Genomic DNA, 229,352 nt, shown 5'->3' with positions numbered 1-229,352 from the left:
ACCGATGTCATGCCCCGGCCCCGCGTTTTATCCGATAGTGCGCAGCTCGCTCCATCCGCTTGCCCGGGCTCTTCTAGACTCAAGGGGTGGTCGCATTCGGAACCGGACACGTCGCTTTCGTGCGGTTCAATCAGAGGCAGCGTGTCAAGCTGCCCTTTATGCCCTGAACAGGTGCGGCAACGACCGCACCGGGTCCAACAAGATGCCCATTCAGGGTGCATGGCCAACGGCCTGAAACGCCGCGCTACCGTGACGTGGCAAGCAGTGCCGCAGCCGACACTTTCGGACAGCCGACAACCATCAGGTGTGTCCGTGACCGTGAGGAATTGCTGTATGCCTGATGAAACGCTGCATCTGCCGTTGATCCACACCCTGCTGGAGCGCCACAAAGGCGTCCCGGGTGCGCTGTTGCCCCTTCTCCACCAGATCCAGGAAGAGCTCGGCTACATCCCCGATCTGGCCATCACCGAGATCGCCCACGCGCTCAATCAGAGCCAGGCGGAAGTGCGCGGGGTGATCAGCTTCTACCATGATTTTCGTACCGCGCCGCCGGCGCGGCACATCCTGCGCCTGTGCCGCGCCGAGTCCTGCCAGAGCCGTGGCTCCGAGCAGCTGGCGGCGCAATTGCGCGAGCGTCTGCACCTGGATGACCACGGCAGCAGCGCCGACGGTTCCATCAGCCTGCGACCGGTGTATTGCCTGGGGGCCTGCGCCTGTTCGCCGGCCCTGGAGCTGGACGGGCAACTGCACGCCCGGGTCAGCGCCGAACGCCTGGACGCGCTGCTGGACAGCTGCCGGGAGGACGCGTGATGCCGAGCCTCTATCTGCCCTGTGATTCCCTGGCCCGGGCCGTGGGCGCCGATGCGGTGGCCGAGGCCATCGCCGCCCAGGCCGAGCAGCGCCACCTGCCGTTGCAACTGCAACGCACCAGCTCCCGTGGCCTGTACTGGCTGGAGCCGCTTTTGGAAGTCGACACCCCGGACGGACGCCTGGGCTTTGGTCCGCTGAGCGTCGCCGACGTGCCTTCGTTGCTCGATGCCCTGCAAGGCGATCCCGCCAGCCATCCCCTGGCCCTGGGCCGGGTGGAAGACCTGCCCTATCTGAAAAGTCAGCAACGCCTGCTGTTCGCCCGCGCCGGCATAACCCGGCCGCTGTCCCTGGCGGACTATCGGGCCCATGGCGGCTTCGAGGGCCTGGGCCGCGCCATCGCCCTGGGCGGTGAGCAGACCGTGGCCGCGGTGCTCGATTCCGGCCTGCGTGGCCGTGGCGGCGCGGCGTTCCCCGCCGGGATCAAATGGCGCACCGTGCGCGACACGCCGCAGCAGCAGAAGTACGTGGTGTGCAACGCCGACGAAGGCGACTCCGGCACCTTCGCCGACCGCATGCTGATGGAAGGCGACCCCTTCCTGCTGATCGAAGGTATGGCCATTGCCGGCCTCGCGGTCGGCGCCAGCTACGGCTACATCTACGTGCGCTCGGAATACCCCCAGGCGGTGGCGACCCTGCGCGAGGCCCTGGACATCGCCCGGGACGCCGGTTACCTCGGGGCCAATCTCGGTGGCAGCGGCCAGGCCTTCGACCTGGAGGTACGGGTCGGCGCCGGGGCCTATATCTGCGGCGAGGAAACCGCCCTGCTGGACTCCCTGGAAGGCAAGCGCGGCATCGTCCGCGCCAAGCCGCCGATCCCGGCGCTGCAAGGCCTGTTCGGCCAGCCGACCCTGGTGCACAACGTGCTGACCCTGGCCTCGGTGCCGCTGATCCTGGAAAAGGGCGCAGCCTTCTATCGCGACTACGGCATGGGCCGCTCCCTGGGCACCATGCCCTTCCAGCTGGCGGGCAACGTGCGTCACGGCGGCCTGGTGGAACGGGCCTTCGGCCTGACCCTGCGCGAGCTGGTGGAAGGCTACGGCGGCGGCACCGCCAGCGGCCGGCCGCTGAAGGCCGCGCAAGTGGGCGGCCCGCTGGGCGCCTGGGTACCGCCGGCGCAGTTCGATACACCGCTGGATTACGAAGCCTTCGCCGCCATGGGCGCGATGCTCGGCCACGGTGGCGTGGTGGTGGCCGATGACAGCCTGGACATGGCCCACATGGCGCGCTTCGCCCTGCAATTCTGCGCCGAGGAATCCTGCGGCAAATGCACCCCGTGCCGCATCGGTTCGACCCGCGGCGTGGAGGTCATCGACCGTCTGCTGGCGGCCCCCGATCAAGGCCGCCGCGACGAGCAGGCGCTGATCCTCAAAGACCTGTGCGACACCCTGCAATACGGCTCGCTGTGCGCCCTGGGCGGGATGACGTCCTACCCGGTGGCCAGCGCCCTGAAGCACTTCCCCGCCGACTTCGGTCTGGCGCCCTCGGAGGCCGAGCAATGATCAGTATTTTCGACCCAGCCACAGACATCGACCTCAATGCCGTGGACTTCGGCACCCCGGCCCGCGACAGCCAGGTGCAGGTCAGCCTGAACATCGACGGGCGCAGCATCAGCGTGCCCCAGGGCACTTCGGTGATGCGCGCCGCGGCCCTGCTGGGCACCACCATCCCCAAGCTCTGCGCCACCGACAGCCTGGAAGCCTTCGGCTCGTGCCGCATGTGCCTGGTGGAGATCGACGGCATGCGCGGCTACCCGGCCTCCTGCACCACCCCGGTCAGCGAAGGCATGGTGGTGCATACGCAAACGCCGAAGCTGGCGACCCTGCGGCGCAACGTGATGGAGCTGTACATCTCCGACCACCCGCTGGACTGCCTGACCTGCTCGGCCAACGGCAACTGCGAACTGCAGACCGTGGCCGGCCAGGTGGGCCTGCGGGAAGTGCGCTACGGCTATGACGGCGCCAACCACCTGGACGATCAGAAAGACACCTCCAACCCCTACTTCGACTACGACCCGAGCAAGTGCATCGTCTGCAACCGCTGCGTGCGCGCCTGCGAGGAAACCCAGGGCACCTTCGCCCTGACCATCAGCGGCCGCGGCTTCGAATCCCGGGTCGCGGCGGCCGGTGGCGACAACTTCCTGAACTCCGAATGCGTGTCCTGCGGTGCCTGCGTGCAGGCCTGCCCCACCGCGACCCTGATGGAAAAAAGCGTGGTGGAAATGGGCCAGCCGGAACGGGCGGTGATCACCACCTGCGCCTACTGCGGGGTCGGCTGCTCGTTCCGCGCCGAGATGAAGGGCGACCAGCTGGTGCGCATGGTTCCGGACAAGAACGGCCAGGCCAACCACGGCCATTCCTGCGTCAAGGGCCGCTTCGCCTGGGGCTACGCCACCCACCCGGACCGCATCACCAAGCCGATGATCCGCAAGCACATCAGCGATCCGTGGCAGGAAGTCAGCTGGGACGAGGCGGTGACCTACGCCGCCAGCGAGCTGCGGCGCATCCAGCTCAAGTACGGCCGCGACTCTATCGGCGGCATCACCTCCAGCCGCTGCACCAACGAAGAAACCTACCTGGTGCAGAAACTGGTGCGGGCGGCCTTCGGCAACAACAACGTCGACACCTGCGCCCGGGTCTGCCACTCGCCCACCGGCTACGGCCTCAAGCAGACCCTGGGGGAATCCGCTGGCACCCAGAGCTTCGACTCGGTGATGCAGGCCGACGTAATCCTGGTGATGGGCGCCAACCCCAGCGACGCGCACCCGGTGTTCGGTTCCCAGCTCAAGCGGCGCCTGCGTGAAGGGGCCAAGCTGATCGTCATCGACCCACGGCGCATCGATCTGGTGGACTCGGTGCACGCCCGCGCCGAACTGCACCTGGCCCTGCGCCCGGGCACCAACGTGGCCATGCTCAATGCCCTGGCCCATGTGATCGTTACCGAGGGCCTGGTCAACCAGGCATTCGTCGAGGCCCGGTGCGAGCCGCAAGCCTTCGCCCAGTGGAGCGCCTTCGTCAGCCGCGCCGACAACTCGCCGGAAGTGCTCGGCGCCATCTGCGGCGTGCCCGCTGCCGACATCCGCGCCGCCGCGCGCCTGTACGCCACCGGCGGCAACGCGGCGATCTACTACGGCCTGGGCGTCACCGAACACAGCCAGGGCAGCACCTCGGTGATGGGCATCGCCAACCTGGCCATGGCCACCGGCAACATCGGTCGCGAAGGGGTGGGGGTGAACCCGCTGCGGGGGCAGAACAACGTCCAGGGTTCCTGCGACATGGGCTCCTTCCCCCACGAGCTGCCGGGCTACCGGCACATCTCCAACCAGGCGGTGCGCCAGGAGTTCGAGCAGGCCTGGAATGTCACCTTGCAAGCCGACCCCGGCCTGCGCATTCCCAACATGTTCGAAGCGGCCCTGGGCGGCAGCTTCAAGGGCCTGTACTGCCAGGGCGAAGACATCGCCCAGAGCGACCCCAACACCCAGCACGTGACCGCGGCCCTGTCGGCCATGGAGTGCGTGGTGGTGCAGGACATCTTCCTCAACGAAACCGCCAAGTTCGCCCACGTGTTCCTGCCGGGCAGCTCGTTCCTGGAAAAGGACGGCACCTTCACCAACGCCGAACGGCGCATCTCGCGGGTGCGCAAGGTCATGGAGCCCCTGGGCGGCAAGGCCGACTGGGAAGGCACCCTGGCCCTGGCGGCGGCCCTGGGCTACCCGATGCACTACAACCATCCTTCGGAAATCATGGATGAAATCGCCCGCCTGACCCCGACCTTCACCGGCGTCAGCTACGCCAGCCTGGATCGCCACGGCAGCCTGCAATGGCCGTGCAACGACGCCGCGCCGGACGGCACGCCGACCATGCACATCGACGAGTTCGTGCGCGGCAAGGGGCGCTTCATGCTCACCGGCTACGTGCCCACCGACGAGAAGGTCAACGGCCGCTACCCGCTGCTGCTGACCACCGGCCGGATCCTCAGCCAGTACAACGTCGGCGCCCAGACCCGACGCACCGACAACGTTGCCTGGCACGCCGAGGACCGCCTGGAAATCCACCCCACCGACGCCGAGAGCCGGGGCATCAACGAAGGCGACTGGGTGGGCATCGGCAGCCGCGCCGGGCAGACCGTGCTGCGCGCCCGGGTTACCGAGCGGGTGGCGCCGGGCGTGGTCTACACCACCTTCCACTTCCCCGAATCGGGGGCCAACGTGATCACCACCGACAACTCCGACTGGGCCACCAACTGTCCGGAGTACAAGGTCACGGCGGTGGAAGTCAGCCGCGTCTACCACCCTTCCGAATGGCAGAAGCGCTACCAGGCATTCAGCGACGAACAGCATCGCCTGCTGGATGAACGCCGGCGCTCCCGGGGCGGCAAGGCGGAGGTGCGCCGATGAGCACCGCCAACCTGATCAAGATGGCCAACCAGATCGCCGCGTACTTTGCCAACGAGCCGGATCAGGCACAGGCGGTGCTGAGCGTGCGCAACCACATGCAGATGTTCTGGACCCCGGCCATGCGCAAGGACCTGCTGGCCTGGCAGACCGAGCAGCAAGGTGCCGAACTGCACCCACTGGTGCAGCAAGCGCTGCGCGACACCGGCTGGGAGGCCTGACCCCGTACGCCCCGGCCTGTAGCAGCAGGCCGGGGAACCCTGCAGCGACTCAGTTACCCGGGCACCGTCTGTCCACCGGCGGCTTGGTCTGGAGCGCCAGCGGCATCACCGCCCCCGGCTTGCCCAGAGGCAACAGCTGGTACACCGCAAAGACACACATCGCAGCAGTTTCGCCACTGGCCTGGGGGATGTAGTTCAGGCCGACGTAGGCTTCGTAACTCTTGCCCGGCTCGAACATCACCACCTTCTTCACCTCGGGACAGGTGCGATAGCTGCTGCCGGATCCAGCGGCCGACACCCCGCCCCCTTCCAGCAGGAAAGGCCGACCCGCCGGCACCCGATACTCGGTGACAATCTCGTGGTACGCGCCCTCGCCCATGCGGATCGAGCCGACGTAGGCCGGCAGCTTCGGCGCGAAGCGCGGCAGCATGTCGATCTGCCGCGGCTGCAACGGAAACTGCGGGTAATTGATATTGGCTTGCTGATTGCTGCCAAAACGCCCGGCCTTGGCCAGGCGCTTGCTGTCCCCCAGGCAACCGGCATAAGCCTCCCCACGCACTTCACCGTTGGTGATCACCCGCAACTGCGCGGTCGGCACGCTCAGGGGCGGTTCCGAATAGGGCAACACCGGTTTGACACTGCACGCGCCGAGCAACGACAGCAGCGCCAGCAAGGTGATGTTTCTGGGTTTCATGACTGATCTTTCCTTTGTTTGCAGCGGCATGAGCGGCTGAGCAGGCTATCGGCCGCGTGCCGGCAGTCTGCACTGGACCTTCCGCGGCCCGCCACTGGCTCACCGCCTCATCGCGCCTGAGCCCCGAGTGCCGGGAAGCCCTACGACAGAGCTGGCGCAGGCCCACGCAAAAATAGTCAGATTTCAGGGGTTTACAGAACCCCGCCAATCGCTATAATCGTCGCCCTAACACGCCGGTATAGCTCAGTTGGTAGAGCAACTGACTTGTAATCAGTAGGTCCCGGGTTCGACTCCTGGTGCCGGCACCATACAAAAGGAAGCCCCTGCAGAAATGCAGGGGCTTTGTTGTTTCTGGCTCAGTGATTTCCGTCCTCAGACGTGTTCACGCTCCTCCAACCAAGGGAGCAGCAATCACTAGCTGCCTGGGACGTCCGGTTAGTACAGCCAACTCAGGATCAGAATCGCCAAAAACTGACGGGAGGCATGCCATTCCACACCGTTATGCGTTACGCCCATCTTACCAATGGTTGCGAAAACATCGCCGTGGAGCCCTACATGATCTGACGGCGCTAACCTAGCACAGGATAGAGCACAAGATAGGACCGGTTAGCCATCGCGTATATGCAGGCTTTTTGATTCACCCCATGGCTAGACACCTACGCTGGCGAATATCACATCGCAGATTTCGTCAATCGCATTTGTCTTTCAAACACGTTACTTCCAGTTTTTGAGGGCTTTTCCTACACCTCAACCGCCAGATCGATCTGCACAATCAGCAACCGCTCGCGCCCGGTGAATTCAAGAAAACACTCCATCACCAGTTAGTTCGCATTTCGACTGTTCATCTTGATCAGACTAGCGAGTGAGCACAAAAGCTCTTTTGGTAAGCTCCGTGATACCTGTGTCACGGCGCCCTCAATGAGGCTACATTAGGGACCAACTGAAGAGTGCAAATACTCAATTAAATTAGTAGCTCGTCGTGAAATGCTACACGATATTTTTTTGCTTTCAGATTGATCTGCTTCGCAACCAGCTTGCTTCGCTCCCTGCGATTCTGGAGAATCCCGCTGCTTCAAGCCGCTGGGTAATAGCAATGCGAGCCTACAAGGCGGCAATGGATAACTCGACTATCAGAGGAAGACGTGCGTGAAAAAACTATTCAAGTGGGTTGGAATCATCATCGGTGTTCTGTTCGTTATTGGATTCATCAGCAACGCAATGAAATCTCCAGAGCAAAAGAAAGCCGAAGCAGTTGCACTTGCTGATGCGAATAAAGCTCGTGCACAAGCAGAACTGGAAAAATCAAAGCAGGAACTGGCTGCAATGCCGACTGTAACGGCTGGTGATATTGCTGTCGCGTACAACGAAAATACAGTCGCTGCCGATCAGAAATTCAAGGGTAAGAAATTCAAGGTGTCGGGAACTGTGGCAGACATCAATACCGACTTCATGGGGAATCCGTATCTCACGTTGCGCGGCGGAGTAAATCAGTTCATGGAACCGCAATTTTCATTTGAAAAAAGTGATGCTGCCTCCCTCGCTTCACTGAAAAAAGGGGCAAAGGTAACATTGCTCTGTGTAGGCAAGGGGGACGTAGCGAAGATCCCAATGTCAGGATCTTGCGCTCTGCTTTGAGCTTCGACACATAAAAAAGGGACTCTTCCAAATGAGTCCTTTTTTATTTCTGAAAAAACACTCCTCCCCCTGGTCAAGCGCACACCACTAAAGCGGTTTTACTGCTAGCGAATTCACCGTGATGAGTTCCTCGTAATGCGAGTTCAATCTGTGCGGTTAGCCTGATCTACCGCGGAAGAACGTCCATTGCCAAGTAGCTGAGGCTTCGAACCTCCATCTCCACCAGATCGACAAGTGCGCCGGTAAGTCTTCCGGCATGCTCAGGGAAATCCTCAGCGTAGAAACATCGGGAGGTGAACAACTTTGAGCATCTTACTTCGCCAGCTCTTGGCGATATTTTGCGTGTTCCGGCTGCTTGCATTGCAACGCGTACTTGAGATTTTCGGCATGAATCAGCGAACAAATGACCGTAGCTCCCACAGCAATTACGCTTCATGCTCCAATACCCGCCGTCTCCCGCAGCACACAGGCATTCCATGAAGCGCACGGCCCTCTCGCTCCTGACCTTACTGGTCAGTTCAACACTGTTCAGCACTCCGACCCTGGCCGGCGATGCCGAAGCCGGCGGCAAGCTGTTCAAGCGCCTGTGCAGCGGCTGCCACAATATCGGTCCTTCGGTGCGCAGTTCGTTCGGGCCGCAGCTCAACGGCATCATCGATCGCCCGGCCGGCAGTGCCGCGGACTATCAATATTCAACCGCCATGAAGTCGTCGGGCATTGTCTGGACCCGGGACAAGCTCATCCAGTACCTGGAAGATCCAAAAGCCGTGGTGCCTGGCACCCGGATGATTTTCTGGGGGCTGAGCGATGAGGAAAAAATCGATAATCTGCTGGCCTATCTGCAGACCTTCCCTACCCCCTGATCTGCGCTCGCTTGCCTACAAGGATGTTTTGATGAAATTTGCTCTGCCGTCGCTCGTCGTCACGGGCCTGGCCCTGGCTGCGTGCATGTCCCAGGTGCAGGCCGCCGGTTTCGACTGCGCCAAGGCCTCGACCCTGGTGGAAAAAACCGTCTGCGCCACGCCGACCCTGTCCGCCAAGGACGATGAGTTGAACCGCCGCTACCAGGCCCTCAAGCACCTGCAGGTGTTTCGCCTGTTGCAAACCCAGTGGCTGCGGGAAGTGCGCGACACCTGCATCGACAGCGACTGCCTGGAGTCCGCCTACCGGGCCCAGGTGAAGATGCTCGGACTGTTGCCGATCCCTCCGGCGCCCGGCAAGGACGAGCTGCTGCCCATGGATCCCACCCGTCAGTACCGCCTGCAGGACCCTGATGACTGGCAGCGCTTCACCCTGGCCAGGTTCACCGCCGCCCCGCCCCAGGGCGATCAGCAGATCGTCGACGCCCAGGTGCTGGAGGGCGTGCTGCATGTGGTGCTGTTCGTCGGTCAGTACCAGAGAGGGCGGGAAGGCTATGTCGGCACCCTCTACGAATACGCCGACGACCAGCCCGGCCTGCACCCCATCGCTCGGGATATCGGTTTTGTCGGCTGGGCCCTGCCGGGGGGCAACGATCAGGGCCAGCGCTTCGCCGGCATCGTTGACGGGGTGTTTTACTACCGCCAGCGCAGCGGCGGCGAGCTGCAGCAGGGCATGCGCTATCGCCTGGGCTCACGCAGTGCTCCCGAGGCCAGCCAGCAGGTGTTCCAGTCGCTCTCCAACACCCTGCACCATGCCCGAGCGCGGGTCGGCCAGGATCTGAATCAGGAGAACTACAGCCTGTCCCTGGACTACGACCGGCAGAGCAACAACACCTACTCCGAGAACGTCACCGAGCACAACGAGGTCGAGTCCGGCTGGAGCATCGTCAATCCCACCTGGAGCGAAACCCGCCCGGTGATGTACTTCGATAACGAAGGGCCGCGGGCCTGTATCTGGCGGGTCGACGTGCAGCACAAGGTGCTGTCCAAGATCGTCCCGGAGCATGAAGCGATCTCCGCCCGCCCTGTGGATATCCATGGCCGTGAGGCGGTGGTGTACCTGGAAGGCGATCATCTGAAGTTCGCGATCAATCCGGATGACTGAAAGGCACGTCCGCGCAAGGAACCGGGTCAGCCATGGCCCGGCGGCGGGCCGTAACAGATCGATATCGAGCCACCGCTTGCGCACCGCTCCCCACTAGGCACAAAAAAACCCCGAACCAGTCGGGGTTTTTCCATTGCGCCACCTGCAATCAGGTGCTGATCAGGCGTGCATCAGAACACGTTGATCGGGTAGTCGACGAACACCCGCAGTTCGTTGCCGCTGTCGTTGTACTCGCTGGATTTCTGCGATACGCGCAGGATCGAGCTACGTACCTTGACGCTCAGGTCCTTGGCCGGGCCGCTCTGCACCACGTACTTGAGCTGGTTGAAGATTTCCCGCTCGGTGCCGCCGGTGGAGGTCGAGGTGGTGATGTTGTCGCCACGTACGTAGGCCACGTTGTAGGTCAGGCCCGGTACGCCGAAGGCGCCGAAGTCCAGACCGTAGCCCAGCTGCCAGCTGCGCTCGTCTTCAGCGTTGAAGTCGGACCAGTAGGAGTTAGCCAGGTAGATGGTGTTGCCACCGTCACCCACGCGGTTCTGACCACGCTGGTAGCCGCCGTAGGCATAGCCCAGGTGGCTGTCGCCGGTGCTGCGCTGGTGCGCCAGGGTGAACGAGTGCGGACCCATGGCGTAGGTGGCCGCCAGGCTCCAGATCTTGTTGTCCTGGCCACCGGCGCCGGCGTCTTTGGCGTAGGCCTTGTCCAGCTTGGTCTGGTAACCGTTGAAGTCCAGGGTCAGGGACCGGTCGGTGGCCAGCGGGAACACGTAGTTCAGGTTGACGTATTGCTTCTTCAGCACGTCTTCGACGTCGGAAGCGTACAGCGCGCCCTTGAACTGCTCGGTGAACTGGTAGCTACCGCCCAATACGTTGATCGACTTCAGGCCACCGCTGTCACGACCTTCGGCGCTCTTGCGCGATTCGGCAGTGAAACGACCGGCGTTCAGCTCCAGGCCCTTGATCTCCTTGGAAGTGATCAAGGTACCGGTGTAGCTTTCCGGCAGCAGGCGCGAGTTGTCATAGTTCAGTACCGGCAGCGCCGGCATCTGGTCACCGTAGGTCAGCACGGTGTTGGACACGCGGAATTTGACCGCGGCGCCGGCCTTGGCCAGGTCGCCCGCTGGGGTCTGGTTGCCGTGTTCGCTGCGCTTGAAGAAGTCGATACCCTGGCCGCCGCTGTGGCTGCCTTTGTCCAGGCGCAATGCATACAGACCGAAGGCGTCCACGCCCACGCCCACGGTGCCTTGGGTGAAGCCCGAGGAGAACGTGCCGATGGCCGCTTGGCCCCACTCGCGCTGGTCGTCGTTACCGTCTTTCTTGTCACGGTTGATGTAGGCGTTGCGCAGCAGCACTTTCAGGCTGCTGTCTTCAACAAAACCCTTGGCATCGGCCTGGCCGTCGGCCATGGCTTGTGTAGCGCTCAAAATCCCCAGTGCAATCAAGCAGATCCGCTGTTTCAACATTTTATTTTCCTTATTACGGTTAGAGACGCGCTGTGAGCACTCACGGCTATGGCGTTTAAACGCTCTTCTACCGACGAAACAAAAAGACCCGCCCGCGAAGGATCGCGGCGGGCCTTTTATTATTCTTAAATATGGCTCTTGGCCACAGGCGTTGGGGGCGAATCCTATCTGCGCCCTGAACAACGTGTCAATTTCGTGAATCGTCTTTGAATAGCTGAAAATATTCTAAGAACTGCGGGCTAGAGCATTGCCAGCTGCACGCTATGGCTGTCGACGAATTGTTCGAAGTGGGTGACTTTGCCGTTTTTGAGGGTCCACAAATGGGCCACTCGCACATCAATCGGCTTGCCCGAGGCCTTGTAGATGCCTTGGTAGTTGCCATAGGCGAACACCTTGTCGCCCTGGGCCACGTAGTTTTCCACCTTGAAGGTGAAGTCATGCCATTCCGAGCCCAGGCGCTTGAAGACATGCTCCAGCACCGCCTCGAAACCGACGTAGGTGCCGGCATAGGGAAAGCCCGCCGCTTCGGTCCAACGTGCGTCGGGGGCCAGGGCCGCGGCGGTGTTGCGCGCATTTTCCTGGGAGTTGGCACCTTCGTAGGTGCTCTTGATCAACGCGAGGTTATCCATGGGTGACTCCATGCAGGTCAGGTGGGATCAGAGCGCACAACCGTCCAGGCCACAGGCCTGGAACGCGCCGTCTTGCGGGCCGGAACCGGCGCCCAGTGAGGTTTTCAGCCAGTGGGCGAAAGCCTCGGGTTTGCCCAGCCAGGGGCTGATATCGAGCAACTGATAGCGGCCATCCCGCTCCAGCACCAGGGTCGGGAAACCCTGACCGCCGACTTTGGCCAGCAGCGCGCGGCTGGTCTTTATGTGTTCATCCAGCTCAGTGGCGGTAACCCGATCCAGCGCCGCGGCGAATGCCTCGACAGCCAAGCCCAGGTCCTGCGCCAGTTCCAGCAGGACTTCGCGATCGGCAATCCGCCGGCCTTCCAGGTAATGGGCGGTCTGCAGGCGTCCCAGCAATTGCAGTCCGCGTCCATCCAGGGCCTCGGCCGCCAGTACCGCGGCAATCGGCGGCGCCGAATCGAACACCGCCGAATGGTCGCGCAGCAAGCCTTCGAAATAGGCCTGGCCGAAAGGCTGCCCGGTGTACTCGGCGATACGCCGGTCATGGGGCATGACGTAATCGCGCAGCTGTGGCGACACCGGCTGGCGGTTGCGGCCGGTCATCATGCCGCCCCCATGGGCCTGCACCGGCAACACGGCCAGGGCCGCCTGCACCAGCGGCTTGGCGCCGTAGCACCAGCCGCACAACGGGTCATAGATGTAGTGAAGGGTGGCCGAGGACATGGGGGGACTCCAACAGGGTCTTGAGTATTCGATGGCACGCAGACTATGCCCCGGGCGCCAGGGGAAAAACCTCGAAATGGTTTTTAGTCTGTTGCGCGAACCGGACGAATCCCTCTGTTTGGTCCGTGTATGTGGGCAGATACGGCAGCGACACAATTAGAAACAATAGAGCCGGGGAACTACTAGATAATAATTAACGTTAGCAAATAGCACGCATTACCATTTGCATCCTTCGACTCACCTTGCTTTCGGATGCGCTCCAGATGCCTGCCCATTTCCGCCTTACGCCCCTGTCCCTGGGACTCTGCACCCTGCTGACCGCCGGTTTTGCCTGCGCCGCCAGCACCGCCCTGCCAACCACCTCCATCAGCGCCGAAGCCGAGGCCGATCCCGACGATCCCCGAGTCAAGGAAGTCAGTACCGCCACCCGCACCGCCACCGCTGCGCGCTATGTGCCCCAGGCCATCGACACGATCAAGACCGCCAACGTCCTGGACTACGGCGTCAATGACCTGGGCCGCGCCCTGAGCGGCATACCCAACGTCAGCAGCGGCTCGGACACGCGCTTCGACAGCCTGCGGATCCGCGGCTTCGACGCCAGCAACGACTTCTATCTGGATGGCATCCGCGACGACAGCCAGTACGTGCGCGACCTGCACAACATCGAGCGCATCGAAGTGCTCAAGGGCCCGGCGGCGGTGCTCTATGGCCGTGGCAGCCAGGGCGGTATCGTCAATCGGGTGAGTAAGCTGCCGGAGTTCGGCCGCCGTTCCAGCGTCGAAGTCCAGGGCGGTAGCCAGGACCTGCGCAGCCTGTACGCCGACCTCAGTGCCGATCCGACAGAGAACCTCAGCCTGCGCCTGAACCTGGGCAACCAGGACCAGAACAGTTTCCGCGACGGCGTCAGTGGCAATCGCCAGCTGTTCGCACCGTCCATGAGCTGGCAACTCACCCCGGAGCTGAACTGGCTGGTGCAATACGAGTACAGCCGCTACAACCGCACCCCGGACCGCGGCATCACCAGCCTCAACGGGCGCCCGGCGGACGTCGGCCGCGACACCACCTACGGCGACCACCGCGACTACATCGATGACAAGTCCCAGTCCCTGCGCTCCAAACTGAGCTACGAACTGAGCGACAGCTGGCAGCTGCGCCACACCTTGGGGGTGTTCAAGCTCGACAGCGATTTCGACAACACCTACCAGACCGGCTACAACGCCAGCACCGGCAAGGTGCAGCGCCAACGCTGGCAGCAAGACCTGAAGACCCGCAACATCTACAACAACAGCGAGCTGGAAGGTCGTTTCGACACCTTTGGCCTGGAACACCGCCTGCTCACTGGCCTGGAATTCGGCAGCCAGCGCCGCGACCCGATCCTCTACAACGCCGCCACCTCGGGGCCCGGCAGCCAGGCAGTGCCCGCCGTGGACCTGTACAACCCCAATCCGTACCAGAGCCATACCGGGCGCATGCAGGTTTCCAGCAACAACCACACCGAAGTGGAAAGCCGGGCGCTCTACGTGCAGGACCAACTGCGCCTCAACGAGCAATGGCAACTGCTGGCCGGCCTGCGCTACGACAACTTCGATGTCGAGACCACCAACCGCCGCACCGGGGTTTCCGATAGCCGCAACAGTCACAGCGTCAGCCCGCGCCTGGGGGTGGTCTGGACGCCGCTGGAGCACCACTCGTTCTATGCCTCGTGGAGCAAGTCGTTCGCGCCGGTGGGTGGCGGCCTGATCGGCATCACCCCGAACGCCGCCGGCAACGGCAACGACCTGAGCCCGGAACTGACCCGGCAGAAGGAAGTCGGGGTCAAGAGCGACTGGCTGGGCGAACGCCTGAGCACCACCCTGGCGGTGTATGAGCTGGAACTCTACAACCGTCGTACCACCGACCCGCTGGACCGCAACATCATCCTCATGACCGGCCTGCAACGCTCCCGGGGTGTCGAGCTGACCGCCAGCGGCAAGCTCGTCGGCAACTGGTACCTGCGTGGCGGCATCGGCCTGCAGGACGCGGTAGTGGTCAAGGACAACAACGGCTTCGAAGACAAGCGGGTGAACAACGTGGCCAAGCGCAATGGCAGCCTGTTCATCACCTGGAAACCGGAACTGGGCTGGTACGCCGAAACCGGCCTGACCCTGGTGGGCGACCGTTACGCCGACAGCAGCAACACCGTGGTGCTGCCGGGCTACGGCCGCTGGGACGCCCTGGCCGGCTACCGGCACAAGGACTGGGACGTGCGCGCGGCGCTGAACAACATCGCCGACCGCGAGTACTACAGCTCGGCCACCAGCGCCTATCAGATCCAGCCGGGAGATCCGCGCAGCTTGGTGGTCACTGGCAACTACCGCTTCTAAAACGCCCAGCCAAAAAAAAGCGCTGCCATCCCGGCAGCGCTTTTTACAATCCGTCGTTTTCTATCCTTTGACCACATCCCACAGTGCCTGCAGTTCCGCCTCGCTGAGCAATCCAGCGGGGTAACGCTCAACGATGATCCGGCGCGGATCAGGTTCCCTGATCTGACGCGTTCCATTGGACTTCAACCATTGCGCCAGAGCCTGCAGCGACTCGTTACTCATTGCCAAGGGATGGGACGTCCGCTCGCTGACCATGTTCATTCCAGCGCTCTCTCCTGGTATCTGAGCGGCCTAACTTATCCAAGGTTTATGACAGAACAACAAATGTTCCACATGTCTCAGAATCACCACAAAGCAGATACAAGAGCTATGCCAATGTGTCGGATGGGCCGATATACGGCCATGAAAAAGCCCGCAACCCATCTGGGCTGCGGGCTCGCTGAAATGCCTCAGGAGCGATGCAACGAACGGCCTTGCACAGTCACTGTTACAACGGCACTCAAATTCGCTGTGGCGCAGGCTGTTGTTGGGTAAGGCAATGGATATTGCCGCCCCCCAGTAACAGTTCGCGCCCCGGCACCATCACCACTTCATGCTCGGGGAACAGCGCCTGGAGGATGGACTTGGCCTGAGCATCCATCGGGTCGTCAAAACTCGGCGCAATGATCCCGCCATTGACGATCAGGAAGTTCACATAGGAACCGGCCAGGCGCACGGAGGGATTGCGCTCCTGACTGCCCTGCACCGCATCGACACCGGCGCATTCCTCTTCGGTGGCATACAAGGGGCCGGGAATCGGCATCTTGTGCACCTTGAAGGTGCGGCCCTTGGCGTCGAGGGTGTTTTCCAGCACCTGCATGGCTGCCCGGCAACGTGGATAGTTGGGGTCCTGGGGGTCGTCGGTCCAGGCCAGCAACACTTCACCCGGACGCACGTAGCAGCAGAAGTTATCCACATGACCGTCGGTTTCGTCGTTGTACAGGCCGTCCGGCAGCCAGACGATGCGCTCCACTGACAGATGCTCGCGCAGCACCGCCTCGATCTGCTCGCGGGACAGGTGCGGGTTGCGGTTGTGGTTGAGCAGGCATTCCTCGGTGGTGATCAGCGTGCCTTCGCCGTCGACGTGAATCGAGCCGCCCTCAAGCACGAAGCCCTCGGTGCGGTACTCCTGGCAACGCTCGATTTCCAGCACCTTGCTGGCCACCTGTTCGTCACGGTTCCAAGGCGAATACAAGCCGCCCTCGAAACCGCCCCAGGCATTGAAGCCCCAGTGCACACCGCGCACTTCGCCGCTGTGGTTGATGACGAAAGTCGGACCGGTGTCGCGGACCCAGGCATCGTCACTGGACATTTCCACGACGCGGATATTGGGCACGTCCAGGCGCGCCCGGGCGTTTTCATACTGGGCCGCGGACACCGCCACGGTCACCGGTTCAAAGCGCGCGATGGCCTTGGCCACCGCGGCGTGGGCGGCCTGGGCCGGCTTGCCGCCCAGGCGCCAGTTGTCCGGGCGCTCGGGCCAGATCATCCAGGTCTGGGTCTGGGTCGCCCATTCGGCCGGCATGTAGAAACCGTCGGCGCGCGGCGTGCTGTGCAAAGTGCTCATAGTGTTCAGGACTCCAGGGAACCGTCGAGGGTTTTCAGCGCGCCATAGAGGTTCGGACGACGGTCACGGAAACTGCCCCAGGCGCTGCGGATGTGTTCGAGCTCGTCGAGGTCGAAGCGGTGCACAAGGATACCTTCTTCAGTTTGGTTGAGCTCCTGAACCTTCTCGCCGAACTGATTGGCGATGAAGGACGAACCGTAGAAGGTGATGTCGTAGCCGTCCTGCTCTTCGTTGCCGATGCGGTTGCTGGCAATCAGCGGCATCAGGTTGGCCCCGGCATGGCCCTGCTGCACACGCTGCCAGTGATCGCGGGAGGAAATGCTGCTGTCGTGGGGCTCGCTGCCGATGGCGGTGGGATAGAACAGCAGCTCCGCGCCTTGCAGGGCCATGCTGCGGGCGCACTCGGGGAACCACTGGTCCCAGCAGATGCCCACGCCGATTTTCGCGTAGCGGGTGTTCCACACCTTGAAGCCGGTATCGCCCGGGTTGAAGTAGTACTTCTCGTGGTAGCCGGGGCCGTCCGGGATATGGCTTTTCCGATAAATCCCCAGGTTGCTGCCGTCGGCATCGATGATCGCGATGCTGTTGAAGCGCGCCCGCCCGGCCAGCTCGTAGAAGCTGATGGGCAGCACCACTTGCAGCTCCCGGGCGACCTTCTGGAAGTGCGCGATGGCGACGTTGCTGTCCACCGTGGTGGCCAGTTGCAGATAGTCCGGGTTGGGCTTCTGGCAGAAGTACGGGGCCTCGAACAGCTCCTGGATGAGGATGATCTGCGCGCCCTTGGCGGCGGCTTCGCGGACCAGTTTTTCGGCGGTTTCGAGGTTGGCCTCAAGGTCCCAGGAACAGGCCATCTGGGTAGCGGCGACGGTAACGATACGGCTCATGGAACAACTCCAGGGCAATGGACGCGGTCGATGACAACGGATAGGAAAAGGACGGGGCACGACAAGGTCGCGCCTGACGACGGTCACTTTATATCCGATAAATATCGACTTAAAAAGCCATATAAATCTTGAACGTGAAAAATATCCGACAAAACACAGATAATAATCGAGTAATAATAAACACATTCGCCGGCAAGCCGGCTCCTACTGAGGCGTGTAGGAGCCGGCTTGCCGGCGAATGGAGCTGAACGCAAGCGAACGACGAGCCCCTACAGATCCTCGCCCAGCACCTTGTCCAGCATGTCGACGAAGAAATCCACGCTCTGGCGCGTGGTGACCATCGGCGGCTTGATCTTGAGGATGTTCAAGTGATCGCCGGTGGGTTGCATGAAGATCCCCAGTTCCCGCAGGCGATCGCACAGCAGGGTGGTTTCCTCGGTGGCCGGCTCCAGGGTCTGGTGATTGCGGATCAGCTCCAGCCCCAGGTAGAAACCGGAACCGTGCACCGCCCCCACCAGCGGATGCCGCTCCTTGAGCGCTTCCAGGCGTTGCTTGAAGTGTTCACCCACCACCCGGGCGTTCTCCCAGAGCCCCTCCTCCTGCATCACATCCAGCACCGCGAGGCCGATGCGGCAACTGACCGGGCTGCCGCCGGATGAGGAAAAGAAATAGCCTTCGGCCTCCAGCGCCTCGGCGATCTCGCGCCGGGTGATCACTGCGCCCAGAGGCTGGCCGTTGCCCATGCCCTTGGCCATGGTGATGATGTCCGGCACCACGCCCTGCTCTTCAAAGCCCCAGAAGAACTGGCCCATGCGCCCGTAACCCACCTGGACCTCATCGGCGATGCACACCCCGCCCCGGGCCCGGACCCGTTCGTAGACGGCCTGCAGATAGCCCGGCGGCAGGGAGATGCCCCCCGCGTTGCCATACACCGGTTCGCAGATGAAGCCAGCCAACTGACGGTTCTGCTGCTCCAGCTTGTGCAACTGCTGGTCGACGCTGCGCAGGTACTGCGGTGTGCTGTCCGCGCCGCGGAACTCGCCGCGATAGGTATTAGGCGCCGTCACCGGGTGCACCCAGTCCGGGCGACTGGTGAGGGCCTGGGGGTTGTCGGCGATGGAGGTGGACACCGCATCGGCCGCCACCGACCAGCCGTGATAGGCCTCCAGCACGCTGAGCATGTCGCGCCCGCCGCTGTAGGCCCAGGCCAGGCGGATCGCCAGGTCATTGGCCTCGGTGCCGCTGTTGACCAGGAACACCCGGTCCATGGAGTCCGGCGCCAGGGCCAGCAGGCGCTCGGAGAATTCGGCGATCGCCGCATAGTGAAAACGCGAGTTGGTATTGAGCAGCGACCATTGACGCGCCGCCACGGCCGCCATGCGTGGGTGGCCATGGCCGAGCACCGCGACGTTGTTGAGCATGTCCAGGTAGGAACGCCCCTGCATGTCGATCAGGTGATTGCGCCAGCCGCGCTCGATCCGCGGCGGGTCGACGTAGTAGTGCTTCTGCGAGCGCGCAAAGCTGGCATCGCGGCGTTCCAGCAGGGTCTGTGGATCCAGCTCCGGTTCGGCATCGCAGGCCAGCCCCAGCAGCGCCGCCGGCGAGGGGCACAGGGCTTGCCAGGCCGGGGCCCGGGACGGACTGCAAAACAGTGGCGGGTCCAGTTCGGCCCCCCGGCACAGCTGGACCCTGAGCCGACCATCGGCCGCCACTGCGCCCAGCACCTGGCCCTTGACCAGGGCCGCGCCCGGGTGCAGGGAGGGCTCGACACCCCACAGATGCACGCTCAGGGTCGGGCCATCGAGGCGCAACAGGCCCTGCTCGCCACGGTGCAGGACCCCGGCGAACGGCGCTTCCACCGCGGTGCCCGCCGGTACTTGCAGTTGCACGTGCAGGGCGCAGGTGGAGGGCTCCTCGGCACTGTCGGGACGGGTTTGCGACAGGCGGTACTGGCCATAACGGCTGGCGGCCAGGCCATGGGCGGCGCCGGCTTCGGCCAGCAGCCGATCATCGATCCCCGGTTGCTCCCAGTTGCCCGCTTCGAAGTGCGGACTGAGCACGCCCAGGTCGATCAGGGCAAACTCGCGGCCCACCAGGCTCGGCAACAACGGGGCGAAACCCTCGCTACCGATGGCTGGCAGCGACTGGCCGACGGCGCTGAGGATGGCCGCTTCCATGAACTCGAAAGACACGGAACTGGCCACCCGGAAAATTTCCCACTCATGGGCCAGGTTCGCGCGGGAATAGTCGTTGCCCGGATCGATGCTGACCTGCTGCTCGCCACTGAGCACCAGCACGGCGGCACGCGCCACGATCAAAGGCCAGAGCGCCAGCAGCTCCGCCCGTTGCAAGGGATTGACCTGGTGATAGGCCTGGATCGCCGCAAGGATGCGCAGCGGATCGCCCTCGGCGTGATGCAGCAGTGCCGCGCAGGTCACCGACAGATCGGTGATGCGCCAGGTGCGGATCAGGTCGCCAAAATCGATCACCCCCTGCAACTGCCAGTGACGCAGGGCATCGCGCTGCCAGACCACGTTGTCATCGGTGATATCCATATGGATCGCCTGCACCGGCAACTGCGCCAGCAAAGGTTGCAGCCGTCGCTCGGCTCGCTGTGCGCTGTCGGCAATCAAGGCCCGTTGCTGCGGGTCGCGGATCACCGGCAACAGATGCCCGATCAGCGCCTGGGCATGCCGCGCATCCCACTGCAGGGTGCGCTCCAGGCCCGGGTGCTGGAAGTCCGCCAGGGCCAGGTCCATCTGCCCGCAGAGCCGACCCAGGCCCGCCACCAGCTCCACGCTCAGGTGCGGCAGGTGGGTCAGGGAGCGCCCTTCTATATAGTCCAGCAGACGGACGTGCAGCGCTTGCCCGGCTATCTCCAGGGACAGCAGGTCCGCACCGTTCTTCGCCGGAATCACCCTCGGCACTCGCAGCTCGGGATGTTGCTGCAGATGCTTGAGAGCCGCGTGCTGCGCCTGCAACTCCAGGACCGAATAGTCGCCGCGACAGATCTTCAGGACAAAGCGCCCCTGGGGACAGTCGAGGTGATAGTTGAGGTCCTGCTGGCTGCCCAGGGACTGCAGAGTCCCCTGCAGGCCGTAATGGGTTTCCAGCAGGTCCAGCGCTTGCTGCGCGCTAACCTGGGGACTGGGCAGACTGGCACGGTGGATCAAGGTGGCGAGCAACATACAACGACCCCTGGAATTGTTATCGGCCGCTTATATCGCCATTGCGCAAGGCGTTGTGCAAGCCAAAAAACGGGGAAACAGACAGTAACCGTCCCAGCCCCAAATCTTCACTTTGCGAAATTTCCGACCGCTTGCGGTGAAATCGGCTGATGGTGCCTATTGCACCTCAGACGCCATGTCGACAAGCTATGCTGCTTTTTTGCAGCAAATGACCGTTTTCAAGGACACAGGCCCTCCAACATGCGCATTCTCGTCACCGGCGGAGCCGGATTTATCGGTTCGGCACTGGTCCGCCATCTGATCCAGCACACGGAACACGAAGTGCTGAACCTGGACAAGCTGACCTACGCAGGCAACCTGGAATCGCTGCAGAGCATCGCCAGCAACAGCCGCTATGAGTTCGTCAAGGCAGACATCGTCGACCAGGCTACCGTCAGCGCCGTGCTTGCACGTTTCCAGCCCCAGGCGATCATGCACCTGGCAGCGGAGTCCCATGTCGACCGCTCCATCGACGGGCCATCGGACTTCATCCAGACCAATATCGTCGGCACCTACAGCCTGCTGGAAGCGACCCGCGCCTACTGGCAAGGCCTGCCCGAAGCGCAAAGGCAGGCCTTCCGCTTCCACCATATTTCCACCGACGAGGTCTACGGCGACCTGCATGGCGTCGATGACCTGTTCAGCGAAACCACGCCCTACGCCCCCAGCTCGCCCTACTCCGCCAGCAAGGCCGCGTCCGACCATCTGGTCCGCGCCTGGCAGCGCACCTACGGGCTGCCGGTGCTGATCACCAACTGCTCCAACAACTACGGCCCGTTCCACTTCCCCGAGAAGCTGATCCCGCTGGTGATCCTCAACGCCCTGGCCGGCAAGCCCCTGCCGGTGTATGGCAACGGCCTGCAGGTTCGCGACTGGCTGTACGTCGAGGATCACGCCCGGGCCCTGTTCAAGGTGGTGACCGAGGGTGTGGTCGGCGAGACCTACAACATCGGCGGCCATAACGAGCAGAAGAATATCGACGTGGTGCGCGGCATCTGCAGCCTGCTGGAAGAGCTGGCCCCGCAAAAACCCCAGGGCGTCGCGCACTACGCCGACCTGATCACCTTCGTCCAGGATCGTCCTGGCCACGACCTGCGTTACGCCATTGATGCCGGCAAGATCGAGCGGGACCTGGGCTGGGTACCGGAAGAAACCTTCACCAGCGGCCTGCGCAAGACCGTGCAGTGGTACCTGGACAACCTCGAGTGGTGCCGCCGGGTACAGGACGGCAGCTACCAGGGCGAACGCCTGGGTTCCACCGACATCAAGGATCTGATTGCATGATCAAAGGCATTGTTCTGGCGGGCGGCTCCGGCACCCGTCTGCACCCCATCACCCTCGGCGTTTCCAAGCAGCTGCTGCCGATCTACGACAAGCCGATGATCTACTACCCGATCTCGGTGCTGATGCTGGCCGGCATCCGGGACATCCTGATCATCTCCACCCCCCAGGACCTGCCGCAGTATCGCAATCTGCTGGGCGATGGCAGCCAGTTCGGGGTGCGCTTCAGCTACGCCGAGCAGCCTTCGCCGGATGGCCTGGCCCAGGCGTTCCTGATCGGCGAGGCGTTCATCGGCAATGACCCGGTGTGCCTGATCCTCGGTGACAACATTTTTCACGGCCAGTACTTCGGCGAACAACTGCGCGATGCCGCCAAGCGCAGCTCAGGGGCCACGGTGTTCGGCTACTGGGTCAAGGACCCGGAACGTTTCGGCGTCATCGATTTCGACAGCGAAGGCCACGCCCTGTCCATCGAGGAGAAACCCAAGAAGCCAAAATCCAGCTACGCCGTCACCGGCCTGTATTTCTACGACAACGACGTGGTGCAGATCGCCAAGGCGGTCAAGCCTTCGCCCCGTGGCGAACTGGAGATCACCGACGTCAACAACGCCTACCTCAAACGTGGCGACCTGCATGTGGAGCGCTTCGGCCGGGGCTTCGCCTGGCTCGACACCGGCACCCACGACAGCTTGCTGGAAGCCTCGCAGTACGTGCAGACCATCGAGCACCGCCAGGGCCTGAAAGTCGCCTGCCTGGAAGAAATCGCCTACGAGAACCACTGGATCAGCCGCGAGCACCTGCTGGAGCGCGCCGCCTATTTCGGCAAGACCGGCTATGGCCAGTACCTGTTCACTCTGGCAGGGGAGTCGCAATGAAGGTAATCCCCACCGACCTGCCCGGCGTGCTGATCATCGAGCCCAAGGTCTTTGGCGACGAGCGCGGCTTTTTCTACGAGAGCTTCAATGCCAGAGCCTTTGAAGAGGCCACTGGGGTTCGCGTGCAATTCGTCCAGGACAATCACTCCCGCTCGCAAAAAGGCGTGCTGCGCGGCCTGCACTATCAGTTGCAGAACACCCAGGGAAAACTGGTGCGCGTGACCCAGGGCGAAGTGCTCGACGTCGCGGTCGACATCCGTCGCAGTTCCCCCCACTTCGGCCAATGGGTCGCGGTGCGGCTGTCGGCACAGAACCATCGCCAGCTCTGGGTGCCGGAAGGCTTTGCCCATGGTTTCGTGGTGCTCAGCGACTTCGCCGAGTTCCTCTACAAGACCACTGATTACTACACCCCGTCCGCCGAGCGCAGCATCCGCTGGGACGACCCGACGCTCGCCATCGACTGGCAGCTCACCGAGCCGCCGCAACTGTCCGCCAAGGATCAGGCAGGTACCTTGCTGGCAGAGGCTGAAGTCTTCCCATGACCACCCCCTTGAAAATCCTCATCAGCGGCCGGCACGGCCAGGTCTCCCGGGAGCTGCAGCAGCGACTCGGCGACCTGGGCGAGCTGGTGGTACTGGGCCGCGAGCAGCTGGACCTGAGCCACCCGGAACAGATCCGCCAGCAAGTCCGAGCCGTGCGGCCGGACCTGATCATCAACGCGGCCGCCCACACCGCTGTCGATCAGGCCGAAAGCGAGCCGGAGCTGGCCTTTGCAATCAACGCCAGGGCCCCCGGGATCTTCGCCGAGGAGGCCAAGGCTCTGGGCGTGCCGCTGATCCACTATTCCACCGACTACGTGTTCGACGGGCGCAAGGACACGCCCTATGTGGAGGACGACGAGCCCAATCCACTGGGGGTCTACGGCCAGAGCAAACTGGCCGGCGAGCGGGCGATTCTTCAGGTTCAGGGGCAGCACCTGATCCTGCGCACCAGCTGGGTCTATGCCAGCCATGGCAAGAACTTCCTGCTGACCATGCAGCGCCTGTTGCAGGAGCGCCCCGAGCTGCGGGTGGTGGCCGACCAGATCGGCGCGCCGACCTGGGCCGGGAGCATCGCCAACAGCACTCGGGCCCTGATCGAACGCTGGCTGGCCGGCAGGCCGGGCGCCTGGGGCACCTACCATCTGACTGCCCAGGGCGAGACTTCCTGGTTCGGTTTCGCCCAGGCCATCGGCGAGCAATTGCTGGCCAACGGCAAGCCCTGCGCCGTGCTGCAAGCCATCCCCGCCAGCGCCTACCCGACGCCGGCCCCGCGGCCGTCGAATTCGCGCCTGGACTGCAGCCGCCTGGCGCGGGAATGGGGCGTGACCCAGCCTGACTGGCACAGCGCACTGCGCGAGTGTCTTGCCGAGCAGGGCTAGGCATAATGCGCCTGTATCCACAGGCGCCATTTCCATGACCGCACCCCTTCCCCGTCGTCCCCGCTGGCGCAGCCTGGCCTTGCTGGCCCTGTGCCTGGCGCCGTTGCTGTGGCCGCTGGAGCACTTGGCCGAACGCTACTACCGCAACGAGCTGACCAGTCAGAATCGCCAGACCCTCGATCTGTACGTGGCCAACCTGCTGGGCACCCTGCACCGCTACGAAGTGCTGCCGCAGATTCTCGGCGACCTGCCGGCCCTGCGTGCCGTGCTGGGCGCGCCCGACGACGGCGTGACCCAGGGCAACGCCAACCGCCTGCTGAAAAACATCAGCGCCCAGACCGGGGCCGAAGTCATGTACCTGATGGACGCCAGCGGCAAGACCCTGGCGGCCTCCAACTGGGACAAGCGCGACAGCTTCGTCGGCCGCAATTTCGCCTTCCGCCCGTATTTCAGCGAAGCCATGGCCGGTCGCCTCGGACGCTTCTTCGGCCTGGGCACCACCTCAGCCAAACGCGGCTACTTTTTCGCCGCCGCGGTGCGCGATGGCGAGCGGATTCTCGGCGTGCTGGTGGTCAAGGTCGACCTGGACCACACCGAAAGCCTCTGGGGACGGACCCCGGAACAATTGCTGCTGACCGACCACAATGGCGTGGTGATCATCACTTCGCGCCCCGAATGGCGCTTTCGCGCGACCCGCCCTTTGAGCGACGAAGAACGCCAGGCGATCGTCGCCATCCAGCCCTACCCGACCCAGGATCCGCGCCCGCTGAACCTCAATCCCGATGCCTGGCTGACCCAGACCCAGCCGATCGAGGAAACCCATTGGAGTGTCAGCATCCTCGCTCCGCGTACCCTGATCGATCGCCCGGTGCGCACCGTGGTGGCGGTCGGCGCCGCGGCGCTGCTGGCGCTGATGCTGCTGCTGGGGCTGATGATGCAGCGCCGCCGCCATTATCTGGAACGGATCGCCTTCGAAGCCAAGGCCCGGCGTGAACTGGAAATGCGCGTGGCCGAACGTACCAGCGACCTGGAAAGCCTCAACCGGCGCCTGAAACAGGAAGTGCTGGAGCGTGAAACCGCCCAGCAGGAACTGGTGCGCGCCCAGGACGATCTGGTCCAGGCCGGCAAGCTCTCGGCCCTGGGCACCATGTCGGCGAGCATCAGCCACGAACTCAACCAACCCCTGGCGGCGATCCGCAGCTACGCGGAAAACGCCGAGGTGCTGCTGGACCATCAGCGCACCGACGATGCCCGGGGCAATCTCAAGCTGATCAGCGAACTGACCGGGCGCATGGCCTCGATCATCGCCCACCTGCGGGCCTTCGCCCGACGCGATCATCACGCCCCGGAGAGCGTGGCCCTGCAGCCGGCGCTGGATGACGCCCTGGCCCTGCTGGCCAAGCGTCGCCGGGCCATGGAAGTGGAACTGATCCGCGACCTGCCGGCCGCCACCCTGTGGGTCGAGGCCGGGGAAACCCGCTTGCGCCAGGTGCTGGGCAACCTGCTGGCCAACGCCCTGGACGCCCTGACCGAAAAAGGCCCGCCACGTAAACTCTGGCTGAGTGCCGAATCCACCGCCACGGGCGTCAACCTGTACATCCGCGACAACGGTCCCGGTTTCTGCATGGAAGCCCTGGGACGCGCCGGGGAGCCGTTCTACACCACCAAGACACGGACCCAGGGCCTGGGCCTGGGGCTGGCGATCTGCGACACCCTGATGCGCGCCTTCGGCGGCGAGCTGTCGTTCGCCAATCACCGCGAAGGCGGCGCCCTGATCACCCTGCGCCTGCGCGCCGGCGCCCCCGGAGTCAGCCTGCAGCCCTCCGAGGACCGCGGAGTATGACGCGCAGCGGCAATCACCTGGCAACCACGCCCGGCCCGGCGTTGCCGGCCACGACACGACCTGGAAAGTGAGCGATGACCCGTCCCGACAGCCTCGACCCTCAGTTGCAAGTGGTGTTGATCGACGACGATCCGCACCTGCGCCAGGCCCTGAGCCAGACCCTGGACCTGGCCGGGCTCAAGGTGCTGTCCCTGGCCGAGGCCCAGGGACTGGCGCCGCGCCTGGAGCGGGACTGGCCGGGGGTGGTGGTCAGCGACATCCGCATGCCCGGCATGGATGGACTGGAGCTGCTCAACCAGCTGCACGCCCAGGATCCGGAACTGCCGGTGCTGCTGATCACCGGACACGGAGATGTGCCCCTGGCAGTGCAGGCGATGCGCGCCGGCGCCTATGACTTTCTGGAAAAGCCCTTCGCCAGCGACGCCCTGCTGGACAGCGTGCGCCGCGCCCTGGACTGGCGGCGATTGGTCCTGGACAACCGCAGCCTGCGCCTGGCCCTCAGCGATCGCCAGGAGCTCAGTGCGCGGCTGGTGGGCCAGTCGGCGCCGATGCTGCGCCTGCGCCAGCAGATCGGCGCCCTGGCGGCGACCCGCGCCGATGTGCTGATCCTCGGCGAAACCGGCGCCGGCAAGGAAGTGGTGGCCCGCGCCCTGCACGACCTTTCCGGGCGGCGCAACGGGCCGTTCGTGGCGATCAATGCCGGAGCCCTGGCCGAGTCGGTGGTGGAAAGCGAGCTGTTCGGCCATGAACCCGGGGCCTTTACCGGCGCGCAGAAGCGCCGCATCGGCAAGTTCGAATTCGCCAACGGCGGCACCCTGTTCCTCGATGAAATCGAAAGCATGAGCCTGGATGTCCAGGTCAAGCTGCTGCGCCTGCTCCAGGAGCGGGTGGTCGAGCGCCTGGGCGGCAACCAGCAGATTCCCCTGGATATCCGCATCATCGCCGCCACCAAGGAAGACCTGCGCCTGGCCGCGGACCAGGGACGCTTTCGCGCCGACCTCTACTACCGCCTGAACGTCGCCCCCTTGCGCATTCCGCCACTGCGCGAACGCGGCGAGGACGTACTGATGCTGTTCCAGCATTTTGCCGACGAGGCCAGTACCCGCCACGGCCTGCCGCTCCAGGAGCTGCAGCCCGGGCATCGTGCCCTGCTGTTGCGACACCCTTGGCCGGGCAACGTGCGCGAGCTGCAAAACGCCGCCGAGCGCTTTGCCCTGGGCCTGGAACTGGCCCTGGACAACAACGAACCAGAACATGGCGCCGTCGCCGCCCCGCCCCTGATCAGTGGCGGCTTGAGCGAGCAGGTGGAGCACTTCGAAAAGAGCCTGATCGCCGCCGAAATGGCCCAGCCCCACAGCTCCCTGCGAAGCCTTGCCGAAGCCCTGGGCATTCCGCGCAAGACCCTGCACGACAAGCTGCGCAAACACGGCCTGAGCTTCGCCGACAGCGGTGCCAGCCAGCCCGGCGATGAGTCCGAATGAACCGCACCATCCACCCTTCCACCCTTGAGGCCCGTGCATGAACCGCGACAGTCGATACCTGGAATCCATCCTCCACCACGACATTCCCCTGACCCGGGACATGGGCCTGAAGGTACTCGACTGGCAGGCGCAACAACTGCGCCTGCAACTGCCGCTGGAGGCCAACGTCAACCACAAGAGCACCATGTTCGGTGGCAGCCTGTATTGCGGCGCGGTACTGGCCGGTTGGGGCTGGCTGCATTTGCGGCTCAAGGAAGAAGGGATTGAGGACGGGCATATCGTCATCCAGGAAGGCCAGATCAGCTACCCGCTGCCGGTCACCGGCGATGCCGTGGCCATCTGCCCGGCACCGGAAGACAAGGTCTGGAAGAAATTCCTTGCGACGTACCAGCGTTACGGCCGCGCCCGCCTGACCTTGCACACCCGAGTGGTCAACGCCGGCAGCGAAGAAGACGCCGTGCGCTTTGCCGGGCAGTACGTCCTGCACCGCTGACCCGTTTCGGAACCAGCTCAACTCTGTAGGAGCCGGCTTGCCAGCGAAGAGGCCGGAAATTCTTGCACAGGGCTCAAGGGCCCCTTCGCCGGCAAGCCGGCTCCTACACAAAAGGTGGCAGAGGCAAGTCGCCGTGGGGCGATCAGGCGCGGGCCAGCTCCAGCAGTTTGCCGCGCCACGCCGCCTTGGCCGGTAGCGCCAGGAAGAAGCTGTTGAGCAACGACTCCCGGGGGGGATAGCAGAACGGCGCACCGGCAAGATCCAGCACTTCGCCACCCGCCCCTTCGAGCACGCCCTGGGCCGCCGCGGTGTCCCATTGGGAAGTGGGCGCCAGGCGCGGATAACAGTCGGCCGCGCCTTCGGCCAGCAGGCAGAATTTCAGCGAACTGCCGATATTGGCCAATTGCAATTCACCCAGGGCCGCGCTCAAGCCACCCAGCAGACGCTCCTGCTCAGGACTCGAATGGCGCCGGCTGGCCACCACGGTAAAGGCCTCGCCAACACCTGGCTGCTCACGCACCCGGATCGCCTGCGGCGCCTGCCCCTGATCCACGCGCCAGGCGCCAAGGCCCGCGCCCCCCAGATAGCAACGGCCATTGGTGGGCATCGATACCACGCCAAACACCACCCGCCCCTGTTCGATCAGGGCGATGTTGACGGTGAACTCTTCACTGCCGGAGATGAACTCCTTGGTGCCGTCCAGCGGGTCCACCAGCCACCAGCGCTGCCAGCCGGCGCGGATGTCCTGGGGGATGTCGGCATCCTCCTCGGAGAGCACCGGGATGCTGGGGTCCAGGGCCCTGAGGCCAGCGACGATCAAGTGATGGGCCGCAAGGTCCGCGGCGGTCACCGGCGACTCGTCCGCCTTGTGATTGACCGCCACCTCGGCGCGCCAGAACGGCAGGATCGCCTCGCCAGCGTGCAAGGCCAGCTCGGCCACCGGCGCCAATAAAGGATGGGGAAAATTCATCGAAGTCATGCTCATGCTGGAAAGGCTCCGCGCTGGCTCAGCAGGTCGCGGGTCAGGTACAGCGCGGCCAGGGCCCGGCCTTCGCTGAACTGAGGATTTTGCGCCAGGCTGGCCAGCTCGCGCAGGTTGATCTTGTCGACCCGCATCGGCTCCGGCTCATCGCCCTCCAGGCGCTCTTCATACAAGTCGGTGGCCAATACCACCTGGATCTTCTGGCTCATGTAGCCCGGGGACAACGACAGCTCGGTCAGATGCTCCAGTTGCCGCGCGCCAAACCCGGCTTCTTCCTTGAGTTCACGCTCGGCCGCTGCCAGCACATCTTCCCCCGGCTCGATCAGGCCCTTGGGCAGTGACAGCTCGTAGGCGTCGGTGCCGCCGCAATACTCCTCCACCAGCACCGCATGCTCGGCGTCGAGCATGGCCACGATCATCACCGCGCCATAACCCGCCCCCTTGCCCACCAGGCGCTCATAAGTGCGCTCCACGCCATTGGAAAACCGCAACTGCACCTCTTCGACACAGAACAGACGACTGGTGGCGACGATCTCGCGGGCGAGTACAGTGGGTTTCTGGCGCATAGCGGGCTCCTTGGCGATAGCGGGTTACTATACAGGCTGTTTTCTTACCGCTGGAGAAGTGTTCAATGGCCCTGCTGCCCTGGTGCGATATCGATACCGTCCTGCTGGACATGGACGGCACCCTGCTGGATCTGCACTACGACAACCACTTCTGGATGGAACACTTGCCCCAGCGTTACGCCGAGTTGCATGGGGTCAGCCGGGCCATGGCCGAGCTTGAGCTGCAACCGCTGTTCGAACGCAATGCCGGTCAGTTGCAGTGGTATTGCCTGGACTTCTGGAGCGCCGAACTGAAGCTCCCGGTACGCGAGCTGAAGCTGGAAACGGCCCACCTGATTGCCCTGCGTCCGGATGCCGACACCTTTCTCGCCGCCATCAAGAACGCCGGCAAGCGGGTGATCCTGATCACCAACGCCCATCGTGATTCCCTGTCCCTGAAGCTGGAACGAATCGAGCTGGCGCCTTACTTCGAGCGTCTGATCAGCTCCCACGACTACGGGTTCCCCAAGGAAAATCCACAGTTCTGGGATGCGCTGCGGGCCGATATCCAGTTCGACCCGGCCCGCAGCCTGTTCATCGACGACACCTTGCCCATCCTGCGCAGTGCGCGGGATTTCGGTGTGGCGCAGTTGCTGGCGGTCAGCCGGCCGGACAGTCGCAAAGGACCAAAGGACACCGCGGAGTTCGCGGCGCTGGAGGATTACCGGGCGTTGATCGAAGGGCTGTGAGGCCCTTCACGGGCAAGCCCGCTCCTGCGCCCGGCAACGGCTCGATGGGTTACTCGGGAATGCGCAGCACCTGGCCCGGATAGATCTTGTCCGGGTGGGACAGCAGCGGTTTGTTGGCCTCGAAAATCTTGTGGTACTGGTTGGCGTCGCCGTATTGCACCTTGGCAATGGCGCTCAGGGTATCGCCCTTCTTCACGGTGACGAACACGGCGGACACCAGCACCGGGCCGGTCACGCTGATCTGGTCCTCGACACTGCCGACTCCGGCGATGTTGCCCAGGGCCAGGAGGATTTTTTCCTTTTCTTCCTGGCTCGCCACTTCACCGCTGACGATCACCTTGTCGCCTTCCACCGTGGCATGGACATTGGGATTGCCCAGGCCGACCTTTTCAATGTGCTCCTTGAGTTGCTCGCTGGCATTGGTGTTACCCGGGGTCAACAGGTCGATCAGTTTCTCGCCCGCTTCCTTCACAAAGCTGAAAATGCTCATGTCGCACGCTCCTTGGTTGATAGATCCAGACGCGAAAGACTAGACCAGCCCCGGACCATGAGGTTCCCGGACGACGAGTGACCCAGGCCCGCGCCTACAGGGTAGAATCCCGGCCTTTTGCCGCGCCGGAGCGACGATGGACCTCAAGCAGCTGAAATTCCTCATCGCCCTCGACGAAACCCGCCACTTCGGCCAGGCCGCCGCGCGCTGCCACATCACCCAGCCGACCCTGTCGATGCGCTTGCGCAGCCTGGAGGAAGAACTCGACCTGCCCCTGGTCAACCGTGGCCAGCGCTTCGAAGGCTTCACCGCCCCCGGCGAGCGGGTCCTGGCCTGGGCCCGCAGCGTGATGACCGCCTATGACGGCCTGCTGGCCGAAGCCGCAGCCTGCCGCGGCAGTCTGGTGGGCACCCTGCGTCTGGGGGTGGTGCCGCTGTCGAGCTTCGATCCGCTGCCGCTGCTGCAGCACCTGCACGCCGAACACCCGAACCTGCGCTTTGAACTCTCGTCCCTGAGCTCGGAGCAGATCCTCGAACAGCTGGCGAGCAATCGCCTGGACCTCGGCGTGTCCTACCTGGAGCGCCTGGACAGCGAGCTCTTCGACTCCCTGCCCCTGGAACCCACCCACATGGGCCTGCTCTATGACCAGCGGCATTTCAGCTTCGGCGAACACCCCCTGAGCTGGGAGTCGCTGATCGAACTGCCCCTGGGCCTGCTCACCAGCGGCATGCACTTTCGCCAGTCCATCGACCATCACTTCCACATTCGCGGCCTGCAGCCACAGCCACTGCTGCAGACCGACGCGGTCCATCAGCTGCTGCGCCTGGTCCACGGCGGCCTGTGTTGCGCGGTGATGCCCCTGGACAGCGGTCTGGAGATCCTCACCGAGCACCTACGGCTGCAGCCGATCGCCGACGCCCAGACCCTGGCCCGCCTGGGCCTGATCATGCGCCGCAGCGCGCCACGCTCGGCCCTGGCACAAGCCTGCTTCGATCTCTACCGGCAATCCTTCCCCGGCCCTTGATCGACGCCATCTATCAATAGATCAGTACTAGCAATTAGACGCGACACAATGCCGCGCTTAGTCTTGGGACCCGATGGCCGCCGGCCCCTCACCCATGCCAGCCCCGGCAACTCCCGCACCCGCACTCGACGCCAGCCAGACCCACTGCATCCTTGAGCGCCCGTTAGCGGATGACACCAGCCAGGCCGCGCAATGGCCGCGTCATCACTGCCTCAACCCTGCCCACCTGCCGCAGAACCGTGCGCCGCGGGTCCACAGCCCCGCGTTGGAGAATCCCCAGTGAGTACACACCACCAAGCCGATCAGACCCCCGTAGCCCGCTACAAGCCCTACAAGGGCCCGGCCGGTGGCTGGGGCGCCCTGATCAGCGTGGCCCAGGCCTGGCTGACCAGCGACAACGCCCTGAAGAACATCCGCATGATGCTCAAGACCAACCAGAACGGCGGCTTCGACTGCCCGGGCTGCGCCTGGGGCGACTCGCCGGAAAGCGGCATGGTCAAGTTCTGCGAGAACGGCGCCAAGGCGGTGAACTGGGAAGCCACCAAGCGCCGGGTGGACGCGGCCTTCTTCGCCAAGCACAGCGTCACCTCCCTGCTGGAACAAAGCGACTACTGGCTGGAGTACCAGGGCCGGCTGACCGAGCCGATGCGCTACGACGCCGACACCGACCGCTACCGGCCCATTAGTTGGGAAAACGCCTTCAACCTGATCGCCCAGCACCTGCACAACCTGCCCAGCCCGAATATGGCCGAGTTCTATACCTCGGGCCGGGCCAGCAACGAAGCGGCGTACCTGTATCAGCTGTTCGTCCGCGCCTACGGCACCAACAACTTCCCCGACTGCTCGAACATGTGCCACGAGGCCAGCGGCGTGGCCCTGGCGCAAAGCGTCGGAGTCGGCAAGGGCACCGTGACCTTCGACGACTTCGAACACGCGGACGCGATCTTCGTCTGGGGCCAGAACCCCGGCACCAACCACCCGCGGATGCTCGAACCGCTGCGTGAAGCGGTGAAGCGCGGCGCCCAGGTGGTCTGCATCAACCCGTTGAAAGAGCGCGGCCTGGAACGTTTCCAGCACCCGCAGAACCCGCTCGAAATGCTCACCAACGGCAACCGCCCGACCAACACCGCCTACTTCCGCCCGGCCCTGGGCGGCGACATGGCGCTGCTGCGGGGCATGGCCAAGTTCCTCCTGCAGTGGGAACGCGATGCGCAGAAAGCCGGCGCAGAATCGGTGTTCGACCACGACTTCCTCAACGCCCACACCGCCCATGTGCTGGATTACCTGGGCACCCTCGACGACACCCCGTGGGAGCAGATTGTCGAGCAGTCCGGCCTGACCCTGGTGGAGATCGAGCAGGCGGCGCGCATGTACGCCAAGGGCAAGAACGTGATCATGTGCTGGGCCATGGGCATCACCCAGCACCGCCACTCGGTGCCGACCATCCAGGAAATCGCCAACCTGATGCTGCTGCGCGGCAACATCGGCAAGCCCGGTGCCGGCCTGTGCCCGGTGCGTGGCCACAGCAACGTGCAGGGCGACCGCACCATGGGCATCAACGAACGCCCGCCAGTGGCCTTCCTTGACGCCCTGGAGCGGCGCTTCCAGTTCAAGGTACCGCGGGACAATGGCCACAACGTGGTCGAGGCGATCCACGCCATGCTCGAAGGCCGCTCCAGGGTGTTCATCGGCCTGGGCGGCAACTTCGCCCAAGCCACTCCGGACAGCCCGCGAACCTTCCAGGCCCTGAGCAACTGCGACCTCACCGTGCAGATCAGCACCAAGCTCAACCGCAGCCACCTGGCCCACGGCAAGGACGCGCTGATCCTGCCGTGCCTGGGCCGCACCGACATCGACCAGCAGGCCGGCGGCCCGCAAGCGGTGACCGTGGAAGACTCCTTCAGCATGGTTCACGCCTCCAATGGCCAGTTGCAGCCACTGTCATCGCAGATGCGCTCCGAGCCGTGGATCATTGCCGGTATCGCTGCCGCGACCCTGGGCAGCCAGCCGGTGAACTGGAACTGGCTGGCGGCGGATTACGGGCGCATCCGCGACCTGATCGCCGACACCATTCCCGGCTTCAAGGACTTCAATGAACGGCTCAAGCATCCGGGCGGTTTCTACCTGGGCAACAGCGCCGGTTCGCGCCAGTGGAACACCCCTTCGGGTCGGGCCAACTTCCGCGCCAACCTGCTGCCCAAGGACCTGATCCACGAACGCACCCGGGCCACCGGTCAACTGCCGGACCTGATCCTGCAATCGATGCGCTCCCACGACCAGTACAACACCACCATCTACGGCCTCGATGACCGCTACCGCGGGGTCAAGGGCCAGCGCGACGTGCTGTTCGCCAATGAAGCGGACATCATCCGCCTGGGCTTCAAGCCGGGGCAGAAAGCCGACATCGTTTCCCTGTGGGATGACGGCCGCGAGCGTCGGGTCAAGGGCTTCACCCTGCTGGCCTTCGACATTCCAGCCGGCCAGGCCGCAGCCTACTACCCGGAAGTGAACCCACTGGTGCCCCTGGAAAGCACCGGCGACGGCAGCCATACACCGACCTCGAAGTTCATCGCCATCCGCCTGGAGGCGGCCAGCGACAATGGTCTGATCATGGCTCGCTCGGCCTGATTCCTGCCTTGAGGGCCTCTTCGCTGGCAAGCCAGCTCCTACGGTTAGCGCGTGAATCGCAGGAGGCGGCTTGCCGGCGACAGCCCCTCCCCGCGCCTGAACCGCAGGCACAAAAAAGGCCGCTTTGCTAACAAAGCGGCCATTCCGAAGTAGTTAAAGACCTGCGAAATCCACTTAAGTTCCGTAATAAAAACAGTAAGTTACGAGATTGTGTACAACTCGTGCTATTCGTCGGATTTCGTTTGTCAGCATCGCGGTACAGCCTCAGGATCGCGCCGTCATCCCTTTGAGGCTCCTGTATGAAGTTCTCCTCGATTCTCTTGTTGTCCCTTGGCCTGGTCAGCGGCGTCGCCTCTGCCGGTGGCACCGTTGAAGCCGGTGTGGGCGGCGCATTGGGCGGGGTTCTAGGCTCGGTGGTCGGTCAGCAGATCGGCGGCAACACCGGTTCGGCCATTGGTGCGGCCCTGGGCGGCGCCGGCGGCAGCGCAGTGGGTGCGGACAAACGCAGCCGTGGCCAGGCGGCCATTGGCGGCGCCCTGGGCGCAGCCGGCGGCAACGTGGTGGGCCGCAGCATGGGCGGCAATTCCGGCAGCCTGATCGGTGCCGCTGCAGGCGGTGGCGCCGGCGGTGCACTGGGCAACTACATGGGTAACGAAAGCGCCCGGGAAGATCGCGACTACCGTGGCCGCGACGACCGCCGCTACTACCGCGACGGCCACCGTGGCCGTGGCCATGCCTACGGGCATCGCAAACACCATCACTATCGCGACTGACCCAGCGCCCTGTAGCCGCTGCCGCAGGCTGCGATCGGCTCCGCAGGCGGCGCCAAGCCAGGCGCCGCGGTGGGTCAGTGGCCCCGTGGATTGAGGTTTGGCGTCTCCTGCGGAGCCGATCGCAGCCTTCGGCAGCGGCTACAAATGCCAGTGCCGGGATTGAGATCGAGTATCGAAGTTCACGCCAGCAGCAGACGCTCCAGAGCCGCTCGCAACGCGGGCGGAATCGGCACCGGCTGGTTTGACTCCCGATCCACGAACACATGGACGAAACGCCCCGCCGCACAGGCATCCGCCTCTCCCGCCTTGAACACCGCCAGTTCGTACTGCACCGAACTGTTGCCCAGTTTGCCGACCCGCAGGCCGATCTCGATTCGCTCGGGGAAAGCGACGGACGCAAAGTAGTCGCAAGCCGAGCTGACCACGAATCCCACCACCTCGCCCCCATGAATATCCAGGCCGCCCTGTTCGATCAGGTAGGTATTCACCGCCGTGTCGAAGAAGCTGTAGTAGGTGACGTTGTTCACATGGCCGTAGACGTCGTTGTCGTGCCAGCGGGTGATGATTGGCTGGAAATGGCGATAGTCGCCGCGTTGCGGCATAGGCTCGGACATCGGGGCTCTCTCCCTTGGATTGCAGACCGGACGATCGGCTGATCGCCGGGCATTTCACCGCAGACGGCCAAGCCTGGGCAAACCCTTTTGCAGCGATCGCCCCGCCGGCCAGTCACGCCGCCAGATGAGCCTCGCACCACTCACGTACCGCGGCGTAAGGGTAATCCTCCAATGCCGCGAAACCGGGAATGCTGCGGGCCTTGAGCTTGGTGAACAGCGGCACGCTGATGCCGCAGAGAAAGCGCGTCAGCCGCTCGGCTCCGGGTACATCGCCGGTGTGCTGCTGATGCCTGTGGATAAAATCGCCGCACAGCCCGTCGAAGTTTTTATCCACAAGCGCCGGCAGTGCGGGTGGCTCCGGCAGTCGCGCCACCTGGCCGTGACAGACCGAACAATGCCCACAACGCTGGGGCGCCTGATCGTCACCAAAATACTGCGCCAGGCGGTGCCCCAGGCACTGCTCGGTGGCGAACAGGTCGAGCATGGCGTGAATCCGCGCAATCTCGCCGCCCTCATGCCGGGTGAAATAAGCGTGCAAGTCCGTGCTCAAGGCCCCGGCGTCGAAGTCGGTTTGCAGCAGGCTGTAGACCTCGGTCATCTGCTTGCTTTCCAGCTCCACCCAACCCTTTTCCTGGAAGTAATCCAGGGCCTTGACCACCCGGGTGCGCGGTGCCTGGTACTGCTCGTAGAGCGCGTCGAAATTCACCGTGGCCCAAGTCCGGGCCCGGCTCGAGGTGTTGATGATGGCTTCGACAAAGTCCCGGCGCTCGCCTTCGAAACGCGCCAGCAGGACCTGGGGCTCCTCAAGAAGCTTGAAACGGTATTCGGCGAAATAGGCGTAGCGCGGAGCGATCAGGCCGCGCAGTTCCAGTTGCACCAGCAGGGTCTTGAGCGGCAACTGGCGAATGTTGCTCTGATCCGCCAGGGGCCCGAGCAGGAACTCCCACTGACCTTCCGGCGCCGACGCCTGCAACTCATCCAGCACGCAGCGGATGCCGCTCAGTTCCGGGGTATCGCCGTAGACGAAATTCTCCAGCACGTTGAGGCTGTCGCGGTTGGCCAGCACCAGGCAGTCCGAAGGCTGGCCGTCGCGCCCGGCGCGGCCGATTTCCTGGCTGTAGTTTTCGATGGACTTGGGCAGGTCGAAGTGCACCACGTTACGGATGTCGCTCTTGTCGATGCCCATGCCGAAGGCGATGGTGGCAACGATGCAGTGGCTGCGCCCTTCCATGAACCGCCGCTGGATCGACTCGCGCTGCTCGTGGGGCAGACCGGCGTGGTAGGCCTCGGCGGCGATGCCCTGGCGGCTCAAGTGCTCGGCGATCTGCTCGGCGGTCTTTTGCAGGGTCACGTAGACAATGCTGGGCTGCCCGGCCCGCTCGCCCATCCACTGCACCAGGCGCCGGCGCTTGTCCGCACCGCGCACCGGCTCTACCAGCAGGTTGAGATTGGGCCGGTAGAAGCCGGTGGTCACCACGTCAGCGGCATCAATGGCGAACTTGGCCTGCATGTCGGCGATCACCTTGGGCGTCGCGGTGGCCGTGAGCAACAGGGCCTGGGGAATCCTGAACTGGCGCTGGTAGTCCGGCAGCTTCAGGTAGTCGGGACGGAAGTTGTGGCCCCACTCGGAGATGCAGTGAGCCTCATCCACCACCAGCAGGGAGATGGGCACCTGCTGCAGAAAGTTGCGGAAGCGCTCGTTCTTCAGGCGCTCCACCGAGATCATCAGGATCTTCAGCTCACCGGAGCGGGCCCGGGCCATGACGTCATTGGCTTCATCGCGGCCCTGGGCCGAGTCGATGCTGGCGGCGGCAATGCCGTGACGCTGGAGAAAGGCCAACTGGTCCTGCATCAGCGCCAGCAGCGGCGAGACCACCAGGGTCAGGTGCGGCAGCAGCAGGGCCGGCAATTGGTAGCACAGGGACTTGCCGGAGCCGGTGGGGAAGATTGCCGCCGCCGAGCGTCCGGCCAGTACCGCGCTGACCGCGGCCTCCTGGCCCGGACGAAACTGTGGATAACCGAAGACCTGTTCGAGGGTGCTGTGCATAAGGGTCACTCCTTTGACCGCTGACCTGTGTTGAAGACTAGCGGCACAGGTCGGCGGGTCGAGAAAAGGTCGCGCAAAAACGGATACCGGATGCTACCGGGCGATAGCGCTTTGCCTCACAGCCCCGCCCCTGGGCGCCGGCTGGCCGGCGCCCAGGGGCGAAGCAAGTGGCCAACCCTAACGCAGGTTCCGACAGTCCAGCCATTGCACGCCATTGTGCCGATTGGCCTCAAGCAGTGCCGGCACCGCCCGGGCGGCCTTGGCGTGGGTGTCATGAAACAGAATGATGCCGCGGCGCCAGAGCAGCATCAGGGTCTGCACCCGTTGGGCGGCGGCCGTGGCACTGACCTTCTTGCTCCAGTCCTGGGAGTCGATGTTCCACAGCATCAGCTGCAGCCCCTGAGCCTTGAAGAACCCGGCACTGTCGCTGCGACGCTGGCCGTAGGGCGGGCGAAACAAGGGCAGGTACTGGTCCGCCAGAGTGCGATTGGCCAGGTTGGCGCTGTGGATCACCGAGTTCTGCCACTCGCGCCATGAGGCGTGGGATTTGTGCTCCCAGCCATGTATGCCCACGCACTGGCCGTCATACAGCTCGCGCATCTGCAAGGCCGAGGACTGGCTCAGGCGTGCCTGGAACGAGTCCCCCAGCACAAAGAACAGGCTGTGCAGATCCTGGGCACGCAACACATCGATCAACGGGTCGGTGCGTCCATCGCGCGCAGTCGGGCCGTCGTCGAACGTCAGCAGGAACTGCCGGTCCGCCAGCTCATCCCCCAGTTGCTCCGCTGGGTCCATCCGCCGGATTTCGCTGCTGACGGTGGGAAACAGCGCCGCCAGACGCAACTGCTCGTTCAGGTACTGCTGGTGAAACACTGCGCTGGCCTCGGCCCAGTGCTCATAGCTGGCCTTGCTGCCAGCGGTGAGGCTGGCCACCAACTGCCGCAGCTCCCCCAGGTTGCGCACCGGCAGGCAGAACGGCATGCCCTCGCAGTCCTGGCTGGCCAGGCGATAGTTGTTCAGCAACAGTTCCCAGAAGCGCTGGCGCACCTGATTCACCGACTTCAGGTCCAGTTGCCTGACGCCCAGGCGCTGCTTCAAGGCCGGCTCGTCCAAGGCTTCACTGTCCAGCAACGCCTTGCCGAACATCAGGATCTCGCCCCGTGAAGCGCTGTCAAAATCCTCTGGCCGGGTCAGGGAATTGGGCCAGCCACTGCGGTCGATGGTGGCGAACATCTGCGGCCCGGCCGCCTGTGCCACACCGCCGGACAGGCACAGCGCCAGCAACCAGGGGAAAACACGAAATCGCATATCAACCTCCATAAATGCACAACGCGCCACTGCCGGCGCGTTGTGGAGATAACTTCTGCCTGTGTGATCAGCGGTTTTGCAGCCGCTCTATGGCCTTGTCGTACACCGGGTTGGCCTTCTGCTCCCAGGCCTTTTGGTAGTGCTCAAGCGCCGTGGCCAACTGCCCGGCGTCCTCGTAGATGCGCGCCATGTCGTAGTAGGCACTGGCGCGAATGGTCGATGCGGCCGGGCCACTGGCCAGGGCGATGGCCTTGCGGTCCGCGGCTATGGCCTCGTCGGGGCGGCTGTTCTTGCGATTGGCCAGGGCCAGGTTGCTGTAGGCCTGGGCAAAGCCCGGGTCGAGCTCGATGGCTTCGCTGTAGAAGATCCGCGCCCCGCCGAAATCGCCCTTGCGGTAAGACTCCTCGCCCTTGAGGTTGAGGCTCTTGGCATCCACCGGCCCGAAGTCCGCACCCACCACTTCATCGATGGACTTGGCATTTTCCAGCAGCGGGTCAAGAACGCTCATGACCGATTCCGGCTCCTCGCTGCCTAGCATCAGCCGATCGATATCCTGCAGGCGGCCATCGGCGGTCAGGCGAAACACCACCCACAGATTGCCCTTGCGGTTCTGCGGCACGCGGTAGCTGCGGATCAGCGCAGCGCCTTTATAGACAAAGACCCGCGCCTGACTGCGGCCCAGGCGCAACGCTTCGTAGGTGGTGCTGTTGGTGAAGTCGTGCACGGCAAAAACGTAGGCGTCGCCCGGCACACGCTGGTCGATGGTGATGGTCTCCGGCCGGCTGCTGTCGCTGCTGTCCGATTCCAGACGAGCTCCGGGTCCCTTGCCGGTGGCGAAGTACAACAGCTTGTGGGGATAACTCAGGTGGGCATCGAGGTCCTCCCCCGGCGCGCTCCAGCTCAGCACTATCCGCAGGCTTTCCGGGTTGTCCAGCACCGGGCTCAGGGCGTAGTTGAGTCCCTGGCAAGGACACTTGACCCGCAGGTCGGCGTAACCGGCCTTACGGATCAGCAGCTCACTGGCCGGCGAATCGGCCACCTGGGCCGCCAGGGTGACCCGGCCCTGGGCATCGGTGCTACCTGCTACCTGAGTCGCGCCCTGTTGCAGCTGCACCTGGACATCGGCCAGTGGCGCGCCCTTGGCCACCGCGTCCAGCACCTGAATCGACAGGGCCTGAGCCTGTACCGAACCTGCCAGCATCCCTAGCCACAACAGCGCCGCGAGGCGAAAAAAAGCCATAACAAAATCCCTGTAGATAAGGATGACCGGGCCTCTATCCCGGCCCACCAGCCAGCGGCGAACCATACACAGTTTTGCCCGGCAATGCTCGGTCCCACCCGGGAAATCGCGGGTAAAAAGGCCCGCACGTCGTCTCGGGGCGAGCGGCTTGCGCAGCCGCCCGCCGACTTGCAACGCTGCCGGAGAATCGCCGTACACTGCCCCTTCTCAAACACCGCAAGTGAACCCGATCATGCAACTGGCCCCCGGCTTTCCCGACGACCTCGCCATGCGCCAACTGCTGCAGCTGCTGCATGAGGAAATCGGCCTGCCCGAGCGCAAGACCCTGCGCCTGAGCACCGCCATCAACCTCGACCTGGGCTGCGACGGCGCCGATGCCCGGCATTTGCTGCTGGCCCTGGAAGAGCAGTTCGGCATCGATTTTGTCGACTTCGACAGCTACCGCTACTTCCAGCCCGAAGGCTTCGACCCGTTCCAGAAACGCCGGGCCAAGGGCCGGGGCGACAAGGTGCCGCTGACCATCGGCATGCTGTACCAGGCGATCCGGCAACAGCACTGGGACACCCAGGTGCTGGAAGCGCTCTAACTGCGCAACCATGGCTTCATGCTCGAACCCGGACGCGGCTGGCGCCTGTCACCGGCCTACGACATGAACCCCTGCGCCCACGCCAACGGGCTGAAACTCAACATCAGCGAAGCCGACAATGCGCTGGACCTTGAACTGGCGCGGGAAGTAGCGGCATATTTCCGCCTCGGTCGTGCAGAGGCAGAAGGCATCATCGAACACTGCCAGAGCGTGGTTCGCCAATGGCCCACCCTGGCCCGGGCCCTGGGGCTGTCCCGGCGTGAACAAGAACGCATGGCGCCGGCGTTTCGACTCGCACAGCAGTAAACAGCGCGGCCGTTGGACTCCTCCAACCCGTCAATCGACAAGGACAGTCAGTGGACGTATTGATGGGCTTGCTCGCCGCCCTGCTCTGGGGCGGCACCGATTTTCTCGTGGGGCTCAACGTCCGCGCCGTGGGCGTGAAACGGGCAGTGTTCTTCAGCCAGAGCCTGGGTTTCACCCTGATGAGCCTGCTGCTGGTGATCTTTCCCGCCATCCTCTACAAGGCCATGGCCGCGCCCGCGCAAGTCTGGCTGATGGGCGTGCTCGCCGCGGCCTTTACCGTCTCCGGCGCCCTGGCCCTGGGCAAGGCCTTCGCCCTGGGCAAAGCCTCCATCGTCGCCCCATTGGTGACCTCCTACGGCGTGGTCACCACCCTGCTGTCCTGGGCCAGCGGCGAACAGATCAGCCTGCTGCAACTGCTGTGCATCCTCGTGTGCGTGATCGGCGTCATCCTCTCCAGCCTGCACTCGGACAGTAAACTGCCCCACAGCACCGCCGCCGGCCGCTCGATCTTCTTCGCCCTGCTCTCGGCCATTCTGTATGGCACCAGCTTCTGGCTGCAGGGCCGCTACACCCTGCCGCAACTGGGGCCGATCAGCATGCTCTGGCTGGGTTACGGGGTGGGCAGCGGCGTGATGCTGCTGATGGTGCTCAAAGTCGTGGACGGGCTGAAGATCCCGCCGCTGAAAAACTGCGGCCTGCTGGCCTCCACCAGCCTGATGAACCTGGGCGCGTTCTTCGCCTTTTCCTGGGGCGCCATGAGCGGCTCGGTGTCGGTGGTGACGGTGATCAGCACCCTGTCCGGCGGCATCGCCGCGGTGCTGGGCTATGTGTTCTTCAAGGAGCGGCTGACGGCGGTACAGGTGACGGGAGTGGTGCTGGTGTTGTTGGGGGCGTTGGTGTTGCACTTGAAGACGTGAAGCGAACGGCTATTCGCAGCCCATAAAAGACACGCCCTACAGAAAGCATCGAATTCTGCTGATGGAGAGCACTGAGCGATCGAACCTATAGTTCGGACATCGCTGAAAGATACAGCGAGCGGGTTTGGTCACCCGAGAACAGCAAAACGCACCACACCTCGCGGGTGCATCTGTTTACGACCTGAAGTGACCCATCCCATGAACGCAATGAACCTTGATCGAACCCGCTATCAACCGCTCAAGAGCAACTTCACCGACACTCCGGCCCTGGTAATCGATACCCAGGCCGATGCCCTGGACCTGTATAGCTGCGCAAGACAACGCCTACGGGCGGCCTCCGACTTACTGGAAACCCTCACCTGCCTGAGCTTTGATCAGGCGGACAGCAAAGACACCACCCACGTCGTCAACGCGCTTTATCTGTTGGTGCAGGACGGCTGTGATCTGCTGGAGCACGCCCACCTGCGCATGCCCTGAGCCACTCCGATCTCAAATAGCAGGTACAAAAAAGCCGCCCCGAAGGGCGGCTTTTTCATGACAGGCCGAAGCTTACAGCTTTGGACCTGCAGCCTTGATCGCGTCGCTCACGTCGAACTTCTTGAAGTTCTCGATGAACAGGCCGGCCAGGGCCTTGGCGGCTTCGTCGTAGGCGGCTTTGTCAGCCCAGGTGTTGCGTGGGTTGAGCAGGCCGGTTTCAACGCCCGGTACGGCTTTCGGCACGTCCAGGTTGACGATGTCCAGGTGCTCGGTCTCGGCACCGATCAGCGCGCCGCTCTGGATCGCTGCAATCACGCCACGGGTGGTGGGGATGTTGAAGCGTTTGCCCACGCCGTAGCCACCGCCGGTCCAGCCGGTGTTGACCAGGTAGACCTTGGAGCCGAAGCCGCGGATGCGCTTGATCAGCAGCTCGGCGTATTCGCCGGCCGGACGCGGGAAGAACGGGGCGCCGAAGCAGGTGGAGAAGGTCGACTTGATGCCCGAGCCCGAACCCATTTCAGTCGAGCCCACCAGCGCGGTGTAGCCGGACAGGAAGTGGTAGGCGGCTTGTTCTTCGCTGAGGATCGACACCGGTGGCAGTACGCCGGTCAGGTCGCAAGTCAGGAAGATCACCGCGTTAGGCTCGCCACCGAGGTTCTTCGGTGCGCGTTTTTCGATCAGCTCGCGCGGGTAGGCGGCGCGGCTGTTCTGGGTCAGGCTGTCGTCGGCGTAGTCGGCTTTCTTGGTGACCGGGTCGATCACCACGTTTTCCAGTACGGCGCCGTGCTGGATGGCTTTCCAGATCACCGGCTCGTTCTTTTCCGACAGGTCGATGCACTTGGCATAGCAACCGCCTTCGATGTTGAACACCACGCCCACGCCCCAGCCGTGTTCGTCGTCACCGATCAGGTAACGGCTTTCGTCGGCCGACAGGGTGGTCTTGCCGGTGCCCGACAGACCGAAGAACAGGGTCACGTCGCCGTCTTCGCCCATGTTGGCGGCGCAGTGCATCGGCAGCACGTCGGCAGCCGGCAGCAGGAAGTTCTGCACGGAGAACAGGGCTTTCTTCATCTCACCGGCGTAGCGCATGCCGGCGATCAGCACTTTCTTGGCCGCGAAGTTGAGGATCACGGTGCCGTCGGAGTTGGTGCCGTCGCGCTCAGGTTCGCAAACGAAGTTTGGCGCGTTGAGGATCTGCCACTCATCTTTGCCACCGGCGTTGTACTGCTCGGGGTTGATGAACAGGCAACGGCCGAACAGGTTGTGCCAGGCAGTCTCGGTGGTCATTTTCACTGGCAGGTAGTGCGCCGGATCGGAACCTACATGCACGTGGGAAACAAAACGCTCGCGCTCGCCCAGGTAGGCTTCGACGCGGTCCCACAGGGCGTCGAACTTGGCCGCCGGGAACTTGCGGTTGATCGGGCCCCAGGCGATAGCGTCCTGGGTGGTGGGCTCTTCAACGATGAAACGGTCCACTGGCGAACGGCCGGTACGATGACCGGTGCGAACCACCAGAGCGCCGGTATCGGCCAGTTCGCCCTCACCGCGGTTCAGGGCTTCTTTGACCAGATCATCCACACTCAGATCGGTGTACACGGCGTTATTGGCTTGCGTCATGAGGTTCCCCGTCGGCCATTGGCCGAGTGCTCCAAACGTTTTGTAGTAGAAACTCGCGCACTACTACCGCGAAAAAAGTGCGCCGGATTATGCCAGAAAAGCCCAAAAATAGTAGGGTCCTCCCGTCAGTACGGCGTAATTCCGGCGTTTGCCAGGTGATTTACCTGCGCTGAACCGTTTTAGTGACGAGTATCTGACGGCGTGTCGACGCCCGCACCGGCAAACAATTGCGTGATATCGGCGGCATCGAACAGGTAGCGTTCATTGCAGAACTGGCAATCGATCTCGATGCTGCCGCCGTGTTCCACCACCAGTTTCTGCGCATCTTCGAGCCCCAGGCTGACCAGCGCATTGCCCGAGCGCTCGCGGGAGCAGCTGCAGCGGAAGCGCAGCGGTTGCACGTCGAACAGGCGCACGGCCTCTTCGTGGTACAGGCGGTGAAGCACGGTTTCGTTGTCCAGGCTCAGCAGTTCATCGGCAGTCAGGGTGCTGGCCAGGGCGGTGAGGTGCTGCCAGTTGGCTTCGCGCTCTTCCGGATCGCGCAGGCGATCGGCAGGCAGTTGTTGCAGGAGCAGGCCGCGGGCATTGCGGCCGTCGGCGTAGAGCCAGAAACGGGTGCCGGTCTGCTGCGACATGACGAAGTAGTTGGTGAAGCATTCGGCCAGGGTGGCGCCGTCCAGGTCGACGATGCCCTGGTAACGCTGGCCCTGGGTCGGGTCCACGGTCAGGGCCAGGACGCCGTTGGGCATCATGTCGGCAAGGGTCGCGTCAGGGGCGATCTGCGACGCGTCGTAGCGGGCCAGGCCGCGGATCTCGCGGTTGCTGGAGCACTCGATCATCAGCAACGGCACCGGGCCTTCGGAGCGGGCCTGGAGAATCAGCAAGCCATCGAACTTCAAGGTGCCAACCAGCAACGACGCCGCCGCCATCAGCTCGCCGAGCAGCTGTGCCACCGGCTCGGGATAGGCGTGTTTGGCGAGGACTTCAGCGTAACTGCGCTCCAGCGCCACCAGCTCGCCGCGGGCGTCGCTCTCATCAAAGATGAAGCGTTGAGTGAAGTCGGTATCCGGCAAATCAGTCATAGGTCTGGGTATCTGAATGATGACAAAAAGGTTACAAGCACCGAAAATTGCGGTTTTGCACCATAAGGGTGCAGTTTTCGCGGTGATTGGAGATATTTTATGAACAATCCGGGTTTGTTCCAAGCAAGGTGGAACCTCGGCAAGCTGGTTCTGTGCAATTTACTCCCTTTGGCCCTGCTGGGATTCTGGTTGTGGCCAACCGGGCAGATGTACTGCCTGATGTTCGACGAGTGGCTGTTCCGTCACCTCAACACCCCCCTGGCAACCAACCCCACCTGGCTGCATATCTGGGCGGTGGCCAGCCTGCGCCCCTTCGATATCGTGGTGGGGCTGATCATGCTCGGCCTGCTGATTCGCGGTGATTGGGTGTTCAAGGCGGTGGACGTGCGCCGGGCGTTTTTCGGCTTCCTGTCGATCCTGATTCTTATGGTGGTGATTCGCGCGCTGTTTTCCAAGTTGGTGGCGCTGATGAATTGGCAACACAACAGCCCGTCCATGGTGCTCGAAGGGGCCGTGCACATGAGCGACTACTTCCCCGGCTGGGAGAAGACCTGGGAACTCAAGGACCGCTCCAGCCAGAGCTTCCCCGGCGACCACGCTTCGGTGCTGCTGATCTGGGGGCTGTTCATGGGGATCTTCAGCCGCAGCGTCGGCCAGTTCCTGATCGTCTGGTGCCTGACCCTGCTGTTCATGATGCCGCGCCTGGTGGCCGGCGCGCATTGGGGCCAGGACGACTACATCGGCGGCGTGCTGCTGGCGCTGCTGGCCCTGGGCTGGGGTTACTACACGCCGTATGCGGCGCGGATGTCGAACTTCCTGCTGCGCCTGACGCACCCGCTGTTCAAGCTGATGAGCCGGATGCCGCTGCTGTCGCGCATGAACGTGGTCCGCGCCAGCAGCCTGCTGCGCTGATCAAACCTCGTAGGAGCCGGCTTGCCGGCGAAGGCGTCCTCAAGGGCCCATTCGCCGGCAAGCCGGCTCCTAGGCTTTCATTCGTGGCTGCTGCCGTGGAATTTGAATAGATCGCGGCGCTGTTTCTTGCTCGGTTTGCCATCGGTACTGACGCCCAGGGCGCCAGCCTTGCGCTGGGCCGCAGCGGTTTCGCGTTTGGCGATGCTGGCTTCGGTTTCCGTGTAGAGCGTCTGCGCTTCGGGCGCCCCCCGGCGAACGATGGAAAGGGCCTGGACCACCACGGTGCGCTCATCGAAGCCGGCGCGAATCTGGTATTCATCACCTACCCGCGGCTCCTTGCCCGGTTTGCAGCGCTCGCCACGGTGATGCACCTTGCCGCTTTCGATGGCCGCCTTGGCCAGGGCGCGGGTCTTGTAGAAGCGCGCCGCCCACAGCCATTTATCCAGACGAACCTTGTCCTCTTCTTCCTGCTTGTGCGCCACTGGAATTCCTCTTGCTGAAAAATGTCGCAACGGTAGAGCCTGCAAACGGGCTCTCATATACCCTGCCGCTCACCTAAAATAACCCAGGTTGCGCCCTGATACGCGAGGAGTCACCGTGACTGATTTCCCCACATCCCTGACCTCGCCGGGCAACCGCTGCGAAGGCTGTCAGCAAAGCCAGCCGCTAGGCTTCGATTTTTCCTTCGCCTATCAACCCATAGTCGATCTGCGCGACCGCTCGATCTTTGCTCATGAGGCCCTGGTGCGCGGGGTCAATGGCGAAGGCGCCCACACCGTGCTGGAGCAGATCGACGACAGCAACCGCTATCGCTTCGACCAACGCTGCCGGACACTGGCCATCACCACGGCCGCACAGCTGGGGATGCAAAGCCACCTGTCGATCAACTTCATGCCCAACGCCGTGTACCGCCCGGAACTGTGCATTCGCAGCACCCTGGAAGCCGCCCGCGCCCAGCACTTTCCCCTGGACCGGCTGATTTTCGAAACCCTGGAAAGCCAGCACGTAGATAACAGTCGCCATTTGACCCATATTCTGCGTGAATACCGCGAATTCGGCTTCAAGACCGCCATCGATGACTTCGGCGCGGGATACTCGGGGCTGAACTTGCTGGCGAATTTCCAACCCGACCTGATCAAGCTCGACATGGCGCTGATTCGCGATGTCGACCAGGATCGCGTACGCCAGGCGATCGTCCGCGGGATTGTCACAATCTGTGCGGAGTTGGGGGTTACAGTCATTGCCGAAGGCATTGAAAGCGCTGGTGAACGAGACTTTCTCAGCGACTGTGGAATTTACCTGATGCAGGGTTACTGGTTCGCCAAACCTGCATTCAAAGCCCTGGCCGAGGTTTCGGCCGCGGCCTGGAAAAGCTAATTGCGGATTTCCCCTATTTGAAGACTTTTGACCATTTGACCGTTGTCGGTCTGCGCGAGTGGGTGGCGCTTCCTGATCTGGGAGTGGCCGGCCTGCGCGCCAAGATCGACACCGGCGCCAGTACCTCCAGCCTGCATGCCACCGAGATCGAGCCCTTCGAGCGCGACGGTGAACAGTGGGTGCGTTTCAATGCCCATCTGGGCAGCGTGGTGCAATTGCGTCACCGACGGTGCGAAGCGCCACTGGTGGCGATGAAGACCATCAAGAGTTCCAACGGCCAGGCTCAGGTGCGCTATGTGATCAGCACCACCCTGGCCCTGGGCGATCGCGTGTGGCGGGTGGAATTCACCCTCGCCTGCCGCAAGGCCATGCGCTATCGCCTGCTGCTGGGCTCCAAGGCCCTGATCGACGGCCAACTGGTGGTCAATCCGGGCCTCAAATACGTACAAGACAAACCGGTGTTCCCGGTATCCACTACCTCTGCCACAGGTGTTGCATGAAGATCGCTGTGCTGTCGCGTAACCCGCGTCTGTATTCCACTCGTCGCCTGGTCGAGGCCGGCACCGAGCGTGGCCATGAAATGGTAGTGGTCGATACCCTGCGCGCCTACATGAACATCGCCAGTCACAAACCGCAGATCCATTACCGCGGCAAGCCCCTGGAAGGCTTCGATGCGGTGATCCCGCGGATCGGTGCTTCGGTGACCTTCTATGGCTGCGCGGTGCTGCGCCAGTTCGAGATGATGGGTGTCTTCCCCCTCAACGAATCGGTGGCCATCGCCCGCTCCCGGGACAAGTTGCGTTCGCTGCAACTGCTGTCGCGGCGTGGCATCGGCCTGCCAGTGACCGGTTTTGCCCATTCGCCGGACGACATTCCCGACCTGATCGAAATGGTCAACGGCGCGCCCCTGGTGATCAAGGTGCTGGAAGGCACCCAGGGCATCGGCGTGGTGCTGTGTGAAACCGCCACCGCAGCGGAATCGGTGATCGAGGCCTTCATGGGCCTGAAGCAGAACATCATGGTTCAGGAATACATCAAGGAAGCTGGCGGCGCCGACATTCGCTGCTTCGTGGTGGGCGACAAGGTGATCGCGGCGATGAAGCGCCAGGCCAAGCCGGGTGAGTTCCGCTCCAACCTGCATCGCGGCGGTAGCGCCAGCCTGATCAAGATCACCCCGGAAGAACGCATGACCGCGCTACGGGCGGCCAAGGTCATGGGCCTGAGCGTGGCGGGGGTGGATATCCTGCGCTCCAATCACGGGCCGCTGGTGATGGAAGTCAATTCCTCGCCGGGCCTGGAAGGCATCGAGACCACCACCGGCAAGAACGTGGCAGGGATCATCATCGAGCACATCGAGAAAAATGGCGGGCCGAACATGACCCGGACCAAGGGCAAGGGCTAAGGGGTACGCTCGATCGGCGGTCCCTGTAGCCACTGCCGCAGGCTGTGACTGGCTGCACAGCAGTCGCGCTTGTGGGCCGCGCAAGGGCCTTCGGCCCTTATCGCAGCCTGCGGCAGCGGCTACAGGTATTCAGTCTGCATCGCGTGGCAGCAACAAGCCCAACGGCAAGCGCACTCGCGCTTCAAGGCCGCCATCGGGGCGATTGCGCAGTTCAACGTTGCCGCCGTGCATGGCGGCAATCCGCTTGACGATGGCCAGGCCCAGGCCGGTGCCCTTGCCGCCCCGGGCACGATCGCCACGGGTGAAGGGGTTGAAGATCGCTTCCAGCTCCGAAGGGTCGATCCCTGCGCCACGGTCCATCACGCTCAGCACCACATACGGTGCATTGATGTCACCGGACACATAGGCCGCCACCTCGACATCGGTTCCCGCGTGATTCAAGGCGTTGCCAATCAGGTTGTTGAGCAGGCGCTTCATCGATACCCGGCGCAGCGGGAACGGCTGGATCGGCTCCAGGCGCAGGTGCACCCGTTCCTGGTTCTGGTTGTAGGGCGCAGCCACTTCACGCACCAGATCGCTCAAGTCCACCTCTTCCACCGACTCGTCGCGGCCGTCGCGGATGAAGGCCAGGAACTGATCGAGAATGGCGTCCATGTCCTCGATGTCCCGCACCATGTCGTCGGTCAGGTCGGTGTGCGCCCCCATCAGCTCAAGCGACAGGCGCAAGCGGGTCAGCGGCGTGCGCAGGTCGTGGGACACACCCGCCAGCATCAGTTCCCGCTCACGCCCGGCCTGCTCCACATCCTCGGCCATCTGGTTGAAGGCGCGGTACACCTCGGTCATCTCGCTCGGCGTATCGCTGATCGGCAGGCGCACGCTGCGTCCCTGGCCCAGTTGCCGGGCGGCGTAGACGAGGCGCTTGAGCGGTTGGTTGAGCTGGCTGACGAAGATCCACGCCGAGGCGGTGGACAGCAGGCCGATGGCGAGGAACCAGCCCAGCACGCTCCAGATCTTCTGCCCCCGCAGCGGATGCGGATACAGCGGCACCTTGAGCCAGCCATCCCCCAGGCTCGGCGCCCGCACCCAGAGCGCCGGCGGCGCATGCATGCGCAGGCGCACCTCGGTGTCGGCGCCCAACTCGGCCTGCATCTGTCGCTGGTAGATCTCGCTGTAGGGCCAGTGCTGCTCGCCGGCCGGCACGCCGCTGCCCACCACCTTGATCAGCCCGGCGGCCTCGGCGATCTGGTCGCGGTTGGACTCATCGGCGGCCCAGTAGGCGCGCAGGGTCAGGGCCACACCGTGGCTGTACTGCCGGTCCACCAGCACGTCCTCGTTCATCAACAGATAAACCAGGGTCAATGCCTTGGAAAACAGCACCACGATCAGCACCAGCCACAGGGTGCGGGAGAAGAAACTCTGGGGGAACCACAGCGGGGTTTTCATAACAGCCAATACACACTTTGCAGGAGCGGCTCGCGCTCGCGGAGTTGCGGAATGCGAACGCCCGGGTCGTTACCGGCCCGGGCGTTCGCTCCTACAAATCACCTATCACTTGGTCGCGGTGCCATCCGGCACGAAGACATAACCCACGCCCCAGACGGTCTGGATATAACGCGGCTTGGAAGGGTCGGGCTCGATCATCCGCCGCAGGCGGGAGATCTGCACGTCGATGGAACGCTCCAGCGCATCCCACTCGCGGCCACGGGCCAGGTTCATCAGTTTGTCGCGGGTCAGCGGCTGGCGGGCGTTCATCACCAGGGCCTTGAGTACCGCGAACTCACCGGTGGTGAGCATGTGCACTTCATCGCCACGCTTGAGCTCGCGGGTGGCCAGGGACAGTTCGTAGTCACCGAAGGTCACGCTTTCGTCTTCGCTGCCCGGCGCACCCGGCACCGGAGCCGACTGACGACGCAGCACGGCCTTGACCCGGGCCATCAGCTCGTCAGGGTTGAACGGCTTGGCCAGGTAATCGTCGGCGCCCAGCTCCAGGCCCTTGATGCGGCTCAGCTCATCGCCCTTGGCGGTGAGCATGATGATCGGAATCTGGTTGTTGGCACTGCGCAGGCGGCGGCAGGCGGTCAAGCCGTCTTCGCCGGGCAGCATCAGGTCGAGGACCACCAGGTTGAACACTTCGCGACCCAACAGACGGTCCATTTGCTCGGTGTTCGGTACCGCGCGGGCACGGTAGCCCTTGCTGACGAAAAAACGCTCCAGCAGGCTGCTCAGCCCCGGATCGTCGTCAACAATAAGAATTTTTTCGCCTTCAGCAGTTTGTGCAGTGCTGCTCATTGGATGCTCCTCTAATCTCGGTGCGCATTATGGCGTAGCTGCCGTTATACGCACCGTGTGCATTGTTAGCAGATTTTTCCTCTATCGCCAGCAAACCCGCTGTCGGCCTGAGGCCGGCGATCACCCCGAAGACCCTAACGCTGGGTATAATGCGCCGCCTTTTGTGTTGGGCAATATCTGATCAGTACGCCTGCGGCCGGTTTTTTTTATTTGCCTGGGCCGGCAGTATTTTTTCGATTTCACGGGTCAACAGCCAGCCTTTTGATCCAGGTGGCGGCGCGTGCCAGGCCGCTCAACCAGACCCGCCGGGCCTCAACTTCCGTGCCCGCGGGCCTGCTTTCACACATTTGTCAGGTGGTTTTATGGACAGCATCAACAGCCGCATTGCCGAGGAACTCGGCGTACGCCCACAACAGGTCGAAGCGGCCGTCGCTCTATTGGATGAAGGCTCCACCGTGCCCTTCATCGCCCGTTACCGGAAAGAGGTCACCGGCAGCCTCGATGACACCCAACTGCGTCATCTGGAAGAGCGCCTGCGCTACCTGCGAGAACTCGACGAACGGCGGATCAGCATCCTGGCCAGCATCGAAGAGCAGGGCAAGCTGACCCCGGAGCTGGCTCGCGACATCAAGCTGGCCGACACCAAGACCCGCCTCGAAGACCTGTACCTGCCTTATAAGCAGAAGCGCCGCACCAAGGGCCAGATCGCCCTGGAAGCCGGCCTCGGCGAGCTGGCGGACGGCCTGTTCAACGACCCAAGCCTGACTCCGGAAGCCGAAGCCGCGCGCTTCGTCAACGCCGACAAGGGCGTGGCCGACGTCAAGGCGGCCCTGGAAGGCGCCAAGTACATCCTCATGGAGCGCTTCGCCGAAGACGCGGGTTTGCTGGACAAGCTGCGCAACTTCCTCAAGCAGGAAGCCACCCTCAGCGCCCGCGTGGTGGCTGGCAAGGAAGAGGAAGGCGCCAAGTTCCGCGACTACTTCGAACATGACGAACCGCTGAAAAGCATGCCGTCGCACCGCGCCCTGGCGATTTTCCGCGGCCGCAACGAAGGCATTCTCAGCTCCGCGCTGAAAGTCGGTGACGAGCTGCCGGGCACCATGCACCCCTGCGAAGGCATGATCGGCCAGCACGTGGGCATCCAGAACCAGAACCGTGCCGCCGACAAATGGCTGGGTGAAGTGGTGCGCTGGACCTGGAAGGTCAAGCTCTACACCCACCTGGAAACCGACCTGCTGGGCGAGTTGCGCGACAACGCGGAAACCGAGGCGATCAACGTCTTCGCCCACAACCTGCACGACCTGCTGCTGGCCGCTCCGGCCGGCCCGCGTGCCACCCTGGGCCTGGACCCGGGCCTGCGTACCGGCTGCAAGGTGGCGGTGGTGGATGCCACCGGCAAACTGCTGGACCACGCCACGGTCTACCCCCACGTGCCGCACAACAAGTGGGACCAGACCCTGGGCATCCTCGCCGCGCTGTGCGCCAAGCACTCGGTGGACCTGATCGCCATCGGCAACGGCACCGCCAGCCGCGAGACCGACAAGCTGGCCGCCGAACTGATCAAAAAATACCCGGCCATGAAGATGACCAAGGTCATGGTGTCCGAAGCCGGTGCATCGGTGTACTCGGCCTCGGAGCTGGCGGCCAAGGAATTCCCGGACCTGGACGTGTCGATCCGTGGCGCCGTATCCATCGCCCGCCGCCTGCAGGACCCACTGGCAGAGCTGGTGAAGATCGATCCGAAATCCATCGGTGTCGGCCAGTACCAGCACGACGTCTCGCAGCTGAAACTGGCCCGTGGCCTGGACGCGGTGGTCGAGGACTGCGTGAACGCCGTGGGCGTCGACGTCAACACCGCCTCCGTGGCCCTGCTGGCGCGGATCTCCGGCCTCAATGCGACCCTGGCGCAGAACATCGTCAGCCACCGCGACGAACACGGTGCCTTCAAGACCCGCGCCGCGCTGAAAAAGGTCGCGCGCCTGGGTGAAAAGACCTTCGAACAGGCCGCCGGCTTCCTGCGCGTGATGAACGGCGACAACCCGCTGGACGCCTCGGCGGTGCACCCGGAAGCCTACCCGCTGGTGCAGCGCATCGCCGCCGACACCGGCCGTGACATCCGCTCGCTGATCGGCGACAGCGGCTTCCTCAAGCGCCTGGACCCGAAGAAATTCACCGACGAAACCTTCGGCCTGCCCACCGTCACCGACATCCTCCAGGAACTGGACAAGCCCGGCCGCGACCCGCGTCCGGAGTTCAAGACCGCCGAGTTCCAGGACGGCGTCGAGGACCTCAAGGACCTGCAACTGGGGATGATCCTCGAAGGCGTGGTGACCAACGTCACCAACTTCGGGGCCTTCGTCGACATCGGCGTGCACCAGGACGGCCTGGTGCACATCTCGGCGCTGTCGGAGAAGTTCATCAAGGACCCGCGTGAAGCGGTGAAGGCCGGCGACGTGGTCAAGGTCAAGGTCATGGAAGTCGACATCCCGCGTAAACGCGTGGGCCTGTCGATGCGCATGAGCGACACCCCGGGCGAGAAGATCGACGGCGCTCGCGGCTCCCGTCCGGGCTCGGCGCCACGCTCGTCCCAGGGCAGCGCACCGCGCAAGGAAACCGCGACTGCAGCCCCGAGCAACAACGCCATGGCCTCGCTGTTCGCCAACGCCAAGCAGTTGAAGAAGCGCTGATGCAGATCCCTGCCGGCCTGACCGAAAGCGCCTTCAGCCAATTGCTCGGCTGCCGTCTGCAACGCCTGGAAACCGGCGAGGCGGACGTTGCCCTGGAGCTGACCCCGCAGTTGCGCAATCGCGGGCAAAAGCTGCACGGCGGGGCGATCTTCAGCCTGGTGGACATTGCCATGGGGCTGGCCTGTTCCAGCACCCACGGCTTTGACCAGCAGAGCGCCACCATCGAGTGCAAGATCAACTACATCCGCGCCGTGAGCGAGGGCCAGGTGCTGTGCCGGGCCAAAGTGATCCACCCCGGCCGCCGCACCCTGGTGGTGGAAGCGGATGTGATCCAGGGCGACAAACTGGTCGCAAAAGCACAAGGCACCTTCGCGGTCCTATAGCTCCCCGTCATGAATTTGGGTTAATTTCGGCGCTGCGAAAGCGGCGTCGGAGTTTTCTGCCCGCGCTAAAGCCAGATTCAGGGATGAAGGATTGGCGTTTTCAAGCGAGTCGGCTTGACTCAAAAACCAGGCGAAAACGCCAGTTTTAACTTCACCCTTGTAGACCGTCCTGCCCACCCCCATATTGGGGCGACTGACGCGTGAAGGAATCCAACTTGAGCGAACTTCTCAACCGCCGCCTGGCTCTGCTCGGCGAGCGCGCTAACCTCTCCCTGCTCGAGCAGTGCCTGCACGGTATCGAACGTGAATGCCTGCGTGTCACCGGCGAAGGCCGCCTGGCACAGACCCCGCACCCGGAAGAACTGGGTTCCGCGCTGACCAACGAACAGATCACCACCGACTACTCCGAGTCGCTGCTGGAGTTCATCACCCCGGCCCTCGCGGACCCGGCGGATACCCTGGCCAGCCTCGACAAGATTCATCGCTTCGCCTACAGCAAGCTCGGCAACGAGTACCTGTGGAGTCCATCGATGCCGTGCCCGTTGCCGGCCGAGGAAGACATCCCGATCGCCTACTACGGCACCTCCAACATCGGTCAGCTCAAGTACGTGTACCGCAAGGGCCTGGCCCTGCGCTACGGCAAGACCATGCAGTGCATTGCCGGGATCCACTACAACTTTTCCCTGCCGGAACAGCTGTGGCCGCGGCTCAAGGAAGCCGAGGGCTTCGTCGGCAGCGACCGTGACTACCAGTCCTCGGCCTATATCGCGCTGATCCGCAATTTCCGCCGCTACAGCTGGCTGCTGATGTACCTGTTCGGTGCCTCGCCAGCCCTGGACGCAGGGTTCCTGCGCGGCCGCTCGCACCAGCTGGAACAGCTGGACGCCGACACCCTGTACCTGCCTTACGCCACCAGCCTGCGCATGAGCGACCTGGGCTACCAGAGCAAGGCCCAGGCCGGCCTGACCCCCTGCTACAACGATCTGAACAGCTACACCGACAGCCTGCGCAAGGCCGTGGCCACGCCCTACGCGCCTTACGTGGCCGTCGGCACCCACAAGGATGGCGAGTGGGTGCAACTGAACACCAACATCTTGCAGATCGAAAACGAGTACTACTCCAACATCCGCCCCAAACGCGTGACCTACACCGGCGAGCGACCGATCCAGGCGCTGATGGCCCGGGGCATCCAGTACGTCGAAGTGCGCTGCCTGGACATCAACCCCTTCCTGCCCCTGGGCATCGATCTGCAGGAAGCCCGCTTCCTCGACGCCTTCCTGCTGTATTGCGCGCTCAACGACAGCCCGCTGTTTGCGAACAACGAGTGCGGCAACGCCACCTCGAACTTCCTCGCCGTGGTCAAGGAAGGCCGGCGTCCGGGCCTGCAACTGCAACGCCAGGGCCAGCCGGTGGAGATGAAGGAATGGGCGGCCGAACTGCTGGAGCAGATCGCGCCACTGGCCGCCCTGCTCGACCAGAGCCACGGCAGCGACGTGCACAGCAAGGCGCTGGACGCCCAGCTGGCCAAGGTCAAGGACTCGTCCCTGACCCCATCGGCCCAGGTGCTGGCGGCCATGAGCGAGCACAAGGAGAGCTTCAGCCAGTTCTCCCTGCGCCAGAGCCAGGCGCATGCCGAGCACTTCCGCAGCCAGGCCCTGAGCAAGGAAGAACAAGCCGCCTTCGAAGACGCGGCGCGCAAATCCCTGGAGCAGCAGACCGAGCTTGAGCAGAACGAAGTGGGTGATTTCGACGTGTTCGTCGGCGCCTACCAGGCCAGCATCCTGGCCATCAGCAACTGACGCTTCACCGCCAAGCCGGCTCCTGCACCCATACCGTAGGAGCCGGCTTGCCGGCGAACAGCACGCTGCCTATTCCCCTCATAAGCTAATGCAAATAAGTTATTTATTTCTGCATTCTTAGATCATTTAGTCTCCTCCCACGCCGATCACCGGCCGCCTATGAGGAGCACCCCCATGAAACTGCACTTCCCCCTTCGCCTCCTGGCGGCCGCGTCCCTGGCCGCTGCGAGTTTCTTTGCCCAGGCGGCCGACGTCACCGTCGCCTACCAGACCACCGTCGATCCGGCCAAGGTCGCCCAGGCCGACGGCAGCTATGAAAAAGCCACCCAGGCCAAGATCAACTGGCGCAAATTCGACAACGGTGCCGACGTCATCGCCGCCATCGCTTCCGGCGACGTGCAGATCGGCTACCTGGGCTCCAGCCCCCTGACCGCGGCCATCACCCGCAAGGTGCCGGTACAGACCTTCCTGATCGCCACCCAGATCGGCGCCGCCGAAGCCCTGGTGGCCCGGGACGGTTCCGGGATTACCAACCCCCAGGACCTGATCGGTAAAAAAGTCGCCGTGCCCTTCGTTTCCACCGGCCACTACAGCCTGCTGGCAGCGCTGAAGCACTGGAACATCGATCCCTCGAAAGTGCAGATCCTCAACCTCGCGCCACCGGCGATCATCGCCGCCTGGAAGCGCGGCGATATAGACGCCACCTACGTCTGGGACCCGGCCCTGGGCGTGGCCAAGGAAAACGGCAAGGTGCTGATCACCTCCGGTGAGCTGGCCAAGTTCGGCGCGCCGACCTTCGACGCCTGGATCGTGCGCAAGGATTTCGCCGAGAAGCACCCGGAAATCGTCACGGCCTTTGCCAAGGTGACCCTGGATGCCTACGCCCAGTACCGCAAGGACCCGCAAGCCTGGCTGGCCAACCAGGGCAACGTCGACAAGCTGGTCAAGCTCTCCGGGGCCAAGGCCAGCGATATCCCGCTGCTGCTGCAAGGCAACGTCTACCCACTGGCCGCCGACCAGGTGCTCAGCCTCGGTGCCCCGACCACCAAGGCCATCACCGACACCGCGGTGTTCCTCAAGGAGCAAGGCAAGGTCGAAGCGGTGCTGCCGGACTACGCCCCCTACGTCAGTGCCAAGTTCATCCCTGAATAACCCGCGACCGGACAGGAGATAGCCGTCATGGCCTTGCTACAACTGGAGCGCATCAGCGCACAGTACCCCGGCGCCGCCGAACCGGTGCTGGCGGATATTTCCCTGACCCTGGGGCCACAGCAACTGCTGGTCGCCCTGGGTCCCTCCGGCAGCGGCAAGACCTCGCTGCTGAACCTGATTGCCGGCTTCGTCGACCCCAGCGCCGGGCGCATCAGCCTCGACGGCGTGCCGGTCAAGGGCCCCAGCGCCGAACGTGGCGTGGTGTTCCAGGACGACGCCCTGCTGCCCTGGCAGGACGTGCTGGGCAATGTCGCCTTCGGCCTGGAACTGGCCGGCGTGGCCCGGGCCGCGCGTGAAGCCCGGGCCCGGGAGATGCTCGCCCTGGTGGACCTGGCCGGCTTCGACAAGCGCCGCATCTGGCAGCTTTCCGGCGGACAGAAACAGCGCGTGGGCCTGGCCCGCGCCCTGGCCGCCGACCCGCGCGTGCTGCTGATGGATGAACCCTTCGGCGCCCTGGATGCCTTCACCCGCGAACAGATGCAGGAGCTGCTGCTGCAAGTCTGGCGGCGCACCGCCAAACCGGTGTTCCTGATTACCCACGACATCGAGGAAGCGGTATTCCTCGCGACCGACCTGATCCTCCTGGCGCCCAACCCGGGACAGATCGTCGAGCGCCTGAACCTGGACTTCGGCCAGCGCTACGCCGCCGGCGAATCGGCGCGGGCGATCAAGTCCGACCCGTTGTTCATCGAAACCCGCGAACACGTGCTGGCCCGGGTGTTCTCCCAGCGCAGCGCCACCCAGCAGCAGGAGCGCCCATGAGCAGCTACGAGATTCCCGCCACCGCCACCCGCAATGCCAAGCCGAAAGCGCCACACACCGTGCGCCGCAGCCTGAGCACCCGCTGGATCAGCGTGCTGACCCTGATCACCCTGCTGACCCTGTGGTGGGCGGTGACCGCCAGCGGCCTGATCGAACCGCTGTTCCTGCCTCCGCCTGCCGCCGTGCTGCAAAAAGGCTGGTTGCTGGCCACCAGCGGCTACATGGATTCCACCCTCTGGCAGCACCTGGCGGCGAGCCTGGAGCGCATCGGCCTGGCCCTGGGCTGTGCCGTGCTGACGGCGATTCCGGTGGGCATCGCCATTGGCGCCAACCGCATCGCCCGCGGCGTGCTCGACCCGTTGATCGAGTTCTACCGGCCGATTCCGCCCCTGGCCTACCTGCCGCTGATCGTCATCTGGTGCGGCATTGGCGAGCTGTCCAAGGTGCTGCTGATTTACCTGGCGATCTTCGCCCCGATCGCCATTGCCACCGCCACCGGCGTGCGCACCGTCGACCCGGCCAAGCTGCGCGCCGCGCAGTCTTTGGGCGCCACCCGGGCCCAGCTGATTCGCCACGTGATCCTGCCCAGCGCCTTGCCGGACATTCTCACCGGCGTGCGCATCGGCCTGGGCGTGGGCTGGTCGACCCTGGTGGCCGCGGAGCTGATTGCCGCCACCAGCGGCCTGGGTTTCATGGTGCAGTCCGCCGCGCAGTTCCTGGTCACCGATGTGGTGGTGCTGGGGATACTGGTGATTGCCCTGATCGCCTTCGCCATGGAGATGGGCCTGCGCGCCCTGCAACGCAAGCTGGTGCCCTGGCACGGCCAATCCCACTGACCTGCATGCGCCGCACGCGGCTTATCTGTAGCCGCTGCCGAGCCCTGGCGAGGCTGCGACCGAGCGCGTAGCGCTCGCAACAATCGATGAGGAAGACCTCGTTGCATGGGTTTGCATCTACTGCGCCGCCGTTCGCAGCCTCGCCAAGGCTCGACAGCGGCTACAGGGTCACGACACCGCCAGCGCACCCGTTTTTTTAGTTTGATGCCGATAAACCGAATCCGACCACGCCGAGCGTTCGGCGCCGTACAAGAGAACCACCATGAGCCTGACCATCACCCCTTTAAGCTCTGCCCTCGGCGCCCAGATCAGCGGCATCGACATCAGCCAGCCGCTCAGCGTCGAACAGCGCGACGCCATCGAGCAGGCGCTGCTCAAGCATCAGGTACTGTTCTTCCGCGACCAGCCGATCACCCCACAGCAGCAGGCGCGCTTCGCCGCCCGCTTCGGTGACCTGCACATCCACCCGATCTACCCCAATGTGCCGGAGCAGCCGGAAGTGCTGATTCTCGACACCGCCGAAACCGACGTGCGCGACAACGCCATCTGGCACACCGACGTGACCTTCCTGCCGACCCCGGCCCTGGGCGCGGTGCTCAGCGCCAAGCTGTTGCCGGCTTTCGGCGGCGACACCCTGTGGGCCAGCGGCATCGCCGCCTACGAGGCGCTGTCCGAGCCCATGAAGAACCTGCTGCAGGGCCTGACCGCGACCCACGAATTCATCAAGTCCTTCCCCCTGGAGCGCTTCGGCAACACCCCCGAGGACCTGGCGCGCTGGGAGGAAACCCGACGCAAGAACCCGCCGCTGTCGCACCCGGTGATCCGCACCCACCCGGTGAGCGGGCGCCAGTCGCTGTTCGTCAACGACGGCTTCACCACCAAGATCAACGAACTGTCCGAGAGCGAAAGCGAGGCCATCCTCAAGCTGCTGTTCGCCCACGCCACCCGCCCGGAATTCACCATTCGCTGGCGCTGGCAGGAAAACGACGTGGCCTTCTGGGACAACCGCGTGACCCAGCACTACGCCGTGGACGACTACCGCCCACAGCGTCGAGTCATGCAGCGCGCGACCATTCTTGGGGATGTGCCGTTTTTTCGCTGAGACGCGGGGAGATGCAACAGGCCCCGGCCGCGCTGGATGAGCGAAGCCGGGCACAGCAGGCTATTTGACGCTGGCGGGAGCTTTCTTCTTGCGATTGCCGATGTGAATCGCCTGGCCATTCACCGCCAGCGCGGCTTCATGCAGGGCTTCGGACAGGGTCGGGTGGGAGAACACCATCATCCCCAGGTCTTCGGCGCTGGTGCCGAATTCCATGCCGATTGCGCCTTGCTGGACCAGTTCCGCAGCGCCCGGTCCTATCACATGCACGCCCAGCACCCGATCGGTGGCGGCATCGGCAATCACCTTGACCAGCCCGGCGGTGTCGTTGGCCGCCATGGCCCGGCTGCTGGCGGAGAACGGGAAGGTGCCGATGTTCAGCTCGATGCCCCGGGCCTTGAGGGCCTGCTCGGTCTGGCCGACCCAGGCGATTTCCGGGTGGGTGTAGATCACTGACGGGATCAGCTCGTAATTGAGCGGATGCCGATGCCCGGCGAGGCTCTCGGCCACCATCACGCCTTCTTCCGACGCCTTGTGCGCCAGCATCGGGCCGCGGACCACGTCGCCAATGGCGAACACCCCAGGCACGCTGGTCAGGCACTGGCCATCGACATGAATAAAGCCACGCTCGTCCAACTGCACCCCGCTGTCGGCGGCCAGCAGATCGGTGGTCAGGGGCCGACGCCCCACGGCGACGATCAGGCGATCGAAGGTCTGCTGCTGGTCCTCGCCGCCTTCGCTGAAACGGACCTTGACCCTGTCGCCCTGCACCTCGGAGGCCGTCACCCGGGCCCCCAGGCGGATATCCAGGCCTTGCTTGCCGAGGATCTTCTGCGCCTCCCTGGCGATCTGCACGTCCACTGCCGGCAGGAAGCTGTCGAGGGCTTCGAGCACCGTCACTTCGGCGCCCAGGCGAGCCCAGACCGAGCCCAGTTCCAAGCCGATGACGCCGGCGCCAATCACACCGAGGCGCTGGGGCACGCGGGTGAATTCCAGGGCTCCGGTGGAGTCGACGATCACCTGGTCGGTCAGCGGCGCTGCGGCAATATCGATGGGCCGGGAGCCGGGGGCAAGGATGATGCTGGTGGCGCTGATGCGCCGGGTGCTGCCATCGGCCGCGGTGACTTCCACTTGCTTGTTGGCCAGCAGCTTGCCGTGACCTTCCAGCAAGGCCACGCCATTGGCCTTGAACAGCGAGGCGATGCCACCGTTGAAATTGCGCACCACGCTGTCCTTGCGCGCCAGCATGGCCGGTACATCGATCTGCGGGTTGCTGATGCCGATGCCATGTACGGCAAAGCCGTTGCGCGCTTCGTCGTAGTGATGGGAGCTGTCCAGCAGTGCCTTGGAAGGAATGCAGCCCACATTGAGGCAGGTGCCCCCCAGGGCGGTCTTGCCGTCCTTGCCCTTGTAGCGCTCGATGCAGACCGTCTTCAGTCCCAGCTGCGCCGCCCGGATCGCCGCGACATAGCCGCCGGGACCCGCGCCAATCACGATCACATCGTATTGCTCACTCATAGGTTGCCTTCCTTTGTAGAGACAACATCGACCACGGCTCCCATGGTCCCGTTGTCCTTGAGAATTTTCAGCTGGCCGTGCCCCGCCAACCTCCCGAAAGCCACCGGCGCAACGCCCAGTCCGGCGCCTGGACCCTGTAGGGGCCCGGCACGGGCAATCACTTTTCCTTCGCCACCGGCGAGGCCAGCGCCGGGGCCGCCTTGCACCACGGCACCAGCAGCAGCGCCACCACGAACAGCAGCGCCATCAGCCGGAACACATCACCAAACGCCAGGGTCAGGGCTTCACGTGCCACCAGCCGGCCAAGCATGCCCTGGGCCATCAGATAGGCATGGCCGGAATCCGGAGTCTCGGCGGCGATCTTCAAGGCCAGTTGCCCCATCAGCTCCTGCGCAGCGACAGCCTTGGCGCCCAAGGATTCGGACAAGCGCAGCACCTGGGTGCGGGCATCGTCCTGCAGCCAGGTGTTGACCGTTGCAATGCCGATCGCGCCACCCAGGTTGCGCATCAGGTTGAACAACCCCGAGGCCTGGCGCAGCTCGACGCCCTGAAATGAACTCAAGGCCATGTTGACGCTGGGTACGATGCACAGCATCAGGAACAGGCCGCGGGCCACTTGGGGAACCAGCAGTTCGTCGAACCCCCAGTTGGCGGTGACCCGGGAGGTCAGCCACAGGCTCAGGGCCAGGCCCAGAAAGCCCACCGAGATGATCAAGCGCCGATCGACTCTCTCCGAAGCCCGAGCCGCGATGATCGTGCTCACCAGTTGCCCGATCCCCACCACAAACACCGTGGTGCCGATTTCCAGGCTGTCGAAACCGCGCACTCGCCCGAGAAACACCGGAACCAGATAAGTCGAGGAATACAGTCCGAAACCGATCACCAGGTTCAGCAGGCAGGCAATGGAAAAGGTCCGGTCGCGAAAGGGCCGCAGCGACACAATCGGGTTGTTCGAATACAGCGAGCGCTCGATGAACAGTCCAAAGGACACCAGGCAAACCCAGGCGGCGATGACAATTGCGCTATCACTGAACCAGTCCTTGCGCGGCCCCTCCTCCAGCACATACTCGAAACACCCCAGCGCCAGCGCCATGGCCGCAAAGTGCAGCCAGTCGATGCGCCGCAGCATGGACAGGTCGGGCCGATCCACATCGATCAGCAGCGCAGCGCCCATGCACACCAACAGCCCCGGCAGCACGTTGATGAAGAAGATCCAGCGCCAGTCCAGGTAGAAGGTCACCAGGCCGCCCACCGTAGGACCCAGTGTCGGCGCCAGAACCGCGGTCATCCCGAGAATGGCCGGGACCATCGCCCGCTGCCTGCCTTCGAACAGCACAAAGCCCACGGCAAACACCGTGGGCACCATGGCGCCTCCGGCGAAGCCTTGCAGCGCTCGCAGCACGATCATCGACTCGATGTTCCAGGCCATCCCGCAGCCGACGCTGAACAGGGTAAAAAATGCCGCACCGGCAGCGAACAGCCAGCGGGTGGAGATCGCCTGGGCGAGGAAGGCCGAGAAAGGAATCATGATCAGTTCGGCGATCAGATAGGCGGTCTGCACCCAGCTGACCTCATCGGGACCGGCACTGAGGCCGGCCTGCACATCATTGAGGGAAGCCGCCACGATCTGGATATCGATCAGCGCCATGAACATGCCAAAGGCCATGATGGTGAACACCAGAAGCTTGCGGCGGGCGGACTGTTGACCAGGCTGGGCGCCCACATCAGGGAGCTCGGATGCGCTTGTCGTCACGTTCGGTGCTCCCTGTAGTATTGCGGCCATCATGTGAATATTATGATCGTAATTCAAAACAGCGTGGAGCTTCAACATGGAGCAGAGCAACCAGACTCAGAACGCCATCCTGCAAGCCGCACACGAGATGGAAAAGCCGCGCAAGCGCTCCAAGCGCCCCGTGATCGCCGGCGCTATCGCCCTGACACTGGTGGCGGTCGGGGTGGCCTGGGTACTGATGGCGCCTTCGACCGAAACCACCGACGACGCCTACATTGCCGCCGATGCAACCTCCGTCGCGCCGCGAGTCCACGGCCTGGTCACCGAGGTGCTGGTCAAGGACCACCAAAACGTCACCGCCGGCCAGCCCCTGGTACGCATCAATAGCGAGGAATTCGACAGCCGGGTGACCCTGGCCGCCGGCGACCTGGCCGACAATCAGGCCCAGGTGGCCCTGGCCGAGGCGGCGCTGAAGATTCAACAAGCCGAACAGCGCCTGGCCGACACCCGCGTCCTCGCAGCCCGCACGTCGATCCGCACCACCCAGGCCGAGTCCAAACGCGCCGACGCCGAGCGCAACCGTTTCGACACCCTGGTCACCACCGGAGCCGTGGCGCGCAACGAAGTGGAGAAATACAGCACCCAGGCCATCTCCGCCGAACAAGGCCACGCCTACGCCCAGGCCATGCTGCAAGTGGCGGAAAACGACCTGGCGGTGACCACAGCCCAACGCGAACGCCTGCAAGCACAGCTGCAGATGGCCAAGGCCAGGGTGGTGAGCGCCCAGGCCCGACTCGAACTGGCGCAGCAGGACCTGCGCCACACCACCGTCCATGCGCCAATGGACGGCACCGTCGGCAATCGGCAGGTCCAGGTGGGTGATTACGTGCAACCCGGCTCGCGCCTGCTGACCCTGGTGCCGCTGCACGACCTCTATGTACTGGCCAATTTCAAGGAAACCCAGACCCAGCACATGTCCCCCGGCCAGTCGACCCGGATCAAGATCGATGCCCTGCCGGGGGTGAGCCTCGTCGGCACCGTGGAAAGCCTGGCACCGGGTTCGGGTTCGACCTTCGCCCTGCTGCCCTTCGAGCCGGGCACCGGCAACTTCACCAAGATCGTGCAGCGGGTTCCGGTACGCATCCGCTTCAATGCCGATCAATCCGGCCTCGAACGCCTGCGGCCGGGCCTGTCGGTCACGGCAAAAGTCGATCTGGACAACCCGGGGGAAGGCGCCGTGGCCAGCACCCGGACCACGCTCAAGGTGAGCAGCAACGCGTCCGCAACGGTGCAATGAGCGCCCGCCAAAAAACTCGCCGCTCCTGCCCTGCCCGGTAAAAAAAGCCCCCGGCAAATCACTCTGCCGGGGGCGCGGGACCTGGCGACGTTACTCCGCCAACGACGGTTTTTCCCACAGGTTGATCCGCCCCTCCTTGGCGAAATGATCGATTTGCGCCAGCTCCTCCACACTGAAACTCAGGTTCTGCAAGGCCCCGACGTTCTCGACGATCTGCTCGGGACGGCTGGCACCGATCAAGGCCGAAGTCACCCGCGGATCGCGCAAGGTCCAGGCCAGGGCCAGTTGCGCCAGGCTCTGGCCGCGGTTCCTGGCGATCTCGTTGAGGGCCCGCACATGGGCCAGATTGGCCTCGGACAGGTGCGAAGCCTGCAGCGAGCCTCCACCCGGACGATTGACCCGCGCATCCTCGGGAATGCCATTGAGGTATTTATCGGTGAGCAGCCCCTGAGCCAGGGGAGTAAAGGCGATCACCCCCACGCCCAGCTCATCGGTGGTCTCCAGCAGGTCCTTCTCCACCCAACGATTGAGCATGTTGTAAGCCGGCTGATGGATCAGCAGCGGCACTTTCCACTCCTTGAGCAACGCGGCGATTTCCCGGGTCTTGGCCCCGGAATAGGAGGAAATGCCGATGTACAAGGCCTTGCCCTGCTGCACCGCGCTGGCCAGGGCGCTGGCGGTTTCCTCCAGCGGCGTATCCGGGTCGAAGCGGTGGGAATAAAAGATATCCACATAGTCCAGGCCCAGGCGCTGCAGGCTCTGGTCGAGGCTGGCCAGCACATATTTGCGCGAACCGCCGCCCTGGCCGTAAGGCCCGGGCCACATGTCCCAGCCGGCCTTGCTGGAGATGATCAGCTCATCGCGATAGGCCTTGAAGTCCTCCCGCAACAGACGACCGAAATTGATCTCGGCGCTGCCATAGGGCGGGCCATAGTTGTTGGCCAGGTCGAAGTGATTGATCCCCAGGTCAAAGGCCGTGCGCAACAGGGCACGCTGGGTGTCGATCGGCGTGCTGTCACCGAAGTTGTGCCAAAGCCCCAGGGACAGCGCCGGCAGCACCAGGCCACTGCGGCCGACACGGCGATAAGGGATGGAGTCGTAGCGATTTTCGGCAGCGATATAAGTCATCGAATCCTCTCTGGGTCAGGTCTTTGCAAAACAACTAACGTCGATCATTGCGCCCCGTAGGCGCCAGCTTGCGGGCGAGCCAGCGCCTGCAGCAGGCGGTGGTTACACAAACTGATTCTGCGGCCGCTCCAGCCCCAGGTTCTCGCGCAGCGTGCGGCCCTCGTATTCTGTTCTGAACAGCCCGCGCCGCTGCAGTTCCGGAATCACCCCCGCCGCAAAATCCCGCAGGCCGCCCGGCAGGTGGGGCACCAGCACATTGAAGCCATCAGCCGCGCCCTCCTCGAACCAGGCCTGCAGTTCGTCGGCAATCTGCGCGGGCGTACCGATCAGGCTGTAGTGCCCACGCCCGCCGGCAATCTTGCGCCCCAGCTGAGCCAGGGTCAGGTTGTCCTTGCCGGCCAGTTCGGTGAGCAACTGCTGGCGGCTTTGCTGACCGCTCTCGGTCAGGGGCAACTGCGGCAAAGGTCCATCCAGCGGATAACCGGACAAATCGAAATTGCCCAGCATCCGTCCGAGCAGGGCCACCCCCACTTCGGGCTCCACCAGTACCTGGAACGATTCGAACTTCTCCCGGGCCTGGCTTTCGCTGTCGCCCACCACCACGAACACTCCGGGCATGATTTTCAGCGATTCCGTACTACGATCGTACTGCTTGAGACGCCCTTTCAGGTCCGCATAAAAGGCTTGTGCGGCGGCCCGGGACGGTTGCGCGGTGAACACCACCTCGGCCGTCTGCGCCGCCAGGTCGCGGCCACTTTCCGAGGAGCCGGCCTGCACGATCACCGGGTAACCCTGGGGTGGGCGCGGCACATTCAAGGGCCCTTGGACCTGGAAGAATTCGCCGCGATGATCCAGTAAATGCTGCTTGTTCGGGTCGAAATACTCGCCACTGGCCTTGTTCCGGACAAAGGCGTCGTCCTCCCAGCTGTCCCACAACCCGGTCACCACCTGATGGAATTCCCGGGCCCTGCGATACCGTTCGGCATGCCCGAAATGTTCATCCCGCCCGAAATTCTGCGCTTCGGCGGCATTGTCCGACGTCACCAGGTTCCACCCCGCCCGACCCCCTGAAAGATGGTCCAGCGAAGCGAATTTACGTGCTACGTGGTACGGTACGTTATAGCTCGTAGTGGTAGTGGCAATAAGCCCTATCCGCTCGGTCACGGCCGCCAGGGCAGACAGCAAGGTCAAGGGTTCGAAGTAATCGGAACGGGCCATGCGGCTGGCGATGGTGCCGGTCGGCGCTGCCAGGCTGTCGGCGACGAACAGCGCGTCGAAGCGCGCGGCCTCGGCGATCTGCGCCAGTTCTTTATAGACCGCAAAGTCCAGTCCTGCCTGGGCCGGCACCTGCGGATGACGCCAGGCGGCAACGTGGTGACCGGTGGCCATGAGAAAGGCGCCGAGCTTGAGCTGGCGAGTGGAACGAGACATGGGCAACTCCTGTTTCACACTGCAAAAAAACACCCTCCGCAGCAGCTGGCTTGCCAGCGCAAGCGCCCGCAAGGCCTGGGGCAAGCCGGCGCCTGCAAAGGGTCAGAAGTCCTTGCGTAACTGCACACCGAAATAACGTTCGTCATCCCGGGGCACCGCGCGGTAGATGTAGTTGCCGCCACTGGCCAGCAACGGCGAATAGGACTTGTCGGCCAGGTTCTTGCCCAGCAATGCCACGCGCCAGCCGTCGTTGTAGTCGGCCAGGGCGATGCTGGCGTTCCAGATGCCGTAGGCGCCCTGCCGGGTGTCGGGGTTTTGGCTGATGTCGTACTGCACTTGGCTTTGCCAGCTGTAGTCGGTGCCCAATTCGAGATCCAGGCCGTTATCCAGGGGAATGCTGTAGTCGGCCCGCACGTAGCTTTTCCAATCCGGGCTGAAGGGCAATGGCTTGCCGTTGACGTTGCAGGAAGCGGCGGCGCCCGCCGGGCAGGCGAACGCATCGATGCGCGCCCGGGTGTAGGCCAGGGCCCCGGAGAACTTCAATTGCTGGGTGGCCTGCAGGGCGTAGTCCAGCTCGACGCCTTCACTGCTGACGCGGCCGGCGTTGATCAGGCGGGTCACCACCTGCCCGGCCACGGTGTCGAAGAAGTTGGCCTGGTAGTTGTCGTACTCGCTGTGGAACACCGCCAGGTTGGTGGTCAGGCGATTGTTCCAGCTGCTGGCCTTGATCCCCGCCTCCCAGGTGTTGGACGTCTCGGGCTTGAGCGCATTGGTGTCCCGCGGCTGCATGTTGAAGAACACGTTGTAGGCCGGGCCCTTGTAGCCGCGGGAATAGGTCAGGTAGCTGGTGACGCTGTCGCTGAGGTCGTATTGCAGGCCCAGGCGACCGGACCAGCCGTCCTCGTCCACCGAACCCGAGCTGCGGGTGCCCGGCTGGATCCCGCTGACCGTGGTGGCCGAGGTCGACACCCGACGGTGGTCGTATTTCAGGTCGTCATGGGTCCAGCGCAAACCGGCGATGGCGCGAAAGTCCTCGGTGAAATTCAAGGTGCTTTCGCCGAAGACCGCGTAGCTGTCGTTGGTGGTGCTGTAGTCGGCAATCCCGCGATTGACGCTGGTGGTGGTGGTCAGGGTGCGCTGGTAGGTTTCCTCGTCCTTGCCATGCAGGTAGAACAGGCCGCCGACGTACTCCAGGAACTGCCCCTTGGGCGAGGCCAGGCGCAGTTCCTGCGAATACTGGTTGTAGTCCAGGTCGCCCTTGTCGGCGGTCCCGGGAAACGCCGCGCTGACCGCGCCAAGACGGTCGCCATCCTGGTACTGGGTGTTGTTCCAGCCGCGCCAGGCGGTGATCGAGGTCAGGGTGTAGTCGCCGAGGTTCCAGTCCAGCTGGCCGGACAGGCCCTTGTTGATGTCCTGCACATGGGTGCGGGTATCGGTGTTGATATCGCGGTTGTCGCTGCTGGCCCGGACCGGGCTCAGGGCATTGGCGAAGGCCGGAGTCAGGGCCTTGCTGACCACGCCATTGGGCGCGTCGTCATGGGACTGCATGTAGTCCGCCGCCAGGGTGAACTTGAGGTCGGCGCTAGGGGTGAATTCCAGCTTGCCGCGCACGCCCTTGCGGTTGTAGCCGTTGACCTCCTGGCCGTTGTGGCGGTTGTCCACATTGCCGTCGTAACTGCCGAACAAGGTGGTGACAGACCCCTTGAGGACATCGGGAACCAGGCTGCCGCCAATGCCGAAGCGGGTACGACTTTCATTGCCGCTGTAATAGGACTGGTCGATGTAGCCGTGGGTCTCGGCGGAAGGCGCCTTGGTCACGATATTCAGCACCCCGGCCGAAGCGTTCTTGCCGAACAGCGTGCCCTGAGGCCCGCGCAGCACCTCGATGCGCTCCAGGTCCAGCAGGTCCAGGGTGGCCTGGCCGGGTCGCCCGTAGACCACACCGTCGATCACCGTCGCGACCGTCGGCTCCACCCCCGGCGAAGTGGAAATGGTGCCCACGCCGCGGATGAACAGCGAGGTGTCCTTGTTCGAAGCCCCGGTGCGGAAGTTCAGCGACGGCACCTGCTGCACGATGCTCGCCACGCCGTTGCGGTTGTCGCGCTCCAACTGCTCGCCATCCACCACCGACACCGCCACCGGGACCTTCTGCAGCGACTCTTCGCGGCGCGTGGCGGTGACCGTTACCGACTTCAGGGTCGGCTCCTGATCCTGCGCCGTGGCCGCGCTTTCACTGGCCAGGGCCGCTGGCAACGGCAATGCCGCCAGGCCCGCCAACAGCCAGCCCAGATGCGGGCGCGAGGCCGTGGTGCCACGGATCGAATGCGCGAGTCGGTGTTGCTCCCCATGAAATATCTGCATGCTGCACCTGCTGAAAAATGCCCCGAACCGCTGCCGATCTGCGCCGGCAGCGCCTGAAATCTGTCTTGGGCATTCGCTCGAGCGAGTAGCAGACATGACGCCTTGTTAGCGCTAACATCGCCAGTATCGACACGCTCCGCATAGAGCGTCCAATACTGAAAAATTACTTTTATATGCCTTTTGGTTCAGTCCAAGGAGCGCGCTCATGACCACTGACCCAGCACCTGGCCGCAAGCGCCGCGGCGCCGGCCGCGTGACCCTGAACACCGTGGCGCGCCAGGCCGGGGTGTCGGCGATCACCGTGTCGCGCTACTTCAACCAGCCCGAGAGCGTCTCCGCCGAACGTCGGGAACGCATCGCCGCCGTGGTGGCCGAACTCGGCTACGTGCCCAATCTGGTGGCCGGCGGCTTGGCCTCGGCCCGGGGCAGAATCGTCGCCATGGTCATCCCGAACATTTCCGGACCGATCTTCGCCCAGACCATCCAAGGCTTCAGCGACACCCTAAGCCGCCACGGCTATCAGCTGCTGCTGGCCTCCAGCTACTTCGACGAGAAACAGGAAGAGAGCGCGGTACGGGCCTTTCTCGGCTGGTCACCGGCAGCCCTGGTGCTGACCAGCCACTTCCACAGCCCGGGCACGGAAAAGATGCTCGCCGAAGCCGAGATCCCGCTGATCGAAACCTGGGATTACCAGCCCCAGCGCCAGCCCATGCAGATCGGCTTCAGCCACTTTCAAGTGGGGGTCAGCGCGGTTCGCCACCTGCACGCCAAGGGCTACCGGCGCATCGCCTTCGTGCAGAACAGCGCCCCCGGCGACTACAGCGCGCTGGAGCGCCGCGATGGCTATCTCGCCACCCTGAAAGAGCTGGAGTTGCCACCCCGGGTGTTTGCCCCGGATCCCGACCGTCCTCCCTTCGAAGCCGGCAAGCAGGCCATGGAGGCCCTGATGAGCGCCTCACCGCGCCCCGACGCCATCATCTTCGCCAACGACAACCTGGCCGCCGGCGGCCTGCTGGCGGGGCAACGCGCCGGGCTGAAGATTCCAGAGGACTGCGCAGTGCTGGGCTTTGGCGACTACCCCTTTGCCCAGATGCTGCTGCCGAGCCTGAGCACTATCCAGCCACCGGCGCTGGAGATCGGCGTACTGGCCGCGACCCGGGTCCTGGAAAGCCTTGGGGTGCTGCCGACCCGCACGCCGGTGCAGCGCCTGAACCTGCTGCAATGCCGAGTGATCGAGCGCGAAAGCACCTAGCCTCAGGCCGACAGTTCGCGCAGCGCCGCGGCGGCCAGGAACCCGGAACGCGAGTTGTAGCGCTGGTCACGCTTGACCGTCTGATCGATGCGCTCCAGCAGGTGTTCCGGCAGGGTGGCATTGAAGCGCACCGACTTGCCGAAATACGGCGTCACGTCGAACTCCACCACGCCCCATACACCCCCGGCGTAGTCGGGGTTGTCCAGGTGCTCATCGATCTCGTGCACCTGCGGCAGAGGCTCGCCATCGGCCACCAGCCCTGCGTAATGCAGGGACAACGCCTCCTTCACGTTCTCGAACGCCAGGGACACCGTGTGACCAGCGGAGTAACAGCCCGGCACATCCGGAACGATCACCCCGTATTCAGAGTCGGCATCCTTGTGCAGAACCACCGGGAATTTCATGTCGTTGGACTCCTCATGCAGTAACGGGCTCATTTCAAGCCCGCCTGTTTCAAGATGCTGTTGAGCGTGCCCCTGGGCAGTTCCGCATCCGGATGCTTGAAAGTGACGCGCCCTGGTTTCCAGGGATGCTTGTACTGATGGTGACTGCCCTTCACGGCAATCAGGTACCAACCATCCGCCTCAATCTTGCCGATCATCTCCCGACTGCGCATAACCCTGCCCTGTGGATACCGAACCATCAGGCACCTTATCCAATCCAGCACGCAGCGATACACACTATACACACTTGGTTAATCAATACGCTGATAGCCCAATGCCTGCTCATGAGCACGGGAGACGGCTGGCCGACCAAGAACCCCGTCTCCTTGCATCAGATGGTCTGGTTTGCCGCCTATGCTCCATGGACAGGTCGACAAACACCCCGTGCCGGCCAGCGCGACATCGTCCGACCGCTCCTGCAGGAGACGCTTTCCATGCACACCACCATCATCATCACCTTCGGCCTGATTCTGCTGGCGCTGCTGCTGTTCATCGGCGAGCGGCTGGGCTTTTCCCGATCGATATTGGGCTTTGGATTTACCGGGTTGTGGCTGGCGTTGACGGTGATCAACGGCGCGGTGGGGATGGTTACCGCCCATCAGCCCCTGAGGTCGGAACTGATGGTCGGCAGCCTGGTGTTTGCCGTGCCGGTGCTGGCCCTGGTGCTCTACCTGCTGTTCACCAGGGCCTGAGCGCCTGGCTCAGCGCACCAGATGCAGGAACTGCATGTGGCGTTCGTACTGGTCGAGGATGTCGTTGATGATCTGCTCCTTGCTGTAGCCCATCAGATCGTAATCCTGACTGCCCTCGGCCAGATGCACCTCGGCCCGGTAGTAGCGGCGGTTGCGCAGCTCTTTGGGGCCCATGCCGCCACGGGCGAAGGACGGGGTGAAGTAGCCGCGCATCTGCACCTGGTAGATGAACGGGTGCTGGTCGCCATGACCGATTTCCAGGCTCACGCTGTCGTTGGCCGGGTCGGGCTGGGTCACCACGTTCAGGCCCTTCTCGGCGAACACCGCGGTCACCTCTTCGATGGCCGGGCGCACCGTCTGGTCGAGGAAGCGATACACCTCATCCCGGGACGGGAAGTGCACCGCCTGGCTCAGGCGCTGGCGCCAGCCACCCTTGCCGCGCCGCGAAGGCGCCACCGGGGCCAGGGAGTGCAGTTGGGCAATGCGCCGCTGCGACTCCAGGTAGAACGCCTTGTGCAGCCCCCACATCATCAGCAGCAGGATCAGCGAGAACGGCAGCGAGGTCAGCACCACCGCCGACTTCAGCGAGTCGATGCTGCCAGCGAACAACAGCGCGCTGGTGACCAGCGCGGTCATCGCGCCCCAGAACACCCGCAGCCATTTCGGCCCGTCCTCGTCGGCGTTGCCGCCCTTGGCCGACAGGGTCGAGAGCACCACGGTGCCGGAGTCCGCCGAGGTGACGAAGAACACGAAGCTGATGAACACCGTGACCGCGATCACGGTCTTGCTCCAGGGGTAGGTTTCCAGCAGCAGGTAGAGGGTCATCGACGGGTTGTCGATGGCCGACAGGCCCAGGGCGCTCATGCCGTGGTTGAGCACCTGGTCGATGGCGCTGTTACCGAAGATCGACATCCACGCCAGGGTGAAGCCCAGGGGAATCAGCAGCACGCCGAAGACGAATTCGCGAATGGTCCGGCCGCGGGAGATCCGCGCAATGAACAGCCCCACGAACGGCGACCAGGCAATCCACCAGGCCCAGTAGAACACCGTCCAGCCGCCCAGCCAGTCGCTGGGCTTGTTGTAGGCGTAGACGTCGAAACTCTTGGTCGGCAACGCGCCCAAATAGTCCCCGAGGTTCTGGATCAGGGTGTTGAGCAGGTGCTGGGTCGGACCGGCGAACAGCACGAACAGCAGCAGCGCCACCGCCAGCAGCATGTTGATGTCGGACATCACCCGCACGCCCTTGTCGACTCCCGACACCGCGACAATGATCGCCGCGCCCATCATCAGGGTGATCAGGCCAACCTGAATCCACTGGGTGTGGGCGATGCCGAACAGGTAGTCGAGGCCGGAGTTCAGGTGCAGCACGCCAAAGCCCATGTCGGCGCCCAGGCCGAACACCGTGGCGATGATGCCGAAGCCGTCCACCGCATAGCCGATGGGGCCGTTGATGCGCTTGCCGATCAGCGGGTACAGCGCCGAACGCAGGGCCAGCGGCAGGTTATGCCGGTAGGCGAAGTAGGCCAGGGCCATGCCGACGAAGGCGAACACCCCCCAGCCGTGCAGGCCCCAGTGCAGGAACAGCAACTGCATGCCCTGGCGCGCCGCCTCGGCAGTGCCGGCCTCGCCCTGGGGCGGTTGCAGCATGTGGGTCAGGGGTTCGGAAACGCAGAAGAAGAACAGGGTGATGCTGATCCCGGCGGCGAACAGCATGCCGGCCCAGGACAGGTAACTGAACTCGGGTTCGTCGTGGTCGGCACCGAGCTTGATCTTGCCGTAGCCGGACAAGGCGGTGACCACCACGAAGACCAGGTACAGGGTCATCGCCAGCATGTAGTACCAGCCGACCGTATTGGCCGCCCAGTTTTGCGCCGCCAGGAGCCAGGCGCCGGCCTGTTCCGGCATGGAAATCACCACCACGCCGAAGATCAGGATAAAGCTCGCGGCGAAGTAGAACACCGGAGGGTTCATGCGAATCAGAGTATTCGCGGAGCTGGATGGCGCACTCATGAACGGTGCACCTCGAAGGGATGAAACACGGCTGAAATGTACGGACTCAGCAAAGGCAAGCCTCCTGTTGTGAGCGGGCAGCGAACCACCGGTTTAACTTGAACGAGCGTTCAAGTTAAACATGGATAGGCGCTCGAGGACTAATCGCAGGGCTCAGCGGTACTGTTCAGTACGCTAGCTCAGGGAAGGGTATGACGGATGGCGAACGGAATCGTTCAGCAGAAAAAACGCTGCCAGCTGTGTGTGGCGGTTGATCGTCAAGCAAGGTCCTGCGGACCTTTTCCCAGCCTCGCAGGCTCGGCAGCGGCTACAAGAAGCCGGTGCGGCGGGAGGCATGGACGCCTCTGTAGCCGCTGCCGCAGGCTGCGAACGAGCCGCAGGCTCGCCGGCGATCGCACCACCGCCGAGGCCCCTGCGGTGCCTAGCGCAGCCTGCGGCAGCGGCTACAGAAGGCCAGTCCTACTTTTGCGAGCCGTCGTCGTGCTGCAGGTTGGCCTGGGTCAGGTTGCAACCGGCCGGCACGCTGCGGGTCAGCCAGACGTTGCCGCCAATGGTCGAACCCTTGCCGATGGTGATGCGCCCGAGAATGGTCGCGCCGGCGTAGATCACCACGTCGTCCTCGACGATCGGGTGGCGCGGGTGGCCCTTCTGCAACTGGCCGTCTTCGTCCGCCGGGAAGCGCTTGGCCCCCAGGGTCACCGCCTGGTAGATGCGCACCCGCTCACCGATGATCGCGGTCTCGCCGATCACCACGCCCGTGCCGTGGTCGATGAAGAAGCTGCGGCCGATCTGCGCCCCGGGGTGAATGTCGATGCCGGTGGCCGAGTGGGCGATTTCCGAGCTGATCCGCGCCAGCAACGGCAGGCCGGCACGGTACAGATGGTGCGCCAGGCGGTGGTGAATCACCGCCAGGATGCCCGGGTAGCACAGCAGCACTTCATCGACGCTGCGGGCCGCCGGGTCACCGTGGTAGGCGGCCAGCACGTCGGTGTCCAGCAACACCCGCAGGCCCGGCAGGGCCAGGGCGAAATCCTGGATCAGGCGAATCGCCCGGGCGTTGACTTCGGCATCCGCCTCGCCGTTCTGCCGGGCCACGTAACGCAGCTCCAGGCGCGCCTGGGCCAGCAACGCATTGAGCGCCGCGTCCAGGGTGTGGCCGACGTAAAAGTCCTCACTCTCTTCGCGCAGGTCCACCGGCCCCAGTCGCATGGGGAACAGGGCGCCGCACAGGGCCTCGAGGATCTCCGCCATGGCCGCTCGCGACGGCAGCTCACGCCCGCCCTGCTCGCCGCTGACCCGACCGTTGCGGGTACGCCACTGATCACGGGCATCGCGCAGTTGGCCAACGATGGTCTGCAATTGCCAATGGCTGGAACGCTCGCTCACGATAAGACTCCTTACTCGGGCGGCCGGACAATCGGGCCGCGCAAACGGCGATCACTTTACGCCCCGCCAGGGCGAGGTTTAAGAACTAATTGTTCGGTTTACAGCACTTTTTCGCATAAGCGATTGGCGGTTGCCCGGGCAAATAACGCTGCCTATAGTCCTTGCACCTTCCCTGTTCCGTGCGGCCTCATGATCAAACAACAGCTTGCCCGCTTTCCCCGTCTCGACCTGCTCGGGCACACCACCGCCCTGGAAAAACTCGAACGCCTGTCGGCCTGGATCGGGCGCGATATCTACGTCAAGCGCGACGACACCACGCCCCTGGCCATGGGCGGCAACAAGCTGCGCAAGCTCGAATACCTGGCCGCCGATGCCCTGGCCCAGGGCGCCGATACCCTGATCACCGCCGGGGCCATCCAGTCCAACCACGTGCGCCAGACCGCGGCCCTGGCCGCCAAGCTGGGGCTGGGTTGCGTGGCCCTGCTGGAAAACCCCATCGGCACCGAAGACCCCAACTACCTGGGCAACGGCAACCGCCTGCTGCTGGAGCTGTTCGACGCCAAGGTCGAGTTGGTGGAAAACCTCGACCAGGCCGACGAACAATTGCAGGCCCTGGCCGCGCGCCTGCGCAGCAACGGCAAGAAACCCTACCTGGTGCCCATTGGCGGTTCCAACGCCCTGGGCGCCCTGGGTTATGTGCGCGCCGGCCTGGAGCTGGCGCAGCAGATCGAAGACAGCGGCCTGGACTTCGCCGCGGTGGTCCTGGCCTCCGGCAGCGCCGGCACCCACAGCGGCCTGGCCCTGGCCTTGAGCGAAGTGCTGCCACAGTTGCCGGTGATCGGCGTGACCGTCTCGCGCAGCGACGAGGATCAGCGGCCCAAGGTCCAGGGCCTGGCCGAACGCACCGCCGAGCTGCTGGGAGTGAACCTGCCGGCGGCGTTCAACGTGCAACTGTGGGACGAATACTTCGCCCCCCGTTACGGCGAACCCAATGCCGGCACCCTGGCCGCGGTCAAGTTGCTGGCCAGCCAGGAAGGCCTGTTACTCGACCCGGTGTACACCGGTAAAGCCATGGCCGGCCTGCTGGATGGCGTCGGTCGCCAGCGTTTCAACGATGGCCCGATCATCTTCCTGCACACCGGTGGCGCCCCGGCGCTGTTCGCCTACCCCGGCGCCTTCGCGTAGAAGGTGAAATTTTGCGTAGGAGCCGGCTTGCCGGCGAAGAGGCCCGTAAGCCTTGCACCGCCCTTGACGGCGCCTTCGCTGGCAAGCCAGCACCTGCGGGGTGAATGCCGTGAAGTTTTGCGTAGGAGCCGGCTTGCCGGCGAAGAGGCCCGCAAGCCTTGCGCCGCCCTCGACGGCGCCTTCCCTGGCAAGCCAGCACCTGCTGGATGAATGCCGTGAAGTTGTGCGTAGGAGCCGGCTTGCCGGCGAAGAGGCCCGCAAGCCTTGCGCCGCCCTCGACGGCGCCTTCCCTGGCAAGCCAGCACCTGCTGGATGAATGCCGTGAAGTTGTGCGTAGGAGCCGGCTTGCCGGCGAAGAGGTCCGCAAGCCTTGCGCCGCCCTCGACGGCGCCTTCGCTGGCAAGCCAGCACCTGCGGGGTGAATGCCGTGAAGTTGTGCGTAGGAGCCGGCTTGCCGGCGAAGAGGCCCGTAAGCCTTGCGCCGCCCTCGACGGCGCCTTCGCTGGCAAGCCAGCTCCTACGAGGAAGGAGACTGCTCGCGGACAACCAAACCAAAAAGAATAACAAGATGAATTTATATTATTTTTAAACCTATAAAAGTCACCTTATAGTCGCGCCGCAGGCCGATTTGCCAAAAGACGCATACGCTGCATTAAGGCAGGATAAGGCGTCACTCTCGGCTCACCGATTGGCCTGCATCTCCCACCCGCATCGTGCATAAGAAAATCACAGGGGCTTGTCATGAATCTTTCCGTACTGCGTCGCAATCTGCTGATTGGCACACTGGGCCTGGCCCTCGGTGCCGGACTGATGGGGCAAGCGGTTGCCGGCGAGCAACTGCAGAAGATCAAGGATGCAGGCGTGATCAACGTCGGCCTGGAAGGCACCTACCCACCGTTCAGCTTCGTCGATGAAAACGGCAAGCTGGCCGGCTTCGAAGTGGAATTCTCCGAAGCCCTGGCGAACAAGCTCGGGGTCAAGGTCAAGCTGCAGCCGACCAAGTGGGACGGCATTCTCGCGGCCCTGGAATCCAAGCGCCTGGACGCGGTGATCAACCAGGTGACCATCTCCGAGGAGCGCAAGAAAAAGTACGACTTCTCCACCCCCTACACCGTCTCCGGGATCCAGGCCCTGACCCAGAAAAAGGATGAAGGCAAGTTCAAGACGGCCGCCGACCTGGGTGGCCACAAGGTCGGCGTGGGCCTGGGCACCAACTACGAGCAATGGCTCAAGGACAACGTCCCCAACGCCATCATCAAGACCTACGACGATGATCCGACCAAGTACCAGGACCTGCGCGTAGGCCGTATCGACGCCATTCTGGTGGACCGCCTGGCGGCCTTCGAGCTGATCAAGAAAACCAAGGACACCCTGGTGGTTTCCGGCGAACCCTTCTCCCGCCAGGAAGCCGGTGTGGCCCTGCGCAAGGGCGAACCCGAACTGCTGGCCGCGGTGAACAAGGCGATCGAGGAACTGCGGGCCGACGGCACGCTGAAAAAGCTCTCGGAAAAATACTTCAACGCTGACGTCACCCAATAATGGAAGCAGGCCTGCAACTGGCGCTGGATTCAGCGCCATTTCTCCTCAAGGGCGCGTATTACACGGTCATCCTCAGCCTCGGCGGCATGTTCTTCGGGCTGCTGCTGGGCTTTGGCCTGGCCTTGATGCGCCTGTCGCGCCTGACCCTGGTGAGCTGGATTGCCCGGGTCTACGTGTCGTTCTTTCGCGGCACGCCGCTGCTGGTGCAACTGTTCGTAATCTATTACGGCCTGCCGCAACTGGGGCTGGAACTGGACCCGTTGCCCGCCGCGCTGATCGGCTTCTCCCTGAACATGGCGGCCTACGCCTGTGAAATCCTCAGGGCCGCCATCGGCTCGATCGAACGCGGTCAATGGGAAGCCGCCGCCAGCATCGGCATGACCCGGGCCCAGACCCTGCGCCGGGCGATCCTGCCGCAAGCCATGCGCACGGCCCTGCCGCCTCTGGGCAACAGCTTCATTTCCCTGGTCAAGGACACCGCCCTGGCCGCGACCATCCAGGTGCCGGAACTGTTCCGCCAGGCGCAGCTGATCACCGCCCGTACCTTCGAAATCTTCACCATGTATCTTGCCGCCGCGCTGATCTACTGGGTTCTGGCCAGCGTGCTCGCGCACCTGCAGAACCGCCTGGAGCAGCGGGTCAATCGGCACGACCAGGAGTCCTGAAGCCATGATCGTGGTGGAAAAACTGACCAAGCAGTTCAAGGGCCAGACGGTGCTCGATGGCATCGACCTGCAGGTCAAGGAAGGCGAAGTGATTGCCATCATCGGCCCCAGTGGCTCGGGCAAGACCACCTTCCTGCGCTGCCTGAACTTTCTTGAAGAACCGACCAGCGGACGCATCCGCATCGGCGACATCGCCATCGACAGCAACATCCCCCTGAACCAGCAACAAAGCCGGATCCGCCAGCTGCGCCAGCAAGTGGGTTTCGTGTTCCAGAACTTCAACCTGTTCCCCCACCGCACCGCCCTGGAGAACGTCATCGAAGGCCCGCTGGTGGTGAAGAAGACCCCACGGGAACAGGCCGTTGCCCTGGGTCGTGCGCTGCTGGCCAAGGTCGGCCTGGCGGGCAAGGAAGACAGCTACCCGAGGCGCCTGTCCGGTGGCCAGCAGCAACGGGTGGCGATCGCCCGGGCCCTGGCCATGGAACCGCGGGTGATCCTGTTCGACGAGCCGACTTCGGCCCTGGACCCGGAACTGGTGGGCGAAGTCCTGGCCACCATCCGCAGCCTGGCCGAAGAGAAACGCACCATGATCATCGTCACCCACGAAATGGGCTTCGCCCGGGACGTGGCCAACCGGGTGATCTTCTTCGACAAGGGGGTGATCGTCGAACAGGGCGAAGCCAAGGCGCTGTTCGCCAACCCCCAGCACGAGCGCACCCGCCAGTTCCTCAGCAAGTTTCTCCACCCCGGCACATGAAGCTTGAAACTCCCCTAGCCGGCTGCCCGCTCCCCTTCCAGGCCATGGAGGCCTGATGCTGGCGCCGCAGAAAATCCATAACCTGCTCCGGCTCTCGCCCCAGGCGCGGTGTGACTACCTGATTCGCAAGGTGACGGATTTCCAGGTCATCTGGGGGCTGTTCGCTGACGGCTGGGCCACCGCCGGCTCCGCCCAGGCCAGCGCCATCGCCTTCTGGCCAGAGGCGGAGTTCGCCGCCTGGTGCGCCCACGGCCCATGGCACGGCTTTGAACCCAAGCCCATTGAGCTGGGCCATTTCCTCTCCCACTGGCTGCCTGGCATGCAGCGCGACGCCAGGCTCTGCCTGGTGTTTGCGGATGCGGACGGACAAGGCCTGTTGCTGCCCCCCGAGTCACTGCTGCAATCGCTCACCCACGAGCTGGATCAGTACCAGTAACGCCTGCGGCGGCGCCTGAACGCTCAGCGCCGATCGCCTCACTTCGCGTGCTTGCATCCCCCTGCCCGTGTTCTTTTGCACCGACGAAAAATGCTCGCCGGCGTCTGCCGCACACCGCGCCAGCCCGCAGCCACTGGGCCGCAACCGGCCATCCTGCCGTATACGTAAAGCCCTTCTATTCATATTCCTAAAAGTTAGTTTATTTAATTTTTATACGCGCTTAGGGTATATGCACCGGACCACCGGACATTCTTGATTCTGATTTCGCCGCATGACGCGGCCTATCCAAAAGATGTGAGGTAGGTATGGTCCGGAACACAATCACCCCAGTGCAGATCGCCAGGGCATTGCGTGCAGCCAAGGAGTGGCGCTGATGTCCAGTCTGATCGAAGCCCAGGTCCAGAGTGACCTGGATATTGCTCCCCTTTTGCTGCCCGCTCGGGTACTGCGCAACGACGCCGAAGCCCTGCAAGCCGCCCATGAACTGGCCGACGCGGCCCGCCAGCAGGCCGCTCAACGCGACCGCCAGCGCAAGCTGCCCTGGGCGCAGATCGAACAATTCACCCGCAGCGGCCTGGGCAGCATTGCCGTGCCCCGCGCCTACGGCGGGCCACAGGTGTCGTTCGTCACCCTGGCCGAGGTCTTCGCGATCATTTCCGCGGCCGACCCGGCCCTGGGGCAGATCCCGCAGAACCAGTTCGGCCTCCTCGGCCTGATCCTCGGCTGCGGCAGCGAGCGGCAGAAGAAACAGCTGCTGCAAAGCGTCCTGGAAGGCTGGCGCATCGGCAATGCCGGCCCGGAACGCGGCACCAAGAACACCCTGGAACTCAAGGCGCGGATCACCAGGGATGGCGACGGCCATGTGATCAACGGCCAGAAGTTCTACTCCACCGGCGCCCTGTTCGCCCACTGGGTGGCGGTCAAGGCGCTGAACGAGGAAGGTCGTCAGGTGCTGGCCTTCGTCCGCCGTGGCACCCCAGGCTTGCGCATCGTCGACGACTGGTCGGGCTTCGGCCAGCGCACCACCGCCAGCGGCACCATCCTGCTCAACGATGTGCGGGTCGAGTCCGAGCTGGTGCTGGACAACTGGCGGATCAACGAGTCGCCGAATATCCAGGGCGCGGTGTCGCAACTGATCCAGGCCGCCATCGATGCCGGCATCGCCCGGGAAGCCGTGGCCGACGCTATCCGCTTCGTGCGTGAACGGGCCCGCCCGTGGATCGACGCCAACGTCGAGCGCGCCAGCGACGACCTGTATGTGATCGCCGACATCGGCAAGCTGCAGATCGAACTGCACGCCGCCGAGGCCCTGCTGCGCAAGGCCGGGCAAGTGCTGGACCAGGTCAGCGCGGCGCCGATCACCGCCGAGTCCGCCGCCCGCGCCTCCATCGCCGTGGCCGAAGCCAAGGTACTGACCACCGAGATCTCGCTGCTGGCCAGCGAAAAGCTTTTCGAGCTGGCCGGCAGCCGCGCCACCCTCGCCGAATTCAACCTCGACCGCCACTGGCGCAATGCCCGGGTGCACACCCTGCACGACCCGGTGCGCTGGAAGTACCACGCCGTCGGCGCCTACCACCTGAACGGCACGCTGCCGGCCCGGCATTCCTGGATTTAACCGCCCAGAACGCTTTTGACCAGATCTCTGGAGAAACACATGTCTCTTGCTCAACACGTCGCGGTCATCACCAGCGACGAACAAGCCCTGATTGTCGCCAGCGACCTGGCGGAAGACTTCAAGCGCGACAGTGCCCTGCGCGACCGTGAACGGCGCCTGCCCCATCCCGAGCTGGAAGCCTTCAGCCGCTCCGGCCTGTGGGGCATCAGCGTGCCCAAGGAATACGGCGGCGCCGGAGTGTCCAACGTCACCCTGGCCAAGGTCATCGCCCTGATCGCCGAGGCCGACGCCTCCCTGGGGCAGATCCCGCAGAACCATTTTTACGCCCTGGAAGTGCTGCGGGTGAACGGCAGCGAGCCGCAGAAACAACGGCTGTACGCCGAGGTCCTGGCCGGCCGCCGCTTCGGCAACGCCCTGGCCGAGCTGGGCACCAAGACCGCCCATGACCGCACCACCCGCCTGAGCCGCGACAGCAGCGGCCAGGGCTACCGCATCGACGGGCGCAAGTTCTACGCCACTGGCGCCATCTACGCCCAGCGCATTCCCACCTCGGTGGTGGATGAGCAAGGCGTGCAACAACTGGCCTTCGTCCCCGCCGACGCCCAGGGCCTGAGCGTGATCGACGACTGGAGCGGCTTCGGCCAGCGCACCACCGGCAGCGGCTCGGTGCTGTTTGAAAACGTTGCGGTGGACGAGGCCGACGTGGTGCCGTTCCAGAGCGCCTTCGAACGCCCGACCCCGGTCGGTCCCCTGGCACAGATCCTCCACGCCGCCATCGACACCGGCATCGCCCGCGCCGCCTACGAAGACGCCCTGCGCTTCGTGCGCACCAAGACCCGGCCGTGGATCGACTCCGGCACCGACAAGGCCACCGACGACCCGCTGACCCTCAAGAGCTTCGGCCAGCTGAGCATCCGCCTGCACGCCACCGAAGCCCTGCTGGAGCGCGCCGGGGAATTCCTCGACCGGGCCCAGGCCGAGACCAACGCCGACACCGTGGCCGCCGCCTCCATCGCCGTGGCCGAGGTCCGCGCCCTGAGCACGGAAATCTCCCTGGCCGCCGGCAGCACCCTGTTCGAACTGGCGGGCAGCCAGGCGACCCTGGCCGAGCACGGCCTGGACCGCCACTGGCGCAACGCCCGGGTGCACACCCTGCACGACCCGGTGCGCTGGAAGTACCACGCGGTGGGCAACTACTACCTCAACCAGCAGAACCCGCCACTGCGGGGGACCATTTGATGGCCGCTGCCGAAACCGCCAAGAAGAAGATCCTGCTCAACGCCTTCAACATGAACTGCGTCGGGCACATCAACCACGGTCTGTGGACCCACCCGCGGGACAACTCGACCCAGTACAAGACCCTCGAGTACTGGACCGAACTGGCCCAGCTGCTGGAGCGCGGGCTGTTCGACGGGCTGTTCATCGCCGACATCGTCGGGGTCTACGACGTCTACCAGAACTCGGTGGACGTGACCCTCAAGGAGTCGATCCAGCTGCCGGTCAACGACCCGCTGCTGCTGGTTTCGGCCATGGCGGCAGTGACCAAGAACCTGGGCTTCGGCCTCACCGCCAACCTCACCTACGAGGCGCCCTACCTGTTCGCCCGGCGCCTTTCCACCCTCGACCACCTGAGCCGTGGCCGGGTCGGCTGGAACATCGTCACCGGCTACCTGGACAGCGCCGCCCAGGCCATGGGCCTGAAGCAGCAGATCGAGCACGACCGTCGCTACGACCAGGCCGATGAGTACCTGGAGGTGCTGTACAAGCTCTGGGAAGGCAGCTGGGAAGACGACGCGGTGCTTGATGACCGCGAGCAGCGCGTCTATGCCCAGCCGGACAAGGTGCACAAGGTCGAGCACCAGGGCGAGTTCTATCAGGTCAGCGGTTATCACCTGTGCGAGCCGTCACCGCAGCGCACCCCGGTGCTGTTCCAGGCCGGCAGCTCGGATCGCGGCCTGCTGTTCGCCGGGCGCCACGCCGAGTGCGTGTTCATCAGTGGGCAGAACAAGGCGGCGACCAGGGCCCAGGTGGACAAGGTCCGCGCCAGCGCCGTGGCCGCCGGGCGCAATCCCGAGGACATCAAGGTGTTCATGGGCCTCAACGTGATCGTTGGCCAGACCGAGGAACTGGCCTGGCAGAAGCACGCCGAGTACCGCCGCTACGCCAGCGCCGAGGCCGGGGTGGCGCATTTTTCCGCGTCCACCGCGATCGACTTTTCCCAATACGAGATCGACGAACCTATCCAGTACGTGAAGAGCAACGCCATCCAGTCGGCCACCAAGCACCTGCAGAACAACGACTGGACCCGGCGCAAGCTGCTGGAGCAGCACGCCCTGGGCGGCCGCTACTTCACCGTGGTCGGCTCGCCGCAGCAGGTGGCCGACGAACTGGAATCCTGGATCGCCGAAACCGGCCTGGACGGCTTCAACCTGACCCGCATCGTCACCCCGGAAAGCTACGTCGACTTCATCGATCTGGTGATCCCCGAACTGCAACGACGCGGCTCCTACAAGACCGCCTACGACGAGGGCACCCTGCGGGAAAAACTGTTTCACGAAGGCCGCAAACTACCCGAACGACACACCGGCGCGGCCTACCGCCGCTGACCACCCTGTGGCGAGGGAGCTTGCTCCCGCTGGCTTGCGCAGCAAGCCCAAACCCGGACGGCGCGGTATGCCTGCAACACCGCGCCGCCTGGATCTGGGGCCGCTTTGCGGCCCAACGGGAGCAAGCGCCCTCACCACAGACAGCGGTCTCGCCATACACCCACGCAATGGCTCAACCCACACATTCGGATTGACTGGAAGTAACCACCATGAAAACCAAGCTCCTGCGCCACCCGGTCAAAGCCCTGGCCCTCGCCCTCGGCCTATTCAGCAGCGCCGTGTTCGCCGCCGACGCACCGCTCAAGGTCGGCACCACCGCCGCCTTCGCCATTCCCCTGGAGGCCGCCGTGGAAGAGGCCGGCAAGCAGGGCCTGAAGGTGCAGCTGGTGGAGTTCACCGACTGGATCGCGCCCAACGTCAGCCTGGCCGCCGGCGACATCGACGTGAACTACTTCCAGCACATCCCCTTCCTGGAAAACGCCAAGGCCGCCGCCGGTTTCGATCTGGTGCCCTTCGCCCCGGGCATCATCAACAACGTCGGCCTGTACTCGAAGAAATACACAAGCTTCGCCGAGCTGCCCGAAGGCGCCAGCGTGGCCATCGCCAACGACCCGATCAACAGCGGACGCGGCCTGCAACTGCTGGCCAAGGCCGGGCTGATCACCCTCAAGCCGGGCGTGGGCTACAAGGCCACCGAAGACGACATCGTCAGCAACCCGAAGAAGATCAAGATCCTCCAGGTCGAAGCCGTGCAACTGGTGCGCGCCTATGACGACGCCGACCTGGTCCAGGGCTACCCGGCCTACATCCGTCTGGCCAAGACCTTCGACGCCGGCTCGGCGCTGCTGTTCGACGGCCTGGACCACAAGGAATACGTGATCCAGTTCGTGATCCAGCCCAAGAGCAAGAACGACCCGCGGCTGATCAAGTTCGTCGATATCTACCAGCACTCGCCTGCCGTTCGCGCCGCCCTGGATAAAGCCCACGGCAAGCTCTACCAAGCCGGCTGGGAAGGTTGAGATGAGTGTCGCGACGCTGCAGCGCAAGCTGCCGGAACCTGCGCCAAAGAGCGCCGAGCAGACCGAGCTGCACCCCGAGCTGAACCGCGCCCAGGTGCGCTTCATCGGCCTGGGCAAGACCTACCAGGGCCAGCAGGGCCCGGTGCAGGCCCTGCACGGCATCGACCTTTCGATCCAGCGCGGCGAAGTGTTCGGCATCATCGGCCGCAGCGGCGCCGGCAAGTCGTCGCTGATCCGCACCATCAACCGCCTGGAGCAACCCAGCAGCGGCCGGGTACTGATCGACCAGGTGGACATCGGCGACTTCGACGAAGACCGCCTGGTGGCCCTGCGCCGACGCATCGGCATGATCTTCCAGCACTTCAACCTGATGTCGGCCAAGACCGTGTGGCACAACGTCGAGCTGCCGCTGAAGGTGGCCGGGGTGCCCAAGGCCGAGCGCCAGCGCAAGGTCCGCGAACTGCTGGAACTGGTGGGCCTCAAGGACAAGCACCAGGCCTACCCGGCGCAACTGTCCGGCGGCCAGAAGCAGCGGGTGGGCATCGCCCGGGCCCTGGTCCACGATCCCGAGATCCTGCTGTGCGACGAAGCCACCTCGGCCCTGGACCCGGAAACCACCCAGTCGATCCTCGCCCTGCTCAAAGAGATCAACCAGCGCCTGGGCCTGACCATCATCCTCATCACCCACGAGATGGCGGTGATCCGCGAGATCTGCGACCGGGTGGTGGTGCTGGAGCACGGGCGCATCGTCGAACAGGGGCCGGTCTGGGAAGTCTTCGGCCACCCGCAACACGAGGTCAGCAAGACCCTGCTGGCGCCCCTGCAGCACGGCCTGCCGCCCGAGCTGCAAAGCCGTTTGCGCAGTCATGCGCAATCGTCCGAGGCCGCCGTGGTGCTGAGCCTGCGCTTTACCGGCAGCCAGACAGAGGAGCCGGACCTGGCGGCGCTGTTCGGCGCCCTGGGCGGCCGCGTGCGCCTGCTGCAAGGTGGCGTCGAACGCATCCAGGGCCACGCCCTGGGGCACCTGCTGCTGGCCGTCCAGGGCTCGTCCCTGGGGGCGGCGGAACTGCGTCAACGTGCCGGGCAATGGGCACAGCAAGTGGAGGTACTGGGCTATGTGGTTTGATCGCTTGGTGCAGGGCGTCCTCGACACCCTGCTGATGGTCGGCGTGTCCTCGCTGATCGCCCTGCTGGCGGGGATTCCCCTGGCGGTGATCCTGGTCACCAGCGGCAAGGGCGGGATCTACGAGGCGCCGCACCTGAACCGGGCCCTGGGGGCTTTCGTGAACCTGTTCCGCTCGATTCCGTTCCTGATCCTGATGGTGGCGCTGATCCCCTTTACCCGGCTGATCGTCGGCACCACCTACGGTGTGTGGGCGGCGGTGGTGCCGCTGACCATCGCCGCCACACCGTTCTTTGCGCGCATCGCCGAAGTGAGCCTGCGGGAAGTCGATCACGGCCTGATCGAAGCGGCCCAGGCCATGGGCTGCCGACGCTGGCACATCGTCTGGCACGTGCTGCTGCCGGAAGCGCTGCCGGGCATCGTCGGCGGCTTCACCATCACCCTGGTGACCATGATCAACTCCTCGGCCATGGCCGGGGCGATTGGCGCGGGCGGGCTGGGGGACATTGCCTACCGCTACGGTTACCAGCGTTTCGACAGCCAGATCATGCTCACGGTGATCGTGCTGCTGGTGATCCTGGTGGCGGCGATCCAGCTGGGCGGTGACCGACTGGCGCGGGTGCTGAACAAGCGCTAGTGGCACCCCGTGTAGCCGCTGCCGCAGGCTGCGACAAGGTCCGCAGGACCTTGCGAGGCCCTCAAGAGCGGCGTCTCCTGCGGAGCCGTTCGCAGCCTGCGGCAGCGGCTACAGGGTGCATGGGGTATATTCGGGCCATTCCTCTTCACGCCATGCAGCCCGCCATGAAACTTGCTCCAGACGACCTAGACACCATCACCGCCACCACCCTCGGCCACTACCAGCAGGTGGCCGAAGACTTTCGTGAAGGCACCCGCGACCACGACGTCAGCCAGAACATCGACGCGCTGCTGCGGCATATCCAGGGCCCGGCGCCCTTCACCGTGCTGGATTTTGGCTGCGGTCCGGGGCGCGATCTGCAGACCTTCACTCGCCTGGGCCATGTCGCCATCGGCCTCGACGGTTGCGAGCGCTTCGCCCAGATGGCCCGGGACGACAGCGGCTGCGAGGTCTGGCAGCAGGACTTTCTCAAGCTTGACCTGCCCGCGGAGCACTTCGACGGCATCTTCGCCAACGCAGTGCTGTTTCACATTCCCCGCCAGGAACTGCCGCGGGTGCTCAAGCAACTGCATGCCAGCCTCAAGGACGGTGGCGTGCTGTTCAGCTCCAACCCGCGCGGCGACAACCAGGAAGGCTGGAACGGCCCGCGCTATGGCGCCTACCACGACCTCGCGGCCTGGCAGGCGCTGCTGACCGAGGCAGGCTTTGTCGAGCTGGAGCATTACTACCGCCCCGCCGGCCTGCCCCGGGAACAGCAACCCTGGCTGGCCAGCGTCTGGCGCAAGGCCTGAGCCCTCCCGCCCCACTCCCCCCGTAGGCGCCGGCTTGCCGGCGAAGGCGGTTCCGGATCAGCCGCCCGCCTCCCGGGCCTCTTCGCTGGCAAGCCAGCTCCTACATGGCCGTGGGCTGCCTACGTCATTCGCACTACCGCCAACCTCGTAGGAGCCGGCTTGCCGGCGAAAGCAATTCCGGATCAGCCGCCCGCCTCCCGGGCCTCTTCGCTGGCAAGCCAGCTCCTACATGGCCGTGGGCTGCCGACGCCATTCGCACTACCGCCAACCTCGCAGGAGCCGGCTTGCCGGCGAAGGCGGTTCCGGATCAGCCACCCGCCTCCCGGGCCTCTTCGCTGGCAAGCCAGCTCCTACATGGCCGTGGGCTGCCGACGCCATTCACACTACCGCCAACCTCGTAGGAGCCGGCTTGCCGGCGAAAGCGATTCCGGATCAGGCTCCCGCCTCCCGGGCCCCTTCGCTGGTAAGCCAGCTCCTACATGGCCGTGGGCTGCCGACGCCATTCGCACTACCGCCAACCTCGTAGGAGCCGGCTTGCCGGCGAAAGCGCTTGCGGATCAAGCGCCCGCCTCCCGGGCCTCTTCGCTGGCAAGCCAGCTCCTACATGGCAGTGGCCTGCCGACACCATTTGTACTACCGCCAACCTCGTAGGAGCCGGCTTGCCGGCGAAAGCGGTTCCGGATCAGGCGCCCGCCTCCCGGGCCCCTTCGCTGGCAAGCCAGCGCCTACATGGCTGTGGGGCGGGGGGTGTCTTGGCTCGGTTCCTTGATCTTGTACCAGGCCACGTACAGCGCCGGGAGGAACAGCAGGGTCAGCAAGGTGGCGACGATGATGCCGCCGATCATGGCGTAGGCCATCGGCCCCCAGAACACTTCCCGGGCAATCGGGATCATCCCCAGGCTCGCCGCCGCGGCGGTCAGCAGGATCGGCCGGCGCCGGTGGTGGGTGGCTTCCAGCACCGCGTCCCAGGGGTGATAGCCCTCGCGCTCGTAATCATCGATCTGGGTCACCAGGATCACCGAGTTGCGGATGATGATGCCGATCAGCGCGAGGATCCCGAGGATCGCCACAAAGCCCATGGGCGTGCCGGTGGGCACCAGGGCCAGGACCACGCCGATCAGTCCCAGGGGCGCCACGCTGGCCACCAGGAACAGCTTCTGCACGCTGTGCAGCTGGATCATCAGGAAGGTCGCCATGAGGAACAGCATCAGCGGCACCACCTTGGCGATCGGGCCCTGGGCCTTGCCGCTTTCCTCCACGGTGCCGCCGGTGGCCACCGAGTAGCCGGCCGGCAGGCTGGCGGCGAAGCGGTCGATCGTCGGTTTCAGCTGCTTGACCAGGTCGGTGGGCTGGATCGCGTCGCGCACCGCGGCCTTGATGGTGATGGTCGGCTTGCGGTCACGACGCCACACCAGCGGCTGCTCCAGCTCGTAGCCCACGGTGGCGAAAGCCAGCAACGGAATCGACGTGCCGCTGGGGGTGACGATCTGCAGGTTCTGCAGGGTTTCCGGGGAGCCGCGTTCATTGTCGTCGGCGCGGCCGACCACGTTGATCAGGTAGATGTCGTCATGTACCTGGGTCACGGTGGAGCCGCTGACGATGCTGTTCATCAGCCGCGCCACATCCTCCGAGGACAGCCCAAGCTGGCGCGCCTTGTCCTGGGCGATGTCGATGCGCAGCACTTTGCCGGGCTCGTTCCAGTCGTAGATGATCTCGCCGATGTGCGGGTTCTGGTCCAGTTCGGTGGCCAGGTCGATGGCGTGCTTGCGCACCTGATCGATGTCCTTGCCGCTGACCCGGTACTGGATCGGCCGCCCCACCGGTGGGCCCATTTCCAGGGCCTGCACGTAACTGCCGATGCCGACGAAGTCTTCGCGCAGGCGCTTGCGCAAACGCTCGGTCAGGGCCGTGCGCTGCTCCAGGCCCTTGCTGACGATCACCAGCTGGGCGTAGTAGGGGTTCTGCAGTTGCTGGTCCAGGGGCAGGTAGAAACGGATCGCGCCTTCACCGATGTAGGTGCTCCAGCGCTCGATGTCCGGGTCGTCCTTGAGGGTCGCTTCCAGGCGGTCCACGGCCAGGCGGGTCTCGTTGATCGAGGCGTTCTGCGGCAGGTTGAGGTCCACCAGGATTTCCGGCCGGTCGGAAGACGGGAAGAACTGGTTCTGCACGAAGCGCATGCCGAACACCGAGGCGGCGAACAACAGCACGGTGATGCCGATCGCCCACCAGCGGTTGCGCATGGCCCACAGCAGGCCGCCATTGAAGGCCCGGCCGACGCGGCCCGGCTCCTCGGAGTGGGGTTTGACGTTGCTGCTGAGGATATGCAGGCCGATCACCGGGGCGAACAGCACCGCGACGATCCACGACACCAGCATGGCCACGGCGATTACCGCGAACAGGGTGAAGGTGTACTCACCGGCGGAGCTGGCGTTGAGGCCGATGGGCACGAAACCGGCCACGGTGACCAGGGTGCCGGTGAGCATCGGGAAGGCGGTGGAGGTGTAGGCGAAGGTCGCCGCCTGCTCCTTGCTCTCGCCCTTTTCCAGGCGCGTGACCATCATTTCCACGGTGATCATGGCGTCGTCCACCAACAGCCCCAGGGCGATGATCAAGGCCCCCAGGGAGATCCGCTGCATGGTGATGCCGCTGTACTCCATGAACACGAAGACCATGGCCAGCACCAGCGGGATCGAGCAGGCCACCACCAGCCCGGCGCGCACCCCGAGGCTGATGAAGCTCACCACCAGGACGATGATCACCGCCTCGAACAGGGCACTGGTGAAGCCGCCCACCGCCTCCTGCACCACCTCGGCCTGGTCGGACACCTTGTGCACGCCGATGCCGATCGGCAGGTCGGCGGTCAGCTCATCCATGCGCGCATGCAGGGCCTTGCCGAAGTCCTGGATGTTGCCGCCCTTCTTCATGGCAATCGCCAGGCCGATGGCCGGCTGGCCGTTGAAGCGGAACAGCGGCGTGGAAGGGTCGACGTAGCCGCGGCTGATGTCGGCGATGTCGGCCAGGCGATAGAAGCGGTCATTGAGCCGCAGGTTGACCGTGGCCAGGTCCTTCTCCGAGGCGAACTGCCCGGAAGTGCGCACCGAGATCCGCTCCGGCCCGGCCTCGATCACCCCGGCCGGGGTCACCGCGTTCTGCGCTTGCAGGCTTTGCAGGACCTGGCGCTGGTCGATGCCCAGGGCCGCCAGCTTGCGCGTGGAAAAGTTCAGGTAGATGACTTCGTCCTGCTCGCCGACCATCTCCACCTTGCCCAGGTTCGGCACTTCGCGGATCTCGGCGCGTACCTGCTCCACGTAGTCACGCAGCTGGCGCATGCTCAGGCCGTCGGCGGTAAAGGCATAGATCGAGCCGAACACATCGCCGAATTCATCGTTGAAGCCCGGGCCCTGCAATCCCTGGGGAAAGTCGCCGCGGATGTCGTTGATCTTCTTGCGCACCTGGTACCAGATCTCGGGAATGTCCTTGGCACTGGTGGTGTCGCGCAGGTAGACGAACACCGTCGACTCGCCGGGGCGGGTATAGCTTTTCACATAGTCCAGCGAATCCAGTTCTTCGAGTTTTTTCTCGATGCGGTCGGTGACCTGCTTCAGGGTTTCTTCCTGGGTCGCGCCGGGCCAGCGGGTCTGGATGACCATGGTCTTGATGGTGAAGGACGGGTCTTCCTCGCGCCCCAGGTTCAGGTAGGAAAACACCCCCATCAGCAACGCGACGAACATCAGGTACCAGACGAAGGACTGATGCCTGATCGCCCATTCGGAGAGGTTGAAGCTTCCTTTGCTGGCAGGGGTCATTGCGCGCGATCCTCGTCGATTTTGACTTTCTGCCCCGGCTTGAGGCTGTTGACCCCGGCACTGACCACCCGCTCGCCGGGCTTGACGCCCTGGCCGATCAGCGCCGAATCGCTGTCGCGGCTGAGCACCCTGACCTCACGCGGGGCGACGGTCTGGCTTTGCGGATCGATGACCCAGATCCGGGTCTGGCCCGCCACCTCTTGCAGGGCGCTCAGGGGCAGCTCGGTACGCGGTTCGATGGCCGAGCTCAGGGTCACGCTGATGGCGGTGCCCAGGCGGAAGGCCTCGGGGGTGTCCTTGAGGGTCAGGCGTGCGCGACGGGTGCGGGTCGCGCTCTGGGCCTGGGGCTCGATCTCGCGCACCGTGGCGGTGGTGCTGAGGCTCGGATCCAGTTGCGCCGCGACCTTGAATTCCACATCCGCCGGCAGCTGGTCCACCAGGGTCGCCGGCAGGTCGATCACCGCTTCCTTGATCTCCGGCCGGGCCAGGGTCACCACCTGCTGGCCGGCCGTCACCACCTGCCCGGCCTCGGCGTTCCAGGCCGTGACCACGCCGCCGTGATCGCTGCGCAGCTGGCTGTAGTTGAGCTGATCCTGGGCCTGGCGCAGCGCGGCCTTGGCCTGATCCAGGGCGGCGCCGGTGGTCTTCAGGTCGGTCTGGGCGATATCCAGTTGCGCCTGGGCGCCGACGCCACGGTCGAACAGCTCCTGCTGGCGTCGGGCATTGGCCTGGGCGTTGATCCACTGCGCCTCGACCTTGGCCAGGTCGCCCTGGGCGGCCCGCAGCTGGTTCTGCTGATCGGTGGGATCGAGGGTCGCCAGCAGGTCACCGGGGCCGACTTCGGCGCCGACATCGACAGCACGGTTGGCGATGCGCCCCGGCACCCGGAAGCCCAGGTTGGTTTCATAACGGGCCTGGATGTTGCCGGCAAAGCGCCCCAGGCTTTCCTCGGACTGCGACACCACCCGGATCGACAGCACCGGACGCACCGGCTCCGGTGCCGGTTCTTCCCTGGAGCAGCCCGGCAGCAGGGCGGCGGCGCACAACAGTGGCAGCAGGCGCTTCATGGCTGCGCTCCCTGATCGTTGTGGCTGGCGGCAATCTCCACCTTCATCCCCGGATGCAACAACTGCCCGCCCGCCACCACCACTTTTTCGCCGCCCTTGAGGCCATCACTGATGATCACCTTGCCGGTCAGGTAACGCCCGACCTTGACGCTGTGCAGCGAGGTCTTGCCGTCTTCGCCCACCAGCCACACCGCCGGTTCGCTGAGGTTCTTGGTCAACGCCGACCAGGGCAGCACCACGCTGGCCTTGCCGTTGGCCCGGGCCGTGGCACTGACCACCGACCCCAGGTCCATGCCCGCCGGCAATGCGTCGAGCACCACCTTGACCTGCACCGTGCCGCTCTGGGCCGAAACCACCGGGGTCACTTCGCGGACCTTGCCGGTGGTGGTGACCTTGGGGTTGTCCAGCAGGCTGATGTGGATGGTTTCCTGGCCCGGCGGCTCCATCAACAGCGACTCGTAGACGTTGAACACCGCGTCGCGCTCGCCGTCCCGGGCCAGGCTGAAGATCGGCATGGTGGCCTGCACCACCTGGCCGACCTCGGCCTGGCGCGCGGTGATCACCCCCGGGGCCTCGGCCACCAGTTCGGTGTAGCCCAACTGTTCGCGGGCATTGGCCAGTTGCGCCTGGGCCGCGCTCAAGGCGCTCTGGCTGCTGCGCAGGGCGGCCTGGGCCGAGTCGTATTCACTCTGGCTGGTGTAGCCCTTGGGCAAGAGTTTCTGCTGGCGGACAAAGGCCGCACCGGCCTGCTTGACCCGGGCCTGCTCGGCGAACACCGAGGCGGCGGCGGAGTCGACCTGGGTCTGCAGGTCCTTGGGGTCGAGCCGGGCCAGCACCTGCCGGGCAGACACCCGGTCGCCGACATCCACCAGGCGCTGGATGATCTTGCCGCCCACACGGAACGACAACTCGGTCTGCACCCGGGCCTGAATGTCGCCGGTGAGGGTCACCGAAGGCGCAAAATCGCTGCTCTGCACCGACTGGATCCGCACCCGCGGGTGCTCCTTCTCGGTCGGTTTTTCCGCCCCGCAGCCACCGAGCAGAGCCAGCAGCCCCAGCCCCACCATCCACTTCGAATTGAGACCGGTCATGCAGACTCCTTGTGCGTGTTCGTAGCGCCCGTGACGTTACGACTGTGAGCTTAGAACAGGGTTCAACCCTTGCACGGGGCTCCTGAAACACAGGGTCCTGGTGGCCGAAGAGGCGGCGGCGAACCAGCCGCCCTTCGACAAATGAGGCACACTGCGCGCCACGCAACAGGAGACTCGACATGCTCAAGACCCTGGCGGTGGCCAATTACCGCTCCATCAACAAACTGGTGATGCCCTTGGGGAGGCTGAACCTGATCACCGGCGCCAACGGCAGCGGCAAGTCCAACCTGTATCGCGCCCTGCGCCTGCTGGCGGAGACGGCCCAGGGCGGGGTGGTCAACGCCCTGGCCAAGGAAGGCGGATTGGACTCAACCTTCTGGGCCGGGCCGGAACAGATCAGCCGGCGCATGAGCCAGGGCGAGGTCGCGATCCAGGGTGGACCGCGCAAGGCCGCCAGACGCCTGCAACTGGGCTTTGCCGGTGAAGACTTCGGTTACGCGATCAGCCTGGGGTTACCGGACTCCAGCGGTCATTTCATGTTGCCCGGGCACAGCTCGCCGATTGCCTCGCGCTTCACTCTCGACCCGTGGATCAAGCGCGAGAGTATCTGGGGCGGGCCCCTGTATCGCCCGGCAAGCGCGCTGGTGGACCGCCAGGGACCGATGGTACGAGCCCGCGCGGGGCGTCAATGGGAGGTGCTGGCGCAGCATACGAGCAGCGGCGACAGCCTGTTCGACCGGGTGGGCAACCTGAGCTCATCGCCCGAGGTCCTGCATCTGCGCGAGCAGATTCGTGGCTGGCGTTTTTATGACCACTTGCGTACCGACAGCCAGGCACCCGCACGCCGACCCCAGCTGGGCACCCGCACCCCGGTACTGCATCACGATGGCAGAGACCTGGCCGCGGCGTTGCAGACCATTATCGAGGTGGGCGATCAGCAGGCGTTGCACGAGAGCATCGCCGATGCCTTCCCGGATTCGCGGCTGCAGATCGATGCCGTTCCCGGAGGGTTGTTCGGGGTGCAGCTCCACCAGGAAGGCCTGTTGCGGCCGCTGTCGGCGGCGGAACTGTCGGACGGCACCCTGCGCTACCTGCTGCTGGTCGCCGCCCTGCTGACCCCGCGCCCGCCGAGCCTGATGGTGCTCAACGAACCGGAAACCAGCCTGCACCCGGACCTGCTGCCGGCGTTGGCGCGCTTGATCATTCGCGCCTCGCAGCAGTGCCAGGTGTGGGTGGTGTCCCACGCCCGGCGCCTGATCGCGGCCCTGCAGGAAGACCCCGAGTGCAACTGCATCGTGCTGGAAAAAGAGCTGGGCCAGACCGGCATCGTCGGCCAGCGCATGCTCGACGAACCGGCCTGGTACTGGCCCGACTGAACCCTCCCCGCCGGCCCCGATTGCCATGCCCCCCGTAGGAGCCTGCTTGCTGGCGAAGAGGCCCACAAGCCCTGCATCGCCCTCAAGGACGCCTTCGCTGGCAAGCCAGCTCCTACAAGGCTCATGCGCAATACGCCCCCCGTAGGAGCCAGCTTGCTGGCGAAGGAGGCCCTCAAGCCCCGCACCGCCCTCACGGACGCCTTCGCTGGCAAGCCAGCTCCTACAAGGCTCAAACGCAATACACCCTCTGTAGGAGCCAGCTTGCTGGCGAAGAGGCCCTCAAGCCCTGCATCGCCCTCAAGGACGTCTTCGCTGGCAAGCCAGCTCCTACAAGGCTAAAACGCAATACGCCCCCCGTAGGAGCCAGCTTGCTGGCGAAGAGGCCCTCAAGCCCCGCATCGCCCTCACGGACGCCTTCGCTGGCAAGCCAGCTCCTACAAGGCTCATGCGCAATACACCCTCTGTAGGAGCCAGCTTGCTGGCGAAGAGGCCCTCAAGCCCTGCATCGCCCTCAAGGACGCCTTCGCTGGCAAGCCAGCTCCTACACGGAGGAAGGAGGGGTCAACCCTGCCATTTGCCGCCTTCGACGATCACGCTCTCAGGCGGGGTGTCGTCGCTCAGCTCCTTGCGCACGTACTGGTCATACAGCTTGAGCAGGTACTTCTCTTCGCCCAGCTTGGCCAGTTCGGCATTTACCCAGTCCCGCAGTTCGAGGTTGCCCTTCTTCACCGCCGGGGCAATCGGCGCCTGCTCGCCCAGGGTCTGGGGCAATACGCGGTAGCCCGGGTTCTGCTTGGACCAGCTGAACAGAATCAGGTTGTCCTGGGCATAGGCGTCGCCACGGCCATTGGCCAGGGCTTGCAGGGACTCGGTGTTCTTCTCGAACTTGAGCAGTTTCCAGTCCGGGTGGTTCTGGGTCAGCCAGATGTCTGCGGTGGTGCCGGTGGTGACGATGGTGGTGCGGCTTGCCAGGTCATCCAGGCTCTTCACCGGGCTACCCTCGGGCACCAGGGCCTGCACCGCCACCTTGAGGTTGGGGTTGGTGAATTCCACCGCTTGCTTGCGCTCCGGGGTCACGGTCATGTTGGCCAGGATCAGGTCGACCTTGTCGCTCTGCAGGAAGGGAATGCGGCTGGCCGGTTCCACGGCGACGAACTCCACCTTGTTCTCGTCCCCCAACAGGTCCTTGGCGAACTGGCGGCCGATGTCGGTATCGAAGCCCACATAACGCCCGGTTTCATCGACGAAACCGAACGGCGGCTTGTCGGTGAACACGCCGACGATCAGCTTGTCCCGAGCCTTGATCTTGTCCAGGTAACCGGCCGCCGGCGCGGCGCTGGCGGCAGTGGCCGCCGGCTTGGGCGCATCATTGGATTTATCGCAGCCGGCCAGCAGGGCCAGACCGAACAGCGGCAGTAACAACAGCGAAGACTTGGCAGTTTTCATAAGAGCTCCAGTTCCTTTTTGGGGGCTTTCTTGGGCAGTGCTTCAACGAAGGAGAACTTCTCCAGGAACTGCTGCGCGCGTGCGCTCTGCGGGTTCGTGAAGAAAGCCTCGGGGGTGTTCTGTTCCACGATGCGCCCGCCGTCCATGAACACGATGCGGTCGGCCACGGCCCGGGCGAAGGCCATTTCATGGGTGACGATCAACAGGGTCATGCCGTCCCGGGCCAGGCCCTGGATCACCTGCAGCACTTCCTTGACCATCTCCGGGTCCAGCGCCGCGGTGACCTCGTCGAACAGCATCACCTGGGGGTTCATGCACAACGAGCGGACGATGGCGATGCGTTGCTGCTGGCCGCCGGACAGCTGCCGGGGAAAGGCCTCGCGCTTGTCCAGCAGGCCCACCCGCTCCAGCAACGCTTCGGCCTGGGCCCGGGCCTCCCGGGGCTCGCGCTTTTGCACCTTGAGCGGCCCCAGGAGGATGTTGTCCAGCACGTTCATGTGGGGGAACAAGTGATAGCTCTGGAACACCATGCCGATCTCCTGGCGCACCTGGCGCCAGTCGGTAGCGGGGCTCAGCAGCTCGCGCCCGGCAAAGCGCAGGTGCCCGCTGTGGGCCGTTTCCAGGCCGTTGAGGCAGCGCAGCAGGGTGCTCTTGCCGCAGCCGCTGGGGCCGAGGATGACGATCACCTCCCCCGCCGCCACGCGCAGGTCGACCTCCTTGAGCACCTGTTGCGGGCCGAAGAACTTGTTGAAACCCTGGAACTCGATCAATGCGCTCATGCTTGCGTCCAGCGCCGCTCCAGCACGCGGGAGGCGGCCGACAGCGGGTAGCAGATAAAGAAGAAAAACAGGAACAGGACGCCGTAGATCAGCACCGACTCGTAGGTGCGCTCGATGATCTGCTGGCCGACCTTGATCACGTCCACCACGCCGATCAGCACCGCCAGGGAGCTGGTCTTGATGATCCGCGTGTAGACGTTGATGGTTGGCGGCGTCATGCGCTTCAGCGCCTGGGGCAGCAAGACGTAGCCGTATAGCTGGGCACCGGAGAGGCCGATGGACAGGCCCGCTTCACGCTGGCCCCGGGGCAGGGATTGCAGGGCGCCGCGCACCACCTCGCCAACCTCGCTAGCGCCCCACAGCGACAGCACCAGCACCGCACAGGTGAAGCTGGGAATGCTGAGGCCGAAGAAGATCGGAAAGCCGAAGAACAGCAGGTACAGCCAGACCAGCACCGGAATCGCCCGGAACAGCTCCAGGTAGATCCGCAGCGGCACGTCCAGCACCTTGCGCTGCAGGCTGCGCAGCACGCCGTAGAGCACCCCGCCCAGGGTGCTGAAGGCAATGCTCAACAGCGAAATCGACAAAGTCTGTGCAGCGCCCCGGGCCAATTGCGGCAGGGACACCAGCAACAGCTCAAGACCCGAACTGGCCATGTTGCAACCTCCTTTCCAGACGGCTGAGCAACAGCGACAGCGGCAGAAACAGCAGCACGCAGATCAGGGTCAGCACCGCGAGCATTTCGTAGGTCTTGTAGTACAGGGCGATGTAGCTCTTGGTGGTGTAGAGAATCTCCGGCACCGCCACCGCCGAGACCACGGTGGTTTCCTTGAGCAGGAAAATGAAATTGGCGAACAGCGACGGCAGGCTGAGGATCCCGGCCTGGGGCAGGATCACGTAGCGCAGCAGTTGCCATTGCGACAGGCCGATGCTGCGCCCCGATTCCAGCTGCGCCTGGGGCACGGCTTCGACCCCGGCGCGCAGCACTTCGGTGAGGTAGGCGCCGCCAAGGAAGGTCATGGTGATGATCGCCGCGGTAAAGCCGGAGACCTTGATCCCCAGGGCCGGCAAGGCGAAGTAGACGAAGAACAGCTGGATCAGCAGCGGTGTGTTGCGCGCCAGTTCCACGTACAGGCCGATCAGCCGGTGCAGGTAAGGGGTGCGAAACACCAGGACAGTGGCGTTGATCAGGGCCACCAGCAAGGACGTGCCGATGGCGATCAGGCCGACCTGCAGGGTCACCCCCACGGCTTTGAGAAAGGCCGGCAGGGTGCTGAGGATAAACGCGTAATCGAGGGTCATGAATCATCCTGGACGCCGCTGGGGTACAGCGGCGGTGGTGCAGTCCGTGGGGCAGTGGGTAACCGCCCGGCTGCCGCGACTTTATAGCTATAAAAAGCAGAATTTAAATACCGTTACGGCATATTGATATCACCCAAAAACCTAACCCGCGGATTTGCCGGGCTGGCGCCGAGCTACTACCTTTTCTGCCCTTGAGCCTGACCAGGACAATCACCATGGCCAACGCGAAGACGCCGCAACCGCTGGATCCCCATGAGCTGGTGAAATGGCTGACGGCCTTGCGCCGAGCCCTCCAAGCCACTGGCAATAGCGCTCCACTGCAGGAGCCGGCGGGTGCAGGCCTCGGCTTGCCAGCGAAGGCGTCCATCAGCTTTGCACCCGGCCTGAGGGCCTCCTCGCCGGCAAGCACAACGCCGCCCGGCCGGCGCCTGCGGCTTTTGCCGGCGCAATAAAAAACGCCGACGCTGTGCCAGCCGTCGGCGTTCAAACCTTGAAGGGGTTTATCGCATCAGTAGCCTAGTTCATCAGAACGCCGGCAATACCGCGCCGTTGTACTTCTTCTCGATGAAGGCTTTCACCTCGGGGCTGGTCAGGGCCTTGGCCAGCTTCTGGATCGCCGCGCTGTCCTTGTTGTCCGGACGCGCCACCAGGTAGTTCACGTAGGGCGAATCGGCGCCTTCGATCACCAGCGCATCCTTGGCCGGGTTCAGGCCGGCTTCCAGGGCGTAGTTGGTGTTGATCATGTCCAGGTCAACCTGATCCAGGACCCGCGGCAGCATGGCCGACTCCAGTTCCTTGAACTTGAAGTTGTGCGGGTTCTTGGCGATGTCCTTGGGCGTGGACACGGCGTTCTTCGGATCCTTGAGCTCGATCAGCCCGGCCTTCTGCAGCAGGATCAGGGCCCGGCCGCTGTTGCTGCCTTCGTTGGGGATGGCGATGGTGGCGCCGTCTTTCAGCTCGGCCAGGGACTTGACCTTCTTCGAGTAGCCGCCGAAGGGTTCGACGTGCACACCGATCACGGTTTCCAGGTGCGTGCCCTTGCCTTCGTTGAAGTTCTTCAGGTACGGCAGGGTCTGGAAGTAGTTGGCGTCCAGGCGCTTCTGATCGACCTGCACGTTGGGTTGCACGTAGTCGGTGAAGACCTTGATTTCCAGGTCCACGCCTTCCTTGGCCAGGGTCGGCTTGATCAGCTCGAGAATCTCGGCGTGGGGCACCGGAGTCGCGGCGACCACCAGCTTCTCGGCGGCCTGGGCAATACCGGCGCTCAGGGCTGCCGCCAGTGCGGTGAACAACAGAACTTTTTTCATGCGATGTCCTTAGGTGTCGGGATCGACGACGGCGTCAAATGAGGTGCGTATCGGGGTGCCAGTGATGTGCCACTGCTGGCGTGAACCGGACAATACCGAGATTTTTTATTCCCGAACAATATCTTTTATTCACGTTCATATTCCATTTTGTTCATACATCCCGCCCCACCACCGCGCCCTGTAGCCGCTGCCGCAGGCGCTTGAGGGCCTAGCACTCCCCTGTAGCCGCTGCCGCAGGCTGCGAACGACGACGCAGTCGGCGCCAGGGGCATCGGGGCACTCCAGCAGGATCCTGGTGAACGGTTTTGCGTCTGCTGCGCAGCCGGTCGCAGCCTGCGGCAGCGGCTACACCGCCAGCAGGCGCTTGAGGGCCTGGCGGTCCGCGTCTGAACCGCTCTCGGCGATCTGCCGCAGCAGCTGCTCGATCTGCTCCAGCGGCGAGGGCGTCGGCGGCAGGTTGAGGTGCTCGGGAAGAATTTCCTCGCCGCTGCTGACCAGCAGCGCAAAGTGAATGACGTTCTCCAGCTCCCGGGTATTGCCTGGCCAGCTGTGGCGCTCCAGGGCCTGCTGCGCAGCTTCGCTGATCAGCGGCACCGGCAGGTCCAGGCGCTGGCTGTAAATGCCCAGGAAGTACTCGGCCAGGGACTCGATGTCCCCCACCCGCTCGCGCAGCGCCGGCAGTTCCAACTGGCCCTCGCTGAGGTAGCGATACAGGCGCTCATGGAATTTGCCCGCCGCCACCGCCTGGGCCAGGTCGATGCTGGTGGCCGCCACCAGACGCACGTCCACCGGGCTCGGCTGCTGGGCACCGACCCGGGTCACTTCGTGGTTTTCCAGGGCCGCCAGCAACTTGGTCTGGATCGGCAGCGGCAGGTCGCCGATCTCGTCCAGGTACAGGGTTCCGCCATTGGCCGAGCCGAACCAGCCGGCGCGGCTGCTGGCCGAGCCGCTGAAACTGCCGGCGGCATAGCCGAACAGTTCGGCGTCGGCGTAGGTCGGGCTGATGGCGCCGCAGTTGACCGAGACGAACAGGCCGCTGCGGTCGCTGGCGCGGTGGATGTGCCGGGCCAGCAGTTCCTTGCCGGTGCCGGTTTCCCCGCGGATCAGCACCGACACCGCACGCGGCGCCAGTTGCTCCAGCTCTTCACGCAGTTGCCGCGAACGCGGGTCGACGAACACCAGCGCCTTGGCGCGGATGCTCAGGGGGCTTTTTTCCGCATCGGGAAAGGTCAGCAACGGCTGGCCGAAAGGGGTGTGAGAACTCATGGCAGACTCCCGCCCCAGGCCGCCTGGGGACGGGGGCGCTTAAACAGGAAAAGGACGATCAGGCACGACGCAGCGCGTGCTGCTCCATGCGGTTCTGCAGGCGGTAGAGATAGGCAAAGCCCTGCTCCCAGCGCTGGTGGCCGGACTTGACGTTGATATGCCCGGCGCCGGCCAGGATCCCGGCTTCGGCGCCCCAGTCACGGGCCAGTTCCAGGGCCCGCGGGGCACTCACGGCGCTGTCGTTGTCCGAGCTGACCACCTGGCTGGGGAACGGCAGCAGGTCCCGGGGAATCGGCGCGAAATTGCGCAGCGCCGGGGCGCAGGCCGGACGCTCGACGTCCGCCGGCGCCACCAGCAGCGCGCCGCGTACCTGGCGCAGGGCCGCCAAGGGCGCGCGAGCGGCCCAGTGGGCCACGGTGATGCAGCCCAGGCTGTGGGCAATCAGGATCACCGGGGTGTCGTCGGCGGCGATGGCTTCGGCCAGGGCCGCCACCCAGTCTTCGCGACGCGGCGTCAGCCAATCGGCCTGCTCCACCCGCGCACTGTTGGGCAGGCTGTTCTGCCAATGGGTTTGCCAATGATCTTCTGGCGATCCTTGCCAGCCCGGCACAATCAAGTAGCGAATGGATTCGTTGCGCATGGGGAACTCTCCTGCTGCGTGTCTGTTCCCGAACGAGTATAGGGAGGGGATTTATATTCGTTAAGGAATAAGAAGCTATTTATTAATACCTTAAATGAATATCAAACATCCCCGCTCTCCGTAGGAGCCGGCTTGCCGGCGAAAGGGCCATCAGCTCTTGCGCAACCTTGAGGACGCCTTCGCTGGCAAGCCAGCTCCTACAGTTGGCGCAATTGCGGAGGTGTTTTTGTAGGAGCCGGCTTGCCGGCGAAAGGGCCTGCGGGCCTTGTGTCGCTCTGGCGGGCGCCTTCGCTGGCAAGCCAGCTCCTACAGTTGGCACGATTGCGCGGGTGTTCTTGCCGGCGAAGGGGGTAACGGGAGGGCGATTTCGGTGGAGGGCTTTGCAGGGGGCATTTTCGCCAGGCAAAAAAAAGGCCGCACCCTGCCAAGGAGACGGCCTGAAAAGTCGTGGCTTTGTTGCTCGGTGTCAGCGCGCGGTAATCACTGAAAGCTTGGTGATGCCCGCCCGCTCGATGGAGGCCATGGCCCGGGCCACTTCTCCGTAATTGACGCCATCGTCGGCCTGCAGCTGCACCCGCACTTGCGGGTCCTTGGCCTTGGCCGCCTGCAAGTTGGTTTCCAGCAGGTCGGGCTGGATCTCGTCCTTGTTGATAAAGAGTTTGCCGGCGCCGTCGATGCTCACCACCAGCGGGTCCTTCTGCTCCACCGGGGCCACGGCCTCGGTCTTGGGCAGGTTGATCGGGATGGCGTTGGTCAGCAGCGGCGCGGTGACGATGAACACCACCAGCAGCACCAGCATCACGTCCACCAGCGGGGTGACGTTGATCTCGCTCAGCACCTCATCGCTGTCTTGAGTGGAGAAGGCCATGTCAGGACGCCTCCTTGACTTTCTGCTGGCTGCCCTGGGCCGCAGCCTTGTGCACGCTCGGGTGGATCAGCACACGGAACGAGTTCTTCTGCGCCAGGCTGTAGAAGTCGTGGGCAAAGTCGTCCAGGTCCGCAGCCGTGAGCTTCAGGCGCCGCAGGAAGTAGTTGTAGACCAGCACCGCGGGCACCGCGACGGCGATCCCCACACCGGTGGCCACCAGCGCCGCGCCGATCGGCCCGGCCACGGTTTCCAGGCTGGCAGAGCCCGCAGCGCTGATGCCTTTCAGGGCTTCCATGATCCCCCACACGGTGCCGAACAGACCGATAAAGGGCGAGGTGCTGCCGATACTGGCGACCACCGCCAGGCCGGTTTCCAGGGAGCGGCGCTCACGCACGATCTGCTGGCGCAGGGCGCGTTCGAGACGGTCCTGGTGGTTGATCGCCTGGCTCAGGTCCGCCGCATGGGGCGCGTCACCGACCTGGATCGCCGCATAGCCGGCCTGGGCCACCCGGGCCGCCGCGCCGGGCTGGGTTTCACTCAGGGGGGCGGCGGAATCGAGGCTGGAGGCGGCCCAGAACTGATTGTGAAACTTGCGATCCTGGGACTTGAGGCGGGCGAACTGCACGCCCTTGACCAGGGCCAGGCCCCAGGTGGCGACGGAGAAGACCACCAACAGCCAGATCACCGCGCTTTCGATGGATTCCAGTGGAGATGCCAGTAACGTCATGATGTGTTCCCTCTGTGTAAGCGTTTAGCGCGCGTTATTTGATCGGCCTTGCGGCTCAATGAATCTTGAAGTCGATGGGTACGCTGACCCAGCCGTCCTGGGCCACGTCGCCCTGCTTGGCCGGAACGAAACTCCAGCGCTTGACCGCAGCCAGGGCCGCATCGTCGAGCTGCTGGCGACCGCTGCTCTTCTGGATCTGGATCTCTCCGGGCTTGCCGCTGGCCAATACATGCACCCGCAGCAGCACCGTGCCTTCCCAACCCCGGCGCTGGGCCAGGGACGGGTATTCCGGCGCCGGGTTCTTCAGGTACGCGGCGCTGGCCGAAGCCGGGGTCACGGGGGCCGGGGCCGGTGGCGCGGGCGCTGCCGGGGCGGCTACCGGCGCCGCAGGTTGCGGCGGCGCCGGGGTCTGCTGCACCGGCTTGGGCGCGGGTTTCGGCTCGGGCTTGGGCACCGGCTTGGGCTTGGGTTTGGGCACCGGCTTGGGCGGTGGCGGCTTGACCGCCAGCTCGTCCTCCACCGGAGGCGGCGGCTCCACCACCGGCTGTACCGGCACAGGCGGAGGCGGCTCGACCACGGGCGGTGCCGGGTGCGAGAACTCGATGGTCATGGGCGGGATTTCCGGCGGCACGATGGGCAGCACCGGGGTCGGTTTCTGGCTCAGCCAGTAGATCACTGCACCGTGCAATACCAGAGCCGCGACGCCCAGGAGAATCGCCTCACGACGGCGCAATACCCCCTTGGGCGTGCGTTGCAGACGCAATTGGCCCAGCGGCGAGCGGTGAGGCCGGCCGAGGTCGACCAACTCGCCGCTCGGTGCCTGGCGCCACAGCACCTCGTGTGCACTGGCGGCGGTCTGGACATTGCCCATGGATTCACTCCCTACGATCTTTTGAATAACCCGGCAGCGGCGTTTGAACACCCCCCACGCAACGCTGCCGGGGACTCAATGATCAGTGCCCCATGCTTATCTCTTAAAGTAATCTTTCAAGTTATAGATAGATCGAAACGGAATATTGAATTCACCCTGAACAGCTCAGGCCCCGTGATTCAAGGGCTGTAGCCAAGAGGGAAAAACGCCATGCCTTACAGGCATTGAAAATATTCCCGCAAAGCATCGAAGCAGGCCTGTTAGTGCAAAAAAAATAGAACCCCATTGCACTCGAAACCAACTTCAGCGCCCATGTACTTAATTAACTTTACAAGCGGACACGACAAAGCCGCTGAACCGGCACGCCACCTTATATAAGGCAGCGCGTATTCAGCGGCTGATTATTATCGAGTTTGTTATTGCTTGACGAACTCACCGCTCAGGCCGACCACATCGCCGCTGAAGTTGCTACGGGCACCGGAGGCGCGCAACCGGGAATAGTTGTGGTCGGGTGAAAACAGCGCCCAGGCCTGGTAGCCGTAGCCATCGTTGTAGCCTGATACATTGATGATGGTCGGCTGCCCGGTGCTGTTCTGGAAGTGGTAATGCCCGGCGACGCTGTACTTGACCCCGGCCTGGGTCAACTCACCGCTGAACGAACCGTTGGAGTCGTTGCCGTCGGTCACGACCAGACGGGCGTCAGCGTTGGAGTTTACATAGGTTCCATTGATGCTCGACATAATGCGGGTTTCCTTATGCGGTTGAATGTTTCGTCCAATGAAGCAAGTTCCTCCTGGAACTCACAAACCCAGCATGGTCGGCGTTTATAACTCTGTCCAAAACAAACTTTCGCAACAACTAATTAAATAGCTATAGCCTGCAATCGGCTCTCTATAAGTTATGACCGAAACAAAAGCACTTATAACTTCCCGGTGTTTTCAACTTGCGGCTTGACGCTGGCCACGGCCCTCAACTGCTCTTGCAACGCCTTGCCGGCCCGACTCAAGCCATTGCCGGCATACAGCGCCAGGCGCACGCCCTGGATATCCGGCAGGCCGCTGGCGGCGTCGAGTATCCGGTGGCCCTTGCCCAGCACCCGCACCGGCAACAGGCTGATGCCCAGCCCCGCCGCCACCGCCGAGCAGACACTGGCCAGGCTGGCGCTGGAGTAGGCGATGCGCCACGGCCAGCCGCCGACCTCCAGGTGGTGAAGCATTTCCTGGCGATACAACCCGCCCACCGGAAACGCCACCAGCGGCAGCGGATCGCGGCCCAAGGCTGGCTGACGCAGGCTGTCGACCCAGCACAGCGGCTCGGGCCAGGACTCCAGGCAGTCGTCGCTGTGGCCCATCTGCTTGACCAGCAGCAGGTCGAACTCGCCACGGCGGAACTGGCGCAGCAACTCAGGTCCCAGACCACTGGTGACCTCCAGGCGCACCGCCGGATAGTCCAGGCCAAAGCGCGAGAGCAAGGGCATCAGGCGCTCGGCGGCAAAGTCTTCCGGCACGCCCAGGCGCAGCACCTCTTCGCCGCGCTGGTTGACCAGCACATCGCAGGCCTCTTCATGCAGCGCCAGGATGCGCCGGGCATAAGCCAGCAGGCGCTCGCCCTCCACCGTGGCCACCACCCGGCGCTGGTCGCGGTCGAGCAACTGGCAGCCCAGGCTCTCTTCCAGGCGCCGCACCTGCTGGCTCACCGTGGACTGCGTGAGGTGCAGGCGCTCGGCGGCGCGGGTGAAGTTCTGGCTGTCGGCCACCGCGACAAAACTGCGAAGCAACACGGGATCCAGCATCGCGATCTACCATCCTCAATGCCACTGATTGGCATGGTTATATTTAATTTCAGAATACCCAGGGCCATCACCATACTCGCCTTTCATTGGCAGGAACGGGAGGTTCTGATGCAACTCAAGCGCTTTCTGAAATGCGGCCTGATCGCCACCGGTCTGCTCACGGCGGGGCTGGTCATGGCCAGCGATGGCTCGTTGCTGGAGGCGGTGCGCCAGGGTCAGCTGCAACAGGTGCAACGGTTGCTTGAACAGGGCGTGGCACCCGACGCCCGGGGCCTGGACGGCAGCAGTCCGCTGCTCCTGGCGACCCGCGACAACCGCATCGACATCGCCCGGGCGCTGATCGAAGCCGGGGCCGACGTCAACCGCAAGAACCTGATCCAGGACAGCCCCTACCTGCTGGCCGGCGCCAGCGGCCACAACGAAATCCTCAAGCTGACCCTGGCCCACGGCGCCGACCTCAAGAGCACCAACCGCTACGGCGGCACCGCGCTGATCCCGGCCTGCGAACGCGGGCATGTGGAAACCGTGGGCCTGCTGATCGCAGCCGGCGTCGACCTGAACCACGTCAACCACCTGGGCTGGACCTGCCTGATGGAAGCCATCGTGCTGTCCGACGGCGGTCCGGCGCACCAGCAGATCGTCGCCCAGCTGATTGCCGCCGGCGCCGACCTGAACCTGCCGGACCGCGCCGGCCTCAGCCCTTTGCAACAGGCCGAACGCCGTGGCCAGCGGGCCATCGCCAAGCTGCTGCGCGAGGCCGGCGCCACCTGAAGCCCCCCTTTTTAGGAACCTTGCATGCACGACGATCAACACTACCTGCAACGGGCCGTTGAACTGGCCCGGCACAATGTCCAGCAGGGCGGCCGCCCGTTCGGCGCACTGCTGGTGCGCAACGGCCGGGTGCTGGCCGAGGCGGTGAATGAAATCCACCTCAGCCAGGACCCCACCGCCCACGCCGAAATGCTCGCCATCCGCGCCGCCAGCCGGCAACTGGGCCCGCGCCTGGACGACTGCGTGATCTACGCCAGCGGCCAACCCTGCCCCATGTGCCTGGCCGCCATGTACCTGTGCGGCGTGTCCCGCGCGGTGTTCGCCGCCAGCAATGAACAGGCAGAGCCGTTCGGCCTGTCCACCGCGGCCATTTACCAGCAACTGGGCAAGCCCCTGGAAGCCCAGCGCCTGCCGCTGCTGCACCTGCCCCAGGCGGCGATGATCGCCCTGTACCAGGATTGGCAGGCGCACCATGCCGCGAACTGAATCCACCTTCCGGCACTGGGCCGGCTGGGCCCTGCTGGTGTGCCTGGGCCTGAACCTGCGACCGATCCTCAGCTCGGTCAGCCCGCTGCTCAACGAGATTCGCGGCGCCACCGGCATGAGCTTCCAGAGCAGCGCCTGGCTCACCAGCCTGCCGGTGATCTGCATGGGCCTGGTGGCCTTGCTCGGGGTACGCATCGAAGCCCGACTCGGCGAACGCCGCGGTGTGTCCCTGGGTTTGCTGCTGGTGTTGCTGGCCTGCCTGGTGCGGCTGTTCTTCGGCCAGGCCGCGGCCTTGCTCGCCACCGCCCTGCTCGGCGGCGCCGGCGTGGCCTTGATCCAGGCCCTGGTGCCGGCGCTGATCAAGCGCCAGTTCCAACAGCGGGTGGCCCTGGCCATGGGCGTCTACTCGGCGTCGCTGATGGGCGGTGGCGGCATCGCCGCCCTGCTCAGCCCGCAAGTGGCCAGCCACTTCGCCAACTGGCAGGTGGGGCTTGGCGTCTGGGTGCTGCCGGCCATGGCCGCCCTGCTGCTGTGGCTGTGCCTGCCCCTGGGCGCCGGCCGCCGCAACGGCGCCCAGTCCTCCGGGGCCGGGCTCTGGAACAACCGCCGCGCCTGGTTGCTGGCGTTGTATTTCGGCTTGGTGAACTGCGGCTACATGAGCATGGTGGCCTGGCTGCCGGCCTACTACCTGCAGCTGGGTTGGAGTGCTACCCAGAGCGGCTCGCTGCTGGCCTTCATGACGATTTTCCAAGTCACCGCCGCCCTACTGATGCCGGCCCTGGCCCAGCGCAGCAGCGACCGCCGCCCACTGCTGGGCATCAGCCTCGCGGCCCAGGCCGTGGGGTTTCTCGGGCTGGTGCTGTGGCCCTTGCAGAGCACGCACCTGTGGGTGGCGCTGATCGGCTTCGGCCTGGGAGCCTGCTTTGCCCTGAGCCTGATCCTGACCCTGGATCACCGCCGTGATCCCCGGGAAGCCGGGCAACTGGCGGCCTTTGTCCAGGGCGTGGGTTTTCTGCTCAACGCCGTCTCGCCGTGGCTGAGCGGCTGGCTGCGACAAGTCACCGGTAGCTTTGCCAGCGCCTGGTGGGTGCTGATCGTGGGTGTCCTGGCGATGCTGCTGTTGACGCGGATCTTCAGCCCGGCCAGTTATCAGGCCAGGGTCACTATCGGCACTGTCGCGCCAGCGACCTGAGCGCAACCGTCAATCGATGCCGCCTGCGAGGGCTCGCAGGCGGACAAGTGTCAAGGTACGGATCAGCCCTCGATCCGCCACTGCAATGCATCCAGCACATCGCAGCCGTCCTGCAGCAGCAGATGGGCGGCATTGGCCACATGGCTCAGGTCTTGATCGGCAACACCCTTGATGCTCAGGCAGTTGAGACTGTGCATCAGATCGCGAGTGGCCTTGATCCGCTGCACAGCGCAGCCATAGAGATCGGCCGGAGGGGCGGCAGGGTTGAGGTAGAGCACCGGGGTAGGGGTGAGATTGCTTTGTAGCGGGGTGAACTCGGACATGGATAACACTCCTTAGCCGAACGCGACCATCATGAAAATCAGGAACTGCCCCAACGTCTGATGGGCAGTTGATGCGTCCATCATTTGTTTTCGACCGGCTAAGATCGGTCACCGATGCGTCGGTGACAGGCCGGACTATAGGCAGGAGGTCCTGGCGGAACAATCGCCGAAGTATTGCCATTCCCTTCCATCGGCCCCGGCGCCACGTAGAATCCCTTCGCGACAATCAGCACGCACTCAATCAAGGACACGAAGCCCCCATGGACGCCGCAACGATCAGCCGCCTGGTACAGGGCATGGGCCTCACCTACGAAGAGCTGGTCGCCCAAGGCGAAAGCATCGAGCGCCCGACGGGCAAGCTCTACGACGAATTCGAATGGCTGACCGTGATCGTCGAACCCGGCCTGATGCTGGACTTCCGGGAAGACAGCCTGGCCCTGGAAAAGGTCCTGATCGAGCTGGTGCCCCTTGAACAGGGGCGCTCGTTCTACAGCGGCGAACTGCCCGCCCCGTTCTCACGCAGCATGACCCGCACCGACATTCACGACCTGCTGGGCACACCCCTGCGCTCGGGGGAACGCACGCCATCAGCCGATGGGCAACGCACGCTCAACGCCTGGGAGAGCTACCGCCTGGCGGAGCACCTGCATCCCGGTGCTCGGGTTGGATTCGTCTATAGCGTCGATGGGCGAATCAAGGTCCTGTCGTTCGACTTGCTGGAGCCAAAGCGCGACTGATTCGACCGCACCACGTAGCTCTTTAGGATTCGCGGCGATCCGCCAGGCGTCAGAGGACCGGCGCGAGATCGCCAAGCAAGGCCCTGCGGTCCTTTTCGCAGCCTCGCAGGCTCGGCAGCGGCTACAGGAAACGTGGCGGCCGGTAGGCCGCCGCAACGCACGGCCCGACAACACAGGCACTAGCCAAAGGTTTTCATAAAGGGCTCGGCACAGTGCCGGATCGCCGCGACGACATGCGGTGCCCGTTCGCCCCATTCGGCCGATCGGCTCAACACCCGCTCCAGTGCGTCCAACTGCCCACGAATGACCTCTTGCGGACGAGCCACATCACAGACCTTGGCGAACTCCAGCAACCCCTGCCGCGAAGCAAACAGGGACTTGTTGCCCAGCAGATCCAGGGCCAGCACGTCCTGTGGGATGTAGGCCGTGGTGTTGACGATGTCGTAGGCCGGCGCTAGCCGTGCATCGCGCTGGCCAGGATCGGAATACAACAGCCCGAAGTTCTTCAGGTGGGCATCGCCATTCCCCACCATGCAGCTCAGGCTGACCATGGCAAACAACTGCACCAGTGAACCCGGCACCTGCTCAGGCGGGCAGAACAGGCGAACGGCCTTGGCAATGGCCGAATAGCTCTTGCTGTATTTCTGCTCCGCACCCAGCCCCATCAACGCCGCCATGTCTTCAAACCCCAGGCAACCGAGTTGCTCGTCCCGGTCGAAGCGGCGCATGACAAACAGTTTGGCGTTATCGGAGAGGTAGAACTCGGGCACCGCCATCCCCGCCTCCCTGGCCACCGACATGCACAGGAATTCATTGATCGCCAACCCCGGAAACTCATCCCGGCCGCTCTTGATGATCAACTCTGAGGTGTTCGAGGTAAAACGCTGCGACGCGGCGTCATGCCGCTCCGGTACCATCACCTTGGGCTGCACGCCGGATATCCCGGCACGCAGGATGTAGCGGTCCACCAGGTCGGCAAAGATGTCCTCGGCGCCATCCCACGCGAGGATTTCTTCAAGTTTTTCCCCGGGAAACTGCTGTCGCTGCAACAGCCCATCGACTTCGGGCGAGCTCACCGCGACCCGCCCGATCGGCGCGCTGCTGCCGGACAGCGCCAGCAGCAACATCGGGTCAACCTTCACCACCTTGGCCAGGCGGTTGCGCAGTTGCTCCAGCACATAGCCTTCGGGCAGGTTCATCTGAAAGATCGGGTGCAACTCCCGATAACGGTATTCATCCAGCCGCACGGGCATCAGCAGACTGATTGCCGCCTGTGCCCGGGCATCATCGTGATAGCGAAACAGATAATCGCCAGCGCCACGGTGGATTTTCCCGCTGTCACCGGCCGGGGTGGCTACCTGCAGCACCGTGGCCATCAGTCGAACACTCCCTGGATCTCGTCCAATGTGGGCATCGCGGCAGGCACCAGGGTGAATTCACAGTCCAGGGCTCCCAGCACCCGCGCATAGGCCGCCATGCCCACCGACAAGTCGCCCCGCTCGATGGCGATGACCTTCTGCCGGGTCACGCCGGCCAAGGCGGCCAGGCTGGCTTGGGTCAGGCCACGATGCAGGCGGCGCTGGCGAACCTGCTCGCCAAGGCGCGCGGTGATAAGAAGGTAGTCCATGTTCTTTATACGCAACAAAATTGATTAAATGTAACGTATACCTAACATGGTGAAAAATCAAAGGGACGCGGTGGGGGCTCACACTCCGTGGCGGCGGGTGAAAGGCTTCGATAGTGGATATGTACTCCCTGACTGTCGCAAGCACAGGTTTTACGGCCGCTGCGCGCCCGAGCGGGAGCAAGCTCCCTCGCCACAACATCATTCCAGGCGGCTAGACGAGAACAATCCTAGAGAAATAAATTATTGTAATTCGATAATTATTTATCAATAATCAGCCACCCCCAAGTTTTGCAAGGAATAACGCATGCACTCCCAAATCAACGGCTCGGCCCAATACCGCTTGCGACGGGTCGGCCTGCTGGCCGCGATCCTGGCCTGGGTCATGGGTGTCGTCGAGGTCGGTGGCAATGCCGGAATGTGGATCTACAACAAGGACCAGGTCCTGGGCGCACTGCTCAGCGTCTTCGCCGACCACTCGCCCCGCCTGCTGGAAGCCGACTTCAAACTCTCCTCCGCAAGCTTCACCCTGCTGGTGATTCTCGACTTCCTGCCCCTGCTGCTGTCGAGCTTCGCCCTGTACCTGACCGGGGTGTTCTTCCTGCGCCTGTCGCGCGGCGAAACCTGGAGCGATCGCAACATCCGCATCCTCTGGCGCGTGGGCATGTTGTGGATCGTCGCCCCGGCCACGTTCCCGATGATGGAAACCCTGCAAGGCCTGGCCCTGTCCCTCGACCTGCCGCCCGGCCAGCGCATCCTGCAGATCTCCGCGGGCTTCTCGTCCTACGCCGCTTACGAGGTGGTCAAAGGAATCTTGCTCTGCTCGTTTTCCATTATCATGCGCGACGCCAAAGTCCTCAGTGATGAGCACAGTCACTACATATAGAACAATGAGATGACCATTATCGTTCGGCTTGACGTTGTCATGGCTAAAAACAAGATTCGCTCCAAAGAGTTGGCCGCCATCCTGGGCATTACCGAGGCGAATCTGTCGTTGCTGAAAAATGGCAAGGTCAAGGGGATGAAAATCGAGACCCTGGACAAACTCTGCGCTGCACTCGACTGCCAACCCGGCGACCTGCTGGAGTATCAGGCCAGCGAGCCTGCGTAACCCCCCGCGTTTGTTCGAACCGAGTCTCGATCGTTAAAGCCTTATCCATTCCTCACGTTGCACATTGGCTTATTCATGACTCGCTACCTGCTCTGCCCGCTGTTTCTGTTCGTCCTGCTTTTGACCGGCTGCGCCAACAAACTCGAAGTGGCCATCGACGCCACCCCGGCCCAAGACTATTACTTCGACCCCAAGGCTCCAGTGCTGGTGACCGTCAACAGCGCCAAGGACGCCCAGGGCCTCAAGGCCAGCTACTACTTGCGCGACATGGTCGCCGCCCTGCACGGCATGGGTTTCACCCAGGTGTATACCGAGTCGTCGTTGCCGAAAAACCACCCGCCGTTTCGCATGAACATTGCCCTGGACGTGGGCAGTAAAAAGACCAGCTACCGCTACACCGCCACCGACTACGGCCAGGTGCCCAGCAGCACTAAAACCACGTGCATGCCCGGCAAGAACCAACAGACCGTGTGCACCAGCACCCCAACGATGTCCTACCGTGCCATCGGCTCCTCGGAGCGCACCGGCTACACCACCCTGTCGACCTTCAATATCAAGGCCAAGGACGAGCAGAGCCGGCGCACGGTGTTCCTGCTGCGGGCCTCGTCCTATAACGAGGACTGCCAGGACGCCAAGGTCGAGGATTTCCTGGTGCAGGAAAGCCTGGACAACCTGGACTTCCGTAACCGCGTGCAGCGCAAATACACGGTCACCCTGCCCGAAGGCCACAGCTGCAACTAAGCGCCTACCGCGCACCAAGCGACACGCTTACAATCGCCCCTCGCCGCCCGCCCGATCCCCCTCGCGCGGGCGCAGCCCCCTCAACGACAAGGCGCAGGTCAAACATGCCCCTGGACTGGACTGCCTGGGAAATCGAACCCGGATCGGCGGTGAACGAACAGCTGATCGCCCAGGTGCAGCAACGCCTCGGCCTTGAGTTTCCGTCGCTGTACCTGGAGCTGGTGCAATACGCCGAGGCCGCCACCCCGGGGATCGGCACCTTCCGCTATGGCAACGACTACACCTGCATCAGCGAGTTCTTCGAGTTCGGCCTGAGCAACCAACCCTGGAGCCTGCTCTGGTACGCCAGTCCGGGCCGCGTGCCGGGACTGCCCGCAGGCTGCCTGCCGATTGCCCGGGACGCCGGCGGCCTGCTGATCTGCCTGGACTTCAACAGCCCGGGCGTGGCGGTGGAAATCTTCGATCCCGACAGTGCCAGCCGCTACCCGGTGGCCGCCGACTTCAAGGCCTTTGTCGAACTGTGGCAGCCATGAGCGCACCGCAAAAATGGATAGTGGTGCCCACCAGCAAGGCCGCCATGCAGCGCCTGGATCTGGACCAATGCCTGCCGGGCGACCTGGAGGAACTGGCGCTGTCCCCGGAGCAGTGGGCGCTGCTGTCCCGCAGCGACCTGCTACCGAGCCTGAACCGCGCCCTGGGCAGCCTGATCGATGACTACGAAGACGCCTCGATCCAGGGCCAGGCCGCCCTGGCCACGGCGCTGTCGATCCTCACCCGGACCGCGACGGCGGAGGATGAACTTATCCACAGGCTCATCGCCCTGAATCGCCTGGCCCTGGAACGGGATACCGGTCTGTACTTCTACTTCTGAGGCCCAGCCCAGAGCAACTCCCGCACCTCATTGGTGGCGAGGGAGCTTGCTCCCGCTAGGGCGCCAGCCCGACCCAAGCCGAGCCACGGCACGGCCTCCAGCTCAGATCCCCGCGCTGGCGCTGGCCGGTTTCAGCCCCGACTCCGGCACACTCACCGCGGTTTCCGAACGCGGTGTGCCCTGGGGCACCCAGTCGTAGCTCACCGGCAAGGCGCGGTACACCCAGTTGCTGACGGCCTCGCTGCCCGGGGCCTTGCCCAGGTAGGGGCTGACGTATTCCCAGACGATCTCGCCGCCAGCCGTGACCTGGAAGAAGCGTCCGTTCATGCCCTCATCGATCAGCGTGTTGCCGTTGGGCAAACGCCGCGCGCTGCTGATGAACGAGCTGTAGAAGGCCCAGCCCGGCTGCCGGGAACTGGCGGCGCTGTACTGCCAGACGATCTCGTTCTTGATCGGGTCGATCTCCAGCACCCGGGAACCGGCAATCAGCCCCAAAGGCACCGAGGGGTAGCCGGCCGTGCCCTGGTTGTCGAACACCAGCAGGTGCCCGGCGCCCGGCAAGCCGGCGGGAATGATGTGGGCGTCATGCTGGCCGACGAACTGGTCCACCGGGCGCGGCACCTTGGCCGCGGTCTTGGGGTTGATCGGCGCCAGGTTCGGCCCCAGGCGCCAGACCACCTTGCCGCTGTGCTTGTCGAGGATGGCGATGAAGTTGGCGTTGCGTGAATCGATCAGCAGGTTGTCCGGGGCGAAGCGTTTATCGCCGCCGTCGAACCACTGGTTGGGGCCGACCACGCTGAGGTTGTTGATGTGCAGGTAGTCCGGGTTGTCGCTGCCGTACACCAGCTTCAACTGCGCCGGGGTAAAGCCGAACTCCCTGAGGTGCTCGGAGGCCAGCCACTGCCATTTGACCTGGCCGTCGGGGCTGACTTCATAGATCGCATCGTCGATCACCTGGGGCACCTTGAACCCCGCCACCTTGTGCACCTTGTTGGCCAGCACCAGGGTGTTGCCGTTGCCCAGGCGGCGCTGGTCGTGGTGCTGCTGGGCGGCGCCGCCCGGGGCCTGGTCGCCCCATTGCCAGAGCACCTTGCCGTTCCAGTCCAGCTCGCCGACGCTCTGGTTGCCCAGGCCATTGCCCGCCGAACCCAGGGGGCCGGGATCCTTGTCCTTGAGCTGCAACAGCACCCGGCCGCGCTCGCCGTTCACCAGCTGCGGGTCGATGATCGCCGAGGGGAAACCGGCTTGCGGCCAGTGCTTCACCTCGTTGCCGTTCATGTCGATCAGGTGCGTCTGTTTGTCGGCGCCGCTGAAGATCACGTACTGGTTATAGGCCCTGGCCGGATCGTAGCGGGTCACTCCGGTGGGGTAGACGCTGGGGGCGGCCTGCACCGCCGAAGCCAGCAGGTTGGCGGCAATCAGCCAGGGCAAAACGCTTTTGACGCGCAGCATGACGAGCACTCCTGTTCAGGTCGAAGGGCGCCGGCAGACCCGGCGCGAGATACGTGAAGCCGGGTTTCAGAAGTCGTAGCGTCCGGTCACGCCCAGGGTTCGCGGGGTGCCCAGCAGGCCTTCGTAACCGCCGTTGCCGGCAGTCCAGAGGGTGGTGTAGTAGGTCTTGTCGAAGGCGTTCTTCAGCCACAGCGAGACGTCCCACTGGCCCTGTTCGTAGTTGCCGCGCAGGCCGGTGGAGAGGTTGACCACGGCGTAGCTGGGGATCTGCCCGTAAGCGGAATCTTCCACGGTGCCCACGGCCTTGGAGCGGAAGGCGTAGCTGGCGGTGACGTACTCTTCCAGGCCGTTGTCCAGGTTCCACTTGTATTCGCCGTTGGCGTTGCCGATCCATTTCGAGGCGCCCACCACCTGGTGGCCGCTGAGGTCGCAGGAGGCCGGTGCTCCCGGGCGCAGGCTGACTTCCGGCGGGCACGGCGCATCCTTGTAGGACAGGTAGCGCACGTCGTTGTAGGAACCGTTGAGGTTCAGGGTCAGGCCGCGGATCGGCACCAGGGTGCTTTCCACTTCCACCCCGCGCGAGCGCACCGACCCGGCGTTGGTCAGGTACTGCACGCGGTTGGCATTGTCGTAGGCGTTGGTCTGGTAGCCGTTGACCTGGGTCCAGAATAGGTTGGCGTTGAGTTGCAGGCGGCGGTCCCACAGGGTGCTCTTGAACCCCAGCTCGGCGTTGTTGGCGCGCTCGGTGCCGATCAGCAGCGAGTCGGCCCCGGCGGTCGGCGCCGAGCCCACCGCCAGGTTGACCCCGCCGGACTTCTCGCCGTGGGACAGGGTGGCGTAGCCCAGCAGGTCATCGGTGAAGCGGTAGCTGAGGTTGAGCAGGCCCGAAGGGCTGGTGCTGTACTGGTTGAGGTCGCCCGAATCATAGGCCCCGGCACGGCCACGACGGGCGTTGGCGGCGGCACCGGCCACCGCGGCGCCACCCAGCGGCGCGTTGCGGCTGACCCAGGCGCTTTTTTCCTCGTAGGTGCCGCGCAGCCCGGCGGTGAAATCCAGGCGCTCGGTCAGGTGCCAGGTGCCCTGGGCGAACAGGGCGAAACTGTTGGTCTGGATATGCCCGTTGCCGATGCTGGTGACGTTGCTCAGGGCCCCGGCCGGGGTGCCGTTCCAGATGTCCGCCTTGGGCCCGTAATAGGCGAAGGATTTGTTGTCCAGGTCGGAGCCGAAGTAGTAGGCGCCCAGCACGTAGTCGAAGAAGCCGCCAGTGGGCGAGGCCAGGCGGAATTCCTGCGACCACTGCTTGTCCTCCACCGACACCCCGGCGTTGTAGCTGGCCGGCACGTTGAGGCCATCGTCGTTACGCGGGGTGAAGTTCCACCAGCGGTAGGAACTGACCGAGGTCAGGGTGAAATCGCTGGGCAGGGTCCAGTTGGCCTCCAGGGACGTGCCGCCCTGGAACACCGTGACATGCTGGTCGTTGTCCAGGTTGACCTTGCGGTGCGATCCGTTGACCAGGGTCGCCCCGGCCGCCGCCGCGCGGGACTCGTAGACGTTGGTGCCGTTGATGGTCGGCCCGGTGCTGTACAGCACCCGGGTGCCGGCGCTGGAATCCTCTTCGTTGTAGTCGCCGATCCAGCGCAGGTTGAAGCTGTCGTTGGGCTTGTACAGCAGTTGCCCGCGAAAGCCCTGGCGCGATCCGCCATTGAGGTCATGGCCGTCGAATTCGTTCTTGATGTCGCCGTCGCTGCGGGTGCGATAGGCGGAAAAACGCCCGGCCAGCTCATCGGTCAGCGGCCCGGAAATCGTGCCCTTGGTCTGGAAGTAACCGTCCTCGCCAAGGGAGGTTTCGATGCTGCGTTCCGGGGTGAAGCTCGGCGCCCGGGTGCTGATGTTGATCACCCCGGCGGTGGTGTTCTTGCCGAACAGGGTGCCCTGGGGACCGCGCAGCACTTCCAGCTGCTCGATGTCCATCAGGTCGAACACCGCCATCCCCGGCCTTCCCAGGTAGACGTTGTCGATGTACAGCCCGACGCTGCCTTCCAGGCCATCGCTGGCCGGGTTGTTGCCCAGGCCGCGGATCGACACGCTGGACTGGCGCGCATGCATGTAGGCGACGTTGACGCTGGGCACCAGTTGCTGCAGATCCTGAATGCGGTACACCCGCTGGCTCTCCAGGGCCTGGCCGCCCACCACGCTCATGGGCGTGGGCACGTTCTGCGAGCTTTCCTCGCGGCGCCGGGCGGTCACGGTCACCGTCTGCAACTGGCCGTCATCGGCCTTGGCCTTGCTGGCGCTGCTCTTGGCCGGCGCGGCATCCGGCGCCGGGGCGTCTTCGGCCCAGGTCGGCGTCCAGCTCGCGCTGCCGGCCAGCAACAGCGCCAGGGGCAGGCGCTTGAGCCGCCGGGGCGAGAGGGGTGAAGCGAGGGACAACGGGCTCATGGGCGGCTCCTGGTCAGAAAATATACAGCCTCGTATATTCCTTAAAGTTATTTATTTATGTTTTTACAAAGATTTACTGCATAAGAGATTGCCTTTATAAGGAGTCGACCTAATGCATAGCCAATGCATTTCCCCGATATTTTTTATGTGAAAAATGCATATCGACCTGCGCCAGCTCCGTCACTTCATCGCCCTCGCCGAACAGCGCAGCTTTGTCGCGGCCGCGGCGGCGGTGAACCTTTCGCAATCGGCCTTCAGCCGCAGCATCCAGGCCCTGGAACACAGCGTCGGCTGCCAGTTGGTGGATCGCGGGCGCAAGGACCTGGCCCCGACCAAGCAGGGCCAGTTACTGCTGGAACATGCGCGTCGGCTGGTCAGCGGGGCCCAGCAGATGGCCAACGAGATCAGCCAGTTCAATGGCCTGGAGGCGGGAGAGTTGCGCTTCGGCTGTGGCCCGGCGCCGGCCTCGGGCTTGATCCCCCGGGCCATCGGCAGCTTTATCGGGCGCTACCCCAAGGCCCGGGTGCAGTTCCAGGTGGATGACTGGCAAAGCCTGAGCAAGCGCCTGCTCAGCGAAGAGTTCGAATTCTTCGTGGCCGACACCCGCCACTTCGAGGCCGACCCGGATTACCTGACCCAGCGCCTGCGCCCGCGCAAATGGCATTTCTGCTGCCGCGCCGGGCACCCGTTGGCCCAGCGCGACAGCGTCAGCGCCAGCGAACTGATGAGCTACCCGCTGGCGGTGACCATCCGCCCGCCGAACCTGCGCAAGGTCATCGTCGACCTCTGCGGCAAGCCGGACTTCACGCCCAATGTGGAATGCGAAAACAGCTACAGCCTGCTGGGGGTGGTGCTGCGCTCGGACGCCATCGGCATCGTCGGCTCCTACAGCGACGCGTTGCACAACGCCAAGGGCGAACTGGTGTGCCTGAAGATCGACGGCCTGGCCGACGACCTGGAAGAGCTCTACACCCGCTATGGCATCGTCAGCCGCGCCGGCTACCGCCTCTCGCCCCTGGCGGCGGCGATGATCGAAGAGATCAAGGCCATCGACGAACAGGACGAAGCGCTGCCGTCCCTCGACAACCTCGCCGTCTGAGCCCCTGACTGGCGTCCTGCCCCGACACTCGCCCCCTGCACTTGCACCCGTAGCCGCTGCCGAGCCTGCGAGGCTGCGAACGAGGACGCAGTCCTCGCCCCGGCCATCCACGGCAAATCCCCGGCGGCCGCTGCGCGGCCGATCGCCGCCTGCGGCAGCGGCTACAAGGACCTGAGCGATGCACGCCCTGCATCAAAACTATTCGGCAAATGCGCTTGCCGGGAGGCCCCGCCGGAGGCGAAAAAACGCGCCTGTCTTCCCCTCGGTGAACCCCATGTCCAATACCCCTTCCCCCGTGCGCAACGTGCTCTACATCATGTGCGACCAGCTGCGCCGGGATTACCTCTCGTGCTACGGCCACCCACACCTGCACACCCCGAACATCGATCGCCTGGCCGCTGCCGGGGTGCGCTTCAGCCGCGCCTACACCCAGGGCACCATCTGCGGCCCGTCGCGCATGTCGGCCTACACCGGGCGCTATGTCAGCAGCCATCAGGTGGCCTGGAACGCCGTGCCCCTGCCCCTGGAAGAGTTGACCCTGGGCGACTACCTGCGGCCCCACGGCATCCGCACCGCGCTGGTGGGCAAGACCCACGCCACGCCCAACCTCGACGCCTTGCAGCGCCTGGCCATCGACCCCGACAGCCCCCAGGCCGAGGCGCTCAACGAGGTCGGCTTCGAGCCCTACTTGCGCCACGACGGCATCTACCCCGACGACCCGATCTTCGACGACAAGCGCGATGCCGCGCCCTACACCCATTACCTGCGCAACCTCGGCTACGACGGGCTCAACCCCTGGCACGACTGGGCCAACGCCGGGGCCGGCGAACAGGGGCAGATCCTCAGCGGCTGGAAAATGCGCAACGCTCACCTGCCGGCCCGGGTCGCCGAAGCCCATTCGGAAACCGTCTACACCACCGACCGCGCCATCGACTTCATCGGCGAACAGGGCGAGCAGCCCTGGTGCCTGCACCTGTCCTACATCAAGCCGCACTGGCCCTACATCGCGCCGGCCCCGTACCACGCCCTGTATGGCCCCGGGCAGATCATTCCGGCGGTGCGCGCCGCGCCCGGGCAGCTCAGCGACCACCCGGTCTACGCCGCCTTCCGCCAGCATGAAGAGAGCCTGAACTTTTCCCGGGATGAAGTGCGCCTGAACGTGGTGCCCACTTACATGGGCCTGATCAAGCAGGTGGACGACCAGTTGGGCCGGCTGTTGGATGTCCTGCAGAGCAATGGCCGCTGGGACGACACCCTGATCGTCTTCACCAGCGACCACGGCGACTTCCTCGGCGACCACTACCTGGGGGAAAAGGAGTTCCTGCTGGAACCAGCGGTGGGCGTGCCACTGATCGTCCGTGACCCGCGGGCAGCGGCGGATATCACCCGTGGCACGGTGGATGAGCGCTTGGTGGAAACCATCGACGCCCTGCCAACCTTCCTCGACGCCCTGGGCCTGCCGGGGGCCGAACACCGACTGGAAGGCCGCTCGCTGATCCCGCTGCTGCACGGCGTGACACCGGACTGGCGCCGCTACGCCATCAGCGAATACGACTACGCCTTCCAGGCCCCGGCCCGGGAGCGCCTGGGCCAGCCCATCGACCGTTGCCGCATGACCATGGTGCGCAGCGAACGCTGGAAGTACCTGGCCTATGACGGCTTCCGCCCGCAGCTGTTCGACCTGCACAACGATCCCCAGGAATTGCATGACCTGGGGGCCGACCCGGCCTACGCCGCGGTGCGTGAAGAACACCTGGGGTACTTGCTGGAATGGCTGCGCGGCCTGAAACGCCGCACCACCATCAGCCATGAAGAGATCGATCTGCGTGGCCAGCGTTTTCGCTACGGCGAACCGGAAAGCGAAAAGCTGGTGCAGATCGGCGTGTGGTAACCCCCGGCAACCTTCCATCCCGTAGGAGCCGGCTTGCCGGCGAAGAGGCCCTTGAGCCTTGCAGCGCCCTCAGGGGCGCTTTCGCTGGCAAGCCAGCTCCTACAGTGGGCAGGTCCATCGCGTGAATTCTCGTAGAAACCGGCTTGCCGGCGAAGAGGCCCTTGAGCCTTGCAGCGCTCTCAGGGGCGCTTTCGCTGGCAAGCCAGCTCCTACAGTGGGCAGGTCCATCGCGTGAATTCTCGTAGGAGCCGGCTTGCCGGCGAAGAGGCCCTTGAGCCTTGCAGCGCTCTCAGGGGCGCCTTCGCTGGCAAGCCAGCTCCTACAGTGGGCAGGTGCATCGGGTAAATGCCCGTAGGGGCTTGAGGGGTGGGTCAGAGGCCTTTGATGGTCTGGCTGCGCTGGCCGTGGACACCCACCGGGACGTCGCCCTTGAGGGTCACGCGGCGCACGATGCGGTCCTGGGTGCCGTAGTCGTCCACGGCGTAATGCTGGGTCGAGCGGTTGTCCCAGATCGCCACGTCACCGGCGCTCCAGCGCCAGCGCACGGTGTTTTCCAGGCGGGTCACGTGGCTTTGCAGCAGGTTGAACAAGTGCGCCGAATCGGCTTGGGAATAGCCCTTGATGCGCTTGACGAAGTGCCCCAGCACCAGGCTCTTTTCGCCGCTTTCGGGGTGCACACGGACGATCGGGTGTTCCGTCTCGAATACGGTGGAGGTGAACACTTTACGGTAGCGCTCCAGCTTCTCCGCCGAGACGTCGGGCTTGGCCCCGGCGTAGTCGTATTCGTTGCTGTGCACCGCCCAGAGTTTGTCCGCCAGCTCTCGCAGTTCCGCCGGGAGTTCGTTGTAGGCGGTGGCGGTGTTGGCCCACACCGTGTCGCCGCCTGCGGCCGGGGCCACCACCGAGCGCAGGATCGAGGCTTTCGGGTAAGCGTCGACGAAGGTCACGTCGGTGTGCCAGGAGTTGGCCCGCTGGCCCTCGGCGCCGTCCAGCTCCAGCAGGTAACGGGTGCCGTCGCGCACCGGCACGGTGGGGTGGGCCACCGGCTCGCCCAACAGGTGGGAGAAGGCTTCCTGGCTCTGGTCGTCGAGGTGGGTCTGGCCACGGAAGAAGATCACCTTGTACTGCACCAGCGCCTGCTGGATGGCGTCCACGGTGGCGGCATCAAGGTCGCCGGACAGTTGCACGCCACGGATCTCGGCGCCGATGCGACCGGCCACCGGGTGGATCTCAAGGGCATCAACAGCGGGTTTAACGGCTAAGGCGGCATTGCTCATCAGGTACACCCTCATCGACTGCTTACGGTTGGAACCGCCGCGAAACAACGCTCTATCTATATTCAATTTAGATCTAATAGATAACTACATGCTTCGTTGACGGAATAAGAGCTTGCATTTAAAACCTCAGCCTCACTCGTCGCAAATGCCTTCGAGCTATTTTTCGGATGCCGGGAAAGCATATGGATCTTCGCCAATTGCGTTACTTCATCGCCCTCAATGAACACCGCAGTTTTGTCCGCGCCGCCGACGCCATGGGCATCACCCAGCCGGCTTTCAGCCGCAGTATCCAGGGCCTGGAACAGGAGTTCGGCTGCGTGCTGGTGGACCGAGGCAACAAGGACCTGCGCCCCACCCCGGAAGGCCAGGTGGTGCTGCAGCACGCCTTGAGCCTGGTGCAGGGCGCGGCCTTGCTCAGCAGCGAAGTAACCCAGATGACCAAGCTCGACGCCGGTGAGGTGCGCTTCGGCTGCGGCCCGGCGCCGGCGGTGAAGCTGGTGCCCGACGCGGTGGCGCAGTTCAGCAGCGCCCACCCCAAGGTGCGCACCTGCTTTGCCGTGGATAACTGGGAGAAACTCAGCCGCAGCCTGAACCGCGAAGAGATCGAGTTCTTCATCGCCGACATCCGCCATTTCGAAGCCGATCCGAACTACCAGACCCAGGCGCTGACGCCCAAGCGCGGGGTGTTCTTCTGCCGCCCCGGGCACCCGCTGTTGGCCAAGGAAAGCCTGTCCACCAACGACATGTTCGACTACCCCCTGGCCACCACCCTGATTCCCCCGGGGATCCGCAAGCTTTTGGCCAACCTCAGCGGACGCATCGACTTTTCACCGACCATCGAGACTGAACACTTTCCAGCGCTGGTGAAGATCGTCCGCCAGTCCAATGCCATTGGCGTGGGCACCGCCGAGGCCTTCGCCGAAGACATCGAGCAGGGGTCGCTGGCGCTGCTGCACTGGCGCAACCTGCCGCAGAACATCGACAGCCTGAACGCCCGCTGCGGCATCGTCAGCCGCAGCGGTTTTCGCCTGTCGCCAGCGGCGCGCAAGTTGATCGAAGTGCTGGTGGCGGTCGACCAGCAAAGCCACGGCATCGCCGTCTAACCCTGTAGCCGCTGCCGCAGGCTGCGAACGACGACGCAGTCGGCGCAAGACGGCACCCGGTTCTTCCAGATAAACCGCGTTGCCGGCCACAGCGGCCCCTACGGTGCCGGGCGCAGCCTGCGGCAGCGGCTACAGGGAGGAGGTTAGAGGCCGGCGGCGGCGAGTTGCGGGGCGACCCAGGCCTCTACCTTGAACGGCTTGCGGATCAAGCGTTCCTTGGCCGCCAGGTCCACCGAGTCCTGCAGTTTGCCGAGGAACACCGGGTCCAGGGTCGAGGGGAAGATTTCACTCAGGCGCTGGTCCTTGAGGTCTTCCTGCAGGATCACCGGCGGGTAGCTGGCCAGGCCCGACACCAGTTGGATGTAGGCGTCCTTGTTGCTGTCCTGGGTCAGCCACTCTACGGCCTGCTGCTGGGCCTTGAGCAGTTTTTCCACGGCCTCGGGGTGCTCGTCGACAAACTTGCCGGCGCCCACCAGCACGCTCTGCACGCTGCCGGCGCCGCCCAAGTCCTTGGTGCTCAGGGGCAGTTCGGCCAGTCCCTTGCTGCGCAGGGCCGAGAGCCCGGTGCTGCCCCAGGAGGCGTCGATCTGCTTGGCCGCCAGGGCCGCCACCGCCGCGTTGAAGTCGAGGTTGACCACTTTCAGGTCCTTCTCGCTCAGGCCCCGGCTGGCCAGGGCCGCGTCGAACGACAGCTGGGTGGCGGTGCCCCGGAACACCGCCACGCGCTTGCCCTTGAGGTCTTCCAGGGTCTTGATCCCCGAGCCCGGCACCACCCCCAGGTAATGCTTGACCCCACGGGCCGAGGCGCTGAGCAAACGCGTATCCAGGCCGTTGGACTTGCCGATGATGGCCGCCAGGTCGCCGAGATAGGCCAGGTCCACCTGGCCGTTGGCGAAGGCTTCGTTGATCACCGGCCCGGCGCCCTTGAAGAAATTCCACTGGATCTGGATGCCCTGGTCGGCAAAGGCCTTTTCGAAGATCTGTTGCTGACGCAGCACGTCCACCACCCCGCCGCCACTGTGCTGGGTGCCGGCGCTGAGGTCGGGCACGGCGATGCGGATTTCCTTGAGTTCGGCGGCCTGGGCCAGCAGCGGCAGGCAACCCAGGAGCCCCGCCAGGGCCGGCGCGGCGAACAGGCTGATGACGCGTTTGAAGGGAAGGTTCATGGGTGCGGCTCCTGATGGCAAAGGCTGTGAGGAGCAGAAGGTAGGCACGGAATCGATCAACCTTTAAATACTATAAATTCACATTTTAATAACCATATTGAATAACCCAGCAGCCACGGGCGCCTCCGGGGACATGCATGAAATGCATGAAAAATATTCTTCAAATGCATTGGATGCGTGTCGGCCAACCAGCCTTAAATGGCTTCTCTTATCTCTTAATAGAATCGATAAGAATTTTAATAGACCACAAACGCATATCACGTAGGCGCCGGCTTGCCGGCGAACAGGCCCGCCAGCCCCGCATCGCCGGCAAGCGCCGATGCGCTGGCAAGCCTGCTCCTACAGCGTCGACCCATGCCATGCAGAACCCGACGACGGAGGTCATCCATGGCCCGTGTTTCCCTGCTCAGCCTGCCCCTGGCGGCACCGTCCACCGGACGCCCGGGCTGGCCCGCAATCCATCAGCGCCTGCTGCCCTGGCTGCTGCCCCTGAGCCTGTTCGTCCTGTGGTGGCTGGCCAGCCGCAACCTGTGGATGAGCGAACAGATCCTGCCGGCCCCTGCGCTGGTCTGGAGCAGCGCCCTGGAGCTGGGCCGCGGTGAGCTGTGGAGCCATCTGGCGATCAGCCTGCAACGGCTGTTCTGGGGCTTGCTGGCGGGCATCGCCGCCGGCGCCCTGCTGGGGGGTGCCCTGGGTTTCAGCCGGCGCCTGGAGCGTCTGGTGTACCCCTCCTTCGGCGCCCTGGCGCAAATTCCGACCCTGGCCTGGATTCCCTTGTTCATGGTGTTTTTCGGCATCGGCGAAGTGCTCAAGCTGGTGGTGCTGGTCAAGGCCGTGGTGGTGCCGGTGACCCTGCACACCCTGGTGGGCGTGCGCGACGCCCAGCCCCGGCTGCGGGAAGCCGCCGCGGTGCTGCGCCTGCCTCCGGCGCTGTTGGTGCGCCGCCTGGTGCTGCCCGCCGCGCTGCCGGCCTTCATGGCCGGGGTGCGCCTGGCCCTGGCCACCGGCTGGACCTCGCTGCTGGCGGTGGAACTGCTGGCCTCCAGCGAAGGCATCGGCTACCTGATGGTCTGGGCGCGCCAGCTGTTCATGCTGGACATCGTCTTCGTCTGCATCCTGGTGATCGGCGTGCTGGGGGTGTGCATGGACCGCGGCATCGGCTGGCTGGATCGCACCCTGGTGCACTGGCCGCACCCGGCCACCGCCGCCCTGCGCCGCGGTCCGCGCTATCAGGGCTGGCAGCGCCTGCAACCCTGGCTGCTGCCCCTGGCCTTGCTGGGCCTGTGGCAGCTGGCGAGCGCAAGGCAATGGGTGGACGCCAATATTCTGGTGAGCCCGCTGGTGGTACTGGGCACCACCGTCGACGGCCTGCGGGACGGCAGCTTGCTCGGGGGCATGGGGCTGAGCCTGGGACGCGCCCTGGGTGGCCTGGCCCTGGGCGGCGGGCTGGGCCTGGTCCTGGGCTTGCTGCTGGGGCTGTCGCGCCTCGCTGAACGGTTGCTGGGACCGACCCTGGCCGCCATCCGCCAGATCGCCATTTTCGCCTGGGTGCCGCTGCTCACCGCCTGGTTCGGCCTGGGGGAACTGGCCAAATGGGTGTTCGTCGCCCTGGCCGCGTTCTTCCCGTTGTTCATCGCCACCCAGCGCAGCGTCGCCCAGCTCTCGCCGCAACTGGCGGAAGCCGCCCAGGTGCTGCGCCTGAACCTCTGGCAACGGCTGCGCCGACTGGTGCTGCCCGGGGCGGCGCCGGGCATCTTCGCCGGCCTGCGCATCAGCCTGATCTACGCCTGGATGGGCACCATCGGCGCGGAATACTTCATGCCGTCCAACGGCGGCATCGGCAGTCAGATGATCAGCGCCCAGCAACTGCTGCGCATGGACCTGATCATGGCCGGCATGCTCCTGGTGGGCCTGACCGGGGCCCTGCTCAATCGCCTGGGCCAACAACTCGAAACCCGCGCCACCCGCTGGAGACACGCATGAACGCACCCCTGGTCAGTTTCAATCACGTGGGCAAGACCTTCGCCGTCGCCGGTGGCGAGGTGGAGGCGATCCGCGAATTCAACCTGGACATCGCCGAGGGCGAGTTCGTCGCCATCGTCGGTTCCAGCGGCTGCGGCAAGTCCACCCTGCTGCGCTTGCTGATCGGCCTGGACACCGAGTTTCGCGGCGAGATCCGGGTCGACGGCCAGCGGGTCAGCGGCATCGGCAGCGAACGCGGCATCGTGTTTCAGGAGCACCGCCTGTTTCCCTGGCTGACGGTGGCCGAGAACATCGGCCTGGGCCTGGTCAACGAACCCTTGAGCGCCGCCGAGCGCCAGCGGCGGATCGACGACTTCATCGAGCTGGTGGGGCTCAAGGACTTTACCCGGGCCTATCCCCACCAACTGTCCGGCGGCATGGCGCAGCGGGTGGCCATCGCTCGCGGGCTGGTGGCCAGCCCGCGCATCCTGCTGCTGGACGAGCCCTTCGGCGCCCTCGACGCCCTGACCCGCCAGCAGATGCAGGACGAGCTGCTGGCGATCCGCGAGCGGGCAAAAATCACCACGGTACTGGTGACCCACGATGTCGAGGAAGCGATCTTCCTCGCCGACCGGGTGGTGGTGATGGAGCCGCGTCCGGGCCGCATCAAGCGCGTGGTCGAGGTGGCCCTGCCACATCCGCGCCAGCGCAGCGCTTTCGACTTCCACCAACTGCGCGAAGAACTGCTCCACGAACTGACCAGCGATGATCACTACCAGGCGCCGCAGCCGGTGCAGATCCGCGACCTGCCCTTGACCTTCATTGCTTGCTGAACAGGAGTGCCGCGATGCCGCAACGCCCCAACTTTCTGGTGATCCTGGCCGACGACCTGGGCTTCTCCGACCTCGGCGCCTTCGGTGGCGAGATCGCCACGCCGAACCTCGACGCCCTGGCCTTCAACGGCCTGCGCCTGACCGATTTCCACACCGCCCCGACCTGCTCGCCGACCCGCTCCATGCTGCTCACCGGCACCGACCACCACATTGCCGGGATCGGCACCATGGCCGAGGCCCTGACCCCCGAGCTGATCGGCAAGCCGGGCTACGAGGGCTACCTCAACGACCGCGTGGTGGCCCTGCCGGAGCTGCTGCGCGAAGCCGGCTACCAGACCCTGATGAGCGGCAAGTGGCACCTGGGGCTGACCGCCGAACGCGCGCCCCATGCCCGGGGCTTCGAGCGTTCGTTCTCGCTGCTGCCGGGGGCGGCCAACCACTACGGCTTCGAGCCGACCTACGACGAACACACCCCCGGGCTGCTCAAATCCACCCCGGCGCTGTACATCGAGGACGACCGCTTCATCGATGAGCTGCCGGCGGATTTCTATTCCTCCGACGCCTTCGGCGACAAGCTTTTGCAGTACCTGAAGGAGCGCGACCAGAGCCGGCCGTTCTTCGCCTACCTGCCGTTCTCGGCGCCCCACTGGCCGCTGCAGGCCCCCGAGGAAATCGTCGCCAAGTACCGCGGCCGCTATGACGCCGGCCCCGAGGTGCTGCGCCGCGAGCGCCTGGAAAAACTCAAGGCCCTGGGCCTGATCGATGCCGCGATAGAGCCCCATCCGCTGATCAACCTGAACGCCGAGTGGGATGCCCTGAGCGATGAACAGCGGCAGGTTTCGGCGCGGGCCATGGAGGTGTATGCGGCGATGGTCGAGCGCATGGACTGGAACATCGGCCGGGTGGTGGATTACCTGCGCCAGCAGGGCCAGCTGGACAACACCCTGATCCTGTTCATGTCCGACAACGGCGCCGAGGGCGCGCTGCTGGAGGCCTTTCCCAAGTTCGGGCCGGAGCTTTTGACCTACCTCAACCAGCACTACGACAACCGCCTGGAGAACATCGGCCGGGCCAACTCCTACGTCTGGTACGGCCCGGCCTGGGCCCAGGCGGCCACGGCGCCGTCGCGGCTGTTCAAGGCCTTCACCACCCAGGGCGGGATTCGCGTGCCGGCGCTGCTGCATTACCCGCAACTGCCGCTCAAGGGGCAGATCAGCCACGGCTTCGGCACGGTGATGGACATCACCCCGACCCTGCTCGACCTGGCCGGCGTGCGCCACCCCGGCAAGCGCTGGCGCGGGCGCGACGTGGCGCCGCTGCGGGGCAAGTCCTGGCTGGGCTTTCTCTCCGGCGAAACCGCCCAGGTGCATGACCAGCACACGGTGACCGGCTGGGAGCTGTTCGGCCGCCGGGCGATCCGCCAGGGCCAGTGGAAAGCGGTGTACATCCCCGGCCCCGTGGGCCCGGCGACCTGGCAGCTGTACGACCTGAGCCAGGACCCGGGGGAAATTCACGACCTGGCCCAGAGCCAACCGGACAAACTGCGTACCCTGCTGGAGGAATGGCAGCGCTACGTGGATGAAACCGGGGTGATCCTCAGCGAATCGCCGTTTCAGCCGGATTGAGCTTGCAGGCGCTGGCTATGAACCGGACCGTGCAAGAGCGGGCCTGTGTAGGAGCTGGCTCGCCAGCGAAAGCGTCCTCCAGAACAACCACCAGTCTCCAGGGCCCTCTCGCCGGCAAGCCGGCTCCTACGCGGTGCGTTTGGGTTATCGGCAAGTCCGGCATGACAGTGGGGATAAGGTGGCAAGACCGCCGCCTCGCTGCTCAACGGGCGGCGTGCCACAGAACCCGGTATCGATCCTCGGTGAATACACCGGGCTGCGCCATGGCGCTGGCCTCAGCCTCGGGTGATGCGGCAGGCCGGGGTTGTTGGCAGTTCCTTGACCACGACGTAATGCCCCGCCCGGTTTTTCTCGACCCGCAACGGCGAAGCGGCCAGGTAGCTACCGTGCAGGTTCTGGTCGACAAAACAGATGGTGATGCCCTGCTTCCCCTGCTCCATCACCCTGACGCTGTAGACCCAGCTTTGTTCTTCGTCCGTCGCGTTGTAGGTGCCCTCGGCGCCTGCGGCCTTCTCGTAGATCCGATAGGGCGTCTGGCCCAGCGTGGTGCCGTCCGGGTAGTGCCGCGGCCTTAAGGAATTGCGAAAACCGTTCACTTCCAGATGCTTCAAGATACTCAGCGCCAGCGCCTCGTCGCGGCCCTGCGCCACCGGGTCGGCCAGCGACAGACCGCCCACACTCATCAAGGCAACGGCGATCAATCGCCTTACCGCACTGTTCATACTGTCTCCCTGTCGTTGCCCCTTCGCGAATTCCGGGCGTTTCCCGGCGCCGCGTGACCTTGGCTTAACGTCATCGGTCCTTGGATATTTAACCAGAAAGACAGTCCGCCCCCTCAAGCCCGGGCGTTACGCGCAGGTTGCGTCGCCACCTGCTCCACGGGATGAAAGGCGGTTGGCCCGGGGCAAAAGGTGCCGAAATCGTTGAAGCGCACGCCCATCTCGGCCATCACTTTATGCGCCACCGGCGCCGTCAGCTGGCGAATGTAGAAGGGTTCCTTGACCACGAAATGGTGGATGCCGTGGGTGCTGCCGAAGTTGCAGCAGAAGGCCTGCAGCGGCCACATCCACCAGGGGTTGAGCACCTGGGTCTGCTGGATCACGTTGCCCGGTTCGATATCGCCGTAGTAGTGCATGTTGGAGCTGACGAAGTGCAGGCAGAAGGTGCGCAGCACGTTGGGGCCGATGATCACCACCACGGCGATATCAATGCCGTGCATCAGCGCCAGGGTGTCCGGTGACCACTGGATCGGGCTGCCGAGCCACGCGGCGATGCCATTGGCCCCATGAAAACCGAGGAACAGGTACCAGGCGCCCCAGTGCAGCAAGGCCAGGGGCGCGTAGACGGCCAGGGTGCGGCCGAGGATGCGCAGCTTGCGCCTGGCCCCCGGTGCCCGCAGCAGGCGGATGAAGGCCGCCATCATGTTGTCCCCGACCATCAGCAGGCGGGCGATGCCCCAGGGTTCGCCGTTGGTGATGGCGCGCTCTTCGATATCGCTCTCGCTGCCGGACACCTTGTGGTGATTGAGGTGCAGATGACGCCGCACCCAGGGGTTGATGGTGCTCGGCCGCGCCAGCCAGACCAGCGCCAGCATCAGGTTGTGGGGCAGGCGCTGCTTGCGAAAGTACATGCTGTGGATCAGGTCGTGTTCCAGCTCGTGGGTCAGGGACGCGAAGAACGCGTTGAGCAGCAGGCACGCCCACCAGGCCAGGTAGCCACCGACATAGAGCGCCGCTGACCCCAGCATCCCGGACAGGGCGACTAGCAAAATCCCCGCGCCCAGGGCGTCCTGGTGCCGCAGCAAGGGGAAGCGCCGGCGCAGTTCATCGCCCCGGGCCAGGACCACCTGGCGAATGTGCGCCGCTCGCTGTTGTGCGTTCATCCGCTCGGGGCTTGCAGAAATACCCTGCATGATTCCATCCTCTGGTCAGTGATGTGTGCATCCTGCCCCGAGCCCCGGCTCCGGGCGCTAGCCGTAAACGCCAACCTGTTGACCGGACGCGCCAATCGCATGACCGAAGCCACCTCCCTCGCCAGCTGGACCCGCGCCTTGCGCAAGCAACTGGACGCCCTCGACCTCGACAGCGACGCGCTGTGCCGCGAGGCCGGCCTCGACCCGCAATGGATGGACGACCCCAACGCCCGCTACCCGCTGTCGGCCACCACCCGCCTGTGGCATCTGGCGGTGCAGGCCAGCGGCGATCCGGCCATTGGCCTGCGGGTGTCGCGCTTTGTCAGCCCCACCACCTTCCATGCCCTGGGCTACGCCCTGGTGGCCAGCGGCAGCCTGCGAGAAGTGTTCGAACGCATCGTGCGTTATCACCAGGTGGTCAGCGACGCCCTGGAACTGGCCCTGACCCGCGAGCCGGACCGCTACCGCTTCTTCCTCAAGGTGCCCGAAGGCGCGCCGCGGCCGGCCATCGAGGCGATCGACGCCTTTGCCGCGATCTACGTGCGCACCTGCCGCAACCGCCTGGGCCGCGACTACGCGCCGCTGGCCGTACATTTGCGGCGCCCGGCCCCGGCGGACCCGAGCCAGTGGCACAAGGTGTTCCGCTGCCCGGTGCACTTTGCCGCGGCCGACGATTGCCTGGAATTCGGCCTGCACGATTTCGACAGCCACCTGGACGACGCCAACCCGGAACTGGCCGAACACAACGAAGCGGTGCTCAAGCGCACCCTGCTGCAACTGCGGCCCCTGACCTGGGAGCGCAAGGTGCGCGGGGTGATCGAAGCCCAATTGCCGGAAGGCGAGCCCTCCGCGGAACGGGTGGCCCAGGCCCTGCACCTGAGTTTGCGCAGCCTGCAACGGCACCTGGCGGATGAAGGCACGCGCTTCGACACCCTGCTCAACGAATGCCGGGAGAACCTCGCCCTGCTGCACCTGCGGGACCTGGAATGCTCCCTGAGCGAGATCAGCTACCTGCTGGGTTTTGCCGATGCCAGCAGCTTCAGCCGGGCCTTCAAACGCTGGACCGGGATGACCCCGGGGCAGTTTCGCGACGGTTTGCGCTGAGCCCCTGCAGCCTTGTAGCCGCTGCTGAGCCTGCGAAGCTGCGAACGAGCGCAACGCGGGCGCAAATACTGCAGACCGCTGAAGGCCTGGCGGCCTTGTCGCAGCCTCGCAGGCTCGGCAGCGGCTACAGGAGGGGGAAGCCCAGTTCGAATACCGTGCCTCGGTCATCGCTCGCCACCTGCACCTGACCGCCATGCAGCAGCATGATCGAGCGCACGATGGCCAGCCCCAGGCCGCCGGAATCCCCCGGTTCGGCGCGAGAGGGGTCGACCCGGTAGAAGCGGTCGAACAATCGGGGCAGGTGTTCAGGGGCAATCGCCGGACCCTGGTTGTGCACCTGCAGCCAGCACCAGCCCGCTTCGTCACGGCGCCGCAGGCGGATCAGCGAACCCGCGTCGGCGTGGCGCACGGCGTTGGCCAGGAGGTTGCCCAGGGCCCGTTGCAGCAGTTGCTGGTCGGCCTGCAGCTCACCGAAAAAGCCGTTTTCCAGACGGATCTGCCGGTCATCGGCCAGGGCCTCGAAGTAGTCGCACAACTGCGCGCCGACGCCCGAGAGTGACAGCAGCTGGCGGTCCAGCGCCGCATCGGCCTGTTCGGCCCGGGCCAGGAACAGCAGGTTCTCGGCCATGCGTCCCAGGCGCTCGAACTCCTCCATGTTGGAGGCCAGCACTTCCTGGTACTCCGCGGCGCTGCGCGGCTGGTTCAGGGCCAGGCCGTTGCTGCCCAGGAGGTTGTGCAACGGCGTGCGGATTTCATGGGCCAGGTCGGCGGAGAACTGCGACAAGCGCTGAAAGCTCTCTTCCAGGCGCGCCAGCATGGCGTTCAAGGCTTGCACCGGCTCGTGGAATTCGGCGGGAATGCCGGTGGTGTGCAGGCGCCGGTCGAGGCTGCGCAGATCGATCTCGCGCACCGACTCGCTGAGCTGGCGCAGGGGCTGCAAGCCCCGGCGTAACAACAGCAGGCCCAGGGCGAAGGCCAGCAAGGCCCCCAGGCCTACCGCCAGGTACAGGCGCAGGCGATAGCTGGCGAGCATCTGCTCGCGCTCGCTGAGGATCTTTCCGGCAATCACCGTCAGGACCTCGCCCTTGGGGCCGCTGGCCTGCCCCGCCAGCAGCGCCACCGGGACGTGGTCGCTGCCCGGCCAGAGCCGGATGTCGCCGCGTTGCGGGCGCCGCTCCTGGGCGATCGGCAGCAGCTCGGGCAAGCGCTGTTGCCGCGGGTTGATGCCGATCACCGTCGAGCCATCGGCCCGCAGCACCAGCAGCAGGCTGTCCTGGTTGCCCAGCATGTTCTGGTACAGCCGGGGCCGGGCTTGCAGGGCGTCCAGGCTGTCGCTGTCCTGGAGCAGGGCCCGCACCTGCTCCAGGCGCCCGAGCAGGGCGAGGTCGTCGCGGTAGGCGATTTCCCCGGCCAGGGAGCGGTAGAGAAACACCCCAATCACGCTGAGCACCAGGGCGCAGACCGCGGCAAAGGCCAGGGCCAGCCGCCAGGCGATGGAACTAGAGCGTTTCATCCGGGGCTTCCAGCTGGTAGCCGACGCCACGCACGGTGTGGATCAGCTTGGGCATGTAGGGATCGTCGACCTTGGCCCGCAACCGGCGCACCGCCACTTCCACCATGTTGGTGTCGCTGTCGAAATTCAGGTTCCACACCTGGGAAGCAATCAGGGTCCGCGACAGCACTTCGCCCTGGCGGCTGGCCAACAGGTGCAGCAGGGCGAACTCCTTGTTGGTCAGGGCGATGCGCTGGCCACCGCGGCTGACCCGACGGCGCAGCACGTCGATCTCAAGGTCGGCGATGCTGAAGGACTCGGCCTCGCGCAGCGGCCCACGGCGCAGCAGGGTGCGCACCCGGGCCAGCAGTTCGGCGAAGGCGAAGGGCTTGAGCAGGTAGTCGTCGGCACCCAGTTCCAGGCCGCGCACCCGGTCTTCGATGGCGTCCTTGGCGGTGAGGAACAGCACCGGGGTGGCGCCGCGCTGGCGGATCAGTTGCAGCAACTGCCAACCATTGAGGCCCGGGAGCATCACGTCGAGGATGATCAGGTCGTATTCCTGCTGCTCGATGAAATAGCGCCCGTCCAGGCCGTTCAGGGCCACGTCCACGGCGAATCCGGACTCTCCCAGGCCCTTGGCAAGGAAATTCGCGGTCTTGGCTTCGTCTTCAACTACCAGCAAACGCATGGCGCACCTCGGAAATGATCGGCACAGGCTAGGCGCCCGGCGCGCGCTTGCCCATTACAAACTTGTAATCCAACTGACGAGGTTCTGACGAGGACCGCTGGCTAAGGTGGCGGCCTGTCTTTGCGGAGCCTTCCCCATGATGTGCAAAACCCTTCTTCTAAGTCTTGGCCTGGGCCTTGCCGGCAGCGCCCTGGCGGCCCCGGACCTGCCCCGTCACGCCGAGCTGGACCTGGCCACCGCCCGTCAGTTGGCCGACGCCAGCCTGGCCCAGTGCACGGCCGTGGTGTCGGTGCTGGACCGTGGCGGCAACCTGCTGGTGACCTTGCGCAGTGATGGCGTCGGCCCGCACAACACCGTCGCCAGCCAGCGCAAGGCCTATACCGCGCTGTCCACCAAGACCCCGAGCCGGCTGTTCGCCGAACGGGCGCGCAATAACCCCGAGGCGGCCAATCTCAACACCTTGCCGGAGCTGCTGTTGCTCGGCGGCGGCATTCCATTGTTTGCCGATAACCAGCTGGTGGGCGCGATGGGTATTGCCGGTGCGGGCGGCGCGGCGCAGGACGAGGCGTGCGCGTTACAGGCGGCACAGCGGGTGGGGTTGGCGGCCGAGGCCGGACATCAGTGAACGGGAGAGCCGCGCCCGCGTTGCGCTAATGCGCAGCCTCGCGGGCTCGGCAGCGGCTACAGAGTCTGTTGTTTGTTCAATCGAGAAAGGAGTGAGACATGAACGTTTTGCGTAATGGCCTGGCCGCTATCGGCTTCTGCGGCCTGTCGAGCCTGGCCCTGGCGGCGGGCAATCCCTTGAGCGTGCACGTGCTGAACCTGGAAAACGGTTTGCCCTCGCCGGGGGTCAAGGTGACCCTGGAGCAGCATGTGGGCCAGGACTGGAAAGCCTTGTCCAGCGGCGTCACCAACGAACAGGGGCGGATCAGCGAGCTGTTTCCCGCGGGCCAGGCGCTGACGGCGGGTGAATACCGGGTAGTGTTCAAGACCGGCGAATACTTCAAGCAGGCCAAGCGCGACACCTTCTTCCCCGAGATCCCGGTGATCTTCGAGGTCAAGCAGACCGAGCAGCATTACCACATTCCGTTGCTGCTCAGCCCTTATGGGTTCTCGACCTATCGTGGTTCGTAGAAGCGGACTGCTGGCGAGGGCGGTCTTGAGGGCCTCTTCGCTGGCAAGCCAGCTCCTACGGTCGGCAGAGAAATCGCGCGGGATTTTGTAGGAGCCGGCTTGCCGGCGAAAGCGGTCTTGAGGGCCTCTTCGCTGGCAAGCCAGCTCCTACGGTCGGCAGAGAAATCGCGCGGGACTTTGTAGGAGCCGGCTTGCCGGCGAAAGCGGTCTTGAGGGCCTCTTCGCTGGCAAGCCAGCTCCTACGGTCGGCAGAGAAATCGCGCGGGACTTTGTAGGAGCCGGCTTGCCGGCGAAAGCGGTCTTGAGGGCCCTTCGCTGGCAAGCCAGCTCCTACGGTCGGCAGAGAAATCGCGCGGGATTTTGTAGGCGCCGGCTTGCCGGCGAAAGCGGTCTTGCGGGCCCCTACGCGGGGCCGGCGAGGGCGCGCAGGCGGTCGGTGTCGAGGATTTCGATCTCGCCGTAGCTCAGGCGCAGGATGCCCTGGCTCTGCAGGTCCTTGAGGATCTGGTTGGTGGTCTGGCGCGAGAGCGAGAGCATCAGTGCCAGTTGCTCCTGGGGCAGTTGCAGCAGGTTGCGGCGCTGGGTCACTTCGCCGTAGCCGGCAGCGATCGCCAGCAGGCGGCTGGCCACACGGGCCGGCGCCGGCATCAGGCTCAGCTGCTCCAGGTTGATAAAGGCCAGGCGCAGTTTGTGGCTCATCAACAGGGCAAACTGACGCCAGTACTGCGGCTGTTGCTCCAGCAGTTGCAACAAGCTCGACTGCGGCACCTGGAGCAAGGTGCAGGCACCCTCAGCGTAGGCATCGTGGGTGCGCGGCTGGCCGTCGAACAGGCAGATCTCGCCGAACCAGTGGGGCGCCTGCATCAGGCTGAGCAAGGCTTCCTTGCCCTGTTCGCTGACCGCGCCCACCCGCACCGTTCCTTCCAGCACCGCATACAAACCGCAGGGTGGATCACCCCGCAGGAACAGGCATTGCCCCGGCGCCAATCGGCGCAGGCGGGCACCGGCGAGCAAACTATTCTGTAAGGAATCCGGCAGGTGGCTGAACCACTGGCCGGTCATCAGGCATTCACGCCACTGCTGCATGTCCATGAACAGGTCTTTTCCTCAAGGCATCGGCGTGATTGTCGCCTAGCTGACAGTGCCGTGATCGGCGGCCGGGCATGATCGGGCCACCCTAACGGAGGAACAACAATGAAAAGCCTCGTTGATCATCTCAGTCAATACGCCGCCTACCACCGCGACCCGCGCAACATTGCCAGCCACTTTATCGGCATTCCCATGATCGTACTGGCGGTGGCGGTGCTGCTGTCCCGTCCCACCTGGCCACTGGCGGGGATGGTGGTGTCGCCGGCCGTGCTGCTGGCCCTGGCCTCGGCCGTGTTCTACCTGCGCCTGGAGTTGCGCCTGGGCGTGTTGATGAGTGTGCTGATGGGTCTGTCGGTCTGGGCCGGGCAGGCGCTGGCAGCACAAAGCACCGGGCTCTGGTTGAGCAGCGGCCTGGGCCTGTTCGTGATCGGTTGGGTGATCCAGTTCATCGGCCATTACTACGAGGGCCGCAAGCCGGCCTTTGTCGATGATCTTTCCGGGCTGATTGTCGGCCCGCTGTTCGTGGTGGCCGAACTGGCGTTCCTGCTGGGGCTGCGCCATGACTTGAAGCAGGCGATCGAGCAGCGCTCGGGCCCCGTGGCCCTGCGCCAGAAAAAAGCCATGATCTGAAGTCCCCGGCCGGGCGTGCCGACTGCACGCCCGGCCAGGATGGGTCACAAGCCGCCAAACTCCACTCGCACCGTCAGTGCGCCCTGGTTGTCCTGCAGGCCGACACCATAACGTCCGTCCAGGTCGTCATTGATGCACAGCTGCAACTCTCCTCGCTGGCCCGCCGGTATCTGCGCCAGATCGCCGATCAGAAAGGGCGTGCCAGCGCTCCCGACGCGCCCGATCAGCGCCCCCTCATTGGCCCCAGGCAAGGTATAGCCGGACTTGGCGATGTAGGCCGGATTGCCCCGGCCGTCCACCATGCCCCCCGCCGGGCTGGCAGACCAGTGCCCGCTGACGTAGCACACCCGCTGCGCACTGATCCCATTGAGTTGCACCCCGGTGCCTTGCCAGGGCTGATTGGCCTGGACCATCACGGTACTGGCCTTGAGCTCGTTGGCGAGCACATCGGCGGCCTGGAACGCCAGCGCGGCGATGGTCAGGCTCGGGTTGGAGGTGCCGCTGGTGGGAAACACCCCGTCTCCCACCAGGAACAGATTGCGGTGATCCCAACTGCGTTGATGCTTGTCCACCACAGAGTTCCTGGGATTGGCCCCCATGCGGTAAGTCCCCATCAGGTGTCCGGCGCCCTGGAAGCTGTAGGGCTCGCCGTCGTAGACGAAGAACCCGGGGTTGGTCTTGGGGTCCGGCTTGAGGTCCGTGAGCTCGGTGGCCCCCAGCAACTCGGTGATGATGTAGGTGGCGGCCTGCCGGGCCTGTTTGAAACCCTCCTTGGTGTAGTCCGACAGGTTGTAGTGAATCTCCGGACGGGGGATGCCCAAACGGTCCTTGTACTCGGTGGAGGGAACTATGTAGCAGTCGGCCCGATCCGGGTCCTGCTCCACCTGTTCCACCAGAAAAGCGATGCGGAACTGGCGGATCAGGCGGTCGTTGAGGGCACGGATCAAATCACCGCCATACAGCGCCAGGGGCGGTTGCTTGTCCCCCGGCAACGGGTTGGTGTGGCTGTTGTTCTGCCCGTCGATCAGGTCGCACACCGTGGTGTAGGGATCGCCGATCGGCCAGTTCAGGCCCTCGTTGCCGATCTCGATGCGCCAAGCCGCCCGGCGGCTGCGAAAGGCCCCATCGCGCAGGCTCTCGATGCCCGCCGTGGACACCGGCCCACGATAAGGGAACACCGTCTGCCCCGGCGGCATCAGCCCCCAGGCCAGGTAGATCGGGTGGTCCGACAGGCTGCGACCGACCTGACCACTGCTGTTGGCCACGCCCTGGGGTGCCTCGGGACAGGCTGAGTTGAGCAACAGCTTGGGGGTCTCGATGGCGTGGGCAGCGATCACATAGTGCTGCCCGAGGGCCACGCCATTGGCGGTGGGCGGGCCGTCCCCCAGCTGGTACTGGATGAACTCGATACCGCTGATGCTGGACTTGCCATCGACCCTGACCTTGCTCGCCACACTCTTGTACAGCACCCGGACATTGCCGGTCTCCAGCGCCTTGTTCAGGGTCACCGTGGCATCGTATTTGGCCTGGATCGGGCAGATCGGCGTGCAGTTGGTATTGCCCGCACAGACCCGGCGCCCGGCGTAAGGCTCGGAGTTGCGCCCGGCCGGCGTCGGGCTCACCAGCAGCGGCATGCCGGCGAACGAATGGCCCTTGAGCGCCTTGACGAAACGCTCGTCCACCAGGGACAGCGGAATGCTGTGCATGGGGAATTGATAATCCTCGGGAAAGGTCATGCCCAGGTAGTCCTGGTCACCCACATCCGCCGCCACGCCGATCTCCGCCTCGGCGCGGCAGTAGGCGCTTTGCAGATCCTGGTAGCCGATGGGCCAGTCGACCCCGACGCCGTACAGCGACTTGAGGCGAAAGTCATTGGGCAGCATGCGCAGGCAGGTGGCGACCCAGTGCCAGGTGGTGCCGCCGCCCACGCGCTCATAGGTGCTGGTGAAGGCCAGCGGGCCTTTCTGCACCAGATAGCTGGTCTGCGGGTTCTGCCAGCCGTTGATCAGGTCGGCAATGGTCGGCCGTGGCGCATTCTGCTGGGCCGGCTGCAGTTCCGGATAAAGCTGCGGCTGCAGGTTGCTGGCCGGAGGATAGGGCGACTCCGGGGTCTTCAGGGTGGCGTTGTAGAAGCGCTCCATGTATTGCGTGCGATTGGCCGGAATGCTCGGCCCGGACTCCAGCACCAGGACCTTGATCCCGGCCAGACCCAGTTGATAGGCAATGATGCTACCGGCCAGGCCGGCGCCGACTATCACCACATCCGCTTGTTCTGTGCTCATGACGAAGCTCCTTGCTGCCCCTTGGCGGGTACACCGGTAAAGGCCTCCAGGCTCGGCGGCGTCTCGTTCCAGTAGCCGAAATGAAACTGGCTGTAGCCCATGGGATGAGCCTGGGCGACCTTCCAGGCCCAGCTTTGCTGGTACGCCAGGTCGGACACGACCCACTGTTGCCCGGCCTTGAAGCTGCTGGCGTCATAAGGCTGGTACCAGACCCCCAGCAGCCACATTTTCATGATCGAACGACAGGCCTTGGCCGCAGGTGTGGCCGCTGGCTGGCCGTTGTCCATCAGCAGCGCCCGGGCGATCTGTTCCGGGCTCTGCTGGTCAGCCACCAGGCTGGCGTACTGGCTCAGCAGGTCATTGAGTTGGGCCTCGGTCAGCTTCGGGCGGATATAGGCCAGAAACTGGCTGGGCAGGTCGATGGGGTCGATCGACGGCGCCAGCAAGGCCTTGCCGATCCCCAGCAACGCCGTGGACAGGCCGACAAAGTTCTCACGCTCGGTGCTCATGGTTTGCTCCCTGCGGCGCCAGTGGATTGGGCACGCTCCAACAGATAGGTGAAGTCGGCGAAAGTGGTGCGGGGGTTCTGGGTGACCCGGGTCGTCGCGTTGTTGTGGCAGTCCATGCAACTGGAGGACGCCTGGGGCACCGTGCCCTGGATAAAGGTTTCCAGGGTGGCGTTGGCGAGGAAGGTCGGGGCCGGGCTGCCCAGGGGGTTGGTCGGCGACGGCGTCTCGCAGTCCGTGGCCGGATCGGCGGGCCATTGGGTGTCGATCATCTGGTAGTTGGCCCAGACACTCTGAGGGTTGGCCGTGCGCAGCAGCGCCTGGTAGGTGCTGTTCAGTGCCTTGGCGGCCTCGGTCAGCGGGATCTCGCGGACAATTTGCGACGGCGTGGCCTTGACCGCCGGGTTCCAGGGCCGGGGCGGTGGCTCGTTGACCTTGGCCGGGCTGGCAGCGTTGTAGAACAGGTACGGACCTTTGCGCTGCTCCGGTGGGGTGGTTTTTTCCGGCACATTGTCCACGTGTTCGAAGGTCGACCAGACCCACTGCGGCGCCAGTGCGGTCTTGTGCACGATATGCAGGCCCACCAGCCCCACCGACTCCGCCTTGCACGACTCTTCCACGATGGGCCCATGGGTCGGGTCGCTGTTGCCGGGGGTATAGACCAGGGCATCCACCGTATGGAAGCGGCTGCGCTGGTCGTTGCCGTCCAGCACCTTCCACGAGGCCTTGACCATGATTGCGCCGAGTTTCTGGTGGGGATTGGAGCTGCAACTGAAGGCCACGCGGTTGTTCGGGCTGGCGGCGAAATACGCCTGCTGGCCCTGGACGCTGTACAGGCCCTTGTCGACGATATCGTTGAACATCGGCCGGTTGACCACGATTTCGTTGCGGGTGTAGGTGCCGCTCTGGTCCACCAGCGGGCCGCTCTGGAACGGCTGGATGAACTCATCGAGGACACCCGCGACCTTGCCCATCTGTTGCAGCAGGCGCCCGGATTTGAGCCCTTCACAGGGCTTGGGAAGAATCGCCGGGGCATCCCAGGCCAAAGGCTTCTCGCCCTTGGCCCGGAAGATCTGATAGCTCTCTTTCCAGCCTTCCCAGACGGTGGGGCCGTCCTCCTTGCCGATGGGCCCGATGCCGGGACTGCCGTCGTCCTGGGCCGGCCAGTTGAGGGCGATGAAGGTCTGCCAGGACAGCACGTCAAAATCCCGCTGCAGGCTTTCCAGGGTTGGTGTCGGGGGGGCAGTCACTGCGACGTCGTAGGGTATGTGCGAGGACAGGTCAGGGGGCGCGAGCGCCAGGGCCATAGGGCTGAGCAGTGCACCGCATAGTGCACAACCGAACCTCGGACCGGGCCGATGGAGTTCCTTTTTCATGCTTGTCTCCTTGGCATCAGGCTGGCCAGGAGACAGAACGCCGGTCCTTCAAGGACTCTTCAATTGCGCCCTCCTGGCACCATTTCCAGAGTAGATAAGGAATGTTGCGGCCAGGGGACGGGCCATAGATCGAATCGAGCTAGCAGCAATAGCCGAACGCCATCACCCACCCTCGATACGCGACATCCTCTGCGTAGGAGCCGGCTTGCCGGCGAAGAGGCCTTCAAAGCCGGGTGCAAACCTGGAGGACGCTTTCGCTGGCAAGCCAGCTCCTACAGGACGCGAGGTTGAGGAGAAATACTGCGGCCAACAATCAAGCCCCCGTAGGAGCCGGCTTGCCGGCGAAGAGGCCTTCAAGCCGGGTGCAAACCTGGAGGACGCTTTCGCTGGCAAGCCAGCTCCTACAGGACGCGAGGTTGAGGAGAAATACTGCGGCCAACAATCAAGCCCCCGTAGGAGCCGGCTTGCCGGCGAAGGGGCCTTCGAGCCAGGTGCAAACCTGGAGGACGCTTTCGCTGGCAAGCCAGCTCCTACAGCAGGCGTGATGTCGGCGGGGTCAGAGGCTGGTGTGCTTCTGCCAGACCTTGGGCTTGAAGAACAGGGTCTCGCCACGGGCCAGGCCGATCAGGCTGTCGTGGTCCTTCACCACTTCGGCTTCGATCAGCTCGCTCTGGCCTTCGACCTTGAGGGTCACCCGGGTGGTGGCGCCCAGGGGACGGATGTCGCGCACTTCGGCGGCGTGATGGTCTTCCAGTTCCGAACGCGACAGCGACACTTCGTGGGGACGGAACAGCACGTGCTGGTCCTCGCCCAGGTGCAGGCGGTTGGAGTCGCCGAGGAAGTGGTAGACGAAGTCGCTGGCCGGGTTCTCGTAGACCTCGCCCGGGGAGCCGATCTGCTCGATCACACCCTTATTCATCACCACGATGCGGTCGGCCACTTCCATGGCTTCTTCCTGGTCGTGGGTAACGAACACCGAAGTCAGGTTGATGTCTTCGTGCAGCCGCGCCAGCCAGCGCCGCAGCTCCTTGCGCACCTTGGCGTCGAGGGCGCCGAAGGGCTCGTCCAGCAGCAGCACCTTGGGCTCCACCGCCAGGGCGCGGGCCAGGGCGATACGCTGGCGCTGGCCGCCGGACAGCTGCTCCGGGTAGCGGTCGGCGAGCCAGTCCAACTGCACCATGTTCAGCAGTTCATGGACCTTCTCGGCGATCTTGCTCTCGCTGGGGCGCTGGTGCTTGGGCTTCATGCGCAGGCCGAAGGCGACGTTGTCGAACACGCTCATGTGGCGGAACAGGGCGTAGTGCTGGAACACGAAACCGACGTTGCGATCACGCACGTCGTGGCCGGAAACGTCCTCGCCGTGGAACACGATGCTGCCGTCGTCCGGTGTTTCCAGGCCGGCGATGATCCGCAGCAGGGTGGTCTTGCCACAGCCGGACGGGCCCAGCAGGGCCACCAGCTCGCCGCTCTGGATATCCAGGTTGATGCTGTTCAGAGCCTTGAAGGCGTTGAAGTTCTTGCTGACGTTACGGACTTCGATCGACATGAGTTATTCCTCCGCGGCGCTGGCGCGCAGGCGGTTGATTCGGGATTCGCTCCACTGCTTGAGCAGCAGGATGAACAGCGCAAGGATCAGCAACAGGCTGGCGACGGCAAACGCGGCCACGTGGTTGTACTCGTTGTAGAGGATTTCCACGTGCAGCGGCAGGGTGTTGGTGACCCCGCGAATGTGCCCGGATACCACCGACACCGCGCCGAATTCGCCCATGGCCCGGGCGGTACAGAGCACCACGCCATAGATCAGGCCCCATTTGATGTTGGGCACGGTGACGTGCCAGAACATCTGCCAGCCGTTGGCCCCCAGCAACCTGGCGGCCTCCTCTTCCTGGGTGCCCTGCTCCTGCATCAGCGGAATCAGCTCCCGGGCGACGAAGGGCACGGTGACGAAGATGGTCGCCAGGACGATGCCCGGCAAGGCGAAGACGATCTGGATGTCGTGAGCCGAAAGCCACGGGCCGAACAGGCCCTGGGCGCCGAACATCAGCACGTAGACCAGGCCGGCGATCACCGGCGATACCGAGAACGGCAGGTCGATCAGGGTCACCAGGATGCTCTTGCCGCGGAACGAGTACTTGCTCACGCACCAGGCGGCGCTGACCCCGAACACCAGGTTCAGGGGCACCGAGATCAGCACCGCGATCACCGTGAGTTTGAGCGCCGACAAGGCGTCGGGCTCGAAGATCGCCTCGAAGAAGGCGCCGATGCCCAGCTTCAAACCCTGGGACACCACGATGAACAGCGGCAACAGCAGGAACAGGGCGAAGATCAGCCAGCCCAGGCCAATCAACACCCGTCGCGAGGTGGCGCTGCCACGGCGGGCGGCGTTGGCCGACGAGGCGGCGATAGACGATTGAGACATGGATCGCGCCTCCTTATGGACGTTCGATGCGCCGCTGCAGCAGGTTGATCAGCAGCAACAGGACAAAGGAAACCACCAGCATCAGCACGCCGATGGAGGTGGCGCCGGTGTAATCGTACTGGTCGAGCTTGACCATGATCAGCAACGGCAGGATCTCGGTCTTCATCGGCATGTTGCCGGCGATGAAGATCACCGAACCGTACTCGCCGACGCCCCGGGCGAAGGCCAGGGCAAAGCCGGTGAGCCAGGCCGGCAGCAAGGCCGGCACCAGGATATGGCGGAACACCTGCCAGGGCTTGGCGCCAAGGCAGGCGGCGGCCTCTTCCACCTCTCGGGGGATGTCCGCCAGCACCGGCTGCACCGTGCGCACCACGAACGGCAGGGTGACGAAGGTCAGCGCCAGGGTGATGCCCAGGGGCGTGTAGGCGATCTTGAAGCCCAGGTCGGTGGCGAACTGGCCCACCAGGCCGGTGGGCGCGTAGAGCGCCGTCAGGGCGATGCCGGCCACCGCGGTGGGCAGGGCGAACGGCAAGTCGATCATGGCGTCGATGATCTTGCGCCCGGGGAAGGTGTAGCGCACCAGGACCCAGGCCAGCAGGGTGCCGATGACGCCGTTGATGATGGCCGCGTACAACGCGGTGCCGAAACTCAGCTGGAGTGCGGCGAGCACTCGGGGCGCCGAAACGATTGCCCAGAACTGTTCCCAGGTGAGTTGCGCGGCATGCACGAACATCGCCGCCAGGGGAATGAGCACAATCAGGCTGAGGTACACCAAGGTGTAGCCCAGCGTCAGCCCGAAGCCGGGTATGACGGGGGAGATACGACGCGACATAAAAGTCCTTGGTTAACGGAACGGATACGCAAAGCCCGCAACCAAATGCGGGCTCTACCTGGTAGGAGCCGGCTTGCCGGCGAAGGGGCCTGCAGCCTGGTGTGGCCCTAGAGGGCGCCTTCGCTGGCAAGCCAGCTCCTACAACAGGCTTATTGGGCCGTGTAGATCTGGTCGAACACGCCACCGTCATTGAAGAATTTCGGTTGGGCAGTTTTCCAGCCGCCGAAGTCCTTGTCGATAGTCACCAGGTCCAGTTTGGGGAACTGCTGGGCGTATTTGGCGGCGACGTCCTTGTCCCGCGGACGGTAGAAGTTCTTCGCGGCGATTTCCTGGCCGGCCGGGCTGTACAGGTGCTTGAGGTAGGCCTCGGCGATCTCGGTGTTGCCTTTCTTCTCGGCGTTCTTGTCCACCACCGCCACTGGCGGCTCGGCGAGGATCGACAGCGAAGGCACGACGATGTCGAACTTGTCGGCGCCGCCTTCTTCCTTGAGGGCCAGGAAGGCTTCGTTTTCCCAGGCCAGCAGCACGTCGCCCTGACCGTTGTTGACGAAGGTGATGGTCGAGCCGCGGGCACCGGTGTCCAGCACCGGTACGTGCTTGAACAGCTCCTTGACGTATTCCTGGGCCTTGGCCTCACTACCGCCGGCCTTCAGCCCATAGGCCCAGGCAGCGAGGAAGTTCCAGCGCGCGCCGCCGGAGGTTTTCGGGTTGGGGGTGATCACCGAGACGTCTTTCTTGATCAGGTCGCCCCAGTCCTTGATGCCCTTGGGATTGCCCTTGCGCACCAGGAACACGATGGTCGAAGTGTAGGGCGTGCTGGCGTCGGGCAGGCGTTTTTGCCAGTCCGCCGGCAGGGTCTTGCCGAGCTTGGCGATTTCGTCGATGTCACCGGCCAGGGCCAGGGTCACCACGTCGGCGCGCAGGCCGTCGATCACCGCCCGGCCCTGTTTGCCGGAACCACCATGGGATTGCTGGATCTTCACGTTGTCGCCGGGATGCGATTGCTTCCAGAAGCTGGTGAACTCGGCGTTGTAGTCCTGGTACAGCTCGCGGGTCGGGTCGTAGGACACGTTGAGCAGCTCGTAATCCTTGGCAACGGCGGAACCGGCAAAAACGGCGCTGGCGAGGGCGGCCAGGGCATAACGGCGAATCGACGACATGATGGAGCTCCCGAAATTTTTTAAAGTGCTGGCATTTTTCTTATGGCGAATCAGGCCCGCATTCGTGGGCGAATGCTGGGGTTCAGACTGGGGGTCATGGATGACGCCCTCCGGTTGTCCAGTCGGGCCTCTCGATGGCGAGAGGGTGATGCGGTATTGCGCGAGGCGGCTTTAGCCGGGCTTGTGGCCGGGCTGTTGCAGGCGGAATTTTTCCTTGCGTTCGATCTGCACGACCTGGGCGTTGTGCACGGTGATTTCCACCGCGCCAAAGCGCAGGTCGCGCAGGGCGCTTTGAATTTCACGCAAGATGGTTGCTTCGTCCTGGCCGTCAACGCTACGTAGAGATGCGCTCATGGTGCTGCTCCTGAGTGAGATGTGCCTGGCAGTGGCGGCACTGCTTGCGGCGTGGGAGCAATAGTAGATAGGCGCGGATATTCTTAAAAATACTGTTTAAGAATGTTTATATAACCAGAAAATATTATTCGACCTGACAGCAGCTTAGCCCCTGTAGCCGCTGCCAAGCTTTCGCGAGGCTGCGACAAGGCCCGCAGGGCCTTGCCTGGCGATCGATAGACGAACCCTTGGCGTCCTGACATCGCCGCGACCGCTGCGTCGGAGTGCCGCCCAACTCGTTCGCAGGCTCAGCAGCGGCTACAGGGGATCAGCGGATGGCGGGGGCATTGCTCCAGTCGAGCTGCTCCGCCGGCATCGGCCGGCCGAACCAGTAGCCCTGCCCCAGGTCGCAGCCGTGTTCGAGCAAGAAGCGCGCCTGCTCGGCCTGTTCGATGCCTTCGGCATGCACCTGCATGCCCATGCTCTGGGCCAGGGCGATGATCACCCGGGAGATGGCCGCATCGTCTTCATCGAACGGCAGGCCGGCGACAAAGCCCTGGTCGATCTTGAGTTTCTGCACCGGCAGACGCTTGAGCCGCAGCAGGGACGAATAGCCAGTGCCGAAGTCGTCGATGGCCAGGCGAATGCCCAGCTCGCGCAGCCGGTGCATCTGTTCCAGGGCCACTTCCGGGTCATCCATCACCGCGCTCTCGGTGACTTCCAGCTCCAGGTAGGCCGGGTCCAGGCCGGTGTCGTGCAGCACCTGGGCCACCTGCTGGTACAGCTCGCTGCGGGCGAACAGCCGGGTCGAGACGTTCACCGCGATGAACGACAGCGTCACCCCATCGGCCTGCCACTGGCACATCTGCCGGCAGGCCTGCTGCATGACCCAGGCATCGATCTCGGCAATCATCCCGGTGCGCTCGGCGATGGGGATGAATTCCGCCGGGGACACCAGGCCACGCTGGGGATGCTCCCAGCGCACCAGGGCCTCGACACCGATCAGGTGGCTGGTTTCAAGATCGTGCACCGGCTGGTAGTAGACCCGCAGTTCCTGCTGCTCCAGGGCCCGGCGCAGCTCGAAGGCGATTTCGACCCGTTGCTGGGCATGGGCGGTGAGTTCTTCGGTGTACAGGGCATAGCCGTTGCGTCCGGCACTCTTGGCCTTGAACAGCGCCGCGTCGGCGTTGCGCAGCAGCTGGCTGGCGCTCAGGGCATCGCTGGGAAACAGGCTGATGCCGATGCTGGCGTTGATCACCACCTGCTGCTCGCCCAGCAAAAAAGGCTCCTTGAGGCCGTCGATGATGCGCTGGGCCAGGGCGGCGGCCTGCACCAGCTGCGGGCAGCTTTCGGCCAGTACCGCGAACTCGTCGCCCCCCAGCCGTGCCAGGGTGATGCCCTGCCCGGACAGGTCCCCCAGGCGCTCGGCCACCGCCTTGAGCAACTGGTCGCCGACGTTGTGGCCAAGGCTGTCGTTGATCATCTTGAAGTGATCGAGGTCGATCATCAGCATGGCGCAGCCGCGCTTGTGGACCTGCGCCGAGGCCAGGGCCTGTTCGGCACGGTCGGTGAACAGCAGGCGGTTGGGCAGGTCGGTCAGCGGATCGTGGTGGGCCAGGTGCGCCAGTTCGTGCTCGGAATCCTTGATCGCGCTGATGTCGGAGAACACCGCGACATAGTGGGTGAGCTCGCCCTGTTCATCACGGATCGCGCGAATGCTCTGCCACTGCGGGTAGATCTCGCCGCTCTTGCGCCGATTCCAGATCTCGCCGCTCCACTCTCCGGTTTTCTCCAGCGAGTCGAACATCGCCTTGTAGAAGTCCGCCGAATGATGGCCGGACTTGAACAGGCTCGGCTGACGCCCCAGCACCTCTTCGCTCTGGTAGCCGGTGATCTCGATGAAGGCGCGATTGACGTGGACGATCTGGCCCTGGGTGTCGCTGACCAGTACCCCTTCGCGGGTGCAGTCGAACACCGCCGCCGCCTGGCGCAGGCGCTCGCGATCCTTCTGTTGATGGCGCAACCAGCGATCGGCCCCCATGACCCGCAACAGGCGGGCCCGGGCAAAGAAAATCAGCACCGCGCTGACCAGTGCCCAGGCGTAGCCACTGACCTGGTGCCAGTGCGCCTGATCGGTGAATCCATCGAAGAAACTGCTCAGTAAATAACCACTGAACTGCAGCCAGATCAGGGACAGCAGCAGATAGAGCAGCGCGGCACGCAAGCCATTGCGATAAGAAACCGACATAAGTCCGTCTATTTCCACACGAAAAGTTCGGGATTATAGAGGAAGAAACATGCCGCCACTCTTATCTGAAAGGGCGACTGGTTTTCTCAGTGAGCTTGGTGATAATGCCTGAGCTGTTTTTTTCTTTATCGAGGGCCTTATCGCCTATGTGGTACGAAGGTTTACTTGGCTTGTCCGCCTGGCAACTGGTGGCAGTCACCCTGTTGATGACCCACGTGACCATTGTCGCGGTCACCATTTATCTGCATCGCTATTCCGCACACCGTTCCCTGGAACTCAACGCCGGCCTGAAACACTTCTTCCGCTTCTGGCTGTGGCTGACCACGGCGCAGAACACCCGCGAGTGGACCGCCATCCACCGCAAGCACCACGCCAAATGCGAAACCGTCGACGATCCCCACAGCCCGGTGATCAAGGGCCTGTCCACCGTGCTGCGCAAGGGCGCCGAGCTGTATCGCGAAGAGGCGAAAAACCCGGAAACCCTGCGCATCTATGGCAAAAACTGCCCGGAAGACTGGATCGAGCGCAACCTCTACAGCCGCTACAAGCTGGGTGGTATCGCGCTGATGGCGGTCATCGACCTGCTGCTGTTCGGCACCATCGGCATCACCATCTGGGCGATCCAGATGATGTGGATTCCGTTCTGGGCCGCCGGAGTGATCAACGGCCTGGGCCATGCCGTGGGCTACCGCAACTTCGAATGCCGTGACGCCGCCACCAACCTGGTGCCCTGGGGCATCATCGTCGGCGGTGAAGAGCTGCACAACAACCATCACACCTACCCCAACTCGGCCAAGCTCTCGGTGAAGAAGTGGGAGTTCGACATGGGCTGGGCCTGGATCAAGCTGTTCAGCCTGCTGGGGCTGGCCAAGGTCCAGCGGGTGGCGCCGATCGCCCATCGGGTCGAAGGCAAGGGGCACCTGGACATGGACACCGCCATGGCCATCCTCAACAACCGGTTCCAGATCATGGCCCAGTACCGCAAGCTGGTGATCGGCCCGCTGGTGAAACAGGAACTGGCCAAGGTCGATCACTCGGTGCGCCACCAGTTCCACCGCGCCAAGCGCCTGCTGTCCCGTGAGACCAGCCTGCTGGAAGACCGCCACCACCTGCGGATCCAGAACATGCTGGAACACAGCCAGGCCTTGAAGGTGATCTACGAAAAACGCCTGGCCCTGCAGCAGATCTGGGTCAAGACCAGCGCCAACGGCCACGACATGCTGGCGGCGATCAAGGACTGGGTGCACGAGGCCGAAGCCAGCGGCATCCAGTCCCTGCGGGACTTTGCCCATCAGTTGAAAACCTACTCTCTGCGGCCCACCGCAGCCTGAGCCGGAGCCCCTCGCCTGCGGCGGGCGAGGGGCGCCTGCGACCGTCCGGCGGGCGCGCCAAGTATCGCCGCAATGGCTGGGAACTTAGCGTCCGATCCCCTATCTCAAGCAACACTTCGCCACCCAGGCGGGCTTGGTCGTAGCCGCTGTTCAATACCGCGCGGCAGACCTCTTGAGATCTGTGCCGATGGTCAATAAGAATTCACACACTCCATCTTCGCTTGTGCAGTGGCCCGAAGCCGCGCAAACCCTACTGGCCCTGATGCACGCCCAGGGCGAGGTCGCGCGCCTGACCGAGCGCGAGCAGCTGTTCAGCTCCCTGCTGGTCAGCGTCAACGCGGTGCTCTGGGCCTATGACTGGGACAGCCGCCAGGTGCTGTACGTCAGCCCGGCCTATGAACGCATATTCGGACGCCCTGCCGGACTGCTGCTGGCGGACAGCAAGCAGTGGCGCGACAGCATCTACCCCGACGATCTGGAATACGCCGAGCGCAGCCTGGCCCAGGTGCTGGAAAAGGGCGCGGTGGAAGACCGCGAGTACCGCATCATCGACGCCAATGGCCAGGTGCGCTGGCTCAGCGACAAATGCTTCATCAACCGCAACGCCGAACCCGGGCAACGGCTGATCGTGGTGGGCATTGCCGAAGACATCACCGAGAAGAAGCAGCTGGAAGCCGAACTGCAACGCCTGGCGACCACCGACGTGCTGACCCAGAGCAGCAACCGCCGGCACTTCTTCGAATGCGCCCATCGCGAGTTCGAGCAGGCGCGCCTGCACGGCTTGCCCCTGGTCTTTCTGTTGCTGGACATCGATGACTTCAAGGTGATCAACGACACCTACGGTCACCCCGAAGGCGACATCGTGCTGCAACGCATTGCCGAAAGCGGGCGTGCCGCCTTGCGCCGCGGCGATCTGTTCGGGCGCATCGGTGGCGAAGAGTTCGCGGCGGTGTTTCCCGGCTGCGCCACGGACATGGCCCACAAGGTCGCCGAACGCCTGCAGCGAGAGATTCAGCGGCAGACCTTCAGCTGCCAGGGCCAGACCTTCAACATCACCATCAGCCAGGGCCTGAGCAGCCGGCGCCGCGAAGATGAAAGCCTCGACAGCCTGTTCGCCCGCGCCGACGCGGCGATGTACCAGGCCAAGCGCCAGGGCAAGAACCGCATCGTCAGCGGGTAATCACCCGCGCCCCCGCTCGTTGGAGCGGGCTTGCCAGCCAAGACACTCCCACGGCTTGCCCAAGGCCCGGGGCCTCTTCGCCGCCAAGCCGGCTCCAATGTCGGGTCAGCCTTTGCGCAGGCGGGTCAGCTCCGGCAAGCCGATTTTCAGCAGGCGCGCGGTCTTGCTGCGGGCCAGTTCCTCGATCCCCTCATGCTCGGTCAAGCGCGCCAGCTGCGCCGCCAGGTTCATCACCAGCGCCTCGCGGGAGTACACCCCACCGCCCAACTGATAGCTCGAGGCAATCAGATCCCGCAGTTCCAGGGGCATGCGCCAGCGGGTGCGCAGGGCCGAACCGTAGGCCGCGCCAAAACGCTCCAGGGCATCGCCGATCTCTTCCTGATCGTCGAGCTCGCCCCCGGCCTGTTTCCACTCCTGCAAACAGCGCAGCAGCGCCAGATCGCCCAGGCGATGCAATAGCCCGGCGCAATAGCAGCGCTCCTGGTCCAAATCCAGCAAGCGCGCCAGGGTGCGGCCGTATTCCGCGGTGTGCAGCGACAGCTCCCAGTAGCGCTCGGCGTAGTCGGCCAGGGCCGGGTCGCTCAGGCGCGCGCTGCGCTTGAGGGTCAGCCCGAGAATCAGGTTCATGCTCTGCCCGGTGCCCAGCCGGTGCAGGGCCTGGGACAGGGTCTGCACGCCGTCGCCGTGGTGCTGCGCGGCGCTGTTGGCGGCCGCGATCAGCACCGCGGTGACCTGCGGGTCCGTGCGCAGCTCCTCCTCCAACAGCTTGAGGTCCAGACCTTCAGGATTGAGGCTGCGCTTGACCGCCAACTGCACGTCGGTCAGCAACGGTGCGCCGTCTGCGATCTCGCGCCGGCGTTCGAGAAAAGTCCACAGGCTCATGCCCGGGGCCAGGGCCGGCACCTCGCAGGAGACTTCCTGGCCGGCGTCCAGCAGCAACCCCTGCAGGCGCTGGGTCAGGCCTTCCATGTTCAAGGGTTTGGTCAGGTAGGCGGTGGGCGCCAGGGGCAGGGCCTCGCGCACGCTGGCACTGTCGTTGCGAGCGCTGAGCAGAATGAACGGCTGCAGCGGGTTGCGCTTGCGTTGGCGCACGGAGCGCAGCAAGGCGAGACCATCCACCCCGGGCAACTCCCAGTCGGCAATGATCAGGTCGTAAGGTTTTTCGCTCAACAGCTCCAAGGCTTCCTGACCGTCGGCACACAGGTCCACACGCGCATCACAGCGCACGTTGAGCAGCACTTGCTTGAGCAAATCGCGGGACCAGGGGTCGGCCTCGGCAATCAGCACACGAGGTACAGCGGGTAAATCAACAGCGGTCATGCAGCACGCTCCCTAGGCAATCCTTTGCACCTTAGTCAATGCGCGGGCTTCCATACAGCGCAAATCCCCCACGGACCGCCCGGGGACGAAAAAAACCCGCCGAAGCGGGTTTTTTTGTCGATCAGGTCACAGCAACCACTCAGAGTTCAGCGAAGCACTCTTCCATGATGGCCAGGCCTTTATCCAGCTGCTCGTCTGGCGAGGTCAGCGGCACCAGCACCCGCAGCACGTTGCCGTAGGTGCCACAGGACAGCAGGATCAGCCCCTTGTCGCGAGCCTTGGCCACGACCTGGGCCACGGCAGCGGCGTTCGGCTTGTGGCTGTCGCCGTTTTCGAACAGTTCCACCGCGATCATCGCGCCCAGGGCACGCACTTCGCCGATCACCGGGTACTTGGCCTGGATGGCCTTGAGACCGGTCACCAGACGCTCGCCCACCGCCTTGCAGCGATCCAGCAGGTGCTCTTCCTCGAATACTTCCATCACCGCCAGGGCGGCTGCACAGGCGATCGGGCTACCGGCGTAGGTGCCGCCCAGGCCGCCAGGAGCGATGGCGTCCATGTATTCGGCCTTGCCGCAGACACCGGCCAGCGGGAAGCCGCCAGCGATGGATTTGGCGAAGGTGGTCAGGTCGGCGGCAACGCCCATCTGCTCCATGGCGAAGAAGGTGCCGGTACGGCCAGCGCCGGTCTGCACTTCGTCGGCGATCAGCAGGATGCCGTGCTGGTCGCACAGGGCGCGCAGGCGCTTCATGAACTCTTTGGGCGCAACGTAGAAACCGCCTTCGCCCTGCACTGGCTCGATGATGATCGCGGCGATGTCACGGGGCTCGGCGTCGTTCTTGAAGATGCGCTCGATGCTGGCGATGGAGTCGTCGATGCTCACGCCATGCAGTTCGTTGGGGTACAGCGCGCGGAAGATGCCGCCTGGCATCAGGCCCATGCCGGCCGAGTAAGGCACGACCTTGCCGGTCAGGCCCAGGGTCATCATGGTGCGGCCGTGGTAGGCGCCGGTGAAGGCGATCACGCCGGCGCGGCCAGTGGCGGCACGGGCGATCTTCACGGCGTTTTCCACGGCTTCGGAACCGGTGGTCACCAGCAGGGTTTTCTTGGCGAAGTCACCCGGGACCTTGGCGTTGATCTTTTCGCACAGTTCCACGTAAGGCTCGTAGGCCAGCACCTGGAAGCAGGTGTGGGTCAGCTTGTTCAGCTGCTCGGTCACCGCGGCGATGACTTTCGGGTGCACGTGACCGGTGTTCAGTACCGCGATACCGCCGGCGAAGTCGATGAACTCGCGGCCTTCAACGTCGGTGACGGTGGCGTTCTTCGCGCTGTCGGCGAAGATCGGGTGAATCTGGCCAACACCGCGCGGTACCGCGGCTTCACGGCGTTTCATCAGGGATGCGTTGGTCTTGCTCATAGTGTCCTCATTCACCGCGGCTACAGCGGTGTGATTCAAGGGTTGCGGGGCGGGGAAGCGGCTGCGACAGCATGCGTTGATCGACTGTCGGAGCCTTCCCGGGCCACCTTGAAAAGTGCGTTTTTTTAAGCGGCGCAGGGGGACAGCGCTCTCGTGCCCCCGGCGCTTGAAACCGGATCAGATACCCAGGCAGAGGTATTTGATTTCCAGGTAATCCTCGATCCCGTACTTGGAACCTTCGCGGCCCAGGCCCGAGGCCTTGATGCCGCCGAACGGCGCCACTTCGTTGGAGATCAGGCCGGTGTTGACCCCGACCATGCCGTATTCCAGGGCCTCGGCCACACGGAACACACGACCCAGGTCGCGGGCATAGAAGTACGACGCCAGGCCGAATTCGGTGTCGTTGGACATGGCGATGACTTCGGCTTCGTCTTTGAAGCGGAACAGCGGTGCCAGCGGGCCGAAGGTTTCTTCCTTGGCCACGGCCGCGTCTTTGGGCACGTTGACCAGGATGGTCGGCTCGAAGAAGTTGCCTTCCATCGGCTTGCCGCCGGCCAGCAGGGTCGCGCCTTTTTTCAGGGCGTCGGCGATGTGTTCCTGGACCTTGGCCACGGCTTTTTCGTCGATCAGCGGGCCGGTGGTGGTGCCTTCTTCCAGGCCGTTGCCGATCTTCAGCTTGGCCACGGCCACTTTCAGCTTCTCGGCGAAGGCGTCGTACACCGAATCCTGGATGTACAGGCGGTTGGCGCAGACGCAGGTCTGACCGTTGTTGCGGTACTTGGAGATGATCGCGCCTTCGACGGCCTTATCCAGGTCGGCGTCGTCGAACACGATGAACGGCGCGTTGCCGCCCAGCTCCAGGGAGACTTTCTTGATGTCCTTGGCGCATTCGGCCATCAGCTGGCGACCGATTTCGGTGGAGCCGGTGAACGACAGCTTGCGCACGATCGGGTTGCTGGTCAGCTCGCCGCCGATGTCGCCGGCGCTGCCGGTCACCACGCTCAGCACGCCTTTGGGGATCCCGGCGCGGTGCGCCAGCTCTACCAGGGCCAGGGCCGAGAACGGGGTTTGCGAAGCGGGCTTGATGACCATGGTGCAACCGGCGGCCAGGGCCGGGCCGGCTTTACGGGTGATCATCGCTGCCGGGAAGTTCCACGGGGTGATGGCCGCGGTCACGCCGATCGGCTGCTTGATCACGATCAGGCGCTTGTCCGGCTGGTGGCCGGGGATCACGTCGCCGTAGATGCGCTTGGCTTCTTCGGCGAACCATTCGATGAAGGAGGCGGCGTAGGCGATTTCGCCCTTGGCTTCGGCCAGCGGCTTGCCCTGCTCCAGGGTCATCAGGCGACCCAGGTCGTCCTGGTTTTCGATCAGCAGTTCATACCAGCGGCGCAGCTTGGTGGCGCGCTCCTTGGCGGTCAGGGCACGCCAGGCCGGCAGGGCCTTGTCGGCGGCTTCGATGGCGCGGCGGGTTTCGGCGGCGCCCATCTTGGGTACGGTACCGAGGATTTCACCGGTAGCGGGGTTGTTGACCTTGATCGTCTGGCCGTTGTCCGCGTCGACCCAAGCTCCATCGATGAAGGCTTGTTGGCGGAACAACTGGGCGTCTTTGAGCTGCATGTCGGCTTCCTTAACAGCACCGCGCATACGCGGGGCGAATTGTGATTGTAAAAAAGGCGCCCTGTCAGACACGGACCGCGCTGGCGCGTCCGAAAGCCGGGACAAAGCTGCCGTCAGGAAAATCGTTCACTGGGTAAAAGCACGAAAATGTCGCACACAAGGATAGACGTGCGCTTGGGCACCCAGGCAAGAGCGTTTGAAATCTCAAACGAATCCTAGGGTCAACAGGGGTAAAGGACAATAGGCTGTTCGAAAAAAAGAACGTAAAGGCGCCTAGCGGTAAAAAATCCGCCTCAACCTCCCATGCCGCCGGGCAAAAGACAACGCCCCCGCGGCCTGCAGACCGCGGGGGCGTTGGCATGACACCTGGAGGAGGGTCAGCCGCTGAACGACTTGAGCACCGTCAGCAGGCTGGTGAGGTTGTCGGCCACACCGCCCTGGGCGACCTTCTCGGTGGCCGCCGCACCGGCGGTGGTGTCGACGCTGTAGATCTGCATCACGCCCTGGTTGGTCGCGGCCTGGGCCAGGGTGTTTTGCTGTTGCTGTGCCGACACCGAGTTCTGGAACAGGATGGCCACGGACTGGCCCATGGACTGGTAGACGGTGCCCATGGCCATGGCCGGCGCTTCGGCAACCACCTTGACGTTGGTCTGGGTCACGGCATCGGTGATTTGCGGACTGACTGTGCTCATAAAAACTCCATTTTTTCAGCAGGAAAGTTCAACGGGAACTCAGACGTTCAACCACTCAGCCCTGGAAGGACTTGAGCACCGTCAGCAGGCTGGTGAGGTTGTCGGATACGCCGCCCTGGGCAACCTTCTCGGTGGCCGCGGCGCCGGCGGTGGTGTCGACGCTGTAGATCTGCATCACGCCCTGGTTGGTCGCGGCCTGGGCCAGGGTGTTTTGCTGCTGCTGCGCCGACACCGAGTTCTGGAACAGGATCGCGGTGGCCTGGGCCATGGATTGGTAGATGGTGCCCATCGCCATGGCCGGCGCTTCGGCGACGACTTTGACGTTGGTCTGGGTGACGGCATCGGTGATTTGTTCGTTTACAAGTGGCATGGCTCAACTTCCTTTGTTAGGCACACGGAGCATTCCGTGTCTTTGAGTGAACGTGGCAGCCGTTTTGCTGTGAACCGTGTTGCCCGGGACCCTCGGCTTATTTCAGGGGGGACTCATTGCCCGGCAGCGGCGAGCACCTGCTTGAGGGTGTCCTCGACTTTCTGCGACAACTCGGCCATGCGCGCCTCGACGGCGGCTTTCACCTCCTGCTGCACCAGGGCGCTGATCGTTGCCTTGAGGGCTGGATCGTCGGCAGGGGCAGGAGCTGGGGCGGGTGCCGCGGCCTTGTCCGCACTCGGCGCCGCTGCCGGTTCCGCTGCGCCAGTCGGCGCTGGAGTGGCGGCCGCGGACTGGTGCTCGGCCGCCGCCAGCAGCTGACGCAGCACCAGCTCGCGCGCCTGGGGATCAGCCTTGCCGGCACCGGCCCCCGCCAACTGCTCGATGATCTTGCGCGTGCGCTGTTCATCGGCCTGTATCAGCTCGGCAGCCCGCAGCCGCGCCTGATCAACGCTCTGTTGCGCAGACCTGGACATGTCCAGCGGCTTGTCCTGGGCAAACGCCTCCAGTACCTGGCGCTCGACCTGGGTCAATGGACGCCTCAGATATTTCTCGGCAAAGAGAAGTATCGTCGCCATCGGGGTTGGCTCTTCATTCGCCATTGCTTGCTCCTTTCTCGATGAATGGCGTTGAAGGGCTGGGCACCGGGTCCGTCGAACTTCAACGCCTGGGGTGAACAGAGCGGCCGGCGAACGCCGGCGCCTCTTGCACGACAACCCCGGGCGCCTTGCGCGCCCGAGGGTCGCACTCAGGAGGACGAGGATCGATTGGCCAGAACGTCGCTGTACTTGGTGATGCTTTCATCGATCTTGTCGATGGCCATGCTCGCCGCATCGGCTTCCATGGCACCGGCCGCCGCCGCGACGGCCGCGGCGGCACCCACCAGCAGATCCGTGACCAGGGCGCCCAGGGCATCCTCGGCGGCGCCTTTCACGTTCTCTTTGACGATGTTCTCGGTCATCTGCTTGAGCAGTACCGACTGCGCCGCCAGGGCCAGCTTGCTGACCCCGTCGAAATACCCCGCCGCGGACTGCGCCACCAGGCCGGCGGCCTGGCTGATCATCATGTCCGGCGCCGCGGCGATCTGCGCCGGGGCATAACTGAAGGTCTGGGCATTGGTGAACTGCACCGCCTGGACGATCTGGCTGTTGAGCGCATCGGTGCTGTCGGTGCCGGGGGTACCGGCCTGCTTGAGCAACTGCGCGTTCATCGTCTCCATCACCGAAGGTTGCGCGGCAGCGGCGGGCGGCGCTGCAGGCGCAGGGTCGGCCGCCGCAGCGGTATGGGGCGCCGCCCGAGGCTCGGCCGCCTCCGGACTGGGGCCGGCCGCCGCGCTCGCGGTGTCATCGGCCGCGGCCGCGGGTGGGGTTTTCTTCTTGAACCATGCCATGACGATTCTCCCGGGCTGTCAGCCCTACTCGCCGATCGCCATGATCAACGCCACGGCCTTGGACACCACCGCGTTGGAGATCTGATTCAGCGCCTGCTGGCTGTTGACCGCGTTCTGCAACGACAGGCCCGCCGAGTGGCTGGCCACCTGGTACAGCGAGGCGATGGCCTGGGCCGGAGCCTCGGCCACCACCTTGACGTTGGTCTGGGTGACGGCGTCGGTGATCTGCGAATTGACCATTGGATCGGGCATACATCTCTCCTTAGATGGAATGGCCCACCGCAGAAGGCGGCGGCACCGGCTACAGCATCGAAAACAGGCTCACTGAACAAGAACGTCCCGACGCGCCCGCTGTGAATCCTGCCACCCCCTCAACGCAGGGCCTCACGCAACAATTGCACGTGCTTGCGCGCCAGGGGCTGGTTCATCCCCAGCTCGGCGGCAATGTTCGGGTAGGGCAGATCGTCGACAAACTTTAGTTCAAACAAGCGGCGTTTTTTAAGGGGCAATTGCGCCACCCGCCGACTGAGCAGGGCCAGGGTTTCCAGCAGCTCCACCTGCTCCAGCACCGACATCTGCGGCGCCTCCAGCTGCTGCAGCGGGTCGTCCTCGAAATCGGCGAAATCCACGAACAGCCGCTGCTCCCGCGCCCGCCGCCGACAGCTGTCGACAAACACATGGTCCAGCACCAGGAACAGAAAGCCCTGGGGGTCGCGAATCCGCTCCGGCGAACGGCGAAAGAACAGCAGCGCCTTGATCGCCGTGGCCGCCAGCCACTCCTGGGCGCCATCGGCGTTGCCCCGCGCCAACTGCCGGGCACGACGCTGCAACCCGGGCAACACCGCCTTCCAGCTCGCCTCGAACAGATGATCCGCCAAGGCTGACGGCAGGCCCTCTTGCATCGAACAGTTCATCTCCCGCACCTCCCTGTGCCCCGTGACTGCACGGATATGGCTGCAGGTTGCGCTGGGCCGAACGACCGATGCAGCGGGAAAAACTGCCGCTACGGCCCGGGTTGCCTCGGGTAGCGACCAACAACCGCACGCCAATGAAAACCGGCGTGGACGCCCCGAGTCGACATAGGTATGATGTCGCCCGCACTGCACTCGTAGCTCAGCTGGATAGAGTACTGCCCTCCGAAGGCAGGGGTCGTGGGTTCGAATCCCGCCGAGTGCGCCATCTTTAGCGAAAAAGCCCCTGGCCTGATGGCCTGGGGCTTTTTTGTTTGCGGCTTCCACGTTCCCGGCGACAGCCTTGATCGATTACCCGAACCAGGGCGATGCCGGGCGGCTGTCCTGGCGGGGCGCAACTTGCTACATTCGCCTCCCCCCGGACAGGAGGTCCCCATGCTCTGCCATCCGCTGTGCAACCAGCCCTTCAAGCCAGAACTCCGTGATTGGGTCAGCTGTTTCATGGGCTATGACATGCCCCCGGAGCGGGATGCCGAACTGAGCCGCTTCAACCCCAACGATCCCGAAGACCGCGAATACCTGATCCGTCATTACGCGTTGCGGCGCGACTACCCCCAGCAGAACTTCCGTCATCGGTACCGGCTGGTGCAGGTCCTGGAAGCGGCCCTGGATGACCCGGACCACGATTTCGAACAGGTCTGGAAACCGGTCGAGGATGACGACGAATACGTTCAATGGCCCAACCGTTGGCCGGCGGTGATCGACGACAGCCGGGACTTCTTCCAGCGCCTGCTGGTCGCGGCCCGGGAGCTGTGGCACGAAGATCTGACCCGCGCCCGGTTACCTTCACTGGCAGAGTGCCGGGCGATCCCGGAGCGGGATCGGGGCACCCGCGACTGGCTGTTCAACATCGACAACGCCGAGGCCTGGCGAGCGGTCTTCAATGAGGCGGCCACGCCCTATGACTTCAATACCCAGGGCCCGGTGTTTCAAGGCGAGCAACTGAGCCTGCAACTGTATGGCGACCTGGGGCGTCTGTCCGTGCCTTGCAACTGGCCGGCGAGCCAGGCCCCGACCCACTGCCGCCTGCTGCTCAAGGTGCAGGGCATCAGCGAACTGGCGCTCAGCGGTACGCGTTTCGACGGGCGCATGCGCACCCAGCTCACCCGCCTCAACCCCGGTTATCACCTGCGTCTGGAAATCGGCTTCGACTGCGTGATCGAATGCGTGGCGCTGTCCGTGAACATCAGCGACGTCGAAGGAATACGCGATGAAAAGCAATTTTGAAGTGGCCCTGGAGCGTCAGGAAATGCCCCAGTTCTTTCGCGGCCAGGGCCAGTACCTGACCCGGGATGGCGATTGGGACGAGCACCTGTACTGCATCAACTGGCCGGGGATCTTCGCTTACCTGCGGGACCACGCCGACGGCGCAGAGCAACTGAGCAGCGCCTTCGAGCTCTACGCCTACAGCGTTGTGGAAACCATCGAAGATTGCTTCGGCCTGCGGGAAAACCTGTTCTGTTACTACTCGACTCGGACCGGCTGGGCGCCCGAGAGCGTCGATCTGCTTGCGCAATTGCCGGAGCCTTGCCGGCGACGCATCGTGCAGCGTTTGAGCTGGTATCGCTGGCAGGTGGAGAACCATGCCCGGCTGCTGCCGGAACGGGCCCGACGCATGACCGCGGACGGTGCCTGCGCCGAGTTCATCGACCTGCCGGCCTTGCCCTACAACTGAACCCGGCGGCCGCCTGAGTTATTCATCCTCGGCGGCTTCGGCGTCCTGGGGCGCTAGCGCGGCATCGTCCTGCGCCTCGGGGTCGGCGCCCTCTTCGGCCTCTTCCAGGCCAAAGTCCTTGCGACTTTCCTTGATGGCCTGACGGATATCCGCGCCCTTGATCGGGCAGTTCAACATTGCCGCTATACGGTCGATGCGGGGTGCCATGACCGGCCTCTCACTTTCTGGAAACTGCGCAGATAGTGCGCGCTTTCCCCGGCGACAGCCAACCCCCGCGCTTTATTGACGACGCAAGGCTTGCAGGCGCGCGTCCAGATCCTCCTGTGGATACTGTTCATGCAGCTGCAGCAGCAGCTCGGCCGCCTCGCGGCTCTGGCCGCCTTCCCACAGGCGCAAGACCGCCTGAAGCTGCTTATCCAGCCGCTTGATGGTCCGCGGCTCGGCCGGGGCCGACATGCGTTGGGCCAACTTGCTCGACTCAGCCCTGGGCTTGGCCATCGCAGGTGGCGCTGCGTCGCTTAGCGCTTCCCGCTCTGGCGCCGCGGCAAAACTGCCCACAGGGGCTGCCGCAGTCATGGGCTCAGGGACACTCAAAGCCCCGGCCAGCTCGGCGGAGCGTGGCGCCGCCTGACGCGCCATGGGAGCCGCTGGGACTGGAGCGGGCGCGGGAACAAAGGCCTGCTCTTGTGGATAGTGCTCCGGGGAAGGCCGCAGCAAGCCAATGACCAGGGCCACGCCAAACAGGCTGGCAAAGGCCAGTTGATAGCGCGGCCGCTGGCAGGCGCGCATCCAGCGCTGCCAAAGACTCGGCTTGGGCGCAGGGGCTTCGCGGCGCGCAGTGGCCAGGATCAGGGCATCCAGATGGGCCGGTGGCTCCTGGGCGCCGTGTTGGCGGATGTGCGCCAGCATCTGCTCTTCAGGGGACGGGGTCTGTCGGGCGTCAGTCATGTGAGTACCTCCTCGGCCAGGAGCCGACGCAATTTTTTCAGCGCATAACGGAAACGGCTTTTCACCGTTTCCAGGGGCGCCTGGGTCAGGCTGGCGATTTCTGGCAGTTCCAGGTCGCCGTGGGCCCGCAGCAGGAACACTTCGCGCTGGTCTTCGGGCAAGTCCTGCAAGGCGGCTTCGATACGCTGCTGGTCGCGGCACAGGCTCAGTTGCTGTTCGGGGCCGGGAGCCTGGTCGGTTTCGCCGTGCAGTTGTTCGTCGTAGCTGTCGTGCAGCGGGTTGCGCTGGCCGTGCTTGCGCCAGTGGTCGATCAGGCGGTTGCGCGCGATCTGATACAGCCAGGTACGAAAGCTGGCCCGGCCCTGGGGTTGGCTGGCGCTGCGGATCAGGCTGAGCCAGGTGTCCTGGTAGACCTCTTCCGCCAGCTCGGCCTTGCCGCACAGGCCCAGCACAAAGCCGTACAGACCCTGGCGGTGGCGCTGGTACAGCACCTCGAAAGCCGTCGGATCTCCGGCGCGATAACGCGCCAGCAGCGCTTCATCGCTGCTGGCATCGGTGGACATTTGGGGAGCAGACATGGGGCGGATGAACTCCTGTTCACTGCTCGTGATGTGGCTATTCAAGGCGGCTCTGCACCTGGCTCATGTCCACGGGCTGCGCCTCGGCCTGGGGCGCATTTCCCGCCTGGGTTTTCGGCGCCTGAGTTTGCAGGCTTTGCGCCAGTTCCACCAGTTGCACGAATTCGCCCCGCAGCCCGTAAGGATCCTCGCCCTTGGCGCCGCGGGCCAGCTTGGCGGTGTCGCTCAGGCTGAAGTTGCCGGTGTAGCGGCCGTCCTTGAGTTGCTGGGAGAACGCCGCCACCGCAGCGGCGAAGCGCAAGTCCGGGCTGGCGGCGGAAAGGCTGGCCGGCTGCTGCGCGCTGATCGGCCGTTCGATCAAGCGACTGCTGCCCCCTTGCGGCGCCTTGTAGCGCACCCGCAGCATCGCCAATTCGCCCTGCTTACCGCCCTGTTGCGGCGCCTTGGCCGGTGCATAACGCAGTGGCTCCAGCCAGCCCTTCTCCCCCGCCGGGACGATTTCATACAAGGCGGTCACCGTATGCCCAGCGCCGATTTCCCCGGCGTCGACCTTGTCGTTGCTGAAGTCTTCACGCTTGAGGGCACGGTTCTCATAACCCAGCAGGCGGTATTCGCTGACCTGGGCCGGGTTGAACTCCACCTGCAGCTTCACGTCCTTGGCCACCACCGCCAGGGTCGAGCTGAGCTGGTCCACCAGCACCTTGCGCGCTTCGCGCAGGTTGTCGATGTAGGCGTAGTTGCCGTCACCGGCATCGGCCAGTTGCTCCATCAGGTGCTCGTTGTAGTTATCCACACCAAAACCCAGGGTGGTCAGGGACACGCCGCTCTTGCGCTTCTCGGCGGCCATGGCCTTGAGGCTGTCGAAGTCGCTGATGCCGACGTTGAAGTCGCCGTCGGTGGCCAGCAGGATGCGGTTGATGCCCTGGTCGATAAAGCCTTGCTGGGCCATCTGGTAGGCCAGCTGGATGCCCGAGGCACCGGCCGTGGAACCGCCGGCGGTGAGCTGGTCGATGGCGGTGCGAATCTTCGCCTTGTCCCGTCCGGAGGTGGGCTCCAGCACCACTCGCGATTCGCCGGCGTAGACCACCAGCGACACCCGGTCCTGATCCCGCAGTTGATCCACCAGCAGCTTGAGGGTGCTCTTCACCAGGGGCAGGCCTTCGCGGCGGTCCATGGAGCCGGAGACGTCCACCAGGAACACCAGGTTGGCCGGGGCCAACTCTGCCACTGCACGGTCCGAAGCCTTGATGCCGATGCGCAGCAAGCGGGTGTGGGGATTCCACGGCGAGGGCGCCAGCTCGGTGGTCACGCCGAAGGGCGAACCGTCGCTGGGCAGGGCGTAATCGTAGGGGAAGTAGTTGACCAGCTCCTCCAGGCGCACCGCGCCTTCCGGCGGCAGGCTGCCCTGGTTGAGCAGACGGCGAACATTGGCATAGGCGCCGGTGTCGACGTCAGCGCTGAAAGTGGACACCGGCGCTTCGGCAACGCTGTGGATCGGGTTGTCCGCCAGCTTCTGATACTGCTCCCGGGCCTCGTCACGGTAGCCGGCCATACTCGAATCGCGGGCGGCCATCGGCGCCGGCATGGGCGCGGACAAGCCGACCGGACGCACATTGCGCTTGATCATCGCGGCATCGGCGCGCTGCACCTCGTACTGTATTTCGGGCTCGGCCTGCAGCGCGCCCTGGGGCGACGCCCCGGCGGCGGATTCAGGCTTGGACGATACACCGCAACCGGCCACCGCCAGCAGCAAGCCGGCGGCGAAACCCTGGGCGGCCGGACGAAGAAAATGCAGGGGAAGGGACATGGGGGCTGACCTCGGGAAGAAATGATCCATTCCCCCCTTCAGACGAAGCCCCTGGGCGATTCGGGTTAAGCCCCGAAAAAAAATTTCACTTAGCGCGAATAGCGGCGCACCACGCTGCTATTGCGCAACACGTGACCGTTGATCTTCTCCAGCAACTGGGCGCGGGTCAGCCCGGCGGGCAGCACGTCGGGCGCCAGGTCCAGGGCAAAGATCTGGATGATGTAGTGATGAGCGCTATCGCCCACCGGCGGGCACGGGCCCATGTAGAAAGTGCCATTGCGGCTGTTGAGCCCGGCCAGTCCTTCCAGGGTCGGCTTGGTGCCGGCGCCGGCCGGCAACTGGCGGGTGGTCGGCTTGATCCCGTAATGCACCCAGTGATCCACGCCCTGGCCCTTGGCGCCGTCCGGATCGTGCATGACGATGGCATAGCTCAAGGTGCCCTCGGGCCCGGCCGTCCAGCTCAAGGCCGGAGAATTGTTATGCCCGCCACAGCCCTTGGCATCGCTGGCATTGCCGGTGGTGAACAGCCGGTCATCCGAGACCCCGGGAATGTTCAGGGTAAAACGCTCCTGGGCCTGCACGGGAAACTGCAGGCACAGCAGCACGGCACCAGCGGCCAGCCAAGTATTGCGGGAGGCAAAGCGAGACATACGAAAGCACCTTTTTGCGGATGAGATCGGGGTGAGCCAAAAGACTATAGCCTGCACGACAGAGCGCGCCGCTTCGTGCACGGCGCGGTGCAGATTGAGCTTGAGGACAGGGGTAGTTGTAAATGGATATTTCAGACAATCATCGCGATGGCGACCACCCTCCACGGCCGGCAAGAAAGAGCGGCGGGCCATCCGCCCGCCACCGGAAATGATGCGCAGACCTCAATCCCGATGGGCCTGCATGTACTGACGCAGCAATTGGTTGATCCGCGTCTGGTAACCCGCGCCCTGGCCCTTGAACCACTCCAGCACATCGGCGTCCAGGCGAATGGTCACGGCCTTCTTGCCCGGCAGGTGCACCTCGGCGCGGCGAAAGAAATCGTCATCCAGCTCGGGGATATCAGAAGTATCGATGCCCTGGTCATCGGTTTTCGCCAGGCGCTCCCAATCCGTTTTCGATCCGTCAGTTTTCGATCCGTTGGACATAATATTTAGCCTCCCGCTTAGTGGCTTTGCGCGCCGAGATGATGCGCACCGCTTGACCCCGCCGCTCGGTATGAACCACCACGCCCACCAGGGTCCTGATCCAACCGAGGCTGACCCAGCGCTCCTCGCCGTAGTCCAGGCGCTCATCGCGCAAGGACAGCACCGGACGCTGGAACATCAGCACCGCATCGTTGAAATCGATGCCGTGCTTGAGCAGGTTGGCGTGGTTCTTGACCTCGTCCCATGCAACGTACATGAGCAATTCCGTATTTACAAATGTACATACAGGCTAGCCGACCGTTCGCCAAAAGCGCCCTGGGTAAACACCTGGAAATACAGTCGCAAGCGGGATGGATGTGTACGGAAAAACCCCTACAGCGTTCTCGGAAAAGACTTCGCCGTACTTGCCTTGCACCGCTGGAAGCCGGCGGCTTATAGTCCGGCCGTCGCCCAGATGGCGACCTGGTTTGGCGACCGGAATAACGAATGCGAAAGCTGTTTGCTTGTTTGCAGGCTCTTTTGCACCCGCAACGCTGCTTCATGGCAGCTGTGCGCGGGAGACCTTCGGGTCTGCCGGTTTCTCGTTTCCGGCTCGCCAACCTGCGTACAGCTGCCACCCATTCGTTTGGCGACGATTGAACGGTAGCTTTCTACCAATCAAACGAGGTGTGCCAATGAACCGCTACATGCCGATCACCGGCCACGACTGCCTGATTCCTTCCCTGCTGATCGACACCCAGGCGCCCATCGATGTGCTGCACGACGCCGCAGCCTTTCGCATCCGCGCCGCGACCCAACTGCTGGAGCACTTCGCCGCCGAGACCCTGCGCAGCGAACCGGTGGTTTTGCAGGAACTGACCCTGGTGTGCAGCATCCTGCTGCGCGATGGCTGTGATCTGCTGGATGTGACATCACGGCGCCTGCAACCGCAGGCCATGCTCTAAACACCCCCGGGCGGCTTCCCGGCCGCCCGCTTTTCATAAGGAAATGCCATGCATAAACCCCCGACAGAACTCCCCCAGCGCCAGATCCGCGCGCTCTACGACGCCGACACCATCCGCGTCTACCAGGCCTACTCCGACAGCATCGCCGACGCCGCCCTGGCCCACGGCACCTTCGTCTCCCCACCCTTCAAGATGGAGCGCATGACCTGGATAAAGCCGTCTTTCCTGTGGATGATGTACCGCGCCGGCTGGGGCTACAAAGACGCCGGACAGACCCGCATCCTGGCCATCGACATCAGCCGCGAAGGCTTTGAATGGGCCCTGGCCAACGGCTGCCTGAGCCATGCCGACGAGTCCATGAGCAAGGAAGAGTGGTTGAAGTTGAAAGACCAGTCACCGGTACGGATCCAGTGGGACCCGGAGCGCGACCTGTACCTGCGGCCCCAGGAACACCGCGCGATCCAGATCGGCCTGAGCAAGGAGGCCGTGCAGCTGTACGTGAACCAGTGGATCAAGCGCATCACCGATGTCACGCCCCTGGCTCACGAGATTCATCGACTGATTGAGGGTGGGGATCTGGAAAAGGCGTACAGCCTGCTTCCTCAGGAGCGGAAGTACCCCATCATGGTCGAGCGGCTCTGACCCTCCGGCAACATCGGGCCGTGAGCCGAGCTCTCCAGTGCCGCACCTTCATAATTCTCGCCAGATCGAGTCCAGAACAAGGATCGGCCTACTTCTCCCTCTCCTCCGAATGCAGATGAATCACCCGCGGCGGCGGTTCCACCACCAGTGGAGGGTGCTGCTGATCCTCGGGGCGGATACGGTAGAACTGCGTGGTGACATGGGTGATGCCCCCCTCTTCATCGTTGTGCACGGTCATGATCCCGGGCTGGCGCATCTGGGCGAAGGTTTCGTCGCTGAGCTTGAAGCTGTCACTCAAGCGCTTGTCGTCCACCACCGGTGCCGGCAGCCGTGGCGGGTAGTTGCGGTTGCGACGCTGGCGGTAACGGGCCCAGGAAATCAGCAGCAGGGCATTGAGCACCGCCACCCAGGCGTAGAACTGCAAGGTGGTCAGGGCGCCGAGCATGCCGGATTCGAAACGCGGCCCCTCATGGGTGTCCAGCAGGGGGATGAGCCCGCGGATCAGCAGGTACAGCAGGCCGACCCAGGCCAGTACGGTGAGGACAACGTCGACGACCACCATGAACGGTCGCTGGCGGGTTCGAATGATTTTCATCAGCGCGCCTCCTCTTCGTCATCGATGGGTTTGATACCCCGGTCCGGGCTGACCCAGCGCGCCCGTTTCTGATGCTCGCCAAACAGCACCTTGGGAAAGCTCACCAGGGTGGTGAGCAGGCTGATGAACCAGAACACCAACGGATACCAGACCACCCAGAACATGGTCTTCCACAGGTCCTTCTCATAACGCCGGTCGATCAGGATGCTCACCGCGAACTGGGCCAGGCACACCATCGCCAGCACCAGGCCGGTGAAGGCCGGCGGCAAAATAGAGTGCACCGCGATGGCCTCGGGCATGACGATGAACTTGCCCAGCACCCAGAAAATCATCGACAGCAGGAACGTGAAGGCCCAGCCGGTGGACAGGCAGTAGTCGAACAGCAGGGTCCACAGGTAGCGGTGGCGCCACTCCCAGATGCCACGGATGTTCTTGAACAGCACCTCGGCGCCACCCTGGGCCCAGCGCAGCCGCTGCTTCCACAAGCCGCGCAAGGTCTCCGGCATGAGGATCCAGCACAACGCCCGGGGCTCGTAGAACACGTACCAGTGGTCCAGTTGCAGCTTCCAGCTGATGTCGATGTCTTCGGTGACCATGTCCGGGCTCCAGTAGCCCACCCGGTGCAAGGCCGTGCGACGGAAGGCGACGATCACCCCGGAGACGGTGAAGACTTTGCCGAACACCCGCTGGGTGCGCTTGATCAGGCCGATGATCGAGGAGAATTCACCCACCTGAACCCGGCCCACCAGGGTCGAGCGGGTGCGGATCCGCGGGTTGCCGGTGACCGCGCCCAGGCGCGGGTTGTCCAGCATTGGCGCCACCAGGTAAGCGGCGGTATTGGGCGCCAGCAAGGCGTCGCCATCGATGCACACCAGGTACTCACTGCGTGCCGCCACCGCCCCCATGCGCAGGGCCACGGCCTTGCCCTGGTTCTGCGCCAGGTGCAGCACCCGCAGGCGCGGGTCCTGGGCTGCGATCGCGTCGAGGACCTCGGCGGTGTTGTCCTTGGAGCCATCGTTGATGGCGATCACTTCGATGTTCGGGTAGTGCTGCGCCAGCGCCGCGTGAAGGGTGTCGGCGACGTTGTCCCCTTCGTTGTAGCAGGGGATGAGGATGCTGATCAGCGGCTCCCCGGCCAGCGGCGGCGGCAAGGTGTCATCGGACCAGGGCCAGTGGCGCTCCCAGTGCAGCCAGAAATACAGGCCGCCGGCGATCCACAGCGCCGACATGAACAGCGGGTAGTAGAAGACGAAGTCCATGAGGAATTCGCCAGTCACCAGGAAGATCAGCCCCAGGGGCACTCCGAGGACCAGCGCCAGCACCACCAGGGCGAATATACGATCCATCATGATTCAGGGGCTCCATTTGTTGGAGAGCGCGGGCCGCAGGGTTTTCAGGTCCGGTGAGTTCTCGAGGAAGTTGTCCGGGTAGTAACCGAAGTGGGTCGCCCCTCGGCGCTTGAGCCGGCCCATCCAGTCCGCCATCTGCTGGGCCGACAGCTCGCTGGCGGGCTTCTGCCGCCAGTCCCGGGCCTGGAGCTCGAACACCGTGCGCTGCAGGGCGCCGGGTCGGGCCCGCACCTGATCCACCAGGGCCTCCAGCCAGGGCCCGGACTGTTTCAGGCTCTGTCCTTCCATCAGGGGCATGGCCATGGGCGCGGTCCAGTCGTAGTTGACCAGGAAGTCGTCGAGGTTCTGGGCGAACCAGGCTTCGCTCTGCGGATTGACGATCGGTTCGGCAAACAGGTTGCGCGCGGTCTGCACCTGGGGCCCGCGGATCGCCCGGACCTTGGCCGTCAGCTCATGGGTGAAGTCGATCAGGTAGCGGCTCTTGAAACGGGTCCAGCGCTGCAGGGTCGCCGGATCGTCGCGCAGGCCGGCGATGGAATCCGGCAGCCCCTGGGCGGCATAGGCGCGCAAGGCCGCGGGGCTGGCGTCTTCGAAGTCCGAAAGCACGGCGTCGTCGTGGAACAGGATGCCGTCGACCGAGGTCAGCCGCGCCAGGTCTTCATACAGGTCGCCAATCAGGCGCCGCACGCTCGGGTCGAAGGGCGACAGCCGCTGGTACTGCTTGGGATCGACGCCGGTCTGGCCGCTGGCCGGGTCCCAGCGCGTGACGCGGGGCAGGTGGGCATCCAGGGCAAAGCTGAGCACCGGCATCCAGGCGTAGACCTTGACGTGGGCCCGGGTGCGCAGTTGCCAGGCGACCCGGTCGAACAGGTCGGCGCGCATCGGCAGGTGGCGGTTGGGGAAGTACAGCGACTGCACCAGGCCATCCCCCTTGGGATCGGCAAACGCCTGGAGGAACACGGTATTGACCCCCAGGTCGGCCATGCGCTGCACCAGCCTGCCGAGGTTGATTTCCTGCTGCTTGGGATCCGGGTCGTAGACATTGTCCAGGTCCACGTGCGCAACCCGCATCGGGGCGCTGGCCTCGGTGCCGACGATGCTGTTGGAGAAGTGCATGCCGTCCGGGTCGGAAACCACCAGGAAGCGCGGGCTGCTCATCAGGTTGTCGAGGGTATCCAGGCCGTCGTCCAGGGTCAGGGCCATCTTGAAGCCCTGGCTGTCGACCACTTGCAGGGTGGAGCCGTCGGCCGTGCCATAAGGCCAGACCCAGATCCGCGGGCGATAGCCGGCCACCGCCAGGATCTTGTCCGAGATGCTGGTCACGTCGTGGCGCATCCGCGCCTGGAAATCCGCCTCGCTTTCATAGCGACCGGTGGCGGCGTCATAGCGTCGGGTGGCCGCCGCCGGCTGCAGGTTGCCCTGGGGGTTGGCGAGAATGCCCAGGTGGCTGTGGTCGGTATGGGCGGCAATTTCCACCAGCCCGGAGCGCGAGATCTCGCGCACCTGGGCCCAGGTCAGGAACTGCGAACGGGGCCGCAGCTCGCCGGCGAAATCCACCGGCTGATTGGCCGGGGTGTCGATCCACACGCCCACCGGCGCCAGCACCGCGGGCCAGCGATAGCTGCGCAGCACCGGCAGCACGCGGGTGTAGAAGCTCGAATAACCGTCGTCGAAGGTCAGCAGGATGGCCTTGGCCGGCAGTTCCGGCCCCCCTTTGCGCGCCGCCAGGATCTGGTCCACGGTCACCGGCCGGTAGCCGTTCTCCCGCAGCCAGGCCAGTTGCTCGATCATCCGCTCGGTGCGCACCGCCACCACCCGCTGGTCCGGGTCGCGATCCTCGATGTCGTGGTAGGCAATGCCCAGCACGTGGTTTTTCGGCCACGGCGCCTCGCTGTGAGGCAAGGGGCGCTGCGCCGGGGCGACAAACTCCGCCGCGGGCTGGGAACAGGCGCTGAGAACCAGGACTCCCAGCAGGAGGATGCAACGGTTGATCAGGCGCATCATCACGCTCGTCTCTAGAAACGATAGGTAAGGTCGACCGCCAGACGCAGATCGGTTTCCCGATCGCCGTCGTAGGGCCGGTTGATCACGCTCAAGACCCCAGCGATATCGAACACGTCATTCCAGCTGTAGCGCTGGCCGTAGCTGAGCAGCCCCACCGCGCCGGTGGCATAGCCGCGTTCGCTGTAAGTCCCGGCGCCAGCCTGGAACTGCTGGCTCCAGGCGGTTTGATAGCGGTGATAGAGCACGTGGTTGACGGTGACCGTGGGCAGCACGCTGAGATCCGCCTCGGGGTTGTAGTAGGGCGTGTCTTGCAGGGTGTTGTGGCTGGCGCCCACTTCCAGGCCGAGGTCGACCTGCACCTTGGGTGAGCGGTAGACCCCTTCACGGCCGGTGAGCAGTGCTTCGAAACGGTTGTTGCCGTCGCTGAAATGCGACGGACTGAGGGACAGTTTCCATTCCCGGCTTTCATTGGCCCGCCAGCGCAGGAAAGCGCTGCCGCCATTGGCGCTGATGTCACTGTTCAACGCCCGCAGCGGGGTGTTGGCCGAGAGGTAGTCGAGGCTGCCGCCGTATTGCCAGTGATCGTCGATGTCTCGGGCCAGGGACACCCGGGCACCGGTCTTGTCGCCATAGCCGTAGGAGTGGTTGGAGACTTCGGCTTCCAGGGTCATGTCACGGGTTCGCCGCTCCACCCCCAGGACCTGCCAGCGGTGATGGCCGATGCCTTCGGGAAAATCGCCCATGGCGTAGCCGATCCCGCCGAACAGGCGCCAGTCCTCGGCAATCGGCGGCGTATAAAGCCGGCTTTCGATGCCGAAATCCCGGCTCCCGGCCACTGCGCCGGCACCGCTGCTGCCGCCGCCGTAGCTCTTGCCGCCGTAGGTCGAGACGCGCAACTCGGCCATGTCATGCACTTCGCGCTCGCGGGCCAGGCGCTGCACCTGGCGACTTTCCGGGAAGCGCTCGAGCACATCGTCGGTCAAGGCATCCAGTTGCCGCCATTCCTGCAGTTCCAGGGCGGTGTGCCCCTGGGACACTTCCAGGCTGACATCGCGGGGGGCCACGCTTTCGGTTTCCTTGAGCAGGCTTTCCGAGCGCCGCGGCCAGTCCCGCACCCGGTACAGGTCGGCCTGGGCCAGACGCACACTGATATTGCCCGGGGCCTGCTCAGCCAGGGCCTCCAGCCGTTGTTCGGTGCCCGGCAGGTCCGCCCCCGACACACCGGCAGCACCGGCCTGGGCCGCCAGCAGTTGCGCATCGACCCAATCGTCATTGGGGTCGCCGACGGTTTGTCCGGTGAGTTGAATCCGCCGTGGCGTGCTGTCGGCCAGGTCATTGGCGAGCTTCAGCGCCTCTTCCGGCTGTTCGCTCTCCTGTAGCGCGTAATACAGGGCGGTGGTGTCTTCCAGACGGTACGTGGCATCGCCATCCGGGGCCGACAGTACGCGCCGATACAGATCCGCGGCCATTTCCGGCTGGCGCTGGTCGAGGTAGGAAGCCGCCACCCAGCGCAGGGCATACGGGGGAATGGCCACACCGGCAGCGGTGAGCTGCTCATATTCGCTGATCACCTCTGCGGTACGCGCCCGGGACTTGAGCGCCCCCAACCGGTCGATGCGCCAGCGGGTCAGGTCTTCCTGAGCCTGAGGGTCATGCTCCCAGGCCGCGAACAGGGCGTCATAGTCGGCCAGGGCGCGGTCGGCCACCACAAAACGTTCCTTCTCGCCACGGCTGGCCAGCTCCGACAGGCGCACCCGCTCGGCCGCCAGATCGGCCTGGATCCGCCGCTGAATGACCGGATCGATCAGCCCCGGATGCTGCCGGGCCAGGCGCAGGGCCGGCTCCGGCAAGCGCGCCCGTTGCAGGGCGTAGATGTATTCACGCAGGACCTCGGGCTTGTCGCCGGCGCGAACAAAGGCCTGGTCGTACTCGGCCAGGGCGTCGTAGGGCTGATTGGCCCGGGTCAGTGCATAGCCCAGCGCCAGGCGCCGCGACGGATCATCGGGCTTGGCCGCCACCAGAGCCCGGGTCCGGGCCACCGCCTCCGCCGGCTGGTTGGCGTCGGCCTGGGTCAGGGCCAGGCCCAGTTGCAGGTCGGCATTCTGCGGCTCGCGCTCCAGGGCCTGGCGATAAAGCCGGGTGGCGTTGTCAAACTGCTTGAGGTTGCGATAGGCCCGGGCCGTGGCCGTCAGCGCCTGCAGCGGCAGCACGCGGTTGCGTCCCTGGGTTTCATAGACCTTCACCACCTCGGCGTCGAGCCCGGCCCAGCTGGCGATCTGCAAGTGATCACTGACCAGCCCGTTGTTCAAGGCACTGTCCGGCACCTGCCGCAGATGGTCGAGTGCCGGTGCATAACTGCCGGCCCGGGCCTGGATGATCAACTGGTCATAGGCGGCATCGGCCCAGGCTCCCCCGGACCAGAGCAGCTGGCTGCACAGCGCCAGGCCAAAAAGCGGGCGCAGACCACAACGGCGAGCGGGATGAGCAATACGTGGCATTTCGTCAGCATCCTTACATAGCAAGCCGGAGCTCAACCCGCTCGCCCTTGCAGACGTCAGGTAGCGGGAACGCATGACCCGGCATAGCTTTCCGGGAAATTCTTCCACGAAGGGTAGTCGAGAATTTGAATCCCCATCTTTATTCAGAATCAGTTTTCAAGACCTGTGCAGGCACCGCGTCAGAGCGGTCGGCGTTCGCCCGTCACCGCCCAGGTGCTGCAGACAGCACAACGCCCGGGCTGCGTCACACAGCACCGGGCGTCGAGGGGGAATCAGGGGCGGGCAAAGCGCCCCTTTTAACGGCTTATTGCAGGGCGCCAGCACCGCCCATCTTGCTCATGACAAAGCCCACGAACTGTTCAACGCTCATCTTCTGGCCGTTGAAATTCACCTCGTTGTTGGCGTAGTGCAGCGCTGATACCACGTTATTGCCTTCCAGCTTGGCCAGTTGAGTGGCCAGGGCCATGGCGCTGAGCATTTCCGCGGTGGCCGCGCTCTGCTCGGCAATCTGCTTGGCATCGGTCAGGCCTTCAGCCTGGGCCTGCAAGGCCGCCACGTCCGCCACCATCGGCTTGGACAGCGACAGCTTGGCGTCCAGTTGGCTGACCAGTTGCTTGCCCAGCTCGGCCGGCGGCAGCTCCAGGCTCTGCGGCTTGGCCAGATCCAGGCTCAGGCTGAAACGGCTTTCACCACCGGCGGTCTTGAATGCCAGGCTTTCCAGGGCGATCTGCGGCTTGGCTTCCAGGACCTTGTTCACCGCGGCACGTACCTTGACCTCTTGAGCTTCGCTCATTTGCAGTTCCGGCGCCGGCTCGCCCTCGGCAGTGGCCGCGGTGGCAGCCTGCTGATACGGCTGCAGCACGGTCTGGTAGATCTGGAGCAGATCGAGCATGCCCTGGCTGTCGAGGTTCTTCATGCTCCAGAGCATCTCGGCCGAACCCACGGTCTTGCCGTCGAAGGCGATTTCGCCCACTCGGTAATCCGCGCGGCCCGCTAACGTGCTGCCGGTTTCTTCGCTGGAGGTCTTCTGTTCGAAGTTCTTCAGGGTCAGCACCGACTGCTTGTCACCGAAGGTGGCCTTGGTGCTGGTGAGCTCCAGGGTGTTCTGGCCCAGGTAGTAGTCGAAGCTGCTCTTTTGCAAGTTGCTGGCCAGGGTCAGGCCGTTGATTTCCAGTTTGAGCGGTGCTTTATCCGGCGAGCTGAGGAACAGGCTCAGGCTGTCCATGTAGCCGTCGACCTTGGCTTTCTGGCGGTTTTCGCTGACGCTGAAGGTGGCGTTCAGGCCGGAGAACTTGAGGTTGTTCAGCTCATCCCGGGCCAGCTCCATCGGAGCGAAATCCACAGTGCCCTCGGCGGACAGGTCATAGCCAACATTGACCACGCCCTTGAACGGTGCAGCACCCTTGGTGGCGGCAAACAACTTGTCGGTCTGGGCATTATTTTCCAGTTGGAAATGACTGGACGCCATAACGGGCAGCCACTTGAGACGGATCAGGCGCGAGAACGGCAGCGGGCCGTGTTCGATGTGGTCGGCGATCATCAGTTCCAGATCGCCACCGAACACTTCACCCTGGCCCTTGAGGCGGTAGCGGGCGTTGCTGCTGAATACGCCACGCTCCAGGGACACCAGTTCCAGGGTAGCGGTGGCGTCGTAGCCGATCAGCGCCGTCTGCAGCTCCTTGTTGCTCTCGATCACCTGCTGCTGCAGGACCCCTTCCAGCTTGGTGCCGGTGTACCAGGCGCCGCCGGCACTGATGGCACCTACTGCGACGACGATTCCTAACAGTACGCCTGCTGATTTATTCATGTCTGACCCGATCAATATCCGTTGTTTGAAGGTGTGCTGGTCTTCCCTGAACCCATGACGGGTCGCGGCTCGACTCCGCGTAAAAACGGCGCAGATTACCACTGGCGGCCAAAGCTAAACCAGCAGCAAGCTACAAGCCTCAAGTTGCAAGCTAGCGGCAGCAGGCGGCTTGAGGCTTGAGGCTTGAGGCTTGAGGCTTGAGGCTTGCAGCTTGCAGCTCAGGAGTATTGGACTTCCAGGGCATCGAGTTGATGGTCGAAGCTTTTGAGGCGCGCGCTCCAGGTGTAGACCAGGACCTCGAAATCCCGGTCGATCACCGTGCTGTTGCCCCGGGACTCGCCCCGGGGGTCGCAGAAGTCCAGCTGATAGCGTTCCCGGGCCATGGCGGTGGCGACGTCCGACAGCTCGCGGGCGTTGCTCAGCCAGTGGTGGCCGTCGTCGGCCTGCTTGTCGAGCAGCATGCACTGCTTCTTCAGGGCTTCCAGGCTCTTTTCCAGCGGGGTGCCGGTCAGTTCGCCCATGACTTCGGCGAAGGTGCGCCCCGGTTGCCAGTAGCTGCCCCAGAAATAGCGGTCGAATACGGTTTCGACCCGGCGCAGGGCAACCTTGGTGTCCCAGATGACCACCAGGGTCTTGCTCTGTTCGAGCTGTCGTTTCCTGATTTTCTGATTCTGCCAGGAGGCCCAGGCCACCACGCCAATGGCCAGCACCGCGATCAGCGCACTGGCGCTGTCGAGAAAGACCATGGCCTTGTCGATCTGATGGGCCAGCATGATGCCGTAGAAGTAGGTGGCAGAGAGCAGCACCAGCGCACAGAGCGCGCACCAGAAGCCCGGAGCATAAGGGTTTTTCATTATTGGAATCCCCATGACCATCACATGCTTTGATCGGTTGCAAAACCCGTTGCACCACAGGCTTTGCAACTGTTCAAAGCATAGCAACGGCCTCAGGGTTTGATCGGTGGCGAAGCTTGCGTTCGTCCGCTTTCCCAGCCGCCACCCAGGGCCAGGAACAGATCGATCTGGCTCATTGCCACCTGGGTATTGGCCGCCGCCAGTTGCGCGCGCATATCGGTGTAGGTGCGGGTGGCTTGCAGGTCGGCGAGGAAGGACACGCGTCCGGCCTGGAAGAAGCGGTGGGTCTGGTCCGCCGCCTGTTGCGCCGACTGCTCGGCATCTGCCAGGGCCTCGCGGCGTTGCAGTTGCGCGCTGTACTGGGCCAGGCCGGTCTGGGTTTCACGAATGGCGTTGAGCACCACGCCGTCGAAATGCGCCAGGGCGCCCTGGCTCGCGGCCTCGGCCTCATGAATGCGCTCGCGGGCGCCGTTGGCCGGCACTGTCCAGCTGATCAGCGGGCCGAAGCCCCAGCGGTTGGTGGACGGCTTGCCGAGGTTGTCGAGGATGCCCACGGTGCCGACCGTCGCGCCAATGCTGATGTCCGGGTACAGGGCCCCGGTGGCCACGCCGATGCGCGCGGTGGCGGCGGCCAGCTGGCGCTCGGCCTGGCGTACGTCGGGACGGCGCTTGAGCAGCGCCGCGCCGTCACCCACCGGCAACAGTTGGGCGATGTGCGGTAACTCGGCGCACGTACCGGTGCCAGCAGGCAATTGATCCACCGGCCTGGCCAGCAGCATCGACAGGCGAAACAGCCCCGACTGGCGCGCGGCTTCATAGCGCGGCAGCTCGGCGCGCAGGGATTTGAACTGGGTCTGGGAGCGGGTGACCTGGGTTTCGTCGCCGCGCCCGGCATCGCGCAGGCGCTGGGTCAGTTCGGTGCTATGGGCTTGCAGGCTCAGGGAGTGCTCGGCGATTTCCCGCTCTTCGTTAGCCGCGCAGACCTGGGTGTAGGCCCGCACCACATCCGCCACCAGGGTGATGCGCGCGGTATCGGCCGCGGCCTGGGTCGCGTCGGCATTGGCCTGGGCCGCCTCGATGCCGCGCTGCAGGGTGCCGAACAGGTCGAATTGGTAAGAGGTGCTGATGGACAGGTTGCCGACGTTGGCCACCGGCACTTTTTCCGGCAGCAGGAAGGCCTCGCCGGATTCCTGCAGGCGCTCGACCCCGGCCTTGACCCCACCGCTCCAGCCGCCGGCGGCCTGGGCTTCATCTACCTGGGCCCGGGCGCGGGCCAGGTTGGCCGCGGCTACCCGCAAGTCGGTATTGGACGCCAGGGCCTGCTGTACCAGCTGGTCCAGGCGCGGGTCCTGGTACAGCCGCCACCAGTCGGCGGGCACCGGTGCCGACACCACGTTGGCGTCCTTGGCGCTCAACTCGCCCTGCAAGTCCTGGCGCTGCAGCGCCGCGTCCTTGGGCAGCCGGTAGTCCGGCCCGACCATCTGGCAGGCCGAGAGCAGCAGGCCGAGCCCGGCCAGGGCCAAACATGCGCCCGGCTTCATTGCCCGGGCTCCCGCTTGGCCTGGTCGTCGAGGATCGACACCGTGGCGGTGCGCCCGGCAATCATGCGGAAGTCCGCCGGCACGTCATCAAAGGCGATCCGTACCGGAATCCGTTGCGCCAGGCGCACCCAGCTGAAGGCCGGGTTGACGTTGGGCAGCAGGTTGGAGCCGCTGCTGCGATCACGGTCCTCGATCCCGGCGACGATGCTTTCCACATGCCCGCGCAGCCGCGCGCGGTCGCCGATCACGCGGATATCCACCGCCTGGCCGACATGGATGCCGTCGAGCTTGGTTTCTTCGAAGTAACCATCGATATGAAAGGAATTGCTGTCCACCACCGACAGCACCGGGCGCCCGGCGGTGACGAACTCCTGGGTGCGCGGCGCGCGGTCGTTGACGTAGCCGTCCACCGGGCTGCGCACCACCGAGCGGTCGAGGTTGAGCTGGGCGCTGTCCACCGCCACCTGGGCCTCGGCCAGGGCCGACTGGGCACGGGCCTCGCGGGACTGGCTTTCTTCCAGTTGCTCGCGCGGCACCAGGTTGCCCAGGCCGCGGTTGCGCTTGGCCTCGCGCTGGGCCTGGGCCAGGGTTTCCTGGCGGTCGGCCAGGGCCGCCCTGGCTTGGCGCAGGGCCAGCTTGAAGCGGTCCTGGTCGATGCTGAACAGCACCTGGCCGCGCTTGACCAGTTGGTTGTCGCGCACCTCCACCTGCTGGATCAGCCCGGACACGTCCGGGGCGATTTGCACGATATCGGCGCGGATGTGCCCGTCCCGGGTCCAGGGCGCGAACATGTAGTACATCACCATGCGCCAGACCACCACGACCGCGAAGGTCACCACCAGTAACGTCAGGACCACACGGCCAATGGTCAATAAGGGTTTTTTCATGTCATCAGGTATCGACTCAGAGAGTCCACCGCGCCCAGCAGCAGCGCGTAGAGACCCACGTTGAACAGCGCCCGGTGCCAGACCAGACGATAAAAGTGCAAGCGCGTCAGCACCCCGTGCACCAGCAGGTACAAGCCATAAGTGATGCCCATCAGCACCAGCAGCGTGGGCAGGAACACCCCGCTGATATCCAGATCACCGATCACAAGGGCGCTCCATCAATGCCATGGGGAAGGGGGTGTTCAAGCTCGCCGGTGGCGACGAATTCCACCCCCGGCAGCAGTGCCAGACGCAGGCCGCTGAGGGCGTGCAACAGGTGCAGGCGGGTTTCGTCGTCGCCTTGCAGGCCCTGGCTGCCCAAGGCCCGGCGGGTGCGATCGAGGGTCATCAGCAGGCCGCCGGGGGCCGGCAGGCGTTCGCCGGCCTTGAGGCAGGCATTGAAGTATTCGCCGACCTCGGCCACCACCTGGCCCAGCAGGGCCTGGGCCACGCCCCGCACCCGCGGCGCGTAGGCCAGCAGGTCCAGCACGTTGAGCGCCACGCGCAACTCGCGCAGCGCGGCGCCGGTGTCCTGGCCGGTGATGGCCAGGCGCGGCAGGTGCTGCATCAGCCGGTCGAGCATCTGCGCGGCCATGTGCCGGTGCTCGGCCAGGGTTGCAGGCTCGGAAAGGCTGACAATGTCGCGCCAGCTGAAGCGGGTCAGGCGCTTGGCCGCCAGCTCCGAGCCGAACGGTCGGGCGATCAGGGTCCAGACAAAGGCGAATAGCAGGCCCATGGGCCCGGCCAGGTTGGAGTTGGCAAAGCTCAGGAAATCCGCGTCGTAGGCGCCCTGGATACTGATGAAGGACGAGGTGTTGACGATGGTCAGGAGCATGCCCAGGTAGAAGCGCGGCTGTACCGTCAGGGTGCCGACGCAGATAAAGGGCACGGCGAAGGCCAGCACCAGCATCGGAAAATCGTGCAGGTTGGGCAGGATCAGGAACAGGTAGAGGCTGGCGAACAGCACCGACATCGCGGTCCAGAAGAAGAACCGGTAGATCTGCGGCGCCGGGTCGTCCATGGAGGCGAAGAAGCTGCAGGCCACCGCCGCGAGAATCACCGCGCTGCCGCCGTCGGTCCAGCCCAGGAGGATCCACAGTACCGAGGCGACGATGATCGCGAGCACCGTCGAGCCCGCCGAATACAGCATCAGCCCGCGGTCGAGAAACGGCGTCAGGCGGCCCAGGCGCCAATGCCGGTAGACCGCGCGCCAGGTGTCCTGGCTTTCGCACTGGATGGCGTGCTGCAGGCTGCGGCAGTCCTGCCAGAGGTCGATCCACTCACCGAGGCGATACAGGGCATTGGAAAACAGCAGCTGGCGTCGATCGTCCAGCGCTTCAGCGCTGGGCTGCAGGGCTTCGAGCTCGCTGCGCAGGGCCTGCCAGTGTTCCACCGAGGCATCCCGGGCGGTGCCTTGCAGCCAGGCTTCGGCCTTGGCCAGCACAGGGGCAAATTGCGCCACCAGCTCCGGGGTCCGCCGCTCCAGGGCATACAGGGCGTCATCCAGGGCGTCCACCACTGGCAGCAGGTGGATCATCCGACCGCGCAGCTCCTTGGTGTTGCGCACCGTCTGCGGCCGGGCGCCTTCGTGGGGCAACTGGCCAATCATCAGCTCCAGGGTGTTGAAGGTGCCCACCATCGATGTGCGCAGGGCGCTGACCTCTTCGGGCTGGACGTTGCGGGCCAGGAAGCGCTGGCTGTAGAGCGCGGCATCGGCGAACCACTTGCCGGCGGAATCGACGAACACCGGGGCCAGCCGCCGGGGCCAGAACAGGCTGCCGATGACCGCGGCGCAAATGATGCCAAGGAAGATTTCCTCGGTGCGCGCCTCGGCCACGTCCCACACCGCCAGAGGGTTGTCCACCACCGGCAGGGCGATCAGCGGCAGGGTGTAGCCGGCCAGCATCAGCGCGTAGTTGTTGGCGGTGCGCAGGTGCATGGACAGAAACAACAGGATCCCGGTCCACAGGGCAATGATCAGCACCAGCACATAGGGGCTCTGCACGAACATCGGCACCAGCAGCACCGCCGCCGCCGCGCCGAGAAAGGTCCCGATTGCCCGGTACAGCGCCTTGGAACTGGTGGGGCCGACAAAGGGGCTGGAGACGATGTACACCGTGGCCATGGCCCAATAGGGACGGGGCATCTGCATCAGCATGGCGATGTATAGGGCGATCATCGATGCCGCGAAGGTGCGGACACCGTAGAACCAGTCCCGCGCGGGGGGCATGCCGGTAAAGAAGCCTTTCAAGAGGACAGCACCGGCACATGGCTGGCGGACTCGAAGGCGCGGATCACCCGCAGCGCCGCTTCCAGGTCGCTGCTGCTGATGCCTTCCAGAACGTCATGGCGCAGCCGCACCAGCTCGCTTTCCACCGCCTGCACCAGCTCGCGGCCGCTGTCGGTCAGGCTCAGGCACTTGGCCCGACGATCGTTGGGGTCTTCACTGCGGCACACGTAGCCGGCGCTGCACAGTTGATCCAACAGGCGCACCAGCGATGGGCTTTCCATCCCTGCGGCCTGGGCCACGGTGACTTGGCGCACGCCCTCGCCGAGGCGCCCGATCATCAGCAGGGGCACCGCACAGGCTTCGGAAATGCCGAAATTGACCAGGGTGCTCTGGCAGATCCGCCGCCAATGCCGGGACGCGACCACCATGCCACTGCTGATGTTCATGTGGAGTGATTCAAGGGAGTTGGGCACAAGACTGTTCGCACACTGTTAGTTTGCTAACTATCAATATGGCATCGACGAATAAATCCAGTCAAGTTTTGTAACAATTACCGGATGATGGAGAAGCACAGCTTCCCGACAAACCTCAGCGCTTCCTGGCCTGCTCGTACACAGTTCCACGCTCGCGCTTGCCTACCGCAACCACGCAAACCACTACCCGTTCTTCGATCACTTGATAAACCAGCCGGTAACCCGAAGCCTTGAGTTTGATCTTGTAGCAATCGGGAAGTCCGTGCAGGGCATCAGCCGGGATTCGCGGCACCTCAAGCCGTTCGGCGAGCTTTTTCTTGAATTGTGCTCGAAGGGTATGCCCCAACTTGTTCCATTCCTTGTGTGCCGAAGGCAGGAACTCAAGTCTATAAGTCATCCAGACTGACCGGGACGGGCGTCTCATGGCTGCGCGCGCGAACGATCTCGGCCAGCTCAAGATCATCCAGGCGTTCCATCAACGCCTCGAAAACCTCGGCCGGAACCATGTAGCCCATGACACGATTGTGATTCAACACCGCCACGGGTCCCCCCTGGGCACCACTCAAGACGGCAGACGGGTTTTTCTTCAACTCGGATACGCTGACGGCTTTGTCAGCCAGAATGCTCTGCATAATCATGACCTCAATTCAGGTCATGATTCTGGTCTAAATACCCCATCACAACAACCACAGCCCATCACCCCCCGCGCCCCTTCCTCAACAACACATCCAACTGATCCACCACCTCCGCCCAGTCCGCATCATCGAGCACTTCCGTGCGCAGGAAGTCCGCCTGGCTCTTGCTCCAGAAGAACGCGTCCGCCAGGTGCAACTCCGGTTTCAGCGGCGAATGAGTGGCGATGAAACGATCAATACTCTCCGGGTCATCGGCCAGCCCCAACTGTTTGAACAGCGCCGGCAGGTTGTGGGTCGGTGCTTCCATGGTCAGGCTCCTGATCAGTGCGAGACTTCGCAGACTTCAGCGTGGGGCACCAGCTTCAGGTACTGGGCCATGCTCATGTGCACCAGATTGTGGTGGTTGCCGGCTTCCAGATAGATGTCTTTCTGCCGGGTCAGCAGCGGGTCGATCACCACGTCCAGCCCATAGGACTCGCCCAGGGCCGGCACCGCGCCGCGCTCGCAATCGTTGAACAGATGGGCCAGGGTGCTTTCCCGGGTGATCTGCCATTCGCCGCTGCCGCGCACCTTGCCGAGGTCCAGGTGACGGCTGGCCGGCAACACCGCCATCAGGTAGTGGCCGTGGTGATCGTCGAGAATCACCGACTTGGCCACCCGCTCCGCCGGCACCCCAGCCACCCGCGCCGTTTCCAGGCTGCTGGCGGAATGGGGATGGGTCACCAGATCAAACTCGCAAGCCGCCTGTTCCAGGCTGCGCTGCACGGTTCTTGCCATACGCATGATGCACCTCGGTGCCCCGCGAACGGGGACAGGACTGTGACTCCTGATGCAAGTCTAGGTCGCACGGCGCAACTCAATGCCCCGAACTTCCGAACGGCACCCTGCGCGCTCATTGCCCGGTGCAGGGCACGCCCGTTGCCGGGCCACAGAGGACAAACAGCCGCGCCCGGGTACCGCCCGCGGCGAACTGACTGACTTTGCGCCACCCCGGCGGCAACGGCGCGAACTCTTCGGCCGGATCGTCCGACCCCACCAGCCAATAGCGCCCGCTGCCCACCGGCAAACGGCTCAACTGGTCCAGGTAGACCTGGTCCGGCTGGTCGATCAGGGTGCCAAAGCCGTAGGCGTTCGGCCTGCTGGAGGCGCCTCCCGGCAGCGGCGGCGTATAGAGCATCGGCTGGGCATCGGTGCGGTTGTAGTAGAGGTAGCTCAGGTACCAAAGCATGTCGCTGATCACGATGCGGTCACCGGCCACGTAGTGCCGGTTGACGTAGTCGACCATCACGCTGACCTGGTCGTTGGCGTCGACATCGATGTTGTTTTTCAGCCCTACCGCTTCCAGCCCGACAAACCCCACCAGCAGCGCCAGCGCCACCAGCCGGGCCGATTTCAGCCAGCGATCGACGAGTACCGCGATGATCATCGGCACCCCCAGGGCATAGGCGGTCAGGTAGCGCTCGATAAACACCGGGGAGGCGAACGACACCGCAAACACCAGCAACAACGGCAGCAGGGTGAAACTCGCCAGCAGCCCGCCAAAGCGGACCGGCGCCCACTTACGCCAGGCCGGTACGCTGCAGAGCGCCAGCAACAGCAACGGCATGCCCACGAACAGCGCCCCGGGCAGGTTGTCGCCCTCGTCCTGGATCAGCAATTGCCAGACCATCGCCGGCAGCGACGTCCACGTCACCGGAGGTTCCCAGCCGACATCGCCGTTGGCCTTCAATTCGTCCATATGCCGCAGCAGGTCCAGCAACTCCGGCACCCAGGGCAGGTACAGCAGCACGATCGCCGCATTCGCCAGCCACCAGGCCGGCCGGACGATCAGACGCCTGTCGCCCTCGCCGCGCACGCCCGACAGCGCCAGGTACAGCCAGTGCGCCAGCACGCAGAAGGCCGTGAAGTAATGGGTGTAGAAGGCCAGGGTCATCAGCAACGCGTAGCTGACCAGATAGCCCCGGCGCGAGGGTTGGCGCAGCCAGTACACCAGGGCCAGGGTCGCCCCCAACAGCAACAGGCCCAGCAGCGCATACATGCGCACTTCCTGGCTGTAGCGCACGGCCGTGGGCAGCAGCGCCAGCAGCACACCGGCGAGAATCGCCGCGCGGCGGGTCGCCAGGAGCGCCACCAGCCAGACGCCCAGCCCTACGGTGACGATCCCCGGCAGCGCGCTGAAGGTGCGAATGGAAAAGATCCCGTCGCCAAACAGTTCGATCCAGCCGCGCAACAGCATGAAATACAGCGGGGGATGCACGTCGCGGGCCGCATGCACCCAGATATCGCTCAGCGAATACTGACTGAGCACCAGGCTGGAGCCTTCATCGCCCCAGATGGCCGCCGCGGTCAGGTCATAAAAGCGAACGGCCGCCGCCAGCAGCAATACCGGCAGCAACCAGTACTCAAGCACCCGGCGCATCAGCCGTTGCACGCCCTGCTCCTGAGGCACGACGGCCTGCTCTTGCAAACGCCCGATCAACTCCGGCGCTCTGCGAAAATCCATTCCTTGCTCCCCATAAATTCGCATGATCTGGTCGCTAAAACCCCGACAGCATCGTCCTTTGCCTGGAAAACCGCAAAGCTCAGACACGCGGGCAAAAAGCCGCTCATCGAATGTCTTGTGCGACTCCTGACGATTGCCCTCGGGCACCGCGCTCCGGGGTCAGGCCCGGCCCTCCCCGGCAATGGATGAACATAGACCGGAGGACAGCAAAGTCGCGTCACAGAACGGCAGATTTTCTAACCAGCAACGTAGGTGCCAGCCGGCGCCTTCTGTATGATTTTCGCCACACTCGGAACCTGCCCTCCCGGCTTTTCTGAATTAAGGACAATTCATGCGCAAGCTTCTGCTCTCGTCATTGACCCTCGCGGCGCTCTGCGCCGGCCAGGCCCAGGCCAGTTCGGATGACACCTGCTCACCGACCTGGAAGCTGTACGCCAACCAACTGGACGGTTGCAGCAACCTGCCCTTTCTCAGCCCGGGCAACGACAGCCGGGTCAACCTGCGGCTGCTGCTGGCCGACCAGGGCAGTCTGCCTCTGACTCCCAGGGCCTTGACCCAGGATGAACTGGGCATGGGCTACGGTCCCGTACCCTTCATGCACTATCGCCTGTACCCGGCGGCCCCTGAACTCGACCCCGACACGGGCAACCCACCCAAGCCCGGCCCCTCGCCCGCCACCGAGCAGCTCGACAGCCTGCTGGAGGCCGTGGGCCTGCGTCGCGACAGCAAGGAAACCGCCGGGGACGGCTTTCTCTCCGGAGAAGGCAGCCGCTGCCGCAGCAACTCGGACGCCAGCGCCCTGGCCTTTGTCGAGCAGCTCAACCAGGCGCCACTGAGCCCGGAAGAACGCCAGGCCCTGGCCGAAGCCCGGGTGCAACTGCTGGCCAGCTGCAGCTGGAACGCCAGCGAAATGAGCAAGCTGCTGCCAGGCAACCTGAACTCGGCGGCGGCCAAGGCGTTCGCCAGCTACCTGCAGGCCGCCGCCGACTTCTACAGCGGCCGCTTCAGCGAAGCCGGCAACGGTTTTGCCGCGCTCAAGGACAATCCCCAGCCCTGGCTGGCCGAAACCGCGGCCTACATGAGCCCGCGCACCACCCTCAACCTGGCCCAGCAGAACGCCTTCGATGAATGGAGCATGGTCAATCTGGAGCATGTGGACAAAGCCGTCCTGCAACAGGCCGGCGCCGGTTTCGAGGCCTACCTGAAGGCTTATCCACAGGGTCGTTACGCCGTGTCCGCCAAAGGCCTGATCCGGCGTGTGCACTGGCTGACGGGCGACACCCCGGCCCTGGCCGACGACTACGCCTGGCAACTGACCCAGGCGCCGGGCACCCCGCGCAACATGCGTCTGGACGACCTGGTGGAAGAAGTCGACTACAAACTGCTGAGCCTGCCCGAAGACAACTTCAAGGCCCCGCTGCTGCTGGCGGTCAAGGACCTGATGCACATGCGCGGCGCCACGCCGGCGGTATTGACCCGCGACACCCTGCAACAGCAAAAAGCCCTGTTCGAAGGGCAACCGGCACTGTTCGATTATCTGCAGGCCGCCTTCAGCCTGTATGTCGAGCAGCAACCGGCCACGGCGCTCAAGCAACTGCCCAGCCAGTTGCCAGCGCACCTGGACTACCTGAGCTTCAGCCAGCAGACCCTGCGTGGCCTGGCAATGCAGGCCCAACAGGACTGGAAAGGCGCCGAGGCGCTGTGGCTGCAATTGCTGCCCCTGGCCCAGCAACCGCTGCAACGCGAACAGCTGGAACTGGCCCTGGCCTACACCTACGAGCGCAGCGGCCAACTGGACAAGGTGTTCGCCGCCGACTCGCCGATCAAGACCGCCCAGGTGCGCGCCATTCTCCTGCGCCAGGTGGCCTCGCCCAAACTGCTGCGCCAACAGGCGCAGAAGGCCGACTCGGCAGAAGAGCGCAACGCCGCGCGCTTTATCCTGCTGTACAAGGACCTGACCCGCGGCCAGTACGCGGCCTTCGGCCAGGACTACGAGCAACTGCCGCCCACCCTGCCCGACGCCAGTCTTCCCGCCAGCCTGGGCTACATCTACCTCAGTACCACGCCATTGCAGGATTTCCACTGGAATGGCGCACAGCCCGAAGCGCAAACCCCCGACTACCGGTGCCCGAGCCTAGTGGAGACGGCCGCCCTCCTGCAGCGTGATCCCAAGGCTCCGGCCGGGCTGATCTGCCTCGGCGAGTTCATGCGCTTCAGCGGCTTCGACCGCATGCCCCTGGACACCCCGCCACCGGCCCAGAACCTGGGCGGCACCCCGGATGCGTTCCCGGGCAAGCCGTTCTCGCGGCTCGACGGCTATCAGGTGGTGATCAACAACCCCAAGGCCAGCCGTGACGACCGGGCCTACGCCTTGTACCGGGCCATCAACTGCTACGCCTCCTCGGGCCACAACAACTGTGGCGGCGCCGGCGTCGAACCGGCCGTGCGCAAGGCCTGGTTCCGTCAGTTGAAGACCAAGCTGGGGGATACCCAATGGAGCCAGTCATTGCGCTACTACTGGTGAGAATGAAGTCCCTGGGTTACGGCCTGCTGCCGCTCTGGCTGTGGTGGGCCACCCCGGCGGCCGGCGCGGCGCCAGTGCAGGCCGCCGACCACGACGCCTTCTGGCTGTGGAGCGGGGTCAAAACCCAGCCGGTGCTGGCCCGGGCCAAGACCCTGTACATCCTCCAGGGCCAGATCAGCCGCTCGCGGCGCCATCCGGCCAGCGGCGTCCAGCTCATCGCCCAAGGCCTGCCGGTGTCGCGCCTGCCCCAGGAACAGGTGTGGGTGGTATACCGCGCCCACACCCTGGCCTGGACTGAGCCGGTGTATCGCCAGCTGTTCGGCCAGTTGCAGCGCTGGCAGGCCACGGGCAGCCCGGTGGTGGGCATCCAGATCGACTTTGACAGCAGCACCCGCGACCTCGAACGCTACGGTAATTTCCTCCGTGACCTGCGCCAGCGCCTGCCCGCGCACTACCGCCTGAGCATCACCGGCCTGATGGACTGGGGCAGCAACGCCGACCCGCAAGCCATCGGCCAGCTCAAGGGCGTGGTGGACGAAGTGGTGGTGCAGACCTACCAGGGCCGCCGCAGCATCCCCAACTACGCCAGCTACCTGCCGCGCCTGGACCGCATGGGCCTACCCTACAAGGTCGGCCTGATCCAGGGCGGCGACTGGCAGGAACCCCAGGCCCTGCGCGACAGCCCCTGGTTCAGGGGCTATGTGGTGTTCTTGCAGAATCCTCAGCCTGAGCCCTGAATCCGGCGCAATAAGTGCTCACAGTAATACCCGTCGATACCCTTGATCCTCGGAGCCTGCTGGGGCAAAACGGTCCCTGCGGAGTTGATGCACCAGGCAGCCATTTGCCATTCCTCACTCGTCGGACAAGGATTGACCCCCACGAGCACAGGCACTAGGCTCGACCTCACAACTCAACCCCGTACGCAGAGATTAAGTTCGCTGGCCGTTGGGGTGAAAAAACCGGCCCAGGCCGGTTTTTTCGTTTCCAGGGAATGGAATAGTGCGCACGGCTTTCTTTGTCGACGGCTACAACCTGTTCTACGGGTTGCTGGCTGACACCCCATTCAAGTGGCTCGACCTGCCCGGGTTGCTGACCCATATCGTGCAGATCGAGAACCCCGCCAGCCGACTGGTCTCGGTGGACTACTTCACCTCTTCGGTCAAACCCCGGCTGGCCACCCGCGGCCGAGCCTCCAAGGAAGCACAAGACACCTACTTGCGGGCCTTGAAAGCGCGTCAGGTCAATGTGCACCTGGGTCGCCACCAGCTTGAACCGGCCAAAGCCCCGCGCTTCATCGATAAAGCCGTGGGAGCTTCGCGCCAAGACACGGTGGACATCTGGAAACTCGAGGAAAAGGAAACCGATGTCCACCTGGCAATCAGCATGTATCGCCTCGCGGCCCGACAGCTTCTGCATCCTCCAGGCGAGCGCATCGAGCAACTGGTACTGGTCTCGGGGGATACCGACATGACACCGGCGCTGCGGGCCATTCGCGAAGACTTTCCGGACGTGACCCTTGGCGTGATCCTGCCTCACCGGCCACAGTACCCGCGTCCGCAACCCGGCTCCCTGAAAGCGCAGGCCCACTGGATGCGCCGGGTCGTCACCGCCGAGGAACTGCAAAAACACCAGTTCCCCGAACGAGTCGCGACCCGCAAGGCCCCCGCAATCAGACCGGACTATTGGTGAGCCCCGACGACAACGGGCTTACCAGTCATAGGTCAAACTCGACACCATGGTCCGCCCCTCACCGTAGTAGCAGTCCCAGATGCTGGTGCAGTTGGCGACGTAGGTCTTGTCGGTGAGGTTCTTCACGTTCAGCGCCAGCTTCACGCCCTTCCATTGCAGCGGTGATTTTTCCAGGTCGTAGCTCAGGCTGGCGTCGTACACGGTGTAGGACGGGATCTGGAAGGCGCCGTCGTAATCGGTGCCATAACTGCCCTTGACGTAGCGGGTGCCGACGCCTGCGCCCAGGCCCGCCAGCGGCGTGTCGCCAAGGATCGTGTAGTTGAGCCACAGCGAGGCGGTCAGCGGCGGCATGCCGGCAGGGTGACGCCCTTCGCGCCCGTCGTTGTCCTTGGTGTACTTGATGTCGTTGCGTGACGCCGAGGCAATCACGTCCAGCGATTCGCTGAGGCTGGCCTTGGCTTCCAGCTCGATGCCACGGGAACGCACCGCGCCACTCTGGATGCTGAACCCGGGGTTGGCCAGGTCGGAGGTCAGGATGTTCTCCTGATCCAGCTGGTAGGCCGACACCTGGACGAAACTCTCCTGGCCCGGCGGCTGGTATTTCATCCCCACTTCGTACTGCTTGCCGCTGGACGGCTTGAAAGCGCTGCCCCCGACGCTGGTGCCACTCAAGGGCAGGAAGGATTCCGAATAACTGACAAAGGGCGCCAGGCCATTGTCGAACAGGTACACCAGCCCGCCGCGACCGGTGAAGGACTGGCTCTTGGCGTTGGTATGCCCCCCATTGAGCGGCGTCTTGTTATCGGTTTCCGCCCAGTCGTTGCGACCGCCCAGCACCAGCACCCACTGCTCGTACTTGATCTGGTCCTGCACATACAGGCCGGTCTGGATGATGGTGTTGTCCCACTGGTAAGGATTGCCGAAATTCAGCGACTGGCCGTAAGTGGGGGTGAACATGTCGAGGATCGGCGGGTTGAAGTCGTACTTGCCGTCGAATTTTGAATTGAAGTGGTAGTAGTCCAGCCCCACCAGCAGGGTATGGCTGAACGGCCCGGTGTCGAATTCGGCCTGGGCGATGCTGTCCACGCCGTAGACCTTGTTGTGCTGCTTCCAGTCGACCCCGTAGCGGCTCATGTAGCGCTGGTCGTCGAGCCCGGTCTTGGGATTGCTGACGAACTTGTAGCCATGCAGCGGCGCGCGGTAGCGGTCATCGACATCGGCGTAGCGGGCGTTCTGCTTCAGGGTCCAGACATCGTTCAAGCGATGGGACAACTCGTAGCCGAGGACGAACTGGTCGCGGTCGTAGGCATTGACCCCGGGCTCGCCGAGGAACAGGTCGCGGTCGATCTTGCCATTGGGGTTGGCAAACACCGTGCCCACGCTGGGCAGGCCCTGGGCCTCGGGTACGTCGTTGTCTTTCTGGAACTGGGCGAAGAGTGTCAGCTGGGTGTCGTCATCGGGCCGCCAGGTCAGGCTCGGGGCGATGAACTGGCGCTGACGCTGGACGTAATCGATGGCGTCCTGGCTGTCGCTGGCCAGCCCGGTCAGGCGATAGAGGAACTGCCCCTGCTCATCCAGCGGCCCGCCCAGGTCCAGGGCGATGCTCTTGTGGTCATAGCTGCCGGCTTCCAGCACCAGCTGATGCAAAGGGGTTTCGGTGGGCCGCTTGCTGACCATGTTGACGATCCCGCCCGGCTGGTTCTGCCCATAGAGCACCGAGGCCGGGCCCTTGAGCACTTCGATGCGCTCCAGGGCATAGGGCTCGATCTGCAGGGCACCGCCAGTGCTGCCGCCGCCGTAGGGCAGATGCAGGCCATCGAGGTACATCGGCGTCGGGGAAAACCCCCGGGAGGTGGGCTCGTCGAAAATCTTCACCCGATCGGAAAAACCGCCGCCTGTCATGCCCGGGGTATAGAGCAGCGCCTCGGTCACGCTCTGGGCGCCACGGGCCTTGATTTCCTTGGCGCCGATCACGTTGATGGTCTGCGGAATCTCCACCAGCGCCGAGTCGGTCTTGCTCCCGGTGGCGCTGCGCTTGGCGACGATTCCCGGCACCGCGCCCCAGGCATGCTCATCAACTTGGGTGACGCCGATCCGGGTCGGTGCCAGTTGCAGGGCGCCGTCCTGGGGCAGAGGTTGCAGGCCCCAGCTGCCCCCCCTTTGCACCGCCTGCAGGCCACTGCCGGCGAGCAGGGTCTGCAGGCCCTGCGCCACTTCGTAGCGTCCCTGCAGGCCGGCGCTGTGCTTGCCGGCGGTCAGGCTCGCATCCACCGACAGGAGAATCCCCGCGGCACCGGCAAAACGGTTCAGGACCTGGTCCAGACTGCCGGCGGCAATCTGGTAGTCCCGTGCCTGGTGGTGGCTGTCGCCGGCGGCCTGGGCAATGCCCGGGCACACCGGAGCCATGGCCAGCAGCGCGACAAGGGCGTGGCGGCGGGCGGAGGTGCCCAGGGTCAAAATGGATGCTGTGGTCGGGTAAGGCATTCCTGAACTCCCCATGAGAATGCGTCTTGATCGGCTTTCATGGAGTATCCCGAACAGCTCGGCAGAACCGACAACGGCCCGGCAGATTTTTATTTACTCGCGTGGCTTGAGGGTCACCCAGTAGCGCGTCACCGCGTGCGCCCGCACCGGCAACGCATGCTCCAGGGCCGCGAGCACCGCGTCGCTGTCCGCCAGGGGAAAGACGCCGGTGAGCAACAGGCCCGCCACCTGCTCGTCGCAGCGCAGCACCCCTGGTCGATAGCGCGCCAGCTCGGAGATGAACTGCCCCAGGGGCTGGCGCTCGGCAATCAGCCGGCCCTCGCTCCAGCTGCTGGCATTGACCTCGGCCACTTGCCGGGGGGCAACCCGATCAGCGCTGAACCACAGGCGCTCGCCGGCATTGAGGTACAGGGCCTGGGCCTGCCGCGGGCTGACGCGCAACGCGCCCTGGTAAAGATCGACCCGGGTGCCGCCGCCCAGCTCGCACACGGCAAAGCGCGTACCCAGGGCCTGGATGTCGCCGGCAGCGGTTTCAACGATCAGCGGCCGCGACGAGTCATGCCCGCTGGTCAGCAGGATCTCGCCCTGGATCAGGCGAATCCGCCGTTCGCTGGCGGTGAACAGCACATCGACGGCGCTGGCACTGTTGAGGTCCAGGCGACTGCCGTCGCTCAGGGTCAAATGACGTACCTGCCCGGTGGCGCTGCGCTCCCCGGCAAAGGTCGCGCGCCAGGGCTGGCTGCCTTGCAGCAGATAGCCACTGCCACCGGCCACCAGCAGCAAGCCGAGCAGCTTCAACGCCGCCCGGCGCTGCAGGTCCGGGGCCTTGGCCAGCAGCACATGGGCACCCTGCTCCGGTACGCCTTGCAAGGTCTGTTGCAGGTGCTGCAAGCGTTGCCAGGCCCGCAGGTGCTCGGGATCGGCCTGTTGCCAGGCCTCGAAGGCCGCGCGCTGCTGCGGGCTCAGTTCGCCGCCCCAATGCAACATCAGCCACTCGCTGGCCTGCTCGACGACGCTGGGGGCAATGGGGGCCTGATGGGGTTTCATTCTGCGTAAAGCACCTGATAGCAGGCCTGGATCGCGCGGGTCATGTACTTCTGCACCGAACTGACGGACACCTCCAGGCGCTCGGCGATCTGCGCATAACCCAAGCCTTCGAACTGCGACATGACAAAGGCCTGGCGCACCTTGTCCGGCATGCGATCGAGCATGGTGTCGATCTGCATCAGGGTTTCCAGGATCAGCGCGCGGCTTTCCAGGGAAGGGGTCTGCGGCTCCGGCAGGTGGGCGATGCTGTCCAGGTAGGCGCGCTCGATGCGTGCCCGGCGCCACTGGTCGATCACCAGATTGCGCGCGATCTGCGCCAGGTAACTGCGGCTTTCCTGCTGCCCGGGAAAGCGCCCCGACAGCAACAGGCGCAGAAAGGTGTCCTGCGCCACATCCGCCGCATGCTCGCGATCGCCCAGGCGCTTGCGCAGCCAGCCCTGCAACCAGCCGTGGTGATCCTGATACAGACGATGGAGCTGGGTGTTGCCGTCAGTGGTGGCTGGCATGAATCAAACTGCACACATGATTGAGAGCAATTATCATTACACTTTTTTCTCAATCCAGGCAAAACGCCTTTCAATGCCGCTGGCTGGCGACCTGCAACGGGTACACCGACTCCCAGCCACCGCCCAGCGCCTTGTACAGCCCGACCATGGCCAGGGACACCGCGGCGGAGCTTTCCACCCACTGCTCCTGAGTGGCCAGCAAGGCACCCTGCACGGTCAGAACGTTGACGAAATCCACCACGCCCTCGACGTACTGCTGCTGCGCGGTACGCAAGGCGATCTGGTTCTGCCGCACCGCCTCGGCCAGGCTGTCGCGCCGCAACTGACTGGCGTTGTAACGGGTCAGCTGATCGTCGATTTCATGCCAGGCCCGCAGCACGGTCTGCTGGTAAGCCAGGGCCGCTTCCTGCTGCTGGGCCTCGCGCAGCTGGAGCATGCCCCGCAGGCGACCACCGTCGAACAGCGGCAGGCTGAACTGCGGGCCGATGCCGAACTGGCGCGAGCCCCAGGTGCCGAAATCCGCCAATTGCAGGGCCTGGGAGCCGACGTTGCCGGACAGGGTAATGCGCGGATAGAAGTCGCCCTTGGCCACGCCGATGCTGGCCGTGGCCGCGTGCAGCCGGGCCTCGGCCTGACGGATATCCGGGCGCCGCTCGGCCAGTTGCGAAGGCAGGCCGATCGCCACACGAGACGGCGGTTGCGGCACGGGGGCGGCACTGGCCAGCTGCTGGTGCAGGGCCTGGGGCGGCTCCCCCAGCAGCAGGCTCAGGGCATTGATCAACTGCGCCTGGCGCTGTTGCAGCGAAGGCCGTTGCGCCTCGATGGTGGCCACCTGGGCGGCGGCCTCGGCCACGTCGAGGTCGGTGGCCACGCCGTCGGCCAGACGCAATTGCGAGAGCTTCAGGCTGTGTCGGGCGACCTCCAGGTTCTGCTCGGTGACTGCCAGGATGTTCTGTACGCCCCGCAATTGGATGTAGTCCTGGGCGGTTTCCGCCAGCACCGACAGCAGCACCCCACGGCGATCGTTTTCCGCCACCTCCAGGGTCGCGTCGGCAGCCTCGGTTTCACGCCGTACCCGGCCCCACACATCCAGCTCCCAGGCCGCGGAGAAACCCGCTTCCCAGAGATTGAACGCCGACTTGCCGTTGTTCCCCGACGGGTCGTTCAGGCCTTCGGCGCTGTTGCGTTTGCGTGCGTAGCCGCCATTGGCCGAGGTGCTCGGGTAGCGCTCGGCGCTGATCACCTGACGCGCCGCCCGGCTCTGCTGCAAGCGGCTGCTGGCCAGTTGCAGGTCGAGGTTGTCGCTCAGGGCCCGACGACTCAGGGCCGAGAGTTGCGGGTCGTTGAACACCTCCCACCAGCGCTCCTGCATGGGGCTGTCCACCGCCCGGCTGGCGGCGCCTGGCGCAGGCACCGACCAGGCCTGGACCTGGGTCGCCTGGGGCCGCTGGAAATCCGGGCCGACGTTGCAGGCGGCCAGTGCCAGCGCACTCAGTGTCAGCAATGCACGGCCCCCGTGGCGAAGGAGCTTGCCCCCGCTCGAGTGCGCAGCACTCGCAAAACCGCCTTCGCCAGTGGCGGGGGCAACGGCGTCGGAGGGTTCCGGGGTTGCTGCGCAACTCAGCGGGAGCAAGCTCCCTCGCCACGCAGAGCGTCTGTGCTTGCGGCGTAGGCTACTCATCGCTGAGTCACCTCGCGGGCGCTGGTGGCCGAGCTGCGGGTGTCCACGCTGGCCTCCACCGACATGCCGACCCGCAGGCGCTCGGCCATGGGCTGGTTAGGCTCCAGGACAATCTTCACCGGAATGCGCTGCACCACCTTGGTGAAGTTGCCGGTGGCGTTGTCCGGTTTCACCGCGGCGAAGGTCACACCGGTGGCCGGTGCCAGGCTCTCGATCCGGCCGCGCAGGGTCTCATCACCCAAGCTGTCGACCCGCACCTCCACCGTTTGCCCGGGATGCATGGCGGTGAGCTGGGTTTCCTGGAAGTTGGCCAGCACATAGGCCTGCTGCAAGGGCACCACGGCGAGGATCTTGCTGCCCGGGGTGACATAGGCGCCGACCCGTACCGCGCGCTCGCCGACCATGCCGTCCACCGGTGCCACGATGCGTGTGTAGGACAGCTCGTAGCTGGCCATTTCCAGGGCCGCCTGGGCCCGTTTCAGGCCACCTTCGGCGGCGTCGCGCTGGGCGGTGAGGATCTCCACCTGCTTGCGCTCGGCCGCCAGTGCCGCGGTGGCGGTGGCCAAGCGGGCACTGGCCTGGTCGATGCGGGTCTTGGCTTGCTGGGCGTTCTGCACCGTGCCGGCGCCGACCCCGGCCAGGTGGTTGTAGCGGTTCAGCTCATGCTCGGCAAAGGCGCGCTCGGCCTGGGCCGCGCTCAAGGCCGCCTGGGCCTGGGCAATCACCGAGCTCTGCCGATCCAGGGTCGCTCGGGCGTTCTGCAACTGGGCCTTGGCCACCAGGGTTTCGGCATCCGCCGCCTGGGCCGCGGCCCGCAGGTCGCGGTCATCGATCAGCGCCAGCAGTTGCCCGGCCTTGACCTGCTGGTTGTCCTCCACCAGCACCTCCTTGATGAACCCGGCCACCCGTGGTGCCACCAGGGTGTAGTCGGCGGCGATGAAGGCATCGTTGGTGCTCTGCGCGCTGGAGCGGCCAAACAGGCCCGGCGCGGCCACATAGGCCAGCGCGCCGAGGGCGGCCACCGTCACCACGGCGATGGCGATTTTGTCTTTGCTCTGGAGTGTCATAAAAACCTTCTCGTTCAAGTGGCTGCCCGCGGTGGATAGATCCGCGTCGGCATCCAGAAAATCAGCAGGATCAGCGCAGCGGCCACTCCCGCCATGCAGAAATAGAGATCGGCGGACGTCAGCACCACGGCTTGCTGGTGCAGGCGCTGGGCCAGCCCGGCCAGCCGGTCGTCCACCAGGGGCGAGTTGCCCAGGCTGTCCACCAGCATCGTCGAGTGAAAATGCAGGCGGTGGGTGGTCAGCACATCCAGCACCCCGGTAGCGATCACCGCCGCCAGGCCTTTCACGGTGTTGAACCAGGCCGAGGCAAAGGGACCTTCCAGCGGGGTGATGCTGCCCGTGGAAAGCATCAGCAACGGCAGCACCGCCATGGGCTGGCCGAAGATCTGCAGCAGTTGCAGCACATAGAAGTCGTCACGAATCCAGGCCGCGGTCAGGTGCGTGCCGCCCAGGCAGGACAGCACCAGCATGCCCAGGCCGATCCCCAGCACCCAGCGGCAATCCACCCAGCGCAAGTTGCACAGGGCCGCCACCAGGGGCAGGGCCAGCAGTTGCGGCAGGGCCATCACCAGCATCACCGGCGCCGTCTGCAACGGGCGATAGCCCTGGACCTGGGTCAGGTAGGCCGAGGGGATGATGATCACCGCGGTCAGCACCACCAGCACCCCGGCCAGGGTCAGCAAGGCGAAGGACAGGTTGCGGATGCCGAGCATCTGCAGCTTGAAGAACGGGATCGGCTGCGACCATTCGTTGATCAGAAACAGCACCAAGAGCACCAGCCCGCCCCCCAGCAGCACACTGATCAGCGGCGAGTGGAACCAGTCCAGGCGATTGCCCTGAAGAATGCCGATCACCAGCATGCAGATCGCCGGGAAGCCCAGCAGCAGGCCCCGCCAGTTGAACTGTTTGAAACGCTCCAGGCGAAGCGGATCCTGGGGCAGGCCGTAGGCCACCGCAACCATGGCCAGCAGGCAGGGCGCCACCACCTGCCAGAAGGCCCACTGCCACCCCACGTACTCGGTCCAGAGTGCCGCCAGGGGCGTGCCCAGGCTGGGGCCGAAGGTGGCGGTCAGGGCGTAGCCGGCCAGGCCGTAGAGCTTGACGTTGGCCGGCAGGAAGCGCAGGGCCACGGTCATCAGCATCGGCGGCAGCGCGCCCCCGGCCAGGCCTTGCAGGGTGCGCAACAGCAACAGGCTCTGGTAGTTGGGGGCGAAGGGGCACAGCACCCCCAGCAGGGTGAACAGCGCAATGGCACACAGGGTGAAACGGCGCAGGGAAAAGGTCACCGAACACCAGGGCGCAAACGCCATGGCCGCCACCGAAGTGGCGGTGTAACAGGCCACCAGCCAAGTGCCTTCGTCGAAGCCGATGAACAGTGCACCGCGAATATCCGCCAGGGCGATCTTGGTCACCATCTCGTTGAGACCGCAGACCAGCACCGCCAGCAGCACACCCACCAGGCCGATGATGATCCGCGGCCCGAACACCGGCGGCGCAATGGCTGCCGGCTTACTGGCGGCTTCAACCGAAGCAGGCGCAGCGACAGCGAGGGAACTCATGGAAATACTGCTCCAGACAAGAAAACCAGAGCAGTTTATGAACAGCCAATGCTGACGAAAACTGACTTATCGACAGTTTATAAGTGCGTCAAACGCAACAATTAACCCTATTGACCGTAGGAGCTGGCTTGCCAGCGAAGAGGCCATCAAGACCGCTTTCGCCGGCAAGCCGGCTCCCACAGGGGCGACGCAGATTGCAGATGCACCGTAGGAGCTGGCTTGCCAGCGAAGGGGCCCTCAAGATCGCTTCGCCGGCAAGCCGGCGCCTACAAGGTGGCAGGCTGGGCTTCCTGCCAGGTGGCCTGGCAGGAACTGCGCAGGGTTTCACGGAACCATTTGTGCGCCGGGTCCTTGTCGTAGCGCGGGTGCCAGGCCTGGGTCAGGACCAGGGTCGGCAGAGAAATCGGCAGCACGAACGAGCGCAGGCGCAAGCCCAGGCGCGAGACACTGAGCAGGGTTTCCTGGGGCACCGGCAGGATCAGGTCCGAATCCGGCAGCATGAACATGGCCGCATGAAAGCTCGGGGCAATCAGCGACACCCGGCGCTCAAGACCCTGCTCCGCCAGGGCCGCGTCGATCGGTCCGCGGGCAATGCCGCGGCGCGACATGCTGATATGGGGGAACGCGGCAAAGCGCTCGGCGGTGATCTCTTCGTCGAGCAACGGATGATCTTCCCGCACCAGGCCGACAAAGGCGGTGGTGAACAGGTTCTGCACCTTCACTTCCGGGGTCAGCGGCCGGGTGTTGCTGATTCGCAGATCGATCCGCCCTTCCCGCAGGGCCTCATCGTCGCCGTCGCCTTCGGGCACGAAGCGCAGCTCGCACAACGGTGCCTGACGCTCCAGCGTGTCGATCAGGCGCCCGCCGTAGACGCCGATGAAAAAGTCGTTGGCGCGCACGTTGAAGCGCCGGCGCAACGTCAACAGGTCGACCTGATCCGCCGAGCGAAACAGCAGCGCCGCCTGCTCCACCAGATCACGCACCTGGCTGCGCAGCTCCAGCGCCTTGGGGGTGGGCACCAGGCCACGCCCGGCGCGCACCAGCACCGGATCGCCGAGGGCGTCGCGGATTCGTGTCAGGGTCCGGCTCATGGCCGCCGGGCTGAGGTTCATGCGCCGTGCGGCGCCGACCACGCTGCCCTCGTCGAGCAGGGCATCGAGGGCCACCAGAAGGTTCATGTCCGGAAGTTGCATGCTGAGCACTCATGGCCGATCAAGATTGATCTGCACGCAATGCTAGCAGGCTCGCCGTCCAGAAAAATGCGGGAGATCAATCCTGCCCCGTAAACCCACTACCCGCGTAGGAGCCGGCTTGCCGGCGAATGGCTTCAAACCTTGCATCGCCCTTGAGGACGCCTTCGCTGGCAAGCCCGCTCCTACAGTCGAGGGGTCTGGCGCACGAGGCCGCTCAGCGTTGCATGCCCCAGCGTTTCACCGTGATCCGCTCCAGGGTGTCGAAGATCAGGTTTTCCACCAGCAAGCCGATGAGGATCACCACCGCCAGCCCGGCAAAGACCTTGTCGGTGTACAGCTCGTTGCGGTTCTGGAAGATGTACCAGCCCAGGCCGCCCTTGCCGCTGGTGGCGCCGAACACCAGTTCGGCGGCGATCAGGGTGCGCCAGGCGAAGGCCCAGCCGATCTTCAGCCCGGCCAGGATCGACGGCAGCGCCGCCGGGATCAGGATGAACAGCACCAGGCGCAGGCCCTTGAGGCCGTAGTTGCGCCCGGCCATGCGCAGGGTTTCCGAGACGCCGAGAAACCCGGCGTAGGTGTTCAAGGCCAGGGCCCAGAGCACCGAATGCACCAGCACGAAGATCAGGCTGTTCTGCCCCAGGCCGAACCACAGCAGCGCCAGGGGCAGCAGGGCAATGGCCGGCAACGGGTTGAACATCGAGGTCAGGGTGCTCAGCAGGTCGCGGCCGAACTGGGTCGACACCGCCAGGGTGGTCAGGGCAAAGGCCAGGACAATGCCGATCAGGTAGCCCTTGAGCAGCACCACCAGGGAAATGCCCACCTTGCCCAGCAATTCGCCGCTGAGCAGGCCCTGGTATAGGGCGCTGGCGGTTTGCACAAAGCTGGGCAGCAGCAGGTCGTTGTTCTGGTAGCGGGCCACGGCCTCCCACAGCAGCGCCAAAAGGATCAGGATCAGGCCCTTGCGCAGCCAGCCCTGTTGCCAGAGACGCTGGCCCAGGGGCAGCTCTCGCTCCAGCGGGACTTGCAGCAAGGGTTGCAGGACAACTTCGTATTCTTCGCGCACGGGGGATGACTGGCTCATCGGGCGTTCCTCGTTGAACGGTGGCCTGACGGCTCAATAGGCGATGCGGATATCGGCGAAATCCAGTTCGGTTTCGGTGTCAGGCCCCTGGCCTTCATCGAACAGCAAGCGATGAATACGCTGTGCCGTCTGCTGGAAAGCCACGCCGCCAAGGCTTTGCAGGTCGTACTGGTGGCTGTGGACCTCCGCCCTCACCCGCCCCGGATGGGGCGACAGCAAAAGAATGCGATTGCCCACCACCAGCGCCTCCTCGATGGAGTGGGTGACGAACAGCAAGGTGAAGCGCACCTCCTCCCAGAGCAGCAGCAACTCCTCCTGCATCTTGCGCCGGGTCAGGGCGTCGAGGGCAGCGAAGGGCTCGTCCATCAGCAAGATCTTCGGTTGCATGGCCAGGGCCCGGGCGATTGCCACGCGGGCCTTCATGCCACCGGACAGCGTGTGCGGGTAGGCATCGGCAAAAGCTGCCAGCCCGACTTTTTCCAGGTAATGCAGAGCGCGCTCCTCGGCTTCGCGACGACCGAGGGTGTTGGACGCCAGCAGGGGAAACATCACGTTCTGCTTCACGGTTTTCCAGGGTGGCAGTTGATCGAACTCCTGAAACACCACGATGCGGTCCGGCCCGGGCTGGCTGACGCGCTGGCCTTGCAGGCGAATCTCCCCCTCGCAGGGCTGGATGAATCCGGCCACCGCCTTGAGCAGGGTCGACTTGCCGCAGCCCGAAGGCCCCAGCAGGACAAAACGATCGGCCGGATCAATTTCGAAACTCACCTGGTGGGTGGCCCGCACCACGCGCTGCGGGGTGCGGTATTCCAGGCTGACTTGATCCACCGCCAACAGGGCTTCGGCGATGGCCGTGGGATTGCTGGCCGTGTGGCCTGGCAAGGGGGCGTTCATGGCTGTCAGCTCCCTTGCAGCGGTGTGGCGTCCTGGAAGAAGTAGTCCTTCCACGATTCCGGCTTGTTCTTGATGGCCCCCACCCGGTACAGGAACTCCGCCAGCGGGTAGGTGTTTTTCGGCGTCACGCTGAATTCGAACTGCGGGTTGTCGATGATCTTCAGCAGCGCGGCGCGATCGATCTTGGCCTTGGTCACTCGGATGTAAGTGTCGGCGGCCGCGCCCTTGTCGTTCTGGGCGAACTCGGCCGCCTCGGCCAGGGCCTCGACGAAGGCCTTGTAGGTTTTCGGGTTGTCGTTGCGGAATTTCTCGGTGGCGAACAGCACCGTCGGCGAGTTCGGGCCCAGCAGGTCGTAGGTGTTGAGCACCACATGCACGTTGGGGTTCTCCAGGGCCTGATCCTGGAACGGCGGGTTGGAGAAGTGCCCGGTCAGCTCGGTGCCGCCGGCAATCAGCGCGGCAGTGGCATCCGGGTGAGGCACGGCGATGGTGTACTTATCCAGGCGATTGAATTCCTGGTCGCCCCATTGCTTGGCGGCGGCGTACTGCAGGAAGCGCGACTGCACCGAGACACCCACCGCCGGCACCGCGATGCGGTCCTTCTCGGTGAAGTCGGCGATGGTCTTGACCTTGGGATTGTTGCTCACCAGGTAGTAGGGAAAGTTACCGAGGGAGGCCACGGCCTTGACGTTCTGCCGACCGTGGGTGCGATCCCAGATGGTCAACAGCGGGCCGACGCCGGCTCCGGCAATGTCGATGGAGCCCGACAGCAACGCGTCGTTGACCGCTGCGCCGCCGGACAGCTGGGTCCAGTCGACCTTGATGTCGATGCCCTCTTGCTTGCCGTGCTTTTCAATCAGGTGCTGATCGCGCACCACGTTGAGCAGCAAATAGACGATGCCGAACTGTTCGGCGATGCGGATCTCGCCCTCGGCATGGGCCGCCGTAGGGGCGACCAGGCTGCCGGCCAGCAGGCTGAAACCCAGGCCAATGGCCGTGGCCAGTTGACCGAGGCGGGGAATGAAGGGAATGGATAAGGACATGGTGTTTCTCCTGCCGAGCCGGCCGATCAGTAAGGGGCGTCGCCCTGGATGGTGGTGCGATACAGCTTGCGGCGCAGGTGACTCGGGCAACCGGCGGCCAGGTGGATCAGCGAGCGGTTGTCCCAGAACACCAGGTCATGGGGCTGCCATTGGTGGCGGTAGACGTTGTCCGGCAGCACGCTATGGGCGTACAGCTCGGCCAGCACCTGGGCGCTTTCGTCCTCCGGCAGGCCGATGATGCGGGTGGTGAAGCCTTCGCTGACGAACAGTGCCTTGCGGCCGTTTTCCGGGTGGGTGCGGACAATCGGGTGCACCACTTCGGCGACCTGGGCCAGTTGCTCCGGGGTCAAGGTCGGGCGCCAGTTGCCCTCGAATTTGGTTTCGCTGTAGCGCGCCGTGTAGGAATGCGCAGCACTGCGACCCTCCACCGCCTTGCGCAGCGCCTCCGGCAGCTTGTCCCAGGCCTGGTGCATGTCGGCGAACAGGGTGTCGCCGCCTTCGGCCGGCAGTTCCTGGGCGTGCAGCATCGAGCCCAGGCTCGGCAGTTCCTTGTAGGACAGGTCCGAGTGCCAGAACTTGCCGGCATCCCCCAGGCCGATGGACTGGCCGTTCTCGATGATGTTGGAAACGATGAGGATTTCCGGGTGCCCGGCCAGCAGGAACTGCTTGAGCACATGGATCTGCAGCTCGCCGAAACGGCGGCTGAAGGCGATCTGTTGCTCGGGGCTGATGCGCTGGTCGCGGAACACCACCACGTGATGATCCAGGTGGGCGCGGTGGATGCGGGCGAAGTCCTGGTCGTTGAGCGGCCGGGACAGGTCCAGGCCGATGATCTCGGCGCCGACGGCGCCGTTGAAAGGACGGATTTCGAAGGCTTGTGCGGCAACGGCGGCGGCACTGGCTGATGCAGACATGACTTAAAACTCCCGCGCAGGCGCGCCCAAGGCGCGCGCGTCGATCAGAAACTCACGGAGATCCCGTGTGGGTTCATTTCGTGCGGCGCGCCGATTGGTCGGCAGGTACGCAGGGAGTTGACTTTATAGATATAAGAAAACGAATTTAAATACCGTTAGTGAATAACGATATGTTGATTCGACTGGCGCGATGCCTGGGGACGCGGCGCTGTCGACGGCTCGATGAGACGAACTGCAGGAGCCGGTTTGCTGGCGAAGGCGCTCTCACGGGCCCCTTCGCTGGCAAGCCAGCTTCTACAAGGCTGGCAAGGTCGCCTTTTACGCGGATCAGCGCTCGTGCAGGGCTTCGGCGCGGGCGCGGATGATCGGCTTGAGCAGGTAGCTGAGGATGCTTTTCTTGCCGGTGATGATGTCCACCGAGGCCACCATCCCGGGGATGATCAGCAGCGGTTTCTCGTCGGTGCCCAGGTGGCTGCGGTCGGTGCGCAGCTTGATCATGTAGTAGGTGGTCTTCTTGTCTTCGTCGGTGATGGTGTCGGCGCCGATCTGCTCCAGACGGGCCTTGAGGCCGCCATAGATGGTGTAGTCATAGGCGCTGAACTTGACGATCGCTTCCTGCCCCGGGTGCAGGAACGCGATGTCCTGGGGACGGATCTTGGCTTCCACCAGCAGGGTGTCGTTCAGCGGCACGATTTCCACCATGTCGCTGCCCGGCTGGATCACCCCGCCAATGGTGTTGACCATCAGCTGCTTGACGATACCGCGCACCGGCGAGGTCACCAGGGTCCGGCTGACCCGGTCTTCCAGGGCCTTGCCGGTGGCGCTGGCCTTGTTCAGTTCGGTGCGCGCCTCGTTGAGCTGGGTCAGGGCCTCGCTGCGGAACTTGCCGCGGGTTTCATCGATCTTGCGCTGCACTTCCTTGATCGCCGACTCGGCGCGGGGAATGGCCAGGGTGGTGGCGTCCAGCTGGCCACGGGTTTCCACTTCGGCGCGCTTGAGCCGCAGCACTTCCACCGGCGACACCGCGCCCTGGGCCACCAGGGGCTCGGACATGGCGATTTCCTGGCGCTGCAGGCCCAGTTGCTGGCGGTATTGGGCCTGCTTGGAGGTGAACTCACGCAATTCCTGCTGCTTCTGGATCAACTGCTCCTGAAGGCCGCCGATTTCGTCGTGCAATTGCTGGCGACGGCTCTGGTACAGGGACTTTTCGCTGGCCGCCTGGCCGGGCGCGTCCTTGACCGCGTCCGCGGGGAAGTTCAGTTCGCGCTCATCCACCTCGGCGCTCAGGCGCTCGACCCGCAGCAGCATGGACAGGCGCACGGTCTCGGTTTCACCGACGTTGGACTGGAAGCGCGTGTCGTCCAGGCGAATCAGCGGCGCACCGGCCTCCACCACCTGACCTTCCTTGACGTACAGCTCGGAGACGATCCCGCCCTCCAGGTTCTGGATCTTCTGCACCTTGGACGACGGAATGGCCTTGCCCTCGCCCTTGGTCACTTCGTCGATCACCGCGAAGTTGGCCCACAGCACCAGGAACAGGAAGAAGGCGATGATGCCCCAGATGGTCAGTCGAATGACCCGAGGCGCGTCCTCGATCAGGGCCTTGTTGACTTCGGGCAGCGGCTGCCCCTTGAGGGAATCGCCGCCTTTGAAATAGCGGCGGATCGCGTCCTTGAATCCCGACTTAAGCAACACTGATCTGCCCCTTCTTCAACGCTTCCATCACCACCGCTTTCGGGCCATCGGCCAGGATCTGTCCTCGGTCCACCACCAACAGCCGGTCCACCAGCGACAGCAGCGACGCCCGGTGAGTGACCAAGACCACGGTCTTGTTCTGCACCACCGATTCCAGGCGCTGCTTCAGGCGCTCTTCACCGGTGTTGTCCATGGCGCTGGTGGGCTCGTCGAGCAGCAGGATCTGTGGATTGAGCAACAGGGCACGGGCCAGGGCGACGTTCTGGCGCTGGCCGCCGGAGAGGTTCTGCCCGCGCTCGCCGACCTGCAGTTCATAGCCTTGCGGATGCAGCCGGGCGAATTCATGCACCCCTGCCAGTTCGGAGGCTTGCAGCACCAGTTCGTCTTCGACGTAACGGGCACCGGAGGTCAGGTTGTCACGCAAGGTGCCGGCCAGCAGTTGGATGTCCTGGGGCACGTAGCCAATGTTGTGGCGCAGTTCGCTGACGTCGATCTGGCGGATGTCCACGCCATCGACCAGCAAGGCCCCGGAGTCCGGCTGGTAGAGCCCCACCAGCAGCTTGGCCAGGGAACTCTTGCCTGAGCCGCTGCGGCCGATGATGCCGACCTTCTCGCCCGGCTTGATCACCAGGTTGATGTTCTTCAGCGCCGGGTTCTGCTGCCCCGGGTAGGTGAAATTCAGCAGCCGGCATTCGATGGCGCCCTGCAGCACGCTGCGGCTCAGGGGGCGCTCGTCGAAATTGCGCTCCTGGGGCAGTTCCATCATCTGGTCCACCGAGGTCATGGTGACGCGCGCCTGCTGGTAACGGGTCAGCAAGCCGGACAGCGAGGCCAGCGGGCTCAGGGCCCGGCCGCTGAGCATGTAGCAGGCGATCAGGCCGCCCATGCTGAGGTTGCCGTCGATGATCTGGTACACACCGAAGATGATCATGGTCACCCCGGCCAGTTGCTGGATCAGCAGGGTGATGTTCATCGCCAGGCTGGAGAGCATCTTCACCCGCAGCTCCAGGCGGCTGAGGGTGCCGATGGTCTGCTCCCACTGGTACTGACGCTCGCTTTCGGCGTTGTTGACCTTCACCGCGTCCAGCCCGGCGAGGGTTTCGATCAGGCTCGACTGGCGCTCGGCGCCCAGGGCCATGGTTTTTTCCATGGTCGCCACCAGGGGCTTCTGCAAGGCGTAGCCGATGCCCAGGGCGATCGGGAAGGCCAGCACCGGGATCCACACCAGGTGGCCGCCGAGGATGGCGATCACTAGGAAGATCAGCAGGGTGAAGGGCAGGTCGATGAGGCTGGTGAGGGTCAGGGACGCGAGGAAGTCCCGCAGGCTCTGAAACTCATGGATGTTCTGGGCGAAGCTGCCGACCCGAGCCGGGCGGTACTTCATGGCCATGCCGACGATGCGCTCGAACAAGGTGGCGGAAATGATCAGGTCGGTCTTCTTCCCCGCCAGATCCAGGCACAGGCTGCGCAGGCTCTTGAGGATCAGGTCGAAGATATAGGCACCCATGATGCCGATGGACAGCACCCACAGGGTCGACGTGGCCTGGTTGGGCACCACCCGGTCATAGACGTTCATCACGAACAGCGGCGCGGCCATGGCGATGATGTTGATCAACAGGCTGGCGGCGATGGCGTCGGCATACAGCCAGCGCGAGCGCTTGAGGGTGTCGCGGAACCAGGAACGGGCCCGGGGAATCAGCGAACCGTGGTTGACGTCGAACTTGTGCTGGGGCTGGGCGAAGAACACCTGCCCGCTGTAGTCGTCGGCCACCAGCTGGCGATCGACGCAGACTTCGCCGCCATCGCTTTCGCTGAGCAACAGGCGCGCCTGGTCTTCACCTTGCCAGCCCAGGAGCACGGCGCTGCGACCGTTCTTGAGCAACAACAGGGCGGGCATGGCGATGGTCGGAATCTGCTCGAGCTTGCGGCGCAGCACGCGCCCCTGCAACCCGGCCCGAGCTGCCGCGCGGGGCAGCAACTCGGCGCTCAGGCGCTGTGACGGCAATGGCAGACCGGTGGTCAGCATGGCCGCACTGGCGGGCTTCTGATGCAGGAAGCAGAGGGTCAGCAATCCATCCAGCAAGGGGTCGTCATGCATACCGCGTGGATCATGACTAAATTGCGCTCGACTGGCTTCTGATTCCACGCTGGACACTCTTGGCTGGCTGTTGGATGAAAATAGCTCAATTCATCCCAGGCAGCTGGACCTTGGGCTTCGCATCGTTCTGCACGACGGAAGCCATAGGTGCGACCACTCCCTGGCTCTTGAGCAACTCGCCCATGGTCGCCTTGATTCGATACTGAGTAAATAACTGAATGTTCTTGATCTCGGCCAAACGCCGGGACGCGGTGAACAGTTCGTTTTCGCTGTCGAGCAAGTCCAGCAGGGTACGTTCGCCCAGGCTGAACTGCTTCTGGTAGGCGGTGCGCACTGCCGTGCTGCGATCAACGTATTGCTGGGCAATCGGCACCTGGGCGTTGGCGTTGTTCAAGGCGTTCCAGGCCAGGCCCAGTTCCTCGTTCAAGACCCGCAAGGCGTTGTTGCGGATATCCAGGGCCTGGTTCGACTGGTAGGCCTTGGACTCAAGGTCGGCCTTGTTGCTGCCACCGGCAAACAGGTTGAAGCGCATGCGCAACATGGCCTGCCATTCATTGTTGTGGCCGTTCTGACCGTCCAGATCGTTGTCGGCTGTGCGTCCCAGCTCGGCATCGAAACGTGGGTAGAACGCCGACTTGGCGGCGTCGTACTGCTTCTCGGCAGCCACGATGTCGGATTCCGCGGAGCGCAGGATCGGGCTGTTTTCCAGCATCTGGCGCCGGGCTTCATCGAGGTTGGCCGGCATCATTGCCATGAAGCTGGCAGGACGCTCCAGCTGATCCGGCATCTGCCCTACCGCACTCAGGTAGTTGGTCTGGGCGTCGGCCAGGTTGGTCTGCTCGGTGATCAGGTTGTTGCGGGCCTGGGCCATACGCGCTTCGGCCTGATCGAGGTCGGCGCCGCTGCCCACGCCACGCTGGGTGCGCAGCTTGATCTGGTCGTAGATGCGTTCGTGGTTGCGCAGGTTGTCTTCCGCCAACTGCACGAATTGACGGCGGGTCAGCACGTCCAGGTACACCTGGGCCACGGTCAGCGCGGTGCGCTCGGAGGTGCCGAGCAGGGAATAAGCCCGGGAATTGACGGTGGCTTGTTGACGCCCGACTTCGCTGGACGTGGCAAAACCGTCAAAAACCATCTGTTGGAGACGTAAACTTGACTCTCCGCGATTCAAGGTTTCCCAGTGATTGCTGCCAGTACCCGCGCGAGTACTGGGGTTATCGGTGCCCTCGCGACCGTAGCCGGCGAGCATGTCGACCCGTGGCAGATAGCCACCTTTGGCGGCTTTGAGCTGATAGTCAGCGGCTAGACGGCTGTTGACCCCGGCTTGAATTTCCGGGTGCACATCCAGTGCTTTCTGCATGGCTTCGGGGAGTGTTTGTGCCTGCACGAAACTCGCGGCTAAGGCGAACGGCAGGGCCTTTAACAGGTGAAAACGCATGATAGAAATTTCCCTCGGACAGCTTGTCCAGAAACACGTCAAAACGTGGCGCCACATCGAATGATTACAACCATTAATGACCGTCCGTCGGAAAGTTCAAACTAAGAACTGGTTCACATACTTCAAGTCAGGTTACTGCACGAATATCAATGTGACATTAATTCGGCGATTGTTTAGGATGGCACCCATAAGGTCAATAGTTTGGCATAAAGTTAATCTCGAAAAAAACTAGCCAAATTATTGACGGCTATACTGTCAATTACCCGTTTTCAATTACACAGCAATGTGCCTCCTGACTGAGTTGCGGCCCGCGCCCAAGCCGGTACATGGAAGTCGACTAAGCGGTACATCGGAGAGTCCCCAATGAGCAGTGTTGTTGCCATCGTCAAAAGCATTGTCGGTCAGGTTTTCGTAGTTTCCCCGGAAGGAATCCGGCGCGTACTCATCGAAGGCGACCGCCTGTTCGTGGGTGACCAGGTCGATACCGGTCCGGCCGGTGCGGTCACCCTGGAATTGACCGACGGGCGCACACTCGATCTTGGCCGTGACACTCAGTGGAGCGGCGCCGCGCCTGATTCCGGCACCGACCTGGCCCAGGCAAGCGCACAAGCCGCCCCCTCGGTGGCAGAACTGCAGCAGGCGATCGCCGCCGGCGCCGACCCGACCACCGATCTGGAAGCCACTGCCGCTGGCCCGACCGCTGCCGGCACCGGAGGCGCCGCGGGCGGCGGCCACAGCTTCGTCCAGCTGGAAGAAACCGCAGGCCGGGTAGACCCGACCATCGGCTTCCCGACCGCCGGCCTGGGTCAAGCCACTTCGGCCGTGGACAACAACCTTGGCGGACTGACCAACAACGGCCTGGCCACCACCAATGGCAGCGGCAGTGATTCGCTGCGTCCGGCAACCCTGACCCTGGGCGCCACTCCGACCATCACCGAGGCCGGTGGCGTGCTGGTGTACACCGCCACCCTGACCCAGGCTCCGCTGACCGACCTGACCGTGACCCTGTCCAATGGCGCGGTCATCGTGATCAGCGCTGGCCAGACCACTGGCAGCGTGCAAGTCCCTCTGGCGCCCCAGGACAACGTCTACATCGATCCCGGCCAGATCAGTGTGAGCGTCACCGGCACCACCGGCGGCAGCGGCCTGCTGGTTACGGTTGACCCCACTCCGGCGGTGACTCAGATCACCGACACCATCGACACCACCACCGTCACCCTGACCGCCGATGCCAGCGTCTCCGAAGGCGGGCAGATCACCTACACCGCCAACCTGACCAATCCGGCGCAGACGCCAGTGACCATCACCCTGTCCAACGGCGCGGTGATCACCATTGAAGCGGGCAAGTCCAGCGGCTCGGTCGACGTAGCGGCCCCGGCCAATGACGTCTACAAGAACGGCAGCACCATCGAAGTCGGCATAACCAAAGCCGAAGGCGGCAACTTCGAGAACCTGCAGCCAAGCACCGATAAAGCCGTCACCACGGTCACCGACACCATCGACGACACCGGCCTGAGCCTGTCGGCCACCAGCACCGTGGCCGAGGGCGGTTCCATCGTCTATACCGCGACCCTGACCAATCCGGCCGGTACGCCGCTGACCGTCACCCTGTCCAATGGCGCGGTGATCACCATCGCCGCAGGCGCTACTTCCGGTACCGCTACCGTCGCGGCTCCAGCTGATGACGTTTACAAGGATGCCGGCAAGGTCGAAGTCACCATCACCAAGACAGAGGGTGGCAACTTCGAGAACCTGGTCACCGATCCAGCTCCTGCGGTTACCGATGTTACTGACACTATCGATACGTCGACTGTCAGCCTGACTGCCACGCCGAGCGTGGCCGAAGGCGGCATTGTCGTTTACACCGCTTCGGTGTCTGCACCAGTCACCGGCTCCCCGGTCGTAGTGACCCTGTCCAATGGCCAAACCATCACCATTCCTGTCGGTGAATCCTCCGGCACCGTCAACTTCACCGCGCCTAACGATGCACTGGCTGGCGGTAGCTCCCTGAGCACCACCATTACCAAGGCTGACGGTGGTAACTACGAAAAGCTGGAGATCAACGACAAGCCAGCTGAAACCTCGGTTACCGATACACCAGACACCACCACTCTGAGCGTAACGGCCACCGATACCGTGGCTGAGGGCGGGCTCGATTGTTTACACCGCCACCTTGAGCAACGCCGCTGGCACGCCAGTCACCGTGACCCTGAGCAACGGCGCCGTGATCACCATCGCCGCCGGGGCAACCAGTGGCACCGTGACTGTCGCCGCGCCAGCCGACGACGTTTACAAGGACGCTGGAAAAGTCGAAGTCACCATCACCAAAGCCGATGGCGGCAACTTCGAGAACCTGGTCACCAATCCAGCACCTGCGGTCACCGATGTCACTGACACCATCGACACGTCGACTGTCAGCCTGACCGCTACACCGAGCGTCGCCGAAGGCGGCATCGTCGTTTACACCGCTTCGGTCTCGGCGCCTGTGACCGGTTCGCCAGTTGTGGTGACCTTGTCCAACGGACAGACCATCACCATTCCTGTCGGTGAATCCTCCGGCACGGTGAATTTCACCGCGCCAAACGACGCCCTGGCTGGCGGTAGCTCTCTGAGCACCACCATCACCAAAGCTGACGGCGGTAATTACGAGAAGCTGGAGATCAACGACAAGCCGGCTGAGACCTCGGTTACTGATACACCAGACACCACCACTCTGAGCGTAACGGCCACCGATACCGTGGCCGAGGGTGGCTCGATTGTTTACACCGCCACCCTGAGCAACGCCGCTGGCACTCCTGTCACCGTGACCCTGAGCAACGGTGCGGTGATTACTATCGCTGCCGGCGCCACTTCGGGCACTGCGACCGTCGCGGCTCCAGCTGATGACGTCTATAAAGACGCCGGCAAAGTCGAAGTCACCATCACCAAGGCAGAGGGTGGCAACTTCGAGAACCTGGAGACCAACCCTGCTCCAGCTGTGACTGACGTTACTGACACCATCGATACTTCGACTGTCAGCCTGACTGCTACGCCGAGCGTCGCTGAAGGCGGCATCGTGGTGTACACCGCTTCGGTGTCCGCACCTGTGCACTGGTTCGCCGGTTCGTAGTGACCTTGTCCAACGGACAGACCATCACCATTCCTGTCGGTGAATCCTCCGGCACCGTCAACTTCACCGCGCCTAACGATGCACTGGCTGGCGGTAGCTCCCTGAGCACCACCATCACCAAAGCGGACGGTGGCAACTACGAGAAGCTGGAGATCAACGACAAGCCGGCTGAAACCTCGGTTACCGATACACCAGACACCACCACTCTGAGCGTAACGGCCACCGATACCGTGGCTGAGGGCGGGTCGATTGTTTACACCGCTACGCTGACCAATGCTGCTGGCACTCCGGTCACCGTAACTCTGAGCAACGGTGCGGTGATTACTATCGCTGCCGGCGCCACTTCGGGCACTGCGACCGTCGCGGCTCCGGCTGATGACGTCTACAAGGACGCCGGCAAGGTCGAAGTCACCATCACCAAAGCCGATGGCGGCAACTTCGAGAACCTGGTTACCAATCCAGCTCCTGCGGTTACCGATGTCACCGATACCATCGATACCAGCACCGTTTCGTTGACGGCCACGCCGAGCGTCGCCGAAGGCGGCATCGTCGTATATACCGCGTCTGTGTCTGCGCCAGTGACTGGTTCGCCAGTTGTGGTGACCCTGTCCAATGGCCAGACCATCACCATCCCGGTTGGCGAGTCTTCCGGCACCGTGAACTTCACCGCGCCAAACGATGCTCTGGCTGGCGGTAGCTCACTGAGCACCACCATTACCAAGGCTGACGGTGGTAACTACGAAAAGCTGGAGATCAATGACAAGCCAGCCGAGACCTCAGTTACCGACACTCCGGACACCACCACTCTGAGCGTAACGGCCACCGATACCGTGGCAGAGGGCGGGTCGATCGTTTACACCGCCACACTGACCAACGCTGCTGGCACTCCGGTCACCGTGACCCTGAGCAACGGTGCGGTGATTACTATCGCTGCCGGCGCCACTTCGGGCACTGCGACCGTCGCGGCTCCAGCTGATGACGTCTATAAAGACGCCGGCAAGGTCGAAGTCACCATCACCAAGGCAGAGGGCGGCAACTTCGAGAACCTGGTCACCGATCCAGCTCCAGCCGTGACTGACGTCACTGACACCATCGATACGTCGACTGTCAGCCTGACTGCCACGCCGAGCGTGGCCGAAGGCGGCATTGTCGTTTACACCGCTTCGGTATCTGCACCTGTGACCGGTTCGCCAGTTGTGGTGACCTTGTCCAACGGACAGACCATCACCATCCCGGTTGGCGAGTCTTCCGGTACCGTGAATTTCACTGCACCCAACGATGCTCTGGCTGGTGGTAGCTCCTTGAGCACCACCATTACCAAAGCAGACGGCGGTAATTACGAGAAGCTGGAGATCAACGACAAGCCAGCTGAAACTTCGGTTACCGATACACCAGACACCACCACTCTGAGCGTAACGGCCACCGATACCGTGGCTGAGGGCGGGTCGATTGTTTACACCGCCACCTTGAGCAACGCCGCTGGCACGCCAGTCACCGTGACCCTGTCCAACGGCGCGGTGATCACCATCGCTGCCGGCGCCACTTCGGGCACTGCGACCGTCGCGGCTCCAGCTGATGACGTCTATAAAGACGCCGGCAAGGTTGAAGTCACCATCACCAAGGCAGAGGGTGGCAACTTCGAGAACCTGGAGACCAATCCAGCTCCTGCGGTCACCGATGTCACTGACACCATCGATACGTCGACTGTCAGCCTGACCGCTACGCCGAGCGTCGCCGAAGGCGGCATCGTGGTTTACACCGCTTCGGTCACCGCACCGGTTACCGGTTCGCCTGTCGTAGTGACCCTGGCCAACGGTCAGACCATCACCATCCCGGTGGGTGAATCTTCCGGGACGGTCAATGTCACGGCGCCAAACGATGCCCTGGCTGGCGGCAGCTCCTTGAGCACCACCATCACCAAGGTAGAAGGCGGCAATTACGAGAAGCTGGAGTTCAGCGACAAGCCCGCTGAAACCAGCGTCACCGATACCGTAGACACCACCAACCTCAGCCTTGGCGCCACTGGCTCCGTGGCCGAAGGCGGCCAGATCACTTACACCGCAACCCTGACCAACGCTGCCGGCACGCCGGTCACCGTGACCCTGAGCAACGGTGCAGTGATCACTATTGAAGCAGGCAAGACCACTGGCACCGTCACCGTCGCAGCACCCGCCGATGACGTGTACAAGGACGCCGGCAAAGTTGAAGCCACCATCACCAAGGCTGAAGGCGGCAACTTCGAAAACCTGGTCACCAACCCTGCTCCAGCCGTGACTGACGTCACCGACACCATCGACAACTCCACCGTCACGCTGAAAGCCACGCCTTCGGCGGCCGAAGGTGGCAACGTCACTTACACCGCGACTGTCACCGCTCCGGTGACCGGATCGCCGGTAGTCGTGACCCTGGCCAATGGTGAAAAAATCACCATCCCGGTCGGTGAAACCACGGGCTCGGTGAGCATCAGCGCACCAAATGATGTGCTGGTTGGCCATACACCGCTGACCAACTCCATCACCGATGTCAGCGGCGGCAACTACGAGAACCTGGTGGCCGACAAGACTCCGGTCAGCACCACAGTGACCGACACCGTCGACACCACCAATCTGTCCTTGGCGGCTACACCTTCGGTAGCGGAAGGCGGTTCGATCGTTTACACCGCGACCCTGAGCAATGCTGCCGGGACTCCGGTCACCGTAACGCTGAGCAACGGCGCAGTGATCACCATCGCCGCCGGGGCAACCAGCGGTACCGTGACCGTGGCTGCGCCAGCTGATGACGTGTACAAGGACGCCGGCAAAGTCGAAGCCACCATCACCAAGGCTGAAGGTGGCAATTTCGAAAACCTGGTGCCAAGCACGACTCCAGCCGTCACTGACGTCACCGACACCATCGACACCAGCACCGTTTCGTTGACGGCCACACCGAGCATCGCCGAAGGCGGCATCGTCGTGTACACCGCTTCGGTCTCGGCACCTGTGACTGGTTCGCCGGTTGTGGTGACCTTGTCCAACGGTCAAACCATCACCATTCCGGTTGGCGAGTCTTCCGGCACTGTGAACTTCACCGCGCCAAACGACGCCCTGGCTGGCGGTAGCTCGCTGAGCACCACCATTACCAAAGCGGACGGTGGTAACTACGAGAAGCTGGAAATCAACGACAAGCCGGCTGAAACCTCGGTTACTGATACACCAGACACCACCACTCTGAGCCTCACTGCCACCGATTCCGTGGCCGAGGGTGGCTCCATCGTCTACACCGCCACCTTGAGCAACGCCGCTGGTACTCCGGTCACCGTGACCCTGAGCAACGGTGCGGTAATCACCATCGCCGCGGGCGCTACTTCCGGTACCGCTACCGTCGCAGCCCCAGCCGATGACGTCTACAAAGACGCCGGCAAGGTCGAAGCCACCATCACTAAAGCTGAAGGCGGCAACTTCGAACACCTGGAGACCAATCCGACTCCAGCCGTCACTGACGTCACTGACACTATCGATACGTCGACTGTCAGCCTGACCGCTACGCCGAGCGTCGCCGAAGGCGGCATCGTGGTTTACACCGCTTCGGTCTCGGCACCTGTGACCGGTTCGCCAGTTGTGGTGACCCTGTCCAACGGACAGACCATCACCATCCCGGTTGGCGAGTCTTCCGGCACCGTGAATTTCACTGCACCCAACGATGCCCTGGCTGGCGGTAGCTCCCTGAGCACCACCATTACCAAAGCGGACGGCGGTAACTACGAGAAGCTGGAGATCAATGACAAGCCAGCCGAAACCAGCGTTACCGATACGCCGGACACCACCACTCTGAGCCTGAGCGCTACTGACTCGGTGGCCGAAGGTGGTTCCATTGTTTACACCGCGACCCTGAGCAATGCTGCTGGTACTCCTGTCACCGTGACCCTGAGCAACGGTGCGGTAATTACTATCGCTGCCGGCGCCACTTCCGGCACTGCTACCGTCGCGGCTCCGGCCGATGACGTCTACAAGGACGCCGGCAAAGTCGAAGCCACCATTACCAAGGCAGAGGGCGGCAACTTCGAACACCTGGAGACCAATCCGACTCCAGCCATCACGGACGTCACGGATACCATCGATACCTCCACCGTGTCGCTGAAAGCCACGCCTTCGGCGGCCGAAGGCGGCAATGTCACCTACACCGCTACCGTCACCGCTCCAGTGACTGGCTCGCCAGTCGTGGTGACCCTGGCCAATGGTGAAAAAATCACCATTCCAGTGGGTGAAACCACGGGCTCGGTGAGCATCAGCGCACCGAACGATGTGCTGGTTGGCCACACTCCACTGACCAACTCCATCACCGATGTCAGCGGCGGCAACTACGAAAACCTGGTGGCCGACAAGACCCCGGTCAGCACCACCGTGACCGATACCGTCGACACCACAAACCTCAGCCTCAGTGCCACACCTTCGGTAGCCGAGGGTGGCTCGATTGTTTACACCGCCACGCTGAGCAATGCCGCAGGTACACCGGTCACCGTGACCTTGAGCAACGGTGCGGTAATTACCATTGCAGCGGGCGCCACTTCAGGTACCGCTACCGTCGCAGCCCCAGCCGATGACGTGTACAAGGACGCCGGCAAGGTCGAAGCCACCATCACCAAGGCCGAAGGCGGCAACTTCGAGAAGCTGGTACCAAGCACCACGCCAGCCGTGACTGACGTCACCGACACCATCGACAACTCCACCGTCACGCTGAAAGCCACGCCTTCGGCGGCCGAAGGTGGCAACGTCACTTACACCGCGACTGTCACCGCTCCGGTGACCGGCTCGCCGGTAGTCGTGACCCTGGCCAATGGTGAAAAAATCACCATCCCGGTCGGTGAAACCACGGGATCGGTGAGCATCAGCGCGCCGAACGATGTACTGGTCGGCCACACACCGCTGACCAACTCCATCACCGATGTCAGCGGCGGCAACTACGAAAATCTGGTGGCCGATAAGACCCCGGTCAGCACCACCGTGACCGACACCGTCGACACCACCAATCTGTCCCTGGCGGCTACACCTTCGGTAGCGGAAGGCGGTTCGATCGTTTACACCGCGACCCTCACTAACGCCGCTGGCACGCCGGTGACCGTAACGCTGAGCAACGGCGCGGTGATCACCATCGCCGCCGGGGCAACCAGCGGTACAGTGACCGTGGCTGCGCCAGCTGATGACGTGTACAAGGACGCCGGCAAAGTCGAAGCCACCATCACCAAGGCTGAAGGTGGCAACTTCGAAAAACTGGTACCAAGCACCACGCCAGCCGTCACGGATGTCACCGACACCATCGACAACTCCACCGTCACGCTGAAGGCCACGCCTTCGGCGGCCGAAGGCGGCAATGTCACCTACACCGCTACCGTCACCGCACCAGTGACTGGCTCGCCGGTAATCGTGACCCTAGCCAATGGCGAGAAGATCACCATCCCGGTCGGTGAAACCACCGGCTCGGTAAGCATCAGCGCGCCTAACGATGTACTGGTCGGTCACACCCCGCTGACCAACTCCATCACCAATGTCAGCGGCGGCAACTACGAGAACCTGGTGGCCGACAAGACCCCGGTCAGCACCACCGTGACCGACACCGTCGACACCACCAATCTGTCCCTGGCGGCTACACCTTCGGTAGCGGAAGGCGGTTCGATCGTTTACACCGCGACCCTGAGCAATGCTGCCGGGACTCCGGTCACCGTAACGCTGAGCAACGGCGCGGTGATCACCATCGCCGCCGGGGCAACCAGCGGTACCGTGACCGTGGCTGCGCCAGCCGATGACGTGTACAAGGACGCCGGCAAGGTCGAAGCGACCATCACCAAGGCCGAAGGCGGCAACTTCGAGAAGCTGGTACCAAGCACCACGCCAGCCGTCACGGATGTCACCGATACCATCGACAACTCCACCGTCACGCTGAAGGCCACGCCTTCGGCGGCCGAAGGCGGCAACGTCACCTACACCGCTACCGTCACCGCACCAGTGACTGGCTCGCCAGTCGTGGTGACCCTGGCCAATGGCGAGAAGATCACCATTCCAGTGGGTGAAACCACCGGCTCGGTAAGCATCACTGCGCCTAACGATGTACTGGTCGGTCACACACCGCTGACCAACTCCATCACCAATGTCAGCGGCGGCAACTACGAGAACCTGGTGGCGGATAAATCGCCAGTCAGCACCACCGTGACCGATACCGTCGACACTACAAACCTCAGCCTCAGCGCCACCGGCACTGTCGCTGAAGGTGGCCAGATCACCTATACAGCGACCCTGAGCAATGCTGCCGGTACGCCAGTGACCGTGACCTTGTCCAACGGGGCAGTGATTACCATTGCCGCAGGCGCCACTTCCGGGAAGGTGACTGTCGCCGCGCCAGCCGATGACGTGTACAAGGACGCCGGCAAGGTCGAAGCGACCATCACCAAGGCCGAAGGCGGCAACTTCGAGAAGCTGGTACCAAGCACCACGCCAGCCGTCACGGATGTCACCGACACCATCGACAACTCCACCGTCACGCTGAAGGCCACGCCTTCGGCGGCCGAAGGCGGCAATGTCACCTACACCGCTACCGTCACCGCTCCAGTGACTGGCTCGCCGGTCGTGGTGACCCTGGCCAATGGTGAAAAAATCACCATCCCGGTCGGTGAAACCACCGGCTCGGTAAGCATCACTGCGCCTAACGATGTACTGGTCGGTCACACCCCGCTGACCAACTCCATCACCAATGTCAGCGGCGGCAACTACGAGAACCTGGTGGCGGATAAATCGCCAGTCAGCACCACCGTGACCGACACCGTCGACACCACCAGCGTCAGCCTCAGCGCCACCGGCACCGTGGCCGAAGGCGGCTCGATCATCTACACCGCCACCCTGACCAACGCCGCCGGTACGCCGGTCACCGTGACCCTGTCCAATGGTGCGGTGATCAACATCGCCGCCGGCAAAACCACCGGTACCGTCACCGTCGCGGCACCGGCAGACGACGTCTATATCGACGCCGGCAAGGTCAATGCCTCGATCACCAGCGCCACCGGAGGCAACTTCGAGAAACTGGTGCCGGACACCACCCCAGCGGTAACCAACGTGACCGACACCGTGGATACCACCTCGGTGGGCATCACCGGCAGCACCTCGGTCACTGAAGGCCAGACCGCCAGCTACACCGTGAGCCTGACCCACCCGGCACAGACCGAAGTCACCCTGAAGATCAGCTACAGCGGCACCGCCACCGACGGCTCGGACTTCAGCGGCGTGTACACCGTGAAGATTCCGGCCGGCGCCAGCAGCGCCACCTTCAACGTCGCCACCATTGACGACAAGATCACCGAAGGGACGGAAAACTTCGTGGTCAAGATCGACTCGGCCACCGGTGGCAACTTCGAGAACCTGGTGGTGGGCAGCAACAACAGCGTCACCACCTCGATCATCGACAACGATGCGCCACCGGTCATCGACCTGGACGCCAACAACTCCAGCGGCGCCACCGGGGCCGACTACAAGGTCACCTTCACCGAAGGCACCGCGGGCCCTGGCGTGTCGATCGCCGACACCGACCTGAGCATCACCGATCCGGACAGCACCATGCTCACCGGCGCGACCATCGTTCTGACCAACCGTCAGCCAGGGGACTCGCTGAACCTGGGCAACAGCGTCAACGGCATCAACATCAATGCCAACAGCAAGGACGGTTCGATCACCCTGACCCTGTCGGGCAACGCGACGCTGGCCGACTACATGCAGCAGATCAAGAACATCACCTTCACCAACAACAGTGAAGATCCGAGCACCACGCCACGGACCATCACCGTGACCGTGACCGACGGTGGCAACTACTCCAACGTCGCCACCACCACGGTCAACGTGGTGGCGGTCAACGACGCGCCAACCGCCACCGGCGGCGCCGTGACCGGCAGCGAAGACACCCCGCTGGCCCTGACCTGGTCGAACTTCGGCGTCAGCGACGTCGACAGCCCGGCGTCCAGCCTGGGAGTGAAGATCACCCAGCTGCCAAGTGACGGCAAACTGCAGTACCTGGACGGTTCGACCTGGAAGGACGTGGCCAACAACCAGACCATCAGCAAGGCCGATATCGATGCCGGCAAGCTGCGCTTCACCCCGGACGCCAACGAATCCGGCACCAACGGCTACGGCGGCAGCGGCGTGGGCAACCAACAGGCCGATTACGCCCAGATCAAATTCCAGCCAACCGATGGCCAGGCCCTGGGCAGCACCGGTACGGTCACGGTCGACATCACCCCAGTGGCCGATGCACCGACCCTGAGCGTGGCCGGCAACAACGTGAACTCGGTGGGCCTGCTCAAGGAAGTCTGGACCGGCCTCAGCGGCCTGGGCACCGACGGCAGCGGCGCGTCCGCCAGCACCCTGAAATCGGTGATCGACGCCGCCGGCACGCCAAACAGCAGCAGCCTGGCGACCAACGTCCAGTCCGACGGCAACATCACCCCGGGCACTGCGTCGAAGACCTCCGGCCTGATCTACCTGGAAGCCGGCAAGTCCTACACCTTCTCCGGCACCGGCGACGACAGCCTGTTGGTGACCATTGGCGGCAAGAACGTGGCCAGCACCACCTGGGGCGCGGGCGGTAACCTCAACGGTACCTTCACCCCGACCACCAGCGGCTACTACACCATCGATATCTACCACCACAACCAGAGCGGCCCGGGCAGCTACGACGTCAATCTCTCAGTCAACGGCGCAACGGCGGTGGACCTGAGCAATGCCGGTGTGCCGCTGTACACCGGCGTCACTGACCTGACCAACGCCGGGGTTTCGGTGTCCGACCTGCACGGCACCAACGGCGAGGGTTACTACGACGGCTACAAGCTCAACGAAGGCGGCGAAGGCGGCAGCGTGCATCTGTCGAAGATCAGCACCGGGCTGACCGATACCGACGGTTCGGAAACCCTGAGCGTGAAGATCAGCGGCATTCCTGCAGGCTCCGTGCTCAGCGATGGTGCCGGGCATACCTTTACCGCCACCGCGAGCTCCGGCGAAGCCAACGTCACCGGCTGGAACCTGGGCAACCTGACCGTCACGCCGCCGCCTTACTACAACGGCTCGTTCAACCTCAACGTGACCTCGACCTCCACCGAGTCCCTGGGCGGTTCTGCCAGCTCCACGGCGCAGATCCCGGTCAAGGTCTACCCGGCCACCTACAACGCCGTGGTCGCCACCTCCGGCGACGATACCGTCACCGGCACCGACGGCAACGACATCGTGGTCGCCGACATCGGCGGCCTGACCGTGGTCCCGGGCACCAACTACAACATCGCCTTCATGGTGGACAGCTCGGGCAGCATGGGCAGCTCCATCGCCGCGGCCAAGAACTCCCTGACCGCCGTCTTCAATACCCTGAAGAACAGCATCGGCGGCGCCGGCTCGGGCACCGTGAACATCTTCCTGGCCGACTTCGACTCCCAGGTCAACAAGTCGGTATCGGTGAACCTCAACGATCCGAACGCCCTGGCCCAGCTCAAGGCCGTGCTGGATTCGATGAGCTCCGGCGGCGGTACCAACTACGAAGACGTGTTCAAGACCACGGCCAACTTCTTCCAGAGCAGCCTGGCCACCAGCAACACCAATGCCACCAACCTGACCTACTTCATCACCGACGGTAAGCCGACCTACTACCAGACCGGCGAGCAGACCAACCCGACGCTGTACGGCAACGTGCGCCTCGACGATGTGGTGACCACCAGCAACTACAAACTGGGGGACACCTTCAGCACCTACATCGACAACACCCACGCCCTGACCGTGAACGCCAACGGCACCGTGGTCCTGCAGACCTACAGCAGCAACTGGTGGGGCAGCGGCTGGAACAGCGCGACCCTGGGCACCCTGCACGCCCAGGGCGACGGCACCTATGAGCTGTCCACCCTGGCCGGTAATGGCAGCACCACCAACTCGGCCAGCATCAACAACTCCAATGAGGGCTTCGTACTGCTGAGCAAGCTGTCCCAGGTGGAAGCCATCGGCCTGAACAACGACGTCAGCCTCAACGACCTGAAGCCTTACGACAGCGATGGCAAGCCGCAGACCAACATCGACCCGAACGACCTGGCCAACTCGATCATCGGCCACACCGAAGCCACCATGCCCGGCGCCGACACCGTCAGCGGCGGCAACGGCAACGACATCCTGTTCGGCGACCTGGTGAGCTTCAACGGCGTCGCCGGCGAGGGCTACCAGGCCATGCAGGCCTACGTGGCGAAGCAGACCGGGGTCGATGTGAGCCAGGTCAGCACCAGCAACGTGCACCAGTACATCACCGAGCACTACACCGAGTTCGATGTGTCTGGCAGCCATGACGGCAACGACACCCTGCTGGGTGGCGATGGCAATGACATTCTCTTCGGCCAGGGCGGCAACGACTTCCTGGACGGCGGCCGGGGCAATGACATCCTGCTGGGTGGCACCGGTAACGACACCCTCATCGGTGGCAAGGGCAATGACATCCTGATTGGCGGTTCGGGGGCCGATACCTTCGTCTGGAAGGCCGGCGATACCGGCAACGACGTGATCAAGGACTTCAAGGCCAGCGAAGGTGACCGTATCGACCTGCGGGATCTGCTGCAGGGCGAGAGCGCCAGCACCATCGACAACTTCCTCAAGATCACCACCGTGGACGGGGTCTCGACCCTGCAGGTCAGCTCCGAAGGCAAGCTCAACGCGGCCGGAGGCCTGGCCAACGCCGACGTGACGATCAAGCTGGAAGGCAACAACTGGTCCAACGCCAACATCAATTCGTTGATCGCCGGTAGCGACCCGACCATCAAGATCGATCACAACAACAGCTGATGGGCTCCCGGCAGCCACCCCTTGCGGGTGGTTGCCGGCTGTTGGCGGACAACCTGCGCCGTGACGATTGTCGCGCCGCACCGCATACTCACGCGCTGGATGTGGCGTTGGCCTATGTCGCCGAGCGCCGGACGCCGAATAAAAAGCCTGAGGGATTTGCCATGTTCTACGTGCAACGCGATGCGCAAGGTCAGCTGATTCGCGTGGAAGCCGCCGCTTACGCCGAGGCTACCGAGACGCTGCCTGCCGATCACCTCGAGATCCAGACCTGGTTCGCCAACGAAGCGGTTGAGGTCAGTCTCAAGCAGCTCAAGCAGAGCGACCTGGAGATGATCCGGGTGCTGGACGACCTGATTCAGGTGCTGACCAGCAAGGGCGTGATTCGCGTCACCGATCTGCCGGCGGCGGCCCAGGCCAAGCTGATGGATCGGACCCAGGCGCGGGTGGCGCTGGGTGGCTTGAGCCGGTTGATCAACGATGATGAAACCGGATTGATCTGAAACGCTGCGCCGACCAGCCGGCTCCTATTGCAGGAGCCGGCTGGCCGGCGAGGCGCGTTCAACTCCAGGGCGCCGGTTCGCCGAACAGTTGCCCTTGCACGCCGTACAAGCCCATCTCGCGAATCACTCGCAGCTCGCCTTCCGTTTCGACCCGCTCGGCAATCAGCGGCAGGTCGATGCTGTGGGCTGCGCGCTGGATGGCTTCGATGAACAGGCGCTTGTCGCTTTCCTGGTCGATGTTGCGGATGTAGCTGCCGTCGATCTTCAGATAGGCCAGGCCCAGGCGGGCCAGGTTGCCGATCATGCTGAAGCGGCCACCAAAGCGCTGCAGGCTCAGGGAGAACCCCAACTCCCGCAGGCGCCGGGTCAGCTGTTCCAGCTGGACCTGCTCGGGCAGCTGTTCCTCGCCGATCTCCAGGGTCAGGCGCGGCCCGAGGTCGGAGTACTGGCGCAGGATATCCATGACCCGGTTCAAGGCCTGGGGATCTTCCAGGGTGGCCGCCGAAAGGTTCAGGGCCAGGCTGTCGCCATGCCCGGTCATCTGCTTGAGGACCTGCTCGAGCATCAGCACGTCCAGGCGCGAGGTCCAGCCAAAGCGTTCCAACCACGGCAGGAAGCGGCCGGCGGGAATGGTCTGGCCCTGCTCGTCCAGCAGCCGCGAGAGCACCTTGTAATGCAGTACCCGCGCAGTGTCCTGGGCCGCCACCACCGGCTGGAAGTACAGCTGGAAGCGTTGCTCCGACAGCGCCCGGTCCAACCAGGTATGCCAGGCATGGTGATCGTCCCCGACCTGGGAACCGGCGCCCTGGTCCAGGCAGGCCCAGTGGGTGTCGCCCTGGCCTTCGGCCTGGGCCAGGGCCTGATCGCCGAGGCTGAGCACCGCTTGGGGCGAATCACCGTGGTTGAAGGCGGCCAGGCCGATGGAAGCCACCGCGGCAACATCGGTAGCGCCCGTGGCATGCAGGTTGCCCAGGGCGCTTTCCAGGCTCTGGGCCAGTTGGATGGCTTCATTGCGCACCAGCCCCGGCGCCAGTACGGCGAACTCGCCACCGCGGACCCGGGTCACCAGGTTGTGGGTCTCGGGGTACTTGTTGCATTCGCGCAGCAGTTGCTCACCCACCGCCTGCAGCAGCTGGTCGGTGCGCTGGCCCCCCAGGCGCTGATTCAGGCCGGCCAGATCCTTGACCCGCAACAGCAGCAGGTAACCGGAGCTCGCCTGCTCCGGGTTGCTGACGCGGGCATGCAGCTGCATTTCGAAATAACGTCGGTTGGCCAACCCGGTCAGGCTGTCCTGATACGACTCGATGCGCAGTTTTTCACTGCGTTCGGCCTGCTCCTGGAACAGCGCCTTGAGCTTCTCCACCATCTGGTTCATGGCCTGCACCACCCGCCGCAGTTCCGGGGTGCGAGGCAATTGCGGCAGGCTGAGGAATTCGCGCCGGGCAATGGCATGGGACTGCTGGACCATGTAGTCCAGTGGCTTGAGCTGGCGCCGCAGCAACAGGGCACCGAGCACCGCGCTCACCGCGCCGCAGATCAGCAGCCAGCCCAGGCTGCCCAGGGCGCTCTGCCAGAGCTTGGCCACCGCGAACATCGGGTGGCTGAGCACTTCGACCCGTGCCGCCTGCTCCCAGCCACGGCTGACGATGGCGTCGCCGCCGGCCGGCTCCAGGCCGATGAGCTTGACGAACCACTGGGGCACATTGCCGACCTCGGGAATGCCGCTGCGCTCGACGATGGTCTTGTCGGTGGCCAGGTCCACTACCCGGATGCTGGCGTAGTAGCCGCTGTCGAAGATCGAGCTGACCATCAGCTCGACCATCGCCGGGTCATCGATGTTCGGTGTCAACGACAAGGCCAGGGCCGTGGCCGCATCCTGGGCATGGGAGCGCAGTTGATTGACATACTGGGTACGCGAGCTTTCCAGGCTGACCATGAAGCTGCCGCTGAAGGCGACCACCAGGAACACACAGATTGCGATCAACAGCTGTTTGAACAAAGACATCTGAGCTCGTGCTCCTAGTTAGTCGTCTCGACCGGAAAACCTTCGGCCTGCATTTTTTTCAACACATCCTGCCAACGGGACAGGCGCTTGGTGTCCCCGACCCGCTTGTTGCCCTTGGCGCCCGGCAGCCACAAGCCTTCGGCATTGAAGGAATACACCGGCAACAGGTCGGTCCGCTCGCTGGCCGGGCGGATCGTGTCCTCCAGGCTGTCGAGCACCAGCGGCATGGCGTCCGCAGTGGAATAGTAGGTCAGGACCATGTGCGCGCGATTCTGGCGCAATGCCTTGACGTAGGTGATGCGCAGTTTGTCACTGGACACCCCGAGGTGGCGGAGGCTGAAGTATTTGGCGATCGCGTAGTCCTCACAATCGCCGGCGCCCTTCCACAGGCCCTGGATCGGGGTTTCCCAGTAGTCCACCTGGCCCCACAGATCGATGTCTTCCACGTAGCGCATGTTCTTGTTGAAGAACAGGTTGACCACTTTCAACTGCTCGCGCTCGGGGACCTGCTTTTGCGTCGCCAGCAGGTGCTGCCAGGCATCGATACGTTGCTGGCCTTCGCCCAGGGGACCGTAGAGCGCCGTGGCACGGCGACTGATCAGGGAAAAATCCCAGTCGGCGTGCAGGCTGCCCAGCAGCGCGCCGGCCAGCAGCAATGCCGAGCAGAACCAGCGCAGGGTCCGAGAAAGAGCTAAACGTGCCGCCAATGCGATGAGTCCATGGGAGCTGTCGTAAATCGGCTGATGGTGAAGGCTGGCCCGGCAAAAGACAATGGCACCTTACAATCACTGGCCGCCGGGGAAGGGCCTGCACGGTTCATTCACAGAATAGCCTCAAGCCATGTTTGCACCCTGTGCGACAGCCGACGAATTTCCCCCTGTCACTACGTGCATTCAGCCGCGCCAGCCACTATGTTAGAAACCATTCGGACAGGACGTCCCCCGTCGAACAGCCTCTTGTCTGCACCAGGAAGCGACCCACGGGCCACCTCGCTTAAGGAAAAGCTGTGTACACCGACACCCGACAATGGACGCTGGTGATCAATTCAGGGCAGGCCACCCGAATTCGCCTGATCTGCTTTCCACAGGCCGGGGCGGCTGCGGAGCAGTTGCGGGTATGGTCCAACAGCCTGGCCGATCATATCGAGCTGGTGCTGATCAACCTGCCCGGGCACGGGCCGCGTCGTGACGAGGCGCCCTGCGACAACTGGCCGAGCCTGCTGAAAGACATGTTCACAGCCCTCGATCCCTGGCTCGGCGAACCCCACGCGCTGTTCGGCCACGGTCTGGGCGCATTGCTGGCATACGAGACCTGCAAGTACGCGCAAGAGCGCTTCCCCCAGCAGACGCGCCACCTGTTCGTTTCCGGCTGCCGCAGCCCTGACAGTCCGCCTCGCCGCCCCTTGCTGCACTCACTGCCCATCGAGGCGTTTCGCGAGGCCATCCTGACCCTGGGAGCCAGCCCGCTGGAGATGCCGCGGGGGCAGAGCGACCTGCAATCCTACGAACGCTTGCTGCGCAATGACCTGAAGCTCTTCGAAACCTGGTACGACACCTCGAGCGGCTGCCTCGATATCCCGCTGACAGCCTTCTACGGCAGCGAGGACCCTCTGGCGACGGCCAACCATATGCTCAACTGGCGCGAATTCACCGAGCGTGAATTCGAACTGATCGAAGTGGTCGGCAACCACTTCTTCATCAAGTCCCAACGCCAGCGCCTGCTGCAGGTGATCAATACTCACCTGGGCCTGCTGGGTGAACACCGGATCTGAACCGCGCCCATGAAAAAGCCCGCCCTGCAGTGATGCAGAAGCGGGCTTGAGGAAAGGACCGGAGAGGGCTCAGATCTTGAAGCTGTCCACCAGTTGCTTCAGGCGGCTGGCCTGCTGCGACAGCGCATCGCAGTCCTTCAGGGTTTCATTGAGGTTGGCGACGCCCTGCTGGTTGAGCAGGTTGATCTGGTTGATGTCGACGTTGAGGGTCTCCACCACTGCCGTCTGCTCCTCGGTTGCCGCTGCCACCGACTGGTTCATGCCGTCGATCTCGCCGATCCGCTGGGTCACGCTGATCAGCCGGGCACCGGCCTGGTTGGCCACCTCGACGCTCTCTTCACTGGAAAGCTGGCTGGCGTTCATGGTCGATACTGCTTCGCGCGAACCAATCTGCAGGGAAGTGATCATCTTGTGGATCTCTTCCGCCGATTCCTGGGTTCTGTGGGCCAGGTTGCGCACCTCATCGGCGACCACGGCGAAGCCGCGACCGGCTTCACCGGCACGGGCCGCTTCAATGGCAGCGTTGAGGGCCAGCAGGTTGGTCTGCTGGGAGATGCCCTTGATCACGTCGAGAATGTGCCCGATGTTGTCGGTGCTGGCGTTCAGGGTTTCGATCTGGGTGCAGGACAGGCTGATCTTCTGCGACAGCTCGGTCATGGCCTGGATGGTCTGCTCCACGACTTGGCGACCGTCATCGGCCTGCTCGCTGGCGCCGCTGGCGTGTTGCGAGGCATCAGCGGCGTTGCGGGCGATTTCCTGAGTGGCGGCCCCCAGTTCGTTGATCGCCGCTGCCACGCTGTTGGTGCGGGCGCTCTGCTCGTCGGAACCGATGATCGACGCGTTGGACGAGGCCATCACCCGTTGCGACAGGTCATGTACCTGGCGGGTGGCGGAGTACACTTCGGAAATCGAGGCGTGAATCCGTTCCACGAACTGGTTGAAGGAGCTGCCTAGCTCACCAAATTCGTCCTTGCTTTCCACCACCAGGCGGCGGGTCAGGTCACCCTCGCCCTGGGCAATGTCCTGCATCGCACGGCCCATGGTGATCAGTGGACGCATCAGGACCTGGATCAGCAGGGTCAGCAGTACCGCAATCACCGCCACGGCGATAAACATGGCGATCAAGGCAGATGTGCGGAACTGGCTCAGCGGCGCGTAGGCCTTGGCCTTGTCGATGGACAGACCGATGTACCATTCGGCATTCGGCAGGCCGGTCACCGGGGTGAAGGACAGAATGCGCTCCTGTTTGTTCAGGACCACTTCCTGGTTGCCACTGGCAATACGCACGTTGGCACCGGGGTAGATGTCCTTGAGGTTCTTCATCACCTGGTCCTTGTCCGGGCTGACGATCACCTGACCATCAGCGCTGACCAGAAAGGCATGGCCCAGGCCACCGAAGTCCACGGAGTTGATGATCTTCACCAGGGTTTCCAGGCTCAGGTCGCCACCGACCACGCCCAGCAGTTCGCCTTGCTTTTTCACCGGCATGGCGATGGTCACCACCAGGCCACCGACCGCCGCCATGTAGGGCGGAGTCAGCATGGTCTTGTCGGCGGTTACGGCCTGTTTGTACCAGGGCCGTTGGCGCGGATCGTAGCCATCGGGCATTTTCGCGTCGGGACGCTGGGTGAAGGTGCCGTTGGCCTGGCCAACGTAGGTGAACTGGAAGTTCGAGGTAAAGGCCGGCTGGTCCACCAGGCCCGGGAAGTCAGCGTTATGGCCTTGGTGAGCAACGTTCTGCGCCAGGTTCTCGAGCACCAGGATGCGCCCGCTCATCCAGTTCTGCACGCTGCTGGAGGTGAGTTCACCGGCCTGCTGAATGGATGATTCGAGATTCTGTCGGATAGTGTTTCGTTGCAGGTAGTCGTTGTACAAAGTGAACAACGCAAAAGCCAGAACCACTACGCCGGAGGCGGCCAAAAGGATTTTATGGCTGAACTTGAGATTCATTTCATGGGACTTCTTATGCCGAAAATGGGGATGCGTCCGTATAGCAACATTCCATGTAACAGTGCAGGCGACGAGCCGCTCTACTTTGGTGCACGCATGTCTTATCAGTCTTTCGGCAAGAACACCCGAACCCTTAGAGATTTATCCGAATTACTCGCCTAAATTTGCCGAATCCCGCCGAACGGTGTTCCAGAGCCTTAGCCAAGCCTTTTCAGCAAGCAAAACGATGGGGACCTTGGGCCATGGATAGGGCAGCGACGGTGCTCAAGCATGGCGGATCGTTGCTCAGCACTTTATCGAGCACAAAAACAAAACCCCAATTGCTTGCGCAATTGGGGTTTCGGAATTTGATCTTGACGATGACCTACTCTCACATGGGGAAACCCCACACTACCATCGGCGATGCATCGTTTCACTTCTGAGTTCGGGATGGGATCAGGTGGTTCCAACGCTCTATGGTCGTCAAGAAATTCTGTGGCCGATCCGTTGGACTCAACGTCGAACGTGTCAGCAAAATCAGTCGTTTCTACAAATAGACAAAACCCCAACTGCTTTCGCAATTGGGGTTTCGGAATTTAATCTTGACGATGACCTACTCTCACATGGGGAAACCCCACACTACCATCGGCGATGCATCGTTTCACTTCTGAGTTCGGGATGGGATCAGGTGGTTCCAACGCTCTATGGTCGTCAAGAAATTCGGTAGCCAGTCCGTTGCTTGTGCAACGTGCCAGCGAATGGGTATGTAATAGGTTTGTGTGTTTGCAAACTTTCGGTTCATTTCGTCTTCACACACCGCAACTCGCTTCTTAAGCAAATTGCTTGGGTGTTATATGGTCAAGCCTCACGGGCAATTAGTATTGGTTAGCTCAACGCCTCACAGCGCTTACACACCCAACCTATCAACGTCGTAGTCTTCGACGGCCCTTTAGGGGATTCAAGATCCCAGTGAGATCTCATCTTGAGGCAAGTTTCCCGCTTAGATGCTTTCAGCGGTTATCTTTTCCGAACATAGCTACCCGGCAATGCCACTGGCGTGACAACCGGAACACCAGAGGTTCGTCCACTCCGGTCCTCTCGTACTAGGAGCAGCCCCTCTCAAATCTCAAACGTCCACGGCAGATAGGGACCGAACTGTCTCACGACGTTCTAAACCCAGCTCGCGTACCACTTTAAATGGCGAACAGCCATACCCTTGGGACCGGCTTCAGCCCCAGGATGTGATGAGCCGACATCGAGGTGCCAAACACCGCCGTCGATATGAACTCTTGGGCGGTATCAGCCTGTTATCCCCGGAGTACCTTTTATCCGTTGAGCGATGGCCCTTCCATACAGAACCACCGGATCACTAAGACCTACTTTCGTACCTGCTCGACGTGTCTGTCTCGCAGTCAAGCGCGCTTTTGCCTTTATACTCTACGACCGATTTCCGACCGGTCTGAGCGCACCTTCGTACTCCTCCGTTACTCTTTAGGAGGAGACCGCCCCAGTCAAACTACCCACCATACACTGTCCTCGATCCGGATAACGGACCTGAGTTAGAACCTCAAAGTTGCCAGGGTGGTATTTCAAGGATGGCTCCACGCAAACTGGCGTTCACGCTTCAAAGCCTCCCACCTATCCTACACAAGCAAATTCAAAGTCCAGTGCAAAGCTATAGTAAAGGTTCACGGGGTCTTTCCGTCTAGCCGCGGATACACTGCATCTTCACAGCGATTTCAATTTCACTGAGTCTCGGGTGGAGACAGCGCCGCCATCGTTACGCCATTCGTGCAGGTCGGAACTTACCCGACAAGGAATTTCGCTACCTTAGGACCGTTATAGTTACGGCCGCCGTTTACCGGGGCTTCGATCAAGAGCTTCGCGTTAGCTAACCCCATCAATTAACCTTCCGGCACCGGGCAGGCGTCACACCCTATACGTCCACTTTCGTGTTTGCAGAGTGCTGTGTTTTTAATAAACAGTCGCAGCGGCCTGGTATCTTCGACCGGCATGAGCTTACGGAGCAAGTCCTTCACCCTCACCGGCGCACCTTCTCCCGAAGTTACGGTGCCATTTTGCCTAGTTCCTTCACCCGAGTTCTCTCAAGCGCCTTGGTATTCTCTACCCAACCACCTGTGTCGGTTTGGGGTACGGTTCCTAGTTATCTGAAGCTTAGAAGCTTTTCTTGGAAGCATGGCATCAACCACTTCGTCACCTAAAAGGTAACTCGTCATCAGCTCTCGGCCTTAGAACCCCGGATTTACCTAAGATTCCAGCCTACCACCTTAAACTTGGACAACCAACGCCAAGCTGGCCTAGCCTTCTCCGTCCCTCCATCGCAATAACTAGAAGTACAGGAATATTAACCTGTTTTCCATCGACTACGCTTTTCAGCCTCGCCTTAGGGACCGACTAACCCTGCGTCGATTAACGTTGCGCAGGAAACCTTGGTCTTTCGGCGTGGGTGTTTTTCACACCCATTGTCGTTACTCATGTCAGCATTCGCACTTCTGATACCTCCAGCAAGCTTCTCAACTCACCTTCACAGGCTTACAGAACGCTCCTCTACCGCATCACTTACGTGATACCCGTAGCTTCGGTGTATGGTTTGAGCCCCGTTACATCTTCCGCGCAGGCCGACTCGACTAGTGAGCTATTACGCTTTCTTTAAAGGGTGGCT

195 protein-coding genes, 2 tRNA genes, 3 rRNA genes and 3 pseudogenes (1 of these 203 running past the window's edge) are annotated in these 229,352 nt (G+C 64.1%); 85 read left to right on the top strand and 118 right to left on the bottom strand.

Translation table 11 applies throughout. The features are described 5' to 3' along the window. The first annotated feature begins 333 nt into the window (after positions 1-333). Genes POS17_RS01630 through POS17_RS01615 form a run of 4 tightly spaced genes read left to right on the top strand, consistent with a single transcriptional unit; the run spans position 334 to position 5,481 of the window. Entirely contained in the window at positions 334-810 is a 477-nt protein-coding gene (locus tag POS17_RS01630; RefSeq protein ID WP_060837076.1) for a formate dehydrogenase subunit gamma, read from the top strand. After that, positions 810-2,369: a formate dehydrogenase beta subunit gene (locus POS17_RS01625; RefSeq protein WP_060837075.1), complete on the top strand. Its 1,560-nt coding sequence runs from the start codon at positions 810-812 to the stop codon at positions 2,367-2,369. The genes POS17_RS01630 and POS17_RS01625 overlap by 1 nt, the downstream gene beginning before the upstream one ends. Then, positions 2,366-5,263 (top strand): formate dehydrogenase subunit alpha, encoded by a 2,898-nt coding sequence (fdhF, locus tag POS17_RS01620; RefSeq protein WP_060837074.1) that lies wholly within the window; start codon positions 2,366-2,368, stop codon positions 5,261-5,263. The genes POS17_RS01625 and fdhF overlap by 4 nt, the downstream gene beginning before the upstream one ends. After that, a complete protein-coding gene (locus tag POS17_RS01615) occupies positions 5,260-5,481 on the top strand; it encodes a formate dehydrogenase subunit delta (protein ID WP_060837073.1) in 222 nt (73 codons plus the stop codon). Before fdhF ends, POS17_RS01615 begins: the two co-directional genes overlap by 4 nt. A gap of 49 nt (positions 5,482-5,530) precedes the next feature. Here POS17_RS01615 and POS17_RS01610 read toward each other — a convergent pair whose 3' ends face one another. After that, positions 5,531-6,175, bottom strand: coding sequence for a hypothetical protein (locus POS17_RS01610; RefSeq protein ID WP_060837072.1), 645 nt, complete (start codon positions 6,173-6,175; stop codon positions 5,531-5,533). Between the two features lie 232 nt (positions 6,176-6,407). On the opposite strand from POS17_RS01610, the gene POS17_RS01605 reads away from it, so the two are divergent. The 4 genes from POS17_RS01605 to POS17_RS01590 all read left to right on the top strand — a co-directional run bounded on the left by POS17_RS01605 (position 6,408) and on the right by POS17_RS01590 (position 9,835). Further along, positions 6,408-6,483: transfer RNA gene (locus POS17_RS01605), tRNA-Thr, on the top strand. 838 nt (positions 6,484-7,321) lie between these two features. Then, the gene (locus POS17_RS01600; protein ID WP_060837071.1) at positions 7,322-7,810 is read left to right on the top strand and encodes an OB-fold protein; all 489 of its coding nucleotides are present in this window, start codon (positions 7,322-7,324) and stop codon (positions 7,808-7,810) included. 476 nt (positions 7,811-8,286) lie between these two features. Next, entirely contained in the window at positions 8,287-8,673 is a 387-nt protein-coding gene (locus POS17_RS01595) for a c-type cytochrome (protein ID WP_060837070.1), read from the top strand. A 31-nt stretch (positions 8,674-8,704) separates the two neighbouring features. Next, the gene (locus tag POS17_RS01590; RefSeq protein WP_060837069.1) at positions 8,705-9,835 is read left to right on the top strand and encodes a lysozyme inhibitor LprI family protein; all 1,131 of its coding nucleotides are present in this window, start codon (positions 8,705-8,707) and stop codon (positions 9,833-9,835) included. A 170-nt stretch (positions 9,836-10,005) separates the two neighbouring features. On the opposite strand, the gene POS17_RS01585 is transcribed toward POS17_RS01590, so the two are convergent. The 3 genes from POS17_RS01585 to POS17_RS01575 form a co-directional block, all read right to left on the bottom strand. Beyond that, complete coding sequence (locus POS17_RS01585) at positions 10,006-11,295, bottom strand: OprD family porin (protein WP_060837068.1); 1,290 nt, start codon at positions 11,293-11,295, stop codon at positions 10,006-10,008. Positions 11,296-11,534: 239 nt separating this feature from the next. Then, positions 11,535-11,924: a nuclear transport factor 2 family protein gene (locus POS17_RS01580; protein WP_016963609.1), complete on the bottom strand. Its 390-nt coding sequence runs from the start codon at positions 11,922-11,924 to the stop codon at positions 11,535-11,537. Between the two features lie 27 nt (positions 11,925-11,951). Beyond that, positions 11,952-12,647, bottom strand: coding sequence for a DsbA family protein (locus POS17_RS01575; RefSeq protein WP_060837067.1), 696 nt, complete (start codon positions 12,645-12,647; stop codon positions 11,952-11,954). Between the two features lie 263 nt (positions 12,648-12,910). On the opposite strand from POS17_RS01575, the gene POS17_RS01570 reads away from it, so the two are divergent. Beyond that, a complete protein-coding gene (locus POS17_RS01570) occupies positions 12,911-15,010 on the top strand; it encodes a TonB-dependent receptor (protein WP_060837066.1) in 2,100 nt (699 codons plus the stop codon). A gap of 60 nt (positions 15,011-15,070) precedes the next feature. Here the strand turns inward: POS17_RS01570 and POS17_RS01565 are convergent, their stop codons facing one another. From POS17_RS01565 to POS17_RS01550, 4 genes are all read right to left on the bottom strand, one after another. Next, on the bottom strand, positions 15,071-15,271 hold the full coding sequence (locus POS17_RS01565) for a hypothetical protein (RefSeq protein ID WP_016963613.1): 201 nt from the start codon (positions 15,269-15,271) through the stop codon (positions 15,071-15,073). A 238-nt stretch (positions 15,272-15,509) separates the two neighbouring features. Beyond that, complete coding sequence (gene aguA / locus POS17_RS01560; protein ID WP_060837065.1) at positions 15,510-16,616, bottom strand: agmatine deiminase; 1,107 nt, start codon at positions 16,614-16,616, stop codon at positions 15,510-15,512. A 5-nt stretch (positions 16,617-16,621) separates the two neighbouring features. Further along, a complete protein-coding gene (gene aguB, locus POS17_RS01555; protein WP_016963615.1) occupies positions 16,622-17,500 on the bottom strand; it encodes an N-carbamoylputrescine amidase in 879 nt (292 codons plus the stop codon). Positions 17,501-17,769: 269 nt separating this feature from the next. Next, positions 17,770-20,688 carry an aminotransferase gene (locus tag POS17_RS01550; protein WP_060837064.1) on the bottom strand — a complete coding sequence of 973 codons (2,919 nt, stop codon included), beginning with the start codon at positions 20,686-20,688 and terminating at the stop codon, positions 17,770-17,772. A gap of 240 nt (positions 20,689-20,928) precedes the next feature. On the opposite strand from POS17_RS01550, the gene rfbB reads away from it, so the two are divergent. The 7 genes from rfbB to POS17_RS01515 all read left to right on the top strand — a co-directional run bounded on the left by rfbB (position 20,929) and on the right by POS17_RS01515 (position 28,120). Continuing rightward, entirely contained in the window at positions 20,929-22,011 is a 1,083-nt protein-coding gene (rfbB, locus tag POS17_RS01545; RefSeq protein WP_060837063.1) for a dTDP-glucose 4,6-dehydratase, read from the top strand. Next, positions 22,008-22,883 (top strand): glucose-1-phosphate thymidylyltransferase RfbA, encoded by an 876-nt coding sequence (gene rfbA / locus POS17_RS01540; RefSeq protein ID WP_060837062.1) that lies wholly within the window; start codon positions 22,008-22,010, stop codon positions 22,881-22,883. Before rfbB ends, rfbA begins: the two co-directional genes overlap by 4 nt. Then, positions 22,880-23,425: a dTDP-4-dehydrorhamnose 3,5-epimerase gene (rfbC, locus tag POS17_RS01535; RefSeq protein ID WP_060837061.1), complete on the top strand. Its 546-nt coding sequence runs from the start codon at positions 22,880-22,882 to the stop codon at positions 23,423-23,425. The genes rfbA and rfbC overlap by 4 nt, the downstream gene beginning before the upstream one ends. Further along, the gene (rfbD, locus tag POS17_RS01530) at positions 23,422-24,303 is read left to right on the top strand and encodes a dTDP-4-dehydrorhamnose reductase (RefSeq protein ID WP_060837060.1); all 882 of its coding nucleotides are present in this window, start codon (positions 23,422-23,424) and stop codon (positions 24,301-24,303) included. Before rfbC ends, rfbD begins: the two co-directional genes overlap by 4 nt. 34 nt (positions 24,304-24,337) lie before the next feature. Beyond that, positions 24,338-26,146, top strand: coding sequence for a sensor histidine kinase (locus tag POS17_RS01525; RefSeq protein WP_060837059.1), 1,809 nt, complete (start codon positions 24,338-24,340; stop codon positions 26,144-26,146). A gap of 74 nt (positions 26,147-26,220) precedes the next feature. Beyond that, entirely contained in the window at positions 26,221-27,627 is a 1,407-nt protein-coding gene (locus tag POS17_RS01520; RefSeq protein WP_060837058.1) for a sigma-54-dependent transcriptional regulator, read from the top strand. A 37-nt stretch (positions 27,628-27,664) separates the two neighbouring features. Next, positions 27,665-28,120, top strand: a complete 456-nt coding sequence (locus tag POS17_RS01515) for a YiiD C-terminal domain-containing protein (protein WP_060837057.1) — start codon at positions 27,665-27,667, stop codon at positions 28,118-28,120. A 142-nt stretch (positions 28,121-28,262) separates the two neighbouring features. On the opposite strand, the gene cysQ is transcribed toward POS17_RS01515, so the two are convergent. Together cysQ and nudE are read right to left on the bottom strand one after the other, a co-directional pair. Further along, positions 28,263-29,090: a 3'(2'),5'-bisphosphate nucleotidase CysQ gene (cysQ, locus tag POS17_RS01510; protein ID WP_060837056.1), complete on the bottom strand. Its 828-nt coding sequence runs from the start codon at positions 29,088-29,090 to the stop codon at positions 28,263-28,265. Positions 29,091-29,101: 11 nt separating this feature from the next. After that, entirely contained in the window at positions 29,102-29,668 is a 567-nt protein-coding gene (nudE, locus tag POS17_RS01505; RefSeq protein WP_060837055.1) for an ADP compounds hydrolase NudE, read from the bottom strand. A gap of 65 nt (positions 29,669-29,733) precedes the next feature. Here nudE and yrfG point away from each other — a divergent pair, with 65 nt between their 5' ends. After that, entirely contained in the window at positions 29,734-30,396 is a 663-nt protein-coding gene (yrfG, locus tag POS17_RS01500) for a GMP/IMP nucleotidase (protein ID WP_060837054.1), read from the top strand. A gap of 49 nt (positions 30,397-30,445) precedes the next feature. Here the strand turns inward: yrfG and lysM are convergent, their stop codons facing one another. Next, positions 30,446-30,886 carry a peptidoglycan-binding protein LysM gene (gene lysM / locus POS17_RS01495; RefSeq protein WP_060837053.1) on the bottom strand — a complete coding sequence of 147 codons (441 nt, stop codon included), beginning with the start codon at positions 30,884-30,886 and terminating at the stop codon, positions 30,446-30,448. Between the two features lie 136 nt (positions 30,887-31,022). On the opposite strand from lysM, the gene POS17_RS01490 reads away from it, so the two are divergent. The 3 genes from POS17_RS01490 to POS17_RS01480 all read left to right on the top strand — a co-directional run bounded on the left by POS17_RS01490 (position 31,023) and on the right by POS17_RS01480 (position 35,311). After that, positions 31,023-31,910 carry a LysR family transcriptional regulator gene (locus POS17_RS01490; RefSeq protein WP_060837052.1) on the top strand — a complete coding sequence of 296 codons (888 nt, stop codon included), beginning with the start codon at positions 31,023-31,025 and terminating at the stop codon, positions 31,908-31,910. Positions 31,911-32,189: 279 nt separating this feature from the next. Continuing rightward, positions 32,190-34,538 carry an FdhF/YdeP family oxidoreductase gene (locus POS17_RS01485; RefSeq protein WP_060837051.1) on the top strand — a complete coding sequence of 783 codons (2,349 nt, stop codon included), beginning with the start codon at positions 32,190-32,192 and terminating at the stop codon, positions 34,536-34,538. Positions 34,539-34,837: 299 nt separating this feature from the next. Further along, the gene (locus POS17_RS01480) at positions 34,838-35,311 is read left to right on the top strand and encodes a YMGG-like glycine zipper-containing protein (protein ID WP_060837050.1); all 474 of its coding nucleotides are present in this window, start codon (positions 34,838-34,840) and stop codon (positions 35,309-35,311) included. Between the two features lie 179 nt (positions 35,312-35,490). Here the strand turns inward: POS17_RS01480 and POS17_RS01475 are convergent, their stop codons facing one another. From POS17_RS01475 to POS17_RS01460, 4 genes are all read right to left on the bottom strand, one after another. Beyond that, positions 35,491-35,925 (bottom strand): acyl-CoA thioesterase, encoded by a 435-nt coding sequence (locus tag POS17_RS01475; RefSeq protein WP_060837049.1) that lies wholly within the window; start codon positions 35,923-35,925, stop codon positions 35,491-35,493. A gap of 112 nt (positions 35,926-36,037) precedes the next feature. Then, positions 36,038-37,972 (bottom strand): RecQ family ATP-dependent DNA helicase, encoded by a 1,935-nt coding sequence (locus POS17_RS01470; protein WP_060837048.1) that lies wholly within the window; start codon positions 37,970-37,972, stop codon positions 36,038-36,040. Positions 37,973-38,149: 177 nt separating this feature from the next. Then, positions 38,150-39,280 (bottom strand): polysaccharide deacetylase family protein, encoded by a 1,131-nt coding sequence (locus tag POS17_RS01465; RefSeq protein WP_060837047.1) that lies wholly within the window; start codon positions 39,278-39,280, stop codon positions 38,150-38,152. Between the two features lie 67 nt (positions 39,281-39,347). Continuing rightward, a complete protein-coding gene (locus POS17_RS01460) occupies positions 39,348-40,520 on the bottom strand; it encodes a YfaP family protein (RefSeq protein ID WP_060837046.1) in 1,173 nt (390 codons plus the stop codon). 232 nt (positions 40,521-40,752) lie between these two features. On the opposite strand from POS17_RS01460, the gene POS17_RS01455 reads away from it, so the two are divergent. The 4 genes and pseudogenes from POS17_RS01455 to POS17_RS01440 all read left to right on the top strand — a co-directional run bounded on the left by POS17_RS01455 (position 40,753) and on the right by POS17_RS01440 (position 42,806). Continuing rightward, positions 40,753-41,106, top strand: coding sequence for a DUF1493 family protein (locus POS17_RS01455; protein WP_060837045.1), 354 nt, complete (start codon positions 40,753-40,755; stop codon positions 41,104-41,106). Continuing rightward, positions 41,107-41,412 (top strand): annotated as a pseudogene (locus tag POS17_RS01450) (HipA domain-containing protein); the annotation flags it as partial. Positions 41,413-41,474: 62 nt separating this feature from the next. Further along, the gene (locus tag POS17_RS01445) at positions 41,475-42,329 is read left to right on the top strand and encodes a DMT family transporter (RefSeq protein WP_173655923.1); all 855 of its coding nucleotides are present in this window, start codon (positions 41,475-41,477) and stop codon (positions 42,327-42,329) included. A gap of 198 nt (positions 42,330-42,527) precedes the next feature. Continuing rightward, positions 42,528-42,806: a hypothetical protein gene (locus POS17_RS01440; RefSeq protein WP_060837042.1), complete on the top strand. Its 279-nt coding sequence runs from the start codon at positions 42,528-42,530 to the stop codon at positions 42,804-42,806. A 72-nt stretch (positions 42,807-42,878) separates the two neighbouring features. On the opposite strand, the gene POS17_RS01435 is transcribed toward POS17_RS01440, so the two are convergent. After that, positions 42,879-44,423: a phosphoenolpyruvate carboxykinase gene (locus POS17_RS01435; RefSeq protein WP_060837041.1), complete on the bottom strand. Its 1,545-nt coding sequence runs from the start codon at positions 44,421-44,423 to the stop codon at positions 42,879-42,881. 179 nt (positions 44,424-44,602) lie between these two features. Beyond that, entirely contained in the window at positions 44,603-45,505 is a 903-nt protein-coding gene (gene hslO, locus POS17_RS01430) for an Hsp33 family molecular chaperone HslO (protein ID WP_060837040.1), read from the bottom strand. 99 nt (positions 45,506-45,604) lie between these two features. Between hslO and POS17_RS01425 the strand changes: the two genes are divergently transcribed. Continuing rightward, complete coding sequence (locus POS17_RS01425; protein ID WP_060837039.1) at positions 45,605-46,417, top strand: phosphatase PAP2 family protein; 813 nt, start codon at positions 45,605-45,607, stop codon at positions 46,415-46,417. Positions 46,418-46,494: 77 nt separating this feature from the next. On the opposite strand, the gene POS17_RS01420 is transcribed toward POS17_RS01425, so the two are convergent. Next, complete coding sequence (locus tag POS17_RS01420; protein WP_016966989.1) at positions 46,495-46,899, bottom strand: RNA-binding S4 domain-containing protein; 405 nt, start codon at positions 46,897-46,899, stop codon at positions 46,495-46,497. Between the two features lie 115 nt (positions 46,900-47,014). On the opposite strand from POS17_RS01420, the gene rimA reads away from it, so the two are divergent. From rimA to rimK, 3 genes are read left to right on the top strand one after another with little or no spacing between them, the layout of a single operon-like run. After that, the gene (rimA, locus tag POS17_RS01415; protein ID WP_060837038.1) at positions 47,015-47,794 is read left to right on the top strand and encodes a S6 modification regulatory phosphodiesterase RimA; all 780 of its coding nucleotides are present in this window, start codon (positions 47,015-47,017) and stop codon (positions 47,792-47,794) included. Positions 47,795-47,811: 17 nt separating this feature from the next. Next, positions 47,812-48,294: a retropepsin-like aspartic endopeptidase RimB gene (rimB, locus tag POS17_RS01410; RefSeq protein ID WP_060837037.1), complete on the top strand. Its 483-nt coding sequence runs from the start codon at positions 47,812-47,814 to the stop codon at positions 48,292-48,294. Then, complete coding sequence (rimK, locus tag POS17_RS01405; RefSeq protein WP_007931744.1) at positions 48,291-49,196, top strand: 30S ribosomal protein S6--L-glutamate ligase; 906 nt, start codon at positions 48,291-48,293, stop codon at positions 49,194-49,196. Before rimB ends, rimK begins: the two co-directional genes overlap by 4 nt. 129 nt (positions 49,197-49,325) lie before the next feature. On the opposite strand, the gene POS17_RS01400 is transcribed toward rimK, so the two are convergent. Together POS17_RS01400 and ompR are read right to left on the bottom strand one after the other, a co-directional pair. Then, positions 49,326-50,639, bottom strand: coding sequence for an ATP-binding protein (locus POS17_RS01400; RefSeq protein WP_060837036.1), 1,314 nt, complete (start codon positions 50,637-50,639; stop codon positions 49,326-49,328). A gap of 105 nt (positions 50,640-50,744) precedes the next feature. Then, the gene (gene ompR, locus POS17_RS01395; RefSeq protein WP_016966992.1) at positions 50,745-51,485 is read right to left on the bottom strand and encodes an osmolarity response regulator transcription factor OmpR; all 741 of its coding nucleotides are present in this window, start codon (positions 51,483-51,485) and stop codon (positions 50,745-50,747) included. Between the two features lie 362 nt (positions 51,486-51,847). On the opposite strand from ompR, the gene POS17_RS01390 reads away from it, so the two are divergent. The 7 genes from POS17_RS01390 (at position 51,848) to tauD (ending at position 60,266) form a co-directional block, all read left to right on the top strand. Continuing rightward, a complete protein-coding gene (locus POS17_RS01390; protein WP_060837035.1) occupies positions 51,848-54,172 on the top strand; it encodes a Tex family protein in 2,325 nt (774 codons plus the stop codon). Beyond that, entirely contained in the window at positions 54,172-54,555 is a 384-nt protein-coding gene (locus POS17_RS01385; protein WP_060837034.1) for a PaaI family thioesterase, read from the top strand. The genes POS17_RS01390 and POS17_RS01385 overlap by 1 nt, the downstream gene beginning before the upstream one ends. 215 nt (positions 54,556-54,770) lie before the next feature. Then, the gene (gene gshA, locus POS17_RS01380) at positions 54,771-56,354 is read left to right on the top strand and encodes a glutamate--cysteine ligase (RefSeq protein WP_060837033.1); all 1,584 of its coding nucleotides are present in this window, start codon (positions 54,771-54,773) and stop codon (positions 56,352-56,354) included. 174 nt (positions 56,355-56,528) lie between these two features. Further along, positions 56,529-57,506 (top strand): taurine ABC transporter substrate-binding protein, encoded by a 978-nt coding sequence (tauA, locus tag POS17_RS01375; RefSeq protein WP_060837032.1) that lies wholly within the window; start codon positions 56,529-56,531, stop codon positions 57,504-57,506. Between the two features lie 27 nt (positions 57,507-57,533). After that, the gene (gene tauB, locus POS17_RS01370) at positions 57,534-58,328 is read left to right on the top strand and encodes a taurine ABC transporter ATP-binding subunit (RefSeq protein WP_060837031.1); all 795 of its coding nucleotides are present in this window, start codon (positions 57,534-57,536) and stop codon (positions 58,326-58,328) included. Next, positions 58,325-59,164 carry a taurine ABC transporter permease TauC gene (gene tauC / locus POS17_RS01365; protein WP_060837030.1) on the top strand — a complete coding sequence of 280 codons (840 nt, stop codon included), beginning with the start codon at positions 58,325-58,327 and terminating at the stop codon, positions 59,162-59,164. The genes tauB and tauC overlap by 4 nt, the downstream gene beginning before the upstream one ends. A 262-nt stretch (positions 59,165-59,426) precedes the next feature. Then, positions 59,427-60,266 (top strand): taurine dioxygenase, encoded by an 840-nt coding sequence (tauD, locus tag POS17_RS01360; RefSeq protein ID WP_060837029.1) that lies wholly within the window; start codon positions 59,427-59,429, stop codon positions 60,264-60,266. Between the two features lie 60 nt (positions 60,267-60,326). Here the strand turns inward: tauD and lpdA are convergent, their stop codons facing one another. Both lpdA and POS17_RS01350 read right to left on the bottom strand, forming a co-directional pair. Next, positions 60,327-61,781, bottom strand: a complete 1,455-nt coding sequence (gene lpdA / locus POS17_RS01355) for a dihydrolipoyl dehydrogenase (RefSeq protein WP_060837028.1) — start codon at positions 61,779-61,781, stop codon at positions 60,327-60,329. Between the two features lie 157 nt (positions 61,782-61,938). Next, positions 61,939-63,534 (bottom strand): DHA2 family efflux MFS transporter permease subunit, encoded by a 1,596-nt coding sequence (locus POS17_RS01350; RefSeq protein WP_060837027.1) that lies wholly within the window; start codon positions 63,532-63,534, stop codon positions 61,939-61,941. 76 nt (positions 63,535-63,610) lie between these two features. Here POS17_RS01350 and POS17_RS01345 point away from each other — a divergent pair, with 76 nt between their 5' ends. Further along, positions 63,611-64,810 (top strand): HlyD family secretion protein, encoded by a 1,200-nt coding sequence (locus POS17_RS01345; RefSeq protein WP_060837026.1) that lies wholly within the window; start codon positions 63,611-63,613, stop codon positions 64,808-64,810. 90 nt (positions 64,811-64,900) lie between these two features. Here POS17_RS01345 and mgrA read toward each other — a convergent pair whose 3' ends face one another. The 3 genes from mgrA to POS17_RS01330 all read right to left on the bottom strand — a co-directional run bounded on the left by mgrA (position 64,901) and on the right by POS17_RS01330 (position 69,730). Beyond that, the gene (mgrA, locus tag POS17_RS01340) at positions 64,901-65,938 is read right to left on the bottom strand and encodes an L-glyceraldehyde 3-phosphate reductase (protein ID WP_060837025.1); all 1,038 of its coding nucleotides are present in this window, start codon (positions 65,936-65,938) and stop codon (positions 64,901-64,903) included. A gap of 102 nt (positions 65,939-66,040) precedes the next feature. Beyond that, entirely contained in the window at positions 66,041-67,369 is a 1,329-nt protein-coding gene (locus POS17_RS01335; protein ID WP_060837024.1) for an LLM class flavin-dependent oxidoreductase, read from the bottom strand. Positions 67,370-67,471: 102 nt separating this feature from the next. Continuing rightward, positions 67,472-69,730, bottom strand: coding sequence for a TonB-dependent receptor (locus POS17_RS01330; protein ID WP_060837023.1), 2,259 nt, complete (start codon positions 69,728-69,730; stop codon positions 67,472-67,474). A gap of 205 nt (positions 69,731-69,935) precedes the next feature. On the opposite strand from POS17_RS01330, the gene POS17_RS01325 reads away from it, so the two are divergent. Continuing rightward, complete coding sequence (locus POS17_RS01325) at positions 69,936-70,982, top strand: LacI family DNA-binding transcriptional regulator (RefSeq protein WP_060837022.1); 1,047 nt, start codon at positions 69,936-69,938, stop codon at positions 70,980-70,982. A 2-nt stretch (positions 70,983-70,984) separates the two neighbouring features. Here the strand turns inward: POS17_RS01325 and POS17_RS01320 are convergent, their stop codons facing one another. After that, the gene (locus POS17_RS01320; RefSeq protein WP_060841863.1) at positions 70,985-71,386 is read right to left on the bottom strand and encodes a type II toxin-antitoxin system HicB family antitoxin; all 402 of its coding nucleotides are present in this window, start codon (positions 71,384-71,386) and stop codon (positions 70,985-70,987) included. 29 nt (positions 71,387-71,415) lie between these two features. After that, positions 71,416-71,598 carry a type II toxin-antitoxin system HicA family toxin gene (locus POS17_RS01315; RefSeq protein WP_060837021.1) on the bottom strand — a complete coding sequence of 61 codons (183 nt, stop codon included), beginning with the start codon at positions 71,596-71,598 and terminating at the stop codon, positions 71,416-71,418. 261 nt (positions 71,599-71,859) lie between these two features. Between POS17_RS01315 and POS17_RS01310 the strand changes: the two genes are divergently transcribed. Next, on the top strand, positions 71,860-72,117 hold the full coding sequence (locus tag POS17_RS01310) for a hypothetical protein (protein WP_060837020.1): 258 nt from the start codon (positions 71,860-71,862) through the stop codon (positions 72,115-72,117). 9 nt (positions 72,118-72,126) lie between these two features. Here the strand turns inward: POS17_RS01310 and betT are convergent, their stop codons facing one another. Together betT and epsC are read right to left on the bottom strand one after the other, a co-directional pair. Then, positions 72,127-74,088: a choline transporter BetT gene (betT, locus tag POS17_RS01305; RefSeq protein WP_162492852.1), complete on the bottom strand. Its 1,962-nt coding sequence runs from the start codon at positions 74,086-74,088 to the stop codon at positions 72,127-72,129. A 498-nt stretch (positions 74,089-74,586) separates the two neighbouring features. Beyond that, the gene (gene epsC, locus POS17_RS01300; RefSeq protein ID WP_041115170.1) at positions 74,587-75,513 is read right to left on the bottom strand and encodes a serine O-acetyltransferase EpsC; all 927 of its coding nucleotides are present in this window, start codon (positions 75,511-75,513) and stop codon (positions 74,587-74,589) included. Positions 75,514-75,702: 189 nt separating this feature from the next. Here epsC and POS17_RS01295 point away from each other — a divergent pair, with 189 nt between their 5' ends. The 12 genes from POS17_RS01295 to POS17_RS01240 all read left to right on the top strand — a co-directional run bounded on the left by POS17_RS01295 (position 75,703) and on the right by POS17_RS01240 (position 87,886). Further along, on the top strand, positions 75,703-76,698 hold the full coding sequence (locus POS17_RS01295) for a D-cysteine desulfhydrase (RefSeq protein WP_060837018.1): 996 nt from the start codon (positions 75,703-75,705) through the stop codon (positions 76,696-76,698). Positions 76,699-77,439: 741 nt separating this feature from the next. Further along, entirely contained in the window at positions 77,440-78,237 is a 798-nt protein-coding gene (tcyJ, locus tag POS17_RS01290) for a cystine ABC transporter substrate-binding protein (protein WP_060837017.1), read from the top strand. After that, positions 78,237-78,902, top strand: a complete 666-nt coding sequence (gene tcyL, locus POS17_RS01285) for a cystine ABC transporter permease (protein WP_060837016.1) — start codon at positions 78,237-78,239, stop codon at positions 78,900-78,902. Before tcyJ ends, tcyL begins: the two co-directional genes overlap by 1 nt. A gap of 4 nt (positions 78,903-78,906) precedes the next feature. Beyond that, entirely contained in the window at positions 78,907-79,659 is a 753-nt protein-coding gene (gene tcyN, locus POS17_RS01280) for an L-cystine ABC transporter ATP-binding protein TcyN (RefSeq protein ID WP_060837015.1), read from the top strand. A gap of 55 nt (positions 79,660-79,714) precedes the next feature. Beyond that, on the top strand, positions 79,715-80,095 hold the full coding sequence (locus POS17_RS01275; protein ID WP_060837014.1) for a DUF2750 domain-containing protein: 381 nt from the start codon (positions 79,715-79,717) through the stop codon (positions 80,093-80,095). 373 nt (positions 80,096-80,468) lie between these two features. Further along, positions 80,469-81,710, top strand: coding sequence for an SfnB family sulfur acquisition oxidoreductase (locus tag POS17_RS01270; protein WP_060837013.1), 1,242 nt, complete (start codon positions 80,469-80,471; stop codon positions 81,708-81,710). Positions 81,711-81,749: 39 nt separating this feature from the next. After that, the gene (locus tag POS17_RS01265; RefSeq protein ID WP_060837012.1) at positions 81,750-82,949 is read left to right on the top strand and encodes an SfnB family sulfur acquisition oxidoreductase; all 1,200 of its coding nucleotides are present in this window, start codon (positions 81,750-81,752) and stop codon (positions 82,947-82,949) included. Further along, entirely contained in the window at positions 82,949-84,316 is a 1,368-nt protein-coding gene (locus tag POS17_RS01260) for an LLM class flavin-dependent oxidoreductase (protein ID WP_060837011.1), read from the top strand. Before POS17_RS01265 ends, POS17_RS01260 begins: the two co-directional genes overlap by 1 nt. 209 nt (positions 84,317-84,525) lie before the next feature. After that, complete coding sequence (locus tag POS17_RS01255; protein ID WP_060837010.1) at positions 84,526-85,335, top strand: MetQ/NlpA family ABC transporter substrate-binding protein; 810 nt, start codon at positions 84,526-84,528, stop codon at positions 85,333-85,335. Between the two features lies 1 nt (position 85,336). Continuing rightward, a complete protein-coding gene (locus tag POS17_RS01250; RefSeq protein WP_060837009.1) occupies positions 85,337-86,461 on the top strand; it encodes a methionine ABC transporter ATP-binding protein in 1,125 nt (374 codons plus the stop codon). Continuing rightward, positions 86,451-87,095: a methionine ABC transporter permease gene (locus POS17_RS01245; RefSeq protein WP_060837008.1), complete on the top strand. Its 645-nt coding sequence runs from the start codon at positions 86,451-86,453 to the stop codon at positions 87,093-87,095. The genes POS17_RS01250 and POS17_RS01245 overlap by 11 nt, the downstream gene beginning before the upstream one ends. Before the next feature lie 164 nt (positions 87,096-87,259). Continuing rightward, entirely contained in the window at positions 87,260-87,886 is a 627-nt protein-coding gene (locus tag POS17_RS01240) for a class I SAM-dependent methyltransferase (protein ID WP_060837007.1), read from the top strand. A 725-nt stretch (positions 87,887-88,611) separates the two neighbouring features. On the opposite strand, the gene POS17_RS01235 is transcribed toward POS17_RS01240, so the two are convergent. The 3 genes from POS17_RS01235 to POS17_RS01225 are packed head-to-tail and all read right to left on the bottom strand — an operon-like array spanning position 88,612 to position 93,850. Then, complete coding sequence (locus tag POS17_RS01235; RefSeq protein ID WP_060837006.1) at positions 88,612-91,692, bottom strand: efflux RND transporter permease subunit; 3,081 nt, start codon at positions 91,690-91,692, stop codon at positions 88,612-88,614. Further along, positions 91,689-92,759 (bottom strand): efflux RND transporter periplasmic adaptor subunit, encoded by a 1,071-nt coding sequence (locus POS17_RS01230; protein ID WP_060837005.1) that lies wholly within the window; start codon positions 92,757-92,759, stop codon positions 91,689-91,691. The genes POS17_RS01235 and POS17_RS01230 overlap by 4 nt, the downstream gene beginning before the upstream one ends. Beyond that, positions 92,756-93,850 (bottom strand): efflux RND transporter periplasmic adaptor subunit, encoded by a 1,095-nt coding sequence (locus POS17_RS01225; protein ID WP_060837004.1) that lies wholly within the window; start codon positions 93,848-93,850, stop codon positions 92,756-92,758. Before POS17_RS01225 ends, POS17_RS01230 begins: the two co-directional genes overlap by 4 nt. 179 nt (positions 93,851-94,029) lie before the next feature. Here POS17_RS01225 and POS17_RS01220 point away from each other — a divergent pair, with 179 nt between their 5' ends. Then, on the top strand, positions 94,030-95,226 hold the full coding sequence (locus POS17_RS01220) for an AAA family ATPase (protein ID WP_060837003.1): 1,197 nt from the start codon (positions 94,030-94,032) through the stop codon (positions 95,224-95,226). 561 nt (positions 95,227-95,787) lie between these two features. On the opposite strand, the gene POS17_RS01215 is transcribed toward POS17_RS01220, so the two are convergent. From POS17_RS01215 to POS17_RS01160, 12 genes are all read right to left on the bottom strand, one after another. Continuing rightward, complete coding sequence (locus POS17_RS01215; protein ID WP_060837002.1) at positions 95,788-96,672, bottom strand: transporter substrate-binding domain-containing protein; 885 nt, start codon at positions 96,670-96,672, stop codon at positions 95,788-95,790. Further along, positions 96,669-97,451 (bottom strand): amino acid ABC transporter ATP-binding protein, encoded by a 783-nt coding sequence (locus tag POS17_RS01210; protein ID WP_060837001.1) that lies wholly within the window; start codon positions 97,449-97,451, stop codon positions 96,669-96,671. Before POS17_RS01210 ends, POS17_RS01215 begins: the two co-directional genes overlap by 4 nt. Continuing rightward, entirely contained in the window at positions 97,448-98,107 is a 660-nt protein-coding gene (locus POS17_RS01205; RefSeq protein WP_011058612.1) for an amino acid ABC transporter permease, read from the bottom strand. The genes POS17_RS01210 and POS17_RS01205 overlap by 4 nt, the downstream gene beginning before the upstream one ends. Next, positions 98,088-98,753: an amino acid ABC transporter permease gene (locus POS17_RS01200; RefSeq protein WP_060837000.1), complete on the bottom strand. Its 666-nt coding sequence runs from the start codon at positions 98,751-98,753 to the stop codon at positions 98,088-98,090. The genes POS17_RS01205 and POS17_RS01200 overlap by 20 nt, the downstream gene beginning before the upstream one ends. 524 nt (positions 98,754-99,277) lie before the next feature. Next, positions 99,278-100,060, bottom strand: a complete 783-nt coding sequence (locus tag POS17_RS01195) for a MetQ/NlpA family ABC transporter substrate-binding protein (protein WP_060836999.1) — start codon at positions 100,058-100,060, stop codon at positions 99,278-99,280. A gap of 345 nt (positions 100,061-100,405) precedes the next feature. Beyond that, positions 100,406-101,326: a sigma 54-interacting transcriptional regulator gene (locus tag POS17_RS01190; RefSeq protein WP_060836998.1), complete on the bottom strand. Its 921-nt coding sequence runs from the start codon at positions 101,324-101,326 to the stop codon at positions 100,406-100,408. Positions 101,327-101,384: 58 nt separating this feature from the next. Next, entirely contained in the window at positions 101,385-101,966 is a 582-nt protein-coding gene (locus tag POS17_RS01185) for an alpha/beta hydrolase (RefSeq protein ID WP_060836997.1), read from the bottom strand. A 466-nt stretch (positions 101,967-102,432) separates the two neighbouring features. Next, positions 102,433-102,834 carry an ExbD/TolR family protein gene (locus POS17_RS01180; RefSeq protein WP_011058607.1) on the bottom strand — a complete coding sequence of 134 codons (402 nt, stop codon included), beginning with the start codon at positions 102,832-102,834 and terminating at the stop codon, positions 102,433-102,435. A gap of 1 nt (position 102,835) precedes the next feature. Continuing rightward, positions 102,836-103,561, bottom strand: a complete 726-nt coding sequence (locus POS17_RS01175; RefSeq protein ID WP_060836996.1) for a MotA/TolQ/ExbB proton channel family protein — start codon at positions 103,559-103,561, stop codon at positions 102,836-102,838. Between the two features lie 55 nt (positions 103,562-103,616). After that, positions 103,617-104,432 (bottom strand): energy transducer TonB, encoded by an 816-nt coding sequence (locus tag POS17_RS01170; RefSeq protein ID WP_060836995.1) that lies wholly within the window; start codon positions 104,430-104,432, stop codon positions 103,617-103,619. A 416-nt stretch (positions 104,433-104,848) separates the two neighbouring features. Then, positions 104,849-105,172: a hypothetical protein gene (locus POS17_RS01165; RefSeq protein ID WP_016963092.1), complete on the bottom strand. Its 324-nt coding sequence runs from the start codon at positions 105,170-105,172 to the stop codon at positions 104,849-104,851. 179 nt (positions 105,173-105,351) lie between these two features. After that, positions 105,352-106,224 (bottom strand): LysR substrate-binding domain-containing protein, encoded by an 873-nt coding sequence (locus tag POS17_RS01160; protein ID WP_060836994.1) that lies wholly within the window; start codon positions 106,222-106,224, stop codon positions 105,352-105,354. A gap of 108 nt (positions 106,225-106,332) precedes the next feature. Here POS17_RS01160 and POS17_RS01155 point away from each other — a divergent pair, with 108 nt between their 5' ends. From POS17_RS01155 to POS17_RS01145, 3 genes are read left to right on the top strand one after another with little or no spacing between them, the layout of a single operon-like run. Then, complete coding sequence (locus POS17_RS01155) at positions 106,333-106,995, top strand: ankyrin repeat domain-containing protein (protein WP_060836993.1); 663 nt, start codon at positions 106,333-106,335, stop codon at positions 106,993-106,995. A gap of 24 nt (positions 106,996-107,019) precedes the next feature. Then, complete coding sequence (locus POS17_RS01150; RefSeq protein ID WP_060836992.1) at positions 107,020-107,481, top strand: nucleoside deaminase; 462 nt, start codon at positions 107,020-107,022, stop codon at positions 107,479-107,481. Beyond that, positions 107,468-108,673: a CynX/NimT family MFS transporter gene (locus POS17_RS01145; protein WP_060836991.1), complete on the top strand. Its 1,206-nt coding sequence runs from the start codon at positions 107,468-107,470 to the stop codon at positions 108,671-108,673. The genes POS17_RS01150 and POS17_RS01145 overlap by 14 nt, the downstream gene beginning before the upstream one ends. A gap of 62 nt (positions 108,674-108,735) precedes the next feature. Here POS17_RS01145 and POS17_RS01140 read toward each other — a convergent pair whose 3' ends face one another. Further along, entirely contained in the window at positions 108,736-108,996 is a 261-nt protein-coding gene (locus POS17_RS01140) for a hypothetical protein (protein ID WP_060836990.1), read from the bottom strand. A gap of 260 nt (positions 108,997-109,256) precedes the next feature. Between POS17_RS01140 and POS17_RS01135 the strand changes: the two genes are divergently transcribed. Then, positions 109,257-109,733, top strand: a complete 477-nt coding sequence (locus tag POS17_RS01135; protein ID WP_060836989.1) for a DUF6392 family protein — start codon at positions 109,257-109,259, stop codon at positions 109,731-109,733. Positions 109,734-109,912: 179 nt separating this feature from the next. Here the strand turns inward: POS17_RS01135 and POS17_RS01130 are convergent, their stop codons facing one another. Both POS17_RS01130 and POS17_RS01125 read right to left on the bottom strand, forming a co-directional pair. Beyond that, the gene (locus POS17_RS01130) at positions 109,913-111,109 is read right to left on the bottom strand and encodes a type II toxin-antitoxin system HipA family toxin (protein WP_060836988.1); all 1,197 of its coding nucleotides are present in this window, start codon (positions 111,107-111,109) and stop codon (positions 109,913-109,915) included. Continuing rightward, positions 111,109-111,360 carry a helix-turn-helix transcriptional regulator gene (locus POS17_RS01125; RefSeq protein ID WP_016963101.1) on the bottom strand — a complete coding sequence of 84 codons (252 nt, stop codon included), beginning with the start codon at positions 111,358-111,360 and terminating at the stop codon, positions 111,109-111,111. Before POS17_RS01125 ends, POS17_RS01130 begins: the two co-directional genes overlap by 1 nt. Positions 111,361-111,664: 304 nt before the next feature. Here POS17_RS01125 and POS17_RS01120 point away from each other — a divergent pair, with 304 nt between their 5' ends. The 5 genes from POS17_RS01120 to POS17_RS01100 all read left to right on the top strand — a co-directional run bounded on the left by POS17_RS01120 (position 111,665) and on the right by POS17_RS01100 (position 114,080). Next, positions 111,665-112,243: a hypothetical protein gene (locus POS17_RS01120; RefSeq protein ID WP_060836987.1), complete on the top strand. Its 579-nt coding sequence runs from the start codon at positions 111,665-111,667 to the stop codon at positions 112,241-112,243. A gap of 9 nt (positions 112,244-112,252) precedes the next feature. Continuing rightward, a complete protein-coding gene (locus tag POS17_RS01115; RefSeq protein ID WP_016963103.1) occupies positions 112,253-112,468 on the top strand; it encodes a helix-turn-helix domain-containing protein in 216 nt (71 codons plus the stop codon). A 75-nt stretch (positions 112,469-112,543) separates the two neighbouring features. Continuing rightward, the gene (locus POS17_RS01110; protein ID WP_060836986.1) at positions 112,544-113,209 is read left to right on the top strand and encodes a hypothetical protein; all 666 of its coding nucleotides are present in this window, start codon (positions 112,544-112,546) and stop codon (positions 113,207-113,209) included. A 104-nt stretch (positions 113,210-113,313) separates the two neighbouring features. Further along, a complete protein-coding gene (locus POS17_RS01105) occupies positions 113,314-113,742 on the top strand; it encodes an SMI1/KNR4 family protein (protein ID WP_173655880.1) in 429 nt (142 codons plus the stop codon). Beyond that, positions 113,739-114,080 carry a hypothetical protein gene (locus POS17_RS01100; RefSeq protein WP_173655879.1) on the top strand — a complete coding sequence of 114 codons (342 nt, stop codon included), beginning with the start codon at positions 113,739-113,741 and terminating at the stop codon, positions 114,078-114,080. The genes POS17_RS01105 and POS17_RS01100 overlap by 4 nt, the downstream gene beginning before the upstream one ends. A gap of 102 nt (positions 114,081-114,182) precedes the next feature. Here the strand turns inward: POS17_RS01100 and POS17_RS01095 are convergent, their stop codons facing one another. Together POS17_RS01095 and POS17_RS01090 are read right to left on the bottom strand one after the other, a co-directional pair. Beyond that, complete coding sequence (locus POS17_RS01095) at positions 114,183-115,532, bottom strand: aryl-sulfate sulfotransferase (protein WP_060836985.1); 1,350 nt, start codon at positions 115,530-115,532, stop codon at positions 114,183-114,185. 66 nt (positions 115,533-115,598) lie between these two features. Next, entirely contained in the window at positions 115,599-117,971 is a 2,373-nt protein-coding gene (locus POS17_RS01090; protein ID WP_060836984.1) for a TonB-dependent receptor, read from the bottom strand. A gap of 154 nt (positions 117,972-118,125) precedes the next feature. On the opposite strand from POS17_RS01090, the gene POS17_RS01085 reads away from it, so the two are divergent. Then, positions 118,126-119,070 carry a LysR family transcriptional regulator gene (locus tag POS17_RS01085; protein ID WP_060836983.1) on the top strand — a complete coding sequence of 315 codons (945 nt, stop codon included), beginning with the start codon at positions 118,126-118,128 and terminating at the stop codon, positions 119,068-119,070. 274 nt (positions 119,071-119,344) lie between these two features. Next, complete coding sequence (locus POS17_RS01080) at positions 119,345-120,961, top strand: alkaline phosphatase family protein (RefSeq protein WP_060836982.1); 1,617 nt, start codon at positions 119,345-119,347, stop codon at positions 120,959-120,961. Positions 120,962-121,332: 371 nt separating this feature from the next. On the opposite strand, the gene POS17_RS01075 is transcribed toward POS17_RS01080, so the two are convergent. Further along, a complete protein-coding gene (locus POS17_RS01075; protein WP_060841860.1) occupies positions 121,333-122,238 on the bottom strand; it encodes a TauD/TfdA dioxygenase family protein in 906 nt (301 codons plus the stop codon). A 182-nt stretch (positions 122,239-122,420) separates the two neighbouring features. Between POS17_RS01075 and POS17_RS01070 the strand changes: the two genes are divergently transcribed. After that, positions 122,421-123,341, top strand: coding sequence for a LysR family transcriptional regulator (locus tag POS17_RS01070; RefSeq protein ID WP_060836981.1), 921 nt, complete (start codon positions 122,421-122,423; stop codon positions 123,339-123,341). Positions 123,342-123,484: 143 nt separating this feature from the next. Here POS17_RS01070 and POS17_RS01065 read toward each other — a convergent pair whose 3' ends face one another. Then, positions 123,485-124,507, bottom strand: a complete 1,023-nt coding sequence (locus tag POS17_RS01065; RefSeq protein ID WP_060836980.1) for an ABC transporter substrate-binding protein — start codon at positions 124,505-124,507, stop codon at positions 123,485-123,487. Between the two features lie 387 nt (positions 124,508-124,894). Between POS17_RS01065 and POS17_RS01060 the strand changes: the two genes are divergently transcribed. From POS17_RS01060 to POS17_RS01050, 3 genes are read left to right on the top strand one after another with little or no spacing between them, the layout of a single operon-like run. Continuing rightward, entirely contained in the window at positions 124,895-126,490 is a 1,596-nt protein-coding gene (locus POS17_RS01060; RefSeq protein ID WP_060836979.1) for an ABC transporter permease, read from the top strand. Continuing rightward, entirely contained in the window at positions 126,487-127,302 is an 816-nt protein-coding gene (locus POS17_RS01055) for an ABC transporter ATP-binding protein (RefSeq protein WP_060836978.1), read from the top strand. The genes POS17_RS01060 and POS17_RS01055 overlap by 4 nt, the downstream gene beginning before the upstream one ends. Before the next feature lie 14 nt (positions 127,303-127,316). Then, positions 127,317-128,927, top strand: a complete 1,611-nt coding sequence (locus POS17_RS01050; RefSeq protein ID WP_060836977.1) for an arylsulfatase — start codon at positions 127,317-127,319, stop codon at positions 128,925-128,927. Between the two features lie 275 nt (positions 128,928-129,202). Here the strand turns inward: POS17_RS01050 and POS17_RS01045 are convergent, their stop codons facing one another. Then, complete coding sequence (locus POS17_RS01045) at positions 129,203-129,649, bottom strand: pesticin immunity protein (protein ID WP_082729807.1); 447 nt, start codon at positions 129,647-129,649, stop codon at positions 129,203-129,205. A 113-nt stretch (positions 129,650-129,762) separates the two neighbouring features. Beyond that, entirely contained in the window at positions 129,763-130,839 is a 1,077-nt protein-coding gene (locus tag POS17_RS01040; RefSeq protein WP_060836976.1) for a fatty acid desaturase, read from the bottom strand. A gap of 99 nt (positions 130,840-130,938) precedes the next feature. Between POS17_RS01040 and POS17_RS01035 the strand changes: the two genes are divergently transcribed. Next, the gene (locus POS17_RS01035) at positions 130,939-131,943 is read left to right on the top strand and encodes an AraC family transcriptional regulator (protein ID WP_060836975.1); all 1,005 of its coding nucleotides are present in this window, start codon (positions 130,939-130,941) and stop codon (positions 131,941-131,943) included. Between the two features lie 124 nt (positions 131,944-132,067). Here the strand turns inward: POS17_RS01035 and POS17_RS01030 are convergent, their stop codons facing one another. After that, a complete protein-coding gene (locus tag POS17_RS01030) occupies positions 132,068-133,456 on the bottom strand; it encodes a heavy metal sensor histidine kinase (RefSeq protein WP_060836974.1) in 1,389 nt (462 codons plus the stop codon). Beyond that, positions 133,443-134,123: a heavy metal response regulator transcription factor gene (locus POS17_RS01025; RefSeq protein ID WP_060836973.1), complete on the bottom strand. Its 681-nt coding sequence runs from the start codon at positions 134,121-134,123 to the stop codon at positions 133,443-133,445. The genes POS17_RS01030 and POS17_RS01025 overlap by 14 nt, the downstream gene beginning before the upstream one ends. Before the next feature lie 136 nt (positions 134,124-134,259). Between POS17_RS01025 and POS17_RS01020 the strand changes: the two genes are divergently transcribed. Together POS17_RS01020 and uraH are read left to right on the top strand one after the other, a co-directional pair. Next, on the top strand, positions 134,260-134,748 hold the full coding sequence (locus POS17_RS01020; RefSeq protein ID WP_060836972.1) for a GlcG/HbpS family heme-binding protein: 489 nt from the start codon (positions 134,260-134,262) through the stop codon (positions 134,746-134,748). A gap of 98 nt (positions 134,749-134,846) precedes the next feature. Continuing rightward, positions 134,847-135,257: a hydroxyisourate hydrolase gene (gene uraH, locus POS17_RS01015; protein WP_060836971.1), complete on the top strand. Its 411-nt coding sequence runs from the start codon at positions 134,847-134,849 to the stop codon at positions 135,255-135,257. 402 nt (positions 135,258-135,659) lie between these two features. Here uraH and POS17_RS01010 read toward each other — a convergent pair whose 3' ends face one another. Next, positions 135,660-136,349, bottom strand: coding sequence for a Crp/Fnr family transcriptional regulator (locus tag POS17_RS01010; protein ID WP_060836970.1), 690 nt, complete (start codon positions 136,347-136,349; stop codon positions 135,660-135,662). A gap of 102 nt (positions 136,350-136,451) precedes the next feature. Between POS17_RS01010 and POS17_RS01005 the strand changes: the two genes are divergently transcribed. Continuing rightward, positions 136,452-136,976: an Mpo1 family 2-hydroxy fatty acid dioxygenase gene (locus POS17_RS01005; RefSeq protein WP_060836969.1), complete on the top strand. Its 525-nt coding sequence runs from the start codon at positions 136,452-136,454 to the stop codon at positions 136,974-136,976. Between the two features lie 44 nt (positions 136,977-137,020). On the opposite strand, the gene POS17_RS01000 is transcribed toward POS17_RS01005, so the two are convergent. The 9 genes from POS17_RS01000 to dibA all read right to left on the bottom strand — a co-directional run bounded on the left by POS17_RS01000 (position 137,021) and on the right by dibA (position 148,132). Then, on the bottom strand, positions 137,021-139,258 hold the full coding sequence (locus POS17_RS01000; protein WP_060836968.1) for a GMC family oxidoreductase: 2,238 nt from the start codon (positions 139,256-139,258) through the stop codon (positions 137,021-137,023). Beyond that, entirely contained in the window at positions 139,255-139,767 is a 513-nt protein-coding gene (locus tag POS17_RS00995; protein ID WP_060836967.1) for a sorbitol dehydrogenase, read from the bottom strand. The genes POS17_RS01000 and POS17_RS00995 overlap by 4 nt, the downstream gene beginning before the upstream one ends. Next, entirely contained in the window at positions 139,764-141,071 is a 1,308-nt protein-coding gene (locus POS17_RS00990) for a hypothetical protein (RefSeq protein WP_060836966.1), read from the bottom strand. The genes POS17_RS00995 and POS17_RS00990 overlap by 4 nt, the downstream gene beginning before the upstream one ends. Positions 141,072-141,696: 625 nt before the next feature. After that, positions 141,697-142,686 (bottom strand): sulfate/molybdate ABC transporter ATP-binding protein, encoded by a 990-nt coding sequence (locus POS17_RS00985; protein WP_060836965.1) that lies wholly within the window; start codon positions 142,684-142,686, stop codon positions 141,697-141,699. 3 nt (positions 142,687-142,689) lie between these two features. Continuing rightward, entirely contained in the window at positions 142,690-143,559 is an 870-nt protein-coding gene (gene cysW / locus POS17_RS00980; RefSeq protein ID WP_060836964.1) for a sulfate ABC transporter permease subunit CysW, read from the bottom strand. Positions 143,560-143,572: 13 nt separating this feature from the next. Next, on the bottom strand, positions 143,573-144,391 hold the full coding sequence (cysT, locus tag POS17_RS00975; protein WP_060836963.1) for a sulfate ABC transporter permease subunit CysT: 819 nt from the start codon (positions 144,389-144,391) through the stop codon (positions 143,573-143,575). Positions 144,392-144,540: 149 nt separating this feature from the next. Continuing rightward, a complete protein-coding gene (locus POS17_RS00970; RefSeq protein ID WP_060836962.1) occupies positions 144,541-145,551 on the bottom strand; it encodes a sulfate ABC transporter substrate-binding protein in 1,011 nt (336 codons plus the stop codon). A gap of 171 nt (positions 145,552-145,722) precedes the next feature. Continuing rightward, on the bottom strand, positions 145,723-145,905 hold the full coding sequence (oscA, locus tag POS17_RS00965; protein WP_016965985.1) for a sulfur starvation response protein OscA: 183 nt from the start codon (positions 145,903-145,905) through the stop codon (positions 145,723-145,725). Between the two features lie 307 nt (positions 145,906-146,212). Continuing rightward, positions 146,213-148,132 carry a phosphodiesterase DibA gene (gene dibA, locus POS17_RS00960; protein WP_060836961.1) on the bottom strand — a complete coding sequence of 640 codons (1,920 nt, stop codon included), beginning with the start codon at positions 148,130-148,132 and terminating at the stop codon, positions 146,213-146,215. Positions 148,133-148,278: 146 nt separating this feature from the next. Between dibA and desA the strand changes: the two genes are divergently transcribed. Both desA and POS17_RS00950 read left to right on the top strand, forming a co-directional pair. Next, on the top strand, positions 148,279-149,463 hold the full coding sequence (gene desA / locus POS17_RS00955) for a delta-9 fatty acid desaturase DesA (RefSeq protein WP_060836960.1): 1,185 nt from the start codon (positions 148,279-148,281) through the stop codon (positions 149,461-149,463). A 187-nt stretch (positions 149,464-149,650) separates the two neighbouring features. Beyond that, entirely contained in the window at positions 149,651-150,643 is a 993-nt protein-coding gene (locus POS17_RS00950; RefSeq protein ID WP_060836959.1) for a GGDEF domain-containing protein, read from the top strand. A gap of 105 nt (positions 150,644-150,748) precedes the next feature. Here POS17_RS00950 and POS17_RS00945 read toward each other — a convergent pair whose 3' ends face one another. The 9 genes from POS17_RS00945 to POS17_RS00905 form a co-directional block, all read right to left on the bottom strand. Then, positions 150,749-151,963, bottom strand: coding sequence for an HDOD domain-containing protein (locus POS17_RS00945; protein WP_060836958.1), 1,215 nt, complete (start codon positions 151,961-151,963; stop codon positions 150,749-150,751). A gap of 139 nt (positions 151,964-152,102) precedes the next feature. Then, a complete protein-coding gene (gabT, locus tag POS17_RS00940; RefSeq protein WP_047283408.1) occupies positions 152,103-153,380 on the bottom strand; it encodes a 4-aminobutyrate--2-oxoglutarate transaminase in 1,278 nt (425 codons plus the stop codon). Between the two features lie 177 nt (positions 153,381-153,557). Beyond that, a complete protein-coding gene (gabD, locus tag POS17_RS00935) occupies positions 153,558-155,000 on the bottom strand; it encodes an NADP-dependent succinate-semialdehyde dehydrogenase (protein ID WP_060836957.1) in 1,443 nt (480 codons plus the stop codon). A 377-nt stretch (positions 155,001-155,377) separates the two neighbouring features. Continuing rightward, positions 155,378-155,692, bottom strand: coding sequence for a RebB family R body protein (locus tag POS17_RS00930; protein WP_060836956.1), 315 nt, complete (start codon positions 155,690-155,692; stop codon positions 155,378-155,380). 55 nt (positions 155,693-155,747) lie between these two features. Further along, positions 155,748-156,062 carry a RebB family R body protein gene (locus POS17_RS00925; RefSeq protein ID WP_025128569.1) on the bottom strand — a complete coding sequence of 105 codons (315 nt, stop codon included), beginning with the start codon at positions 156,060-156,062 and terminating at the stop codon, positions 155,748-155,750. 113 nt (positions 156,063-156,175) lie between these two features. Then, the gene (locus tag POS17_RS00920) at positions 156,176-156,697 is read right to left on the bottom strand and encodes a hypothetical protein (RefSeq protein WP_231978995.1); all 522 of its coding nucleotides are present in this window, start codon (positions 156,695-156,697) and stop codon (positions 156,176-156,178) included. A gap of 170 nt (positions 156,698-156,867) precedes the next feature. Then, the gene (locus POS17_RS00915) at positions 156,868-157,509 is read right to left on the bottom strand and encodes a hypothetical protein (protein ID WP_060836954.1); all 642 of its coding nucleotides are present in this window, start codon (positions 157,507-157,509) and stop codon (positions 156,868-156,870) included. Between the two features lie 24 nt (positions 157,510-157,533). Beyond that, positions 157,534-157,761 carry a RebB family R body protein gene (locus POS17_RS00910; RefSeq protein ID WP_011058560.1) on the bottom strand — a complete coding sequence of 76 codons (228 nt, stop codon included), beginning with the start codon at positions 157,759-157,761 and terminating at the stop codon, positions 157,534-157,536. 119 nt (positions 157,762-157,880) lie between these two features. Beyond that, complete coding sequence (locus POS17_RS00905) at positions 157,881-158,423, bottom strand: RNA polymerase sigma factor (RefSeq protein ID WP_082729158.1); 543 nt, start codon at positions 158,421-158,423, stop codon at positions 157,881-157,883. Between the two features lie 188 nt (positions 158,424-158,611). Between POS17_RS00905 and POS17_RS00900 the strand changes: the two genes are divergently transcribed. The 3 genes from POS17_RS00900 (at position 158,612) to POS17_RS00890 (ending at position 160,155) form a co-directional block, all read left to right on the top strand. After that, a tRNA-Arg gene (locus POS17_RS00900) sits at positions 158,612-158,688 on the top strand. A 167-nt stretch (positions 158,689-158,855) separates the two neighbouring features. Then, positions 158,856-159,707 (top strand): hypothetical protein, encoded by an 852-nt coding sequence (locus tag POS17_RS00895; RefSeq protein ID WP_060836953.1) that lies wholly within the window; start codon positions 158,856-158,858, stop codon positions 159,705-159,707. Further along, a complete protein-coding gene (locus POS17_RS00890) occupies positions 159,691-160,155 on the top strand; it encodes a hypothetical protein (protein ID WP_060836952.1) in 465 nt (154 codons plus the stop codon). The genes POS17_RS00895 and POS17_RS00890 overlap by 17 nt, the downstream gene beginning before the upstream one ends. An 18-nt stretch (positions 160,156-160,173) precedes the next feature. On the opposite strand, the gene POS17_RS00885 is transcribed toward POS17_RS00890, so the two are convergent. From POS17_RS00885 to POS17_RS00855, 7 genes are all read right to left on the bottom strand, one after another. Beyond that, the gene (locus POS17_RS00885) at positions 160,174-160,362 is read right to left on the bottom strand and encodes a hypothetical protein (RefSeq protein WP_060836951.1); all 189 of its coding nucleotides are present in this window, start codon (positions 160,360-160,362) and stop codon (positions 160,174-160,176) included. A gap of 72 nt (positions 160,363-160,434) precedes the next feature. Further along, positions 160,435-161,103: a hypothetical protein gene (locus POS17_RS00880; RefSeq protein WP_060836950.1), complete on the bottom strand. Its 669-nt coding sequence runs from the start codon at positions 161,101-161,103 to the stop codon at positions 160,435-160,437. Next, positions 161,100-161,681: an RNA polymerase sigma factor gene (locus tag POS17_RS00875; RefSeq protein WP_060836949.1), complete on the bottom strand. Its 582-nt coding sequence runs from the start codon at positions 161,679-161,681 to the stop codon at positions 161,100-161,102. Before POS17_RS00875 ends, POS17_RS00880 begins: the two co-directional genes overlap by 4 nt. A 37-nt stretch (positions 161,682-161,718) precedes the next feature. Further along, complete coding sequence (locus POS17_RS00870) at positions 161,719-163,488, bottom strand: vWA domain-containing protein (RefSeq protein ID WP_060836948.1); 1,770 nt, start codon at positions 163,486-163,488, stop codon at positions 161,719-161,721. 89 nt (positions 163,489-163,577) lie between these two features. Beyond that, entirely contained in the window at positions 163,578-164,138 is a 561-nt protein-coding gene (locus POS17_RS00865; RefSeq protein WP_060836947.1) for a YbhB/YbcL family Raf kinase inhibitor-like protein, read from the bottom strand. A 222-nt stretch (positions 164,139-164,360) separates the two neighbouring features. Then, positions 164,361-164,624 carry a BrnA antitoxin family protein gene (locus tag POS17_RS00860; protein ID WP_016966295.1) on the bottom strand — a complete coding sequence of 88 codons (264 nt, stop codon included), beginning with the start codon at positions 164,622-164,624 and terminating at the stop codon, positions 164,361-164,363. Next, positions 164,602-164,880 carry a BrnT family toxin gene (locus POS17_RS00855; RefSeq protein ID WP_060836946.1) on the bottom strand — a complete coding sequence of 93 codons (279 nt, stop codon included), beginning with the start codon at positions 164,878-164,880 and terminating at the stop codon, positions 164,602-164,604. The genes POS17_RS00860 and POS17_RS00855 overlap by 23 nt, the downstream gene beginning before the upstream one ends. A 418-nt stretch (positions 164,881-165,298) precedes the next feature. Between POS17_RS00855 and POS17_RS00850 the strand changes: the two genes are divergently transcribed. Beyond that, positions 165,299-165,568: a hypothetical protein gene (locus tag POS17_RS00850; RefSeq protein WP_060836945.1), complete on the top strand. Its 270-nt coding sequence runs from the start codon at positions 165,299-165,301 to the stop codon at positions 165,566-165,568. 48 nt (positions 165,569-165,616) lie between these two features. Next, positions 165,617-166,210, top strand: coding sequence for a DUF4291 domain-containing protein (locus POS17_RS00845; RefSeq protein WP_060836944.1), 594 nt, complete (start codon positions 165,617-165,619; stop codon positions 166,208-166,210). Between the two features lie 88 nt (positions 166,211-166,298). Here POS17_RS00845 and pgaD read toward each other — a convergent pair whose 3' ends face one another. The 16 genes from pgaD to POS17_RS00765 all read right to left on the bottom strand — a co-directional run bounded on the left by pgaD (position 166,299) and on the right by POS17_RS00765 (position 183,625). Next, a complete protein-coding gene (gene pgaD, locus POS17_RS00840) occupies positions 166,299-166,805 on the bottom strand; it encodes a poly-beta-1,6-N-acetyl-D-glucosamine biosynthesis protein PgaD (protein WP_060836943.1) in 507 nt (168 codons plus the stop codon). Beyond that, on the bottom strand, positions 166,805-168,154 hold the full coding sequence (pgaC, locus tag POS17_RS00835; protein ID WP_060836942.1) for a poly-beta-1,6-N-acetyl-D-glucosamine synthase: 1,350 nt from the start codon (positions 168,152-168,154) through the stop codon (positions 166,805-166,807). Before pgaC ends, pgaD begins: the two co-directional genes overlap by 1 nt. 3 nt (positions 168,155-168,157) lie before the next feature. Next, on the bottom strand, positions 168,158-170,155 hold the full coding sequence (gene pgaB, locus POS17_RS00830; RefSeq protein WP_060841857.1) for a poly-beta-1,6-N-acetyl-D-glucosamine N-deacetylase PgaB: 1,998 nt from the start codon (positions 170,153-170,155) through the stop codon (positions 168,158-168,160). A 14-nt stretch (positions 170,156-170,169) separates the two neighbouring features. Next, positions 170,170-172,656 carry a poly-beta-1,6 N-acetyl-D-glucosamine export porin PgaA gene (gene pgaA / locus POS17_RS00825; protein WP_060836941.1) on the bottom strand — a complete coding sequence of 829 codons (2,487 nt, stop codon included), beginning with the start codon at positions 172,654-172,656 and terminating at the stop codon, positions 170,170-170,172. 304 nt (positions 172,657-172,960) lie between these two features. After that, positions 172,961-174,463, bottom strand: coding sequence for a YdgA family protein (locus POS17_RS00820; RefSeq protein ID WP_060836940.1), 1,503 nt, complete (start codon positions 174,461-174,463; stop codon positions 172,961-172,963). Positions 174,464-174,681: 218 nt separating this feature from the next. Next, positions 174,682-175,317 carry a hypothetical protein gene (locus tag POS17_RS00815; protein ID WP_060836939.1) on the bottom strand — a complete coding sequence of 212 codons (636 nt, stop codon included), beginning with the start codon at positions 175,315-175,317 and terminating at the stop codon, positions 174,682-174,684. A 92-nt stretch (positions 175,318-175,409) separates the two neighbouring features. Next, the gene (locus POS17_RS00810) at positions 175,410-176,858 is read right to left on the bottom strand and encodes an efflux transporter outer membrane subunit (protein WP_060836938.1); all 1,449 of its coding nucleotides are present in this window, start codon (positions 176,856-176,858) and stop codon (positions 175,410-175,412) included. Beyond that, a complete protein-coding gene (locus POS17_RS00805) occupies positions 176,855-177,745 on the bottom strand; it encodes an efflux RND transporter periplasmic adaptor subunit (RefSeq protein ID WP_060836937.1) in 891 nt (296 codons plus the stop codon). Before POS17_RS00805 ends, POS17_RS00810 begins: the two co-directional genes overlap by 4 nt. Beyond that, positions 177,742-177,951 (bottom strand): DUF1656 domain-containing protein, encoded by a 210-nt coding sequence (locus POS17_RS00800; protein ID WP_011058538.1) that lies wholly within the window; start codon positions 177,949-177,951, stop codon positions 177,742-177,744. The genes POS17_RS00805 and POS17_RS00800 overlap by 4 nt, the downstream gene beginning before the upstream one ends. After that, positions 177,948-180,035: an FUSC family protein gene (locus tag POS17_RS00795; protein ID WP_060836936.1), complete on the bottom strand. Its 2,088-nt coding sequence runs from the start codon at positions 180,033-180,035 to the stop codon at positions 177,948-177,950. Before POS17_RS00795 ends, POS17_RS00800 begins: the two co-directional genes overlap by 4 nt. After that, positions 180,032-180,460: a MarR family winged helix-turn-helix transcriptional regulator gene (locus POS17_RS00790; protein WP_060836935.1), complete on the bottom strand. Its 429-nt coding sequence runs from the start codon at positions 180,458-180,460 to the stop codon at positions 180,032-180,034. Before POS17_RS00790 ends, POS17_RS00795 begins: the two co-directional genes overlap by 4 nt. A gap of 142 nt (positions 180,461-180,602) precedes the next feature. Then, positions 180,603-180,884, bottom strand: coding sequence for a type II toxin-antitoxin system RelE family toxin (locus POS17_RS00785; RefSeq protein ID WP_060836934.1), 282 nt, complete (start codon positions 180,882-180,884; stop codon positions 180,603-180,605). Further along, positions 180,874-181,119 (bottom strand): type II toxin-antitoxin system Phd/YefM family antitoxin, encoded by a 246-nt coding sequence (locus POS17_RS00780; protein WP_060841856.1) that lies wholly within the window; start codon positions 181,117-181,119, stop codon positions 180,874-180,876. The genes POS17_RS00785 and POS17_RS00780 overlap by 11 nt, the downstream gene beginning before the upstream one ends. A gap of 64 nt (positions 181,120-181,183) precedes the next feature. Next, entirely contained in the window at positions 181,184-181,429 is a 246-nt protein-coding gene (locus tag POS17_RS00775) for a DUF2789 domain-containing protein (RefSeq protein ID WP_047300786.1), read from the bottom strand. 14 nt (positions 181,430-181,443) lie between these two features. After that, on the bottom strand, positions 181,444-181,905 hold the full coding sequence (locus POS17_RS00770) for an aminoacyl-tRNA deacylase (protein ID WP_019093517.1): 462 nt from the start codon (positions 181,903-181,905) through the stop codon (positions 181,444-181,446). Between the two features lie 109 nt (positions 181,906-182,014). Beyond that, positions 182,015-183,625, bottom strand: coding sequence for a glycosyltransferase family 39 protein (locus POS17_RS00765; protein WP_060836933.1), 1,611 nt, complete (start codon positions 183,623-183,625; stop codon positions 182,015-182,017). 331 nt (positions 183,626-183,956) lie between these two features. Between POS17_RS00765 and POS17_RS00760 the strand changes: the two genes are divergently transcribed. The 3 genes from POS17_RS00760 to POS17_RS00750 all read left to right on the top strand — a co-directional run bounded on the left by POS17_RS00760 (position 183,957) and on the right by POS17_RS00750 (position 187,838). Further along, a complete protein-coding gene (locus POS17_RS00760) occupies positions 183,957-186,149 on the top strand; it encodes a hypothetical protein (protein WP_060836932.1) in 2,193 nt (730 codons plus the stop codon). Further along, positions 186,119-186,886 carry a DUF3142 domain-containing protein gene (locus POS17_RS00755; RefSeq protein ID WP_060836931.1) on the top strand — a complete coding sequence of 256 codons (768 nt, stop codon included), beginning with the start codon at positions 186,119-186,121 and terminating at the stop codon, positions 186,884-186,886. The genes POS17_RS00760 and POS17_RS00755 overlap by 31 nt, the downstream gene beginning before the upstream one ends. 262 nt (positions 186,887-187,148) lie before the next feature. After that, a complete protein-coding gene (locus POS17_RS00750) occupies positions 187,149-187,838 on the top strand; it encodes an NYN domain-containing protein (protein ID WP_060836930.1) in 690 nt (229 codons plus the stop codon). Between the two features lie 18 nt (positions 187,839-187,856). Here the strand turns inward: POS17_RS00750 and POS17_RS00745 are convergent, their stop codons facing one another. From POS17_RS00745 to POS17_RS00680, 14 genes are all read right to left on the bottom strand, one after another. Beyond that, positions 187,857-190,322, bottom strand: coding sequence for a TonB-dependent siderophore receptor (locus POS17_RS00745; protein WP_060836929.1), 2,466 nt, complete (start codon positions 190,320-190,322; stop codon positions 187,857-187,859). A 93-nt stretch (positions 190,323-190,415) separates the two neighbouring features. After that, on the bottom strand, positions 190,416-191,369 hold the full coding sequence (locus tag POS17_RS00740; protein ID WP_060836928.1) for a FecR domain-containing protein: 954 nt from the start codon (positions 191,367-191,369) through the stop codon (positions 190,416-190,418). Further along, positions 191,366-191,875 (bottom strand): sigma-70 family RNA polymerase sigma factor, encoded by a 510-nt coding sequence (locus POS17_RS00735; RefSeq protein ID WP_060836927.1) that lies wholly within the window; start codon positions 191,873-191,875, stop codon positions 191,366-191,368. The genes POS17_RS00740 and POS17_RS00735 overlap by 4 nt, the downstream gene beginning before the upstream one ends. A 70-nt stretch (positions 191,876-191,945) precedes the next feature. Further along, positions 191,946-193,556, bottom strand: a complete 1,611-nt coding sequence (locus tag POS17_RS00730; RefSeq protein WP_231978994.1) for an efflux transporter outer membrane subunit — start codon at positions 193,554-193,556, stop codon at positions 191,946-191,948. Next, positions 193,553-194,623: an HlyD family secretion protein gene (locus POS17_RS00725; RefSeq protein WP_060836925.1), complete on the bottom strand. Its 1,071-nt coding sequence runs from the start codon at positions 194,621-194,623 to the stop codon at positions 193,553-193,555. The genes POS17_RS00730 and POS17_RS00725 overlap by 4 nt, the downstream gene beginning before the upstream one ends. Before the next feature lie 14 nt (positions 194,624-194,637). Then, on the bottom strand, positions 194,638-196,182 hold the full coding sequence (locus tag POS17_RS00720; protein ID WP_060836924.1) for an MFS transporter: 1,545 nt from the start codon (positions 196,180-196,182) through the stop codon (positions 194,638-194,640). Between the two features lie 266 nt (positions 196,183-196,448). After that, complete coding sequence (locus tag POS17_RS00715) at positions 196,449-197,375, bottom strand: LysR family transcriptional regulator (RefSeq protein ID WP_060836923.1); 927 nt, start codon at positions 197,373-197,375, stop codon at positions 196,449-196,451. A 214-nt stretch (positions 197,376-197,589) separates the two neighbouring features. Beyond that, positions 197,590-198,456 carry an ABC transporter permease gene (locus tag POS17_RS00710; protein WP_060836922.1) on the bottom strand — a complete coding sequence of 289 codons (867 nt, stop codon included), beginning with the start codon at positions 198,454-198,456 and terminating at the stop codon, positions 197,590-197,592. Positions 198,457-198,489: 33 nt separating this feature from the next. Further along, positions 198,490-199,350, bottom strand: coding sequence for an ABC transporter ATP-binding protein (locus POS17_RS00705; protein ID WP_060836921.1), 861 nt, complete (start codon positions 199,348-199,350; stop codon positions 198,490-198,492). 5 nt (positions 199,351-199,355) lie between these two features. After that, positions 199,356-200,393: an ABC transporter substrate-binding protein gene (locus tag POS17_RS00700; protein ID WP_060836920.1), complete on the bottom strand. Its 1,038-nt coding sequence runs from the start codon at positions 200,391-200,393 to the stop codon at positions 199,356-199,358. 26 nt (positions 200,394-200,419) lie between these two features. Beyond that, the gene (locus tag POS17_RS00695) at positions 200,420-201,307 is read right to left on the bottom strand and encodes a TauD/TfdA dioxygenase family protein (RefSeq protein ID WP_060836919.1); all 888 of its coding nucleotides are present in this window, start codon (positions 201,305-201,307) and stop codon (positions 200,420-200,422) included. Positions 201,308-201,634: 327 nt separating this feature from the next. Beyond that, positions 201,635-203,002 carry an HlyD family type I secretion periplasmic adaptor subunit gene (locus POS17_RS00690; RefSeq protein WP_060836918.1) on the bottom strand — a complete coding sequence of 456 codons (1,368 nt, stop codon included), beginning with the start codon at positions 203,000-203,002 and terminating at the stop codon, positions 201,635-201,637. Continuing rightward, on the bottom strand, positions 202,992-205,148 hold the full coding sequence (locus tag POS17_RS00685) for a type I secretion system permease/ATPase (protein WP_060836917.1): 2,157 nt from the start codon (positions 205,146-205,148) through the stop codon (positions 202,992-202,994). The genes POS17_RS00690 and POS17_RS00685 overlap by 11 nt, the downstream gene beginning before the upstream one ends. Before the next feature lie 37 nt (positions 205,149-205,185). Then, positions 205,186-206,538, bottom strand: a complete 1,353-nt coding sequence (locus tag POS17_RS00680; RefSeq protein ID WP_060836916.1) for a TolC family outer membrane protein — start codon at positions 206,536-206,538, stop codon at positions 205,186-205,188. 363 nt (positions 206,539-206,901) lie between these two features. On the opposite strand from POS17_RS00680, the pseudogene POS17_RS32530 reads away from it, so the two are divergent. From POS17_RS32530 to POS17_RS00670, 4 genes and pseudogenes are all read left to right on the top strand, one after another. Then, positions 206,902-208,575: pseudogene (locus POS17_RS32530) on the top strand (retention module-containing protein); the annotation flags it as partial. Positions 208,576-208,741: 166 nt separating this feature from the next. Further along, positions 208,742-209,647, top strand: a complete 906-nt coding sequence (locus POS17_RS32525; RefSeq protein WP_442963141.1) for an immunoglobulin-like domain-containing protein — start codon at positions 208,742-208,744, stop codon at positions 209,645-209,647. Continuing rightward, positions 209,647-220,464 carry an immunoglobulin-like domain-containing protein gene (locus POS17_RS00675; RefSeq protein WP_148654938.1) on the top strand — a complete coding sequence of 3,606 codons (10,818 nt, stop codon included), beginning with the start codon at positions 209,647-209,649 and terminating at the stop codon, positions 220,462-220,464. Before POS17_RS32525 ends, POS17_RS00675 begins: the two co-directional genes overlap by 1 nt. A gap of 161 nt (positions 220,465-220,625) precedes the next feature. Further along, on the top strand, positions 220,626-220,964 hold the full coding sequence (locus tag POS17_RS00670; RefSeq protein WP_016962584.1) for a hypothetical protein: 339 nt from the start codon (positions 220,626-220,628) through the stop codon (positions 220,962-220,964). 58 nt (positions 220,965-221,022) lie between these two features. Here the strand turns inward: POS17_RS00670 and lapD are convergent, their stop codons facing one another. Beyond that, positions 221,023-222,969 (bottom strand): cyclic di-GMP receptor LapD, encoded by a 1,947-nt coding sequence (gene lapD / locus POS17_RS00665; protein ID WP_060836915.1) that lies wholly within the window; start codon positions 222,967-222,969, stop codon positions 221,023-221,025. A gap of 14 nt (positions 222,970-222,983) precedes the next feature. Beyond that, the gene (gene lapG, locus POS17_RS00660; RefSeq protein ID WP_060836914.1) at positions 222,984-223,676 is read right to left on the bottom strand and encodes a cysteine protease LapG; all 693 of its coding nucleotides are present in this window, start codon (positions 223,674-223,676) and stop codon (positions 222,984-222,986) included. 299 nt (positions 223,677-223,975) lie between these two features. Here lapG and POS17_RS00655 point away from each other — a divergent pair, with 299 nt between their 5' ends. Then, the gene (locus tag POS17_RS00655) at positions 223,976-224,740 is read left to right on the top strand and encodes a thioesterase II family protein (RefSeq protein ID WP_060836913.1); all 765 of its coding nucleotides are present in this window, start codon (positions 223,976-223,978) and stop codon (positions 224,738-224,740) included. A 69-nt stretch (positions 224,741-224,809) separates the two neighbouring features. On the opposite strand, the gene POS17_RS32520 is transcribed toward POS17_RS00655, so the two are convergent. From POS17_RS32520 to POS17_RS00635, 5 genes and pseudogenes are all read right to left on the bottom strand, one after another. After that, entirely contained in the window at positions 224,810-225,595 is a 786-nt protein-coding gene (locus POS17_RS32520) for a methyl-accepting chemotaxis protein (RefSeq protein ID WP_372841324.1), read from the bottom strand. Positions 225,596-225,664: 69 nt separating this feature from the next. Next, positions 225,665-226,690: pseudogene (locus POS17_RS32515) on the bottom strand (HAMP domain-containing protein); the annotation flags it as partial. Positions 226,691-227,041: 351 nt separating this feature from the next. After that, positions 227,042-227,157, bottom strand: a 5S ribosomal RNA gene (gene rrf, locus POS17_RS00645). A gap of 112 nt (positions 227,158-227,269) precedes the next feature. Then, a 5S ribosomal RNA gene (gene rrf, locus POS17_RS00640) occupies positions 227,270-227,385 on the bottom strand. 138 nt (positions 227,386-227,523) lie between these two features. After that, positions 227,524-229,352 (bottom strand): 23S ribosomal RNA (locus POS17_RS00635) (it continues 1,063 nt past the right edge of the window).

The organism is Pseudomonas sp. Os17 (assembly GCF_001547895.1).
GTDB lineage: Bacteria > Pseudomonadota > Gammaproteobacteria > Pseudomonadales > Pseudomonadaceae > Aquipseudomonas.
Note: the sequence above shows the minus strand (reverse complement) of the source record. Positions and strands in the feature narration are given on the sequence as shown.

What these genes read in the sequence shown, in the direction of transcription:
- POS17_RS00905 (WP_082729158.1), bottom strand. Translation starts at nt 158,423, where the DNA reads ATGAACTGTTCGATGCAAGAGGGCCTGCCGTCAGCCTTGGCGGATCAT.
- POS17_RS00945 (WP_060836958.1), bottom strand. Translation starts at nt 151,963, where the DNA reads ATGACCGCTGTTGATTTACCCGCTGTACCTCGTGTGCTGATTGCCGAG.
- POS17_RS00735 (WP_060836927.1), bottom strand. Translation starts at nt 191,875, where the DNA reads ATGCCAGCCACCACTGACGGCAACACCCAGCTCCATCGTCTGTATCAG.
- POS17_RS01090 (WP_060836984.1), bottom strand. Translation starts at nt 117,971, where the DNA reads ATGAGCCCGTTGTCCCTCGCTTCACCCCTCTCGCCCCGGCGGCTCAAG.
- POS17_RS00820 (WP_060836940.1), bottom strand. Translation starts at nt 174,463, where the DNA reads ATGAATAAATCAGCAGGCGTACTGTTAGGAATCGTCGTCGCAGTAGGT.
- POS17_RS01145 (WP_060836991.1), top strand. Translation starts at nt 107,468, where the DNA reads ATGCCGCGAACTGAATCCACCTTCCGGCACTGGGCCGGCTGGGCCCTG.
- aguA (WP_060837065.1), bottom strand. Translation starts at nt 16,616, where the DNA reads ATGAGCACTTTGCACAGCACGCCGCGCGCCGACGGTTTCTACATGCCG.
- POS17_RS01590 (WP_060837069.1), top strand. Translation starts at nt 8,705, where the DNA reads ATGAAATTTGCTCTGCCGTCGCTCGTCGTCACGGGCCTGGCCCTGGCT.
- POS17_RS01115 (WP_016963103.1), top strand. Translation starts at nt 112,253, where the DNA reads ATGACCATTATCGTTCGGCTTGACGTTGTCATGGCTAAAAACAAGATT.
- POS17_RS01005 (WP_060836969.1), top strand. Translation starts at nt 136,452, where the DNA reads ATGAAAAGCCTCGTTGATCATCTCAGTCAATACGCCGCCTACCACCGC.
- betT (WP_162492852.1), bottom strand. Translation starts at nt 74,088, where the DNA reads ATGAACCCTCCGGTGTTCTACTTCGCCGCGAGCTTTATCCTGATCTTC.
- POS17_RS00770 (WP_019093517.1), bottom strand. Translation starts at nt 181,905, where the DNA reads ATGCGTATGGCAAGAACCGTGCAGCGCAGCCTGGAACAGGCGGCTTGC.
- POS17_RS00815 (WP_060836939.1), bottom strand. Translation starts at nt 175,317, where the DNA reads ATGAAAAACCCTTATGCTCCGGGCTTCTGGTGCGCGCTCTGTGCGCTG.
- POS17_RS00695 (WP_060836919.1), bottom strand. Translation starts at nt 201,307, where the DNA reads ATGTCTGCATCAGCCAGTGCCGCCGCCGTTGCCGCACAAGCCTTCGAA.
- ompR (WP_016966992.1), bottom strand. Translation starts at nt 51,485, where the DNA reads ATGAGCAGCACTGCACAAACTGCTGAAGGCGAAAAAATTCTTATTGTT.
- POS17_RS00785 (WP_060836934.1), bottom strand. Translation starts at nt 180,884, where the DNA reads ATGACTTATAGACTTGAGTTCCTGCCTTCGGCACACAAGGAATGGAAC.
- POS17_RS01215 (WP_060837002.1), bottom strand. Translation starts at nt 96,672, where the DNA reads ATGAAAACTGCCAAGTCTTCGCTGTTGTTACTGCCGCTGTTCGGTCTG.
- POS17_RS00810 (WP_060836938.1), bottom strand. Translation starts at nt 176,858, where the DNA reads ATGAAGCCGGGCGCATGTTTGGCCCTGGCCGGGCTCGGCCTGCTGCTC.
- POS17_RS01180 (WP_011058607.1), bottom strand. Translation starts at nt 102,834, where the DNA reads ATGGCCTTCTCCACTCAAGACAGCGATGAGGTGCTGAGCGAGATCAAC.
- POS17_RS01580 (WP_016963609.1), bottom strand. Translation starts at nt 11,924, where the DNA reads ATGGATAACCTCGCGTTGATCAAGAGCACCTACGAAGGTGCCAACTCC.
- POS17_RS00970 (WP_060836962.1), bottom strand. Translation starts at nt 145,551, where the DNA reads ATGTCGTCGATTCGCCGTTATGCCCTGGCCGCCCTCGCCAGCGCCGTT.
- POS17_RS01465 (WP_060837047.1), bottom strand. Translation starts at nt 39,280, where the DNA reads ATGCGATTTCGTGTTTTCCCCTGGTTGCTGGCGCTGTGCCTGTCCGGC.
- lpdA (WP_060837028.1), bottom strand. Translation starts at nt 61,781, where the DNA reads ATGAGTGAGCAATACGATGTGATCGTGATTGGCGCGGGTCCCGGCGGC.
- rfbC (WP_060837061.1), top strand. Translation starts at nt 22,880, where the DNA reads ATGAAGGTAATCCCCACCGACCTGCCCGGCGTGCTGATCATCGAGCCC.
- lysM (WP_060837053.1), bottom strand. Translation starts at nt 30,886, where the DNA reads ATGAGCATTTTCAGCTTTGTGAAGGAAGCGGGCGAGAAACTGATCGAC.
- POS17_RS00895 (WP_060836953.1), top strand. Translation starts at nt 158,856, where the DNA reads ATGCTCTGCCATCCGCTGTGCAACCAGCCCTTCAAGCCAGAACTCCGT.
- POS17_RS01170 (WP_060836995.1), bottom strand. Translation starts at nt 104,432, where the DNA reads ATGGGCAATGTCCAGACCGCCGCCAGTGCACACGAGGTGCTGTGGCGC.
- POS17_RS00930 (WP_060836956.1), bottom strand. Translation starts at nt 155,692, where the DNA reads ATGAGCACAGTCAGTCCGCAAATCACCGATGCCGTGACCCAGACCAAC.
- POS17_RS00890 (WP_060836952.1), top strand. Translation starts at nt 159,691, where the DNA reads ATGAAAAGCAATTTTGAAGTGGCCCTGGAGCGTCAGGAAATGCCCCAG.
- gabT (WP_047283408.1), bottom strand. Translation starts at nt 153,380, where the DNA reads ATGAGCAAGACCAACGCATCCCTGATGAAACGCCGTGAAGCCGCGGTA.
- POS17_RS01310 (WP_060837020.1), top strand. Translation starts at nt 71,860, where the DNA reads ATGCACACCACCATCATCATCACCTTCGGCCTGATTCTGCTGGCGCTG.
- POS17_RS01400 (WP_060837036.1), bottom strand. Translation starts at nt 50,639, where the DNA reads ATGAAAACCCCGCTGTGGTTCCCCCAGAGTTTCTTCTCCCGCACCCTG.
- aguB (WP_016963615.1), bottom strand. Translation starts at nt 17,500, where the DNA reads ATGAGCCGTATCGTTACCGTCGCCGCTACCCAGATGGCCTGTTCCTGG.
- POS17_RS01130 (WP_060836988.1), bottom strand. Translation starts at nt 111,109, where the DNA reads ATGGCCACGGTGCTGCAGGTAGCCACCCCGGCCGGTGACAGCGGGAAA.
- POS17_RS01315 (WP_060837021.1), bottom strand. Translation starts at nt 71,598, where the DNA reads ATGCGCAGTCGGGAGATGATCGGCAAGATTGAGGCGGATGGTTGGTAC.
- POS17_RS00760 (WP_060836932.1), top strand. Translation starts at nt 183,957, where the DNA reads ATGCGCAAGCTTCTGCTCTCGTCATTGACCCTCGCGGCGCTCTGCGCC.
- POS17_RS00850 (WP_060836945.1), top strand. Translation starts at nt 165,299, where the DNA reads ATGAACCGCTACATGCCGATCACCGGCCACGACTGCCTGATTCCTTCC.
- POS17_RS00925 (WP_025128569.1), bottom strand. Translation starts at nt 156,062, where the DNA reads ATGCCACTTGTAAACGAACAAATCACCGATGCCGTCACCCAGACCAAC.
- yrfG (WP_060837054.1), top strand. Translation starts at nt 29,734, where the DNA reads ATGGCCCTGCTGCCCTGGTGCGATATCGATACCGTCCTGCTGGACATG.
- POS17_RS01550 (WP_060837064.1), bottom strand. Translation starts at nt 20,688, where the DNA reads ATGTTGCTCGCCACCTTGATCCACCGTGCCAGTCTGCCCAGTCCCCAG.
- POS17_RS01220 (WP_060837003.1), top strand. Translation starts at nt 94,030, where the DNA reads ATGCTCAAGACCCTGGCGGTGGCCAATTACCGCTCCATCAACAAACTG.
- rimK (WP_007931744.1), top strand. Translation starts at nt 48,291, where the DNA reads ATGAAGATCGCTGTGCTGTCGCGTAACCCGCGTCTGTATTCCACTCGT.
- POS17_RS00870 (WP_060836948.1), bottom strand. Translation starts at nt 163,488, where the DNA reads ATGTCCCTTCCCCTGCATTTTCTTCGTCCGGCCGCCCAGGGTTTCGCC.
- POS17_RS00670 (WP_016962584.1), top strand. Translation starts at nt 220,626, where the DNA reads ATGTTCTACGTGCAACGCGATGCGCAAGGTCAGCTGATTCGCGTGGAA.
- cysQ (WP_060837056.1), bottom strand. Translation starts at nt 29,090, where the DNA reads ATGAATTTTCCCCATCCTTTATTGGCGCCGGTGGCCGAGCTGGCCTTG.
- POS17_RS01490 (WP_060837052.1), top strand. Translation starts at nt 31,023, where the DNA reads ATGGACCTCAAGCAGCTGAAATTCCTCATCGCCCTCGACGAAACCCGC.
- POS17_RS01270 (WP_060837013.1), top strand. Translation starts at nt 80,469, where the DNA reads ATGTCCAGTCTGATCGAAGCCCAGGTCCAGAGTGACCTGGATATTGCT.
- POS17_RS00740 (WP_060836928.1), bottom strand. Translation starts at nt 191,369, where the DNA reads ATGAAACCCCATCAGGCCCCCATTGCCCCCAGCGTCGTCGAGCAGGCC.
- POS17_RS00700 (WP_060836920.1), bottom strand. Translation starts at nt 200,393, where the DNA reads ATGTCCTTATCCATTCCCTTCATTCCCCGCCTCGGTCAACTGGCCACG.
- POS17_RS00775 (WP_047300786.1), bottom strand. Translation starts at nt 181,429, where the DNA reads ATGGAAGCACCGACCCACAACCTGCCGGCGCTGTTCAAACAGTTGGGG.
- POS17_RS01110 (WP_060836986.1), top strand. Translation starts at nt 112,544, where the DNA reads ATGACTCGCTACCTGCTCTGCCCGCTGTTTCTGTTCGTCCTGCTTTTG.
- POS17_RS01385 (WP_060837034.1), top strand. Translation starts at nt 54,172, where the DNA reads ATGCAGATCCCTGCCGGCCTGACCGAAAGCGCCTTCAGCCAATTGCTC.
- POS17_RS00910 (WP_011058560.1), bottom strand. Translation starts at nt 157,761, where the DNA reads ATGCCCGATCCAATGGTCAATTCGCAGATCACCGACGCCGTCACCCAG.
- POS17_RS01625 (WP_060837075.1), top strand. Translation starts at nt 810, where the DNA reads ATGCCGAGCCTCTATCTGCCCTGTGATTCCCTGGCCCGGGCCGTGGGC.
- POS17_RS00765 (WP_060836933.1), bottom strand. Translation starts at nt 183,625, where the DNA reads ATGGATTTTCGCAGAGCGCCGGAGTTGATCGGGCGTTTGCAAGAGCAG.
- POS17_RS01320 (WP_060841863.1), bottom strand. Translation starts at nt 71,386, where the DNA reads ATGAAATTCCCGGTGGTTCTGCACAAGGATGCCGACTCTGAATACGGG.
- POS17_RS00885 (WP_060836951.1), bottom strand. Translation starts at nt 160,362, where the DNA reads ATGGCACCCCGCATCGACCGTATAGCGGCAATGTTGAACTGCCCGATC.
- gabD (WP_060836957.1), bottom strand. Translation starts at nt 155,000, where the DNA reads ATGCAGCTCAAAGACGCCCAGTTGTTCCGCCAACAAGCCTTCATCGAT.
- POS17_RS01095 (WP_060836985.1), bottom strand. Translation starts at nt 115,532, where the DNA reads ATGCTGCGCGTCAAAAGCGTTTTGCCCTGGCTGATTGCCGCCAACCTG.
- pgaC (WP_060836942.1), bottom strand. Translation starts at nt 168,154, where the DNA reads ATGATGGATCGTATATTCGCCCTGGTGGTGCTGGCGCTGGTCCTCGGA.
- pgaB (WP_060841857.1), bottom strand. Translation starts at nt 170,155, where the DNA reads ATGCGCCTGATCAACCGTTGCATCCTCCTGCTGGGAGTCCTGGTTCTC.
- POS17_RS01190 (WP_060836998.1), bottom strand. Translation starts at nt 101,326, where the DNA reads ATGAGTTCTCACACCCCTTTCGGCCAGCCGTTGCTGACCTTTCCCGAT.
- POS17_RS01525 (WP_060837059.1), top strand. Translation starts at nt 24,338, where the DNA reads ATGACCGCACCCCTTCCCCGTCGTCCCCGCTGGCGCAGCCTGGCCTTG.
- POS17_RS00705 (WP_060836921.1), bottom strand. Translation starts at nt 199,350, where the DNA reads ATGAACGCCCCCTTGCCAGGCCACACGGCCAGCAATCCCACGGCCATC.
- POS17_RS01025 (WP_060836973.1), bottom strand. Translation starts at nt 134,123, where the DNA reads ATGCGTTTGCTGGTAGTTGAAGACGAAGCCAAGACCGCGAATTTCCTT.
- POS17_RS01120 (WP_060836987.1), top strand. Translation starts at nt 111,665, where the DNA reads ATGCACTCCCAAATCAACGGCTCGGCCCAATACCGCTTGCGACGGGTC.
- POS17_RS01425 (WP_060837039.1), top strand. Translation starts at nt 45,605, where the DNA reads ATGAACAATCCGGGTTTGTTCCAAGCAAGGTGGAACCTCGGCAAGCTG.
- POS17_RS00715 (WP_060836923.1), bottom strand. Translation starts at nt 197,375, where the DNA reads ATGCAACTTCCGGACATGAACCTTCTGGTGGCCCTCGATGCCCTGCTC.
- POS17_RS01390 (WP_060837035.1), top strand. Translation starts at nt 51,848, where the DNA reads ATGGACAGCATCAACAGCCGCATTGCCGAGGAACTCGGCGTACGCCCA.
- POS17_RS01480 (WP_060837050.1), top strand. Translation starts at nt 34,838, where the DNA reads ATGAAGTTCTCCTCGATTCTCTTGTTGTCCCTTGGCCTGGTCAGCGGC.
- POS17_RS01585 (WP_060837068.1), bottom strand. Translation starts at nt 11,295, where the DNA reads ATGTTGAAACAGCGGATCTGCTTGATTGCACTGGGGATTTTGAGCGCT.
- POS17_RS01165 (WP_016963092.1), bottom strand. Translation starts at nt 105,172, where the DNA reads ATGTCGAGCATCAATGGAACCTATGTAAACTCCAACGCTGACGCCCGT.
- POS17_RS01205 (WP_011058612.1), bottom strand. Translation starts at nt 98,107, where the DNA reads ATGGCCAGTTCGGGTCTTGAGCTGTTGCTGGTGTCCCTGCCGCAATTG.
- POS17_RS01055 (WP_060836978.1), top strand. Translation starts at nt 126,487, where the DNA reads ATGAACGCACCCCTGGTCAGTTTCAATCACGTGGGCAAGACCTTCGCC.
- tcyN (WP_060837015.1), top strand. Translation starts at nt 78,907, where the DNA reads ATGATCGTGGTGGAAAAACTGACCAAGCAGTTCAAGGGCCAGACGGTG.
- POS17_RS01260 (WP_060837011.1), top strand. Translation starts at nt 82,949, where the DNA reads ATGGCCGCTGCCGAAACCGCCAAGAAGAAGATCCTGCTCAACGCCTTC.
- POS17_RS01175 (WP_060836996.1), bottom strand. Translation starts at nt 103,561, where the DNA reads ATGACGTTACTGGCATCTCCACTGGAATCCATCGAAAGCGCGGTGATC.
- fdhF (WP_060837074.1), top strand. Translation starts at nt 2,366, where the DNA reads ATGATCAGTATTTTCGACCCAGCCACAGACATCGACCTCAATGCCGTG.
- POS17_RS01210 (WP_060837001.1), bottom strand. Translation starts at nt 97,451, where the DNA reads ATGAGCGCATTGATCGAGTTCCAGGGTTTCAACAAGTTCTTCGGCCCG.
- POS17_RS01155 (WP_060836993.1), top strand. Translation starts at nt 106,333, where the DNA reads ATGCAACTCAAGCGCTTTCTGAAATGCGGCCTGATCGCCACCGGTCTG.
- POS17_RS01030 (WP_060836974.1), bottom strand. Translation starts at nt 133,456, where the DNA reads ATGAAACGCTCTAGTTCCATCGCCTGGCGGCTGGCCCTGGCCTTTGCC.
- POS17_RS01195 (WP_060836999.1), bottom strand. Translation starts at nt 100,060, where the DNA reads ATGAAAAAAGTTCTGTTGTTCACCGCACTGGCGGCAGCCCTGAGCGCC.
- pgaA (WP_060836941.1), bottom strand. Translation starts at nt 172,656, where the DNA reads ATGCCACGTATTGCTCATCCCGCTCGCCGTTGTGGTCTGCGCCCGCTT.
- POS17_RS01455 (WP_060837045.1), top strand. Translation starts at nt 40,753, where the DNA reads ATGCAACTGGCCCCCGGCTTTCCCGACGACCTCGCCATGCGCCAACTG.
- POS17_RS01515 (WP_060837057.1), top strand. Translation starts at nt 27,665, where the DNA reads ATGAACCGCGACAGTCGATACCTGGAATCCATCCTCCACCACGACATT.
- tcyL (WP_060837016.1), top strand. Translation starts at nt 78,237, where the DNA reads ATGGAAGCAGGCCTGCAACTGGCGCTGGATTCAGCGCCATTTCTCCTC.
- desA (WP_060836960.1), top strand. Translation starts at nt 148,279, where the DNA reads ATGTGGTACGAAGGTTTACTTGGCTTGTCCGCCTGGCAACTGGTGGCA.
- POS17_RS01050 (WP_060836977.1), top strand. Translation starts at nt 127,317, where the DNA reads ATGCCGCAACGCCCCAACTTTCTGGTGATCCTGGCCGACGACCTGGGC.
- mgrA (WP_060837025.1), bottom strand. Translation starts at nt 65,938, where the DNA reads ATGACTTATATCGCTGCCGAAAATCGCTACGACTCCATCCCTTATCGC.
- POS17_RS01520 (WP_060837058.1), top strand. Translation starts at nt 26,221, where the DNA reads ATGACCCGTCCCGACAGCCTCGACCCTCAGTTGCAAGTGGTGTTGATC.
- POS17_RS01160 (WP_060836994.1), bottom strand. Translation starts at nt 106,224, where the DNA reads ATGCTGGATCCCGTGTTGCTTCGCAGTTTTGTCGCGGTGGCCGACAGC.
- POS17_RS00730 (WP_231978994.1), bottom strand. Translation starts at nt 193,556, where the DNA reads ATGAGTAGCCTACGCCGCAAGCACAGACGCTCTGCGTGGCGAGGGAGC.
- tcyJ (WP_060837017.1), top strand. Translation starts at nt 77,440, where the DNA reads ATGAATCTTTCCGTACTGCGTCGCAATCTGCTGATTGGCACACTGGGC.
- POS17_RS00745 (WP_060836929.1), bottom strand. Translation starts at nt 190,322, where the DNA reads ATGCCTTACCCGACCACAGCATCCATTTTGACCCTGGGCACCTCCGCC.
- hslO (WP_060837040.1), bottom strand. Translation starts at nt 45,505, where the DNA reads ATGACTGATTTGCCGGATACCGACTTCACTCAACGCTTCATCTTTGAT.
- POS17_RS01080 (WP_060836982.1), top strand. Translation starts at nt 119,345, where the DNA reads ATGTCCAATACCCCTTCCCCCGTGCGCAACGTGCTCTACATCATGTGC.
- POS17_RS00790 (WP_060836935.1), bottom strand. Translation starts at nt 180,460, where the DNA reads ATGAACATCAGCAGTGGCATGGTGGTCGCGTCCCGGCATTGGCGGCGG.
- POS17_RS00865 (WP_060836947.1), bottom strand. Translation starts at nt 164,138, where the DNA reads ATGTCTCGCTTTGCCTCCCGCAATACTTGGCTGGCCGCTGGTGCCGTG.
- POS17_RS00710 (WP_060836922.1), bottom strand. Translation starts at nt 198,456, where the DNA reads ATGAGCCAGTCATCCCCCGTGCGCGAAGAATACGAAGTTGTCCTGCAA.
- POS17_RS01245 (WP_060837008.1), top strand. Translation starts at nt 86,451, where the DNA reads ATGTGGTTTGATCGCTTGGTGCAGGGCGTCCTCGACACCCTGCTGATG.
- POS17_RS01330 (WP_060837023.1), bottom strand. Translation starts at nt 69,730, where the DNA reads ATGCAGATATTTCATGGGGAGCAACACCGACTCGCGCATTCGATCCGT.
- POS17_RS01020 (WP_060836972.1), top strand. Translation starts at nt 134,260, where the DNA reads ATGATGTGCAAAACCCTTCTTCTAAGTCTTGGCCTGGGCCTTGCCGGC.
- dibA (WP_060836961.1), bottom strand. Translation starts at nt 148,132, where the DNA reads ATGTCGGTTTCTTATCGCAATGGCTTGCGTGCCGCGCTGCTCTATCTG.
- POS17_RS01445 (WP_173655923.1), top strand. Translation starts at nt 41,475, where the DNA reads ATGGGCTTGCTCGCCGCCCTGCTCTGGGGCGGCACCGATTTTCTCGTG.
- POS17_RS01060 (WP_060836979.1), top strand. Translation starts at nt 124,895, where the DNA reads ATGGCCCGTGTTTCCCTGCTCAGCCTGCCCCTGGCGGCACCGTCCACC.
- POS17_RS01470 (WP_060837048.1), bottom strand. Translation starts at nt 37,972, where the DNA reads ATGCACAGCACCCTCGAACAGGTCTTCGGTTATCCACAGTTTCGTCCG.
- POS17_RS00720 (WP_060836924.1), bottom strand. Translation starts at nt 196,182, where the DNA reads ATGAGTTCCCTCGCTGTCGCTGCGCCTGCTTCGGTTGAAGCCGCCAGT.
- POS17_RS01575 (WP_060837067.1), bottom strand. Translation starts at nt 12,647, where the DNA reads ATGTCCTCGGCCACCCTTCACTACATCTATGACCCGTTGTGCGGCTGG.
- oscA (WP_016965985.1), bottom strand. Translation starts at nt 145,905, where the DNA reads ATGAGCGCATCTCTACGTAGCGTTGACGGCCAGGACGAAGCAACCATC.
- POS17_RS01010 (WP_060836970.1), bottom strand. Translation starts at nt 136,349, where the DNA reads ATGGACATGCAGCAGTGGCGTGAATGCCTGATGACCGGCCAGTGGTTC.
- lapD (WP_060836915.1), bottom strand. Translation starts at nt 222,969, where the DNA reads ATGTCTTTGTTCAAACAGCTGTTGATCGCAATCTGTGTGTTCCTGGTG.
- POS17_RS01200 (WP_060837000.1), bottom strand. Translation starts at nt 98,753, where the DNA reads ATGACCCTCGATTACGCGTTTATCCTCAGCACCCTGCCGGCCTTTCTC.
- POS17_RS00990 (WP_060836966.1), bottom strand. Translation starts at nt 141,071, where the DNA reads ATGGCCCTGGCGCTCGCGCCCCCTGACCTGTCCTCGCACATACCCTAC.
- POS17_RS00780 (WP_060841856.1), bottom strand. Translation starts at nt 181,119, where the DNA reads ATGCAGAGCATTCTGGCTGACAAAGCCGTCAGCGTATCCGAGTTGAAG.
- POS17_RS01150 (WP_060836992.1), top strand. Translation starts at nt 107,020, where the DNA reads ATGCACGACGATCAACACTACCTGCAACGGGCCGTTGAACTGGCCCGG.
- POS17_RS00855 (WP_060836946.1), bottom strand. Translation starts at nt 164,880, where the DNA reads ATGTACGTTGCATGGGACGAGGTCAAGAACCACGCCAACCTGCTCAAG.
- POS17_RS01275 (WP_060837014.1), top strand. Translation starts at nt 79,715, where the DNA reads ATGCTGGCGCCGCAGAAAATCCATAACCTGCTCCGGCTCTCGCCCCAG.
- POS17_RS01135 (WP_060836989.1), top strand. Translation starts at nt 109,257, where the DNA reads ATGGACGCCGCAACGATCAGCCGCCTGGTACAGGGCATGGGCCTCACC.
- POS17_RS01610 (WP_060837072.1), bottom strand. Translation starts at nt 6,175, where the DNA reads ATGAAACCCAGAAACATCACCTTGCTGGCGCTGCTGTCGTTGCTCGGC.
- POS17_RS00725 (WP_060836925.1), bottom strand. Translation starts at nt 194,623, where the DNA reads ATGACACTCCAGAGCAAAGACAAAATCGCCATCGCCGTGGTGACGGTG.
- POS17_RS01085 (WP_060836983.1), top strand. Translation starts at nt 118,126, where the DNA reads ATGCATATCGACCTGCGCCAGCTCCGTCACTTCATCGCCCTCGCCGAA.
- POS17_RS01345 (WP_060837026.1), top strand. Translation starts at nt 63,611, where the DNA reads ATGGAGCAGAGCAACCAGACTCAGAACGCCATCCTGCAAGCCGCACAC.
- POS17_RS00995 (WP_060836967.1), bottom strand. Translation starts at nt 139,767, where the DNA reads ATGAGCACCGAGCGTGAGAACTTTGTCGGCCTGTCCACGGCGTTGCTG.
- tauA (WP_060837032.1), top strand. Translation starts at nt 56,529, where the DNA reads ATGAAACTGCACTTCCCCCTTCGCCTCCTGGCGGCCGCGTCCCTGGCC.
- POS17_RS01440 (WP_060837042.1), top strand. Translation starts at nt 42,528, where the DNA reads ATGAACGCAATGAACCTTGATCGAACCCGCTATCAACCGCTCAAGAGC.
- POS17_RS01070 (WP_060836981.1), top strand. Translation starts at nt 122,421, where the DNA reads ATGGATCTTCGCCAATTGCGTTACTTCATCGCCCTCAATGAACACCGC.
- POS17_RS01075 (WP_060841860.1), bottom strand. Translation starts at nt 122,238, where the DNA reads ATGAGCAATGCCGCCTTAGCCGTTAAACCCGCTGTTGATGCCCTTGAG.
- tauC (WP_060837030.1), top strand. Translation starts at nt 58,325, where the DNA reads ATGAGCAGCTACGAGATTCCCGCCACCGCCACCCGCAATGCCAAGCCG.
- pgaD (WP_060836943.1), bottom strand. Translation starts at nt 166,805, where the DNA reads ATGAAAATCATTCGAACCCGCCAGCGACCGTTCATGGTGGTCGTCGAC.
- tauD (WP_060837029.1), top strand. Translation starts at nt 59,427, where the DNA reads ATGAGCCTGACCATCACCCCTTTAAGCTCTGCCCTCGGCGCCCAGATC.
- rfbB (WP_060837063.1), top strand. Translation starts at nt 20,929, where the DNA reads ATGCGCATTCTCGTCACCGGCGGAGCCGGATTTATCGGTTCGGCACTG.
- POS17_RS01475 (WP_060837049.1), bottom strand. Translation starts at nt 35,925, where the DNA reads ATGTCCGAGCCTATGCCGCAACGCGGCGACTATCGCCATTTCCAGCCA.
- POS17_RS00880 (WP_060836950.1), bottom strand. Translation starts at nt 161,103, where the DNA reads ATGACTGACGCCCGACAGACCCCGTCCCCTGAAGAGCAGATGCTGGCG.
- POS17_RS00915 (WP_060836954.1), bottom strand. Translation starts at nt 157,509, where the DNA reads ATGGCATGGTTCAAGAAGAAAACCCCACCCGCGGCCGCGGCCGATGAC.
- cysT (WP_060836963.1), bottom strand. Translation starts at nt 144,391, where the DNA reads ATGTCGCGTCGTATCTCCCCCGTCATACCCGGCTTCGGGCTGACGCTG.
- POS17_RS00985 (WP_060836965.1), bottom strand. Translation starts at nt 142,686, where the DNA reads ATGTCGATCGAAGTCCGTAACGTCAGCAAGAACTTCAACGCCTTCAAG.
- POS17_RS01045 (WP_082729807.1), bottom strand. Translation starts at nt 129,649, where the DNA reads ATGAACAGTGCGGTAAGGCGATTGATCGCCGTTGCCTTGATGAGTGTG.
- POS17_RS01240 (WP_060837007.1), top strand. Translation starts at nt 87,260, where the DNA reads ATGAAACTTGCTCCAGACGACCTAGACACCATCACCGCCACCACCCTC.
- nudE (WP_060837055.1), bottom strand. Translation starts at nt 29,668, where the DNA reads ATGCGCCAGAAACCCACTGTACTCGCCCGCGAGATCGTCGCCACCAGT.
- POS17_RS01000 (WP_060836968.1), bottom strand. Translation starts at nt 139,258, where the DNA reads ATGAGCACAGAACAAGCGGATGTGGTGATAGTCGGCGCCGGCCTGGCC.
- rfbA (WP_060837062.1), top strand. Translation starts at nt 22,008, where the DNA reads ATGATCAAAGGCATTGTTCTGGCGGGCGGCTCCGGCACCCGTCTGCAC.
- POS17_RS01565 (WP_016963613.1), bottom strand. Translation starts at nt 15,271, where the DNA reads ATGAACATGGTCAGCGAGCGGACGTCCCATCCCTTGGCAATGAGTAAC.
- POS17_RS01255 (WP_060837010.1), top strand. Translation starts at nt 84,526, where the DNA reads ATGAAAACCAAGCTCCTGCGCCACCCGGTCAAAGCCCTGGCCCTCGCC.
- POS17_RS00845 (WP_060836944.1), top strand. Translation starts at nt 165,617, where the DNA reads ATGCATAAACCCCCGACAGAACTCCCCCAGCGCCAGATCCGCGCGCTC.
- POS17_RS00680 (WP_060836916.1), bottom strand. Translation starts at nt 206,538, where the DNA reads ATGCGTTTTCACCTGTTAAAGGCCCTGCCGTTCGCCTTAGCCGCGAGT.
- POS17_RS00755 (WP_060836931.1), top strand. Translation starts at nt 186,119, where the DNA reads ATGGAGCCAGTCATTGCGCTACTACTGGTGAGAATGAAGTCCCTGGGT.
- POS17_RS01125 (WP_016963101.1), bottom strand. Translation starts at nt 111,360, where the DNA reads ATGGACTACCTTCTTATCACCGCGCGCCTTGGCGAGCAGGTTCGCCAG.
- POS17_RS01570 (WP_060837066.1), top strand. Translation starts at nt 12,911, where the DNA reads ATGCCTGCCCATTTCCGCCTTACGCCCCTGTCCCTGGGACTCTGCACC.
- POS17_RS00920 (WP_231978995.1), bottom strand. Translation starts at nt 156,697, where the DNA reads ATGGCGACGATACTTCTCTTTGCCGAGAAATATCTGAGGCGTCCATTG.
- POS17_RS01595 (WP_060837070.1), top strand. Translation starts at nt 8,287, where the DNA reads ATGAAGCGCACGGCCCTCTCGCTCCTGACCTTACTGGTCAGTTCAACA.
- POS17_RS01105 (WP_173655880.1), top strand. Translation starts at nt 113,314, where the DNA reads ATGCCCCTGGACTGGACTGCCTGGGAAATCGAACCCGGATCGGCGGTG.
- POS17_RS01630 (WP_060837076.1), top strand. Translation starts at nt 334, where the DNA reads ATGCCTGATGAAACGCTGCATCTGCCGTTGATCCACACCCTGCTGGAG.
- POS17_RS01325 (WP_060837022.1), top strand. Translation starts at nt 69,936, where the DNA reads ATGACCACTGACCCAGCACCTGGCCGCAAGCGCCGCGGCGCCGGCCGC.
- POS17_RS01235 (WP_060837006.1), bottom strand. Translation starts at nt 91,692, where the DNA reads ATGACCCCTGCCAGCAAAGGAAGCTTCAACCTCTCCGAATGGGCGATC.
- POS17_RS01225 (WP_060837004.1), bottom strand. Translation starts at nt 93,850, where the DNA reads ATGACCGGTCTCAATTCGAAGTGGATGGTGGGGCTGGGGCTGCTGGCT.
- tauB (WP_060837031.1), top strand. Translation starts at nt 57,534, where the DNA reads ATGGCCTTGCTACAACTGGAGCGCATCAGCGCACAGTACCCCGGCGCC.
- POS17_RS01035 (WP_060836975.1), top strand. Translation starts at nt 130,939, where the DNA reads ATGACCGAAGCCACCTCCCTCGCCAGCTGGACCCGCGCCTTGCGCAAG.
- POS17_RS01140 (WP_060836990.1), bottom strand. Translation starts at nt 108,996, where the DNA reads ATGTCCGAGTTCACCCCGCTACAAAGCAATCTCACCCCTACCCCGGTG.
- POS17_RS01065 (WP_060836980.1), bottom strand. Translation starts at nt 124,507, where the DNA reads ATGAACCTTCCCTTCAAACGCGTCATCAGCCTGTTCGCCGCGCCGGCC.
- POS17_RS32520 (WP_372841324.1), bottom strand. Translation starts at nt 225,595, where the DNA reads ATGGCCTCGTCCAACGCGTCGATCATCGGTTCCGACGAGCAGAGCGCC.
- cysW (WP_060836964.1), bottom strand. Translation starts at nt 143,559, where the DNA reads ATGTCTCAATCGTCTATCGCCGCCTCGTCGGCCAACGCCGCCCGCCGT.
- POS17_RS01615 (WP_060837073.1), top strand. Translation starts at nt 5,260, where the DNA reads ATGAGCACCGCCAACCTGATCAAGATGGCCAACCAGATCGCCGCGTAC.
- POS17_RS01435 (WP_060837041.1), bottom strand. Translation starts at nt 44,423, where the DNA reads ATGACGCAAGCCAATAACGCCGTGTACACCGATCTGAGTGTGGATGAT.
- uraH (WP_060836971.1), top strand. Translation starts at nt 134,847, where the DNA reads ATGAACGTTTTGCGTAATGGCCTGGCCGCTATCGGCTTCTGCGGCCTG.
- rfbD (WP_060837060.1), top strand. Translation starts at nt 23,422, where the DNA reads ATGACCACCCCCTTGAAAATCCTCATCAGCGGCCGGCACGGCCAGGTC.
- POS17_RS01230 (WP_060837005.1), bottom strand. Translation starts at nt 92,759, where the DNA reads ATGAAGCGCCTGCTGCCACTGTTGTGCGCCGCCGCCCTGCTGCCGGGC.
- POS17_RS00805 (WP_060836937.1), bottom strand. Translation starts at nt 177,745, where the DNA reads ATGAAAAAACCCTTATTGACCATTGGCCGTGTGGTCCTGACGTTACTG.
- POS17_RS01265 (WP_060837012.1), top strand. Translation starts at nt 81,750, where the DNA reads ATGTCTCTTGCTCAACACGTCGCGGTCATCACCAGCGACGAACAAGCC.
- POS17_RS01185 (WP_060836997.1), bottom strand. Translation starts at nt 101,966, where the DNA reads ATGCGCAACGAATCCATTCGCTACTTGATTGTGCCGGGCTGGCAAGGA.
- POS17_RS01250 (WP_060837009.1), top strand. Translation starts at nt 85,337, where the DNA reads ATGAGTGTCGCGACGCTGCAGCGCAAGCTGCCGGAACCTGCGCCAAAG.
- POS17_RS01295 (WP_060837018.1), top strand. Translation starts at nt 75,703, where the DNA reads ATGATCAAACAACAGCTTGCCCGCTTTCCCCGTCTCGACCTGCTCGGG.
- POS17_RS00860 (WP_016966295.1), bottom strand. Translation starts at nt 164,624, where the DNA reads ATGTCCAACGGATCGAAAACTGACGGATCGAAAACGGATTGGGAGCGC.
- POS17_RS01335 (WP_060837024.1), bottom strand. Translation starts at nt 67,369, where the DNA reads ATGTCTCGTTCCACTCGCCAGCTCAAGCTCGGCGCCTTTCTCATGGCC.
- POS17_RS01460 (WP_060837046.1), bottom strand. Translation starts at nt 40,520, where the DNA reads ATGGCTTTTTTTCGCCTCGCGGCGCTGTTGTGGCTAGGGATGCTGGCA.
- POS17_RS01100 (WP_173655879.1), top strand. Translation starts at nt 113,739, where the DNA reads ATGAGCGCACCGCAAAAATGGATAGTGGTGCCCACCAGCAAGGCCGCC.
- POS17_RS00875 (WP_060836949.1), bottom strand. Translation starts at nt 161,681, where the DNA reads ATGTCTGCTCCCCAAATGTCCACCGATGCCAGCAGCGATGAAGCGCTG.
- POS17_RS00950 (WP_060836959.1), top strand. Translation starts at nt 149,651, where the DNA reads ATGGTCAATAAGAATTCACACACTCCATCTTCGCTTGTGCAGTGGCCC.
- POS17_RS01040 (WP_060836976.1), bottom strand. Translation starts at nt 130,839, where the DNA reads ATGCAGGGTATTTCTGCAAGCCCCGAGCGGATGAACGCACAACAGCGA.